Here is a 167,775-nt window from a genome sequence, read left to right on the forward strand (position 1 = left end):
CGCTCGGCCAGCTCCGGGCCACCCTCCTCGGCGACCTTGCCGTCGACGAAGACGTGCACGAAGTCGGGCTTGATGTAGTTGAGGATGCGCGTGTAGTGGGTGATCAGCAGCACGCCCACCTCCGAGGTTTCCTTGGCGCGGTTGACGCCCTCGGAGACGATGCGCAGCGCGTCGACGTCGAGGCCGGAGTCGGTCTCGTCGAGCACGGCGATCTTCGGCTGCAGCAGCTCCATCTGCAGGATCTCGTGACGCTTCTTCTCACCACCGGAGAAGCCCTCGTTGACGTTGCGCTCGGCGAACGCGGGGTCCATGCGCAGGTTCTCCATGGCGCCCTTGACGTCCTTGACCCAGGTGCGCAGCTTCGGCGCCTCGCCGTCGATGGCGGTCTTGGCGGTACGCAGGAAGTTCGAGACGGTCACGCCCGGAACCTCGACCGGGTACTGCATCGCCAGGAAGATGCCGGCGCGAGCGCGCTCGTCGACCTCCATGTCGAGGACGTTCTCGCCGTCCAGCAGCACCTCACCGGAGGTGATCGTGTACTTCGGGTGCCCGGCGATCGAGTACGCCAGGGTCGACTTGCCGGAGCCGTTCGGGCCCATGATCGCGTGGGTCTCACCCGACTTGATGGTCAGGTTCACGCCCTTGAGGATCTCCTTCTCGCCGTGCTCGGTGTCGACCGAGACGTGCAGATCCTTGATCTCGAGAGTCGTCATATCAGTGTTCTCTTTCCTTGAAGCAGGTTCGAAAAGTTCAGTTGTTCAGGGCGACGTTGACGTCGGAGCCGTCGATCTTCACGAAGTGGACGACGACCGGGACAGTGGCCGGCAGGCCTGTCGGCGCCCCGGTGTTGAGGTCGAAACGGGAGCCGTGCAGCCAGCACTCGATGGTGCAGCCCTCGACCTCACCCTCGGCCAACGAGACGTTCGCGTGGGTGCAGGTGTCGTCGATCGCGTGCACCTCGCCGAGGCTGTCGCGCACGATGGCGACCCGGCGACCGTCGAAATCGGCGACCACTGCGCCGACCTCGGGCAGGTCGTCCAGGGTGCAGACCTTGACATACTCGCTCACTGCTGGGTCGCCGCCAGTTCGTCCTCGATGGCTTCCATCAGGCCGTCGACGACCTCGGGAACACCGATCTTGGCGATGATGTCGGCGAAGAAGCCGCGCACGACCAGGCGACGGGCCTCGGCCTCGGGAATGCCGCGAGCCTGCAGGTAGAACAACTGCTCGTCGTCGAAGCGGCCGGTCGAGGACGCGTGCCCCGCCCCCTCGATGTCGCCGGTCTCGATCTCAAGGTTTGGCACCGAGTCGGCGCGCGCCCCGTCGGTGAGCACCAGGTTGCGGTTGAGCTCGTAGGTCTCGATCCCCTCGGCCTCGGCGCGGATCAACACGTCGCCCACCCAGACGGTGCGGGCGGTGTCGCCCTGCAGCGCACCCTTGTAGGTGACCAGCGACCGGCAGCGCGGCGCGTTGTGGTCGACGAAGGAGCGATGCTCCAGGTGCTGACCGGCGTCGGCGAAGTAGACACCGAGCAGCGTCGCGTCGCCGCCGGGGCCGGCGTACTTCACGTTGCTGTTCAACCGCACGACGTTGCCTCCCAGCGTCACGACGATGTGACGGTAGGTGGCGTCGCGTCCGACCATCGCGTCGTGCTGACCGAGGTGATTGGCGTCGTCGTCCCACTGCTGCAGCGAGACGACCGTGAGGTTGGCACCGTCACCGACGACGACCTCGAGGTTGCCGGTGTGGTCGGCCGACCCGGTGTGCTCCAGAATCACCAGGGCCTTCGAGTGCCGTCCGGCCTCGATGACGTAGTGCGCGTTGGAACGACGTCCGGCACCCTCACCGTGCACGCGGACGCGCAGCGGCTCCGCGTACTCGGTGTCGTTGTCCAGCTTCAGGTGCAGCGCCTGCTCGGTGTTGGCCGAGGCAACCACCGCCGCCCGATCGGCCGGCGTGAGCACGGTTCCGCGCGGGGCCTCACCGATGTCCAGCGTGTCGGCCACGACCGCCTGCGCACCGCTGACGTCGACGGTGACCGCACCGTCGTCGCCCGCGGCGTCGCTGAACAGGTTGGTCAGCGTGTCGATCGGGGTGAAGCGCCACTCCTCCTCGCGGCCGTGCGGCACGGGGAAGTCGGCCGGCTCGAACGAGGTCTTGCGCTCGGCGCGCGACTGGTCGGGCACGAAGGCCGCAGACGAGTCGGTGTGCCCCTGGGCCTGGTTGCGCTCTGGCGTGATGAGCGTCATGAAAGTTGAATCTCCTTGTCGTTGATGGATTTGCGGGTGCGTCGGGGGTTATCCGACGGCACCTTCCATCTGCAGCTCGATCAGGCGGTTGAGTTCGAGCGCGTACTCCATCGGCAGCTCACGGGCGATCGGCTCGACGAAGCCGCGCACGATCATCGCCATGGCCTCCTCCTCCGACAGACCGCGCGAGCGCAGGTAGAACAGCTGGTCCTCGCTGACCTTGGACACCGTGGCCTCGTGGCCCATCTGCACGTCGTCCTCGCGGACGTCGACGTACGGGTAGGTGTCGCTGCGGCTGATCTGGTCGACCAGCAGCGCGTCGCAGACCACGCTCGACTTGGAACCGCTGGCGCCCTCGAGGATCTGCACGAGACCGCGGTAGGAGGTGCGGCCACCGCCACGGGCCACCGACTTCGACACGATCGTCGAGGAGGTGTTCGGCGCGGCGTGCACCATCTTCGAGCCGGCGTCCTGATGCTGGCCCTCGCCGGCGAACGCGATCGACAGGGTCTCGCCCTTGGCGTGCTCGCCGAGCAGGAAGACCGCCGGGTACTTCATGGTGACCTTGGAGCCGATGTTGCCGTCGATCCACTCCATCGTCGCGCCCTCGTCGCAGGTGGCGCGCTTGGTGACCAGGTTGTACACGTTGTTCGACCAGTTCTGGATGGTCGTGTACCGGACGCGGGCGTTCTTCTTCACGATGATCTCGACGACGGCGGAGTGCAGGGAGTCGGACTTGTAGATCGGCGCGGTGCAGCCCTCGACGTAGTGGACGTAGGAGTCCTCGTCGGCGATGATCAGCGTCCGCTCGAACTGGCCCATGTTCTCGGTGTTGATGCGGAAGTAGGCCTGCAGCGGGATGTCGACGTGGACGCCCTTGGGCACGTAGATGAACGAGCCACCCGACCACACGGCCGTGTTCAGCGCCGCGAACTTGTTGTCGCCGCTGGGGATGACCGAACCGAAGTACTCCTTGAAGAGTTCCTCGTGCTCGCGCAGACCGGTGTCGGTGTCGACGAAGATGACACCCTTCTCCTCCAGGTCTTCGCGGATCTGGTGGTAGACGACCTCGGACTCGTACTGGGCGGCGACGCCGGCGACCAGGCGCTGCTTCTCCGCCTCGGGGATGCCGAGTCGGTCGTAGGTGTTCTTGATGTCCTCGGGCAGGTCCTCCCAGCTGGTGGCCTGCTTCTCGGTGGACTTCACGAAGTACTTGATGTTCTGGAAGTCGATGCCGGTGAGATCGGAGCCCCACTGCGGCATGGGCTTCTTGTAGAACAGGTTGAGCGCCTTGAGACGGCGCTCCTTCATCCAGGCCGGCTCGCTCTTGCGGTCGGAGATGTCGTGGACGACCTCGTCGTTCAGGCCGCGGCGAGCGCTGGCGCCCGCGGTGTCACTGTCGGCCCAGCCGTATTCGTAACGGCCGATGTCCTTCAGTCCCGGGTTGAGCTCTTCGATGGTGCTCATCGCGGATCCCTTCTCTTCTGTGGCGAATTGGCAAGTTGGTTGGCGGGGATGAACGTCGTGCAGACGTGGTCGCCGTATGCGAGCGACGCAAGTCTTTGGACGTGCGCTCCGAGCAGGTCGGAGAAGATTTCGGTCTCGGCTTCGCAGAACTGCGGGAACTCGGCGGCCACATGTTGCACCGGGCAGTGCCCTTGACACAGTTGAACGCCTGCGAGTGGCGTTCCCTTCCCGACCGGCCGGGACGATGCGGCGTAGCCCTCGATACGCAACGCTTCGGCGAGCGCCGCGGTGCGCGCCTCGGGGTCGTCGCCCGCCGCCTCGACGGCGGGGCGGACCTGCTCGGCGAGCTTCAGGGCTCGCGCCCGCGCGAAGGCACCCACGGCCTCCTCGCCCTGGTTGTCACGCAGGAAGCGCAGCACCGAGGTGGCGAGTTCGTCGTAGTCGCCGCGCAGGCTCTGGTGGCCCCGCTCGGTCAGCACATACGCCCGGGCCGGACGTCCCCGCTTACGGGCGCCGGCCAGCGCGTGATCGGATTCCTCGACCGCGCCTTCCTCGGCCAGCACGTCGAGGTGACGTCGGACGCCGGCAGTGGTCAGACCGAGAATCTCGGCGACTTGCGCAGCGGTGATCGGACCCCGCTCGCTGACCAGCGTGAGCACGCGACGACGCGTGCCGGACTCGGCACGGTCGGCTGCGGGCGCAGCACGGTCAGCAATAAACACAACACCAGTATGTCCTTATTCGAAAAGCCGTGGAAACTCAGGATGACCTAACCCGCTCACGTGCCTCCGGCGAGGCCTCGGCGATCAGGCGGACATGCCGTGGATCCCGTCCAACAACCACGTCCGCAGCCGCCGGCTCGCGCGTTCCCCGTCCGGCGTCCCCGGCGATCGAGCGGCGCGTGCACGGACTCCCAGGCGTCGGCCTGAGCTGATGACGGCTGTCATCGCCGTCCGAAAAGCAACCTAGACTGGGTGACCGTGAAGTCTCCGGCGGTCGCGTTCGATCAGGTGACGCACCGATACGGCACCAACACCGCTCTCGATGCGCTCGCCTTCACAGCCGACGCCGGACGAGTGACCTGCGTCCTCGGGCCGAACGGAGCCGGTAAGACCACCGCGATGGAACTCGCCGAGGGCCTCAAGCAGCCGCAGACCGGCTCGGTCCGCGTGCTCGGCCGCTCCCCCTGGCGCGCCGACGATCGGCACCGCAGCCGGGTCGGTGTCATGCTGCAGGATGGCGGGCTTCCGGGTGCAGTCGGCGCACGACGCTTCCTGCAGCACGTGGCGACTCTCGTCGACGGACGTGTTCGCCTCGATGAACTCGCGAATCGGCTTGATCTGCAAGCTTTCTGGGACACCTCGATGCGCAGGCTGTCCGGCGGCCAACGGCAGCGCGTCGCCCTGACCGCCGCGCTGCTCGGCACTCCCGAGGTGGCTTTCCTCGACGAACCGACGGCCGGCCTCGACCCGCATGCACGGCTGGACGTGTGGGACCTCATCCGTGACGAACGCGACCGGGGCTGCGCGGTCGTGGTGACCACGCACTCGTTCGAGGAGGCCGAACGACTGGCGGACGACATCGTCGTGATCGCTCACGGGCAGGTCCGCGCAGCGGGCACGCTCGCGGAGGTGGCCGGCACCACCGGCCTGGAGGCGCGCTACTTCGAACTGACCCGCCGTACCGAGGCGACCCGATGAGTTCCACAACCGCTGCCCGCGTCCGGGCTCAGGCGGGGTACGAGACCCGCACCCTGCTCTCCAACGGCGAGCAGCTGCTCGTCTCCCTGGTGCTCCCCGCGCTGGCACTGCTTGCGCTGGTCCTCACCGACGTCCCCGACCTCGGAGCCGGACGGCGGATCGACCTGATCGTCCCGGGCGTACTGGCCCTCGCCGTCGTGTCGACCGGGTTCACCGGGCAGGCCATCGCCACTGGTTTCGACCGCCGCTACGGGGTGCTGCGCTTCCTCGGCACCACCCCCCTGGGTCGCTCAGGACTGTTGTGGGGCAAAGCAATCGGAGTCCTCGCGGTCGTCGGCATTCAAACCGTCGTGCTCGGTGGACTCGGCCTCGCACTCGGCTGGCGTCCCTCGGTCGGGGGCCTGCCGGTGGCGCTGCTCTTCCTCGTGATCAGCACCTGGACCTGGGTCGCCCTCGCTCTCCTGCTCGCCGGGTCGCTGCGCGCCGAAGCAGTCCTCGCGGTCGCCAACCTGATCTGGGTACTGGTCGCAGGACTCGGGGGCCTGCTGCTCCCGTCCGACCGGCTGCCCGGAGTGCTCGGCTCCGTCGTCGCGTGGTTGCCGTCGGGCGCTCTCGGCGACGGTCTGCGTCATGCGCTGACCGGTCACGTCGGCGACGCACTCCTGCCTCTCCTCGTCCTGGCCGCATGGGGAGCCCTGGCTTCCGTGCTCGCCCTGGGCACCTTCGACTGGAGCGACTGAAGCAACGAATGACGACGAATGGCACCTGACATGACGAGCACCCGGACCGACCACGACCTGCGCACCTGCGAGGCGGCGGGTTCAGCCGGACGCGGGTTCCTCCTGCCCACACTCTCCTCGCGTCCCCTTCCCCGCTGGCTGACGACGCTGTTCTGGTTGAACCTCGCCTGCCAGATCGGCATCGTGGTGACGGGTGGACTGGTCCGCCTCACCGGCAGCGGTCTCGGATGTCCCGAATGGCCGCAGTGCGTGGAGGGGTCGATCACGCCCACGCGCTACCAGGAACAGTCGTGGCACAAGTACGTCGAGTTCGGCAACCGCACACTGACCGGCCTGCTGAGCATCGTGGCTCTCGCCCTGCTGATCGGGATCATCAAGGGCGCACCGCAGCGCAAGGGGCTGCGACTGCCGACCGCGATGGTGCTGATCGGTATCGCGCTGCAGGCGATCGTCGGCGGCATCACGGTGTTGACCGGCCTCAACCCGGCGATCGTCGCCGCGCACTTCATGATCTCGATGCTGCTGGTCGCAGCCTCCGCCTGGCTGGTGTGGCGCGGCCGGGAAGGTGACGCGCCCGCGCGACTCATCGTCCGGCCGGGCATCTGGCGCCTTGCTCAGGGCGTCGCCGCGTTCACCGCGGTCGTGCTCCTTCTCGGCACCCTGGTCACCGGCTCGGGTCCGCACTCCGGGGACGCCGACGAACCCGTCCGTCTCGGACTCGACCCGCGCACGATCTCCTGGTTGCACGCCGATGCCGTCATGCTCTTCGTCGGACTCGTGATCGGCGTGCTGGTCGCCGTCCGCCTCACTGCACCCGGCACCAACGCCCCGCGCGCCTGGACCGCACTGCTGATCGTGACCCTGCTGCAGGGACTGATCGGATACGTGCAGTACTTCACCGACCTGCCCTGGGTGCTCGTGCTGCTGCACATGCTCGGTGCGTCGCTGCTCGTGGCGAGCGTGACCTGGGCGCTGCTGTCGCTTCGGGTCCGCGAGGACGTGTAGCCGCTCGCCGGACGCATCGTCACGATTCGGCGTACGCAGCAGACAGAGCGCCGCTGGCGGGCCATGCTGTGATTCATCACACACCAGGGGGAATCATGAGCGCTCGTCTCGTCCGGACAGCGGTTCTCGCCACCGGACTTCTCGTCATCACCGGTTGCGGAAGCGAGAAGGTCGCTGGTTCGTCGCCGCCCGGGTCCACTGCTGCGCCATCGTCGACATCGTCCACCGGTTCGACGAGCAGCCCGACGACACCACCCGTGAAAACCGCCACGTGCCCGGCACGGGCGCGGCAGTCACCGACGTGGGTACCGCAGGCGGCGACACTGGCAGGGACGTCCGATTCCCTTGTGCCACCGGGTGTTCCGACAAGTGCCGTCATCTGCAGCTACCCGGCCGGCACCAACATGGACCAGCAGGTGGCAGGGAAGACCTTCCCCCTCGCCACATCGACGACCCTCGCCGCCGGGCTCGACCGGATCCCGAACGATCTCGGGTACCAGATGAGAGCCCGTTCGTCCGGTCGGGCATGCACCGCCGCGGGTGGCCCCGTCACCAACCAGCTGCTCGGACTCACCTACCGGACCGGGAGGGTGTGGGTGGCAGCTCAGGACGACCCGAACAACTGCTCCACCACGTCGAACGGCACGTTCACGGCGGACCCCGCATTCGGCCGCGTGCTGGCTGATTCGGCGAAGCAGGCGAGGTGGGTGGCTCCGCCGCGGGACGGGGGGTGTTCGCGTGGGACGGGACGAGTCGGAAGCGACCGTGACCTCATCCCGGGTGACCCGATCGGATTCACCGTCTGCGACGAGAGCAAGGCCATGCGCCCACCCTCTGCAGCGCTGCGCACCGAGGTCATTCGTGTCCTTGGGGCCCTACCGACGACCACAGCACAAGGTTGGAGTTCATGCGGCCAGGCGCCGAAACCCCAGCAGAACCGATCGTTGGTCTTCGACTATGCCTCCGGTCCGGCTGTGTCGATCGACGTCTTCGTCGGATGTACGCCGGAGTTGATGGGTGCAGGTCGGCAGGCGAAGAGCGCTGCGCCGATCGTCGCGCTGCTGCGGGAGAACGGCTACCTGTGAGGCGGTCGCCGCTGGCAACTACAGACCTGGGAGGGCGGCGTACAGGATCGGGTCGAGGGCGACACCGAGGAAGACCAGCGTCAGGTAGCTGATCGAGTAGTGGAACAGCCGCATCGGCTTCAGCACCGAGTACGGCACTCCCTGCTTGGCGCGCGCCTGCAGCTTGTGCGCCTCGACCAGGAACAGTGCGCCGGACAGCACGGCGAGCACGGTGTAGATCCATCCCATCGGGGCGACCGGGATCAGCACCAGCGTGGTCAGCACGGTCACCCAGGAGTAGATGACGATCTGCCTGGCGACCGCGGTGTCCTGCGCGACGACCGGGAGCATCGGCACACCGGCGTTGGCATACTCGTCCTTGAAGCGCATTGACAACGGCCAGTAGTGCGGCGGCGTCCAGAAGAACACGACCAGGAACAGCACGAGCGCCGACCACGACAGCGAGTCGGTGACGCTGGACCAGCCGATCAGCACCGGCATGCAGCCGGCGACGCCGCCCCAGACGATGTTCTGGGATGTGCGGCGCTTAAGCAGCATCGTGTAGAAGCCGACGTAGAGCACGATCGCGCCCACCGACAGTGCAGCCGACAGCCAGTTGACCAGCAGGCCGAGCCACAGCGTCGAGGCCACACCGAGCACGGACGCGAAGATCAGCGCGTTGCGCGGGCAGATTGCGCCGGTGACCAGCGGGCGACCCTCGGTCCGGTGCATCAGCTTGTCGATATCACGGTCGAGGTAGCAGTTGAACGCGTTCGCGGAACCGGCCGACAACGAGCCGCCGACAAGGGTGGCCAAGATCAGCCAGACATTCGGGATACCGCGCTCGGCCAGGAACATCACCGGGAAGGTGGTCACCAGCAGGAGTTCGATGATCCGCGGTTTGGTGAGGGCGACGTAGTCGGCAATCACCTGGCGGGTGGAGCGATCGGTCGATCCGGCGTCGTTCGTACGGCCGGCCGTACGCGGCTCGATCGTGGTCACGATGCTCCTTGACGATGGTTCGTGCGGTGAACGCGCACGAACTCGAGTCTATCCCTTCGGTTCCGGCCGCCCGAACGCTCACCCGATGTGCCGGCGTCCGACGCGAGTGAGACTCGCCACCCCACGGCGCCCCAGTCGACCCGCACGCAGCCGACACCGACGCGTGCGTCAGGTCTAGGCTCGAACACGAACCCAATTCTCCGTTTCGAAGGAGCCCTCACACGTGACCACGGACGCCTCCCCCATCGCCGGTCGTGACGACAGCCTGACCCTGCCGAAGGCCGACGCGGTCGGCTGGACCGACCTCGACGTCCGCGCAGTCGACACCGCGCGCATCCTCGCGGCCGACGCGGTGCAAAAGACCGGCAACGGTCACCCCGGCACCGCGATCAGCCTCGCGCCGGCGGCGTACCTGCTCTACCAGAACGTGATGACCCACGACCCGTCCGACCCGCATTGGTTGGGTCGGGACCGGTTCGTGCTGTCGGCCGGACACTCCAGCCTGACCCAGTACATCCAGCTCTACTTCAGCGGCTACGGCATGCAGCTGTCCGACCTGGAGGCGCTGCGCACCTGGGAGTCGGCGACGCCCGGCCACCCGGAAACCACGCATACCACCGGTGTCGAGATCACGACCGGTCCGCTCGGCTCGGGCTTCGCGTCCGCGGTCGGCATGGCGATGGCCCAGCGCCGTCAGCGCGGTCTGCTCGACCCCGACGCACCGCAGGGCGAGAGCCCGTTCGACCACCACATCTACGTCGTCGCAGGTGACGGCTGCCTGATGGAGGGCGTCAGCGGCGAGTCCAGCTCGCTCGCCGGCACCCAGAAGCTCGGCAACCTGATCGCGATCTACGACCAGAACCAGATCTCCATCGAGGACGACACCGACGTCTCCTTCACCGAAGACGTCAAGGGCCGTTACGAGTCCTACGGTTGGGAGGTCATCGAGGTCCCGTGGCGCAAGCAGCACGGCACCACCGACCCCGGCTACGTAGAGGACGTCGACGCCCTCTACGCCGCTTTGCTGAAGGCCAAGACTCAGGCCGACAAGCCGAGCCTGATCATTCTGCGCACGGTCATCGCCTGGCCCTCGCCCACCAAGCAGGGCACGGGCAAGTCGCACGGTTCGGCACTCGGCGACGAAGAGGTCACCGGTCTGAAGAAGCTGCTCGGCTTCGACGGCCGCAAGACCTTCGAGGTCAGCGACGCCGTGATCGACCACGCCCGCGGTGTCGTGCAGCGCGGCAAGAAGGCGCGCGCCGATTGGGACGCCAAGTACGAAGCGTGGCGCAAGGCCAACCCGGACAACGCGACGTTGCTCGGCCGCCTGGTCGACCGCAAGCTGCCCGAGGGTTTCGAGAAGGCGTTCCCCACCTTCGAGGCCGACGAGAAGGGCATCGCCACCCGTGCGGCGTCCGGCAAGATCCTCACCGCGCTGGCCGACGTCATGCCGGAGCTGTGGGGCGGTTCGGCCGACCTCGCCGAGTCGAACAACACCACGATGGGCGGCCAGCCCTCGTTCATCCCGGCCGATCGGCAGACCGAGGAGTGGAAGGGCAACCCGTACGGACGCACACTGCACTTCGGTGTTCGTGAATTCGCAATGGGCCTGGCACTCAACGGAATCGCCCTCGAAGGATTGACCCGTCCGTACGGCGGCACCTTCCTGGTGTTCTCCGACTACATGCGTCCGGCGGTGCGCCTGGCTGCCCTGCAGAACATCCCGGTCACGTTCGTCTGGACCCACGACTCCGTCGGTCTGGGCGAAGACGGTCCGACCCACCAGCCGATCGAGCACCTCGCCGCGTTGCGCGCGATCCCGATGCTGGACGTCGTCCGCCCGGCCGACGCCAACGAGACCGCCGTCGCATGGCGCACGATCCTGGAGACCACCGACCACCCCGCCGGTCTGGCGCTGTCGCGTCAGGCGCTGCCGACGCTCGACCGCAGCGAGTACGCGTCTGCCGACAACGTCGCCAGGGGTGCGTACGTGCTGGCCGACACCGACGGCACGCCGGACGTGATCCTCATTGCCACCGGCTCCGAGGTGTCCGTGGCCATCCAGGCGCGAAAGGCGTTGGAGGGCAAGGGCGTTGCTGCCCGAGTCGTCTCCGCTCCTTGCCTCGAATGGTTCGAGAAGCAGCCGAAGAGCTACCGCGACCAGGTGCTTCCGCCGTCCGTCAAGGCGCGCGTCAGCGTCGAGGCCGGGATCTCGATGCCCTGGCACCGCTACGTCGGCGATGCCGGCCGCTGCGTGTCGATCGAGCACTTCGGTTCGTCCGCCGACGGCGCACTGGTGCTGAAGAACTTCGGCATCACTCCCGACCACGTCGTCTCGGCGGCGCAGGAGTCGATCAAGGACGCCACGAGCGGTGACGCTGTCCCCGGCGTCGACGTCGAGGTGCCCGTCTGGCCGCTGTCGAAGCGGCACTGAGCACCGCCTGAACTTCGCTCCGTCACAAGCACATACAGCTGATTCCCGAGAGGAATGACATGACCAACAGCAACACCAAGGCATTGTCCGAGGTCGGAGTCTCGATCTGGCTGGACGACCTGAACCGCACGATGCTCGAGCAGAACGAGCTGGCCAAGCTGGTCGAGGAGAAGAACGTCGTCGGTGTCACCACCAACCCGACGATCTTCGCCACCGCACTGTCGGACGGCGCTGCCTACGACGAGCAGGTGAAACTGCTCGCTGCCGACGGAGCAGATGTCGACGAGGCGGTCTTCCTGATCACCACCGACGACGTCCGCACCGCGTGCGACCAGTTGATGTCGGTCTACGACAGCACCGACGGCAAGGACGGACGCGTGTCGATCGAGGTCGACCCGCGACTGGCCAAGGACACCGACGGCACCATCGAGAGCGCGAAGAAGCTCTGGAAGAGCGTCGACCGCCCGAACGCGATGATCAAGATCCCTGCGACGCAGGCAGGCCTGCCGGCCATCACCGCCGTTCTCGCCGAGGGCATCAGCGTCAACGTGACGTTGATCTTCTCCCTCGATCGCTACCGCGCGGTCATGAACGCCTATCTCGAGGGTCTGGAGCAGGCCGACAAGAACGGACACGACCTGTCCAAGATCCGTTCTGTCGCGTCCTTCTTCGTCAGCCGCGTCGACTCCGAGATCGACAAGCGCCTCGACGAGATCGGTACGGACGAGGCCAAGGCGCTCAAGGGCAAGGCCGGTGTGGCGAACGCCCGGCTGGCCTACCAGGCCTTCGAAGAGGTCTTCTCGACCCCGCGTTGGCAGTCGCTCGCCGACGACGGCGCCCACGTCCAGCGCCCGTTGTGGGCCTCGACCGGTGTGAAGAACCCGGAGTACAAGGACACCATGTACGTCGTCGACCTCGCCGTCGCCGACACGGTCAACACGATGCCGCCCAAGACGCTCGACGCGCTCGCCGACCACGGTGAGGTCGCGGGCGACCAGGTGACCGGTGGCTACGACGGTGCCCGCGAAGTGCTCGCCCAGCTCGACACCGTGGGCGTCGACTACAACGACGTCGTGAAGGTGCTCGAGGACGAAGGCGTCAGCAAGTTCGAGGGCTCCTGGGGCGAGCTGCTCGACTCGGTGAAGGGCGAGCTCGACAAGGCGGCCGCCAAATGAGCAACATCGAGGTGCTGCCGGTAGGCGCTGCCGCCGACGCGATCGAACGGCACCTGCCCGAACTCGTCCAGGACAATGTCGCGAGCCGCCTGTTCGCGCAGGACGCGACGCTCTGGGGCAAGGACGCCGAGAGCGAATCGGCCAAGCGACTGGCCTGGGTGGGGCTCGCAGAGTCCTCGCGTCCGCTGGTCGCCGAGATCGAGGACCTGCGAAAGTCGCTGCAGGACAAGGGCGTCAGTCGGGTCGTGCTGTGCGGCATGGGCGGATCGTCGCTGGCTCCCGAGGTCATCTGCGCAACGGCCGGGGTGCCGATCACCGTTCTGGACAGTTCGCAGCCGGACATGGTGCGCGCGTCCGTCCAGGAGCAGCTCGACCAGACCGTCGTCGTCGTGTCGTCGAAGTCGGGCGGCACGGTCGAGACCGACTCCCAGCGCCGGGCGTTCGTCGACGCGTTCGAGAAGGCGGGCATCGACCCGACCGAACGCATCGTCGTGGTCACCGACCCGGGCAGCCCGCTCGACGAGCAGTCCCGCAAGGACGGCTACCGGGTGTTCAACGCCGACCCGGACGTCGGAGGTCGCTACTCGGCTCTCACCGCGTTCGGACTGGTGCCGAGCGGTCTGGCCGGTGCCGACATCTCAACACTGCTGGACGAAGCTGCTTCTGCCACAGAGCGATTGGGTGCCGACGACGACTCGAACCCGGGCCTGCGTCTGGGCGCCGCGATCGGTGGCACGCAGCCGTTGCGCGACAAGCTGGTCTTCGTCGACGCCGGTACCGAAGCCGTCGGGTTCGGCGACTGGGTCGAGCAGTTGATCGCGGAGAGCACCGGCAAGCAGGGCAAGGGTTTGCTCCCGGTGGTCGCCGGTCAGGCATCGGTCGACACCGACGAGCACGCGGACGACGAGTTGGTGGTCCACCTCACCTCCGGTGACCCCGGCACGCTGAGCGGCGACGCCGTCGCCGTCTCGGGCACGCTCGGCGCCACGTTCCTGTTGTGGGAGGTCGCCACGGCGGTCGCCGGGCGGTTGCTCGGCATCAACCCGTTCGACCAACCCGATGTGGAATCGGCGAAGGAAGCGGCCCGCTCGATGCTCGAGTCGGGCACCGGTGCGGCGGACGACCCGGCGTTCACCGACGGTTCCATCGAGGTGCGCGCTTCGGGCGACTTCCTGGGTAGCGCTTCGACGGCAGCGGACGCGATCGCAGCCTTGTTGCGCGAGGTGCCGAAGGACGGCTACCTGGCGATCATGGCCTACCTCGACCGCATCGCCGACCGGTCGCTGGCCGACGTCCGGCAACTGTTCGTTCGTTCGTTGCACCGTCCGGTCACGTTCGGCTGGGGCCCGCGCTTCCTGCACTCCACCGGTCAGTACCACAAGGGCGGACCGGAGTTCGGTGTGTACCTGCAGATCACCACCGAGCCCCGCGAGGATCTGTCGGTGCCCGGCCGCGACTTCACCTTCGGTGACTTCGTCGCAGCGCAGGCCGCCGGCGACGCCAAGGTGCTGGCCGACAAGGGACGTCCGGTGCTACGTGTGCACCTCACCGACACCGAGCAGGGCATGAGCGATCTCACTCAGGCGATCCGCACCGCGACCAGTTCGCACGCGGGTTCGCAGGGCGGCTCGTGACCACTGCTCGCGTCGCACGCGGGATCAACCCGTTGCGGGAGGCGGCCGACCGCCGCCTCCCGCGCATCGCGGGTCCGTGCAGTCTGGTGATGTTCGGTGTCACCGGAGACCTCGCCCGCAAGAAGCTGCTGCCCTCCATCTACGACCTCTACAACCGCGGTCTGCTGTCCCCCAGCTTCTCCCTCGTCGGCTTCGCCCGGCGCGACTGGGAGGACCAGGACTTCGGACGCATCGTCAAGGACGCGGTCAAGGAGGGCGCCCGCACGGGCTTCTCCGAGGACGTCTGGCGTGACCTGTCGAAGGGCCTGCGATTCGTGCCCGGTGCCTTCGACGACGACGAAGCCTTCGACGAGTTGGCCCGCACCGTGGAGGAACTCGACCAGGAGCGCGGCACGGGCGGCAACCACGCGTTCTACCTGTCGATCCCACCGGCCGCGTTCGGCACCGTCTGCCAGCAACTCGAACGCTCCGGCCTGTCGACGCCCAAGCCGGACACTTGGCGTCGCGTGGTCATCGAGAAGCCGTTCGGTCACGACCGCGAGAGCGCCCGGAAGCTGAACGAGATCGTGGGTGCGGTCTTCCCCACCGACTCTGTCTTCCGGATCGACCACTACCTGGGCAAGGAGACCGTCCAGAACATCCTGGCGCTGCGCTTCGCCAACCAGTTGTTCGAACCGGTCTGGAACGGCAACTACGTCGACCACGTACAGATCACGATGGCCGAGGACATCGGCATCGGAGGTCGCGCCGGCTACTACGACGGCATCGGCGCCGCCCGCGACGTCATCCAGAACCACCTGCTGCAGTTGCTCGCAATCACCGCGATGGAGCAGCCGAACTCGTTCTCCGCCAAGGCTCTTCGCACCGAGAAGGAGAAGATCCTCGCCGCGGTGAAGCTGCCCGCCGACATCGGCAAGCACACTGCGCGGGGTCAGTACACCGCGGGCTGGCAGGGCTCGGAGAAGGTCATCGGCTATCTCGACGAGGACGGCATCGCGAAGAGTTCCACCACCGAGACGTACGCCGCGATGAAGCTCGAACTGGCCACCCGACGCTGGGCGGGCGTGCCGTTCTATCTGCGCGCCGGCAAGCGACTCGGCAAGCGGGTGACCGAGATCGCCGTCGTGTTCAAGCGTGCCCCGCACCTACCCTTCAACGAGAACTCGACCGAGGAACTCGGCCAGAACGCGATCGTCATCCGTGTGCAGCCCGACGAGGGCGTCACCATCCGCTTCGGGTCGAAGGTGCCCGGCGCGGGCTCGATGGAACTGCGCGACGTCACGATGGACTTCGGCTACGGCACCGCGTTCACCGAGTCGAGCCCCGAGGCTTACGAACGACTCATCCTCGACGTCCTGCTCGGCGACCCGCCGCTGTTCCCGCGACACGAGGAGGTCGACCTGTCCTGGCAGATCCTCGACCCGGTGGAGCGGTACTGGGAACGGCATGGCAAGCCCGCACCGTACGAGGCCGGTACGTGGGGACCGACGACGGCCGACACGATGATGAAACTCGACGGCCGCTCCTGGAGGATCCCGTGATCGTCGACCTGCCCAGCTGCAACACCCGCGACATCTCCAAGCAACTCCTCAGGCTGCGTTCGCAGGTCGGTGCAGTGACTCTCGGTCGGGTGATGACGCTCATCGTCGTCACCGACGAGGCCCACGCGGACGCCGCGATCGACGCCGCCGCGGAGGCCAGCAGGGAGCACCCGAGCCGCATCCTCGCTCTGGTCAGCGGACACCGTCGCGCGGCCAGCCGGCTGGACGCGCAGGTGCGCGTCGGCGGCGAGGCCGGTGTCAGCGAGCTCGTGGTGATGCGGATGTACGGCGAACTCGCTCGACACGGCGGCAGCATCGTCACTCCGCTCCTGCTGCCCGACTCGGCGGTCGTTGCGTGGTGGCCGGGTGCCGGTGAGACCGACCTGGCCGGCTCGTCCGTCGGCTCGCTGGCCGGACGACGGATCACCGATGTGTCCTTGGACAAGAACCCACGTCGGGCATTGGCCCGTCGAGCCGAAAACTACACGCCCGGTGACACCGACATGGCGTGGTCGCGCACGACCAGGTGGCGAGCGCTGCTCGCGACGGCATTGGACCAGTCTCCGTTCGAATCGGTCGATTCGGTGACGGTGACGGGTGCGTCCGATTCAGCCAGTGCCGACCTGCTCGGTGGGTGGCTCGCCGTCCGGTTGCGTTGCCCGGTCCGACGGGTGTCTGCTGCGGCCGGTCGCGGGTTGGTCAGCGTCCGGATGGAGCGTGAGAGTGGACCGATCGTGTTGGAACGCGCGACCGACGACCAGGCGACGCTCACCCAGCCGGGTCACCAACCGCGTCCGTTCCCGTTGCCCCGGCCGACCACGGCCCAGGCGCTCAGCGAGGAGCTGCGGCATCTGGACAAGGACGAGGTCTACCGACTCGCGCTGCAGAACATCGGGCTGATGAGAACAACTTCGGCGGCGAAGCAGACATCATCGAGCAAGAGCACGTAACCCTCTCCCCCGCACGCACAACGAGGAGCGCCGTGAGCGACCGCACGATCGAGATCCGTCCCGACAAGAATGAACTGGCAGCGGCGATCGCCGGAGCCCTCGAGCAGGCGGTCGACGCGGCACTGCGACGCGGACGGAACGCGCACATCGCGCTGACCGGCGGCTCCATGGGCCAGGAACTCATGAAGGCCTGGGTCGCCCGCGCCGACGACGAGCGCGACTGGACGCGCGTGCACATCTGGTGGGGCGACGAACGTTTCGTGCCCGCCGACGACGACGACCGCAACGACAAGCAGGCGGACGACGCGGGTCTGAAGAAGCTGGGCGTCCCAGCGAACAACGTGCATCGCATGCCCTCGAGCGATGACGGTGACGTTGCCGCGGGAGCCGAGGCATACGCTCAGGAGCTGGCGGAGTTCACCGACGTGACTGCGGTCGGTCTGCCGGAGAAGCCTCAGATGCCGACCATCGACGTCCTGATGCTCGGCGTCGGGCCGGACGGTCACGTCGCGTCCTTGTTCCCCGGCCACCGCGACCAGTTGGTCGACCGGGTCACCGTCGTTGCGGTGCAGGATGCCCCGAAGCCGCCGCCCACTCGCCTCAGCCTCACTTTCCCCGCGCTCGCGGAGGCGCGCGAGGTCTGGCTCATGGTGGCCGGCGAAGACAAGGCGGACGCCGTCGCGACTGCCTTCAGTTCCAGCGACCCGATGGAGTGCCCGGCCTCCGTCGTCGGCGGCCAGGTGAGCACGACCTGGTGGCTCGACACCGCAGCAGCCTCGAAGGTCGAGCAAAGCTGATCCCGGTGGTCGAGTAGGTGCGCCGGCGCTGCAACCGGTTATGAGAGGCCCCCGGAAACGACGATGCCGCCCGAACCGTGGTTCGGGCGGCATCGTCGTTCGAGCTACTTGATCAGACCGCGGTTGCGCAAGGTCTCCAGCGCCTCGTCCAGGATGACGGCGCCTTCGGCGTCGCTACGACGCTCCTTCACGTAGGCCAGGTGTGTCTTGTACGGCTCGGCCTTCGGCGGAGAAGGAGGGTTCTCCTGGTCCTGACCGGCCGGGAAACCGCAGCGCGGGCAGTCCCACTGCTCCGGCACGACCATGCCCGGCTCCTGCGCGAAGCTCGGCTTGGTCTCGTGCCCGTTGGAGCACCAGTACGAGATGACGACTCGGGGTGCGGACTCGCCGCGCTCCGCTTCGCCCATGGGTCCGGCGCCGACTCGGCTACCCCGGATTGCGTTTCCACCTGCCACGATCGTTCTCCTTCTGGTGCTTAGGCGCTGAAGCGTGCGACGAGCCCCAGCCCGACGATCGCCGTGATCCAGGTCAGACCGGCGATCACCGTGAGGCGATTGAGGTTCTTCTCGGCGACCGAGGAGCCGCCGAGGTTGCTGCTGACACCGCCGCCGAACATGTCGGACAGGCCACCGCCCTTGCCCTTGTGCATGAGGATCAACAGCACCAGGAACAGGCTGCTGAGCACGACCACCGCCTGCAACGCGATCCGCACCGCATCCACGTCGGGAACTCACCTTCGTCGGGAACATCGTCAGTCGTCGAACGGCGACAACCCGTCCAACTTTACGGCATGGACGTGGCCGCTCCGAGCAGCCGTACGCCGACCCGCCGTGATGGCCGGGTCGGCGTACGCGTTACCGCAGGCCGACGGTGCTCAGCTGCCGCCGCCGTGGTGCTGCTTGTACCGGCAGATGGTGGCGAACTCGACCGGGTCGGTGCTCGCGCCGCCGACGAGCGCACCGTCGACATCGGCCTCCGCCATGATCGAGGCGACATTGCCCGACTTCACCGAGCCGCCGTAAAGGACGCGGACGCCGTCGGCTAGCTTCTGGTCGTACAGCTTCGCGAGCTCACCACGGATCGCCGAGCAGACCTCCTGGGCGTCGCCCGGGGTCGCGACCTCGCCGGTGCCGATCGCCCATACGGGTTCGTAGGCGATGACGATCGACTCGACGGACGTCGCGGCCAGCCCGTCGAGGGCGGCACGCACCTGCCCGAGAACGAACTCGACCTGCTCGCCGGCCTTGCGGGTCTCGAGCTTCTCGCCGACGCACAGGATCGGGGTCAGATCGTTCTTGTAGGCGGCCTTCACCTTCGCTGCCACGACCTCGTCGGTCTCGTCGTGGTACTCACGACGCTCGGAGTGACCCACGACCACGTAGGTGCAGCTGAGCTTCTTCAGGAACACCCCGGCGATGTCGCCGGTGTAGGCGCCTTCGTCGTGCGGGCTGAGATCCTGTGCCCCGAGCTTCAGCTTGAGCTTGTCGCCGTCGATCAGCGTCTGCACCGAGCGCAGGTCGGTGAACGGCGGGATGATCGCGACCTCGACCTCGTCGTAGTTGTGCTTGCCGTCGCGCAGCGTCCAATCCAACTTCTGCACCAGCACGGTGCCCTGCTGGTGGTCGAGGTTCATCTTCCAGTTGCCGGCGATGAGCGGAGTGCGGGTATCTGCCACTTCGATTCCTTCGGTAGAAGCGTGAGGCGGCGGACGATCGAATCGCCCACCGCCTCAGGCGTTTTGGTTCGGGTTCCTCAGCTTTCGAGCACGGCCAGGCCGGGCAGTTCCTTGCCCTCGAGGTACTCCAGGCTCGCGCCACCACCGGTGGAGATGTGCGTGAAGTCGGAGTCCTCGAAACCGAGCTGACGGACGGCAGCCGCAGAGTCGCCGCCACCGACGACGGTGAGCGCGCCGTTCTTGGTCGCCTCGACGAGCGCGCCCGCGAGCTCCTTGGTGCCGGCCGCGTACGGCTCCATCTCGAACGCGCCCATCGGGCCGTTCCAGAAGACCGTCTTGGCCGACTTCACCTTCTCGGCGAAGACCTTCGCCGACTCCGGTCCGATGTCCAGCCCCATCCGGTCGGACGGGATCGCGTCAGCAGCGACGACCTCGTGGTCGGCGTCCGCCGAGAACTCGGTGGCCGCGACGACGTCGGTGGGCAGCACGATCTCGACGCCGTCCTTCTGCGCCTGCTCCAGGTAGCCCTTCACGGTGTCGATCTGGTCCTTCTCCAGCAGGCTCTTGCCGACCTCGTGACCCTGGGCCGCGAGGAAGGTGAAGACCATGCCACCACCGATGACGAGCATGTCGGCGGTCTTGAGCAGGTTGTCGATCACGCCGAGCTTGTCGCTGACCTTGGCGCCACCGAGCACGACCGCGTACGGCTTCTCGGGGTCCTTGGTGAGACGCTCGAGCACCTTCACCTCGTCCTGCACCAGGTCGCCGGCGCCGTGCGGCAGCTTCTGCGCCACGTCGTAGACGGACGCCTGCTTGCGGTGCACCACACCGAACCCATCGCTGACGAAAACGTCTGCGAGGCTCGCGAGTTCGTCGGCGAACTTGCCGCGCTCCGCCTCGTTCTTGCTGGTCTCACCCGCATTGAAGCGCAGGTTCTCCAGCAGGACGACGTCGCCGTCCTTCATCGCCTCGACCTTCTCCTTCGCCGACTCCCCCACCGTGTCGGTGGCGAATTCGACGGAGCTGCCGAGCAATTCGGCGAGGCGCTCGGCGACGGGTGCGAGCGAGTACTTGTCCTCCGGCTCGCCCTTCGGGCGGCCGAGGTGCGCACACACGATGACCTGAGCGCCCTGCTCGGTCAGCTTCTTGATCGTCGGCACCGAGGCGCGGATGCGTCCGTCGTCGCCGATCTTCTTGCCGTCCAGCGGGACGTTGAGGTCGCTGCGCAGCAGCACCTTCTTGCCCGAGAGGTCGCCCAGGTCATCGATCGTGCGCATCGGCTCAGAGGTCCTTGCCGACGAGCTCGACGAGGTCGACGAGGCGGTTGGAGTAACCCCACTCGTTGTCGTACCAACCGACGACCTTGACCATGTTGCCGGTGACCTTGGTCAGGCCGGCGTCGAAGATGCAGGACGCCGGGTCGGTCTCGATGTCCTTGGAGACGATCTCGTCCTCGGTGTAGACCAGGTAACCCTTGAGCGGGCCTTCCTCGGCGGCCTTCTTCACCGCAGCGTTGACCTCCTCCACGGTGACCTCCTTGGAAGCCTCGAAGGTGAGGTCGGTGGCCGAGCCGGTCGGGGTCGGCACGCGCATCGCGTAACCGTCCAGCTTGCCCTTCAGTTCCGGCAGCACCAGGGCGACGGCCTTGGCCGCGCCGGTGGTGGTCGGCACCATGTTCAGGGCTGCCGCGCGGCTGCGGCGCAGGTCCTTGTGCGGGCCGTCCTGCAGGTTCTGGTCCTGGGTGTAGGCGTGGATGGTGGTCATCAAGCCCTTCTCGATACCGATCGAGTCGTTCAGGGCCTTCGCCATCGGCGCCAGGCAGTTGGTGGTGCAGGAGGCGTTGCTGATGATGTTGTGCGACTTCGGGTCGTACTTGTCGTCGTTCACACCCATCACGATCGTGATGTCCTCGTTCTTCGCCGGGGCGGAGATGATGACCTTCTTGGCGCCTGCGTCCAGGTGCGCCTTGGCCTTCTCGGCGTCGGTGAAGAAACCGGTGGACTCGACGACGACGTCGACTCCGAGGTCCTTCCACGGCAGGTTGGCCGGGTCCTTCTCGGCGAAGGCACGGATCTTCTTGCCATCGGCGGTGATCGACTCGTCGTCATAGGTCACCTCGCCGTCGAAGCGTCCGAGGATCGAGTCGTACTTGAGCAGGTGGGCGAGCGTCTTGTTATCGGTGAGGTCGTTGACGGCCACCACCTCGACGTCAGCACCCGAGGCCACCACGGCCCGGAAGAAGTTGCGGCCGATGCGGCCGAAGCCATTGATTCCTACGCGGACGGTCACAGTGAAACATCCCTTTCTGGGAGGCGGTATCCGAACTTACGGACGGGCTCCCCCGAGAGGATCCAGTGCTGCGAGAACCTCACGAGGTGTCACCTTCGACCCTATGGGATGACCGGGAAGTAACTGCAATCAGGCCGCACCGGAAATCAGCAGGCGGAACGAGTCGTGAGACGCACTCACTCGCCGTCGAGCATGTCCGGGGTCAAGCCGGCCTCGGTGCCCTCGATGCCCATCTCCTCGGCCTTCTTGTCGGCCATGGCCAGCAGACGGCGGATGCGTCCGGCGACGGCGTCCTTGGTCATCGTGGGCTGGGACAGTTGGCCCAACTCCTCGAGACTGGCCTGCTTGTGCTCCAGCCGCAGTCGGCCCGCATGTGCGAGATGTTCGGGCACCTCGTCGCCGAGGATCTCCAGCGCCCGCTCCACCCGTGCCCCGGCGGCGACCGCGGCACGCGCCGAGCGACGCAGGTTGGCATCGTCGAAGTTGGCCAGGCGGTTGGCGGTCGCGCGCACCTCGCGGCGCATCCGGCGCTCCTCCCAGGACAGCACACAGTCGTGCGCGCCCAGTCGGGTCAGAAGTTGGCTGATCGCGTCGCCGTCGCGGATCACCACACGGTCGACGCCGCGCACCTCGCGTGCCTTGCTGGCGATACCCAGCCGGCGAGCGGCCCCGACGAGCGCCAGCGCGGCCTCCGGCCCGGGGCAGGTGACCTCGAGCGCCGACGAGCGTCCGGGTTCGGTAAGCGAACCGTGAGCCAGGAACGCCCCGCGCCACGCCGCTTCGGCGTCGCAGATCGCGCCGTTGACCACGCGCGGCGGCAGGCCCCGGACGGGGCGGCCCCGGTTGTCGATGAGCCCCGTCTGGCGGGCCAGGGCCTCACCGTCATGGCTGACCCGGACCACGTAGCGGCTGGTGCGCCGGATGCCGCCGGCGCTCATCACGACGACGTCGGGCACCTGCCCGTAGAGGTCGGCGATGTCGCGACGCAACCGGCGGGCGGCATTCGCGGTGTCGAGCTCCGCCTCGATGACGATGCGACCACCGACGATGTGCAGACCTCCCGCGAAACGCAGGATCGCGGAGACCTCCGCCTTGCGGCAACAGGTCTTCGTGACCGGCAACCGGCTCAGTTCGTCCTTGACCGCGGATGTCATCGCCATGGCGGCAATCCTCTCACCGCTGTCCAGACCGGCTCGTGGCCGAACTGGGCAGCGTCCCTCAGGTTCGATTCAGGTCCGTCGGCAAGGTCAGCCGAGGATGTCTCGATAGGCAGCAGCGAGCAACAGTACGTCGTGTGTGCTCGAGTGGTGACGGTTGGCAACCGATTTGAGGATCAGTTCCGCCCCGACGGACTCGGCCGCGCGGCGTAGGAGGTCTTCCTGACCCACCACCGCCTCGGCGTCGGCGAGCACGGCGTCGAAGTGGAGTTCGGGGGCGTGAGCGACCATCACCTCGAGGTGGTTGGCGGCGGTGAAGCCCTCGGTCTCACCACTGTTGACGACGTTGAGGGTCAGCAACCGGCGGGCGCGGGTCTGTACCAGCGCCTCGCGCAGATCGGGCACCGCGAGGTGCGGCATCACAGAGGTGAACCAGGAGCCCGGACCGAGCACCACCCAGTCCGCGTCATGGACGGCGTCGAGCGACTCGCGGCACGCCAGCGGGGGGTCGGGCAACAGCCGGATCGACTGAACGCGTCCCGGTGTCGTGGCGACCTGCACCTGACCGACGACCTCGGTGACCTCGTCCGAACCCGGCTCGGCGCCCTGCACCATCGCGCGGATCTCGAGGGGCTCGGTCGACATCGGCAGCACGCGGCCACGCGCTCCCAGCAGGCGACCGACGAAATCGAGACCGGAGACCGGGTCGCCGCGCAAATCCCACAGCGAGGCGATGATCAGGTTGCCGAGGGCATGCCCGCCGAGCGGACCGTCGCCGGCGAACCGGTGCTGCAACGCGTCCCGCCACTGCAGGCCCCACTCGGTGGAGTCACACAAGGCAGTGAGTGCCATGCGCAGGTCACCGGGCGGAAGGATGTCGAACTCCTCGCGCAAGCGTCCGCTCGAGCCACCGTTGTCGGCGACCGTCACGATCGCGGTGATCCGGTCGGTGACCAGTTGCAGCGCCTGCAGCGAAGCCGACAGGCCGTGGCCCCCGCCGAGTGCGGCGACCCTGGGGCGGCCGCTCACTCGCGCCCCAGATCGCGGTGCACCACCACGGCACGCAGCCCGGGGACGTCGTCCAACCGGCCGCGCAACGCCTCGGCCATCGCGACCGAACGGTGTTTTCCGCCGGTGCAGCCGAACGCGATCGTCACATAGCTGCGTCCCTCTCGCAGGTAGCCCTGCAGCATCGGCTCGAGCATCGCCTCCGCGCGGTCGAGGAACTCGGCGGCACCCGGCTGGGACAGCACGAAGTCGGAGACGACCGCGTCCTGACCGGTGAGCGGCCGCAGGTCGGGGTTCCAGAACGGGTTGGGCAGGAAGCGCATGTCCAGGACGATGTCGGCATCCAGCGGGATGCCGTACTTGAACCCGAACGACAGGACGGCCACGCGCATCCTGACCTCGGTGCCGTCCGGACCGAGGAACTGCTTCACCTTCGCAGTCAGCTGGTGCACGTTGAGGCCGCTGGTGTCGATCAGAACATCGGAGGTGGCGCGCAACTCCCCCAGCGCCGCACGCTCGGACTGGATACCGTCGAGCAGACGTCCCTCCCCTTGCAACGGGTGGGGACGGCGTACCGACTCGAAGCGGCGCACGAGCGCCTCGTCGGTCGCGTCGAGGAAGAGCACCGCCGGACGCCATCCGCCGTCGCGCAGCCGGTCGAGCCCGTCTCGGAAATCGGTGAAGAAGGTGCGGGCTCGGATGTCGACCACGGCCGCCAGCTTGGCCGGCTTGCGGGCCTGACCGCCGGCCAGGAGCTCGGCCATCGCGGACAGCATCTGCGGCGGGAGGTTGTCGATGACGTACCAGCCGGCGTCCTCCAGGACGTTCGCCGCGGAGGTGCGTCCTGCACCGCTCATGCCGGTGAGAATCAGGAACTCGTTCTTGTCGGCAGGGCTCTCGCCGACGTCGTCGTGGTCGGCCGTGGGTGCGGTCGAGTCAGTCATGCGTTCCTACTGCTCCTAGTCCAGGACTTCGCCCGTGGTCACGTTGACCGACGGCGCACTCTCATCTTGGCGCAGACGGGAGGAGATTGCCTCCGCAAGTCGAGGACCGATCCCCTCGACCTGTTCGATCTCGGCGGTGGTGGCCGTACGGATCTTCTTCACCGACCCGAACTTCTTCAGCAGCGCCTTGCGTTTCACTTCACCGAGCCCGGGAATCTCATCGAGCGCGGAGACGGTCATCGACTTGCTGCGGCGTTGCCGATGGAAGCTGATCGCGAACCGGTGAGCCTCGTCGCGGACCCGTTGCAGCAGGTAGAGACCCTCGCTGGTGCGCGGCAGGATGACCGGGAAGTCATCGCCTTCGACCCAGACCTCCTCCAGTCGTTTGGCCAACCCGACCACCGGGATGTCGTCGATGCCGAGGGCGCGCAGGGCGCGGACGGCCGCGGTCACCTGCGGCTTGCCGCCGTCGACGACCACGAGTTGGGGCGGGTAGGCGAACCGTCGCGGTCTGCCGGTCGTCTCGTCGATCGGACCGGAGGTCATCTCCTCGTCGTCCACGTCACCGAGCTCGACGTCGCCGGCATCCTGCCGATCGGACAGGTAACGCTTGAAGCGGCGGGTGAGCACCTCGTCCATGGCGGCGGTGTCGTCGAGGCGGAGTTCGCCGGACTCGGTGGGCGTGCCGCGCACCAGGAACTTGCGGTACTCCCCCTTGCGCGGCAGACCGTCCTCGAACACGACCATGCCGGCGACGACGTTCGTGCCCTGGACGTGGCTGATGTCGTAACACTCGATGCGCAGCGGCGCCTGACCGAGATCGAGGTACTCCTGCAACTCCTCCAGCGCCTTGCTGCGCGCGGTGAGATCGCCGGCGCGCGCGACCTTGTGCCTGGCCAGCGATTGGGTGGCGTTGCGGGTGACCGTCTCCATCAGCGTCTTCTTGTCGCCACGCTGCGGCACCCGCAGGGAGACCTGCGCGCCGCGTCGTTCGGTGAGCCATTCGCTCATCGCGTCGGCGTCGGTCGGCAACACCGGCACGAGCACCTCGCGCGGAAGACCTTGGCCGCTCTCCTCGCCGTACACCTGCTGTAGCAGGCGTTCGACGACGTCCGCGAGCCCCACATCGCCCTCGGCCTCCTTGTCGACGACCCAGCCACGCTGGCCGCGGACGCGACCACCACGCACGTGGAAGACCTGGACGGCTGCTTCGAGGTCGTCGTCGGCCATGCCGAAGACGTCGGTGTCGGTGGAGTCGCCGAGCACAACCGCACTGTGCTCCAACGACTTTCGCAACGCCATGATGTCGTCGCGGCGCCGCGCGGCGGTCTCGTAGTCGAGGTCGGCGGACGCCTGGTTCATCTGTTGCTCGAGGCGTTTGACGAAGCGCGTGGTGTTGCCGTCCATGAAGTCGCAGAACTCTTCCGCGATCTCCCGGTGTTCTTCGGCGCTGACGTCGCCGACACACGGCGCCGAGCACTTCTCGATGTAACCCAGCAGGCACGGACGACCCACCTGGCCGGCCCGCTTGAACACACCGCTGCTGCAGGTGCGGATCGGAAAGACCCGCAGCAGCTGGTCGAGGGTCTCCCGGATCGCCCAGGCGTGGGCGTACGGACCGAAGTAGCGAGTGCCCTTGCGTTTGGCGCCGCGCATCACCTGAGCACGCGGGAACTCCTCGCCCATCGTCACCGCGAGATAGGGGTAGGACTTGTCGTCGCGGTACTTGACGTTGAACCGCGGGTCGAACTCCTTGATCCAGGAGTACTCCAGTTGCAGGGCCTCGACCTCGTTGCGGACGACCGTCCACTCGACCGATGCGCCGGTGGTGACCATCGTCCGGGTGCGCGGGTGAAGGGCGGTGATGTCCTGGAAATAGGAGGACAGCCTGCTGCGCAGAGACTTCGCCTTGCCGACGTAGATGACCCGTCCGTCCTTGTCGCGGAAGCGGTAGACACCCGGGTCGATCGGGATGTCGCCCGGTTTCGGTCGGTAGGAGGAGGGGTTGGCCACGTATCCACTCTAAGGAGGGCCACCGACATCGCAGACCACCCCACCGAGGCGTCTGCGCGTCGGTGGGGTGGTCTGCCGAACAAGGAGGTCTCAGGTCACCTTGAGGTTGTCGCCCTCCACGCTGACCTTCTTCTCGTCCAACGGCTTCTCGGCGGGACCGTTCTTCACCGAGCCGTCGGCCAGGGAGAAGGCGCTGCCGTGGCAGGCGCATTTGATCTGGTCACCGTCGATCTTGGTCATCGGGCACTTCTGGTGCGTGCAGATGTTGCTGAACGCCTTGAACTGGCCTTCGGACGGCTGACTGACGACGACCAACTTCGCCTTGTCGACGAATCCGGAGCCGACCGGCACCTGCGACTTCGGGATCACCGCTGCGTCGGCGGCGACCGAGGACGCGCTCTGCGAAACCTCTCCGGCGCCGGAACTCGCCTTCGCGCCGAGATCGGACGCGGTGGCCTTCGCCGCCTCCTGGTCCTCCTTGCTGCACGCGGCCAGGCCGCCGGCTGCAGCCACGATGCTCATACCGCGAAGAACCGAGCGTCGGTCCTCGTCGAAGGGCTTCTTGTCGGTCATCGCTACCCCCAGTCGTCGGAGTGTTTGCCCATCCTGACAAAAGGGTTGACCGGGCAACAGCCCGCGCGACCTGTGAATTCGCCTACTTCTTCGAGGTGGCCTTCGTGGTCGTCCTCTTCGTGGCCGCCTTCTTCACCGGTGACTTCTTGGGCGCAGCCTTCTTCGTCGCCGGCTTGGTCAGGACCTTGCTCGAGGAACTGGCCGACCGGGTCTGCGACGGACGAGCAGCGCCGGACGCGGCGAGCAGCGGCTTGAGGAATCGGCCGGTGTGGCTCTCGGCGACCTCGGCGACGTCCTCGGGCGTGCCCTCGGCGACGACGGTGCCACCGCGGAAACCGCCCTCGGGACCCATGTCGACGAGCCAGTCGGCCGACTTGATGACGTCGAGGTTGTGCTCGATGACCACCACCGTGTTGCCCTTGTCGACCAGACCCTGCAGCACGAGTAGCAGCTTGCGGATGTCCTCGAAGTGCAGACCGGTGGTCGGCTCGTCGAGCACGTAGATCGTGCGGCCGGTCGATCGCTTCTGCAGTTCGGAGGCGAGCTTCACGCGCTGTGCTTCACCGCCGGACAGCGTCGGTGCCGGCTGTCCGAGACGGACATAACCGAGTCCCACGTCGACCAGCGTGTTCATGTGCCGGGCAATGGCGGGCACCGCGGCGAAGAAGTCCTTCGCCTCCTCGATCGGCATGTCCAGCACCTCGGCGATCGTCTTGCCCTTGAAGTGCACCTCGAGCGTCTCGCGGTTGTACCGCGCCCCGTGGCAGACCTCGCACGGCACGTAGACGTCGGGCAGGAAGTTCATCTCGATCTTGAGCGTGCCGTCACCCGAGCAAGCCTCGCAGCGACCGCCCTTGACGTTGAAGGAGAACCGGCCGGGCATGTAGCCGCGCACCTTCGCCTCGGTGGTCTCGGCGAACAGTTTGCGGATGTTGTCGAACACACCGGTGTAGGTGGCCGGGTTGCTGCGCGGCGTGCGGCCGATCGGGCTCTGGTCGACGTGCACCACTTTGTCGAGTTCGTCCAGGCCCTCGACCGTGCGGTGACGCCCCGGGACGTGGCGCGCTCCGTTGAGTTGGTTGGCCAGGACGTTGTAGAGGATCTCGTTGACCAACGTGGACTTGCCGGAGCCCGAAACGCCTGTGACAGCAACGAGATTGCCGAGCGGGATCGACACGTCGACGTTCTGCAGATTGTGCTCGCGGGCGCCGCGGACGACGACCGTGCGGCCGTCCTGCGGACGACGCACTGCGGGCGTCTCGATCTGGCGGCGACCGGCCAGGTAGTCGCCGGTGATCGACTTCTTGTTGGCGAGCAGATCCTTGACCGATCCGGCGTGCACGACCTCGCCGCCGTGCTCGCCCGCCCCCGGACCGATGTCGATGACCCAGTCGGCGGTGGCGATCGTGTCCTCGTCGTGTTCCACCACGATCAGCGTGTTGCCGAGATCGCGTAGGCGGGTGAGCGTCTCGATCAACCGGTGGTTGTCGCGCTGGTGCAGACCGATGGACGGCTCGTCGAGCACGTACAGCACCCCGACCAGACCGGATCCGATCTGCGTGGCGAGCCGAATTCGTTGTGCCTCACCCCCGCTCAGCGTCGCGGCAGGACGGTCGAGCGACAGGTAGTCGAGTCCGACGTCCAGCAGGAAGCCCAGCCGCGCGTTGATCTCCTTGATCACCTGCTCGGCGATCTGCCGCTCGCGGGGCGTGAAGTCGACGCTCTCGAGGAAGGTAGCGGACTCCGAGATCGGCAGCGCACACACCTCGGCGATGGAATGCCCGCCGACGGTGACCGCAAGCGTCTCGGGCTTGAGGCGCGACCCCTTGCACGTCGGGCACGGGACCTCACGCATGTAGCCCTCGTACTTGTCGCGGCTCCAGTCGGATTCGGTCTCACTGTGCCGGCGCTTGATGAACGGGACGACGCCCTCGAACCCGGTCGTGTACGAGCGCTCGCGACCGTAGCGGTTCCGGAACTTCACGTGCACCTTGTAGTTCTGGCCGTGCAGCAGCGCTTCCTGCGCCCGCTGGGGCAACGCGCGCCAGGGCGTGTCCAGGGAGAACCCGAGATCCTTGCCCAGCGCGCCGATCACTCGGGTGAAGTAGTCGCTCGACGTGCCGCTGGTCGTCCACGGCAGGATCGCACCCTCGGCGATCGATTTGTCCTCGTCGGGCACGACCAGTTCGGGGTCGACCTCGAGTTCGGTGCCCAGACCGGTGCACGCAGGGCAGGCACCGAACGGGCTGTTGAAGGAGAACGACCGCGGCTCGATCTCGTCCATGCCGAGCGGGTGGTTGTTCGGGCACGCCATCTTCTCGGAGAAGCGGCGCTCGCGCTCCGGGTCGCCGGCCTCCTTGTCGACGAACTCGATGAGCACGATGCCGCCGGCGAGACCGAGTGCGGTCTCGATGGAGTCGGTGAGTCGCTGCTTACCGGTGCGGTCGTCCGGTCCCTTGGCGACCAAGCGGTCGACGACGACATCGATGGAGTGCTTCTTCTGCTTCTCCAGCTTCGGCGCCTCGGAGAGGGTGACCACCTCGCCGTCGACTCGGGCGCGCGAGTAGCCCTTGGCCTGCAGTTCGGCGAACAGGTCGAGGTACTCGCCCTTGCGCTCGCGCACCACCGGCGCCAACACCTGGAACTTGGTGCGGTCGGGCAGCTGCATCAACTGGTCGACGATCTGCTGCGGGGTCTGGCGACCGACCGGCTCGCCGCAGATCGGGCAGTGCGGGCGACCGGCACGCGCATACAGCAGACGCAGGTAGTCGTAGACCTCGGTGATGGTGCCGACCGTCGAGCGCGGGTTGCGGTTGGTGGACTTCTGATCGATCGACACCGCGGGCGACAGGCCCTCGATGAAATCGACGTCCGGCTTGTCCATCTGGCCGAGGAACTGACGCGCGTACGCCGACAGGGACTCGACATAGCGGCGCTGGCCCTCGGCGAAGATCGTGTCGAAAGCCAGCGACGACTTGCCCGAGCCGGACAGGCCGGTGAACACGACGAGACTGTCGCGGGGCAGGTCGACACTGATGTTCTTGAGGTTGTGCTCGCGCGCACCACTGATCCGAAGATGATCGTGCGTGGGGCGGGCGGAAGCGTTCGAAGGGGTCTGTGCAGGCACGACCGCAATGCTAAGCCGCGCCACCGACAACCTCCGCTTCGCGAGCCGAACGACTGCGTCACGTTCTCACCGATGGCGCCGCGCTGTGTTTGCGCTCCGCTTGAACCCCTGGCGACTCATGGCGCAGCAGTACGGATTGGTCATCACCGATGTCACCTGCGGTGCGGCCAAGACCCAGGACTTCGCGGGCCTCGGCTGACGAGCACGAACAGGCAACGGCGCGGTTCCCGAGGCAGCCGCGCCGTTGATCTAGTCTGGCGCGATGCTCGAAGACCTGCCGGTAGGCGTCGAACGCGCTCGCGAACCCGCTCACACCCCGATCGAGGACTACGCGATCATCGGCGACACCGAGACCGCCGCACTGGTGAGCCGGTTCGGTTCGATCGACTGGCTCTGCCTCCCCCGGTTCGACAGCGGCTCCTGCTTCACCAATCTGCTCGGCACCCCCGAACACGGTCGTTGGCTGTTGCGACCGTTCGGTCCGTCCGAGGCCACACGTCGGTACGTCGGCAACACCTCGATCCTCGAGACCACACACCGCACTGCGACCGGGATCGTCAAGATCACCGACCTCATGCCGCTCGGCATGGAACGCGCCGACCTCGTCCGGATCGTCGACTGCATCGAGGGCGAGGTCGAGATGCAGCACGAGTGGATCGTCCGCTTCAACTACGGACGCACCCGCCCCTGGGTGTCGCACCACCCCAACCTCGAACCCGACCAGGACGCGCTCATCGCGATCGCCGGCCCCGACATGCTGGTGCTGCGCAGTTCGCGCGGCCCACAGGCCGAGGACGGCACGCACCGCGACCGGTGGACGATGCGGGCCGGTGACCGCGAGGAGTTCGTCATGAACTGGCACGCGTCGTGGAAGCCGATCCCGCCCCCGACCGATGTCGAAGCGCGGGTCGCGAAGACCTTCGCCACCTCCGAGGCGTGGGCTTCGGCCTGCACCTACGAGGGCCCGTACGAAGACGCGGTCGTGCGATCGCTGCTCGTCCTTCGGCTGCTCACCGATACCCGTCGCGGTGGCATCGTGGCCGCTCCGACGACGAGCCTGCCGGAGGACTTCGGCGGGGTACGCAACTGGGATTACCGCTACTGCTGGCTGCGCGACGCAGCGCTCACGCTGGAGGCACTGCTCGCCGCCGGTTTCGTCGAGGCCACCGACCTGTGGCGCGATTGGTTGATCCGCGCGATCGCCGGTGACCCCGAGGACATGCAGATCATGTACGCGGTCGACGGCGGACGTGAACTCCCCGAGCGAGAACTCGACCACCTGCCCGGTTACGCAGACTCCAAACCGGTACGGATCGGCAACGGCGCGGTCGACCAACGTCAGACGGATGTCCTGGGCGAGGTAATGATCGCGCTGGAGGACGCCCGGACGATGGGCCTGACGGAGTCCGAACGATCCTGGGCAGTCCAGCGCGCTCTGGTGGAGGACCTCGCCGAACACTGGGACCAGGCCGACAACGGGCTGTGGGAGATCCGCGGTCCGCTACGGCACTTCACTCACTCGCGGGTGATGGTCTGGGCGGCGTTCGACCGTGCGATCAGTGCGGTCGAGGACCACGGCGCCGATGGCCCGGTGAAGCACTGGCGCGAACTGCGCGACCGTGTTCGTGCCGAGATCATGGAGCGCGGGTTCAACAGCGACATCAACTCCTTCGTGCAGCACTACGGCACCACCGAGGTCGACGCGAGCCTGCTGCTGATCCCGTTGGTGGGCTTCCTGCCGGGCGACGACCCGAAGGTGCTCGGCACCATCGAGCGCATCGAGCAGGACCTGATGCGGGATGGACTGTTGTTGCGCTACCGCACCGAAGCCGGCGTCGACGGACTCCCCGGCGACGAACACCCGTTCCTGGCCTGCTCCTTCTGGCTGGTGTCGGCGTACGCCAAGGCGGGCCGCCTGGACGACGCACACCGATTGATGCAGCGACTGGTCGGCCTCTGCAACGACGTCGGTCTGCTCGCCGAGGAGTACGACGTCGACAACGACCGGATGGTCGGCAACTTCCCGCAGGCATTCAGTCACCTCACCCTCGTCGGCGCCGCCGTCGAACTCGCCCGGGCGGAGAAGGAGGCTGCGGCCACAACGGCAGGCACGCGTCCGGCATAGTGTGATCGCGAGCGGCCCGGGGCAGTGCCGTTCGATCGACAGCAAGCGAAGGAAACGATGACCCGTTACGACGGCAAGGTGCAGCCGGGCGGCAACGTCCAGATCCGAGATGTCGGCAATGCTCGCATCCACAAACGCAACGTCGGATCGATGGGCAACAACGCCTATGTGATCGAGTCGAAAGCGACGGGCGACGCCCTGCTCATCGACGCCGCAGCCGACTGGCCCAAACTGCAGCAGATGGTGTCAGGGGTCAACGTCGTCGGTATTGCGACCACCCACCGTCACCAGGACCACACCGGGGCCTTGGCCGACGCCGTCGACGCACTCGATGTCCCGACCTACGCCGGCGCCGACGATGCGGATGCGATCGAACAACCCACGACGACCCGTCTGTCGGACGGCGACACGATCGAGGTCGGCGACCTGAGGATCGACTGCGCCCACCTGCGTGGGCACACCCCTGGGTCGATCGCCTTCTCGTTCACCGATGCCGACGGGCACAGCCACCTCTTCTCCGGCGACACGCTGTTCCCGGGCGGGGTCGGGGCGACGAATCACTATGACTACCAGTCATTCCCGCAGTTGATCGGCGACGTCGAGGAGCGTTTGTTCGGACGCTTCGACGACGAGACGTGGGTCTACCCCGGTCACGGTGACGACACCACGATCGGCACCGAGCGTCCGTCCCTGGACGAGTGGAGGAACCGTGGTTGGTGAGGCATGGGTGGCCGTCCCGGTCGCCGGGCTGTGGCGTTCGCCGGAGGCACCCAGAGCTGTGGATTCCCCTGCGCTGCAGGACGATCCGGACCACACCGGCTGGCTCGCCGCGATGGATCAGCACCCGGTCGACCATCACGACAGTCGCGTCGGGCTGTTGGACCGACTCGACTCCGAAGTGCTGCACGGTGAACCGGTCGAGGTTCGCGAGGAACTCGACGGGTGGGTGCGGGTGACCTGTCCGCTCCAACCGGCAGGCAAGTCGCTGCAGCCTTACGAGGGCTGGGTACGGCGCGCGCACCTGAGCCGCGACGCCCCGCAGCAGCCGCAAACGGCGTCCCCTGACCGTCTCGATGCGAAGGAGTTCGTCGCCGAGGCGCGTAAGTACCTCGGCCTGGGCTACCTCTGGGGTGGCCTGTCCCCCGCCGGCCTCGACTGCTCGGGTCTGGTGCATTTCAGCGCGCGCAGCTTCGGCGTTGTCGTGCCCCGTGACGCCGGCGACCAGCAACTCGCGGCCGAACCGGTGGAACTGGATCAGGTGCGCGAGGGTGACCTCTACTTCTTCGCCCACCCCGGCAAGCACGTCCACCACGTCGGCATCGTGATCCGGCCCGGCTTCATGTTGCACGCCCCCGAGTCGGGTGCCCGCGTCGTCGAGGAGGACCTCGGCGAGGATCGCTTGCGGACCCTCGTCGGAGCCGGACGCATCACCCGTTGAGCCGAACGTCCATCGGCTCGTCCGTCGATCGGGTGCCCCCGGTCGTCCTGGTCCTCTCCGCGGTCGTGTCGGTGCAGTTCGGCGGCGCGCTCGCCGCGACGCTCGTCCCGCAGGTGGGAGCACCGGGCACGGTTGCGCTTCGCATGGTGATCTCGGCACTGGTGCTGTGGCCTGTTGTGCGCCCACGCTTGCGCGGACGCACGGCATCGGATTGGCGCATCGTCGGCGTGTACGCGGCCGCACTCGCGTTGATGAACCTCAGTTTCTACGAGTCGCTGGCCCGGTTGCCGATCGGTGTGGCGGTGACGATCGAGTTCGTCGGACCGCTCGTGCTGGCGGCGGTGCTGTCCCGCAAGGGCCGCGATCTGATCGCCGTCCTGGCCGCCGCGATCGGAGTCGTCCTGATCTCGGGAGCCTTGTGGACGCCGTGGTCGGAACTCGACCTCGTCGGCATCGTGTTCGCGTTGCTCGCCGGCGCTATGTGGGCGCTGTACATCCTGGCAGGCGTACGCACGGCCGTGCGCTTCGCACAGTTGGACGGACTGGCCATCGCGCTGGCGCTCGGGAGCGTCGTGCTGCTGCCCCTCGGCTTCGCCACGGCCGGCACGACGTTGTTGGAGCCGGCAATCCTGCTCAAGGGTCTGGGCATCGCGATGCTCTCGTCACTGATCGCGTACAGCCTCGAGCTCCTGGCTCTCGCCCGGATGTCGGCCGGGGTTTTCGGAGTGTTGCTGAGCCTCGAACCCGCCGTCGCTGCGCTCGCCGGTCTGGTGGTGTTGTCGCAGACGCTCAGCCCGATCCAACTCCTCGGGATGTCGCTCGTCGTGCTCGCGAGCGTGACGGTGATGAGTCGCCGTCGCTCCGCCGAGCCTCAGGACGGCGGCTGATCAGACCCGAGGGGTGTCGGCTGCGGCGCCGCCCAGCAGGCCGTGACGCTCGGCGTGTTTCTCGAACCAGAGCGTCATCAGCGGCGGTACGGCGCTGACCAGGCCGAGGAGCAGGTGCTTGGGCGTCCACTTGTGCACCATCGCCACCCACAGGCAGCTGATCACGTAGAGCACGAACATCCCACCGTGGATCGGTCCCATGATCTGCACGCCCTTCTCGGTGGTCTCGAGGATCCACTTGAAGAACATCCCGGTCAGTAGACCGATCCAGGACAGTGCTTCGAGGACGGCTGCGACCTTGAAGAGTTTGGCGGAGGGGTGCGTGGTGGTGAGGTTCTCGGACACGGTCTCACCCTATGAAATCGTCCCACCCGCGCGGTCCATGGGGTAGCCGGCGTAGCTCCCCCACCAGCTGACGACCTCAGCAGAAACCCGACCTAACTCCTTTGTCGATTCCGTCTGCGCCTCGCAGATGCATCTCACCGAGTTTTCCGCTCAGGTTGGTGGCCGCCGGTGAGTTGGTGGTCATCGACGGACTTCCACCACCACCGCCGGCCACCAAGTCATCATCGACTTCAGCTGGTCGCCGCCGTCATCTGACGCAGTTCTTTCTTGAGGTCGGACAGTTCGTCTCGCAGCCGTGCGGCCAGCTCGAAGTGCAGGTCGGAGGCTGCCTGGTGCATCTGCTCGGTCAGTTCCTGGATCAATTGCGCCAACTCCGCCGCCGGCATGTTCGCCGCCTTGCCTGCACCGGCGACCTCGGCGTCGGCGGCCGCAGCACCGCGACCACCGCGGCCCTTGCCCCGCGACTGAGTACGACCGCTGCCGAGTAGGGCATCGGTGTCGGCGTCCTCTCGCTGCAGCATGTCGGTGATGTCGGCGATCTTCTTCCGCAACGGAGTCGGGTCGATTCCGTGTTCCTTGTTGTAGGCGACCTGCTTGTCGCGCCGTCGCTGGGTCTCGTCGATGGCGTCCTGCATCGACGGAGTGATCTTGTCGGCGTACATGTGCACCTGGCCCGACACGTTGCGAGCCGCGCGACCGATCGTCTGGATCAGTGAGCGTGTCGACCGCAGGAAGCCCTCCTTGTCGGCGTCCAGGATGCTGACCAGCGAAACCTCCGGGAGGTCGAGGCCCTCACGGAGCAGGTTGATACCCACCAGCACGTCGAACTCACCCAGTCGTAGCTCGCGCAGCAACTCCACGCGCCGCAGCGTGTCGACCTCGGAGTGCAGGTACCGCACCCGGACGTCCTTCTCCAACAGGTAGTCGGTGAGGTCCTCGGCCATCTTCTTGGTCAACGTCGTCACCAGCACGCGTTCGTTCTTTGCCGTGCGCTCACGAATCTCGTGCAGCAGGTCGTCGATCTGGCCCTTGGTCGGCTTGAGGATGATCTGCGGGTCGACCAATCCGGTCGGTCGGATCACCTGCTCGACGTAACCGTCGGACTTCGCCATCTCGTAGTCGCCCGGCGTCGCCGACAGGTAGACGGTCTGTCCGATGCGCTCCAGAAACTCCTCCCACTTCAGCGGACGGTTGTCCATCGCGCTGGGCAACCGGAAGCCGTGGTCGACCAGCATCCGCTTGCGCGACATGTCGCCCTCGAACATCGCACCGATCTGCGGCACCGTCTGGTGCGACTCGTCGATGACCAGCAGGAAGTCCTCGGGAAAGTAGTCGAGCAAGGTGTTCGGCGCGGTGCCCGGCGCACGGCCGTCGATGTGCCGGGAGTAGTTCTCGATCCCGGAGCACGAACCGACCTGCCGCATCATCTCGATGTCGTAGGTGGTGCGCATCCGAAGTCGTTGCGCCTCGAGCAGTTTGCCCTGCTTCTCGAACTGCGCCAGGCGTTGTTCGAGTTCGCTCTCAATCGTGCCGATCGCGCGCTCCATCCGCTGCGGTCCGGCGACGTAGTGCGAAGCCGGGAAGACGTACATCTCGTCCTCTTCGCGCATCACCTCGCCGGTGAGCGGATGCAGCGTGTACAGCCGCTCGATCTCGTCGCCGAAGAACTCGATGCGCACCGCGAGCTCCTCGTAGACCGGGATGATCTCGACGGTGTCCCCACGCACCCGGAACGTGCCACGGCTGAACGCGAGGTCGTTGCGGGTGTACTGCATCTGCACGAACCGTCGCAGCAGGTCGTCACGGTCGAGTTGCTGACCCACCTTGAGCCGGGCCATGCGATCGACGTATTCCTGTGGAGTGCCCAGACCGTAGATGCAGGAGACGGACGCGACCACGACGACGTCGCGACGCGTCAGCAGCGAGTTGGTAGCGCTGTGTCGCAACCGCTCGACCTCGTCGTTGATCGAGGAGTCCTTCTCGATGTAGGTATCGGTCTGCGGGATGTAGGCCTCAGGTTGGTAGTAGTCGTAGTACGACACGAAGTACTCGACTGCGTTGTGCGGCAACAGTTCTCGGAATTCGTTGGCCAACTGCGCGGCGAGCGTCTTGTTCGGTGCCATCACCAACGTCGGCCGTTGCACCTGCTCGATCAACCAGGCGGTGGTGGCCGACTTACCGGTGCCCGTCGCACCCAGCAGGACGACGTCCTGCTCCCCAGCGTTGATCCGCTTGGTGAGGTCTGCGATCGCGGTCGGCTGGTCGCCGCTCGGGGAGAACTCGGAGACGACTTCGAACGGGGCGACTCTGCGTTGCAGATCGGTGGTCGGGCGCATGGAACAACCGTACGACGCGGCACCGACAAGCAGGATGACAACGTCCTGAGCACCGACCTCACCATCCACCTGATGGCCCACCGAGCGTCGCCCGGATGACGGCAGAAGAGCTCGCACCGCCCCCCACCCCAAGGCGTACACCGGTTTGCTCGCTGCGTTCGAACGGACGCAGGAGGCATACCTGACAGACTGATCCGATGACCGATCAGCTGCGTCCCGCATGAGTGCGTCCACCTACATCGCAGCTGCATATCTGATCATCGGAATCGCCCTCTTCGTCGGTCTGCTGCTGCCCCGCATCACGGCCAACCGGGCGATCTCCAGCCCGATCGTGTTGCTCACGATCGGGCTGGCCGCCGGGATGCTCCCGCTGCCGGACGGCGTGAGTCTGGACCCGATGAAGCACCCGGCGCTGACCGAACAGATCACCACGATCACGATCGTCATCGCACTCACCGGCGTGGGCCTGGCCCTCGACCGCCCGTTGCAGCGCAGTCGTGAGACGTGGAAGAGGTGGAACAGCACCTGGCGGTTGATCTTCATCGCCATGCCACTGGCGATCGCGGTCACGGCCGTCCTGGGCTGGTGGCTCGCCGGTCTCGTGCCGGGCGCCGCGCTCGTGCTCGCCGCCGCACTTGCACCCACCGACCCGGTGTTGGCTTCGGACGTTCAGGTCGAAGGTCCGACGGTCGACGTCGACGACGAGGAACGTCTGGACGAGGACGACGAGATGCGCTTCGCGCTTACGTCGGAGGCCGGCCTGAACGACGGTGCCGCCTTCCCGTTCGTCGTCGCCGGACTCTCCCTGCTCGGGGCGGGGTCGGTCTGGTCATGGGCGCCGTCCTGGATCGCGTGGGAACTGGTGGGGCGAACGCTCATCGGAGTGTTCGTGGGATGGGTCGTCGGCACGCTGCTCGGCAAGTTGGCCTTTCGGGCACCGCGAAGCGTCCGATTCGCCGACATCGGTGATCCGCTGCTGATCGTCGCCGCCCCACTGATCGCGTACGGCCTGGGCGAACTGGTGCACGGCTGGGCCTTTCTTTCGGTCTTCGTGTGCGCGCTGTGCATGCGCGCGAGCGATCGAACGCACGAGTACCACCAACACATGCACGGCGTAATCGACCGGCTGGAACACCTGTTCACCTTGCTCGTGCTGCTGATGCTGGGGGCCGCACTGACTGACGGGATGTTGGCGCACCTGACCTGGGCCGGGGCGCTCGTCGGGGTGCTGCTCATCTTCGTCATCCGGCCGGTGACCGCCTGGGTAGCGCTGTGGACTCCGCACAAGGTCGATCGAGCGGGCGACGGAGTGCTCGGGCCGCGCGAACGATTGGCCACTTCCTTCCTCGGCGTGCGAGGCATCGGCACGCTTTACTACCTCGCCTACGCGTCCTCGCACGCCAAGGTCGACAACGGGGCCGAACTCTGGTCGATCGCCGGCTTCACGGTGGCTCTGTCGGTGATCGTGCACGGCATGGCGGCCACGCCGATCGTGCAGTGGCTCGACCGCACGCGGCGCGCCAAGGCGGCTTAGCCGGGCATCCTCCATCCGGACGTCTGCGCCCACGCCCGCGCCTTCGGCAGTGCTTCGGCGAACCACGGCTCCTTGGCCTGGACGTAGTCCTGCTTGGTCTCCTGCGTGCCGCCTGGGTGTTCAGCGGCCACGGCTCGCTTCATCTCGGCGTACGCGTCCCGCTCCTCGTCGTTCGCGCGGAGCCAGTCACGGAACTGCAAGGCCGCCGTCGCAGCAGGACCGCCGTTGGTCCTGATGTGGACGTGCACGACCTGCGCCGGGTCGGCGCCGTTGGCGTAGAACTTGCGCCACTGCTCGGGATCCGGCGCCCACGGTTGGGGCGCATCGTGGTTCGAACGCACCTCGACGACGCCTGCTCCCCATAGTGCTCCAACGAACGAATCGCTCTGTGCCACAGCAAGATCGGGCACCTGGATCTGAAGATCGATGACGTCCTTCGCGGCCAGCCCGGGCACCGACGTCGACCCGATGTGATCGACCTGCACCTCGCTCATCCCTGCTGCCGAAAGTTGGTGCGCGAGGCGGGCGCACCAGCGGCGCCCCTGCTCGGCCCATTCGGGATCCGGTTCGCGAATGGTGACGCTGTCCGGACGCCGCACGCCGCGTACGGCGGTGAGGTTGTCTGCGTAGGGCCGAATCCGGTTCTCCCACAGCGAATTCACGGACGTGTGCAGCTCCTCGGGGGAACCGGAGTTGTCGAGCAACACGTCCGCCGCCGCGCGACGCTGCGCATCGGTGGCCTGCGCGTCGACCCGGGCTTGCGCGTCCTCGCGATTCATCCCACGCTGCTCCACCAGCCGGTCCAGTCGGACCTCCTCGGGCACGTCGACGATCACCATCAGGTGATAGCCGTCCGTCTGACCGAGTTCGACCAACAGCGGCATATCGTGCACGACCACCGCATCCGCCGGCGCTCGGGCGAACAGCTCGGCGGTCCGTTCCGCGATGAGCGGGTGCGTGATGGCCTCCAGGGCTCGACGCCGTTCGCTGTCGGCGAACACGATCGCGCCGAGCGCAGGACGGTCGAGTACTCCGTCCGCGGTGATGACTTCGTCCCCGAACTCTTCACGGATCAGGCCCAGCCCCGGTGTCCCCGGCTCGACCACCTCGCGAGCGATCGCGTCGGCGTCGACGATCACGGCACCATGTTCCGCGAGCAGTTTCGACACCGTCGATTTACCCGATCCGATCCCGCCGGTCAGCCCGATTCGCATGGGCCGAGGTTATCGACGCTGTTCAGGTTCTAGGTTGGTGGCATGACTTCTGGCTCGTCTCGACGCATCGTCATCACCGGTGGAGGCACCGGCATCGGCAAGGCCATCGCGCAGCGCTTCCTGCAGGAGGATCCCGACCTCGTGCTCGTCGGACGCCGCGCAGAACCTCTGGACGCGGCCGCAGCCGAACTGCGATCTGCCGCACCCAGAGCGCGCATCGCGACCCGCACCTGCGATCTGACTGTTCCCGAACAGGTCGAGCAGCTCGCGCACGAACTGAAGACCGGAGCACCGATCGGCGTGCTGGTCGCGAACGCCGGCGGCAACTACGGGCTCGGCGCGAAGACCCTCACCGAGACCGCACAGGCGTGGCGGGCCGACTTCGACGGCAACGTCCTTTCCGCCGTCCTGATCACCCAAGCGCTCCTCGACCACATGCCGCGTCCAGGGGGACGGATCATCGCGATGAGTTCCATTGCCGCACTTCGAGGTTCGGGTGCGTATGGCGCTGCCAAGGCCGCTGTCAACGCCTGGGTGCTGAGCCTGGCAGCGCAGGTCGCAGCCGACGGAATCACCGTGAACTCGGTCGCGCCCGGGTTCGTTCCCGGAACGCCGTTCTGGGCCGGACGCATCGCCCGCGATCCCGACATCGTGCAGAACCGCACCGCCCCGATCCCGATGAAGCGCCCGGGAACTCCCGAGGAGGTGGCCGAGGCTGTCGCCTACCTGGCCTCCCCCAACTCCGGGTGGACCACGGGACAGATCCTCCAGGTCAACGGCGGCACCCTCTTCGGCCGCGGCTGACCCCGAAAGTCCGCAGGACGCGCGGGTCAGCGCCGCCATCGTGCTGACACTCTCCATCGACTGTCCGCGAAGCTCGCGGGTCAGCTCGACAAGGTTGCGGACTTCCGGGGAAGGCGAAGGCCCGCCCACCGAAACGGTGAGCGGGCCTTCGTGGCTTCCAGCTGTTGATCAGCCTCAGTTGCCGGTGAGCTTCTCGCGCAGAGCAGCAAGTGCTTCGTCCGAAGCAAGCGTGCCCTCGGCCGGAACCTCGGCCTGCTCGCCACCGGAGGAGTACGAGGTCGGCGCGGTCTGCGCGGTGGCGACAGCCTCCGCGTCGGCCTTGCGTGCAGCCTCGATCTGAGCCTGGTGAGCCTCGTAGCGAGCGTGGGCGTCGGCGTACTGCGCCTCCCAGGTCTCGCGCTGGCTCTCGTAGCCCTCGAGCCACTCGTTGGTCTCCGGGTCGAAGCCCTCGGGGTACTTGTAGTTGCCCTGGTCGTCGTACTCGGCGGCCATGCCGTACAGCGTCGGGTCGAAGTCGTTCGCACCGGCGGCGTCGTCGTTGGCCTGCTTGAGCGACAGCGAGATGCGGCGGCGCTCCAGGTCGACGTCGATGACCTTGACGAACAACTCGGTGCCGACGGTGACGACCTGCTCCGGCAGCTCCACGTGGCGCTCGGCCAGCTCGGAGATGTGGACCAGACCCTCGATGCCGTCCTCGACGCGCACGAACGCACCGAAGGGAACGAGCTTGGTGACCTTACCCGGGACGACCTGACCGATCGCGTGGGTGCGGGCGAAGTGCTGCCACGGGTCTTCCTGGGTCGCCTTCAGCGACAGCGAGACGCGCTCGCGGTCCATGTCGACGTCGAGCACCTCGACGGTGACTTCCTGACCGACCTCGACAACCTCGGACGGGTGGTCGATGTGCTTCCAGGACAGTTCCGAGACGTGCACCAGACCGTCGACGCCACCGAGGTCGACGAACGCACCGAAGTTGACGATCGAGGACACGACGCCCGAGCGGACCTGGCCCTTCTGCAGCTCCTTGAGGAACGTGGTGCGGACCTCGGACTGGGTCTGCTCCAGCCAGGCGCGGCGCGACAGAACGACATTGTTGCGGTTCTTGTCGAGCTCGATGATCTTGGCCTCGACCTCCTTGCCGACGTACGGCTGCAGGTCGCGGACACGACGCATCTCGACCAGCGAGGCGGGCAGGAAGCCGCGCAGGCCGATATCGAGGATGAGGCCACCCTTGACGACCTCGATGACGGTACCGGTGACGACGCCGTCCTCTTCCTTGATCTTCTCGATCGTGCCCCAGGCGCGCTCGTACTGCGCACGCTTCTTGGACAGGATCAGACGGCCTTCCTTGTCCTCCTTCTGGAGAACGAGAGCCTCGACCTCATCGCCCACGGAAACGACCTCGGTCGGGTCGACGTCGTGCTTGATGGAGAGTTCGCGCGAGGGAATGACGCCCTCGGTCTTGTAACCGATGTCGAGGAGAACCTCGTCACGGTCGACCTTGACGATGACACCTTCGACGATGTCGCCGTCATTGAAGTGCTTGATCGTCGCGTCGATCGCGGCGAGCAGCTCCTCCTCGGATCCGATGTCGTTGATCGCGATCTGGGAGGTAGTGGCGGTAGTCATGTAGTAGGAAACCTTTGGTGGACGGTTGAGTTGGACAATGATTGGATCCCTGGCAGCTCACCGAGGCGAGCGAACAGGTCGAGCACGCACAAGAAAATGCACCTCCACCCTACCGGCTGTGCAAGAAGTGGGCAAAACCACAGATGTCGACTCCGAAAGGACCCATGAGCAGCAACGACCCGACCGATGACCGGACCAACACAGACGACACCGCGACGTCCGAGGCGGCGGGCCGCGACGGCACCCGGACGGTCGATGACCGGGAGAGCGCCCGCGCCCAACGTGCCTGGTGGGACGGCGAAGCGGACGACTACTACCGCGAGCACGGGGCCTTCCTGCGCGACGAACACCTCGTCTGGGGACCGGAGGGCTGGACCGAGGAGGAACTTCGGATCATCGGTCCCGTGGACGGGCTCGACGTCCTGGAGTTCGGGGCCGGCGCCGCGCAGGGCGGGCGGTGGATGCACGACCAGGGCGCCCGCGTCGTGGCCTCTGACATCTCCCTGGGCATGCTCGAGGTCGGCCGCCGGATCGACGAACGTCAGGAGCGCGCACTCCCCCTCGTCCAGGCCGATGCGGCTCGGCTTCCCTTCGCGGACGCGTCATTCGACCTGGCGTTCTCCGCCTACGGCGCGGTGCCGTTCATCAGCGACACCGCCGCGCTCATGGTCGAACTGGCGCGCGTGCTGCGGCCCGGCGGCCGACTGGTGTTCTCCACCACGCACCCGACCCGCTGGGCCTTCCCCGACGTCCCGGACGAGGCCGGCCTGGTCGCGCAGTACGACTACTTCGACACCGCGCCGTACGTCGAGCGTGCCGGCGACCTGGTGACCTATGTCGAACACCACCGCACCTTGGGCGGACGGATACGTGAACTGGTCACCGCCGGCCTCCAGGTGCAGGACGTGGTCGAACCCACCTGGCCGGAACGCAACGATCAGAACTGGGGTGGATGGAGCCCCACCCGTGGACGCGTCATCCCGGGCACCGCGATCTACGTCGCGAAGAAGGCCGGCTCATCGTGAACCCGCCGAGGGGCCGGGCTGTACCCCGGCCCCTCGGCGGAGGGAGAGTGCGCGATCGGACGGAGTCGACGTCACTGTCGACGACCGATCACCCCCAGTGGCGCGCGTCCCTGCGACCGCTGATGATGGCCATGAGCGCCCCCACCACGAGCAGAATGACTCCGAGCGGCATCAGCGCCCACGGGGCCACACTGAGCGCGTTGAGCTGAGCGCCCTTGTTGCTGTAATCATCGACGTTCTTCTTGACCGTCTTGTCGTCCATCACCGACACGGTGTCCATCGCCACGACCGGGTCGTGGTCGGGGATGGTCAGCTTCTGCACTTGGTGCTGCTGCATTTTCATGAAGACACCCGTGACCGGATCGGCCCAGACGGTGATGTCGTTGCTGTAGGAGCGCTCGGCGTCCTGAGCCGGGCTGGTTTTGGGCAGACCGAACAACGACCCCGGGGTCTTCTGCTTCTTGAAGACCGTCTCGGGGATGCTGACCTGGTACTTGTAGGTCTCCATGCCCTTGATCTTCTCGGTGCCCTTGTACTCCAGGTCGACCGGCTTGGCGAGCGTCGTGTCGAAGTACGGATAGGACTTCTTCTCCAGGCCGAACGGCAGCTTGATCGTGTAGCTGCCCTGGTAATCGACCGACTCGCCGTTGAGCTCGGTGCCCTCCCACTTCAGCGTCTTACCGGTCTTGCGATCGATGGCGTACTTCTGCACCGTGGCCGAGATCGGTGGGTTCTTGCTCTTGTCGCCCTCCTGCTTCTCGGCGTTCTCGACGCTGTCGGTGTATTGCCACTGGTTGATGATCAGGACATCGTCGCCGACCTTCTTGCCCGCCTTCGCGTCCGCGACGACGGTCGCTGTGGTGCGGATCGGGGCGTCCTTCTTGAAACTCAGCGACGCGACATCGAGGAAGTTCGCCTTCGGATCCAGCAATGTCTGCGAGGTGTTCTGGTCCTTGGGGATGACGGCGAGTCGCGGGTAGGCGTAGAACTTCAAAAGCAGTGCAAGAGTAAGGAAAAAGGCTCCGAACCCAATGACGATCGCGGATTTCCGCACGGTGGCCTCCCAGTGGTGAGCAAGGTTTACCGGAGAGTAGCAGGAAGTGCGATCTACGTCACAAGCTGTAATAATCTCGGTCTGCGGTCTCGTCCTGAGGCGCGCGACGTGGAAGGGCTGGGCGATAGCGTGGGTCGATATCCACTCCTGGACGGACTACGCGCCGCCGCCGCTTTGTTGGTACTCGTCTCGCACGTCGGCTTCTGGACCGGTGCCGCCGCCACGGATTTCTCCGGTGGGCTGATCGCACGAGGCGACAGCGGGGTGGCCATCTTCTTCGCGATCTCCAGTTTTCTGCTCCTGCGGCCGTGGATCCGTGCCGGGGCGGGCGACCGGCCGGCCCCGGTTCTCGGAGGCTACGCGATCGTGCGCATCGCGCGCATCCTGCCGGCCTATCTCCTTGCGCTGGCTGCGGTCCTCGCCGTCGCGGCCGCTTTCCCGGCGCAGACCGGCGGACTCGGGGGCCTCGGAAAAGTCCTGTCGCACCTTGTGCTGGCCCAGGGGTATGCCGACCACGTGTACCAGGGCTTCAGCCAGAGCTGGAGCTTGACCACCGAACTCACGTTCTACGTGATGGTGCCATTCCTCGGGCTGGCGCTCGGCCGTCGGCTGAATCAGGGGCTGCGGCCCGCGCTCGGCACCGTCGGCGTCGTCGCAGCCAGTGGCATCGTGGTCCAAGGGATGTGCGCGGCCTTGCTGCTCGACGGCACGTCGTGGGCCGGTGTGCTCGCACTCTCGGCGGTAGGGCATGCGGCCTGGTTCGCGGTGGGTGCAGCTGTCTGCCTGCTGAGCCTTCCCGCCCGACACACCCGGCACGATCTGGGCAGCGACCTACCCCGCTGGCTGACCAGTACGACCCGCGCGGCGAGCGAACGGCCGCTCACCTTCCTCGGTCTGGCTCTCCTAGTCTATCTGTTCGCTTCGAGCCCTCTGCTCGGTCCCCGCGACCTCTCCGGACTCACCGCCGGCCAAGCGGCGCTCAAGGAGTTCTGTTATGCGCTGCTGGCCGGTCTACTCCTGTTGGCCGCCGTGCGCCCCGCCCCCGGGACGCGGCCGTTGCCGGAGCTGAGCGACCCAGCCGTCGACAACAGCCTGCGCACCGCGGGTGACCTCACCTACGGCATCTTCCTGTGGCACGTCCTGGCGCTTCAGGTGGTCTTTCTCGTAGCGGACAAGGACATGTTCACCCACGGCTTCTGGTTGACGCTGCTGGCCGTCGTCAGTCTGTCAACGGTGCTGGCTCGGTTGTCCGTAACTTGCGTGGAGCGGCCGATCCTGCGTTGGGCTCATCGCCTTCGCCGAGCCGACGAGCAAGCAGCGCAAGTACCAGCGCCCCGCACAGCTGCCCGATGACATTGGCCGGCTCGGGTTGACCGGCGGCGGCCACCGCTGCCATGACGACCCCGCCGCCCGCCAGCGACGTCGCAACCGCCTGCGGCCACCAACGTCGGGGCACCGAGCAGGCCACAACGACCACCACGACGCCGGGGAGTCCGCAACTGATGGTGGCGACCGCGCAGGCCGAGCCAGCACCGACGAACCTGCGTAGCCGACGGCGACCGGCCGGGCGGTGCGCGTGACGCGCACTTCGGACCGGGTCCATCTCCACTCGCGTCCAGCGCAGGCTCATCAGCCAGAGCAGCGCCAGCAGACCCACGAGCACCGCACCGGTCACGAGCGCCCAGCGGTTGGCCGATCGGGGGGCGAACTCGACCCGTACCGTTTCCTGCCCGCCCTCGGGCAACAGGAAGCCCTGCTTCCAGCCCTCTACCTCGACCGGTCGCAGCCGCATTCCGGACGCTGTCGTGGCGACCCAGCCCGCGTTGTACCCGCGCGGCAGACTCAGCACACTCGCGCCACCGGCCCCCACGACCCACTGGTCGTCTGCCCGAGCGGTCAGGGCCCGTGTCGGCCGTTTGCTCGAGGGCGCGGTGTCGGCCGATCGGTCAGGGGCCAGGGTGACGACCGACGCGCGTACGCCCTTGCCCGGACGTACGGTCAGATCGGCCTGCCCGGCCGCCACCCGCACCGTCTTCGTACACGGTGTGGCCCGCTGCAGCTGGGCGGCACCACTGGGTTCGATCTTAGACGCGGTGAGCGAGAGCGGCACCTTCTGCCCGTTCAGTTCCAAGGTTCCGGCCCCACCGCATCCCAGCGTCTGCGCGGGCGGGAGCCCGTCGGCCCGCACCCACACCTCGGGCCGCACCCGGCCGGCGGTGGTGAAGGTCAACTGTCGACGAAGCACCGGCGCGTCGTCCCCACTGTCGGGATTGCTGATTGGTCCTGCCTCGTCGCGACTGAGCAGCACCGATTGTGTCCGCGGGTCGATGGGCTGCGGGAGGTGCAGCGTCGACCCGAGGTCGACGCCCGCGACATCCAGCTCGGCGATCCCCATGATCGGCGCCGGCACCCACAACGGCGCCGTGATGGTGATGGTCAATCGGTCGGTGGTGACGGCAGGCAGCCGCAGCCGAGCCGGTTGCCCGAGGGTCGTGCGGACGGTGCGCGTGACCCCGCCGGCGTCGACCCGCACCCGCACCGGCGTGGTGAAGTATGCGCCCTGCGTCGGCCGGACGGTGACAGACGTCAGCCGCTGCGGCCGCGCGAGGCTCAACTCGAGGCGGCCGACCGAGCCGTGATCGCCGGTCAGCCACGACGTGGTGGGGTCGCCGTCGATCGCCGCCGCCGGTCCGTAACCAGGGCCTAAGTAGACCCGGCTGAGCGGATCGCCGGCGGAGGAGGAGGCGGTGAGTTGTTTCAGACCGATCCAACGACGGTACGGTTGATCACTCGCCGTCCCGGCCGGTGGTAGATCCTTCTGACCGACCTTCAGCGGTCTCTTGTCGTCGGCGGTCAGTGTCGAGGACAGCGCGAACTGCGTGGGCACGCCGGCGTTGTAGGTGCGCCAGCGAAGTGTGTCGGTCACGACATCGGGGCGTGTGCGCGGCTCGATGCGCATCGTCTGGTCAGGCTTCAGCAAGCCCGTGTCGGCCAGCCGGAAGATGTCCTCGGGTGCGCCGGCGACGGTGACAGTCGACCCCACGGGCCACACCTGCGCACTGGGCGCCGGGAGCATGACCGACCACAGTGTCAGCGCATCCTGCCCGGTGCCGAACACGCGCTCGAACCGGATATTCGCAGACCGGGCAAGCGTTCGCTCCACCGCCTGCCAAGGCACCGCCTGTTGCGCAGGATGCAAGTTACGCCGCACCACGATGCGCTGCACTCCCAGCCGGGCCAGTCCGTCGGCGAGATGGGGCTGCGCAGCGCCGTCGGCCCCCATGCGGTCGATCCGATCCATCACCCGGGTCGCGCCGGGGGGGCCGAGCGGAGCTGCGGCCCGGTACAGCACGGGAGAGGTTGCGAGAGCCGACAACGGCTCATCGGTCAGCGAGCCCCAGGTGTACTGGGCCGCTCTGGCATTCGGCAACAGCAGTGTGCTGCCGTGGCGGTCCGCTGCCAGGCGATCGGTCTCTCGGGCGACCTGTTGCCATGGCGTCGGTACCGCCTGGTAGGCAGCCGGGCTCCCCAGGGTGCCGTTCCACAGGGGTGTGAACGAGACGAACAGGACCCCGGTGACCCCGGTGACCAGCAGTCCCCGGTACAGCCGTGGATACGGTAATCGGGCCAGCCCGCTCGTCACGACAGCCAAGCCGAGGGCAAGCGGCAGCCGGATGAGCGGATCGGCCTTGTGCACATTGCGCAAGGGCGCGAGAACGCCGTCCAGCAGACTCTGGACCTGTCCGGCGACTGGGCTGCCTGCGTCACCGGAGCGGCCGAGGACCATGAAGAGCACACCCGACAGGATGCTGAGGAGCGCAAACCGGGCCAGATGACCGCGCAGACGGATGACACCCATCGCGCCGAGCGCGGCGACTGACGCCGTGGCGACGATGCCCACGGTCGATCTCGCGAGCACCCATCCCCCGGCCCACACCGGGCTGTGGGTGCTGTCGGTCAGAAAGGCCACCCATTGCGAGGTGCCGCGCAGGCTGTTGAAAGTGGTGGTGACCGACGTCGTGGCCCTCGCGGTCTCAATGAAGTCGAGGAACGGGTAGGCGTACCGACCCAGGACCAGCAACGGGCCGATCCACCAGGCGGACCCCAGCACCGTTCCCGCGACCCACCACGGCAGGGTGCGCCACGGACGCCGCCCGGTCACCAGGTACAGCGCCGGTACGCACAGGGCGAAGAGGGACACCGTCGCGTTCACTCCGCCGAGTGTTGCGGCCAACAGGCCCGTGGCCGCCGCCGCACGCATCTGCTCACGCCATCGCCCGACCTGCTCCTCCTGCCGGATCGCCACCAAGAGCAACCACGGGGCGACCGCGGCCGGCCAGACCTGTACCGAGATGTGCGGTAGGACGGTCATCACGCGGGCGGACAGTGCGAAGGCCAGCCCGGCGATCGAGGCCGCCATTGGTCCACCGAGGTCGAGTCTGCGGACGACCCGTTCGACACCGAAATACGCGGTCAGCAGGAGCACCGTCCACCACAGTCGTTGGACCGCCCACGCGGGCATCCCGAGGCTGTCACCGATGCCGAACAGCGGCCCGATCGGGAACAGGTAGCCGTACGCCTGGTTCTGCAACTCCCCCACGCCGGTGTGCGCATTCCACGCCTCGATCGAACGGCCCAGATATCGCCAGGGCGATATCGTCAGGTCGCTCTTGGTGTCGGGCTGCGTGAGTCCGGGCTGGACCAACCACGCGACCAGTGCCAGGCAGGCCGGGACGACGGCCCGGTCGATCCAGCGGCCCGGGCCCAGCCTCACCGTCGACGCAGGATCAGCAGCAGGTTCCACGTCACGAACTCCCGTACGCCGGGCACCCGCAGAATGACACGTGCGGGGTCAGGCAGGTAGCGGGGCCGCGCGGCCAGCACGTCCACGTCGGCGCACTGGTTGGCCCAGTTCAGACCCTGGGCCACGCTGACCCGGAACAGCGTCTCGTCCACCCGGTTCTTCGGGGGGTGACCGTGCCGTCGCTCGTAGCGACGGGCGGCGCGCTCACCGCCGGTCCAGTGCCAGGGAGACGTCTCGTGCCCACCCCAGGGCGACAGCCAGTTGGTGTAGGACAGGAAAATGACCCCACCCGGTCTGGTCACGCGCACCATCTCATCGGCGACCCGTTCGGGGTCGACCACGTGTTCCAGCACATTACTGCTGAACACCACGTCCAGACTGCCGTCGGCGAACGGGAGTGCAGCACCGTCGGCAACCACCCCGCCTCGGCGCACGGACGGCACCGACGCGTCGTAGTCGATCGGGACATACCGTGCTCCGGCGGCGATGAAGGCGTCGGCGAACTGGGAGGGGCCGGCGCCCACGTCGAGCACGGAACACCCACTCAACTCAGTCCATTCGCGCAGCAGTGCGACTGAGTCATCGGCGAGTTCACCATAGAAACGGTCCGGGTCGGTCTGCTCGGCCCGGAACGCCTGAAACAGGCGTATCGAACGACCCAGGCCTCTTTCGGACATGCGTGCAACCATAGTCTCGCTAGTTCCCTCTCTGATCCGGCCCGGGCGCGCCGCGGAACGCCCGATGCTACTGGGTAGTAGCAAAAAGAGGTAGGGTGAACCTCCGGCCCACCTCCCGTCGGCGTCGACTGCAGCATCGACGATTCCGCCGCCGACTTCCCGACCGACAGGATGCACTCGTTGCGAATTCTCTACCTGTCCTGGCGAGATGCCGAGCACCCCGAGGCAGGCGGCTCGGAAGCGTTCGTGGAACGCACCAGCGAACACCTCTGCGCGCTCGGTGACGAGGTCACCATCTTCGCCAGCCGCGCCAAGGGTCTGTCCGCGCAGGCACGGCATGGTGCGGTGTACGTGCGGCGACGCGGCGGCCACTTCTCGTGCTACCCGGCCGGGTTGGCTTATGTCGTGCGCCACAGGCACGACTTCGACGTGATCATCGACGTGCAGAACGGATTGCCGTTCTGGAGTCCGTTGGTCACCCGGCTGCCCGTGGTCAACCTGCTGCACCATCTGCACCGGGCCCAGTGGGAGACCGTGTTCGGCCGTTACTGGGGACGACTGGGTTGGCTGCTGGAATCACGGGTCGCTCCCCTGGTCTACCGACGCTCGCGGTATGTGACCGTCTCCGACTCGACCCGCCGCGAACTCGCCGGCCTCGGCGTGCATCCCTCGCGGGTGACGGTGGTGCACAACGGCAACGACAAGCCGACACACATGGAACGTTACGAAGCCATCCACCCGAGCCCGACGCCGCGGCTGATCGTGCTGTGCCGACTGGTGCCGCACAAGCAGGTGGAGTACGCGATCGATGTTCTTGCCCGGTTGCGCGACGAGTATCCCGACCTGGCACTGGATATCGTTGGTGCCGGCTACTGGCAGCAGCGGCTGGTGGCCCACGCCCGCGACCGTGGTGTGACGGACGCCGTCGTCTTCCATGGTTTCGTCGACGAGGAGAGCAAGCATCGTCTGCTGGCCCACAGTTGGGTGATGTTGCTGCCTTCCGCGAAGGAAGGCTGGGGCCTGACGATCGTCGAGGCGGGTTTGCACGCGGTGCCTGCCGTCGCCTTCCGCTCCGCTGGCGGACCGACGGACTCGATTCGGCAATGGCGCACCGGCGTGCTCGCCGACGATCTGGACGACATGGTCGAAGCGACCAGGACGCTCCTGTCCGACGGGTGCCGGCGCGCGGCAATGGGCGAGGCAGCCAAACGGTGGGCCGGATCGTTCGACTGGGAGCGTTCAGCAGTCCGCCTGCGTCAGGTGCTGTTGGCTGCACACACCGGCAACGCACAGCACGTCCCCGCCGATGTCGGCGAGGACGTGTTGTGGAACGACGAGGAGAAGACTACTGGTTCTGGCCGTAGTTGATCTTCTCGCTGTACTTCTGCGGCTGCGAGGCCGTTGACTGCTCCACAAGGCCGAAGATGGCCACTGCGGCCAGCATCACTCCGGCGATCGCACCGCCGACGTTGAACACGAGCTTCTTGCTCTGATCTGCCATGTATCCGCTCCGCCTTGAGGGGTCTTGGTCGCCGAGAGAAGAACTCTCGTTATCCAATCCAGAATAGCAAAGTCTCAGCGGCGACCGGTTGTCTTCGTCACATGCAAGGCGATCCAGCCCAGCACTGCAGCGCCTGCCAGGGCCCAACCCGCCCACGGAGGGGCACCCGTGCGCGGATCCGCAGAGGTGGTCGGTGCATCGGGCAGGCGGTACAGCGCGAGACCGTCGACCCGCTGCACCAAGGTCGCACCCATCGCAGGGAAGACGCTCTCCCTCGCGCCGGGCTGGTCGAGCTCGACCAGCACATAGCTCGCACCCGCCTCCTGCAGGGCTGCGCGCAACACGGCGCCGTCGGCCACGGATCTGCCGCCCTGCAGTTGGTCGACGGCAGTACTGACGCGTGCCAGGTACGGGTCCTCGCCGTGTACCAGACGTCCGGAGACGCGTAGGTCGTCGCTGACCAGCACGCGACGCGGTAACAACCGGGGCCAGGGGTCGAGCACGATCGCGCCGGGATTCCACCCGTAGGACCGGTGGGAGTTCCACGGCATCGTGGCCACCGCGCCGGCGGGGAGACGATCGATCGTGCGACGCATGGTGTCGACCGAGGCGGGGTAGTCGACCGCCTTCCAGCGAGCACCATGACCCCACGCCAGATCGGACAAAGTCGCGACGGGCCACAGGACCGCGCTCGCCACGGTGAGCCAGGCGAGGACGCGATGGACCCCGAGCCGAGCAGCGCTCGCGCTGACGGATTGCGCCAGGTATCCCGCGCCGATCGCCAACAGCATGGCCAGCGGGGCCAGCAGCTTCTGCGTATCGCGCAGCAGCCCCCCACCGGGCAACTCGGTGACCAACCACACCATTGCCGGGCGGGACCAGGGGAAGGCCCCCAACAGCGTCAGGGCCAGACCGACAACGGCGACTATGAGTGTGCCGATCAACGCCGGGTCTGCACCGAGCCGTACCCGGTACAACACACTCAGCAGGCAGACGATCGCGAGGATCAAGGCCACCCCGGACGGCAGCCACAGGGCACGCGTGGCGAACCAGACCTCGCTGTTCCAGATACCCCCGGCCGTGAGCACCGAACCCAGCACCCCGAACGGGGTGTCGGCACCGGCGGCGAACGCTCGCACTCCCTCCGGGTCAGCGGGCAGCGTCCTGGCCAGGAAGAACGACGGATACCACCACGTCGCGTTGACGGCGACCACCAGGGCCAGCACGGCGACGAGCGACCTGCGCGGTAGCCGTTGCCGTCGGGGCATGGGCACCATCAGGACGCACATGGCAAGCAGCGTGGCGATCAACGCTCCGGTCGACCCGGTGGCCGCCGCGGCGATCAGCCACCACCCCAAACGGGTGAGCGCGCCAGGCTCGCCGCGTCGCGCCTGGTCGGCGGCCCGGGCCACCCAGGGAAGCAACGCATACCCCAGCAGGTAGGGCCAGTGCCCCATCGCCAGACGTTGTGCCATGAACGGCGACCAGGTCGCGGCAACGCTCGCTGCTGCGACACCCACGGGACTTCTCATCCAGCCCGCCACGCCGGCACCCAGCAGGACGAAGCCGGCCACCAGCAAGATCTTCTGGACGACCCATCCCGGAGCCAGCAGGGACAACGCCGCCACAACCGCGTCGGACGGCACCGCGCGCGGAACGGACCCGTCCACGCCGGCCACGTGTGCGTCGAAAGGCAGTCGCGGCACGAAGACCATGTCGACGCGGAGCAGATAACCGCGACCGAGAGCAGGCCCGAGCACGACCAGGGCGACGAGCAGGGCGCACACGGCGCCGATGCACCGGAGGCGGGCTGTCTGACTCACGGAAGGGGTTTCGCTGTTCGCGTCGATTCGCCCACGACTGTGAGCCAGTCAACTATAACCGGCGGGTACGTTGGTCAACCGAACGTTTGGGCGATCCACCGAGCGTGTCCCCCGACAAAGGTGTCCAGTGCGACTTCGACAGCGAGATCCACAGTGAGCAACGATGCTCGGACTGCTCGCGCTCGACCATTGAGCACCCGTCGTGCGACATTGCGCAACAGTTCCATCCTGGGCGTCGCGATGGCGCTGTCGAACGTCTTCTCCTACCTGCTGGTCGTCATCTTGTCCCGATCACTGGGCCCGGAGCAGTTCGGCGGATACACCGCCTTGGCCAGCATCCTGGTTCTGATGGCTGTGCCGATGAGCGCCTTCCAGGTGGTCGTCGCCCGTCAGCCGGCCCACCACGCGCCTGGCTCACCCTCCACCACGGCAACAGCCCTGGCTGCGCTCACCGGCACGGTGATGGCGCTGCTGGTCACCCTCACGGCGCCGGTGACTGCCGACCTGCTGCACCTGGACGGTGTGGCACCGCTGATCCTCGTGGGTCTGACCGCGGTCCCGATGATGCTGGCGGGTTGCTATCAGGGGGCGCTGCTGAGCATCAACCGCGTGCGCACGGTCGCCGGAGTGTTCGCGCTCGCCGGCGTGGCCCGGCTGGCCGCCGCTGTCATCGCGGGCGTGTTCGACCAGCAACTCACCGGCATCTTCGCTCTCACCTTCGTGGCATGGTCCCTGCCGGCGCTCGTCGCTTGGCTCGCGTGTCGGGACCGCTTGCGTGGCTGGTCGCACACAGGCTGGCACCTGCTGCCCGTCGCGCTGCGTTCCAACGGCACTCTTGCCGCGTTCTTCGCGTTGACCAGCATCGATGTCATCCTGGCGCGTCACTTCCTGACCCAGCACGAAACGGGAGGTCTTGCCCTTGCCGCCAACTTCGGTCGCGCAATGTGCTGGATGTCGCAGTTCCTCGCCGTGCTGATCGTGCCGCGGATGAGTCGGCGTGGCTCGACGCGAGCACTGTTCATGGCGACCGGTGCGGTGCTGGCCATCGGTGCGGCAGGAATTGCCGTGGTGTCGATCTCGCCGGGCTTCTGGATCGCCACTGCCGGCGGCACGGAGTATCGCGCCTACGGGTCGCTGACCCTGGCCTACACCTGCCTCGGGGTGCTGTGGGCACTGGCGCAGGTGTGGGTGTTCGCCGACGTCGCGGCCGACGGCCACGTGCTCGGTGCCCTGACCTGGGCCGTGGTCGTCGCCGAATGTGTGGCGGTCGTCTACGTCTGGCACGACAGCGCAGCCCAGATTGTCGCCGTCTGCATGGTCGGCGCGTTGGTGATCGTGGCCTTCGCCGTCGGCTACTTCATCCGCAACCTGCGTCGGCGAGCCACCAGTAGGCGCGCTCGGCAGGCCTCCCCGGCCTGATCCAGGTCAGCGAAGGGGTGTCCTCCCCCGGAGACCATCACGCATCGGAGGTGGGCCCGACTAGTGCGCTGCGGCATGCCAGGAGTGGCCGACCCCGATGCTCACGTCGAGCGGCACGTCCATCTCGATCGCTGCGCCCATCTCACGACGGACGAGATCCTCGACCTGGTCGCGCTCGCCCGGCGCGATCTCCAGCACCAGTTCGTCGTGCACCTGCAGCAGCATCCGTGACTTCAGGTCGGTGTCATCGAGCGCGCGTTTCACACCGAGCATCGCCATCTTCACCACATCGGCGGCCGAACCCTGGATCGGTGCATTGAGCGCCATCCGCTCGGCCATCTCGCGGCGCTGACGGTTGTCGGACGTGAGGTCGGGCAGGTACCGGCGCCGGCCGAGCATCGTCTCGGTGTAACCGACCACCCGGGCGTCGTCGACGACCGAGCGCAGGTAGTCGCGCACGCCACCGAACCGCTTGAAGTACTCGTCCATGAGGTCCTTCGCCTCACCGGTGCTGATCGTGAGCTGCTTGGACAGGCCGAATGCGGACAAGCCGTACGCCAACCCGTAACTCATCGCCTTGACCTTCGACCTCATCTCGAGGGTGACATCGGAAGGCTCCACGCCGAAGACGCGTGCCCCGACGAATCGGTGCAGGTCCTCGCCGGTGCGGAAGGCTTCGATAAGCCCCTCGTCGCCGGACAGGTGAGCCATGATGCGCATCTCGATCTGGCTGTAGTCGGCCGACATCAATGACTCGTAACCCTCGCCCACCACGAACACCTCGCGCACCCGGCGGCCGGCCTCGGTGCGGATCGGAATGTTCTGCAGGTTCGGGTCGACCGAGGACAGCCGGCCGGTCGCGGCGACGGTCTGCAGGTAGGTGGTGTGGATGCGTCCGTCGTCGGCGGCGGACTTCATCAGACCCTCGACGGTCACCCGCAGGCGTGACCAGTCGCGGTGCCGCAGCAGTGCTTCCAGGAACGGGTGCTCGGTCTTGGTGTACAGGTCGGTGAGTGCGTCGGCGTCGGTGGTGTAGCCGGTCTTGGTCTTCTTGGTCTTCGGCATGCCCAACTGGTCGAACAACACGACCTGCAACTGCTTGGGCGAGCCGAGATTGATCTGCTCGCCGCCGATCGCGTCGTACGCGTCCTGCTGCGCCTGCCGCACACCGTCGGCGTACTCCGATTCCAGCGACTGCATCGCGTCGGCGTCGACCGCAATACCGGTGCGCTCCATCGAGGCCAACACACCGGTCAGCGGAAGCTCCACCTCGCGCAGCAACTGCGCTCCACCGGTGTTGTCGAGTTCGGTCTCCAATGCCTGGGCGAGTTCGGCAACGGCGGCGGCCCGCACCATGGCTTCGTGCGCCTCGGTGTCGGTGCCGCCGAAGTCGAGCATCCCCTGCGCGGCGGGTTCGGCGTCGGCCCGCAGTTCGCGCTTGAGGTAGCGCAGGACGAGGTCGGCGAGGTCGTACGAACGCTGGTCAGGACGCACCAGGTAAGCCGACAGCGCCGTGTCGTTCACGATGCCCTCGACCGGCAACCCACTGGCCACGAGTGCCTGCGCCTGCGGCTTGGCGTCGTGCATCACCTTCGGTCGAGCAGCGTCCGAAAGCCATTCCCGCACAGCGACCTCGCCTCGCGGCTCAAGCGTCGCGAGCTCGAGGTAGGCCGCCTTGTGGTCGGCGCTGATGGCGATCGCTTCGGCCTCGCCCGCGCCGCGCGCCCAGCGCCCGATGACCTCGACGCCGGCGGTCACCCCGCTGCTGAGGTGCTCCCCGATCCATTCGGCCACCTCACCCGGCGGGAGCACCTGGCCCTCGACATCGACTCCGTCCTCGGCCTCCTCCTGCACAGCTTCGAGCGTGGCGAACAAGCGGTCCCGCAGCACTTTGAACTCCAGGCCGTCGAAGACGGTGTGCACCTCCTGGCGGTCCCACACCTGGCGCTCGAGACCGTCCGGATCGGTGGGCAGCACGACATCGCGCAGCAACTGGTTGAGCCGGCGGTTACGCAGCACCCCGTCGAGGTGGGCCCGGAACGACTCGCCGGCCTTGCCCTTGATCTCGCCCGCATTGGCAACGACGCCGGCGAGGTCGCCGTACAGGCCGATCCATTTGGCCGCCGTCTTCGGACCGACACCCGGGACACCGGGCAGGTTGTCGGACGACTCCCCCACCAGCGCGGCGAGGTCGCTGTAGCGCTCGGGCAGAACTCCGTACTTCTCCTGCACCGCGGCCGGTGTCATGCGAGCAAGTTCCGAGACACCGCGCACCGGGTAGAGCAGGGTGACTTTGTCGTTGACCAACTGCAACGCGTCCCGGTCGCCGGAACAGATCAGCACCTCGTCGAAACCGGCGTCGACCGCCTGGGTCGTGAGGGTGGCGATGATGTCGTCGGCCTCGTAGCCCTCGGACTCGATGTAGGTGATCCGCAGTGCGTCGAGCACCTCACGCAGCAGGGAGACCTGACCCTTGAACTCGTCCGGGGTGGCCGAACGTCCGGCCTTGTACTCGGCGTACTCCTCCACCCGGAAGGTCTTGCGCGAGACGTCGAAGGCCACGCCGACGTGCGTCGGTTCCTCGTCACGCAGGACGTTGATGAGCATCGAGGTGAAGCCGTAGACAGCATTCGTGTGCTGCCCCGTCGTGGTCGAGAAGTTCTCGGCTGGGAGGGCGAAGAAGGCGCGATACGCCAAGGAATGTCCGTCCAACAACAACAATCTCTTCACGCATGGCAGCCTAAGCCCCATGACCGACAACCACGCCGCCCCCACCACCTCCTCGATGTCCGACCCGGAGATGGTCGAACTGTTCAACGCGATGAACGCCGGCACGCTCGTCGAACGGATGGGGATCGAGTTCCTCGAAGCCTCCCCGCAGCGGGTCGTGGCCCGGATGCCGGTGGAGGGAAACACCCAGCCTTACGGCCTGCTGCACGGCGGCGCGAGCGTCGTCCTGGCCGAGACGGTCGGATCGGTGGGCTCGGCCCTGCACGCCGGCGAAGGACGCGCCGCGGTTGGGCTGGACATCAACGCGACCCATCACCGCGGCGTCCGCAGCGGATTCGTCACCGCTACGGCGACGGCGATCTCGCTCGGCCGCACGGTGGCGTCCTACGACGTCGCGATCACAGACGACGAGGGCCGCCGGGTCTGCACCAGCCGCATCACGTGCATGCTGCGTGACGCGCCGACCAAGGCACAGTGACGCCCTAACAGGGCGAAAGTCCGCAGAACTCGTGGGTCAAGCGGGTTTTGCGGACTTTTGCGTTCAGCCTGCGTTGCGGGCGGTCGCGGTCTTGGTGCGGGCGCGGCCACGGATGGAACGGCGCAGCCGGACGACGGACTGTCCTCCCGCCCGCTCGGCCGCGAGTTCGGGCTCGAGATGGCGACGCAGCGCGGCCACCGAGGTCGATCGCAGGGTGGTCGTGCTGGCAAACCCGAGCCGGGCGAAGAATCGGTTGATGTCACGCTGCGCAGCGGGCACCGCAGCGGTGACGACGCCGGCCCCGATGCTCTCGGCGGCGAGCGGGACGACGGCCAGCAGGGAGCGCGCCACGCCGGTGCGTCGGTGCGTGGGAAGCACGTACATCTGATCGATCCAGACGGACGTCTCGTCACTCATCGAGCTCATCGGGTTGCGCACCAGCACCAGGTAGCCGGTGGCCTCGGTCCCGTTGTGCGCCAGGAAAATTCGCACGTCCTTGTGCTCGACGGCGTCCCGCAGCCGGCCGTCGCGAACCATCCGGGCAGCCCATTCGCGGGTCTGCCCGGCAGACACCCGGTAGTCGATCCACAACTGCTCGAGGTCCACCAGGTCGGCCGAGCCGGGCCGCACCGCACGCACGGACGAACGCGCCATTTCGTGTCTTCTCCGGATCGTTGAGGGTTCACCTTCCGACCGGAACAGTACGCCTGTTCAGTTCGGCGTGGAACAAGAATCCGACAGATTGCTCCGTCGGACTAGCGTTACCGCTCGTGAGCACAGTCTTTCCTGGTCTCGGCACCGTCATCAACGTCGCGACGGTCGTCATCGGTGCCGTGTTGGGGATGCTTGTGGGGCACCGGCTTTCCGAACACACGCGCTCCGTGGTCACCGACTGTCTCGGCCTGGTCACTCTGCTGACGGCAGGCCTGAACGCGATGATGGTGACGGACATCGGACTGGCCGATGCCGTCGGCAGCGGTGCTCCCCTGCTGATCGTGCTCGGGGCGTTGCTCATCGGCGGGATCGCGGGCAGCATCCTGCGGATCGAGGACCGACTGGAATCGGTGGCCGGGCGCATCCAGTCCCGGATCGCCGACCGGATGCCGAAGGAGCAGGTCGACGCCGATGCCGGCTCGGCTCGCGAGCGCTTCATCGAGGGCTGGATGACCGCGTCCCTGTTGTTCTGCGTCGGGCCACTCACCATCCTCGGCTCCCTGAACGACGGACTCGGACGCGGCATCGACCAACTCGTGCTGAAGTCCGTCCTGGACGGTTTCGCGGCGATGGCCTTCGCGTCGACCTTCGGAGTCGGCGTCCTGATGTCGGCGGTCTCGGTGGCGGTCGTCCAGGGAGGGCTCACGCTCGCCGGGTTCCTTCTCGGCTCCGTGCTGCCCGACCCCCATATCGCAGCACTGACATCCACCGGTGGGGTCATGTTGATCGCGATCGGCTTGCGGCTGTTGAACATCCGTCAGATCGCGGTCGGAGACATGCTGCCGGCGTTGATCGTCGCTCCCCTGTTGACCCAACTCGTCATCGCGCTGCGTTGACGAATGCGAAAGTCCGCGGAACCGGCGACCTGACGTCGTGGTTCCGCGGACTTTCGCGTCGAGTGGGTCAGTCAGCGCCCAGGTAGGCAGCCTTCACCGCGGGGTCGGCCGCGAGCTCGGCGCCGGCGCCCTCGCGGGTGATGTAGCCGGTTTCGAGCACGTACGCCCGGTGGGCGATCTTGAGCGCCTGGTTGGCGTTCTGCTCCACGACCAGCACCGTGGTGCCCTGGCTGTTGACTTCCTTGATGATGTTGAAGATCTGCTTGATGTACTGCGGGGCGAGGCCCATCGAGGGTTCGTCCAGCAGCAACAGCTTCGGGCGGGCCATCAGCGCGCGGCCGATGGCGAGCATCTGCTGCTCGCCACCGGACATCGTGCCGCCGGCCTGCTTCTCGCGCTCCTTCAACCGCGGGAACAACGTGAAGACCCGTTCGAGGTCCTGGTCGTACTCCTTTTGGTTCTTCTTGCGCGCGTACGCTCCCATGTCGAGGTTGTCCAGCACGGTCATCGCCGGGAACACACCGCGCCCTTCGGGGGTGAGAGACATGCCGAGGCCGACCCGCGAGTGACCGGGGACCTTGGTGATGTCCTTGCCGTCGAAGGTGATCGAGCCGGACGATGAGTTGAGCAAGCCGGCGATGGCACGCATCGTCGTCGTCTTGCCGGCACCGTTGGCGCCGATCAGCGACACGATCTCGCCCTCGTTCACGTCGATCGAGATGCCGTGCAGCGCCTGGATCCTGCCGTAGTGGACCCCGAGGTCCTTGATCTCAAGCAACGCCATCTTCGTCGTCCTCCACTCCCAGGTACGCAGCGATGACGGCCGGGTCGGCCTGGATCGCCTTCGGTACGTCATCGGCGATCTTTTTGCCGAACTCCAGCACCACGATGCGGTCACAGACACCCATGACCAGCTTCATGTCGTGCTCGATGAGCAGCACCGTGTAACCCTCGTCCCGAATGGTGCGGATGAGCTCCATGAGCTCTTCCTTCTCCGCCGGGTTGAAGCCCGCGGCCGGCTCGTCGAGACACAGCAGCTTCGGCTCGGTCGCCAGGGCGCGCGCAATCTCCAGACGGCGTTGGTAGCCGTAGGGAAGGTTGCGCGACAGTTCCTGGGCCTTGTCCGCAATGCCGACGAACTCCAGCAGCGCCATGCCGTGCTCGATCGCCGACTTCTCCTCACGGATGTGCCGTGGCGAACGCACGAGTGCGCCGAAGACGCTGGTCTTGTGCCGGGCGTCCAGACCGACGACGACATTCTCCAGAGCGGTCATCTCACCGAACAGGCGGATGTTCTGGAAAGTGCGGGCGAAGCCGGCGCGGGTGATCGCGTTCTTCTTCAGACCAAGCACCGACTTGCCCTCGAGCAACACACCTCCGCTCGCCGGCTTGTAGACACCGGTCATGGCGTTGAAGCAGGTCGTCTTTCCGGCACCGTTCGGGCCGATCAGACCGAGGATCTCGCCGCGCTTGATGTCGAACGAGACGCTGTCGAGGGCGGTCAGACCACCGAACTTGACCGTCAGGTTGTCGATCTCGACCAGCTTCTCGCCGACCTCGACCGCGATCGTGCGGTCGAGCTCGACGATCTGTGCCGCCTCCGAATCCGGCGGCGGCGGGGGCGCCGGGTGCGCGTCCTCGTCCAGCAGTTCGTGCTCGTTCTCCGGTTCGCCCTTGCCCAGACCGAGGTGGCCGGGCGTGTACGTCTGGCGTTCGGGACCGTCGCCGGGCTCCCCGCCGATCACGTTGTGGGTGTTCTCGCTCACGAGGTGGCCTCCTGCTCTGTGCCGTGTCCTGGGTCCCGGCGCAACCGTGCCGCTACGCGCTTGGCCTTCTTGCCGTACGCGAGCAGGTGGTTACGGGCACCGAACAGACCCTGCGGTCGGAAGATCATGATCAGCACCAGCAGGATGCCGAACACGAGGTACTTCTGCTCCGCGATGAAGATGAATCGAATCGGCAAGTAAGACACCAAGATTCCACCCAGGACCGCTCCGAACTTGTTACCGGCACCGCCCATGACGACAGCCGCGATGAACAACATGGAGGTCGCCACATCGAACTTCTGGTTGTTCACGAAGCCGACCTGACCGGCGAAGATCGCACCGGACAGACCACCGAGCGCCGCGCCGAGACAGAACGCCCACATCTTGAACTTGAAGGTCGGCACGCCCATCACCTCGGCCGCGTCCTCGTCCTCACGGATGGCGATCCAGGCACGACCCACGCGCGAGCGCTCGAGGTTGCCCAGCAGCAGCATCACGATGATGATCACCGTCAGGATCAGCCAGTACCAAGCGGTTCCGTTGCTCTGGACGAAGATCGGCACGCCTTTGTCATCGGTGCCCGGGGGGCGACCGATGCTCTGGAAGCCGGTGTTGCCCTTCAGCGCCGGGATGATCGTCGCCAGCAGGCGGATGATCTCTCCGAAGCCGAGGGTCACGATCGCCAGGTAGTCACCGCGCAGGCGCAGCGTCGGGATGCCGATCAACATGCCGACGATGCCGGTCACGATCATCGCCAGCGGCAAAGTGGCCAGGTAAGGGATCTTCACCATGGTGGAGTCCGGGCTGGTCCACAGCGCCGCGACGTACGACCCGACCGCGAAGAAGCCGATGTACCCCAGGTCGAGCAGACCGGCCTGACCGACCACGACGTTGAGGCCGAGCGCGACGAGCGCGAACCGGGCCGCGTCGAAGCAGGCCAGCGGGAAGTTGTAACCGGCGCTCTCGGTGGACAGCAGCGGCGGATTGAGGATCGGTAGCAGGTAGAGCAGCGCTACCGCGACCGCGAGGACGCACCACTGCTGCCAGCGCTCCAGACCGTTCCACCAGCGGGACAGGCCCTCCAAGCGAGTCGGTTTGCGGGTCTCTTCCGATTGCTCGTCGGCCTTGGCCTGGGACGCGGCTGCGTCCGGGATCGGGGTGCTCATCGGGGTCCTCGCAACGTATCGGAGCGACGCAGGAGCGTAGAACTTCGCGGGGTGATTCTCATGCGCGTACCTTCCCCAGGTTGGATCCGAGGATGCCGTCGGGGCGAACCATCAGCACCATGATCAGGATGACGAACGAGACGACGTCGATCCACTGAGCACTACCCAGGAGCCACGCGCCGTAGTTGCCGATGACGCCGAGCAGCAGACCACCGAGCAGCGCTCCACGGATGTTGCCGATACCACCGAGCACGGCGGCGGTGAAGGCCTTGATGCCGAGGATGAATCCGCCGTTGTACTGGACGCCGGCGGGCACCTTCATCACGTAGAACAGTGCGGCTGCGCCGGCGAGGGCACCACCGATGACGAACGTGATCATGATGATGCGCTCGCGGTTGACGCCCATGAGGGTTGCGGTGTCGGGATCCTGCGCAACGGCACGCACGCCCCGTCCGACGCGCGTGTGGCGGATCAGCTGGTCGACCGCAACCATCATCAGCACCGCTGCGCCGACGATGATCAGCGACGACAGCGGGATGGTGGAGCCGAAGACCTCGAAGATCGCCTCGTCCTTGAACATCGTCACCGAGGGCTCCGCGACGGCGCCGCGCCACCAGAAGAACGCGTATTGGATGACGAAGGACATGCCGATCGCGGTGATCAGGAAGACCAGGCGAGGGGCGTTGCGGGCCCGCAACGGTTTGTAAGCGATGCGTTCGACCGCGAGCGCGACCAGCGCGGAGACCACCATCGCGATGACCAACGCCAGCAGCAGGTTGCCGATGATGGCCGGCCATCCCAGATTGGGGACGGACGCTCCGAAGCCGAGCGCGGTCAGGGTGAACACCACCGCATAGGCGCCGGCGATGAAGACCTCGGAGTGGGCGAAGTTGATCAGGTTCAGGACGCCGTACACCAGGGTGTAGCCCAGGGCGACCAGCGCGTAGATGGCGCCGAAGGTGAGGCCGTCGAAGGTGGCGTTCCAGAAGTTGTCGGCCAGTTCCTGCCAGTGGAAGCTGATCCAGGTGTTCTCGTCGGCGGACGCGAGCGCGGACAGCGCGGGCACCACCGAATGGAGGGCTGTCATGCAAGCCTCATTTCATGAAACCGGGCGAGGGCCCGTCCGCGGTTGCAGACAAGCCCTCGCTCGTTGGTGAATTCGGACCGATCTCGAAATCAGTCCAGCTTGCCGACAGAAACGATCTTGCCGCCGTCGACCTTGTAGCCGTAGACGGCCAGGTCGGACAGCTCACCCTTGTCGTCCCACTTGATCTTCTTGCTCAGGCCCTGACCGTCGTAGGTCTTGACGAAGTTGAGCAGCTTGGGACGGTCGGTGTTGCCCTTCTGCAGACCGGCCAGCAGGATCGCCGCCGCGTCGTAGGACTCGACCGAGTACGTACCGGGGGCCGCGTTGGCGACACCCTTGTACGCCGAGGCGAAGTCGGGGATCAGTTCACCGGGGATGCAGGGGCAGGTGAAGTAGGCGTTCTTGCTCGAGTCACCGGACAACTTGATGAACTGGTCGTCCTTGACGCCATCGGGTCCGATGAAGGCACCCTTGAAGCCCTTGGCGACGAGCTGCTGGTTCAGCGGCGCACCCTCGGCGTAGTAGCCGGCGTAGAAGATCGCGTCAGCCTTGGAGTTGACGATCTTCTGGACGGTGGAGCTGAAGTCCTTCTGCTTGGTGGTGACCTTGTCCTCACCGGCGAGCAGCTTCTTCTCGGTGAGCGCCTTCTTGGCGGTGCCACCCAGGCCGATGCCGTAGTCGGAGTCGTCCATGACCAGGTAGACCTTCTTGGCGCCGAGCTTCTCGGCCAGGATGGCCGCAGCCGGACCCTGGACGTTGTCGTTGCCCAGGCCACGGAAGAAGGTCTTCCAGCCGTTGCCCGTCAGTCCCGGGTTGGTCGCGGACGGGGTGATGTGGACGAGGCCCGCCTGCTCGAAGATCGCGCCGGTGGCCTTGCTCTCACCCGAGAAGGGCAGACCGATGACACCGACGATGTTCTTGTCGCCGACGGCCTGGGTGACCGGGCCGGTGGCCTTGGTGGGGTCGCCCTCGGTGTCGTACTTCTTGAACTGCACCTGGCAGTCCTTGTTCGACTTGTTGTGCTCGTTGATCGCGAGCTGGACGCCGTTGTACTCGTTGATTCCGAGCTGGGCGTTGTCGCCGGTCATCGCACCGATGAAGGCGATCGTGGTGCCGGCGGCGCACTTGGCCTTGCCGTCACCGGCAGCCTTCAGCGCGTCCTTCGGAACGTCGATGCTGGTCTGGGCCTGAAGGGTCTTCAGACCCTCGGCGCTACCGCCACCGCCGCCCTCGTTGCCGCCTTCCTTGTTGGCGCAACCGGCGATGGTCAGGGACAAAGCGGCGAGAGCCGCCGCAGTCTTCAGAGTCCGGGACACAGTGAAGTCCTCCATGGGTCATGCGAGTGCCACCGCGGCACGTGCGCTGATCGCCCGCCGTCCGCACGGGAATCGCGCGCCTGACGGGCGTTCGGAACACTAGTGCGGTATGACACGGGCCGCACCGGGATCAGCGGAATGAAGCCTGTTCGTTACCAAGTGTCCGAAGCGAAGCCGCAGTGGGACGGACGCCCGGAACGGCGTCGTCAGCGCTTGGGCTGCGCGGCGCCGGCGACGACGGCGTCCGCCACCTCACGCATGCCGAGACGACGGTCCATGGCGGCCTTCTGGATCCACCGGAAGGCTTCGGCCTCGTCGAGATCGAGCGACTTCATCAGCACGCCCTTGGCCTTGTCCACGGCCTTGCGGGTCTCCAACCGCTCGAACAGGTCGGCGACCTCGGACTCCAGCGCCTTGCGCTCGGCCCAACGGCCGGCCGCGACGGTGATCGCCGGGCGCAGGTCGTCCGCGGTGAACGGTTTGAGCACGTAGGCCATGACGCCGGCTTCCGAGGCCCGCTCGACGAGCTCCTTGTCGCTGAACGCGGTCAGCATCACGACCGGCGCCAGTCCTGCGCCGCCGATCTCCTGTGCAGCGCTGATGCCGTCCAGGCGTGGCATCTTCACGTCCATCACGACGAGGTCCGGGCGCAGTTCGCCGACCAACTCCACGGCCTTGCGACCGTCGCCGGCCTCGCCGATGACGTCGTGTCCGGCCTCCCGCAACATCTCCACCAGATCCAGCCGGATGATCGCTTCGTCCTCGGCGACCACGATGCGCAGCGGGGCGGACACGCCGGCAGGAACGGCGGCAGTTTCAGGCATGGGGCCAGGGTATCGAGGCCGAGCCCCCGGCTCGACCCGGAAGGGATCAGGGCAGCTGTGAGATCCGTCGCGGATCGGCGTGAACTCAGCCCCGCAGGTGGGCCACGTTGGCCCAGCCCGGGTCGTCCTCGATGTGGGTCTCCACCCGACCCGGACGGCCGGACGCCGCAGCCTCCAGTTGCGCTGCACCGGTCCGGGTCGAGTCGACGTAGAAGTGGTACTGGCACCGGGATCCGGCCATGACGATCGCGACCAGCTCACCTTGGCCCTCGAGCCGCTCCGACAGGTGATCACGGAACGCCATCAGGTCACGCTGCACCGTTTCGTCGGGCAGACCTTCGGCGTCGCCGGTGTAGGTCACGCTGATCGTCACGCTCTGGTCGAGCGTGGGTGCGGACGCGGCCGCGAGCGGCACGCGGGCGAGCACCCGCACCGGTCCGATCTGGCTGACGCCTTCCAGCGCCACCCAGGAGTTGGCGCCCTCGAACTCCTGCGCCATGTCCCGGACGACAGCGCGCAGACCGGAGAGGCCGAAACCGTCCATCGGTGGAACGAGGCTCGGGTGAAGTTCGCCGATCCAGGTCTCGGTCATCGTCTCCCCCACGGCGGCGTCGACCGCCAGGAAGCAGAACGTGGTTCGCCCTTGCTCTCCCAGTTCCTCAAGACGAGGGTGGTGTACCTGGACGTCGACACGAGTACCCGAACGTCGCACGCCGACCCGGGTCTCGTTCAATGCGAGCTCGATCGAGTCCAGTTTCAGGACGGCATCGGACAGGTCGAGCATGGGCGGACGCGCGTCGGCGTACGACCAGAACACGTCCGACTCCGGTGCGCCTTCCAGCCATCGTCGTGCCGTCGAACGCAACGCGGGGTCGCCGTCGGCGGTCACGACGAGCTTGTGCATGGACTCATCGCTCTTCGCGAACTCCCAGGACAGTTCGCCGGCGACGGCTTCGACCTGGCCGGTCATGTCGGCGACGATGCGCCCGGGGTCGCCCTCGGCGAGGGCGCTGCTGCTGCGCGCCATTCCTTCGTCGGCCCACCATGCCCAGAAGCGAGCGATCGCCTCAGCCTGTCGCGCGGTCTGGCGTGCCGCCTGGTTGTCGCGACCCTTGCCGCGTCCGCCGAAGAGTCCCACGAGCGTCCTTCCGTTCGGTCGGCTCAACGCTAGCCGAGCGCGGCAGCGGACTGTCGGCGGACACAGGAAGGCCCGCGAACGCCCAGGGGGGGTCGACGTTCGCGGGCCGGTCTGTGGGGCTGCCGGATCAGGCAGCCGGCTGCTGCTGGCTCTGCTTCTGGGCCATCGCGGAGAGCGCCAGACGAAGTCGGTCGGCATTGTCCTCACCGACGGTGAGTTCGCCCTCGGGCGTGAGGTCGGCGTTGAAGACCACGTTGATCTGGTCCACGACGTCGGCCTTGACATGCGTGAGCACCTCGGCCAATGCCTGGGTCGCCTGCGCGGCGCCGCTCCAGCCGTAGCCCACCAGGGCGATCGGCTTGGCGTGCCACTCGGCGTACAGGAAGTCGATCGCGTTCTTGATCGACGCCGGGAAGCTCTTGTTGTACTGCGGGGTGACGACGACGAGCGCGTCGACGCCGGAAACCTGCTCGGCCCACGCCTTGGTGTGCGGTTGCGCGTAGTTGCCGTTCGCCGGCATGTCGACCTCGTCCAGGAAGGGCAGCGCGATCTGCGACAGGTCGAGCAACTCGACCTCCCACTCCCCTGCCGGGACGACCGACTCCACCCAGGCAGCAACCTTCGGACCGATGCGGGCCGGACGGGTGCTGGAGACGACGATGCCGAGCTTCTTCATGGACGTGTCAACGACTTCGTCGTCCGGCATCTTCCGTGGGGCGTCGGTGGTTTACGTCACATCGTGGTGATCATCTCAAGCGTTCCGTATCGCCTGAAACGTGAGCCATTCGCTCACGCGAGCCACCTACAGGAACACGAATCGGGGCGAACCCCCATGGGATTCGCCCCGATTCGAGAAGTGCCGGGAGCGGGACTTGAACCCGCACGCCCTTTCGAGCAACGCATTTTGAGTGCGCCGTGTCTGCCATTCCACCACCCCGGCAGTGGACCGCCGCGCCACTATACGTCAGTGGCGCGACCGCTCACGAATCGGTTTCGCCCTCCTGGTGGAAGCCGTACGCCGGAGCCACGCCGTTCTTGGCGTCGCCGATCTTGTGCACGCGAATCGCGTTGGTGGAGCCGGGGATTCCGGGCGGAGAACCGGCGACGATGATCACCAGGTCGCCTTCCTCGCAGTACCCGTCGGCGATCAGGGTTTCGTCGACCTGCATCGCCATCTGGTCGGTGTGCATGACGGCCGGCACCAGGAAGGTCTCGACGCCCCAGACGAGCGCGAGTTCCGAGCGGGTCAGCTGCTCCGGGGTGAACGCCAGGATCGGGATCTCGTTGCGCAGCCGGGCCAGTCGCTTGGTGGACCCGCCGGTGGTGGTGAAGGTGACCAGATACTTCACGTCCAGTTGGTTGCCGATATCGGAAGCCGCCTTGCAGACCGCGCCACCCATCGTCTGGGCGATGCCGTCCGGCAGTGTCGGGATGCGGTCGAAACCGTTCGTCTCGGTGCTCTCGATGATGCGAGCCATCGTCTTGACCGCCTCGACCGGCCACGCTCCCATCGAGGTCTCCCCCGAGAGCATGATCGCGTCGGCGCCGTCGAGCACAGCATTGGCACAGTCGCTGGCCTCGGCGCGGGTCGGGCGGTGATTCTCGATCATCGACTCCAGCACCTGGGTCGCGACGATGACCGGCTTGGACGCCATCCGGGACAACTCGACCGCGCGCTTCTGCACGATCGGCACGTCCTCCAGCGGCAACTCGACACCGAGGTCACCACGCGCCACCATCACACCGTCGAAGGCGTCGATGATGGCCTCGAGGTTCTCGACCGCCTGCGGCTTCTCGATCTTCGCGACGACCGGGCGGGTCTCACCCTCCTCGTCCATGATCTCGTGTACGCGGTCGATGTCGCAGGCGTCCCGCACGAACGACAGCGCGATGATGTCGCAGCCCTGGCGCAACGCCCAGCGCAGGTCGTCCTCGTCCTTCTCCGACAGCGCGGGCACACTCACCGCGACGCCGGGAAGGTTGATGCCCTTGTTGTTGGAGATCCTTCCGCCCTCGACGACGGTGGTCACCACGTCGGTGTCGGTCACCTCGATCGCGCGCAGCTCGATCTTGCCGTCGTCGATCAGGATGCGGTCGCCGGCTTCGACATCGCCGGGCAGGCCCTTGTAGGTCGTGGACACCCGTTCCTGATCACCGTCGACGTCGTCCACGGTGATCGTGAAGGTGTCGCCCTTCTCGACCGTGATCGGGCCGCCGGAGAAGCGTGCGGTGCGGATCTTCGGGCCCTGCAGGTCGGCGAGGATCGCGACCGCGTGACCTTCGGCGTCACTCGCCTCGCGCACCCAGGTGTACATCTGGGCGTGGTCCTCGTGGCTGCCGTGCGACAGGTTCAATCGCGCGACGTCGAGGCCGGCGTGGACGAGTTCGGTGAGCTTCTCGGGAGTGGCGACTGCAGGACCCATGGTGGCGACGATCTTCGCTCTGCGCATGACGCAAACCCTAGCGATTGTTCGAACAAACCACGATTTACGCTCAGTGACCGGAAAGTAGCTTTTCCGGTTTGACAACGGACCAGGGGATGCCCGGCGGATCGTGTCCACCGGGCATCCCCGTCTCGCTGCTGGGTGACCGGGATCAGACGGTCAACGGCCGGTCCATGGGACCGATCGGCGCGGGCAGTTCCGATGTGCCGGAGAGGAATTCGTCGACCCCTCGCGCTGCCGACCGGCCTTCCGCGATCGCCCACACGATGAGCGACTGCCCGCGTCCGGCGTCACCGCAGACGAACACGCCGGGTGTGGTGGTCTCGAAGCGCTTGTCCCGCAAGACATTCGAGCGCTCGTCCTTCTCCACGCCCAACTGTTCGAGCAGACCTTCGCCCTCGGGTCCGAGGAAGCCCATCGCAAGGAGCACCAGATCGGCGGGCAGTTCCTTCTCCGAACCCGGCACCTCCTCGAAGCCGTTGTCGCCCTGGCGGACCTCGGCCAGACGCAACGCCTTCACATTGCCGTTGCCGTCGTCCACGAGTTCCTTGGTGGAGACCGCGTAGACGCGCTCGCCGCCCTCCTCGTGCGCGCTCGCCACGCGGTAGAGCATCGGGTAGGTCGGCCACGGGTGGTTCTGCGCGCGGTCCTCCCCCGGCTTCGGCATGATCTCCAGCGAGGTGACCGACTTCGCACCGTGCCGGTGCGAGGTGCCGATGCAGTCGGCACCGGTGTCACCGCCACCGATCACGATGACGTGCTTGTCGGTCGCGGTGATCTGGCCCTCGACATCCTCGCCGAGCGCCTGACGGTTGGCCTGGGGCAGGAAGTCCATCGCCTGGTGGATGCCGTTCAGTTCACGTCCGGTGACCGGCAGGTCACGCGGAACGGTCGCACCCACGGCGAGGACGACGGCGTCGTAGCGCTGGCGCAGTTGTTCACCGGTGATGTCCCTACCGACCTCCACGCTGCAGCGGAAGCGGGTGCCCTCGGCCTCCATCTGCGCGATGCGGCGGTCGAGCACCGACTTCTCCATCTTGAACTCGGGGATGCCGTACCGCAGCAGTCCACCCGGCTTGTCCGCACGCTCGTAGACCGCGACGGTGTGGCCGGCCCGGGTGAGTTGCTGGGCGGCGGCCAGACCGGCCGGACCCGACCCGACGACAGCGACCGTCTTGCCGGTCAACCGGTTCGGGATCTGCGGCTCCACGACGCCGTCCTCGAACGCCTTCTCGATCGTGGTGACCTCGATCTGCTTGATCGTCACCGCGGGCTGGCTGATACCGAGCACACAGGCGGTCTCGCACGGCGCCGGGCACAACCGTCCGGTGAACTCCGGGAAGTTGTTGGTGGCGTGCAGCCGCTCGATGCCGTCCTTCCAGTCGCCGCGGTAGGCCAGGTCGTTCCACTCCGGGATGAGGTTGCCGAGCGGACAACCGCTGTGGCAGAACGGGATTCCGCAGTCCATGCAGCGGCTGGCCTGCCGCTGCACCTGGGCGAGTTCCTGTTCCTCGTAGACCTCTTTCCAGTCCTTGATGCGCACCGGCACCGGACGGCGAGCGGGCAGTTCACGCTCGCGGTGCTTCAGAAATCCGCGCGGGTCAGCCACCGGACACCTCCATGATTCGTCCCCAGACCTCGGTTCCGTCGAGGTCGAGGCCCTCGGTCTGAGCCTTCTCTCGCACGTCGATGACGCGCTGGTAGTCGCGCGGCAGCACCAGCGAGAACCGCTGGTAAGCCGCGTCCAGGTCGTTCAGCAACTTCACGGCCACCGTCGATTCGGTCCATTCGGCGTGGTCGCGCAGCAACTTCTCCACGAGCGGCTTGTCGCGCTCGCGCACCTCGACGACGTCGACCAGTTCGGGATTCACCTGCGATGCGTCCAAGTCGAGCACGAACGCCAGGCCACCGGACATGCCGGCGCCGAAGTTGCGTCCGGTCGGTCCGAGCACCATCACCGTGCCACCGGTCATGTACTCACACCCGTGGTCACCGACGCCCTCGACCACTGCCGTGGCGCCGGAGTTACGGACGCAGAAGCGTTCGCCGACGACGCCGCGCAGGAAGATCTCACCGGACGTCGCGCCGTACCCGATCACGTTGCCGGCGATCGCGTTCGCCTCGGCGACCAGCGAGGCCTCGGGCAGGGGGCGGACGACGACGCGTCCACCCGAGATGCCCTTGCCGACGTAGTCGTTGGCTTCGCCGAACATCCGCAACGTGACACCCACCGGCAGGAAGGCGCCGAGAGACTGGCCGGCTGATCCACGCAGCGACACGTCGATCGTGCCGTCGGGCAGTCCCTGCGGGTAACGCTTGGTGACCTCGTGACCGAGCATCGTGCCGACCGTACGGTTCACGTTCGTGATCGGCAGATCGATCCGCACCGGCTCCTTGCGCTCCAGCGCGTCCGCGCTCATCTCGATGAGCTTCTGGTCGAGCGCCTTGTCCAGACCGTGGTCCTGCACCGTGACGCAGCGGCGTGGGGCGTCGGCGGGTACGTCCACCTGGGCGAGGATCGGTGACAGGTCGAGACCGGCCGCCTTCCAGTGGTTGATCGCCCTGACCGTGTCGAGCATCTCGGAGTGCCCGATCGCTTCGTCGAGGGTCCGGAAGCCCAACTGCGCGAGCAGTTCTCGCACTTCTTCGGCGATGTACTCGAAGAAGGTCTCGACGAACTCCGGCTTGCCACTGAACCGCGCGCGCAATTCGGGGTTCTGGGTGGCTACACCCACGGGGCAGGTGTCGAGGTGGCAGACGCGCATCATGATGCAGCCGCTGACCACGAGCGGAGCGGTGGCGAAACCGTACTCCTCGGCGCCGAGCAGTGCCGCGATGACGACGTCCCGCCCGGTCTTGAGCTGGCCATCGGCCTGCACCACGATCCGGTCGCGCAGGTTGTTCAGCAACAGCGTCTGCTGCGTCTCGGCCAGGCCGAGTTCCCACGGCCCACCCGCGTGCTTCAGCGAGGTCAACGGCGCAGCACCCGTTCCACCGTCATGGCCCGAGACCAGGACGACGTCCGCGTGCGCCTTGCTGACACCGGCCGCGACCGTACCGACGCCGGTCTCGGCGACGAGCTTGACGTGCACCCGTGCCGAGGGGTTGGCGTTCTTCAGGTCGTGGATCAGCTGGGCCAGATCCTCGATCGAGTAGATGTCGTGGTGCGGCGGCGGCGAGATCAGGCCGACACCGGGCGTGGAGTGACGGGTCTTGGCCACCCACGGGTACACCTTGTTGCCGGGCAGCTGCCCGCCCTCACCGGGCTTGGCGCCCTGCGCCATCTTGATCTGGATGTCGTCGGACTCGGTCAGGTACAACGAGGTGACGCCGAACCGGCCGGACGCGACCTGCTTGATCGACGAACGCCGCTTGGGGTCCATCAACCGCTCGGGGTCCTCGCCGCCTTCACCGGTGTTGGAGCGGGCGCCGATGTTGTTCATCGCGATCGCGAGCGTCTCGTGCGCCTCGCGGCTGATCGAGCCGTAGCTCATCGCACCGGTGGAGAACCGCTTCACGATCTCGCTGACCGGCTCGACCTCCTCGATCGGGATCGAGGGACGGTCGGTCCTGAACTTGAACAACCCGCGCAGCGTCATCAGGCGCTCGGCCTGGTCGTCGACGCGCTGCGTGTACTGCTTGAAGATGTCGTACCGGCGTTGCCGTGTGGAGTGCTGCAGTCGGAAGACGGTCTCGGGGTCGAACAGGTGCGGCGGTCCTTCGCGGCGCCACTGGTACTCACCGCCCACCTCGAGGCTGCGGTGCGCCTGGTGCTGGCCGCTGGCCGGGTATGCCGTGGCGTGACGTGCGACGACCTCCTTCGCGATCGCGTCCAGGCCGATGCCACCGAGGCGTGAGGTGGTGCCGGTGAAGTGGTCGTCGATGAGTTCCTTCGACAGACCGATCGCTTCGAACACCTGCGCGCCGCGGTAGGAGGCGACGGTGGAGATACCCATCTTCGACATCACCTTCAGCAGGCCCTTGCCGAGTGCCTTGATGAGGTTACGGACGGCCTCCTCGGGGGTGACGCCCTCGATCTCGCCGCTGCGGACGAGGTCCTCGACGGTCTCCATCGCCAGGTAGGGGTTGACGGCGGCTGCGCCGTAGCCGACCAGCAGTGCGACGTGGTGCACCTCGCGGACGTCACCGGCCTCGACGACGAGGCCGACCTTCGTGCGGGTGTGTTCGCGGATCAGGTGGTGGTGCACGGTCGAGGTGAGCAGCAGCGACGGGATCGGCGCGAAGTCGGCGTTGCTGTCGCGGTCGGACAACACGATGAACCGGTACCCGTCGGCGATCGCTTCGCTGACCTCGGTGCAGATGCCGCGCAGCCGAGCGCGCAGTGCCGTGACGCCCCCCTGGGCGTCGAACGTGCCGCGGACGACGTAGGTCGCGAAACCCGGGAAGTTGCCGTCCGCATTGATGTGCCGGATCTTGGCCAGTTGGTCGTTGTCGATCACCGGGAACGGCAGTTCCACCTGACGGGCGTGCTGCGGCACGGCCTCGAGCAGATTGCCCTCGGGCCCCATGAAGCCGCCGAGCGAGGTGACCAGTTCTTCACGGATGGAGTCCAGCGGCGGGTTGGTGACCTGCGCGAACAGCTGGGTGAAGTAGTCGAAGATCATCCGCGGACGGTCCGACAGCACAGCGATCGGGGTGTCGGTGCCCATCGAGCCGAGCGCCTCGCCCTTGCCGGCCGCCATCGGGCGCAGCAGGATGCGGATCTCCTCGTGTGTGTAACCGAAGGTCTGCTGTCGACGGAGTACGGATTTCGGTGAGTGCCAGACGTGTTCGCGCTCCGGCAGGTCCTTGAAGTGGATCAGACCGCCGTGCAGCCACTCCTGGTACGGGTGCTCCTGGGCGAGTTGCTGCTTGACCTCCTCGTCGCCGATGAGGCGACCGGCCGCGGTGTCGACCAGGAACATTTTGCCCGGCTGCAGGCGTCCCTTGCGGACGACCTTGGCCGGATCGAGGTCGAGCACACCGGCTTCGGACGCGAGCACGACCAGGCCGTCGTCGGTCACCGAGTAGCGGCCCGGACGCAGACCGTTCCGGTCCAGGACCGCGCCCACCAGGGTGCCGTCGGTGAACGCGACGCAGGCCGGGCCGTCCCACGGCTCCATCAGGGCCGAGTGGTACTCGTAGAACGCGCGGCGCTCGGGGTCCATCGTGGCGTGGTTCTGCCAGGCCTCCGGGATCATCATCAGCACGGCGTGGGGCAGGCTGCGCCCGCCGAGGTGCAGCAGTTCCAGCACCTCGTCGAAGGACGCGGAGTCGGAAACCTCGCCCGCACAGATCGGGAACAGCCGCTTCAAGTCGCCGCCGAACAGCTCACTGCGCAAAGTGGATTCGCGCGAGTGCATCCAGTTGCGGTTACCACGGACGGTGTTGATCTCGCCGTTGTGGGCGATCAATCGGTACGGGTGGGCGAGCGGCCACGCCGGGAAGGTGTTGGTCGAGAATCGCGAGTGGACGAGCGCGAGTTCGGAGCTGAACCGCTCGTCTGACAGGTCCGGGTAGAAACGACCGAGCTGCTCGGTGGTGAGCATGCCCTTGTAGGTGATCGTCCGGCTGGACAGCGACGGGAAGTAGACCTCGGTCTCACGCTCGATCCGCTTGCGCAGCGCGAAGGCGCGACGCTCCAGGTCGAGTCCGCCCACTCCGTCCTCGGTGCCGGCGACCGCGACCTGGCGGAACACCGGCATCACGTCACGCGCGGCCTGACCGATCATCGAATCGTCGGTCGGCACGTCACGCCACCCGAGCACCCGCAGGTTCTCCTCGGCAGCGATCTGGTCGATGCGCTCACCGATGTGCCACTGCGCGTCGGCGTCCTGCGGCAGGAAGGCAACACCGATCGCGTACTCACCCTTGGTGGGGAGCTCGAACTCGCAGACGCCGCGGAAGAAGTCGTCGGGGATCTGGGTCAGGATGCCCGCGCCGTCACCGACGGTCGGGTCGGCGCCGGTGGCTCCACGGTGCTCGAGGTTCATCAGCGCGGTGAGGCCGAGCTGCACGATGTCGTGCCCCGCCCAACCGCGCATCGTGGCCACCATCGCGACGCCGCAGGCGTCCTTCTCGGCGGCTGGGTTGTACAGTCCCTGCGCCGCAGGAACTGCTGAGAACGAGCTCTGACCCATGGGTCCGATCACCATCCTGTCGTCCGGACATCCCGCCGCAGCGGAGTGTCGCCGTGTGAAACACGCATGGCAGGACGACGTTGGCCGGACATGCGTGCGACACATTACCGGCGGCCGGTGGCGTTCCGAACAATGGGACGGAAATGTCCCACAATGCGAAACTCAACGAGCGGAGGGCTCGGGATCCTCGTCGGTGCGCTCGGTGTACGGGGCGGCTTCGTCGACGGGCTCGTCGTCGGCGGCGATGACCGGGTTGTTCCGGAACTTCCACCACAGGAACGCGCCGAGAGCGAAGACGAACATGCTGGTCCACACGTTGACCCGCAAGCCGAGGATGTGGTTGGCCTTGTCGGTGCGCATGAGTTCGAAGACGATGCGACCGACCGGGTAGAGCATCACGTACAGCGCGAAGCTGCGGCCGCGGGCCAATCCGCGCTTCCGGTCGACGAAGACGATGATCGCCGCGACAACCAAGCACCACAGCGACTCGTACAGGAACGTGGGGTGGAAGTAGCCGAGCACGACGGGATCGCCCGCGGCGTCCTTCACCGCGTGCCCCGCCGACTCGTCCCACTGGTAGATCTTCAACGCCCACGGGACGTCGGTCTTCTCTCCGAACAACTCGTTGTTGAACCAGTTGCCCCAGCGGCCCATTGCCTGAGCGAGGATCACGCCCGGAGCAGCGGCGTCGGCGTAGTCCCAGAAATTCACGTTGTACTTGCGGCAGCCGATCCACGCACCGAGGGCACCGAGGGCGATCGCGCCCCAGATGCCGAGGCCGCCCTGCCAGATCTTGAACGCATCGAGCGGTTTGCCGCCCTCTCCGAAGTAGGCCTGCGGTGAGGTGATGACGTGGTAGATGCGTCCGCCGACGATGCCGAACGGGACGGCCCACCAGGCGACGTTGAGTGCGTGATCGGACTCGTAGCCGCGGTCACGCAGTCGCCGGCCGCAGATCCAGATCGCGGCGACGATGCCGGCCAAAATGCACAGCGCGTACCCACGCAGCGGGATGGGGCCGAGCCACAGCACTCCAGTGGTCGGGCTCGGCAGGTAGGTATGCACTCAGCGTCCCCGTCGGACGCCGTCGGCGAGCTCGCCGGCGAGGGTTCGGATCGCGTCCAGACGCGAGTCGCGGGTGTCGTTGTCCAGCAGCGTGCGCACCAGAGCCGTGCCGACGATCACCCCGTCGGCGAACCTGGCCACCTGTTCGGCCTGCTGCGGGGTGCTGACGCCGATGCCGACGCAGACCGGCAGGTCGGTGTGCTCGCGGGTGCGTTCGACGACGGCGGCGGCCTGGGAACCGAGGCTCTCGCGGGCTCCGGTGACGCCCATGACGGACGTCGCATAGACGAAGCCGCTGCAGTAGGAGGTGGTGTAGGCGAGGCGGTCCGGGGTGGAACTCGGAGCGACGAGGAAGACCCGGTTCAGGTCGTGTTTCGCGCTCGCATCCAGCCACTCCTGTGCCTCGTCAGGCACGAGGTCGGGGGTGATGAGACCGGATCCGCCGGCGGCCTTCAGGTCGCGTGCGAACTCCTCCACGCCGTAACGCAACACGAGGTTCCAATAGATCATCACGACGCAGGCGGCACCGGCAGCGCTGACCGCTTCGACCGCGCTGAAGACGTCCTTGACCTGCACACCGTTCTCCAGCGCCCGATTCGCGGCGTCCTGGATCACCGGACCGTCCATCAACGGGTCGGTGTACGGCATGCCGATCTCGACGACGTCGACGCCCGCTTCGACCATGGCGACCATCGCCTCGATCGACTCCTGCACCGACGGGCAGCCGACCGGCAGGTAGCCGACCAGCACGGCACGGTCGTCGGCGCGGGCCTTGCCGAGCACCTCGTCCAGACGGGTCACAGCTGCTCGCCCTCCTCGATCGTGTGGCCGTCGGAGTCCAGCAACCCGAACCACTGGCCCGCAGTGTGGACGTCCTTGTCGCCGCGTCCGGACAGGCTGACCAGCAGCAGCGCGTCCGGCCCGAGTTCCTTGCCGATACGGATCGCGCCGGCGAGGGCATGGGCCGACTCGATCGCCGGCAGGATGCCCTCGGTCCGGGCGAGCAGTTTGAAGGCGTCCATCGCCTCGACATCGGTCACCGGGTAGTAATCGGCGCGGCCCGAGTCGCGCAGATACGCGTGCTCCGGGCCCACACTGGGGTAGTCCAATCCTGCTGATACGGAATTGGATTCGAGCGTCTGACCCTGGTCGTCCTGCAGCAGGTAGGTATACGCACCGTGCAGGACGCCGGGGGTGGCCTGACCGGTGAAGCGGGCCGCGTGCCGTCCTGATTCGACGCCCTCTCCCCCAGCTTCGAAGCCGATCAGCCGAACCCCCTCGTCCGGCACGAACCGGTGGAAGATGCCCATCGCGTTCGAACCGCCGCCGACACACGCCAGGACGGCGTCCGGCAGTCGGCCGTACTCCTGCAGGACCTGCTCGCGGGCTTCCTCGCCGATGATCTTGTGGAAGTCGCGCACCATCTCCGGGAACGGGTAGGGCCCGGTGACGGTGCCCAGGACGTAGTGGGTGTGGTCGACGGTGGCGACCCAGTCGCGGAAGGCCTCGTTGACGGCGTCCTTGAGCGTGCGTGACCCGTGTTTGACGGCGACAACCCTCGCGCCGAGCAGGCGCATCCGCGCAACGTTGAGCGCTTGGCGCTCGGTGTCGACCTCGCCCATGTAGACGACGCATTCGAGTCCGAGAAGCGCAGCCGCCGTGGCCGTCGCGACGCCGTGCTGACCGGCGCCGGTCTCGGCGATGACCCGGCGCTTGCCCATCCGCTTGGCGAGCAGCGCTTGTCCGAGGACGTTGTTGATCTTGTGCGATCCGGTGTGGTTGAGATCCTCGCGCTTGAGCACGACACGGGCGCCGCCGCAATGGTCGGCGAACCGTGGCACCTCGGTGATGATGCTCGGCCGACCGGTGTATGTCTTGTGCAACCTGGCGAGTTCGGCGGTGAACTCAGGGTCGTGGGCCGCCTTGTGACGGTGCTCGTCGAGTTCCTCGAGCGCCGCGATGAGAGCCTCGGGCACATATCGACCGCCGTAGTCGCCGAAGCGTCCGATGCCGGGCCGGCCGGAGTTCTGCTCGACCGGAGTGGTCAACGGATCGTCGGTCTTGTTCCTGGTCACAGCTCAGGCAACTCCCTGCCGGGCGCGCGCGCCCGCTTCGATCATGGTGCGTACGGCCTGGCTGGGCTCGCCGCCGGTCACGAGCGCCTCGCCGACCAGCGCCGCGTCGGCGCCCTGCGACACGTAGTAGGCGATGTCCTCCGGGCCGCGGATGCCGGACTCGGCTACCTTCACGCGGTCGTCCGGGATGAGATGTGCGAGCTTGCCGAACATCTCGCGGTGCACCTCGAGGGTCTTGAGGTTGCGGGCGTTGACGCCGATGACGCGGGCGCCGAGTTCGACGGCGCGTTCGGTCTCGGGTTCGTCGTGCACCTCGACCAGAGCAGTCATGCCGAGGTCGGCGGACTGCTGGAACAGGTCATGCAGTTGGCGGTCGTCGAGGGCGGCGACGATCAGCAGGATGATGTCGGCGCCGTGCGCGCGTGCCTCGAACATCTGGTACTCGCTGACCATGAAGTCCTTGCGCAACACCGGGATTCGCACGCGCTCCCGGACCGCGTCGAGATCGTCGAGCGAGCCGCCGAAGCGCCGTTGTTCGGTGAGCACCGAGATCGCGGTGGCGCCACCGGCCTCGTAGGAACCGGCCAGTTCGGCGGGATCGGGGATCGTCGCGAGTTCACCCTTGCTGGGGCTCTTGCGCTTGACCTCGCTGATGATCTTGACCGGTCCGGGCGCCGCGAGCATCGCGGCCGCGTCGAGCGCGGCCGGTGCGGCTGCCGCCTGCTCGATGATCTGGACGGGGCCGATGGCTCGCATCCGGGTCTTCAGATCCTCACGGACCCCGGAGATGATGTCGTCGAGAACAGTTGCCACGCTGAGGGACTACTTGCGCGGATCAGTGTGCCGACTGGGCGTCACGGGCGCCGCGCGACTCGTGGTCCGGCGTCGCAGCCTGCAGCTTCGGGGCTTCGTGCGGCTTGGAACCGAAGCCAGCAGCGGTGAGGCCGGCACCGGCGATGACACCGACGACGACCAGGGCAGCGCCGACCCATGCGATGAGCGACTGGTTGATCATGATGCCGACACCGATCAACACGGCGGCCAGCAGCAAGATGCCGACCGCGGTCCAGGACGCCACGCTCTTGCCGTGGTTGTCGAGGTGCTTCTCAGCCATGGGTACAACTCCTTGATTCGGGCGCTTGGGCACGTTCCGTGGTTCGCCGGTTCTGAGCTTGGGTCATTCTGTCAGTCATCGTCGGCCGTTGCTGCAGTCGGGTCTTTGCCCGCCGACAACTGGTCCCAGTCGGACTCCTTGGGCGCGGTGGGGGCGTCGTACTTCTCCCCCAGGCCGCTCCAGCGGCGACCGCCGGCCAGCGCCAGCACGCCGAGTACGGCCAGCAGTACGCCGGCCGCGAGCGCCGGCCATGCCCACGCCGTCGCTGCGGCGTCGGTGACCCGTGCGTCGGCGTGACCCCCGGAGGTGCTCACCCAGGTGCGCACGACGCCGCTCGGGTCGAGCAGGGAGCGTAGCGCTCCGTACGCCGCCATGACGCCGGCCAGCATCAAGGCAACAGAAGCGATGATGCGGCCGACCCGCTTCGAACTCAGCAGTGCGATGACCGCGGCCAGTGCGACCAGCGCGCCTGCGAACGCCGGTGGCGAGGCCTTGTTGCCCTTGACCGATGCCTGGGTGGTGCCGGTGATGGTGTCGATGACCGTGCCCGTGACCCACGCCCTGGACGTCAGTGCGAGCAGGACAACGGCGACGACGAACGCCGTGGTCAACACCTGGCGTTTGCTCACGATGCGCCGCCGGCCGGAGGCTTCATGCTGGACGCGGTCGCGACGGCGCGCAGCGCGGCGGCCGCCTTGTTGACGGTTTCCTGATACTCGGTCTCGGCGACGGAGTCGGCAACGATCCCGGCCCCCGCCTGCACGTGGGCGCGTCCTTGGTGCAGCACCGCGGTACGGATCGCGATCGCCATGTCGAGGTCTCCGGCGAAGTCGAGATAGCCCACGACCCCCCCGTAGACGCCGCGCCGCAGCCGCTCGAGTTCGTCGATGATCGCCATGGCACGCGGCTTGGGTGCACCGGACAGGGTGCCCGCGGGGAAGGTCGCCACCAGCGCGTCGTACGCGGTGAGGCCGTCCTTCAACCGACCGACGACGGTCGACTCGAGATGCATGATGTGGGAGTACCGGCGCACGTTCATGAACTCTACCGTGTCGACGGTGCCGGCCCGACAGACGCGTTGCAGGTCGTTGCGGGACAGGTCGACCAGCATCAGGTGCTCGGCGCGCTCCTTGGGGTCGGTGAGCAGTTCCTCGCGCAGCAGACCGTCGTGCTCCGGCGTCTTGCCGCGCGGCCGGGAACCGGCGATCGGGTGGGTGATCACCTCACCGTCGGTCACCTTCACCAGCGCCTCCGGACTCGACCCGACGATGTCGTACGCGCCGCCGTCCGGCAGCGGGACACGCAGTAGATACATGTACGGGCTGGGATTGCTGGCCCGCAGGGCGCGGTAGACGTCCAACGCGTCTGCTTCGCATGGCACCGAGAACCGTTGGGAGACAACGATCTGGAAGGCCTCGCCGGCTCGGATCGCCTCCTTGCAGGCGTCCACCATGTCGTGGAATTCCTCCTGGGAGTGGCTGCTGTCCGGAGCCACTTCGGCGGGCTCAGGAATCGACACGGTGCTGGGCGCGGGTGCCATCAACGCGTCGGTCATGACGTCCAGGCGGCGGACGGCATCGGTGTACGCCTGCTCCACCCGATCCGGCGTGTTGTCGTGATTGATCGCGTTCGCCACGAGCAGCAGAGAGTTGTCTGCGTGGTCGAAGACGGCGAGATCAGTGATGAGCATCATCGAGATCTCGGGCAGCCCCAGCTTGTCGATGCCGTTGTCGGGCAACCGTTCCCAGCGGCGGACCGCGTCATAGGTGATCGCACCGACCATGCCTCCGGTCAACGGCGGCAGTCCCGGGATGACCGGAGTGCTCAGCGCCTGCATCGTCTCGCGCAGCGCCTTCGTCGGGTCGCCACCGGTGGGCAGACCGACCGGCGGCTCACCGATCCAGACCGCCTCACCGTCCTGTTCGGTGAGGGTGGCGTGACTGGCAGCTCCGATGATGGAATAGCGCGACCACACCCCGCCGTGCTCGGCGGACTCCAGCAGGAACGTGCCTGGTCGGTCGCTCGCCAGCTTGCGGTAAACGCCCAGCGGGGTTTCTGCGTCGGCGAGCAGTCGACGGACGACGGGAATGACCCGACGGTCCTGCGCAAGGTGCTCGAACAGGTTCGCCGAGGGCCAGGTGAGACCGAACGTGAGATCGGCGCAGATGTCCATCCTGCTCACGCGGTCACGTCCAACGGAGTGAAGAAGCAGGTGCGCTCACCGGTGTGACAGGCCGCGCCGACCTGGTCCACGCGCACCAGGACCGCATCGCCGTCGCAGTCGAGCGACACGGACCTCACATGTTGCACGTGCCCGCTGGTGTCGCCCTTGCGCCAGTACTCGCCACGACTGCGCGACCAGAACGTCACGCGCCCTTCACTCAGCGTCCGGCGGAGGGCTTCATCGTCCATCCATCCGAGCATCAGCACCTCTCTGGTGTCGTGCTGCTGAATCACGGCTGCGACCAGCCCGTGCTCGTCCCGCTTGAGTCCGGCGGCGAGTTCGGTTGGTAGCGGACTGGTGGATTCGGGCATGTCTGCCATTGTCACGCACCCGCTGCACGGGCGCGAACCGGTCTCGGGAGCCCCGGCACGACCGACCACCCCGAAGTTGCTTCGTTTGGGCACGTTCGCCGCTCGCATCGCTTGGACCTCACCAGCGACACGGTCGCCTCGTACTGATCTCGGCGGAGGGTCAGTGGCCGGACTGCTGAGCCGCCCAACTGGCGTGCAGGCGTCCGTAGACGGAGTCCGGGTCACGCACCAGGTCACGGTGCGGCCCGACGGCCACGATGTGCCCGGCGTCCACGACGACCACCATGTCGGCCGACTCCGCCGTCGACAACCGGTGCGCGATCGCGATCGAGGTTCGTCCGGCCGTGACCTGGTCGAGTGCACGCTGGATCCGCACCTCGGTGCCGGGGTCGACGGCCGAGGTGGCCTCGTCCAGCAACAGCAGGTCGGGGTCGACGAGGTAGGCCCGCGCGAGGGCGACGAGTTGCCTTTCACCGGCCGACAGTGACTCGCCGCGTTGCCCGACCCGGGTGTCCAGGCCGCGTGGGAGACCGGCGATCCAGTCGGTGAGATTCATGTTGGTGAACGCCTGCTCGACGTCGGCGCGGGTGGCCGTCTGCAGCCCGAAGCGCACATTGTCGAGCAGGGTGGCGTCGAACAGGAAGCCCTCCTGCGGCACCAGCACGACGTGTTCGCGCAGCGAGCGGAAACTGATGTCGCGCAAGTCGATTCCGTCGAGTTTGACGCTGCCGCCCGTCGGATCCATCAGTCGGGTGACGAGCTTGGCGATCGTGGTCTTGCCCGACCCCGTCTCCCCCACGACCGCGACGCGGGCTCCCGCCGGGATGTGCAGGTCGACGCCGTGCAGGACGGGCGCTCCACCGGGGTAGGCGAACCTCACCTTCTCGAAGTCGACGGTCACCGAACCGGACGGCATCTCCCGGCCCTCCGGCGGGTCGACGACTGCGACCGGGGTGTCGATCAGGCCGATGACGCGGCGCCAGCCGGCCACGGCGTTCTGCAGTTCGTTGAGGTTCTCCGTGGCCATCTGCACCGGCTGGGTGAACAAGTTGACGATGAACAGGAACGCGACGAGTTCACCGAGCGTGATGTTGCCGGCTGCTGCCTGCTGTGCGCCGATCACGAGCACGACGACGGTCGTGACACCCGCGACGAACTGGCCGGTCGAGAAGGCACCGACGGCCTTGATCTGGGCCAGGATGCTCGCCTTGCGATGCTTCTCGACGGTGACGTCGATGCGCTCGGCGGTGCGGTCCTGGACGCCGTACGCGCGGATCGTCGCGGCACCGACCACGGACTCGGAGATCGCGGCCAGCATGTCGGCGACGCGTTCGCGGACGACCGTGTAGGCGCGTCCGACGACACCCTGGAAGTAGCGCAACACGATGAACATCGGGATGAAGCAGATCCACACCACGGCGGCGAGCAGCGGACTGTAGACGAGCATCAGGACGCTGGCGATGAGCAACTGGCCGACGGCCATCAGCAGCATGAGGCCACTGAACTGGACGAACTGGCTGATCTGGTCGACATCGCTGGTCACGCGGGAGACCAGCGCGCCCCGGCGCTCGGCGTTCTGGGTGAGCATGGACAGGTCGTGGATGTGCCGAAAACCCTTGACCCTCAAGGTTGCCAAGCCACTCTCGCTACTACGGAACAGCCGCAGGTTGACTGCGTACGAGGCAAGGCCGGTGACGGCCACACCCAGCACGGTGAGCACCATCAGGGTCGTGACCGTGCCGGTCTGCGGACCACCGGGGGCCAGGATTCCGCGGTCCAAGGTCTGCTGGACGGCGATCGGGACGAGGACGCGTCCGGTGGTGGAGAAGATGGCGAGCGCGATCGTGACCAACAGACCGCGCCGCAGTTCGGGCGAGAGTTCGAAGCCGCGCTTGAGGGTCTGCCAGGTGGTGAGTTCACCGGCGGTGCCCACCCGCTCCCCCGCAGCCGTGGATCCTGGGGTGCCGACCGCGGTGCTCATGCGTCCTCATCCTGCTTGTTCATCTGCTGGTCGATCGTTTCGTCGTTCTGCGCGTCATTCTGCTCGGCGATCTCGGCGGCGCGTTCGGCGTAGGCCGTGACCAGCGTGCGATATCCCTCGCTGCGCTCCATGAGTTGGGCGTGGGTGCCGCGGTCGGTGATGCGGCCGCCGTCGACGAACACGACCTCGTCCGCGAGCGCGATGCTGGACATCCGGTAGGCGACCATCACCACCGTCGTGCCGTCACGGTTCTCACGCAGCGCCTGCAGGATCGACTGCTCGACAGCGGGGTCGACCGCGCTGGTCGCATCGTCGAGCAGGAGTGCGCGTGGACGACGGATCACCGCGCGGGCCAGTGCAATTCGCTGCCTCTGCCCGCCTGACAGCGACGCTCCGCGCTCACCGACCCGGGTGGCGGCGCCGTCCGGGAGCTCGTCGACGAACCCGGTGGCTTGCGCGATCTGCAGCGCGCGACGCACCTCGTCGTCGGTGAAGTCGTGACCGAGGGTCACGTTGCCGGCGATGGTGTCGTCGAAGACGAACGTCTGCTGGGTGACCAGGGACGCGGCCTTGCTGGTCTCCCCTGCCGCGAGGTCGCGTTCGGGCACGTTGTCGATCAGCACACGTCCGTCGGTCGGGTCCATCAGTCGCACGAGCAGACTCATCAGCGTCGACTTGCCCGATCCGGTCGGTCCGACGATCGCGGTCAACGATCCCGGTGCCAGGTCGAGGTCGACGTCGTCCAGGGCACGCCAGCGTTCGGCACCGCCGCCCTGGTACTTCTCGCTGAGGTCGACCGAACCGGACAGGTCGTACTCGTAGCCGACCTGATCGGCACCGAGCGCGGCGGCGTGGCCGGAAATGAGCGTCCGGGTGCCGTAGTCGGTGTGCCCGGTGGCGGACAGCACGCTGTTGAGGCGTACCCAGCCGGCGACCGAGCGCGGCATCTCGGCCAGCACCCAGCCGAAGGACCGCACCGGGAAGGCGAGCACGGAGAACAGGTAAGCGATCTGGACGACTTCTGCCGCCGTCGTTGCGCCCGCGCTCACCTGGGCGGTGCCGACCGTCAGGACCGCCAGCGTCCCGATCGTCGGAATCGCTTCGACCAGCGGGTCGAAGATGCCCCGGACGCGGCCGACCTCGACGGCGGCATCGCGCAGGCGCTGGGTCTCGACGGAGAACCGGTCGGCTTCCTGTTGCTCGCGTCCCATCACCTTGACCAGCAGGGCGGCCTCGATCGATTCGTGGGCCACCTCGCTGACATGCGAGCGCATCCGCTGGGCACGCGTCACCCGCGGCGACATGTAGCGCTGGAAGACCAGGTTGGTGGCGAACAACAACGGGAAGACGATCAGACCGACGAGCGCGAGCCAGACGTCGACCCGGAACATCTCGGCCAGACCGACACCCAGCATGACGAGCACCCCGATAGCCATCGGGAGCGGCTGGAAGATGTTCCAGGTCGCCTCCACGTCGGCGTTCGCGTTCGAGAGCAACTGTCCGGACGGGTGGCGGTGATGCCATGACAGTGGCAGACGCAGGTACTGACGGGTGACCCGTCGGCGGTAGATCGCGTTGAGGTTGAAGTAGGCCATGCCGGCCGCGACACGGCGCAGAATCACACCGATCACGTTGAGCAACACCACTGCTCCGAGTTGCCAGATGATCGTCCAGACCTGTTCGCCGGTAAGGCGACCGGCTGCAACCGCAGGCTCGACGACCGTCGCGATGAGGTGCCCGATCACGCGCGCGGTGAAGACGGTCATCACGCCGTAGATCGCCGAGCCGATCACCGCGACGAGCAGTGTCTTCGGCTGGTCGCGGAAGCCACGCCCGAGGACACGGAACCCTTCACCGAGGGTTGATGCGCCGAAGTCGACCTCGGTCGTTCCGGTCTTTCGATCGTCCTTCTTGCCATCCGCCACCTGATCGTTGTCGGGTGTGACGGTCACGGAGGAGGGCATGTAGGACATGATTCACTGCATGAGCTCATTTGCCCAAAGCGAGCGTTCAGCGTTGTGCGACACCTTCCTGGAGGTCGGTCCCGACGCGCCGACGCTCAGCGGCTCGTGGCGCACGCGTGACCTGGCCGCGCACCTGATCCTTCGCGAACGTCGTCCGGACGCCGCGATCGGCATGTTCCTCGCGCCGCTCGCCGGACGCACGGACAAGATCCAGGCGTCGCTGGCGCAGCGGCCGTTCGAGGAGTTGGTCGACACCATCCGCAGCGGCCCGCCGAAGTGGAACCCGATGGCACTGGGCAGCATCGACGAGGCCGCGAACTTGGGCGAGTTCTTCGTGCACCACGAGGACGTGCTGCGTGGGGTCGACCCCGCCGCTCGCCGCCAGCTCGACCCGGCCGAGCAGAAGGCGCTGTTCGGGGTGCTCTCCCGCATGGGCATGCTGACCCTGCGGTCGTGCCGCGTAGGTGTGGTGGCCGATTCACCGGGGTACGGACGTCGGTCGCTGCGCAGTCCGAAGGACGAGCACGGCAACGTCGTGATGACCGGTGAACCCGGCGAGATCGTGTTGTACCTCTTCGGACGTGGTGAGGTCGCCGACGTCGAACTCGACGGTGCCGATCACGATGTCGCGGCCTTCCGCGAGACGAACCTCGGCGTCTGACCACGCGCTTCGCCGTACCGCCGTGAACAGGCCGGACGCCGCCCACCGACGCTGGTTGAGCCTGGACACTGCCACGAAGGAGCAGAGTCCAGTGCCGAAACCCTGGTGAGATCCGCTGGGACACAACCGCACTCATCGCGTCCTTTCGGCACCATCCCACCTGCGAGATCCGTGCGACCGAGGTTGTCGGTGGTCCCGCCTAGGGTTTGTTCATGGACATCAGTTGGCGCGAGTTGGACGACCCTGACGCGGTCGATCGCCTTGCGCTGCAACTGACTTCCCTTCCACGCCAACGCTTCGTGAACGCACCTGAGCTCGTGCGACAGACCCCGGTCGACAAGCTGCGCGAAGCGCAGCGACTCGCTCGTGAGGCCTTCACCCAGCTGGCTGCGGATGCACTGCACAACACCGGCGACATCGTCACTGCCCGTCCGGCGACCGTCGAGGACATGCGCCTGTTGGAGGAAGCCATCACCGGCACCACGCAACTGGGGTCACTCGCACAAACCGTCGAAGCCATAGCCATGGCCAGGTACGCCGCGATCGACGAAGAGCTGGTCGATTCCGACACCGGTGTCACCGCCAAGGTCGAACACCCGCTCGGACACCAAGCGTCGTTCGCCGACACCGACCTGGCAGCTGCCTGTCAGATGGCACCCCGCACCGCCTCGAGCAAGATGAGCAACTCCATCGATGCGTGCACCAAAACGCCAGGGCTGCTCGCCGCGGCGGTCGAGGGTTCAATCCCGTACTGGAAAGTCAGCCTCGTTGCCTCCGAGCTGGTGAACGCTTCACCCGAGACGTCCCGCCGGGTCGAGCAGCACCTGCTCCACACCAAAGGCTTCGACACCTGGGGTTTCCTCAAAGTGAAGACCGCCGCGCGGGCGCTGGTGACCCAGTGGGAAGAGGAAGCCGCGAAGAAGACCCGCCAGAAGGAAGCCAAAGAAGCCACCGGTGTCTGGGTGCGTCCCTCCGACATCCCGGGCATGGCCGAACTGTGCGCCATCGGGCCGGCCGACCAGATCGCCCGCATCTACGGAGCCGTCGACCAATTGGCTGATCAACGCTCGAAGAACCCGACCGCAAGTGAGGGCAGCGAGACCGGTGAGTCGAAGCTGACTTTCGGACAACTGCGCCTGGGCGCGTTGCACGACCTCGTCACACAAGGTGCTGACGTGACCTACCAGGTCGTGGTCCAGGTGCCTGTGGTTCGTGAGGAACAGGCCGCCACGGCTGCAACGAAACGTGCCACCGACGACCCGGAACACGAGCCCGAGGCGTCCCCGGACGACGGATCACCATCACCCGGACAGTCCAGCTCATCACCGCGAGGCCCGGACGACGACTTTGAATTCGCTTCAGAAACAGGTGAAACCGCCCGGGCGTACAAAGCCGGTTGGGCACGGATCGCCGGGATCGGGTTCATCCGGCCCGAAGTCCTCGACGCGCTGATCGAGCAGTTCGGTTGCCGCCTCACCCGAGCCCTGGTCGACGCCGACACCGCAGTCACCTGTGAAACCTCGACGACGGCGTACGAGCCCACGCCGCGGATGAGGGAATTCGTCCAGCAACGCGACCAGACCTGCCGGTTCCCCATGTGCACCAGGACCGCCATCAGGTGCGACATCGACCACGTCATCGAATGGCCGCAGGGACCGACTGCCGCACAGAACCTCGCCGCACTCTGCCGACACCACCATGACGCGAAGACCAAGAAGCACTGGGACTACGAGATGAGCGACGACGGGGTCTGCACCTGGACCTCACGCACCGGCCGCACCTACATCACCTACCCCGACGCCGTGCACGACGCTTCCTGAACTCAGCCCGTGCGGTCAGGAATCCGTTCACGGTCACCGGGTTTCGGCGCATGCGCCCTCCTCCGTCGGGCGCATGGCTCAACCAGCGGCGAAGCAACGGCTCAGTACAAGCCTCGGTAGGGCGCATGGCTCAACCAGCGATTCAAGGACGGTTCAGCCCGGGTAGCTCGTGCCCCGCTCAACGGACGGGGTGACCCGCGGTTCGCAGCGCGGCCTTGACCTGGTCGATCCTCAGTTGACCGAAGTGGAAGACCGAGGCGGCGAGCACGGCGTCCGCGCCGGCCTCCACCGCTTGGACGAAGTGCTCGATCGTTCCGGCGCCGCCGCTCGCGATGAGCGGCACGTCCACCTCGCGTCGAACAGCGCGGATCAGCTCGAGATCGAAGCCGTCCTTGGTGCCGTCGGCGTCCATCGAATTCAACAGGATCTCGCCGGCACCGAGTTCGCACGCCCGCACGCACCACTCGATGGCTTCGAGACCGGCGGATTCGCGTCCACCGTGGGTGGTCACCTCGAACGAGCCGTCCGCCGCCCGCCGCACATCGGCCGAAAGCACCAGCACCTGCGAACCGAACCGATCGGCGATCTCCCGAATCACCTGCGGTCGGGCGATGGCGCCGGTGTTGATCCCGACCTTGTCGGCCCCGGCCCGCAGCAGGCGATCGACGTCCCCGGCCTCCCGCACTCCCCCGCCGACGGTCAACGGAATGAACACCTCTTCGGCGGTCCGACGGACCACGTCGTACGTGGTTTCCCGGCCGGCCGAGCTGGCGGTGACGTCGAGGAAGGTCAGTTCGTCGGCACCCTGGTCGTCGTATCGGTGGGCCAGTTCGACCGGGTCGCCCGCGTCGCGCAATCCGGTGAAGTTCACTCCCTTGACCACCCGACCGGCGTCGACGTCGAGACACGGGATCACACGCACTGCAACCGTCATGCGGCACAGCGTAATCTTCGGCACGTGACCGAGACCCCGACAGCTCAGCAGGCGGATGCCGCCGACCATCTGAGCCGCCCACAGGCGAAGAACCCCATGGTCGAGAAGATCGCCCGCGCAGCGCTTCAGCGTGCCGGCGAGATCACCGACCGCCCCGTGACGATCACGATTGACGGACGCTCCTCGACCGGCAAGACCACCCTCGCCGGCGAGTTGTCGGCGGTGCTGGACGACGCGCCCGTCGTCCACATGGACGACCTCTACCCCGGCTGGAACGGCCTGGCAGCTGCCCTGCCGGCACTCACGGACGACATCCTGATCCCGTTGCGGGGCAACGAGATTGCCACCTATGAGCAGTACGACTGGATCGAGGGCGACTTCACTGCAGAGTTGTTCGTGGAGCCCGCGCCGTACGTGATCGTCGAAGGATGCGGCTGCAGTATCGGCCCGGCGGGTCAGCTGAGCGACGTCCGGGTGTGGCTGGAAGCAGACGATGACCTACGCCGCGCCCGTGGACTCGTCCGCGATGCAGGCGCGTTCGACGAGCACTGGGACACATGGGCCGAGCAGGAAGAATCCTTGTTCACCGGTGACGAGACCCGCGAACACGCCGACCTGGTCTTCGACACCAGCCACTTGCTCCGCGAATCCGCCTGAACAAGAAAGACTTCGGTCAGCCGACGGATTCGTCCGGGTAGGCGTTGGCCTCCACCAATGCTGCCATTCGTTGCGCCTCGGCCTGGGCGAACTCGCCGTCGGCGCGCTGTACCGCCATCACGGCGAGCTGTTCGGTGTCCGCGAGATCGAGGATCAGCCACGGTGACCCACCGCCGAACTGGACGCCGAGGATCTCCTCCCAGGCGACCTCCCGGGTGAGGAAGAGGTTGCGCACGATCAAGCCCTTGTCGGTGGGCACGGCCTTGATCGCGGTGTAGCGCCAAAGGAACGCAGCCATGCCGACGCCGAGCAGGAACATCATGAGCGCGTCCAGGACGGTCCACCCGGTGACGCCGCCGCGGGGCAGGTTGATGGCCACGAAACCGAAGACCGCGATCGAGGCAAGCCCCGCCACCAGCGGCACCCACCGTCCGCTGCGGGGCCGGAACGGCGTGTACGGGTCGTGGTCGCCCGAATGATGTGGGTCGGAACCGCTCGGGGTGTTCATCGAGAACTCACAATCGGCAGGCAGCGATCTCTGTCACCAGGATGGCACGAGCACCCAGGTCGTAGAGCTCGTCCATCAGGGCGTTCGTGCGCTTGCGCGGCACCATCGCACGCACCGCGACGTAGTCCGGGTCGTGCAACGGGGAGATCGTCGGTGACTCCAGGCCGGGCGTGATCGCGGACGCTTTCTCGACGAGGTCCTTGCGGATGTCGTAGTCGAGCATCACGTAGTCGCGGGCCGTGAGCACACCCTGCAAGCGGCGGACCAGGACGTCGACCGCGGGGTTCGCGCCGGCCTCCGCCGGACGGATCAGAACGGCTTCGCTCTTCAGGATCGGCTCGCCGAACACCTCGAGCCCGGCGTTGCGCAGGGTGGTACCGGTCTCCACGACATCCGCGATGACGTCGGCGACACCGAGGGTGACCGCGGTCTCGACGGCACCGTCCAGTCGGACGACGGACGCCTCGACACCGGCGTTCTTCAGATCGGATTCGACGAGACCTTCGAAGCTCGTGGCGACGCGCTTGCCCGCAAGGTCGCCCACCGAGCAAGCAACACCAGGGCGCGCGGCGTACCGGAAGGTGGAGGCACCGAAGCCGAGCTGCATGGCCTCGATCGCCGGCGCTCCGGAATCGAGCAGCAGATCGCGGCCGGTGATGCCGACATCGAGCGTCCCGCGTCCGACGTACACGGCGATGTCCCGTGGTCGCAGGAAGAACAGTTCGACGTCGTTGTCGGCGTCGACGACGACCAATTCCTTCGACTCACGACGACCGCGGTAACCCGCCTCACGCATGATCTCGGCGGCGGACTCGGCGAGGCTGCCCTTGTTCGGCATGGCGACTCGCAACATGGTGAAACTCCTTGTGCAGATTGAAGATCGGCTCGAACCACTCGGGGCTCAGAGATGTCGGTAGACGTCCTCCAACGCGATGCCGCGCTCCAGCATCAGCACCTGCAGGTGGTAGAGCAGCTGGCTGATCTCCTCGGCGGCTTTGTCGTTGCCCTCGTACTCGGCGGCCATCCACACCTCGGCAGCCTCCTCGACGATCTTCTTGCCGATGAAGTGGACGCCGGCGTCGATCTCTGCGACCGTGCCGGATCCTTCGGGGCGCTCGGCTGCCTTGTCCTGCAGCTCGGCCCACAACTGCTCGAAGCTCTTCACGGGGCACAAGGGTACGCAGCGGGGCGGAGCCCGCGGACGAGCGGCCGGGACGTGGACGCGTCCACGTGACCCCGGCCACTCGCCGGGTGGGGGTCAGGCCGTGGCCGGTCGGCTCCCGCGCTCTCGCCGGGTCACCTTCACCCACTGGGTGAACCCGTAGATCACGAACAGCCCGTAGAAGATGTACATGACCGCTGTGGGCACATAGTCGGTGGCGAACCCGAACGGCACTCCCACCAGGTCGACCACGATCCACGCCAGCCAGAACTCGTTCCAGGCACGGGCCATCGCGTACGTCGCGACGATCGACCCGACGAACACCCATGCGTCGCACCAGGCGAACCACCATTCCGGCGTCCAGTGCGGGTTGGCGTTCGCGTCCAGGATCGCCTGGAAGACGGCGTGGGCGATCACCGTTCCCACGATCCAGAAGGCCGCCATCAGCAGGCGTTCCTTGTTTGTCGCCCACCGCGGGGTGACGGCCGCCTCGGACGCCTCCGCGCGCTTGTTCTTGCGGTGCTGGTTCCACCGCCACCAGCCGTAGATGCTTGTGATGATGAAGAAGATCTGTCGACCGGCCTGCCCGAACAGCGGGATGCGGGTGTCAGTGCCGAACGCGGCTCCGATGTAAACGAAGAAGAGCATGATGTTGGCGACGATGCCGACCGGCCACGCCCACACCCAGCGCTTCATACCGAGGTAGGCGGACGCGACACCGATCAGCACACCGATCAACTCGAGCCAGTGCAGTTGGTACTTGCCGATGTCGAGGTGCCATTCCAACAGCTGCTGGAAGAAGTTCTGCTCGCCGCCCGCGGCAGCGGCCAGCACGGTCGTTCTCATGCGTGTTCTCCTGATGTGTGTCGTGACGCGTCGCGAAGCGTACGCGCGGTCGCCAAGGCCGCAGTCGCGGCCTCGTATCCCTTGTCCTCACTCGAACCGGGCAAGCCCGCACGATCCAGAGCCTGCTGATCGTCGTCGCACGTCAACACCCCGAATCCGACCGGGACGCCGGTGCGCGCCGAGACCTCGGTGAGGCCGATGGTGGCTGCCTGGCAGACGTAGTCGAAGTGCGGTGTCCCGCCCCGCACCACCACGCCCAGTGCGACGACTGCGTCATGGTCGGCGGCCAGACGCGCCGCTGCGACCGGAAGTTCGAAGGATCCCGGGACGCGGACGACGGTGGCGTCCGCGACGCCGGCATCGTCCAGGGACCGCTGTGCTCCGGCGAGCAGGCCGTCCATCACCTGTTCGTGCCAACTCGCGGCGACGACAGCGACCCTCAGACCGCGCCCATCGACCTGGACGGTCGGTGCTCCGTGTCCGCTCATACGGTTGCTCCTTCGTGGATGTCGGGAAGGTCGTGACCCATCCGGTCACGTTTGGTCTGTAGGTAGCGCAGGTTGTGGTCGCTGACGCGCACCGGTGACGGCTCCATCGAACGAACCTCGATTCCGTTGTCCTGCAACCCGAGTCGCTTTGCGGGGTTGTTGCTGATCAACCGAACATCGCAGATGTCGAGGCTGTGCAGGATCGCTGCTGCCGCCGCGTACTCCCGGGCGTCGACCGGCAGGCCGAGCTGCTCCTGGGCCTCGACCGTGTCGGCACCGGCGTCCTGCTGTGCGTAGGCCCGAAGCTTCTCCAACAGGCCGACGCCGCGACCCTCGTGACCACGCAGGTAGACGATCACACCGCCGTCGATCGCGATCCGCGCCATCGCGTCCGCGAGCTGCGGTCCGCAGTCGCACCGCAGCGAACCGAACACGTCCCCCGTCAGGCACTCGCTGTGCACCCGGACAAGTGATCCCGCCCCTGCTCCGCGGGGAGAGGTCAGCGCGAGGTGCTCCGCGCCGGTGAGCAGGTCACGGAACCCGCGAGCCTCGAACGTGCCGTGTTCGGTGGGAAGCAGCGTCCGGGCGACTTCCTCGACCCGGTCGTGTCGCTGCCGGTGGCATACGAGCTGCTCGATGGTGATCACCGGCAGGTCGTGTTCGGCACCGAAGTAGAGCACTGCCGGGCGACGCATCATCGAACCGTCGTCGTGGACGAGCTCGCCGATGACGCCCACCGGGGAGAGACCGGCGAGCCGGCAGAGGTCGACGGCGGCCTCGGTGTGACCTCGCCGTTCCAGCACTCCCCCGTCCCGCGCCCGCAGCGGCAACACGTGCCCGGGCCGCACCAGATCGCCGGCGGCGGTCCGCGGGTCGCCGAGCACCTGCACGGTGCGCAATCGGTCGGCGGCGCTGATGCCGGTCGTCACGCCGTTCTTCGCGTCGACGGCGACGGCGTATGCGGTGCGCAGTGGATCGGTGTTGTCGCGGACCATGGGCGGAAGGTCGAGCCGGTCGGCCAGCGCCGCCGGCATCGGCGCACACAGGTAGCCCGAACTGTGCCGGACGGTCCAGGCCATCCACTCCTGGGTCGCGGTCTGCGCGGCGAGCACGACGTCGCCCTCGTTCTCCCTGGACTCGTCGTCGGTGACGAGCACCGGACGTCCGTCTCGTAGCGCCTCGAGCGCGTCCTCGATGGAGTTCATGCCCTGACCTCCTCGACGACCAGGAGCCGCTCGGTGTACTTGGCGAGCACGTCGACCTCGATGTTGAGCCGGTCGCCGACCTGCTTCGTGGACAGGTTGGTGAGGGTGAGCGTGGTCGGAATGAGACTCACCGTCGCGCGGTCACCGACGAGTTCCGCGACGGTCAGCGAGACCCCGTCGAGGGTGATCGACCCCTTGGACACGACATATCGGGTCAGCCCGGCGGGCAGTTGCACGGCGATCTTGGTCCAGTGTTCGTGGGCCCGGACGTCGACGATCTCTCCCACACCGTCGACGTGCCCTTGGACGATGTGTCCGTCGAAACGACCGTCCGCTCGCACGGCCCGCTCGAGGTTCACCGGACTGCCCATGGCCAAGGAGGAGAGGCTGGTGCCGTCGAGGGTCTGCGCCATCACGTCGACTGCGAACGAGGCGTCGTCGAACTCGGTGACGGTGAGGCAGACCCCGTTGACCGCGATCGAGGCACCATGAGCGATGTCACGGACGACGTCCCTCGCCTCCACCACGATCCGGGCTGAATCTCCTTGCCGTTCAATGCTTTCGACGCGTCCGAGTTCCTGGATGATTCCGGTGAACATCAGATTTCTCCTTCGGGTTCGAGCACGAGGCGGACGTCGGAACCGAAACGATCGACCTGCCGCAGGTTGAAGCGGCGGATCTGCGACATGGACTGCACACCAAGGTCGGCGAGGGCCGCCGGGCCGGCGCCGAGCAGGGCGGGTGCGACGTAGGCGACGATGCGGTCGACGAGCCCGGCACGGACGAATGCGGCGGCCAGCGTCGGTCCGCCCTCGATGAGGACCGACCGGATCCCGCATTCGTGCAGGCGCGCGAGAACCTCGAGCGGGTCGTGTGTACGTAGGTGGACGGTCTCGGCCGACCCGTCGAGCAGCCGGCTGTCCGCCGGAAGGTCACGGTGCCCGACGACGACCCGTAGCGGGTCGTGTCCGGTGTACGCCGAGCCGCGGACGGTGAGGGCCGGGTCGTCCGTCAGCGCGGTGCCGGTTCCCACGACGACCGCGCCGGAGCGCGCGCGCAGCGCGTGGACGTCCGCCCGGGACGCGTCCCCGGTGATCCACCTGCTGCTGCCGTCGGCCGCGGCGATACGGACGTCGAGGGTGGTCGCGTACTTCCACGTCACGTGGGGCCGGCCGTGCTCGGCCGCGAAGAACCAACCTTCGTTCAGCGCTCTGGAGGACTGTTCGAAGCGCGCGGACGCCTTTTCGACGGCGATTCCGGCCTCACGCAGCAGCGCTGCTCCGCCGCCTGCTCGCTCCGATGGATCCGCCGCTACGAAAACCACACGCTCGACCCCGGCGTCGATGAGCGCCTGTGCACACGGTGGCGTTCGTCCGACATGCGTGCAGGGTTCGAGCGTGATGAAAGCCGTTGCGCCCCGGGCCGATTCGCCGGACTGTGCGAGTGCGGCGGCTTCGGCGTGGGCCGTGCCCGCGCCTGCGTGGAAGCCCTCCCCGACGACCACTTCATCTCGCACGAGAACGCAACCGACGCGTGGATTGGGGTCGACGAGAGAGCCGAGCGCGGCGAGTGCCAGCGCACGGTCGAGCATCTGCTCGTCCTGGGGGCTGAGCGCCATCGGTTCCTCCGGTCGTCCGTCATGGACGTGAACCGGGGCGATGGCGAACGCCAGGAAACCCGCACGGGCCGACACCGAATGATGCACACCCGCAGGGCAACCTGCGTGCTCAGAGAATGCCGAAGCAGACCCTGAACGTGCGCCTCCCATCCGGACTTTCACCGTCGGTCCCGGAATTCCACCAGGTCAACCGCTCACCTCCGAAGAGGATCACGGGTCGCGGACTGTCACCGCCGGCTCAGAGTTTCACTGACCCCGGAGCACGTTTCGCCGTTCAGTATGACACTTCCCGTCCAGGTACTCGACCGGCTGGGTGATCTCGGTGATCGCGTCATCCTCGTGCGCGGCAATGCCGACCGCGAAGGCTGAGGTTCAGGACGCCTTGACCAGCACTCGCCCGTCGGCGATCTTCACGTCCCAGCTGGGCTGCTCGACCGACGCCGGACCACGCATCGGCTTGCCGTCCCTCAGTCTGAATTCGCTTCCGTGCCAAGGGCATCGGATGCATCCGTCCTGGACTGTTCCTTCGTCGAGCGGGCCACCGGCGTGCGTGCACACGGACGACAGCGCGTACACCCGGTCGTTCTGTTCGATGAGCACCACCGAGACACCGTCCGCCGTCACCCGCATCGGCGTGCCAGGGGTGAGATCAACGCGGGCAGCGACGTCGGTCCAGTCGTCCGTGCGGTGCTCGAACGCGGTGTGGTTGACACCGACACCCTTGACGAACGACAGGTGTCCACCGAGGTAACCGGCCCCCGCGGTGAGACCGACCCCTGCCAGGCTGAGCAGCCGCCCGGTGGAATGCCGACCCTTTCCACGCGCCACCCAGGACGCGACCTGCAGGACGGTGGCGGCCGAGTTGGCAGCGGCGTGCACCAACCCGACCCGCTGTTCGGCTCCGTAGCTGTCCGACCAGTCGGACGCCCCGGTGGCCGCAGTGGGAACGGAGGCGAGGATCCCCACCCCCACCAACCGGCGCGCCGCCGCGGCGTCTGCTCCGGTGAGGTCGAGCACGGTCGCCATGGCGTACGCGCCGATCGGCACGTCGGACAGAACCGGATGGATCGGGTGGCCGAGGAAGGTGCCGGAAAGGATGTTCTTGACCGCCTTGTTGCCGGTCAATCTGCCGACGAAGCCGGCGTACGGCTCACTGACCTTGTCGAGGCCGCCCATCTCCTCGATCGTGCTGACCACAGTGCCTATCGGGTTGCTCATCGGGTTGCTCGTCGGGTTGCTCGTCGGGTTGCTCATGACAGATTCTCCGTTTCGCAGGGGTCGCCGAGCCGGCGGCGCATACTCCTGCGTACCACTCGAGCGCAGTCGGCGGTAGTCGTTCGGCCTGTGGATCGTCGTCAGTGGACGCAGGATGCGGCCAGCTCGCGCAGTTCGTCGACTGCGGCCGCCGCGTCATCGGCGCCGTAGACCGCCGACCCGGCGACGAAGACATCGGCCCCCGCCTCGGCGCATTGCTCGATGGTCTTGGCGGACACTCCCCCGTCGACCTGCACCCAGATGTCGCCGCCGTGTTTGCGGGCGGCCTCGCGCACCTGACGCACCTTCGGCATCTGGTCCGCCATGAACGACTGGCCACCGAACCCGGGTTCGACGGTCATCACCAGCACCATGTCGAGTTCGGGCAGGAGTTCCTCGTACGGAGCGAAGTCGGTGCCCGGCTTGATCGCCATCGACGCACGGGCTCCCGCCGACCGAAGCGCTCGGGCCAGCTTCACCGGGTCCTTCGCGGCCTCGATGTGGAAGGTGACACTCTGCGCCCCTGCCTCGGCGTACTTCGGTGCCCAGTGGTCGGGGTCGTCGATCATCAGGTGGCAGTCCAGCGGCATCGGCGCCACCTTCAGCAGCGACTCCACGACCGGCAGGCCGAGCGTGAGATTCGGCACGAAGTGCGCGTCCATGACGTCGACGTGTGCCCACTCGGCATTGCCGATCCGCTTCAGCTCGGCCTCGAGGTTGGCGAAGTCAGCGGACAGGATGCTCGGTGCGATCTGCATGTGGGACATACCTTTTCGGGAGTCAGACGGACGTGGACTGCTTGCGGAGCAGGGCGAAGAACATCGCGTCGGTGTCGTGCAGATGCGGCCACAACTGAACGCCGGGGCCGTCGCCGAGGTCGGGAATCTGCTTGCCCGTCGCGTCCTTGAAGTACGGCCGAGCGTCCTCCTGGACCACCTCCGGGTGTCGCTTCAACGCGTCAGCGACAACCGCGGTGGTCTCGGCGGTGTGCGGGCTGCAGGTCGCGTAGCCGATGACTCCGCCGGGGCGGGTCGCCGCGATCGCCGAGTCGAGCAGTTCACCCTGCAGCGTGGTCAGACCGGCGACGTCGGACGCCGACTTGCGCCACCTCGCTTCCGGACGACGACGCAATGCGCCCAGGCCCGTGCAGGGAGCGTCGACCAGCACCTTGTCGTAGGTGTCGGGTTCTTCGGCTCCGAGATCCCGGCCGTCACCGGTACCGATCATCACCTCGATACCCGACTGCAACGCCGCGGCCATCGTCCGCCGCACCAGGTCGGTGCGATGTTCGCTCACCTCGTTGACGAACAACACCGAATCCTGTTCTGCCGCAAGGCAAGCCAACAGAGCCGCCTTGCCGCCGGGCCCGGCGCACAGGTCGAGCCATTCCTGCTGATCACCCTCGACGGGCACCGATGCCAAAGCGAGGGCGAGCAGTTGTGAGCCCTCGTCCTGCACAGCAGCACGCGTGTCGCGCACAGCGCGGATGGCGCCGGGGTCTCCCCCCGACATCCGGGCACCGAACGGCGACAGGCGCGACGGCGTCGCCCCCTCGTCGAGCAGTTCCTCGACCGTTGCCAGGTGCGGACGGGCGACGAGCATGACGTCGGCCGGGTCGTTGTCCGCCTCGAGCAACCGCCGCAGTTCGGCATCGACATTCTCCGCAGCCGCGGCACCCGAGCCGATCAGCGCACCCCGCAGGGCCCGGACGATCCACTCGGGGTGGGAGTGCTCGACCGCCAACGCGGCGAGCGGCTCACGTCCGGCGATCACCTCGGCGACCCATTCCTCGCGGGTGCGTTCGCTGACCCGACGCAGCACGGCGTTGACGAACCCGGCCGCGCCCGCACCGTTGACCTCGCGGGCCAGGGCCACGGTCTCGGACGCGGCGGCGTGTGACGGCACTCGCATGCCGAGCAACTGGTGTGCGCCGAGGCGAATGGTGTCGAGCACGGCGGGGTCGATCTGCGACGCACCGCGTCCGGCGGCATGCTCGATGATCCGGTCGTAGAGGCCATGCATCCGCAACGTGCCGTAAGCGAGCTCGCTCGCAAACGCGGCGTCGCGTCCGCTGATCCTGTTGTCGCGCAACGCTTTCGGCATAGCGATGTTGGCGTATGCGTCGTTGTCGTGCACCTGTCGCAGGACGTCCCACGCCACCCGTCGTGCCGGGTCCCCGCTGCGGCGGCGCTCGGCGGGCCGCTGCTCGGACCTGGCTCGGTCGGACGTGCGACGCGCCTGCGGACGCTGCCGGCCTTTGGCGTTGCGGTATTCGTCGTGGTTCCTGCCGGACTGCTCGGAGTCGCTCATGCCAGTGACTCCCCTTCCTCGATACGTGCGCCGCGCGCCCAGTCGGGCGCCGGTACTGCCTTCTTGCCGTGCGGCTGCACGATGCCGAGTTCGACAGCGCCCGATCCCGTGCCCACGAACACCGCCTTCTTGGTCACCCGAAGCTCACCTGGCGCAAGGCCTGGCTCGTCGACCGGACGAGCCGACCCGATCTTCAGGCGGGCGTCCCGGAACATCGTCCATGCGCCCGGGGCCGGTGAACAGGCGCGCACCCGGCGATCGATCACGAATGCCGGCTCGTGCCAACGGATCCGAGCGTCGTCAACGGTTATCTTCGGCGCCGTCGAGACGCCTTCGGCGGGCTGCGGAACAGGGGTGATCGTGCCCTCCTCCATCGCGTCGAGGGTGGCGACCAACAGGCCGGCGCCTGCGCCGGCGAGCCGCTGCAGCAGGTCGCCCGAGGTGTCGCTCGGTTTGATCGTCTCGGTCATCGTGCCCAGCACCGGTCCGGTGTCCATACCCTGTTCGAGCAGGAAGGTCGTGGCACCGGTGACGTCGTCGCCGTGCAGCAAGGCGTGCTGGACGGGGGCCGCACCGCGCCAGGCAGGCAGCAGCGAGAAGTGCAGATTCACCCAGCCGTGTCGCGGGATGTCGAGCACCGCACGCGGCACAAGGGCACCGTACGCGACCACGGAGCACACGTCGGGCTGCAGCGCGCGCAGCCACTCCTGGAAATCCGGTTCCTTGGGATGCCCCGGGGTGGAGACCGGCAGGCCTTCCCGGACCGCGAGCTCCTTCACCGGTGACGGTCGTAGCGAGCGTCCGCGCCCGGCAGGAGCGTCCGGCCGGGACACGACGCCGACCACCTCGTGCCGGGACTCGAGCAGGGCCTGCAGGGAAGGAACGGCGGGTTCAGGAGTGCCCGCGAAGACGATGCGCACGCTCAGGCCACCGGACGCACGTCGTACCCGCGGGCGACGAGGTCCTGACGAAGATCCTCGGGACCGGTGAACTGGACGGCGTCGATGCCGGCTTCGACGGCCGACTGCACGTTGACGATCGAGTCGTCGATGAACAGGAAGTCGTCGATGCCGCCGATGTGGTGGGTGCGCTCGGCAAGCACCTCCCAGATCTCCGGGTCGGGCTTGACGACGCCCTCCTCGCCGGAAACGACGATGTCCTCGAAGATCTCCAGGAAGTCGTACTGCTGTTCCGCGAGCGCGAAGAGGTCGGCATTCCAGTTGGTGAGCGCCACCAGGGGTACACCGGCCCGGTCGAGTTCACGCAGCACCTCGATCGAACCCTTGATCGGGCTGAGCGAGGCGGTGAAGTTGTCGATGTAGGCCTGCGCGGCGGGCTCCAGTTCCGGAAACCGGGCGCGGACGTCGGCCACGGCCTGCGCGGGTGTACGTCCGGCGTCGTTGGTGAGATTCCAGGCGAAGAAATCGAACTCGGGATGGTGCACGAATTCTCGCGCCTTGTCCGGCCCGAGTGCGACCGCCACCGCGTCCTGCGGGATCCACCGGATCAGGACGTTGCCGAGGTCGAAGATCACGGCTTCGGCCGGGGCGGGTGCGAAGCGTTCGTCATCGAGGTCGATGTCGAGATCCATGCCGGAAACCGTATCGCCCGGATCAGAGGGTCGATCCGTCCGGGTCGACCCGTACGGACAGGTGGTCCTTGGCCCTCGCGAGGCTGCGCGAAGTACGCAATGCGGTGATGGCGCCCGAGGCCTGCCCGGCGCGGTCCGCCGGGGCTCGCAGCAGCAATCGCACCTGGGGTTCCGGGCCCGGGAGCGGTGCCGGACCAAAGCGCTCGAGCCAGCCGGGGACGGTGGACGCCGCCGCCGTCACTGCGTCCGGCGTACCGGTGAGCGTGGCCGTCCAGCGGGTGGGTGGCAGGTCGAGCGCGGTGCGCTCGGCGAGTTCGCTCTCGGCGAGGGCCGCTGGAGCCCATCGCACCAGATGCCGCACGACCGGCGACGTCGCCTCCGCGCCGGCGAGCACGACCACTCCGCCGTCGTCCGCCGGACGGCACAGTGCCGCGGCTGCCAACCACTGGCGCATCGCTTGTTCGTTGCTCTGCAGGGACGGCCGGTCGAGCATTGCCCACGCGTCGAGCAGGAGGACGGCTGAATACCCTTGCTCGGCAACGGGTTCCGCACCCGGTGTGGAGATCACAAGGGCCGGTGCTGCGGGCACGCGGGCAACGATCTGGCCCGCTCCGGATCGCACGACCGGCACACCCGGGAACGCGCGTCCCAGTTCCTCGGCGGTGCGCCGAGCACCGATGACGGATGCTCGCAGGCGGGTGTCATCGCACTCGGGACACCGGAACCCGTCCACTCGCGTGTCGCACCACGCGCAGTGCGGAGCTTGGTCGGAGCCGGCGAGTTGCAGCGGGCCGTGACAGGTCGGGCACTGCGCCGCGTGACCACAGGTGACACAGCGCAACCGGGGAACGTATCCGCGGCGAGGCACCTGCACCAGCACCGGTCCGGTCTGCAGTCCGTCGTGCAATGCCTTCCAGGCGCTGGCCGGCAGGCGAGCATGCGCCGCCGGGCCGTGCCGCTCCACCTCGCGGTCGTCGCCGGCGACGTTGACCCGGGGCAACTGCGCCCGGACGGGCCGGGCCTCCACAGAGACGACCCGTCCTTCGTCCATCCATTGCGCGACGGCGACGGAGCGCGCAAACCCGCCGAGCACGAGGGCGGCCGCGGAGTCGAGATGTCGGCGCCACAGGATGTCGCGGGTGGTGGGGTACGGAGCCCGCGGTTCGGTGAGCAGGTTGTCGCCGTCGTCCCAGCACAGCATCAGGCCGAGGTCGTGCACCGGCGCGAAGGCCGCGGCGCGGTTGCCGACCACGCATTGCACATGACCCCGCAGCACCTTGAGCCAGGCGGTGTAACGCGCCTGTGGCCCCTGGTCAGCGGTGAGTCGGACATAGGAGTCCTTGCCGATCTGGTCATCGAGTTCGCGCGCGACGCGTTCGACGTCGCGGTGATCGGGGACGGTGATGATGACCCCCCGCTTGGCGGACAGGGCCGCTCGGGCGGCGTCGGCGAGCGCCCGCGGCCAATCGAGTGCCGGAACCGTGCTCGGCAGAGCGAGCCAGGACGCTGCGGGCGCCTGCCCTGCTCCGATCCGGCGCAGTAATGCCGGTCCCGCCGGGTAACGCGCCCAGGCCGCGCTCGTCTCCAGCAGCGGCGTCCACGGCGCACTGCCTTCGGTCGCGAGCGCGCCCTCGGCCCGAGCATGACGGGGTGGAACAGCGAGCCGGACGACGTCGGACACCGACCCGGCCTGGTCGGCGGCGATCTGTCGGCACAGACGCAGAATCTCGGGAGTGAGCACCGGTTCGTCGGAGACGACGGTGCGCAGCGGGACGAGTTTGCCGACGTGCTCGGCCGTCGCCGTGCGCTGGAGGAGGTAACCGGTGACGTCCTGTGCGCCGAAGCGCACCTTGACCCGCACGCCGGGCCGCGCGGCCTCGTCCAGGTCGGCCGGGACGGCGTACTCGAAGGTGCGATCGAGGTGGGCGACGCCGAGGTCGAGCATTACCACCGCCACCGGATCGAACTGCGCGAGCGTCGGCTCGGGACGCTGCTTCTTCGCGCGCGCGGCGGTCCGCAGCAGTTCCAACTGCTGCGGTGTCGCCGGGTGCTCGTCTGTCACCGGATCGTTCTATCAGCCGTCGACGACACGCCGGTCGATCAGTCCACAGGAGCACGAAATCCGCGTGAGTTTGCGCCCTTCGCCGGGCGCGGCGAAGGGCACGAACTCACGCGGATTCAGGAAGGTCGAGCGACTATCGGGCTGCGGCCTGGAGCTGCTCGACGCGGTTGGTCTGCTCCCAGGTGAACGGGTTGTCGACACCGTCTGCGGTGGTGCGGCCGAAGTGGCCGTACGCAGCGGTCGGCTTGTAGATCGGACGCAGCAGGTCGAGCTGCTCCACGATCGCAGCCGGACGCAGGTCGAAGACCGTGGTGATCGCAGCCTGGATCTTGTCGGCCGGGACGGTCTCGGTGCCGAAGGTCTCGATGTACAGACCGACCGGCTGCGCCTTGCCGATGGCGTAGGCGACCTGCACCTCGCAGCGCGTGGCCAGGCCCGCGGCAACGACGTTCTTGGCGACCCAACGCATCGCGTACGCGGCCGAGCGGTCCACCTTCGAGGGGTCCTTGCCGGAGAACGCGCCGCCACCGTGGCGTGCCATGCCGCCGTAGGTGTCGACGATGATCTTGCGGCCGGTGAGGCCGGCGTCGCCCATCGGGCCACCGATGACGAACTTGCCGGTCGGGTTGATCAGCTTGCGGTAGCTGCTGACGTCGAGGCTGTTGCCACTCGCGGCGAGTTCCTCCAGCACCGGCTTGATGACGTGCTGGTCGATGTCGGGCTCGAGCATCCCGGTGAGCGAGATGTCCTCCGAGTGCTGGGTCGACAGCACGACCGTGTCGAGTTTGACGGCCTTGTCACCCTCGTAGGAGATGGTGACCTGGGTCTTACCGTCGGGGCGCAAGTAGGCCAGCTCGCCACTCTTGCGGACAGCGGTGAGGCGCTCGGACAGGCGGTGCGCTAGGAAGATCGGCAGCGGCATCAGCTCGGCGGTGTCGTCGCACGCGTACCCGAACATCAGCCCCTGGTCGCCGGCGCCCTGCGCGTCCAGCGCCTCGGTGCCGCCCTCGGCACGGTGCTCGTGGGCCTGGTCGACGCCCTGGGCGATGTCGACCGACTGCTCACCGATGGAGATGGACACGCCACAGGAGTTGCCGTCGAAGCCCTTGAGCGAGCTGTCGTAGCCGACCTCCATGATGGTCTCGCGCACGAGCTTGGCGATCGGCACGTAGCTCTCGGTACGCACCTCACCGGCGACGTGCACCAGGCCGGTGGTCACCATCGTCTCGACGGCGACACGGGAGTTCGGGTCCTGCGCGAGCATCGCGTCCAGGATCGAGTCGCTGATCTGGTCACAGATCTTGTCCGGGTGTCCCTCGGTCACCGACTCGGACGTGAAAAGGCGTGCCACCTGTTATCTCCTTCGTTGCAGCGGCTGCTGGCTTGTGTCGACCCGTCGCCGGGCCGACCTGAGTGTAAAGGTCAGGAGAGGTCCTGACCCACCGCGTCCCACACCGTGTCGGCGATCAGATTCTTGTCCGCCGGACCCACCGTGACGGGCTCCTGCCCCGGACGCATCAGGTGGACGGTGCTGGTGTCCTGCCCGAAGGTGACTCCGTCCCCCACCTCATTGGCGACGAGCAGGTCGCACTTCTTGCGTTCCAACTTGGCTCGGGCATGAGTGAGGACGTCACCGTGCTCGTCACCGGTCTCGGCGGCGAACCCGACGATGTACGGCGTGCGCGAGTCGCCGCGTGCTTCGACCAGGCCGGCCAGGATGTCGGGGTTGCGCACCAACTCGACGGTGGGTGCATCCGGGTCACCGGCAGCGAAACCCTTCTTGATCTTGGCGGCGGAAACCTGCGCCGGACGGAAGTCGGCGACGGCTGCGGCCATCACGATGACGTCGGCCCCGCCGGCGAGTGCCTTCATCTCACGTTCGAGCTCGAGTGCGGTCTCGACCTTCACCAGGTCGACGCCGCCGGGCACCGGCAAGGAGGCCGTCGACACGAGCGTCACCCGGGCGCCCCGGCGCGCGGCCGAAGCGGCGAGCGCGTACCCCTGCTTGCCGGAGGAACGATTGCCCAGATAGCGCACCGGATCGAGCGGTTCACGGGTGCCGCCCGCGCTGATCACGACGTGTTTGCCGTTGAGTTCGTCATCGGGGCCGCCGCTCACGCCCTCGAGGTAGGAGCGGCAGTGCTCGAAGATGTCCTCGGGCTCCGGCAGGCGTCCCGGGCCGGTGTCCGCGCCGGTGAGGCGACCGGACGCCGGCTCGACGACATCGATGCCTCGCTCGCGCAGCGTGCTGACGTTGGCAACCGTCGCCGGGTGCGTCCACATCTCCGTGTGCATCGCCGGCGCGAGCACGACCGGGCAGCGTGCGGTGAGCAGGGTGTTGGTCAGCAGATCGTCGGCCAGCCCGTGCGCCGCCTTCGCGAGCAGGTCGGCAGTGGCCGGCGCGACGACCACCAGGTCGGCCTCCTGGCCGATCCGGACGTGCGGCACGCGATGCACGTCGTCCCAGACCTGGTCGCTGACCGGTTTACCGGACAGCGCCGCCCAGGTGGGAGCGCCGACGAACTTCAGCGCGGACGCCGTGGGCACGACGGTGACGTCGTGCCCGGACTCGGTGAATCGGCGAAGGAGGGTGCATGCCTTGTACGCGGCGATACCTCCGCCGACACCGAGAACGATGCGCATGCCGGTGGTGACTAGGCCTCGACCTTGTCGACGTTCAGCAGTCCGTCGTTGATCTCGCGCAGCGCGATCGACAGGGCCTTGTCGTTGATCTGGCTGTCGACCAACGGGCCGACGTACTCCAGCAGACCTTCGGACAGCTGCGAGTAGTAGGCGTTGATCTGCCGTGCGCGCTTGGCGCCCAGGATGACCAGCGCGTACTTTGAGTCGGCCACCTGCAGCAGGTCGTCGATCGGCGGGTTGGTGATGCCCTCGGGGGCAGCCTTGGTGCCAGACACGAAGAAGCTCTCGTTTCGTTCGGGGTGTTTTCAGTGCGTTGCGCGGGCCGCCGAAGCGTGCCGCTCCATCAAGTCTACGAGTTCTGCGGCGGCAACCCCAACATCCTCGTTGACGATGGTGGCGTCGAACTCCTTCTGGGCAGCCAGTTCGGCGCGCGCGGTCTCCAGCCGGACGGCCTGTTCCTGCGCGGATTCGGTGCCGCGGCCGATGAGTCGGTGCACGAGTTCGTCCCAGCTGGGCGGCGTCAGGAACACGAAGAAGGCGTCCGGCATCCGTTCGCGCACCTGGCGTGCGCCCTGCAGGTCGATCTCGAGCAACGGCAGGCGGCCGGCTTCGATCGCGTCCTGCACCGGACGGCGCGGGGTGCCGTAACTGGCCCGGCCGTGCACGATCGCGTACTCCAGCAGTTCGTCCTGTTCGGCCATCCGGTCGAACTCGGCCTGGTCGACGAAGTGGTAGTGGACGCCGTCGACCTCACCGGGACGCGGGGCCCGTGTGGTGACCGAGACCGACAGCCACACCTTCGGGTAGTTCTGCCTGATGTAGGCCGCGACCGTGCCCTTCCCGACGGCGGTCGGGCCGGCCAGCACGAACAGGGGCGCCGCGCCGGACGGGGATGAGTTGGAGGCGGTGGTCGACATCAGCGCTTCTCGAAACGCTCCAACAGAGCGGCGATCTGGTGGTTGCCCAGACCACGCACCCGACGGGTCGAGGCGATCCCGATCTCGTCCATGATCTGCGCTGCGCGGACCTTGCCGACGCCGGGCATGGACTCCAGCAAGGCGGACACCTTCATCTTGCCGATGATCTCGTCGCTGCGACCGCTGTCGATGACCTCTTGCAGCGATCCCTGCGAGTTCTTCAGCCGGTTCTTCACGGCGGCGCGTCTGCGCCTGGCCTCCGCCGCCTTCGCCAGAGCCTCGGCGCGCTGCTCAGGCGTCAACTCGGGAAGTGCCACGCGAAATCTCCTTGGGCCACAGAGGTGTTCAGGTCAATCGATCGCCGCTCGATCCTGACCGACGTTCGCTCGACGCCCGAAGGCGTCCGGTCAGACCCTAGCCCAGGGCCGCGGCGGCGTGGGCCGCGGTCGCACGCAACGCCTCCCGCAGACAAGCAGCGTCCGGACCGGCCGCGAGCACCGACCGGGACGCCGACGGCAGCACCTGTGCGGACGCCGCACCGAAGGCGCGAGCGATGTCCTCGACGGTCGCGCCCTGCGCCCCGAGGCCCGGCGCCAGCAGCGGCCCGCGACACTGTTCGAGGGCGTCGCCCAGACCCAGATCGGCGATGTCCTTGCCGGTCGTCGCGCCGACCACCAGCCCGATGTCGGCGACCCGGCGGTCGGCCGGGGTCGCGTCGTTGAGGTCGGCGACCGCGTCGATCACCGTCTGCGCGACCGTGCGCCCGTCGCGCTGCCGTGCGTGTTGCACCTGCGCGCCCTCTGCATTGCTGGTGAGCGCGAGCACGAAGATGCCGGAGCCGGTCGCACGCGCGAGTTCGAACGCCGGCTCGAGACTGCCGACGCCGAGGAACGGGCTCACCGTGATGGCGTCCGCCCGCGTCGGCGCCGCCGACCCCAGGTGCGCCGCGGCGTACGCGTCCATCGTGCTGCCGATGTCGCCCCGCTTGACGTCGAGCAGGCTCAACGTCCCGGCCGCACGCAGCCCGGCCAACGTCTCTTCCAGGACGGCGACGCCGGCCGATCCGAATCGTTCGAAGAAGGCCGCCTGCGGTTTGACGATCGCTGCGTGCCCACCGAACGCCTCGACACATCGCAGCGCGAACTCACGCAGACCGTCGAGGTCGTCGGTCAACCCCCAGTCCCGTAGCAGAGCCGCGTGCGGGTCGATGCCGACACACAACGGACCGTGCTGGTTCATGGCGGCGCTGAGGCGTGAGCCGAAGGTCTGCATCGAGGTCTGGGTCGAGGTCTGCATCGTTCACCCTTCGTGAGCGAGCCCGACGAGGTCGAGCACGCTGTCGATTCCGTTGTGACTCAAGTGTTCTGACAGACCATCGACGACGGAGCGCGCGCTGGACGGATCGTGCAGCAGAGCCGTGCCCAACTGCACGGCGGTGGCGCCGACGGCGAGCGCCGCGAGTGCGTCCGCCGCGCTGCTCACTCCCCCGACGGCAACCAGATGCACGGGGGCCAGACGTCCCGAACGGACGGCGGCACGCAGGTCCCAGATCGCGCGCAACGTGACCGGCAGGATCGCCGGGCCGGACAGGCCACCGCTGGGGGCAACGACGTCGATGTGCTGGTGCGGACCGGAGGGACGACCGATCGCACGCAACGGGCTGCCGACCACGATCGCCGTCGCGCCGGCCTTCACGCACCCACGGGCGATGTCGGCGACGTCCGTGACGTCGGCGCTGAGCTTCGCCAGCAGCGGCACCGAGCGCGGGAGTTCCTCGCGCACCCGGGCCACCGCTTTGGTCGCCTGGAACTCGTCGTGCGAGAACGGCCGTGCGGAGTTCTTCGCGTCGGGGCACGCCAGGTTCATCTCGACAGCTGCGACCCTGCGCATGAGCGAGTTGCGCCACAATCCCCGTGCCACTTCGGCGTATTCGCCGATCGTCGTGCCCGCGATCGACACCACGACCTGCCCGATCGCATCGTCGTCCCATGGCAACGCGGTCGGTCGCAATCGGTCGACGCCCAACGAGGGACGCTCGGTGGGTGCGAGCAGACCGCTCGCCGACTCCCGCAGCACCCCGCGTCGTGAGGCCGGTCGGGTGCTGGCGGTCATCGACGGAGTGACGATGGCCGCGAGATCGTCGGCGATGCCCAGGCGTTTGAGTTCGCGCCCGAAGGCCACGCAACCGGAGGCACCCATCACCGGGTGTTTCAGACGCAGCCCACCGACGTCCACCGCGAGCGCGTCGAGTGCGGCGCTCATGACGCCACCACGGTCGAGATGCCGGACAGGTCCTGCAGGTACAGCGGCCAACGCACCCGGTCGGCACGAAGGACAGCGCCCTCGGTACAGCAACGGATCGAATGCCGGTCGCCCGATTTCGACTGCACCGGCACCTCGCAACTACCGCACAGTCCTGTACCACAGGGCATTTCCTCGTCGATGCAGCACTGGACGACGACACCGAACGGCTGCGCCACCGCAGCCACTGCGGCCAGGTGCGGCGCTCTGCCGGCCGCGTAGACCACAGACGAGTCACCGGTGCGCAGCAACTGACGCACGGCCGCGGCCACCTGCTCCGACAGGCCGGTGTCAGCTGACGGCAGCACGACGGACACGTTGCCGACGATGCGGCGGGCCTCGACGACTCCCACCAGGTGCCGGTCATCGGTGCCACCCAGCACCAGGTCGATCCGGCAGCCCCGATCACGCAACTGGCCGGCGAGCCAGCTCAGCGAAGCAGCACTCGCACCGACCCCGACGACGACCGCATCGACCGCGCTCGACGGCAACGGGAACGGCCGACCTATCGGCCCGATGAGGTCGACCTCGTCGTGGGCTCGACGTTCGGCAAGCCACCGGACGCCGGCGTCACCGTCGGAGTCGACGATGATCTCGACCGTGCCGCCGTACGTGCCACTGGGTGACGCGTTGCTGATCGGGACGGTGCGTCGCCCGACCAGCGCCGAGGCGTGACCACCGACCGCGGCGGACACGAACTGACCCGGTTTGGCGATGTCGGCGATCTGCGGCGCGACCAGTGTCAGGTGCCGGAACGCGCCCATCCGCCGGGTCGCGATGACCTCAGCTTTGCTGGTGACCAGCACCCGCTGCGCCCGTCCGGCCGTACAGGTCGAGATCCGCGGCGTGAGCCTGCAGCGGCTTCACCCGGATCTCCCCCGTCTGCAACGACTCGATGCCCTGCACCGCGGCACCGAGTTCCTGCACGGTGGTGATGATCGGCCGGTCCATGCTGGTCGTCGCCGCACGAATCGCGTAGCCGTCCGCCCGTGCTCCACCGCCCGAGGGCGAGTTGAACACCATGTCGACCTCGCCGGCGAGGATGCGGTCGACGATCGTCGGTTCACCGTCCGCGCCGCGTCCGAGACTGTGCTTGCGCACCACCTGTGCCGGAATTCCGTTGCGGCGCAGCACTTCTGCCGTACCGCCGGTCGCCATCACGGTGAACCCGAGGTCGGTCAGCCGCTTCACCGGGAAGATCATCGCGCGCTTGTCACGGTTCGCGGCGGAGACGAAGACCACGCCGGACGTCGGCAATCCGCTGATCGCGCCGAGTTGGGCCTTGGCGAACGCCGAGCCGAAGTCGCGGTCGATACCCATCACCTCACCGGTCGAACGCATCTCCGGGCCGAGCAGGCTGTCGACGACGTCGCCCTCCCGGGTGCGGAAGCGCTTGAACGGCAGCACCGCCTCCTTGATGGAGATCGGCGCGTGGCTCGGCAGTTCCGAGCCGTCGCCGGTCTGTGGGAGCAGCCCTTCGTCGCGCAGTTGCTTGATGCTCGCGCCCAGCATCACGCGTGCGGCCGCCTTCGCCAGCGGCACTCCGGTCGCCTTGGCGACGAACGGCACGGTGCGGCTGGCCCGGGGGTTGGCCTCCAGCACGTAGAGGATGTCCTGCGCGAGGGCGAACTGGACGTTCATCAGCCCACGGACGCCGATGCCTTCGGCGAGACGACGGGTGGACTCGCGCACCCGTTCGATCTCCTGCGCGCCGAGCGTGACCGGCGGCAGGGTGCAGGCGGAGTCACCGGAGTGGATACCGGCCTCCTCGATGTGCTCCATGATGCCGCCGAGGTACATCTCGTTGCCGTCGAAGAGCGCGTCGACGTCGATCTCGATGGCGTCGTCCAGGAAGCGGTCGACCAGCACCGGGTGTTCCGGCGAAGCGGTCGTCGCCCGGGTGACGTACTCGCGCAACGTGTCGTCGTCGTAGACGATCTCCATGCCGCGTCCACCGAGCACGTACGAGGGCCGCACCAGCACCGGGTAGCCGATGTCGCTCGCGACCCCGACCGCCTCGGCGGCGCTGTAGGCGATGCCGTGCTTGGGCGCCGGGAGGTTGGCCTCGGCGAGCACGCGTCCGAAGGCTCCGCGGTCCTCGGCGAGATCGATCGCCTCGGGCGAGGTGCCGACGATCGGCACACCTTCGTCCTTGAGTGCCTTCGCCAGCCCGAGCGGCGTCTGCCCACCGAGTTGCACGATCACACCGGCGATCGGGCCGGCCTGCTTCTCGGCGTGGAAGACCTCGAGGACGTCCTCCAGGGTCAGCGGCTCGAAGTAGAGCCGGCTGGAGGTGTCGTAGTCGGTGGAGACGGTCTCGGGGTTGCAGTTGACCATGACCGTGTCGAAACCCGCTTCGCGCAGAGCGAACGACGCGTGCACGCAGGAGTAGTCGAACTCGACTCCCTGACCGATGCGGTTGGGCCCGGACCCGAGGATGAGGACGGCCGGCTTCTCGCGCGGCGCGACCTCGTTCTCCTGGTCGTAGGTGGAGTAGTGGTAGGGGGTGGACGCCTGGAACTCCGCCGCGCACGTGTCGACCGTCTTGAACACCGGACGCACACCGAGCGCGTGACGGACGCCGCGGACGACCGCCTCCGGGGTGCCGGTGAGCTGCGCCAACTGGATGTCGGAGAAGCCGTGCCGCTTCGCCAGGCGCAGCAGCTGCGGGGTGAGCCGGTCGGCCTGTTCCACCTTCGTGGCGATCTGGTTGATCAGCTCGATCTGGTCCAAGAACCACGGGTCGATACCGGTCGCGTCGTGCACTTCCTGCACAGACAACCCGGAACGCAACGCCTGCTGCACCAGGACGATTCGTCCGTCGGTCGGTGTCTTCGCCTGCTCCAGCAGTTCGCGCCCGGCCTCGATGGTCGGCGCGATGTCCTTGCGCCAGTGGAAGGTCGCGTCCTTGCGCTCCATCGAACGCAGCGCCTTCTGCAGGGCCTCGGTGAAGTTGCGGCCGATCGACATCGCCTCGCCCACCGACTTCATCGTGGTGGTCAGCGTCGGGTCGGCCGCAGGGAACTTCTCGAACGCGAACCGCGGCACCTTGACCACCACGTAGTCGAGCGTCGGCTCGAAACTGGCCGGGGTCTGCTCGGTGATGTCGTTCGGAACCTCGTCGAGCGTGTAGCCGATCGCCATCTTGGCCGCGATCTTCGCGATCGGGAATCCCGTTGCCTTGGAAGCCAATGCGGACGATCGCGAGACTCGCGGGTTCATCTCGATGACGATGATGCGTCCGTCGGCGGGGTTGACCGCGAACTGGATGTTGCACCCGCCGGTGTCGACACCGACCTCGCGGATCACGGCGATGCCGATGTCGCGCAGCTTCTGGTACTCGCGGTCGGTGAGCGTCAGCGCCGGGGCGACGGTGATCGAGTCGCCGGTGTGCACGCCCATCGGGTCGAGGTTCTCGATCGAACACACCACAACGACGTTGTCGGCGTGGTCACGCATCACCTCGAGTTCGTACTCCTTCCAGCCGAGGATCGACTCCTCCAGGAGCACCTCGGTGGTCGGGCTGTACTGCAGACCGGCGCCGGCGATGCGGCGCAGGTCATCCTCGTCGTAGGCGAAACCAGAGCCGAGACCGCCCATCGTGAACGACGGACGGACGACGACCGGGTAACCGAGTTCCTTTGCGGCGTCGAGGCATTCGTCCATGGAGTGACAGATCTTCGACTTCGCCGACTCGGCGCCGCAGCGCTCGACGACACCTTTGAACCGTTCCCGGTCCTCACCGAGTTCGATCGCCTCGACGTTCGCACCGATCAGCGGACAGTTGTACTTCTCCAACGTACCGCGCTCGTGCAGGGCGATCGCCGTGTTGAGGGCGGTCTGGCCCCCGAGGGTGGCCAGCACCGCATCCGGGCGTTCCTTGGCGATGATCGCCTCGACGACGTCCGGGGTGATCGGCTCGACATAGGTGGCGTCGGCGAACTCCGGGTCGGTCATGATCGTCGCCGGGTTCGAGTTGACCAGGACGACCCGGATCCCCTCCTCGCGCAGCACCCGGCAGGCCTGGGTGCCGGAGTAGTCGAACTCGCAGGCCTGACCGATGACGATCGGGCCGGAGCCGATCACCAGGACCGACTTGATGTCCTCGCGCTTGGGCATCAGTGCTTGCCTCCTGCAGTGGTTTCGAGCAGTTCGACGAAGCGGTCGAACAGGTATGCGGCGTCGTGCGGACCGGCGGCAGCTTCCGGGTGGTACTGCACCGAGAACGCTGGGATGTCCAGGCACTCCAGGCCCTCCACCACGTCGTCGTTGAGGCACACGTGGGAGACGCGGACGCGTCCGAACTCGGCGCCGGCCGGGGCTTCGACGTCCCCGTCGAGGGGCGCATCGACCGCGAAGCCGTGGTTGTGCGCGGTGATCTCGACCTTGCCGGTGCGACGGTCCATCACCGGTTGGTTGATGCCACGGTGGCCGTACTTCAGCTTGTACGTGCCGAACCCGAGCGCTCGCCCGAGCAACTGGTTGCCGAAGCAGATGCCGAAGAACGGAATCCCGGCGCGCAGCACCTCGCGCAGCACCTCCACCTGCGGGGCCGTCGCCGGGTCACCCGGGCCGTTGGAGAAGAAGACGCCGTCGGGGTTCACGGCCCGGATCTCCTCGATGGTCGAGGTCGCCGGAAGCACGTGGACCTCGATGCCTCGCTCGGCCATCCGCTGCGGGGTCATCGCCTTGATGCCCAGGTCGAGCGCGGCCACGGTGAACCGCTTGTCCCCCACTGCCGGCACGACGTAGGCCCGCTCGGTGGAGACCTCGGACGCCAGTTCGGCCCCGGCCATCAACGGCTGCTCGGCAACCTTCTCGACGAGGTCGCCCTCGATGTCGGCGGGTCCGGAGAAGATCCCGACCCGCATGGCCCCCCGCTCGCGCAGGTGACGGGTGAGCGCCCGGGTATCGACGCCGCAGATGCCGACCACACCCTGCTCGCGCAGGTCGTCCTCGAGCGTGCGCTGCGAGCGCCAGTTCGACGGGCGCAGGGCGGGGTCACGCACCACGTAGCCGCTCACCCAGATGCGCTTGCTCTCGGCGTCGTCGTCGTTGACGCCGGTGTTGCCGACGTGCGGCACGGTCATGACCACGACCTGCTTGTGGTAGCTGGGGTCGGTGAGTGTCTCCTGGTAGCCGGTCATGCCGGTCGAGAAAACGGCCTCTCCGAACGTGCTGCCCACGGCACCGTAGGCCTCACCCTCGAACCTCGTGCCGTCCTCCAGCACGAGCACCGCCCGCTCCCTCTCGTCGAGCGAGCGGGTTTGGTTCACAACGGAATTCACGAGTTGACCTCTCCATCGAGCACAGTGGCGCGACCGCGCAGGAAGGTGGCGACCACCTGTCCGTGCAGGGTGCGTCCGTGCCACGGGTTGTTGCGGGACAGCGACTGCGAGGCAGCGCCGTCGATGACGACCTGACCTTCCGGATCGAAGAGCACCAGGTTGGCCGGCTCCCCTTCGGCAAGCGGGCGCCCTTGACCGGCGAGCCCGGCGATCCGTGCGGGTGCACCGGACATTCGGTCGGCGACCCCCGCCCAATCCAACGTGCCGTCCCGGTGCATCACCGTGTTGACCACCTGCAGCGCCTGCTCCAGACCCAACATGCCGAAGGCTGCCTCGCCGAACGCGTGCTCCTTGTCGTGGCGCGCGTGCGGGGCGTGATCGGTTGCGACGGCATCGATCGTGCCGTCGGCGAGCGCCTCGCGCAGCGCCTGCACGTGCTCGTTCGGGCGCAGCGGCGGGTTCACCTTGAACGTCGGGTCGTAGGTAGCCAGCAGGTCCGTGGTCAGCATCAGGTGGTGCGGTGTGACCTCGGCGGTCACCTTGATGCCCCGAGCCTTCGCCCAACGGATCACCTCGACCGAACCGGCCGTCGACACATGCGCCACGTGCACCCGAGAGTTCGTGTGCCGGGCGAGCATCACATCGCGTGCCACGATGACTTCTTCGGCGACGACCGGCCAGCCGGGCAGTCCCAGGCGTCCGGACAGTTCGCCCTCGTGACAGCAAGCCTGTCCGTCGGCCAGGCGCGGATCCTGACTGTGCTGGGAGATGACTGCGTCGATGGCCCGGACGTACTCCAACGCGCGGCGCATCAGCCGGGCGTCGTGTACGCACTTGCCGTCGTCGGAGAAGACGTTGACCGCGGCGTTGCTGCGGTGCATGAGGCCGAGTTCGGCGAGTTCCTCACCGGCCAGGCCCTTGGTCACGGCGCCGACGGGATGAACGTCGACCAGACCGCAGCGGCGGCCCAGGTCGTGGATGTGCTCCGCGGCCTCGGCGGTATCGGTCACCGGGTTGGTGTTCGCCATCGCCAGGACGGCGGTGAACCCACCGGCCGCCGCGGCGGCGGATCCGGTGGCGACCGTCTCGGCGTCCTCCCGGCCGGGCTCGCGCAGGTGGGTGTGCAGATCGACCAGTCCGGGCAATGCGACCAGGCCGTCCGCGTCGAGCACGATCGCGTCGGCAGGTGCGTCGATCGAGCCGAGCCCACGGATCACACCGTCGGCCAGCAGCAGGTCGCCGGCTCCGCGGCCGAGGATGTCAGCACCCCTGATCAGGTAGGCGCTGCTTTCGGTGGTGTCTTCGGTGCTCACGCGTTTCCTCCGAGCAGGTGGTACAGAACGCTCATCCGGACGGCGACACCGGCGGACACTTGGTCCAGGATCGCCGAGCGGGCTTCGTCGGCGGCGTCGGCCGCGATCTCCAGGCCACGGTTCATCGGGCCGGGGTGGCAGATCACCGCATGCTCCGGCAGCTTGCGCAATCGGTCGCGGGTCAGGCCGTAGCCGATGGTGTACTCACGGGGCGTCGGGAAGTAGCCGCCGCTCATCCGTTCCTTCTGCACCCGCAACATCATCGCGACGTCGATCGTCGGCAGCACGGGGTCGAGCTCGCCGGTGATCGAGAATCCCTCTGCCGCGGCCCAATCGGAGATACCACTCGGCATCAACGTCGGCGGCGCGACCAGCGTGATCTGCGCTCCGAGCGTGCGCAGCAGCAGCAGATTGCTGCGCACGACGCGTGAGTGGGTGAGGTCGCCCACGATCGCGACGTGTTTGCCTTCGAGGTCGCCCAGCCGGCGACGCATCGTGTACGCGTCCAGCAGGGCCTGGGTGGGGTGTTCGTGCGTGCCGTCGCCCGCATTGACAATGGCGGCATCGACCCACCGGGCCACCTGGGCGGAGGCACCACTGGCGTGGTGGCGGATGATCAGCCCGTTGACCCCCATCGAGGCGACGGTCATGACGGTGTCGCGAAGCGACTCGCCCTTGCTGACGGAGGAGCCCTTGGCTGAGACGTTGATGACGTCGGCGGACAACCATTTGCCGGCGATCTCGAAGGAAGATCGGGTGCGGGTGGAGTCCTCGAAGAAGAGGTTCACGACCGTCCGTCCGCGCAACGCGGGCAGCTTCTTGACATCGCGGTGCTGCACGTCGTGCATCTGCTCGGCGGTGTCGAGCAGTTCGAGCACCTGGTCCTTGGACAGATCGGCGGCCGAGAGTAGGTGCTTCATCGCTGGTCCCCCTCGCTCATGTCGGCCTTCCCGGCGTCGATGCGCACTTCGTCCTCGACATCGTCGAATTCGGTCAGTCGCACGTACACCCGCTCCTGGCTGGACGTGGGCAGGTTCTTTCCGACGTGGTCGGCGCGGATCGGGAGTTCACGGTGACCACGGTCGACCAGCACGGCGAGCCGGACGGCGCGCGGCCGGCCGAGGTCACCGAGTGCGTCCAGTGCCGCTCGAACGGTACGTCCGGAGTACAGCACATCGTCGACCAGCACCACGACCCTGTCATCGACCCCGCAGTCGGGAATGGTCGTCGGCAACGCGGTGCGCACCGGGTTGCGGCGCAGATCGTCGCGGTACATCGTCACGTCGAGCGTGCCGACGGGCACCTCGGTGCCTTCGACCTCGCGCAGGGAGTCGGCCAGGCGTGTGGCGAGTACCGCTCCGCGGGCCGGGATACCGAGCACGACGAGGTCATCGGCTCCCTTGTTGTGCTCGACCACTTCGTGGGCGATCCGGCGTAGCGCGCGCTGAATATCGCTGGAGTTGAGGACTACTCGACCCGTGGAAGAGGTGCCTTCGGACGGGGAGTCTGTTGAGTCAGGACGCATGGCGTCAGGACCTCCTTCGCCGCCTCACAGGACGGAATCGTTAAAGGATGCCGAGCGCGTGCGAGCCTAGCCGAGATCCGACTGCCGGTCGCACCCGGTACCGACAGGCGGGCGGTCCCGACCAAGCATCACGACCTGCTGAAACGATTGGCCGCAGAACCGCTCAGGCCGCGGGCGTCTCACCTTCGGAGTAGGTCGCCCGGTAGTCCGACTGCCAGGCCGTCACGGCCTTCACAAGCTTGACCGCGAACGCTTTCTCGAACTCGTCCTCGACATTGCCGCGCATAGCTCTGGAGTAGAACGCCGTCACGTCGGCAACGGAATAGAACTCGCTCAGGTACACCAAGAAGTCGCCTGCCAGGAAGTAGGAGTCGTCCTGAGTGGGGCCGGCGAACTCCGCATCCTCGGGCAGCTTCGGCTTCGGCAGCCGGTCCGGGGCCCAGGAGTACTCGGTGACGTCGGCGGTCACCATCTCGGCGTAACCCTCGATCACCCACTTCGGCGTCCAGTGCGGCGGGTCGGTGTAGGCGTGGACCATCTCGTGCACGACGGTCGCTTCCAGTTCGCCGCCCGGACCTTCGAGGACGTCCTTCAACTGCACAGACCACAGCAACGGCGAGAGCACGACCCACGGTGGCTCGGTGTCCGAACCGGTGAACGCCGTTCCGCTGTGATCGGCTGCGTCGTCGCCGTCGGTCCACTCGCTGTATCGGTCGGCCGTCGCGGGCGCGAGGATCAGCAACGGCTCCTTCGGGGCCGAGTCGACATAGTCGGCGACCTCGCCGTCGAACTTCACGGCAGTGCTCGCGATCTGAGCCAGGCGCCCGCGTGGCACATCACCCACGACGACGAAGCGACCCTGCCGCACGCTGGACATGCCGTGCGTACTCACATCGACCTCGTCGCTCAGGCCCCGACGAAACAGCGCCTCGCCCACCGGGTCGCGTGTCATGGATGTCGATGTCGTCGCCGGTCTGGTCGACGTGCTGGCGGACGCCGTCCTCAGTGCCGTCGAGCTCGGGGACGATCCGCTGCTCGATGTGCCGGCCGAGGTGGTTACCGGGGACGTCGAGGCGGCCGTGCCTGCTGAACGAGCACCACTGCAGCCGGTGGCGAGCACACCCGCCAGCACTGCTGCCACCACGCCGGCCCGGCGGGTTCGACGGTGAGGGTCCATGCGGTGCGATTCCCCCCGGGGATTGAGACAGATCGGCAAACCTTATCGTGCAGATGCTCTCGGCGACCGGGACTTGGGCACGTTGCGGGCTCTTAGATGAGTTCGAGCAACACAAGCAGGGACAGAGCGCCGAACAGCACAGGCTGGTGGGCAAGGTAGATGGCGAGTGTGTGCCGCCCGAGTGTCTGCGACGCGGTCGAGACCGGGCCGGTGGGCTGCCAGGACGCCACCCGGTCCCGCAGGGCTTCATTGCCGAGCAACGTGCGGGTGAGGACGAGGCCGAGCAGCGACAGCGCGAACATAGGCAGCAGTGGTTGGACGTCGAGACTCGGCGAGAGCGTCGGCGTCAGACCCGTCCAGGTGACCCAGCGCGATGTCGAGTCGATGGAGACGATCGCCGGAAGCGCCGCGCTGATCAGAGCCGCGCCGATCGCCACCAACCGCGAGGCCCGAAGGAAAGGCAGGAGCAGCACGCTGGTGAGCGCGATGTTCTGCAGGATCCCGAAGGTCACCATGAACTGGGGCGCCAGGACGAGGCTCACCGCGGTGATGGCGTACGCGGCGGCGAGCAGCTTGAGCAACCGTCGTCCGAACGTCCGAAGATCGACCGAATGCCGGTGCGCCAGAGCGAGACTCACGCCGGTGAGCAACAAGAAGGTGCCGGCGATGACGTGTCCTGTCATGCGCCCCGACGGCGTTCGGGCCCAGTGCTCGGTGACGCCGAAATGGCCGAGGTCCCACACCAGGTGGTAGAGCACCACCGCCACGATCGCGACACCACGAACGACGTCGACGAGCGCCCAACGCGCCGTGCGGGCAGCCCTGCAGGCAACTGCTGTCGATCGTTCGGGGGCGAGCGCGGTCACATCAGCTGCGACGGCGCTGCTGCGCGCGCGGTTCCGCACTCGTCCTCCCCCGAACCTCCGGTCGCTTCTAGACCAGTGTGTCCTTGACCTCGGCCAGCCGGTTGAGCAAGCCGTTGACGAACTTCGGCGACTCATCGGTCGACAGCTCGGTGGCGAGGCCGACGGCCTCGGCGATCGCCACGCGGTCGGGCACCTCGTCGTTGTAGAGCAACTCGAACGCGCCGATGCGCAACAGGTTGCGGTCGACGGCGGGCATCCGGTCCAGCGGCCAGTCCTTGGCGTACGTGGTCAGTGCGTCGTTGATCGCCGCCCAGTTGCGCACGACTCCACGCACGAGGTCGCCGGTGTATTCCGGCAGCGGCGCCGGGGTCACCGGCGCCTCGACCCGCTCGTCGAGCAGGGTCACCGCGTTCACGCCACGCTGCTCGGCCTCGAAGAGCAGGTCGAGTGCGCGCTTACGCGCCTTGGTGCGAGCACCCATACGTCAGTTCACGCGGCCGAGGTACGAACCGTCGCGGGTGTCGACCTTGACCTTCGTGCCCGTCTCCAGGAACAAGGGCACCGAGATCTCGGCGCCGGTCTCCAACGTCGCGGGCTTCGTGCCGCCGGTGGAGCGGTCACCCTGCAGGCCCGGTTCGGTGTGGGTGATCTCCAGGACGACGGCGGCCGGGAGCTCGACGTACAGCACGGTGCCCTCGTTCTGGGCGACGATGGCTTCCTGGTTCTCCAGCAGGAAGTTCGCTGCATCGCCGACGGTCTCGGCGGGGATGTTGATCTGGTCGTAGGACTTCACGTCCATGAAGACGTAGTCGTTGCCGTCCTTGTACAGGTACTGCATGTCGGAGCGGTCGACATTCGCGGTCTCGACCTTGACGCCGGCGTTGAAGGTCTTGTCGACGGTCTTGCCGGACAGGACGTTCTTGAGCTTGGTGCGCACGAAGGCCGGGCCCTTACCGGGCTTGACGTGCTGGAACTCGACGACCGACCACAGCCCGTTGTCGATCTTGAGGACCATTCCGTTTTTCAGGTCGTTCGTGGATGCCACGCGCGGTTCACTTTCATCGTCGAGGTCTGGGCAGCGACCAGCAACGGTCGACCGGCCCGGGAACTGGACCATGGTACCGGCGGCACACCGGTGCTCCGGTCACGCGTCCGATCAGGCGCCGGTCATACCTGTCGGGGCCGACCGGCTCGGACGAGGCGCGCAGACGGCAGACTTCCCTCATGAACCGTTCGCTGATCGCCGCCGTGCCGTTGATGGCAGCCGCCGGAGTTGCCGCCCGCGACGTGCTGCAGCGCAAGCACTCCCTGCTTCGCAACTTCCCGCTGATCGGTCATGCCCGCTACGCGATCGAGACGATCGGTCCGGAGATGAGGCAGTACGTCGTGGCGTCCAACGACGAGGAACGGCCGTTCAGCCGCGACCAGCGCGCCTGGATCTACGCCTCCGCGAAGGGCGAGAACAACTACGTCGCGTTCGGCACCGACAACAACGTCGAGACCGACGAGGGCTACTCGATCATCAAGCACCGCACATTCAGTCCGACTCCCCCTCCGACCGGCGCCCACGTCGGGAACGACGTCGTCCTGCCCAGCGCGAAGATCCTCGGCGCGCCCCGCGGACGCGCGAAGGCGTTCCGGCCGGGCAGCGTCGTGAACGTGTCGGCGATGAGCTTCGGATCGTTGTCCGGCAACGCGATTCACGCCCTCAACGCCGGCGTGCAGCAAGCGGGTGCCCTGCACAACACCGGCGAGGGCGGGCTGTCCAAGCACCACCGTCAGGGCGGCGACCTGATCTTCCAGATCGGCACCGGTTACTTCGGCTGTCGGGACGAGCACGGCCGGTTCGACATCGATCGGCTCGCAGCTCTGGTGGAGCCGGCACCCGTGCGCGCCGTCGAGATCAAACTGTCGCAGGGCGCCAAGCCCGGCCTGGGCGGCGTGCTGCCGGCCGCCAAGGTCAGCCAGGAGATCGCCGAGATCCGGGGCGTCCCGGCCGGTCAGGACGTCATCAGCCCGTCCCGGCACGCGGAGTTCGGCGACGTCGATTCGATGCTCGACTTCGTCGAACTCATCGCGCAACGCACTGGTCTGCCGGTGGGCATCAAGTCGGCCGTCGGCGACCTCGCCTTCTGGGACGAACTGGCGGCGACCATGGCCGACGGTCAGCGCGGTGTCGACTTCGTCACCATCGACGGCGGCGAAGGCGGCACCGGTGCAGCACCGCTGGTCTTCAGCGACGCGGTGGCGCTGCCGTTCCTGATCGGGTTCACGCGGGTGTACGCCCGGTTCGCGAGGACCGGCATCACCGATCAGCTCACCTTCATCGGCTCCGGGAAGCTGGGTCTGCCGCGCAATGCGGCCGTCGGTTACGCGCTCGGCATCGACATGGTCAACGTCGCCCGCGAAGCGATGCTCGCGATCGGCTGTTTGCAGACCCAGAAGTGCCACAAGGACACCTGCCCCACCGGTGTCGCGACTCAGAACAAGTGGCTGGAGCGTGGCCTCGACCCGGAGCTGAAGGCGGTCCGCGTCGCCAATTACCTGCGCGCTATGCGCCGTGACCTGCTCAAGGTGAGCGAGGCCGTCGGCGTCATGCACCCGAGCCTGCTCGAACAGGACGACGTCGAGCTCATGCTCGGCAACCGGAAGGGCACGCCGGTCGGCGAGATCTACGAGTACGAGCCGGGCTGGGGACGCCTGGGCGAACCGTGGCGATCCCAGATCAGCGAACTTATGGTCGGCGAACCCACCGGTGGCACCGCTCCCCCGTCGGCCACCGCGCAATGATGCGCCGAACGGTGGGACTCAGCTGACCGCGTCGTACGCCTCGCGCAGCCACTGCGGGTCGGGGCCCTCGAGGCGCGCCGGCTCGGCGATGTCGGTGAGCACCACGAAACGCAAGGTGGCTCCGCGCGTCTTCTTGTCCCGCGACATGGCGGTCAGCAGTTCGTCCCACCGGCCGGGTTCGTAGCGGGTCGGCAGCCCGACAAGGTCGAGGATGCGGCGGTGCTCCGCGACGATCGTCTCGTCCAACATGCCTGCGCGACAGGCCAGTTCGGCGACGTACACCATGCCGACCGCAACGGCGTCACCGTGCCGCCACCGGTAGTTCTCCACCTGCTCGATGGCGTGGGCGAACGTGTGGCCGTAGTTGAGAATCTCCCGCAGCGAGGATTCGCGCGGGTCGGCGGCCACCACACGCGCCTTGACGGCGACAGCTCGCGAGACGAGTTCGGGCAACACCTCGCCGCCGAGGTCCAAGGCCGCCTCGGGGTCGCTTTCGATCAGACGAAGGATCTGCGGGTCGGCGATGAAACCGCACTTGATCACTTCGGCGAACCCGGCGACCAGGTCGGCCCACGGCAAGGTGTGCAGCAGATCCAGATCGCACACCACAGCGGACGGGGAATGGAACGCACCGACGAGGTTCTTGCCCTCGGCCGTGTTGACCCCGGTCTTGCCACCGACCGCGGCATCGACCATGCCGAGCAGGGTGGTGGGCGCCTGCACCACGGGAACTCCCCGCAACCAACCGGCCGCGACGAATCCGCCGAGATCGGTGGTGGCACCGCCGCCGAGGGCGACGACGACATCGGTGCGGGTGAATCCTGCCTGTCCGAGGGTCGCCCACAGGTCGGCGGCGACGCTGATCTGTTTGGCCGACTCGGCGTCGGGCAGGACGCGAACCACCACCTGGCGGTCACCGGTTCGCAACGAGGCTGCGACTTGTTCGGCTTTGTCGGCCACGGCGGGGGCGTGCACGAGCAGGACCCGCATCGCGTCCCCGACGTGGTCGGCGACCTGGTCGGCGACTCCACGTCCGATGAATACTTCGTACTCGTCACCGACCCGTATCACCTTGGTGCCACTCATGATTCGCGCGCCAACCAGGCGTTCACCTGCTCGACGACCTGCTCGGGCGTGCACCCTGCGGTGTCGATGCGGACGCTCGCGAGCGCCTCATAGGTAGGACGGCGCTCGTTCATCAACCGGGTCCAGGTGGCGCGCGGGTTGACGGCGAGCAACGGTCGGGAGGCATCGAACCCGATGCGTCCCGATGCGTCCGAGATCGAGACGTCGAGAAAGACGACATGGTGATCACTCAGGAGTTCGGCGACGCTCGGCTGCATCGGCGCTCCCCCGCCGAGCGCGACGACGCCCGCACCGTCGAGGGCTCGGGCGACCGCGTCGGCCTCCATGCGGCGGAACGTAGGCTCACCGTCCTCGACGAAGATGTCGCTGATCGTGCGACCGTCGGTCTGCTCGACGAGCGCGTCGGTATCGACGAACTCCGTGCCGAGCGTCTGCGCCAGGCGCGCCCCGACCGTCGACTTGCCCGCCCCCGGCGGGCCGATCAGCACAACCGTCGGACGAACAGTCACGATCCCTCCTGCGACTCGAAGGACTTCATCAGCTCGGGAATCGCGTCGAGATAGGCGCGGTGGTTGCGGGCCGTCTCGGCGACGCTGTCGCCGCCGAACTTCTCCACGCATGCCTCGGCGAGCACAAGAGCCACCATGGCTTGCGCCACGACCCCCGCCGCCGGCACCGCGCACACGTCAGAGCGCTGGTGGATCGCCGTCGACGCCTCCCCCGTACTCACGTCGACCGTGCGCAGGGCACGCGGGACGGTGGAGATCGGCTTCATCGCGGCACGCACCCGTAGCGGCTCGCCCGTCGACATGCCACCTTCGGTACCTCCCGCGCGGTTGGAGGCCCGCCGGATCACTGCGTCGGTTCGGTCGATCTCGTCGTGGGCCGCGGATCCGCGACGAGCCGCGGTGAGGAAGCCGTCGCCCACCTCCACACCCTTGATCGCTTGGATCCCCATCAAGGCGCCGGCCAGCCGTGCGTCGAGGCGGCGGTCCCAGTGCACGTGCGAACCGAGGCCCGGGGGTAACCCGTACGCCAGCACCTCGACCACCCCACCGAGCGTGTCGCCGTCCTTCTTCGCCGCGTCGACCTCGGCCACCATCGCAGCGGATCCGTGCGGATCCAGCGAGCGAACCGGGTCGGCATCGAGCGCCTCGACATCGGCCGGGACCGGCAGCGAAGCATCGGGCGCCGAACCGGCGGTACCGATCGACACGGTGTGCGAGACCAGTTCGATGCCGTAAGCCTGCTTCAGGAACGCCTCGGCCACCGCTCCCAGGGCCACGCGTGCCGCGGTCTCGCGTGCGGAGGCACGTTCGAGAATGGGGCGCGCCTCGTCGAACCCGTACTTCTGCATACCGACGAGGTCGGCATGGCCCGGACGCGGACGGGTCAGCGGACGGTTACGGGCGAGCTCCTGCGGCGCACCGATGTCGTCTGCGGCAGCGATCGCGCCCTCGTCGACCGGGTCGGTACCCATGACGGCCTGCCATTTGGGCCATTCGGTGTTGGCGATCGTGATCGCGATCGGCGACCCGAGGGTGCGACCGTGGCGCACACCGCCACCGAAGGACACCTCGTCCTGCTCGAACTTCATCCGCGCCCCCCGACCATGGCCGAGACGGCGGCGGGCCAGAGCAGCCTGCAGATCGGACGAGGACACCTCGACCCCTGCGGGCAATCCTTCGAGAACGGCGGTCAGGCACGGCCCGTGGGACTCACCTGCGGTCAACCAGCGCAACATGTGCGCGATCTTTTCACGCCTCGCGGGCCGCGAGTGCAGCGTGTCCAGCCTGCTGGACGGCATTCAGCGGCGGAACCCGGCCGGTCATCAACTCGACCTGTCGCACAGCCTGGTGGATCAGCATCTCCAGACCGGAGACGACACGAGCGCCGGTGTGCTCACCCGAATCGGCGAAGGCGGTCGGCCAGCCGGCGTAGACGGCGTCCATCCACACCGTTCCGGTCCGGGCACGCACCGGACTCGCGCTTGCCACCCCCGCGAAGCCGTCCGCGCCGCCGGGCGGAAGGGTACTGATGACCAGGTCGTATCCGTGTGCGTGCACGCCGGCGTCGGTCAGTGAGACGACGTCGGTGGTCATTGCGTGATCACTGGCCTGGGCGAGTGTCGAGGCGCGCACGTCCTTGCGGACGGCGAGGGTCACGTCCAGCACGCCGAGTTCGGCCAGTGCGGCCAACACCGACCGGGCAGTCGCGCCCGAACCCAGCACGAGTGCACGGCCAGTCGCGGCCGTTCCCACCCCGGCGTCCTGCAGAGCGGCGACCACCCCGTGGACGTCGGTGTTGTAGCCGTGCCAACCCGACTCGGTGGGGACAAGCGTGTTGACCGCACCGGTCTGGAGCGCGATCGGATCACAGTGCGCAGCGAGGACGAGCGCCTCCTCCTTCAACGGCATCGTGAGGGAGAGACCCGCCCACTCCGTACCGAGGGATCCGACGAACTCCGCCAGGGCGGACTCGTCGACCTCGAACCGCTCGTAGCGCCAGTCGTCCAACCCCAATGCCTCGTACGCCGCCCGGTGGAGCACCGGCGACAGCGAGTGCTTGATCGGCGAACCGAGCACTGCCGCCCGACGGATCAGCACTTGCCCGGGTTGTTCCGGCACCAGGCCTGGAACTCACGAACATTCTTCAGGTGGGCGCCGTAGTCGGTCTCGAACTTCGTCTCGCCGGTCTCCTGGTTCACCGTCACGAAGTAGAGCCACGGTCCGGTGGCGGGCTTGGCCGCTGCCTTGAGCGCTTCCAGACCCGGGTTGTTGATCGGGCCAGGGGGCAGACCCCGATGCTTGTAGGTGTTGTACGGGCTGTTGTCGTTACGTTCCTTGTCGGTGGTGGTGACGGTGCCGCGCTCCTGGGTGATGTAGTGGATCGAGGAGTCCATCTGCAGCGGCATCCCCTTCTCCTCGCGGTTGTCGATCACGCGCGCCACCTTCGCGCCGTCGGCACCCAGCCGCGACTCACCTTGGACGAACGACGCCACGATCACGGTCTTGCGCAACTGGTCGGCCGGGACGCCGAGCTGGTTCAGCTGCTTCTTACCCAGTGCGACCATCGCCTTGAGCTGCTCGGACGCGGTCGCGCTCGGCTCGAACTCGTAGGTGGAGGGGAACAGGAAGCCTTCGAGCTTGCCGTCAGCGGCCGGCGGCAGGCCGAGCGTCTTCGGATCGACCTTCTTGTACTCGACCACCGGAACACCGGTCTGCTTGGAAAGGGTCGCGAAGATCTCGCTCACCCACATGCCCTCACGCACTGTCACGCCCTTGGACATGCGGGTTGCGGGGTCGAGCAGCAGGTTGAGCGCCGACTGCGAACTCATCTGCTTTTTCATCTTGTACGTGCCGGGCTGCACTTTGGAGAACTCCGGGTTCGCCCCGGCGACGGAGGCGAAGGTTCCGGCGGACTTCACGACGCCGGCCTCTTTCAGAGCGACCCCGATGGCATGGCCGGAGTCCCCCGGCTTGACCTTGACCTCGACCGTACCGGTGCCCTCACCCGCGTAATCACCACCGCCGGAGCTGCCTGCGCCGATGCTGGGAATGAGGTCGGTGCCCACGGTCTTGAGAGCCAGCCCGAAACCACCGAGAACCAGCACGCTCGCGAGAGCCATCACCAGGCAGGAGCGGTTGCGACGGTTAGGACCCTCTGGGTTGTCAGCCTGCGCGAACGGACGCATGTCACGCGCCTGCGCACGCGATTGCGCGGCCGGCTCCCGCCGGTCGGGAAGTTTCCCGGCCGGCTGCCCGCGGTCTTCTCCCTCTCCGAAGATCGAATCGGAGAGACGGGAGTCGTTCATCAAGTGCCCTTCTTCTTCACGTCGACCGCCGGTGGCGGGGTTTGCGTCCGCCCACGGCGATGCCTGGGGGCGCACCGGTCGTACGTTCTGTGTCCAACGCGACTTGCAAGATCATCGCAGCCGCCTGGCTGTCGATCACGCTTTTGCTGCGCCGTGTCGAAACTCCGGCCTCGCGCATCGCCCGGTGAGCGTCCACCGTGGTGAGCCGTTCGTCGACCAGCCTCACCCCGATGGATGGTCTGGCTCGGTGCAGAGCGGTCGCCCAGGCGCGCGCTGCCTCGGCGGCCGCCCCTTCGTCGCCGGACAACGACCTCGGCAGCCCCACGATCACCTCGACGGCGGAACGCACGTCGACCAGTTCCAGCGTCTGCTGAATGTCGCGGTTCGTGGCGGCGTCCCGCGTGAGGGTCGTCTCCGGGGTCGCGATGAGGCCGTCCGGGTCGCAGATCGCGATCCCGACCCGGACGGAGCCCACGTCGACGCCGACGCGTACGCCACGGCGCATGATCAGTCGAGTGTCTGTCGAATCGCGCGGGCCACGGCCGACAGCGCCTCGTCCACCTTGGACGGGTCCTGGCCGCCGCCCTGGGCGACGTCCGGCTTGCCACCGCCACCGCCACCGAGCACGGACGCGGCCTGCTTGACCAGCGCACCCGCCTGGATGCCGCGGTCACGGGCCGACTGGTTGGTCGCGATCACGACCACCGGCCGCCCGGCATTGACACCGGTGACCGCCACGACGGAGCCGGACGCGTCACCGAGGCGGTCGCGCAACGAGAGCACCAGCGAGCGCACCTGGTCCGCCGGTAGGTCACCCGCGTGGTGGGTCAGCACCTTCACCGCGGAAATGTCCTGTGCCTGCTCCACGAGGGAGGCAGCCTCGGCCTGCACCTGTTCCTGCTTCAGCCTGGCGATCTCGCGCTCGGCGTCCTTGACCCGGCCGAGCAGGGCGTCGACCTTGTCGCGCAGTTCGCCCGGTTGCGCGCCGACCATTCCGCTGAGTTCGGCGACCAGCATTCGTTCCTTGGCGAGGTAACGCAGCGCTTCCATCCCGACGAGCGCCTCGACACGACGTACGCCCGAGCCGACACTCCCCTCACCGGTGAGCGTCAGGGCACCGATCTGCGAGGAGTGTGCGACGTGCGTGCCACCGCACAGTTCGCGCGACCACGGGCCACCGATCTCGACGACGCGTACCTGCTCGTCATAGGTCTCCCCGAAGAGAGCGAGCGCCCCCCAATCGCGCGCTTCCGGCAGCGTCATGAACTGCGCCGACACCGGAAGGTCCTGTCGCACAGCGAGATTCGACACTTCCTCGATCTCGCTGCGGGTCGCGGCCGAGAGGCCGGAGTTCCACGCGAAGTCGAGACGCAGGTAGCCGGGCTTGTTGTACGAACCCGACTGCAGCGCGGACGGGCCGAGGACCTGCCGCAGCGCCGCGTGCACGACGTGGGTGCCGGAGTGTGCCTGACAGGCCGACACACGCCACTCGGGGTCGACCTTGGCTTCCACTGCGTCGCCGACGGTGAGCCCGTGCTCGCCGGCTTCGACGGTGTGGACGACCAGGCCCTTGACCGGACGCTGAACGTCGCGCACCGGCAACTCGCCGTACGGACCGGCGATGACTCCTGAGTCTGCGATCTGACCGCCGGACTCTGCGTAGAACGTGGTGCGGTCGAGCACGACCTGACCGGTCTGACCCGGACGAAGCTCGGGCACCTGCACGCCGTCCACGACGATGCCGGTGATCTTCGCGTCCGCCGAAAGTCCTTGGTAGGCAAGCCAATCGGTGGCACCGAGGGCTCGCAGTTCACGCCACACCTCGGTGTGCGCGTGGCCGGCCTTCTTCGCCTTCGCGTCGGCCTTCGCGCGATCGCGCTGCTCCTGCATGAGGCGGCGGAACCCCGGCTCGTCGACCTGGACACCCTGCTCGGCGGCCATCTCGAGGGTCAGATCGATCGGGAAGCCGTAGGTGTCGTGCAACTGGAAGGCCTGCTCTCCCGCGAGCGTCGCCTGGCCACCGCCTGTCGACGCAGCACTCTGCTTCGCCTTCGTCACGGCGGTGTCGAGGATGACCGTGCCGGCGCCCAACGTGCGGCGGAACGCGTCCTCCTCGCCGTAGGCGATCTGGCTGATGCGGGGAAAGTCGATCTCGAGTTCGGGGTAACTGGCCTTCATGCGGTCCATGGAGACCGGCAGCAGTTCGGGCAGGGCCTTGTCCTCGTAACCGAGCAACCTCATCGCGCGCACCGCGCGGCGCAGCATGCGACGCAGCACGTAGCCGCGACCCTCGTTCCCCGGGGTCACTCCGTCGCCGATGAGCATCAGGCTGGAGCGGGCGTGGTCGGCGACCACACGCAGGTGCACGTCGTCCGGGTGCGACTGCCCTGCCGCCTGCCCGGACTTCTCGCCGTACTTCCTGCCGGTCATCTCGGCGGCCTTGGCGAGCACTGGGAAGACCTCGTCGATCTCGTACAGGTTGTCCTTGCCCTGCAGGAGCGTCGCCATGCGCTCGAGGCCCATACCGGTGTCGATGTTCTTGGCGGGCAGCGGACCGGCGATGTCGAAGTCGGCCTTGCTGCGCACCTGCGACAGGTCGTCCTGCATGAACACGAGGTTCCAGAACTCCATGTAACGGTCCTCGTCGACCGCCGGGCCGCCCTCGGCGCCGTACTGCGCGCCACGGTCGTAGAACAACTCCGAACAGGGACCACCCGGACCGGGCACACCCATGTTCCAGTAGTTGTCCTCCTTGCCGCGGCGGGTCATCCTCTCGACGGGGATGCCGATCTTCTCGTGCCAGATCGCGTACGCCTCGTCGTCGTCCTCGTAGACGGTCGGCCACACACGTTCGGGGTCGAGGCCGTACCCGCCGTCGGCGATCGGGGTGGTGACCAGGCCCCACGCCAGTTCGATGGCGCGCTCCTTGAAGTAGTCACCGAAGCTGAAGTTGCCGTTCATCTGGAAGAACGTGCCGTGACGTGAGGTCTTGCCGACCTCTTCGATGTCACCGGTGCGCACGCACTTCTGGACGCTGGTGGCGCGCGGCCACGGCGGCGTCTGCTGGCCGAGCATGTACGGCTTCATCGGCACCATGCCGGCGTTGACGAACAGCAGGTTGGGGTCGTCGTAGATGAGCGGTGCGCTGGGCACGACCACGTGGTCGTTGTCCTCGAAGAACTTCAGCCAACGGCGCCGGATCTCGGCGGTTTCCATGAGAATCCTTAGGTTTCGATCAAGAAAATGGGCAGGACGAGGGGCGGGGCCGACAGGCCCTACGCAGCTCGTGCTCCCAGGCGCCGACACGACTCGACTGCCCCGGCGACGTCGCGTCGTCGGGCTGCTCGGGAGAAGGTGTCGGTATGCATCCCTCGAAGCTTATCGCCCGTCGGTGAGGGTCGTCGCGACAGATACGAACGGCGGCCGCGCCACGGTGTGTGGTGCGGCCGCCGTTCGAATGCGTCCTGCGTGGATCAGGCGTCCGCCTCGACGACCTCTGCGGTGAGGTGGGTCTTCTTCTCCGGGAAGTGACAGGCGATGCCGTGACCGAAACGGTCCCCGTGACCCTTGATCTGCGGTTCCTCGCTGGCGCAGATCTCCTGTGCCTTCCAGCACCGGGTGCGGAAGCGGCAACCGCTCGGCGGATCGATCGGGCTCGGGACGTCTCCGACCAGTCGGATCCGCTCCTCGGGCACGTGGCCACGAACGACATTCAGGTCGGGCGCCGCCGAGAGCAGCGCCTGCGTGTAAGGGTGCTCGGGTGCGCCGTAGATCTCCTCGCGGTCGCCGAGTTCCATGACCTTGCCCAGATACATGACCGCGACGCGGTCGCAGAAGTGCCGCACGACGCCGAGGTCGTGGGCGATGAACACGAACGCGATGTCGAGTTCCTTGCGCAACTTGCTCATCAGGTTCATGACCTGTGCCTGGATCGACACGTCAAGTGCCGACACCGGCTCGTCGGCCACGATGACCTTCGGCTCCACGGCCAGCGCTCGGGCGATACCGATGCGCTGACGCTGACCGCCGGAGAACTCGTTCGGATAACGATTGATGTGCTCAGGGTTCAGACCGACGAGTTCCAGCAACTCCTGAACGCGTGCCTTGACCTGCTTCTTGGGCACGATGCCGTGCAGTTCCAACGCGGTACCGACGATCGACTGAACCGTGAAGCGGGGGTTCAGCGAACCGTAGGGGTCCTGGAAGATCAGCTGGATGTCACGACGGAGCGGACGCAGGTCCTTCTCCTTCATGTGGGTGATGTCGTTGCCACCGAAGGTGATCTTGCCGTCGGTGGGCTCCAGCAGTCGAGTGATGAGACGACCGGTGGTGGTCTTGCCACAGCCGGACTCACCGACCAGGCCCAGGGTCTCCCCCGCGGCGAGGTCGAAACTCACTCCGTCGACGGCCCGTGTCTGCAGGGTGGTCGGGAACAGCCCCGAGTACTCCTTCACCGGGAAGTGCTTGGCGAGGTTCTCCACCACCAGCAGCGGCTCCCGGCCGGCGGTGGCCTTGCGCTCGTGCACCACCGCGGCAGCGTCGTACTCCGGCCGATGCGTGGCACCGGCGCCTGCGGCGTCCTCTTCGGCGCCGGCTGCGTGGGAGCCGGTGCCCGATTCCTTGTTCAGATCTGCCATCTCGTACTACTTCCCCAGTCGCGGCGCGACCTCGGCCGCGAAGATCTCGGCGGGCTCGGCCAGGTGGCATCGGGTCAGACGTCCGGGTTCGCCCGGCACCTCGGTGAACGCCGGCAGTTCGGTGAAGCACCGGTCTCCCGGAACACGGTCGGCGTAGTCGCACCGCGGATTGAACGAGCAGCCCTTGGGCAGGTTCAACAGGCTCGGCGGGTTGCCGCGGACCGGGTTCAACGGCACGTCGAGTGCTGCCGAGAGTGACGGCACCGACGACAACAGGCCCCAGGTGTACGGGTGACGCGGATCGGCCAGCACCTCACGCGTGGTGCCGTACTCGACACCGCGGCCGGCGTACATCACCAGCACCTTGTCGGAGACCTCGGCGACGACCGCGAGGTCGTGCGTGATCATGATGATCGCCGACCCGAACTCGCGCTGCAGATCGTTGAGCAGGTCGAGAATCTGCGCCTGCACTGTCACATCGAGGGCGGTGGTCGGCTCGTCCGCGATCAGCAGACGCGGGTCGTTCACCAGACCGAGTGCGATCATCGCTCGCTGACGCATACCACCGGAGAACTCGTGCGGGTACTGCTTCGCACGACGCGCCGGGTTCGGGATACCGACACGGTCCAACATCTCGACCGCACGCTTGTGGGCGACACTCTTGGACACCTTGTGGTGTACCAGGTACGCCTCGGCGATCTGGCTTCCGATCTTCTTGAACGGGTGCAGTGAAGACTGCGGATCCTGGAAGATCATCGCCACGGTGTTGCTGCGCACCTTCTGGAAGGTCTGCGGGCTCGCGCCCACCAGTTCCTGTCCGTCGAGCAGGATCGACCCGCTCATCCGGGTGCGCTTCGGGTCGTGCAGGCCCATGACGGCCATCGACGACACGGACTTGCCCGAACCGGACTCCCCCACGATCGCCAGGGTTTCACCGAGCTTGAGCTCGTAGCTCACGCCGTTGACGGCACTGACCACACCATCAGCCGTCGGGAACTGCACCTGCAGATCCTTGACCTCCAGGATGGTCTCGGCGTTGGGGTCGAGCCGCGGACGGCGGGAGGACTGTTCGTTGATTGCTGCTGTGGACATCGCTCTTCTCTCCTCAGGACAGCTTCACGCGCGGGTCGACGACGCCGTACAGCAGGTCGACGACGAGGTTGCCGACGCTGACGACCAGGGCTCCGACCAGGACGACGCCACTGATGACCTGCAGGTCCTGCTGATCGAACGAACGAATCGCCAAGGTGCCCATACCGGGGAGACCGAAGATGCGCTCGGTGAAGACCGCCCCGGAAAGGTCCGCGGCGATGTTCAGGCCGACGAGGGTAAGGAACGGTGCCATCGCAGCGCGCAGTGCGTGGCTGATGACGACCTTCCGCTCCGACAGGCCCTTCGATCGGGCGGTGCGGACGAAGTCACCGGAGAGCGTGTCGATCATCGCGGCGCGCACGTAACGCACGTATGCCGTCGCTTGGATCAGGCCGTAGATCACCCAGACACCGATCAGGCCGACGAACCACTTCGCGGGATCTTCGGTGAATGGCACCCACTGACTGCGCGGGAGAATGGGATTCAGCACCATCAGGTACAGGAAGAACAGCAGCGCGAGGATGTAGTAGGGCACCGACGGGACGAACTGGGTGATACCGACGATCATCCGATCGACCCAGTTACCTCTGTTGCGCGCTGCCACCACCCCGAACATCAAGCCGAAGAGCGTATAGACCACGGTGCCGCCGACCACCACCGACAGCGTGACCGGAGCTGCTTGGAAGACCATGTCCTTGACCGGACGGTCCTGAACCCAGGACCAGCCCAGGCAGGGGGCGGCGCATTCCTTCTCAAAACCGCCGGAGGTGATCGTGCGCCCGACGGCGATCCCCTTCACGTACTCGGTGTACTGCTGAACCTTGGGCTTGTCGAGGCCCATGCTCTTTTCGATCTCCGCGATCCGCTCCTCGGTGCAGTTACGGGTGCACGAGATTCCGGCGGGATCGTTCGGGCCGAGATAGAAGATGACGAAGGTGAAGGTCACCGCGGCAAGCATGACGCTGAGCGTCATGAGCAGCCGTCGGAGGACGTAGACGAGCACGAGTACTCCTGGTCGGAATGGGGTGCGTTGGGGGCTCGCGAGAAGGGCCGCCCGGGATCACCGGGCGGCCCCGCTCGTGAACTTACTTCAAGGTGTTGCTACTGACGTACGTCAGCCGACCCAGACCTGGGCCAGGTCCGGCATACCACGGTTCGGGTCGTTGACCACGTTGTGGACCTGCTTGCCGAAGATGAAGTTCGCCTTACCGTAAGCCAGCGGGATCGCCGGGATGTAGTCCTTGGCCAGCTTCTCGTCGAGCTTGTTCCACTCCGGACCCTGCTTGTCGGCGTCGAGACCGATGATGCGGTTGATCTCGGCGTCGAGCGTCTTGTCAGCCAGGAAGCCCGAGCTGTGGCCACCCTTCTGCACGGCGCTGGTGAACAGAGCCGGGTAGACGGAGTCGCCGGCCGGCCAGTCGTAGCACCATCCGGCGGGACCCGTGAGGGTGTTGACCTTGCCGTCGGTCTCGGCGCGACGCTTACGAGCGTCAGCCTTCGGCACACCGACGTCCTTGACCTTGAAGCCGGCCTTCTCGAACGCGGTCTTGCGGGCGATGTTCGCCTTGACTGCGTCCGGGTTGTCCTGGGTGTAGTACCAGGAGATCTCGAAGTTCTCCTTGCCGGCGTCCTTCAGCATCTTCTTGGCCTTCTCCGGGTCACCCGTACCCTGGCCGGTCATGCCGTTCTGCGGGGCGTAGGCCTTGAAGCCCGGCACCTGCGGCGCCATGTACGACGTCGCCGGGCTGAAGCTCAGGCTGGTCGCGCCCGATGCCTTGCGCACCTGGTCGTACGGGTACGCAGCGGCGATCGCCTTGCGGACCTCGAGCGGCACGGAGCGGGTGTCGATGTTGAAGTAGGTGACACACGGGTCCGGACCGGTGACCAGCTGGTCCTTCTGCTGGTTGACCTTCTGCAGCAGGGTCGAGTCGACGCCGTCCCAGTTCAGGGTGGTGGCGTCCGGACCGTTGCTGGCGAGGATCGCGGTCTGGGTCGGCTTGGTGTCCGTACCCCACTGGAAGTTGTACGCGTCGACGTACTGGCGGCGGGCCGGGTCCGAGGCAGCATCCCAGTTCGGGTTCTTCTTCAGCGTCAGGCTCTGGCCCTTGACGTACTTGTCGAACATGTAGGGACCGGTGGCGATGGGGTTGTCGCCGTACTTGTCCTTGGTGTCCTTGGCCTGCGGAATCGGCGAGACCTGGGTGAACGCCGCGTAGTACGGGAAGGTCGGCCACTTCTTCTTGAGCTTGAACTCGATGGTCTTGTCGTCCTTGGCGACGACACCCTTGTACTCGCCCTTGTCCTTGAACGGACCCTTGTACTTGTCGCCGTCGAGCAAGTAGTCCATGACGTACGGCGGTCCGTCCGGCAGTTCCTCGGTGGCGAACGACCGCTTCACCGCGTAGGCGATGTCGGCAGCCTTGATCGGGGTTCCGTCGGCGTACTTCAGGCCGTCCTTCAGAGTGAAGGTCCAGGTCAGGCCGTCTTCCGACGCCTTGCCCAGGTCGGTCGCGAGGTCCGGCACGAGGACGGACTTGCCGTTCTCGACCTTGTAGGTGGTGAGCGTACGGGTCACCAGCTGGCTCAGGATGGCCATGGTGTCCTGGTAGTAAGCACGGGTCGGGTCGAAGGTCTCCGGCACCGACGCGTACTTGATGGTCAGCGTGCCGCCCTTCTTCGCACCCTGGATCTCCGGAGCGGGGCCCTTGGCGTCGGCCTGCAGGTCGGCCGCGGCCGTGCCCTGCGAGGTCGACGAGCTCGAACCCTTGCCCGCGTCGGTCTTCTTGTCGGAGGGGCTTCCTCCACCGCAGGCTGCGAGCGACACCGTGCCCGCTGCAGCCAGCGCCACGACCTTGGTCCAGCGCATGTTGTTTCTCCTTTGTGTACTTCCCGGCCAGCACCAGGAAGGTTCTGCACGATCCGTCGGCGACGGATCGAAGTCTTTATCGGCGGGTGTTCGGGTTGAACGCGTCCGCGATCGCGTCGCCCAGCAGCGACAGCGCGAGCACTAGCAGGGAGACCGCGATCACGGGGACCCACAGGTACAGGGGCTGCAATTCGTAGTAGCCCTGTGCCGCGGCGATCGTCAGACCCCACGAAGCCGTCGGCTCCTTGAGCCCGACACCGAGGAAGGACAGACCGGCTTCGGCGGAGATGAACGCCGGGATGGCCAACGTCAGCGACACGATGATCAGGCCGACCAGGTTCGGAAGCATCTCCTTGAACAGGATCCGGCGCGTGGGCACGCCCAGCGCCCGAGCGGCCTGCACGAATTCCTTCTCGCGCATCGAGATCACTTCGCCGCGTACCAGGCGAGCAAGGCCGGCCCAGAAGAAGAAGGTGAGCACGAACACCAGCGAGCCAAAGCGAACCTTGGTGACCGTGTCGTCGGAGATCTCCAGCGGGGAGCCGAACCATGAGGTGATGATCGGCACCAGCGCGATGGCGAAGAGCAGGAACGGCAGCGACAGGATGAAGTCGATGACCCACGAGACGATGTTGTCGATCCAGCCACCGAAGTAGCCGGCCAGCAGACCGACCGTCACGCCGATGACCGTTGTTGCGATCGCGGCAAATGTGCCGATGACGATGGAGGGACGTGCTCCGTACACGAAGCGAGCGAACAGGTCACGGCCGAGCGAAGGTTCGATGCCCAGCCAGTGGTCGGCGGTCTGCCCGATGGTGGGAAGTCCGTCGACGTCCAGCAGGTCGGAGTGCGTGGTCGCGGGGTCCTGACCTTCGAGCGCGGCCAATGCCGGAGCGAAGATGGCCACCAGTACGTACAGGATGATGATGCCGAAGCAGATCATCGCGACCTTGTCCTTGCGCAGGCGCGCCATGGCGATCTGAACCGGCGACTTACCGGCGGTGCTCAGGCCCTTGTCCTTCTTCCCACGACGACCGGTGTCTACCGGTTCGACGGTGGCCTCCGAGACAGACTCGGCCACCTGCTGCGGGTTGAAGCTCATCGATCCTCCGTTGGGACAGACGCGGGTTCGGGCTCGTCGGTTGACTGACCTTCGGTTGCGACGTGTACCAGGCCCCCACCCGGCGGCTCGTGGTTCACACGTGCCTCACGCCGTGGAAAAACATGCCACACGGTTTGCCAGGTTCAACCCTTCGGTGCCGAACGGTCACCCAATCGTTACCAAGTGTCCGAGATCACAATGTGTGGTTCCGGATGGTGCTGCGAAGGGTCGCCCAACGCTGTCTCAGGGTCGCTTCCCAGCCCCTGTCGGACGGGTGGTAATAGTCCGCTTCTGAGATCAGATCATCGGGCAGGAACTGTTGCGGCCCAACGCCATTTGGTTCGTCGTGCGTATAGCGGTAGCCCTCGCCACTGCCGTACTCGGCGGCGCGCGCGTAGCCGGTGCCGCGCAGGTGGGCCGGAATCTGCCCGATCCGGCCGGCCCGGACGTCGGAGATGGCCGCGTTGATCGCCGCATAGGTCGCGTTCGACTTCGGAGCCAGACAATTGTGTACTACTGCCTGGGCGAGCACCAGACGCGCTTCGGGCATGCCGATCTGGGCGACAGCGTGCAGGGCCGCGACGGCCGACTGCAGTGCCGTCGGATCGGCCATCCCGATCTCCTCCGAGGCGGAGATGACCACCCGCCTGGCGATGAAGCGCGGGTCCTCACCCGCCTCCAACATACGGGCGAGGTAGTGCAGCGCGGCGTCGACATCGCTTCCCCGCATCGACTTGATGAAGGCCGAGGCGACGTCGTAGTGCTGGTCGCCGGTCTTGTCGTAGCGCACCGCTGCCGTCGCTACTGCCTGCTCCACGTCGGCAAGCGTGATGTGGGTCGGCGTCGCGGTGTCGTCACGGTCGAGCGCGACACCCGCGGCCGCCTCGAGCGAGGTGAGCGAACGCCGTCCGTCACCGCCGGCCATCCGGACGAGGTGGTCGAGAGCTTCGTCGTCCAGCACGAACTCGGCAGCAAGGCCGCGCTCGTCGGCCACCGAGTCGGTGATCAGTTGACGAATATCGCTGTCGTCCAACGACTTCAGTGTGACGGTGACCGACCGGGACAGCAGTGGGGCGATGATCGAGAAGGACGGATTCTCGGTCGTGGCCGCGACCAGGATGATCGTCCGGTTCTCCACACCGGGCAGCAATGCGTCCTGCTGCGCCTTGCTGAACCGATGGATCTCGTCGAGGAACAGGACGGTGTCGCGCCCGTAGAGGGACTTGTCGCGCACCGCCTGGTCCAGCACCGCCCGGACGTCCTTGACTCCCGCATTGATCGCCGAGAGCTCGACGAACCTGCGGTCGGTGGCGCCGGCCACCAGGTGCGCGAGCGTCGTCTTGCCGGTACCGGGCGGCCCCCACAGGATCGCCGAAACCGGACCGGCTGCTCCCCCGGCGCCCTCGATCAACCGGCGAAGCGGGCTGCCGACACGGAGTACGGCCTGCTGCCCTCGTACCTCGTCCAGGTTGCGCGGCCGCATCCGCACGGCGAGCGGTGGTAGTAGACCGCCCGGCCCCCTGGGGTCGGCGTCGGCGGAGGCGGCGAAGAGGTCGTCGGACACGACTGCAACGCTAACCCTCGTGAACCTGCAGCTGCGAACCCTGAGCGGACGTGACGAACTCCTTGCCGCGAGCGGCGACGACCCCTACGTGCGTTGGGAATGCGATGCCGCCCTGGTCGATCAGGCGTGGGCGCTCGGATCGGCCGTGGCGTTCCTGCGCCGCGGCCACCATCGTCGCAACGTTCACCTGAACGTCTGCGGCCCGGAGCACGATGCCGCTCCTCTGCTGGACGCGATCGTCGCGGCAGGCTTGCCGCCGGAGGCAGACGGCATCTCGATCGACCAGCATCTCTTCCCGCTCGCGCAGCGCCATTTCACCTTCGGCCGAGGTGGCGACTGGGACTGGATGTGGACGGTGCACACGCCACCTGTCGTGCCTCACCTCGATCGCTTGGACGAACTGGACGATGCGTTGGACGCCGCAGCCCTGTTGGCGCTGAACGAGATCGGTAACCCGACTGCTGAATCTCGTCCGGGCGAGGGCGCAACCGAACTGTGGCTCGGCATCCGCGAGGAGGGTCGCATCGTTGCTGCCGGAGCAATGCACCGCACGGGTGCAGGTGCGCCACACCTCGCCGGCATCGTCACCCATCCAGACGCCCGTGGACGTGGCTTCGGCGCAGCCGTGACTGCCGGACTGACGACCGCGGCACTCGAACGCTCGGGCGTCAGCACGCTCGGGATGTACTCCGACAACGAGACGGGTCGTCGGCTCTACCACCGTCTCGGCTACCGCACCGCTCACGCCTGGGCGTCCCGCGGGTTCGCCGAGACACCCATCGGCTCGCAATGAGTGATGGGATGTTCACATGACCGACTTCGATGACGCGATCGCGCTGACCTGCGCTTCCGACGGCACCTACCGCGGATCGCTGTCGGACGAGTGGAGCATCGGCGAGGCGGTGAACGGCGGGCTGCTGATGGCCCTCTCCACCGTCGCTGTCGTCGACGCTGTTCCGGAGCACCACCCGCACCCCCTCACCTGGAGTGGGGTCTTCCTCTCCCCCGCGGTACCCGGCGAGGTAACGGTCGCACCGACCGTCCTGCGTACCGGTCGGACCATGTCGACCGCCGAAGTGATTGTGCGACAGGGAGATTCAGAACGCTTCCGGGCGCTGGTGACGATGGGCGACGTGTCGTCGCACGCCGAACCGGTGCGCAAGCACAGCCCGATGCCGACCTTCCCGGACGTCGAGCACTGTGTGTCGGCCTCCGAGGCGCCGCCGTCCGCGCTGACGAAGTCGGGGCTGCTCCAGCGCTTCGACATGCGACTGGATCCCGCGACCGTCGGCTGGGCGCTCGGCGACCCCAGTGGGATGGGCGAGATCCGCGGTTGGATCAGGTTCGCCGACGGGCGCGAACCGGATCCGTTGTCGCTGTTGACTTTCCTGGACGCGTTTCCGCCGGTTGCGTTCGACCTGGGCTCGGTGGGTTGGGTGCCGACGATCGAGTTCACCGGCTACGTTCGCGCCGTCCCGGCGGCGGGTTGGCTCGCGATCCGGCTGCGTACTTCGACGGTCACCGGCAACCTGCTGGAGGAGGACGCCGAGGTCTGGGACTCCACCGGCCGACTGGTGGCGCAGTCGCGCCAACTGGCCTCTGCTCGCTTCGCCGCCTGAGAGTCGGCGACCCGATTCGCTACTGCCGCAGGTCGGGGATGTGCTCCGCTACCTCGCGCCGCAACTCAGCGGCGCCGGACGCCGGATCATGATGCACCGCAACGATGCCCAGCGACCGAGCGCTCTCGATGTTGCTCAGGACATCGTCGACGAAGAGCGCCTCCTGCGCCTCGATGCCCAAGTCGGCGAGTATCGCCTCGAAGAACTCGCGGGACGGCTTCATGTGGCCGATCTCGGATGAGTAGTAGGCACCGTCGACCCGGTCGTCGTACTTGCGCTCGTGACGCATCAACTCGACCCGGATGTCCTGCTGATTGGTCGCAAGCACGCACCGAACGCCGGCCGCCCGTGCGTCGTCGACCACTTGCCAGGCCGGTTCGTCCGCTTCGAAGAGCGACCAGAGAGCCAGCACGTCCTCGACCGACACGGCCACAGGGTGCAGATCGACCAGATCGGCGACGACATCCCGCAGCGAGCGCGCACCGCGCAGCGCCGCGTGCTCGGCCTCGAAGAGAGCGGCGGTGAACTCGGCACCACCCAGCCGCGACAGCGCGTCGTCCCAGTCGTGGGCAGGGTGCTGAAGCACGCCGTCGCAGTCCCACAGGATCGCCTTGATCGCCACGTGCTGTCTCCGTTCGTTCGCTGAGCCAGATCTGCGAGGGGCGAACCAGGTTTCGGCGCGCGCTCAACCGGCGCCGGCGGTGGGAGCGCGGCGAGCCGCGCTCCCACGCCTTCAACTCTGGTTCGGGTTGACCTCGTCGGCACCCTGCGGCGCAGCCACCGGCTGCGGCTTGGCGTCGACGCCGGCCTCCTTGCGCTGCGCCGACGTGATCGGTGCCGGTGCCGCGGTCAGCGGGTCGTAGCCGCCACCCGACTTCGGGAAGGCAATGACCTCGCGGATCGAGTCGGTGCCGGCGAGCAGGGCGCAGATGCGGTCCCAGCCGAAGGCGATTCCACCGTGCGGGGGTGCGCCGAAGGAGAACGCGTCCAGGAGGAAGCCGAACTTCTCCTGCGCGTCTTCCTTGGACAGACCCATCACCTCGAACACCCGCTCCTGAATGTCCTTGCGGTGGATACGGATCGAGCCTCCGCCGATCTCGTTGCCGTTGCAGACCATGTCGTAGGCGTACGCGAGCGCCTCGCCCGGGTCGGTGTCGAAGCTGTCGAGGTACTCCTTCTTCGGCATGGTGAACGCGTGGTGCACGGCGGTCCACTTGCCGGAGCCGACGGCGACGTCACCGGAGGCGACGGCGTCCGCGGCCGGTTCGAACAGCGGGGCGTCGAGCACCCACAGGAACGACCAGGCTGATTCGTCGATGAGGCCGCAGCGCTTGCCGATCTCCAGACGAGCCGCGCCGAGCAGGGCGCGCGAACTCTTGACGTCGCCGGCGGCGAAGAAGATGCAGTCGCCCGGCTTGGCTCCCACATGCGCCGGCAACGCTGCCTTCTCGGCGTCCGAGAGGTTCTTGGCGACCGGTCCGGTGAGCTCGCCGTCCTGCTGCAGCAGCACGTAGGCAAGGCCCTTGGCGCCGCGCTGCTTGGCCCAGTCCTGCCATGCGTCCAACTGACGGCGGGGCTGCGAGGCTCCGCCGGGCATGACAACCGCACCGACGTACGGTGCCTGGAACACGCGGAAGGTGGTGTCCTTGAACAGGTCGGTGCACTCGACGAGTTCGTTGCCGAAGCGCAGGTCGGGCTTGTCCGAGCCGTACTTGGCCATCGCGTCGGCGTAGGTCATGCGCGGGAACGGCGTCGGCAGTTCGACGCCGATGACCTGCCACAACGCCTTGGCGATCGCCTCGCCGAGTTCGATGATGTCGTCCTGTTCGACGAAGCTCATCTCGATGTCGAGCTGGGTGAACTCCGGCTGACGGTCGGCGCGGAAGTCCTCGTCGCGGTAGCAACGTGCGATCTGGTAGTAGCGCTCCATGCCGGCGACCATGAGCAGCTGTTTGAACAACTGCGGGCTCTGCGGCAGCGCGTACCAGCTTCCCGGCGCCAGGCGTGCGGGCACCAGGAAGTCGCGAGCGCCCTCAGGGGTGGACCGAGTCAGGGTCGGCGTCTCGATCTCGACGAAGTCGCGCTCGGCAAGCACGGCACGGGCGGCGGCGTTCACCTTGGAACGCATGCGGATGGCGTTGCCCTGTGCCGGACGACGCAGGTCGAGGTAGCGGTGCTTGAGGCGAGCCTCCTCACCGACGGTGACTCGTTCGTCGATCTGGAACGGCAGCGCGGCGGACTCGCTGAGCACCTCGATCTCCTCGGCGACGACGTCGATCTCGCCGGTCGGCAGCTCGGGGTTGACGTCCTTCGCGTCGCGCGGCTGCACGGTGCCGACGACCTTGATGCAGTACTCGTTGCGCAGGTCGTGCGCGCTGCCGGTGAGCACCTCGTCGCGGGCGACGACCTGGACGACACCGCTGGCGTCGCGCAGGTCGATGAAGGCCACACCACCGTGGTCGCGGCGACGCCCGACCCATCCGGTGAGGGTGACGGTCTGTCCGGTCTCCGCCGCGCGCAGCGTGCCGGCCTGATGAGTACGAAGCATGTTCGTTCCTTTCGGTCGGGTCCTCACCGAAGGAACTGCAAGGATCCGCAGTTCCTGGCGAGGAACGGCGGCCCGGGAGGTGTGGGCGGGGGCCAGATCGCGGTGCCACCACACCTTCGCCGGGCAGATCGCCCGGCCTCTCGTCGGTACGCCGGACGCGCGGTTCGAGGCTGACCTTGCGGCCCGGCGGATCGTCACTCCGTCACCACGAACGCACCCAATGCTAGGGCAGTCACGGGCACATCGCGAAACGAATTCTGCGGCGGTGGAACCGGACTCGTCCGTTCGGCAGAACGCGTACCTGTCAGGCTTCGTCGGAGAGGTAGAACCAGCGTCCGGCGCGGCGTGCGAAGGTGCTGCGTTCGTGCACCAGACCGCCCTTGTGGGTGGCGGTGAACTCGACGACGCCGGTTTCGTCGTCCGGGCCACCGTCGACGGTTTCGTGAACCGTGAGGCCGGTCCATTCGGTCTCCGGGTCGACCGTCACCGGGTTCGGTCGCGTCTTGGGATGCCATGTGCGCCAAAGGTGTTCGCGGTTGCCGTAGAAGTAGGCGGTGTACCGCGAGCGCATCAGCTCCTGCGCGGTCGTCGCGAGCCGGTCGGTGGACAGCAACGGGCCGCAGCACGCGTCGTAGGGCAGCATCGAGTCACACGGACACATCGGGCAGTGCAGATCGGTCATCTGCCCAGTGTGGACCCCGCGCCCTCCACGAATCGGACGTGGCACCGCCCACATCGGGCGACCTCCTACGATGACGACCGTGTCAAAAGTCTTGAACTCCCTTCCTGTCGGTGAACGTGTCGGCATCGCCTTCTCGGGCGGTCTGGACACGTCGTGTGCTGTTGCCTGGATGCGTGCCGGAGGTGCCGTTCCGTGCACCTACACGGCCGATCTCGGCCAGTACGACGAGACGGACATCGAGTCCGTGCCCGGGCGTGCGACGCAGTACGGCGCCGAGGTGGCTCGCCTGGTCGACTGCAAGCGCCTGCTCGTCGAAGAGGGCCTCGCGGCCATCGCGACCGGTGCATTCCACATCCGCTCTGCGGGCCGTACGTACTTCAACACCACTCCCCTGGGCCGCGCGGTCACCGGCACCTTGCTGGTACGTGCGATGCAGGAGGACGGCGTGTCGATCTGGGGTGACGGATCGACGTACAAGGGCAACGACATCGAGCGGTTCTACCGCTACGGGCTGCTCGCCAACCCGGCCTTGCGCATCTACAAGCCGTGGCTCGACCACGACTTCGTGACCGAGCTCGGCGGACGTCACGAGATGTCGGAATGGCTTGTCGCACACAACTTCCCGTACCGCGACAGTGCCGAGAAGGCGTACTCCACCGATGCGAACATCCTGGGCGCCACGCACGAGGCGAAGAAGCTCGAGCACCTCGACACCTCGATGGAGATCGTCGAGCCGATCATGGGCGTCGCGTTCTGGGACGAGTCGGTGAAGATCGACACCGAGGACGTCACGATTCGTTTCGAGCAGGGCCGGCCGGTGTCGATCAACGGCACCGAGTTCGGTGACGACGTCGTCGCGCTCATGCACGAGGCCAACACCATCGGTGGCCGACACGGTCTGGGCATGAGCGACCAGATCGAGAACCGCGTGATCGAGGCCAAGTCACGCGGCATCTACGAGGCGCCGGGTATGGCGCTGTTGTGGATCGCCTACGAGCGTCTGGTCAACGCCATCCACAACGAAGACACCGTCGCCGCGTTCCACAACGACGGACGCCGCCTGGGCCGTCTGCTGTACGAAGGCCGCTGGTTCGATCCGCAGTCGTTGATGCTGCGCGAGGGTCTGCTGCGTTGGGTCGCCTCCGCCGTCACCGGCGAGGTCGCGCTGCGCCTGCGCCGCGGTGAGGACTACTCGATCGTCGACACCAAGGGTGAGAACTTCAGCTACCACCCCGACAAGCTGTCGATGGAGCGCACCGAGAACGCCGCGTTCGGTCCGGTCGACCGCATTGGTCAGCTCACGATACGCAACCTGGACATCGCCGACACCCGCGCGAAGCTGGAATTGTACGCCTCGCAGGGCGCACTCCCGCAGCGTGAGACCGACTTGGTGGGCGAGCTGAAGCCCGGTGGCGCACAACAGATCTCGTCGAACCCGATGGCGAGCACCGATGACGACGAGGCGCTCGACCGCGCAGCGTTCGACCTCGGAACCGACTGAGCGCCCCGACGCAGTACCGTCGAACGGCCCCGCCTTGCGCCAACGGTGGGGCCGTTCGCTGTTCCCGACGGAGAGACGAATCATGAACACGCCGGCCGACATCGTCCTCGGAGCCATGTGAGGCGTTCGGGCGCACGGTTGCCGACGGACGTGTCAGCCGCCTCGGCATCTCCAACCACCCGACCTGGCGGGTCGAACAAGCCCGTGCGATTGCGCAGGCTCGTGACCTCGAGCCGTTCACCGTGCTGCAACTCACGACGTCCTATCTACGTCCACGTCCGGACGTCGCAGTGCCTGGCAAGGACCACCGCTTCGGGTTCGTCACCGACGAGACGATCGACTACCTCACCGAGCATCCGGAGATGGAGCTGTGGGCGTATTCGCCTCTGGTGCAAGGCAGTTACGACCGTGATGACCGCCCGTTCCCGGACGCGTACGAGCACCCGGGAAGCACCGCTCGACTGCAGGCGCTCACTGCCGTGGCCGATGAACTCAGGGCACCCCGTGGCCAGGTCGTGCTCGCCTGGTTGCTGCAGAACCGTCCGTCCATCCGCCCGATCGCCGGAGTCTCCACCCCGGAGCAACTCCAGCAGGCGATGGCTGCCACACACGTCGACCTGGCACCACACCTGGACCGGTTGAACTCCGCAGGCTGACAGCGACCCGGACGGGTTGTGGACCGAGCACTTTGCGATGCTGAGGGGTCCGATACATCACCTGTGAGGAGTCCTCATGTCCCAGGCGGCGTCATCGCCGGACAGCTCTGAGCGCACTTTCCTCGGTCACCCCCGAGGTCTTGCGACTCTGTTCAATGTCGAACTGTGGGAACGCTTTTCGTACTACGGGATGCGCGCCATCCTGCTGTACTACCTGGTCGACACGGTCGCCGACGGTGGTCTCGCGGTCGAGGAGACGCTCGCCGCAGCGGTCGTCACGATCTACGGTGCTGCGGTCTACCTGCTGTCGATCATCGGCGGATGGGCCGCCGACCGAGTGATCGGCGCACGCCGGTCGGTGCTTCACGGCGGACTCATCATCATGGCGGGCCACCTGTCCCTCGCGATGCCGGCCGCGGCATTCTCGTGGCTGGGGATCGCACTGGTCGCGCTCGGCACCGGCCTGTTGAAGCCGAACACCGCGCTCATGGTCGGCCAGTTGTACGGCGACCGTGACCCCCGCCGGAACGCCGGCTTCTCGATCTTCTACATGTCGATCAACATCGGTGCGTTCTTCTCCCCCTTCGTGGTGTCCTTCCTGAAGGACCGCTGGGGCTACCACGCCGGCTTCGCCGCTGCGGCTGTCGGCATGGCGATCGCCCTGGTGCTGTTCGTGCTCGGTCGCCGTTCGGCCGCCCGCGAGAGCGACGTCGTCCCCAACCCGTTGCAGCCGCACGAACGCAAGCGTGTGCCGCTGATGTTGATCGGCGCGGTTGCCCTTGTTGCTGTGCTGGTCGCCGTCGCCCGTCTGTGGCGCGACGACACCCTCGAGGCCGTCATCGACGCCATCTCGATCCTGTCGATCGGCGCGTCCATCGCCTACTTCACGGTGATGTTCCGCAGCCCGAAGGTCAGCGAGCGGGAACGCACGCACTTGTGGGCATACCTGCCGATGTGGCTGGCCGCGGTGTTCTTCTGGATGATCTTCGAGCAGGCCGCCGGCAAGCTCGCCGCATTTGCGGACACGCGGACCGACCTCGACTCGCTCGGCTTCACGTTCAAGGCCGAATGGTTCCAGTCGGTGAATCCGGTGACGATCATGATCCTGTCGGCACCGATCGGAATGCTGTGGGCCCGCCGTGCGGGACGCTTCCCGTCCACGCCGATGAAGTTTGCGATGGGCGTCGTCTTGGCGGGTCTGTCCTTCATCGTGATGGCTTGGGGCAGTGCGCAATACGAAGGGCCTACCGCTCCGGTGTTCCTGCTGATGAGCGTTTTTGTTGTACAGACCATCGGTGAACTGTGTCTGTCCCCCGTCGGGTTGTCGGCGACCACCACGCTGGCTCCCGCTGCTTTCGCCGGTCAGGCGATGGCGCTGTGGTACCTGTCCTCCGCCACAGGTCAGTCGCTGGCCGCGCAGCTGATCCAGGCGATGGGCGGGCTGTCCGACACGACGTTCTACCTGGTCCTCGGTGCCATGGCGATCGCGGTGGGTGCGCTGTTGGCGCTCATCTCCCCGATGGTGCACCGCAAGATGAAGGACGCGGAACCCGACGCGCAGCACAAGGTCTCGGCTCACGCCTGAGACATGACTCACGCCTGAGACATGACTCACGCCTGAGACATGACTCACGCCTGAGACATGACTCCCGATTGGTTCGCCTCGGAGCACCACCCCACCCGGTGGAGCTCCGAGGCGACGTCAACTGGCCAGCTCGTCCTCGAAGACACACTCGTCATACCGGGTGACCTCGTCGTCGGTCGCCAGGTAGCAGCCGATCAATCGATCACCGAAGGTCTGCGCAATCCACTGCTGCCAGCGAAGATCCGCCGGCCCGAGATACGGTGAGCCGAGCCTGCCCCGCGCGAACAACAGACATCCACCGATCTCGTCCAGGAAGTCGCGCAGGAAGTCCATCAGCGTCCACGGCGGTTCGTCCACATCAGCCGGCACGTCGTTGATAGCGATCGGCTGCAGCAGGCGTTCGTTCTCGTCGAGGACGAGGAAGGTGATCGAGCCGCGGTCCCGGTCTTCGAAACTGACAAGCAGATCAATCACGTCCGAGACGTCGGAATCGGTGACCGGGAAATCGCTCCAGTCGTCTTCAAGGTCATGGAAACTCATGCCGAGCAGAGTGGACCCGATCTGTCGGCGGTGCCGGTATCCACAGACAGTTCTCGTTCCTCCACAGCGCCCTTCCACAGCGCCGCACGTATGGTACCGCCGAGTGCATCGACCGGCGATCGCCTCAGGGTCCTTCGGTGTCCCAGTAGGTCTGTAGGAGTCCGGGTTCGGTGGTGTAGGTGCGGCCGGTGGGTGAGGTCCAGGTGCAGACACCGGCGGTGTTCATGGTGACGTGCCAGCCTCTCTGTTTCATTTTGTGGTGGTGTCGGCACAGGCATTGCAGGTTGGTGTCGGTGGTGGGTCCGCCGCGTTGGTAGGCGGTGACGTGGTCGGTGTCGGTGAACACTGCGTGCCGTGCGCACCCTGGGGCTCGGCAGTGTTGGTCGCGGGCTTGGATTCGTCGGCGCATCGTGTCCGGTGGCCGGTATGCCTGTGAGGTGTCCTGGTGGATGAGTTCGCCGGTGTGCGGGTTGAATTCGACACCGGTGGTGGTGATCGTGGTGGCGTTCTGGATGAGTGCTTCGATTCCGTAGCCGGACAGTGCTCCGGCGCGGTGATGGATCGCCATCGCAGTGCTGTTCGTGCCGCTGCTCTTGCCGGTGAAGAGGCCGAGTGCTTCGCCACGGGTCACGGCCTTGCGGGTAGTCCGGCTGCTTGTGCCGGGTTGGCCGCCGCTGGATCCGGGACCGGCAGGACCGCTTCCACCGCCGGGATTGTCGTCACCGGTGGTGTCGTCGTTTCCACCGTCCGAGTCGTCCGCGTCGGCGGGGTTGGTGGTGCAGCGGGTGCATGTGGTGGGGGTGAGGATCTGGATGTCGAGGGTGTAGTTCAGGTTGCGGGTGACGATCTCGTACAACGCGTCGGCCCGGTACTCACCCAGGAGTTTGTCGGCAGCGTCTTCGCTGGTGTCGGATCGTTTGAGATCGTAGGCGCGTTTGTCGACCAGGTCGCAGATCTCCGCGACCTGAGCATCGGGCAGGACCGCGGTGAAGGACGCCAACCCGGGGGTGGGGTGGGGGTCGAACCACACCCCGGTCTGCTGCGCTTTGGTGCGTTTGTGCGTCTTGCGGGCGGCTGCTGCCTCGAACCTGGTGACGAGGGTGCGGGTCGAGCGGCGCGCGGACGCCGCACCCCGGCAGTGGATCTTGCGTTGAAGGATCGTGTCTTCGATGAGTTCGCAGGTGTCGGGGCGGGCGTCCTGCAGTTCGGTCGCGACCGCGGTCACGGTGTCCAGGTTCGCCACACCCGAAGCCGCGTCACCCAACAGGGCGGGTGTTTTGGTGGCTGCCCACACCGACTTGCGCACCAACTGCGACGCGGCGATCGAGGACAGGCGGAGTTCGGCGGCGACACCGTCAGCGGTGAATTCACCCACATGCCCCGGCTCATGCTGAGCAAACCGTGTGCAGGTCACGTCTTGCGCGTCCCAGCGGGCGTACTGACTGATCGACACCGCCCGCACGGCGCCGGCGGTGTTCATCACCGAGTGCGCCACCCGGATCGATTCCTCGAACTGCCGGGTCTGCTCCACCCAGTGATCCTCATCCGAGTTCTGATCCGCGTGCTCGAGTCCGGCGAGGTCGTCCTGCGTGAAGAACTTGTCGCCGGCGGCGTCCACGGTGAACGGGTCGTCGCTGTTGAGGCGTTCGAACACGTTGTGTGCCAGCAATTGGGCGATGAGCAGTTGGATGGTGGCGGGGTTCGCGCCTGGTACCAGTTCGGGGTGCGATGCCAGTTCGATGGCGGCGTCGACACCGTCTTCGAGCATCACTGCTTCGAGCAGGTCACGCGGGGTGATCGTGTCCTGTCCGAGGGGTTTCGTCGTGGTGTTCGACATGCCTTCATCGTACACCTGTTCGAACCGAGGTGGAATGGTATGAACGGATGAATGTCGTTTGTGGACAACCGAATTGGTTACTCGCGGGTTGTGGAGAACGGGTGATCGGGTGTGGCCGTGGAGGGTGCCGTGGTTTCGGCGCGTACGCCCTCGTCCCCTCGGGCGTTCGGCTCAACCAGCGGCGGTCGGTTGTTCAGAACCGGGTGGTCGGGTGGCCGTCGAAGCGTGCCTTGGTTTCGGCGCGTACGCCATCCTTCGTCAGGCGTTCGGCTCAACCAGGGGTGTTGGGTGTGGACGAGACGGGCCGTTGGCGCAGCCGGTCGAAGGCCGTCGGATCTGGCCAGTTGGCGATGAGGTCCTGCATCTGTTCGACGGCCTGTGCGGTCGAGGTGACGCTCGTGTCGATCTCCAGGTCGCAGTCACTGTGTCGGAACACCAGCTCCAGTTGAGCCACTGCCACTCCGGGGTCGCGATCACCCCGGGACGCCTCCCGACGAGTCAGATCCTCGGGCGATGCCGTGACGTGCACCAGCAGCACCGGCACATCGACCGTCACCTCGAGGAGGTCATCGAGACGCCATGCCTCGTTCAGCACATGGTCGGCGACAACGTCGTTCCCGGCCTCTGCCAACCCGGCCAGCGCACGGTGGTAGCCCGCTCGAGTCCGCCGGAAGGTGGCCCGCCAATCGTTCGAAGTGAGCGAGCAACCCGGTGGACGCAGGTCGGGCCGCGAGCGGATCGAGTGCAGCAGGTCGACGGGGAACACCCTCCACGGGGTCGGCTGCCTTCGGGCGAAGGCCGCTGCAAGAGTGCTCTTTCCCGCGCTCGATGGACCGTTGAGCAGCACCTCACCCGGCCATGGTTTCAGACCACCGCGGCCAGTCGGTCGAATGCCTGGTCGAGTTGCTCGGTCGACCCGCAGAACGACAGACGCATGAAGCGGTGACCGTCGACCGGATCGAAGTCGATGCCCGGCGCCAGCGCGACGCCGGTGCGGTCGAGCACGTCCAGGCACCACTGCTGGGAATCGTCGGTCAGGTGGCTGATGTCGCAGTACGCGTAGAAGGCGCCGTCCGGCGGGGCGAACGAGGTCACACCCAATTCGGGAAGTCGCCGTAACACCAGGTCCCGGTTGCGTGCATAGCGCTCGACGTGGCCGACGAGTTCGGTGTCCGACTCCTGCGCGAACGCAGCCACAGCGCCCGCCTGTGAGATCGCCGGCGCACAGATCGAAAGGTTGCCCTGCAACAGTTCGACCGGACGAACCAGACTGTGCGGCAACAAATTCCAACCCAGACGCCAGCCGGTCATCGAATGGAACTTGCTCACCGATCCCATCACGACGGCGTTTCGCGACGTCTGCCAAGCGGTCGATGTCGGTCGCCCGAAGCTGATGCCGTGATAGATCTCGTCCGACAGCAACAGCACGTCGTTCGCCTCGCACCACAGCGCGATCGTGGCCAACTCGGCAGCGTCGATGATCGTGCCGGTCGGGTTGGCCGGACTCGCGATGATCAGCCCGTCGATCGGTTGCTCCAGCGATTCGAGCTGTGCCACCGAAGGCTGGAAGCGCGTCTCGGGTCCGCACACCAATTCGACCGGCTCGCAGCCCAGTGCCCGGACGGTGTTGCGATAGGCCGGGTAGCCCGGACGAGTCATCGCGATCCGATCCCCCGCCTCGAACGCTGCCAGCAACACCGTACTGAAGCCGCCCGAGCTGCCGTTGCTGACCACGACCTCGTCCGGATCGACCTCGACTGCGTAGTGCCGTAGGTAGTGCCCACTGATGGCCGTGCGCAGTTCGAGCGTGCCCTTCGCCTCGGTGTAGCCGAGCGTGTGCGTGTCGAGCACCCGTTCCACCTCCCGCCGCACCGGATCGGGTGCGGACGTGGAGGGCTGACCGACGCAGAGCATGATCGCGTCGCCGTGAGTCTGCTGGCGACGGGTGGCGGCGGCGACCAGCTCCATCACGTGGAACGGCGGGACCTGACCTCGACTCGAAACCCTTTGCACGGCACGCTCTTTCAGCGGTACACCGGATGAGCCGGCCAAGGAGCGTCCGCCGGACGCAGACCCGAGTAGTCTCCCGCCAAGCGTGCAGCGGCAAACACACCCGCGATCGCGACCGCGTTGTGCACCCGTCCTTCGAGGGCGGCGTCGGCAACCTCGCTCAACGGCGCCCAGCCCGTCGGCATCTCGTGCTCCTCGCCCTCACGGACGAAGTCGTCCAGCACCGATGGGAAGACGTCCCGTGCGAGAAAGATGCGGATGTTCTCGGAGTTGCCACCCGGCGAGGTGAACAGGTCGAGCAGCACCGACCAGTGTTCGGCACCGAGCTCGGCTTCCTCCGCGAGCTCCCGGACGGCGGCAGCGTGCGGGTCCTCCCCCGCGACGTCGAGCAGACCCGCGGGGATCTCCCAGTCGTAGGTGCCGACGGGGTGCCGGTACTGCTGAATGAGCAGCACCTCTTCGGCTCCGGGTTCACCGCGTAACGCCACGACCGCCACCGCGCCGGTGTGTTGCACGTAGTCGCGGCTGACCTCTCCGGCATCACCGAGATCGACCCGGTCGGTGACGACGTTCCAGACATGGCCGTGGAACGCTTCGCGCCGAGAGACCACCGGCGCGGGTTCGATACGGTCGGCGATTCCCGAGGGCAAGAGCTCGTGCGTCATCAGGTCAGTTCGACTGTGCCGCAGCGTCTTCGGGCGTGCGCGGCCGCTCGACCTCGACCAGCCGTGAGGCCCGCTGCTGATCGATCGCCGCACCGATGAGACCGGCGAACAGCGGGTGCGCTCGGTTCGGACGCGACTTGAACTCCGGGTGCGCCTGCGTCGAGACGTAGTACGGGTGCACGTCCTTCGCCAGTTCGACGAATTCGACCAGCCCCCACTCGGGGTGGGTTCCGCTGATCACGAGTCCGGCGTCCTTCAACTGCTGGACGTACTCGTTGTTGACCTCGTAACGGTGCCGGTGCCGCTCGGTCGCCGTGGTGGAGCCGTAGGCATCGGCCACGACCGAACCCTCCAGCAGTGCAGCCTCCTGTGCGCCCAGGCGCATGGTGCCGCCAAGGTCTCCTGCACCCTCGACGAAGTTCTTCTGCTCCTCCATCGTCGCGATGATCGGGGTCTTGGTGTCGGGGTCGAACTCGCTCGACGACGCGTCGGCGATGCCGGCGACGTTGCGCGCGTACTCGATGACCATGCACTGCAGGCCGAGACAGATACCGAGAGTCGGCACACCCTTCACACGGGCCCACTTCAGCGCGCCGAGCTTGCCGTCGATCCCCCGCACCCCGAACCCACCGGGCACGAGCACCGCGTCGACACCTCCGAGTTCCTTCTGCGCACCGGCATCGGTGGCGCAGGAGTCGCTGGCCACCCAACGGATCTTCACGCGCGCGTCGTGGTGGAAGCCGCCGGCACGCAACGCCTCGGTGACCGAGAGATAGGCGTCCGGTAGATCGATGTACTTACCGACCAGCGCGACCTCGACCTCGTGCTCGGGGCTGTGGACGCGGGTGAGCAGGTCGTTCCAGGAGGTCCAGTTGACGTCACGGAACGGAAGGTCAAGGCGGCGGATGACGTAAGCGTCCAGACCTTCGCCGTGGATCACCTTGGGGATGTCGTAGATGCTCGGGGCGTCGACGCACGCGGCGACGGCTTCCTGGTCGACATCGCACATGCGGGCGATCTTGTTCTTGATCGAGTCGGGGAGCTCCCGATCTGCCCGCAGCACAAGCGAATCGGGCTGAATACCGACCTGACGAAGGGCAGCGACCGAGTGCTGGGTCGGCTTCGTCTTCAGTTCACCGCTGGGTGCCAGGTAGGGCACGAGCGAGACGTGCAGGAAGAACACGTTGTCGCGTCCGACGTCCTGCCGCACCTGACGGGCTGCCTCGAGGAAGGGCAGCGACTCGATGTCGCCGACGGTGCCACCGATCTCGGTGATGATCAGGTCGACATCCGGGCCGGCCTGGGCGCGCATCTGCGCCTTGATCTCGTTGGTGATGTGCGGAATGACCTGGACGGTGTCGCCGAGGTACTCACCGCGCCGCTCCTTGGCGATGACCTGGCTGTAAACCTTGCCGGTCGTGACATTCGCGCTACCGGCGAGGTTCACGTCGAGGAAGCGCTCGTAGTGTCCGATGTCGAGGTCGGTCTCGGCTCCGTCGTCGGTCACGAAGACCTCACCGTGCTGGAACGGGTTCATCGTTCCCGGGTCGACGTTGATGTACGGATCGAGCTTCTGCATCGTGACCCGAAGGCCGCGAGCGCCGAGCAGGTGACCGAGGCTGGAAGCCGTCAGACCCTTACCGAGAGAGGAGGCGACGCCTCCGGTAACAAAGATATGCTTCGTCTGGTCCGCCACGGGCTGCCAGTCTACGCAGATGGTTCACCGGGTGCGACACCGGCACGCGATCGACTCGCTGCCAACGCTCAGGAGCCTCCTGCGCGGCCCAACGCACCGACCCAGCCGCGCATGGTCGGCCGGTCGATCGTCCACATGGCTCCCACGAACGTGGCCATGGCCACCAGTCCGACCAGCACACTGACCGCAGTCGCCCCGGCCAGGGTGTCGGTCAGTCCTGCGCACAGACGTCCGAGGCCCAAGCCGACGAGGGCGGACAACAGCCCGGCGAGAAACGCCCGGACCCATGATCGGATCGTCGTTGCGAGCTCAAGGTCCGGCCAGTCACGCCGGACCAACGCCACGAGAGCTGCGGCGGCCGTGGTCATCCCCAGGGACGAGCACAGCCCGAGTACGACGAGCGTACGCGCGGAATCCAGGTGCACGCCGTGCAGCAATGCGAACGGCAGGACGCCCGCGACGAGCCAGCCGATACCCACCGCCATCCCCGCCGCCACGGCCGCGCCGCGCGCGTAGAGCGCACGGCTGAGCAGAGCGATCAGGCTGAACCCGACCAGTCCTGGCGCGTACGCGGCGAGCGCGGGCGTGAGCGCACGCACCGAGGCCGGCCGGGCGTCGAGCGCTTCGAAGAAGGCCCCGGCCGGACCGGAGACAGCGATCAGAGCAGCGGCACCGAGGATCCCCGCCGCCCCGACGAGTGGCAGCACTCGGCGCAGCACGGACGACCCTTCGGTGCCGCTGAGTCGCGGAAACGCGGCGGTGGCGATCGGCACCGCGAGCAGCGCGTACGGCAGGAGGTAGAGCGCCTGGACGTAGTTGTAGACGTTGACGGCACCGGTGTCGCCACGGTCGTTGGCCAGGGCGATGGTGGCGAGCACGGTGACTTGTTGGGCCACGAGAGCGATCATCCCCGCACCCGCCAATTGCCGGGCCCGGGCAGCGACACCTTCGGGGAATCGCGCTGTGGGCCGGAGCCGAATACCCGCTCGCAGTAGTGGGATCAGCAGCGGCAGGCTGAGCATCACAACGCCGAGAGTGGTGCCTCCGGCAAGGATCCAGCGGACGCCGTCGTCCGTCCCCAGCACGACGCCGGGTCGGGCTTCGTACCTGTTCGGGTCACCGGTCGCACCGTAGACCAGGTAGGCGGCGATCACGACCAGGCTGGACAACAGCGGTGTGACCGCTGCCGCGACGAAGCGTCGGTGCGCCTGCAGTACTCCCGCCAGCACGATGCCGACTCCGTAGAGCAGCACCTGTGGCGCGAAGACCACCAGCATCGTCGCGGTGAGGTTCGACAGCGTGCCCTCGCATCGAGTACCCGCTCCGCCGGCGATGGCCGATGCGATCGGACCGGCGAGCAGCCCCAACAACACGGCGAGAGGCAGCAGGACCACGACGGCCCAGGTCAGCAGCGCCGACGAGATGCGATCGGCCTGATCGCGATCGCCTCTCTCGACCGCGGACGCCACCAGCGGCACCACCACCGCAGCGAGCGCCCCACCGGCAGTGACCTCGTAGAGGACGTTGGGCAGTTGGTTCGCGGTGGCGTACGCCTGGCCGACGCAGCTACCACCGATCTCCTTGGAGAACACCAACCAGCGTCCGAACCCGGTGATCCGGCTGGCCAGGGTGACGGCCGCAATCGCACCTGCAGCACCGAGAAGCGTTCCGGTCCGCCGCGGACTCACGTCCATCTGCCCCACTGATCGATCGCGTGCAGCACCGGGTGGGCATCGATCACCCGGGAGAAGCTGACCTTCTCCGAACTCAACATCAACGCGACGACGCCGGCAGCGGCCACGAGCCGGCCGTGCGTTCCGAGGTGTCGTGCCCAGGCAGCACCCAGCACGGCGCCCAGGGGGTTGCTGCCGGTGTCGCCCATCATCGAGTGACCGGCGAGGTCATCCCGCGCGACGACGGCCCCTGTCGTGATCGGCACGACCGCGAGCTCCGGGTCGATGAACAGCAAGGGAAGGTCGGCGAACAGCGCGACCTTGAGCGCTCGTCCGGGCCGTAGGTCGAACAGGTTCATCAGGTTCGCCGAACCGGCGATGAGGACGGCGGCTGCCGGTGTCCCGATCGGACGCAGTCGGCCACGGTCCATCAGCAAGGCGGCGAGGACGGCGGTGCCGCCGATGCCGAGGATCTTCAGGGCGCCGGTGGTGACCTCGCCGTGCAGCAGCCCGGCGACATGCCCCTTCAACCCACGCCTGTCGGCCGACCCGGCCACATCGTCCACCAGACCGAACGCACCCGATCCCACCGCGACGAGTGCCAGCACCGGATCGACCATCGCCGCGCCGGACAGGCCCGCGATGATCGCCGGACCTTCGATCAGTGTGACGTCGTCGCCACGGAAGTTCTTGCGCGACAGGCGTTCTCGGACGGCGGGAAGGCGGTGCAGCAGCGAACGCGTACCACCCGTGAGCGCTGCGGAAAACACGGCCGAGCGAACGCAGGTAGCGGTCGAAGCCATCACTGCGCCTCGGCGGACGGCTCCACCTGCGGCAGGATCGCCGACGCATCCCGGCCCATGCCGTACTGCCCCGACCTGCCGGCGAGTTCGTCGCGCAGGGAGAGCCCGACGGCGACCTGACCGATGGCGAGCGAGCCGTTGTCGACGGTGCTCATCACCGAGACGACATCAGGGGTGTCGCGCAACCAGGTCAGAAGGGCATCCGGGGAGGGGCCGTCGTTGGTGGACGCGGAGCCGCTGGACACCCCGACCACGGCATCGACCGAGATGCCGAGTCCGGAGACCACGGCGGCCCACCGCTTCGCCTGGCCGTCCTTGTCCACCATTCCCGGCCACACCACGACGATCGCGGACGCTGCCGGACCGTCGGACGGTTCGACCGTGGTGGCATCGCTGTCGGCGAGCTTGTCGAGGACACCTCGCGCACCGGCGTCCCCGCGCGTCAGCGCGCGCGCCAACACAGCTCCACCGAGCCGGTCGGCCTTCACCGACCTCGGGTCGAGAGCCACCTTCGCGGCGTAGTCACGCATCGTGGCCGAGTCGGCGTAATCGGATCCGGTCCACTTGTCGTCGAGAGTGACGGTCGTGGCGACCTTCCCGTCACTGTCGGTCACCGTCCTGCGGACCTTGGTGACCAGGCTGTCATCGACCCCGGGAAGCACCACGATCGCGACCTGCCGTCCGGTGAGCTTGCCTGCCAACAGACTCGGTGAGAGTTGGGCCACTCCGTCGTCGCGCTTCTTGCTGGACGCGTTGCCCTGATTGACCTGGTTCTGCAGCTCGGCCTTGTCCTTGCGCAGCGAGACCACCTGGCCGTTGAGCTGGTCGGCCACCTCGCCGCGCAAAGAGAACCCGCCGATGATGATGCCGGTCGCGAGCGCGAGGAAGACCGCGACCAACGACACGACGTGATACCGGAAATCAATCACTGAAAGAGCCCCTCGAGCCAGGAGTAGAAGGTGTCCCAGCGCGCACCGATGATCTGGTAGAACGCTTGTCCCGCAGGGGTCGACAACATCGCGACCAGCAGCGCGATCAGTCCCGCGACGACGAGCACAGCCAAGGACGGCCAGCCGATACTGGAGCGATACAACCTGCTCACGCCCTTCGCATCGACCAGTTTGCTGCCGACCCGCAGCCGGGTCAGAAAGGTGCTGGCCATACCGGCACGACCCTTGTCCAGGAACTCGACCAGGGTGGCGTGGGTACCGACGGCGACGATGAGATCGGCGCCGGCGTCATCGGCGATCAGCATCGCGATGTCCTCGCTGGTGCCGGTCGCTGGGAACACCACGGCGTCGTCGATGCCGAGCTCCTCGACCCGGGAAAGGCCCGGAGCGCGTCCGTCGCGGTAGGCGTGCACGACAAGCTCGGCGCCGCTGCGCAGTGCTTGATCACTGACCGAGTCCATGTCGCCGACGATCATGTCGGGCTTGTGGCCGGCCTCCAGGATCGCGTCGGCGCCACCGTCGACTCCGATGAGCACCGGTCTGAAGTCGCGGATGTATGGCTTGAGGATCGCCAGATCCTCCTTGTAGTGGTAGCCGCGGACGACGATCAGCACCGGTTTGCCGTCCATGTCGGTGCGGATGTCGGGCAGACCGATGCCGTTCAGCAGCAGGTCACGCTCCTGCTCGAGGTACTCCATCGTGTTGCCGGCGAACGCCACGATCTGCTCGGACAGGCCCTCGCGGGCATCCTGCATCGCCTGCTCGACGATCTCAGGAGTCATCAGCGTGCCGGAGGCGATCGTCTCGTCGTCGACCATGAACGTGTCATCGACCAGGCGTCCGGTGCTGCCTTCGGTGGCCGCCGTCATCACTGCCTCACCGACACCGTCGAGCAACGGGATACCGGCGTCGACCAGGATCCCCGGTCCGACGTTCGGGTAACGACCGGTGGACGACTTCGCCGCGTTCACGACGGCACTCGGCCGGCACGCGACCAGCGCCTCGGCGCTCACCTTGTCGATGTCAGCGTGGTTGATGACGGCGATGTCGCCCGGCCGCAGCCGCTTGGTGAGGTCCTTCGTGCGAGGGTCCACCTGCACCCGGCCACCGGTGCGTTCCGGGGCCGCGTCAGACCGCTGGAGTGGGTTCCTCACCCGCACATCGTGCCAGGTCAACGGCTCGAAGCCCGGGAGGTGGCCACCTGGGCGAGGAGATCATCGACGTGCGCCAACGCGGCTGGGCTGTCGCTGACACCGCCCAGCATGCGGGCCAGTTCACGCCGGCGGCGGTCACCCTCGACGACCGCGACGTCGCTGACGGTCACGTGTCCGTCGTCCTGCTTGTGCACAACCAGGTGCTGGTCGGCGTACGCAGCCACCTGCCCCAGATGGGTAACCACGATGACCTGAGCGTGCTGGGCCAGCACCTTGAGCCGCGCCCCGATGTCGAGCGCCGCGGAACCGCCGACGCCTGCGTCGACCTCGTCGAAGATGAAGGTCGGCACTCCTCCGGCTGCGGTCACGACCTCGATCGCCAACATGACCCGCGAAAGCTCACCACCGGATGCCGCCTTGGACACCGCGCGTGGCTTTCCGCCCTTGTTCGCGGCGAGTTGGATCTCGACGTCGTCGATACCGCTGGAGCTGTACTCCCCCGGCTTCGCGGTGACCTGCACGCTCACCTTCGCCGAACCCATCGCGAGATGCGCAAGTTCGGCGGACACCTCTTTGCCGAGCTTGACCGCGGCTTTGCTGCGCTGGGAGCTGAGTTCCCTCGCCGCTTCGGCGAGTTCGTTCTCCAGCGCCTGCGACCGCAAGGTCAGGTCCTCGATCCGCTCGTCCGAGGACGCCAGATCGTTGCTCTCCTGCGCCGCCTGCGCGGACCACGCCAGCACTTCGTCGACCGAACGTCCGTACTTGCGCAGCAACGTGTTGAGGGCAGCGCGACGTTGTTGCACCTGCTCCACACGGGCCGGGTCTGCGTCGAGGTTCTGTACATACCCCTGAATGTCGGCCGCGAGATCGGTGAGCTGGACGCTGAGGTCGTCGAGCCGGACGCGCAGATCGCGCAGGACCGCGTCATGTTCGATGCCGCGCGCGAGGGACGCGGATGCCTGGCCGAGCAGGGTCAGGGCGCTGCGGTCGTCCAGGTCGTCGCTGCCACTGATCGCTTCGTGAGCGCCGCCGGCGGCGAGCATCAGGGCGTCCAGGTGCTCCAGACGCGACGATTCCTCGGCGAGGGCGACGTCCTCCCCCGGTTGCGGGTCGACGGACTCGATCTCCTCCAGCGCCGTCGTCAATTGGTCGAGGCGCATCGCCCGGTCGCGCGCCTGGGTGGTCAGTTCGTTCAGTTCGCGACGTACCTGTTGACGTCCGACGTACACGGTCGCGTACCGATCGGCAGCCTTACGCAGCGGCGCGCCACCGAAGTCGTCCAGCACTGCGCGGTGCTGGTCGGGGCGCTGCAGGCGCCATTGATCGGATTGTCCGTGCACGGCGACGACGAGTTCGCCGATCTCACCGAGCACTCCCACGGGTGCGTTGCGGCCGCCTACCCATGCTCGCGAGCGGCCACCGTCAGCCACCGATCGAGCAAGCAGTAGTTCTCCCTGATCGACCTCTCCGCCGGCTTCCAGCGCGCGTTCGACAGCGGCATGTTCTGCGGGAAGTTCGAGCACCCCTTCGACGACCGAGGAGGAAGCGCCTTCGCGCACCAGGGCTGCAGTCGCGCGTCCGCCGAGCAGCAGGCCGAGCCCTTGGACGACCATCGTCTTGCCGGCACCGGTCTCGCCGGTGAGCACATTCAGGCCGGGCGCGAAACGCAGCGTCGCATCATCGATCACACCCAAGTCGCGGATGCGAATCTCCTTGAGCATCAACGCACCTCGCGCGCGCCACGCCAACCGTGCACGGAAAGATCGAACTTGGCCACCAGACGGTCGGTGAACGGGGCCTCGGCCAAGCGAGCCAGGCGCACCGGAACTGGGCTGCGCCGCACCGCTATCCGTGCACCCTCGGGGAGGTCGAAACTTCGCCGACCGTCGCACCAGACGACCGCGCGGCCCGGCGAGCCGGCGACCATCTCCACAGCGACACGGACGTCATGGCTCAGCACAAGCGGACGGGCGAACAGAGCGTGCGCCGAGATCGGGCACAGCAGAAGCGCTTCCACGCCAGGCCAGACCACCGGACCCCCGGCCGAGAATGCGTAAGCCGTGGAACCGGTGGGGGTACTGATGACGACACCGTCGCAGCCCCAGGTCGACAAGGGTCGACCGTCGATCTCGATGACCAGTTCGATCATCCGCTCCCGGGAAGCCTTCTCGACCGATGCTTCGTTGAGCGCCCAACTGTTCCAGACGACTTCTCCGTCCACCGTCACGTCGACCTCGAGGGTTTCGCGCTCCTCGACCGTCCATGACCGTGACACGATCCGCTCGACGGTCTCGTGGATGTTGTCGCGCTCGGCCTCGGCGAGGAAACCGACATGTCCCAGGTTGATCCCGAGCAGCGGCGTGCCCGTAGCTCGCACGGCCTCCGCGCTGCGCAGGATCGTGCCATCACCACCGAGCACGACGGCGAGCTCACAACCCTCGCCGGGCAAGCCGGCCTGCGGCACCACGTTCGGTCGGTCGAGCACACCGAACGCGCGAAGCTCCTCCTCGTCGCCGGTGATCTCGATGTCGTGAACTTCGAGCTCCTCGACCAGTTCGCAAGCTGTCTGTCGGGCCTGCTCGCGACCGGGGTGCCCGCTCAGCAGGACGCGGCGGGTCATGCGGTCTCCTGCTCGATAGTGGTGACGAAGGCCGCCTGTGCGGCCTCGTCCATCTTGCCTTCCGTGGACCGCCTCGCCCACAGCAGGTACTCGCGGTTTCCACCGGTGCCGGCGACCGCGCTGCGAGCCAGGCCACACACGTGCAGTCCGGCCCGGCCTGTTGCCATGAGTACTTCGCGGACGGCGCGAGCGCGTTCGCCGGCGGATCGGACCACCCCGCCGTGGCCGAGCCGTTCGCGACCGACCTCGAACTGAGGTTTCACCAAGGCGATCAGCTCACCGTCGTGCGTCATCAGTCGCGCGAGGTCAGCGAGGACCAAGGTCAAGGAGATGAAGCTGAGATCGGTGACAACAAGGTCGGCGGGACCTCCGATCGTCGCCGGGTCGAGCCCGCGGACGCTCACCCCACTGTGGTCGTTGACCCGTTCGTCGTCACGCACCACCGTCGCCAACTGGTCATGACCGACATCGACGGCTTCGACCTGCGAAGCGCCGCGTGACAGCAACACCTGGGTGAACCCACCCGTCGATGCGCCGACATCGATGGCGCGTCGCCCGGAGGGGTCGAGGGCGAAGGTGTCGAGCGCGCCGAGCAGCTTGTGAGCGGCGCGGCCTACCCAGGGATCGATCTCGCCGCTCACGCCCAGTTCGACGGATTCGTCCACCTTCACCGAAGGTTTCGTGATCAGGTCACCGTCGGCGTGGACTCGCCCGGCCAGAACGAACTCCCTTGCCACAGCGCGCGATCGAGCAAGCCCGCGGGACACGAGCGCCTGGTCGACGCGTTCGGCGTCGCTCACCGGCGGTTCACCGCTCGATGCTCGACAGCTGTCGCCGCAGGGTGTCGTGCGCCGAACTCAACGTCGCGATCTGGTGATCGAGGTCGATCTGTACGTCGTCGGCTTCGCTGTACTCGGCAGTTGATGAGGGACTCGGCAGGTCACGAACTGCGGACATCGCCGCCTCGACCTCGGTCGCGCCACGCTCTGCGGCGGGCGCGACCGGGCCGGGCTTGGGAACCGTCGGTTCAGACATCCGCGGGCTTGGTGGACTGCTCGGTCTGCGCGTCGGTGTTCACTGCCGGAGCCTCGTCGGCCTGCGAGGTGGACTCGGCCACCTTCGCCGGCTCCACGGACTCGGCCGTCGACTTCGCCGGCGCTGCCGCGGACTCGGTGGTGGTTGGTGCGTCCTGCTCCACAACCGCGGTCGACGGCGTGGCCACCGAGGACGGGGTTGCCGGCGCGGGGGGGGTCACCCCGGCCGACTCGACACCCACCGTGGTCTCGGTCGCGCTCGGACGGGTCTCGTCCTTCGTGGCGGTAGACGGAGCCTGAGCAGGTGCGGACGGCTTCGGTGTCGTGCTCTTCGCCGTGTCGGACGTGGGCGTAGCCGCTGCCGTCTTGGTGGCCGTAGCCGCTGCCGTCTTGGTGGAGACAGCCGACTTCGTCGTGGTGCCGGACGGCGACGACGCGGTCTTGCTCGGGCTCGCCTTGGTGGTCGATGCCGTGGTCGTCGTTTTTTTGGCCGGCGTCGACTTCGACGTGGTCGTCGTCTTCTTGGCCGGCGTCGACTCCGACGCAGCCTTATCCGCCGGGGTGGACTTCGACGGGGTGGACTTCGGGGTGCTCGTCTTTGCCGGGGTCGATGTGCTGGCCGACTTCTTCGCGGCGGACTTCTTCGCCGCCGCCTTCTTGGTCGCGGTGGCCTTCGCCGGAGTCGACTTGGTGGTGGACGCCTTCTTCGCCGGGCTCGCCTTGGCGGCCGTCTTCGCCGCCGTCTTCTTGCCCGTGGCGGAGGTCTTGGTCGGAGACGATTTCGACGCGGTCTTCGCAGCTGCAGACTTGGTAGCCGGCACCTTGGCCGAAGCCGACTTCGACGCCGCCGTCGTCGTCTTGACCGTGCCGGTCGCCTTCGTCGCGGCGGACTTCGCGGTGCTCTTCTTCGCCGCCGGAGCGGACTTCGCCGCAGCGGTCTTGTTCGCCGAGGACGCCGTCGACGGGGTGGACTTCGACGGGGTGGACTTCGTGGTGCCCTTCTTCGCCGGAGCCACCTTCGCGGTGGCCGAGGTCGTTGCAGCCTTATGGACGGCAGCACGCGAGGGCGTAGCCCTCTTCGTTGCCTCAGCCGTGGCCGAACGCGAGGGAACGGGCTCGGGAGCAACAGTCGGCTTCTCGGTCTTCGGACCACGACCGGGCACGACCCGCGCGGCACTGCGAGCCCCGGTGGTGGCCAGACCGGCAAGGGTCGCGGTGCCTCCTGCCAGGCCTGAACGCAACGAGCGGACCTCCTTGCTCAGGCGGTCGATCTCCCGCTGGGCGTTACCGAGCTCGGAGAGGGTCGACAAACCGACCTTCTCGAGCTGGCCGCTGATCTCTGCCTGGACTGTCTGGCGGATCAGTTCACGGTTCGCAGCGGCGGCTGCGATCAGTTCGTCGGCGAGTGCCGAAACCTGACCGACCGGCTTGTCCATCCCGGTTGCGCTAACGAGGGTCTGCGCCGCCTCCATCGCCTTGGCACGGGTCAGTTCGCCTGCGCCGGAAAGGATTTGCAGTGCTGCACGCACGCTGTCGAGAGCCATGGCCACTCCTGATCGGGGAAAGTCTTCGTACCAGACTACTTGCTCGTTACCCAGCAGTTCACTGCCTTCGCCGAGTCGATCCGACCCGTGTCGACAGCCTCCCAGAGAACGGCCAACGCAAGGCGTAGCCGCTCCTGCGAATCGTCGGTTCCTTCGATTAGTAGCCTCGGTCCCGAGGCATCGTCATCGAGGTGGGCACGCGCCGAGCCGATGCTCCAACTGCCCGAATCCTGTCGCGGTTCGGTGTAATTCTGGTCGAGGGCGCGAAGGTCTTCAGCGACGAAGCGCGGTCGAAGCTCGGCCGGAGCGGCGATCAGGTCGGCCGGTCCGTGCACTCCCGTGAGCACGTGGAGGCAGTCCATCCCGGCTGCTGCCGCGCCGGCGACGTCGGTCTCCAACCGGTCACCGACCCCGAGCGTCTTCTCGGGCGCCACACCGAGTATCTCGGCTGCCATCGTGTACATCAGCGGCCCCGGTTTACCCACGACGTCGGGATCGTGGTCGACGGCGGCACGCACCGCGGCCACGAGCGATCCGTTACCCGGTGCCGTACCCAGAGCCGTGGGCAGAGTCAGGTCGGTGTTTGTCGCCACCCAACGCGCACCGCCCTGGATCGCGTACGCCGCGTCGGCGAGATCCTGGGCCGTGACCTGCGGACCGTAACCCTGCAGCACCGCAGCCGGTCGCTCCTTCGGATGACCAGTCGCCACCTCGAATCCCTTGTCCACCAAGGCGATCCGGACACCCTCACCGCCGACCGCCAGAACAAGCGAATCCTGCTCGATCTCCTGAGCCAGGAAAGCTGCACCCGCCATGGAACTGTTGACGACCGCGTTATCGTCGAGGGTGAGGCCGAGATCGCGGAGGTGCTCAGCGACCTGTGCCGGTGGTCGGGAGGCATTGTTCGTCGCGTAGGCCACCTGCAGACCGGCGGAGCGGGCCGCCTCCACGGCTGTGATCGCGTGCGGTACCGGTTCGGGGCCGCGATAGATCACCCCATCGAGATCGAAGACCAAGGCATCGTAGGCGTCCCGCAAGCTCGTCATTCGGTCATTGTCGCCTCACCCGGTCATGATGGAACGACCGGTTCGCACCAGCATCGCCTCCAGTTCCATCCGCACCATCGCGCCGGCGTCGACCCGGCGGACGCGGCGGCGCATCGCTCCCAGGACCTCGACGGCTTGGCCTTCGCGCAATCTGCACGCAGCTTTGCGTGTCGACGCGGTGAAACAGTTGACCTCGAAGAGGTCATACCTGGGGCTTCTACTTGAGCGTCGTGCCGAAGCCGGTCGCTCCACCGACACCCGCAGGACGACGAGTTCGTCCCCGCTCGGCATCTGACGAACCTGCGGGTCCATTTGCACGGTGCCCACGATTCGAACCTCGTTGACGGCTGTCACCGAGGGCTGTAGTCCCTTGGCGGCACCTCGAGTGGTCTTCGCGGCCGAACTTGGCGTCGCCTTCTGTGCTGGCATGTCCAGCCTCCTTTCCTGATGACCGGACGATCGCCGGTCGGAGGGAGAAAACAAACGTCCCGCACCTGTCGTGTGGACAAGCGCGGGACGTCGAAGGGGCTGTGGAAATCAGTCCTCGCGACCGGGCACCGGATCGGAGCCGTCCGCGTGAGCGGGGTCGTCCGACTCCGGCAGTTCGTCGTCGTCCGACTCCGGCAGTTCGTCGTTGTCCCAGTCATCTCCGAGGAGATCGACCAGCTCGATGCCGTCCAGTTCTGCGAGGCGTTCATCTGCGTCGGTCAAGCCGTCTTCGTCGGCAGTGGCGGCGCGCGAGAAGTACTCACGTGCTTGCTCTTCGTCGCCGCCGGCCAGAAGTGCCTCGGCGTACGCGTAGAGCAAGCGGGCGGCCCACGGCTGACGACCGGCCTTGTCGAGAGCGGGAATTCGCAGTCCGATCAGCGCGGCGTCCGGCTGACCCATGTCACGACGCACACCGGAGACCACGATCGCGAGTTCGATGGCGTCGTCCTGAGCCAGTCGCTTGGCCTCGGGCGAAGCCGCGAGGTCGAGCGCCCGATCGAACCGGCCGAGTCCACGCTCGCAGTCGACCATGTACGGCAACAGGTGGTCCGACCCGGACAGTCGACGCGCTGTCTTGAACTCCCGTAGTGCGTCGGTGAACTCGCCCCGCCGGTAACGGACCAGACCCAGGGCCTCACGGACGGCAGGCACCCGTCCGGCGCGGCGGGCAGCATGCTCGGCGTGGTCGAGTGCCTTGTCGGGGTCGTCGTCGAGCACGATCGCCGTCGCCGCAAGGTGAGCGGCGACTCCTTCGGCGTTCTCCACGGTGAGCGTTCGCAGTTGTTGCCACACACTGCGGTCGAGTTCCTTACCGGTCACGCCTTCAGGCAGGGCCGGTTCCCGACGGCGGTCACGACGAGCTTGATCGTCGAGGCCACGGTCCCAACTGCGCGGGCCTCCCTCGGGACGTGCTTCCTCCGGACGCTGCTCGCGGTCGTCACGGCGGTTGTCGCGTCTGTCATCGCGGCGGTCGTTGCCTCGTCCGCCCCGGCGGTCGTCCGGACGCGAGTCGCGGCGAGCACCATCGCGGAACGGGCGATCGTCTCTGCGGGGACCGCTGCCGAACGAACGTGCGGCAGCATCGCCACTGCGCTGGGAGCCACCGCGGTCATCCCGACGGCGGTCGCCCTGTCGTTCATCACGACGATCGTCGCGCCGGCCGTAGCTGCGACCCTCACTCTGTTTCCTGAAGTCGGAGTCACCTCGCGACCCGCGGTCGTCGCGACGCTCGAATCCACGCCGCTCTCCGCCACGGTCATCACGTCGGTCATCACGTCGGTCATCACGTCGGTCATCGCGTCGATCTGCGTTGCGACTCTGGCGTCGATCGTCCCGCTGGTATCCAGCACGCCCCTGACCACTACGGTCATCACGACGCTCAAAGCGTCCGCCGCCACCGGCACCGCCCCGGTCGTCGCGCTGGTAGCCACCTCGGCCCAGGTCGCGACGGTCATCCCGGCCGCCGTCGGAGCGACGGTCATCCCGGCGCTCGAAACGTCCGCTGTCCCCTGAGCCGCCTCGGTTTTCGCGCTGCTGGTACCCGCCGCGCGATCCGCGGTCGTCGCGGCGCTCGGATCCGGGCCGCCGGCCGCCGCGGTCATCGCGTCGATCGCCCCCACGGCTCGCGCCTCGATCGTCACGCTGATAGTCGCCGCGCCCCTGGTCACGACGGTCATCCCGGCGATCGCCGCCACGGTTGTCGCCACGGTCGTCGCGTCGAGGACCGAAACCGGAGCCACCACCAGAACCACGGGAATCGGCGCGGTTGTCATCGCGCCGTCCGCGTCCTTCCGAGCGACTGCTTTCCGCCCGATCGGATCCTCGATCGGAACCGCCGGCTCGGGACCACCGCGCCGACCGGCCTTCGCCCTGCTGGTCGTCCTTCTCGGGTCGCTCGTCAGCCACTACGTCTCCTCGGATCGAGATCATTCATCGGGTACAGGCGTGCTGATCAGTGTCCCACGCGCATACAAGAAAATTGGAGGGTCGTCCCCGACAGGTCTGTGACCCATTACGGGGACAACCCTCCAATTGAGGTGAAGTCCGGCGGTGTCCTACTCTCCCACACCCTACCGAGTGCAGTACCATCGGCGCTGAAGGGCTTAGCTTCCGGGTTCGGAATGTGACCGGGCGTTTCCCACTTCGCTATGACCGCCGTAACACTATGAAACTATGACGTCAACAGTTTGTGTTGCGTGTTGTTTCAGATATCGCATAGTGGACGCTAAAGCATGAACTGCAGGAACCCTTTTGTTGTGAAGGGTTTGAGTAAGTTATCGGCTTATTAGTACCGGTCAGCTACACACATTACTGTGCTTCCACGTCCGGCCTATCAACCCAGTCGTCTACTGGGAGCCTCTCACCCACAAGGGGCATGGAAACCTCATCTTGAAGCGTGCTTCCCGCTTAGATGCTTTCAGCGGTTATCACTTCCGAACGTAGCTAATCAGCGGTGCTCCTGGCGGAACAACTGACACACCAGAGGTTCGTCCAT

The 167,775-nt window shown here is 67.1% G+C and carries 147 protein-coding genes, 1 tRNA gene, 2 rRNA genes, 2 pseudogenes and 1 riboswitch (1 of these 153 cut by a window edge); of the genes and pseudogenes, 33 read left to right on the top strand and 119 right to left on the bottom strand.

Annotated features, from left to right (window positions below; all coding sequences use genetic code 11):
* The 5 genes in view from sufC to ACYU8W_RS06330 are tightly spaced (at most 48 nt apart) and all read right to left on the bottom strand, a layout consistent with a single transcriptional unit that may run on beyond the window.
* Nucleotides 1-713 carry the 5' portion of a Fe-S cluster assembly ATPase SufC gene (gene sufC / locus ACYU8W_RS06310; RefSeq protein WP_239701814.1) on the bottom strand. The gene continues 46 nt to the left of window position 1, outside the view, so 713 of the gene's 759 nt are visible here — the first part of the coding sequence; the start codon lies at nucleotides 711-713; its stop codon lies off the left edge, out of view.
* A gap of 37 nt (nucleotides 714-750) precedes the next feature.
* Nucleotides 751-1,068, bottom strand: coding sequence for a non-heme iron oxygenase ferredoxin subunit (locus ACYU8W_RS06315; RefSeq protein WP_141928637.1), 318 nt, complete (start codon nucleotides 1,066-1,068; stop codon nucleotides 751-753).
* Nucleotides 1,065-2,249, bottom strand: a complete 1,185-nt coding sequence (gene sufD, locus ACYU8W_RS06320; protein WP_499467572.1) for a Fe-S cluster assembly protein SufD — start codon at nucleotides 2,247-2,249, stop codon at nucleotides 1,065-1,067. Before sufD ends, ACYU8W_RS06315 begins: the two co-directional genes overlap by 4 nt.
* A 48-nt stretch (nucleotides 2,250-2,297) precedes the next feature.
* A complete protein-coding gene (gene sufB, locus ACYU8W_RS06325; RefSeq protein ID WP_239701811.1) occupies nucleotides 2,298-3,716 on the bottom strand; it encodes a Fe-S cluster assembly protein SufB in 1,419 nt (472 codons plus the stop codon).
* Entirely contained in the window at nucleotides 3,713-4,438 is a 726-nt protein-coding gene (locus ACYU8W_RS06330; RefSeq protein ID WP_499467574.1) for a helix-turn-helix transcriptional regulator, read from the bottom strand. Before ACYU8W_RS06330 ends, sufB begins: the two co-directional genes overlap by 4 nt.
* A 258-nt stretch (nucleotides 4,439-4,696) precedes the next feature.
* Here ACYU8W_RS06330 and ACYU8W_RS06335 point away from each other — a divergent pair, with 258 nt between their 5' ends.
* The 4 genes from ACYU8W_RS06335 (at nucleotide 4,697) to ACYU8W_RS06350 (ending at nucleotide 8,246) form a co-directional block, all read left to right on the top strand.
* A complete protein-coding gene (locus ACYU8W_RS06335) occupies nucleotides 4,697-5,416 on the top strand; it encodes an ABC transporter ATP-binding protein (protein WP_499467576.1) in 720 nt (239 codons plus the stop codon).
* Complete coding sequence (locus ACYU8W_RS06340) at nucleotides 5,413-6,156, top strand: ABC transporter permease (protein ID WP_499467578.1); 744 nt, start codon at nucleotides 5,413-5,415, stop codon at nucleotides 6,154-6,156. The genes ACYU8W_RS06335 and ACYU8W_RS06340 overlap by 4 nt, the downstream gene beginning before the upstream one ends.
* A gap of 30 nt (nucleotides 6,157-6,186) precedes the next feature.
* Complete coding sequence (locus ACYU8W_RS06345) at nucleotides 6,187-7,161, top strand: COX15/CtaA family protein (protein ID WP_499467580.1); 975 nt, start codon at nucleotides 6,187-6,189, stop codon at nucleotides 7,159-7,161.
* A 416-nt stretch (nucleotides 7,162-7,577) separates the two neighbouring features.
* Nucleotides 7,578-8,246: a hypothetical protein gene (locus ACYU8W_RS06350; RefSeq protein WP_499467582.1), complete on the top strand. Its 669-nt coding sequence runs from the start codon at nucleotides 7,578-7,580 to the stop codon at nucleotides 8,244-8,246.
* Nucleotides 8,247-8,264: 18 nt separating this feature from the next.
* Here ACYU8W_RS06350 and ACYU8W_RS06355 read toward each other — a convergent pair whose 3' ends face one another.
* On the bottom strand, nucleotides 8,265-9,227 hold the full coding sequence (locus tag ACYU8W_RS06355) for a heme o synthase (protein WP_129625115.1): 963 nt from the start codon (nucleotides 9,225-9,227) through the stop codon (nucleotides 8,265-8,267).
* Between the two features lie 223 nt (nucleotides 9,228-9,450).
* Here ACYU8W_RS06355 and tkt point away from each other — a divergent pair, with 223 nt between their 5' ends.
* From tkt to pgl, 6 genes are read left to right on the top strand one after another with little or no spacing between them, the layout of a single operon-like run.
* Nucleotides 9,451-11,661 (top strand): transketolase, encoded by a 2,211-nt coding sequence (tkt, locus tag ACYU8W_RS06360; protein WP_499467584.1) that lies wholly within the window; start codon nucleotides 9,451-9,453, stop codon nucleotides 11,659-11,661.
* A gap of 59 nt (nucleotides 11,662-11,720) precedes the next feature.
* The gene (tal, locus tag ACYU8W_RS06365) at nucleotides 11,721-12,836 is read left to right on the top strand and encodes a transaldolase (protein ID WP_129625113.1); all 1,116 of its coding nucleotides are present in this window, start codon (nucleotides 11,721-11,723) and stop codon (nucleotides 12,834-12,836) included.
* Complete coding sequence (locus tag ACYU8W_RS06370) at nucleotides 12,833-14,470, top strand: phosphoglucose isomerase-related protein (RefSeq protein ID WP_499467586.1); 1,638 nt, start codon at nucleotides 12,833-12,835, stop codon at nucleotides 14,468-14,470. The genes tal and ACYU8W_RS06370 overlap by 4 nt, the downstream gene beginning before the upstream one ends.
* Nucleotides 14,467-16,011: a glucose-6-phosphate dehydrogenase gene (zwf, locus tag ACYU8W_RS06375; RefSeq protein ID WP_499467588.1), complete on the top strand. Its 1,545-nt coding sequence runs from the start codon at nucleotides 14,467-14,469 to the stop codon at nucleotides 16,009-16,011. Before ACYU8W_RS06370 ends, zwf begins: the two co-directional genes overlap by 4 nt.
* Nucleotides 16,008-16,961 carry a glucose-6-phosphate dehydrogenase assembly protein OpcA gene (locus ACYU8W_RS06380; RefSeq protein ID WP_499467590.1) on the top strand — a complete coding sequence of 318 codons (954 nt, stop codon included), beginning with the start codon at nucleotides 16,008-16,010 and terminating at the stop codon, nucleotides 16,959-16,961. The genes zwf and ACYU8W_RS06380 overlap by 4 nt, the downstream gene beginning before the upstream one ends.
* Nucleotides 16,962-16,993: 32 nt before the next feature.
* A complete protein-coding gene (pgl, locus tag ACYU8W_RS06385; RefSeq protein WP_499467597.1) occupies nucleotides 16,994-17,758 on the top strand; it encodes a 6-phosphogluconolactonase in 765 nt (254 codons plus the stop codon).
* 104 nt (nucleotides 17,759-17,862) lie between these two features.
* On the opposite strand, the gene ACYU8W_RS06390 is transcribed toward pgl, so the two are convergent.
* The 11 genes from ACYU8W_RS06390 to uvrA form a co-directional block, all read right to left on the bottom strand.
* Nucleotides 17,863-18,213 carry an RNA polymerase-binding protein RbpA gene (locus ACYU8W_RS06390; RefSeq protein WP_129625108.1) on the bottom strand — a complete coding sequence of 117 codons (351 nt, stop codon included), beginning with the start codon at nucleotides 18,211-18,213 and terminating at the stop codon, nucleotides 17,863-17,865.
* 20 nt (nucleotides 18,214-18,233) lie between these two features.
* Nucleotides 18,234-18,479, bottom strand: a complete 246-nt coding sequence (gene secG, locus ACYU8W_RS06395) for a preprotein translocase subunit SecG (protein WP_129625107.1) — start codon at nucleotides 18,477-18,479, stop codon at nucleotides 18,234-18,236.
* A 153-nt stretch (nucleotides 18,480-18,632) separates the two neighbouring features.
* Nucleotides 18,633-19,433 (bottom strand): triose-phosphate isomerase, encoded by an 801-nt coding sequence (gene tpiA, locus ACYU8W_RS06400; RefSeq protein ID WP_499467600.1) that lies wholly within the window; start codon nucleotides 19,431-19,433, stop codon nucleotides 18,633-18,635.
* 77 nt (nucleotides 19,434-19,510) lie between these two features.
* Nucleotides 19,511-20,710 carry a phosphoglycerate kinase gene (locus tag ACYU8W_RS06405; RefSeq protein WP_499467602.1) on the bottom strand — a complete coding sequence of 400 codons (1,200 nt, stop codon included), beginning with the start codon at nucleotides 20,708-20,710 and terminating at the stop codon, nucleotides 19,511-19,513.
* A gap of 4 nt (nucleotides 20,711-20,714) precedes the next feature.
* The gene (gene gap, locus ACYU8W_RS06410; protein ID WP_141928654.1) at nucleotides 20,715-21,722 is read right to left on the bottom strand and encodes a type I glyceraldehyde-3-phosphate dehydrogenase; all 1,008 of its coding nucleotides are present in this window, start codon (nucleotides 21,720-21,722) and stop codon (nucleotides 20,715-20,717) included.
* A 176-nt stretch (nucleotides 21,723-21,898) separates the two neighbouring features.
* The gene (gene whiA, locus ACYU8W_RS06415; protein WP_129625103.1) at nucleotides 21,899-22,882 is read right to left on the bottom strand and encodes a DNA-binding protein WhiA; all 984 of its coding nucleotides are present in this window, start codon (nucleotides 22,880-22,882) and stop codon (nucleotides 21,899-21,901) included.
* An 87-nt stretch (nucleotides 22,883-22,969) separates the two neighbouring features.
* The gene (locus ACYU8W_RS06420; RefSeq protein ID WP_499467605.1) at nucleotides 22,970-23,908 is read right to left on the bottom strand and encodes a gluconeogenesis factor YvcK family protein; all 939 of its coding nucleotides are present in this window, start codon (nucleotides 23,906-23,908) and stop codon (nucleotides 22,970-22,972) included.
* Nucleotides 23,905-24,831 (bottom strand): RNase adapter RapZ, encoded by a 927-nt coding sequence (rapZ, locus tag ACYU8W_RS06425; RefSeq protein WP_499467606.1) that lies wholly within the window; start codon nucleotides 24,829-24,831, stop codon nucleotides 23,905-23,907. The genes ACYU8W_RS06420 and rapZ overlap by 4 nt, the downstream gene beginning before the upstream one ends.
* Nucleotides 24,832-24,846: 15 nt before the next feature.
* Nucleotides 24,847-26,844, bottom strand: a complete 1,998-nt coding sequence (gene uvrC, locus ACYU8W_RS06430; protein ID WP_499467608.1) for an excinuclease ABC subunit UvrC — start codon at nucleotides 26,842-26,844, stop codon at nucleotides 24,847-24,849.
* Between the two features lie 90 nt (nucleotides 26,845-26,934).
* On the bottom strand, nucleotides 26,935-27,417 hold the full coding sequence (locus ACYU8W_RS06435) for a Rieske (2Fe-2S) protein (RefSeq protein ID WP_499467610.1): 483 nt from the start codon (nucleotides 27,415-27,417) through the stop codon (nucleotides 26,935-26,937).
* A gap of 82 nt (nucleotides 27,418-27,499) precedes the next feature.
* Nucleotides 27,500-30,544, bottom strand: coding sequence for an excinuclease ABC subunit UvrA (gene uvrA / locus ACYU8W_RS06440; RefSeq protein ID WP_499467612.1), 3,045 nt, complete (start codon nucleotides 30,542-30,544; stop codon nucleotides 27,500-27,502).
* Nucleotides 30,545-30,806: 262 nt separating this feature from the next.
* Here uvrA and ACYU8W_RS06445 point away from each other — a divergent pair, with 262 nt between their 5' ends.
* Genes ACYU8W_RS06445 through ACYU8W_RS06460 form a run of 4 tightly spaced genes read left to right on the top strand, consistent with a single transcriptional unit; the run spans nucleotide 30,807 to nucleotide 34,994 of the window.
* Nucleotides 30,807-32,669, top strand: a complete 1,863-nt coding sequence (locus tag ACYU8W_RS06445; protein ID WP_499467614.1) for a glycoside hydrolase family 15 protein — start codon at nucleotides 30,807-30,809, stop codon at nucleotides 32,667-32,669.
* Nucleotides 32,670-32,726: 57 nt separating this feature from the next.
* Nucleotides 32,727-33,389 (top strand): MBL fold metallo-hydrolase, encoded by a 663-nt coding sequence (locus tag ACYU8W_RS06450; protein ID WP_499467616.1) that lies wholly within the window; start codon nucleotides 32,727-32,729, stop codon nucleotides 33,387-33,389.
* Between the two features lie 58 nt (nucleotides 33,390-33,447).
* Complete coding sequence (locus ACYU8W_RS06455; RefSeq protein ID WP_499467618.1) at nucleotides 33,448-34,107, top strand: C40 family peptidase; 660 nt, start codon at nucleotides 33,448-33,450, stop codon at nucleotides 34,105-34,107.
* Complete coding sequence (locus ACYU8W_RS06460) at nucleotides 34,104-34,994, top strand: EamA family transporter (protein ID WP_499467620.1); 891 nt, start codon at nucleotides 34,104-34,106, stop codon at nucleotides 34,992-34,994. Before ACYU8W_RS06455 ends, ACYU8W_RS06460 begins: the two co-directional genes overlap by 4 nt.
* Here the strand turns inward: ACYU8W_RS06460 and ACYU8W_RS06465 are convergent, their stop codons facing one another.
* Nucleotides 34,995-35,339, bottom strand: coding sequence for a DUF3817 domain-containing protein (locus ACYU8W_RS06465; RefSeq protein WP_129625095.1), 345 nt, complete (start codon nucleotides 35,337-35,339; stop codon nucleotides 34,995-34,997).
* Nucleotides 35,340-35,569: 230 nt separating this feature from the next.
* On the bottom strand, nucleotides 35,570-37,675 hold the full coding sequence (uvrB, locus tag ACYU8W_RS06470; protein WP_129625089.1) for an excinuclease ABC subunit UvrB: 2,106 nt from the start codon (nucleotides 37,673-37,675) through the stop codon (nucleotides 35,570-35,572).
* 220 nt (nucleotides 37,676-37,895) lie between these two features.
* On the opposite strand from uvrB, the gene ACYU8W_RS06475 reads away from it, so the two are divergent.
* Nucleotides 37,896-39,209 (top strand): cation:proton antiporter, encoded by a 1,314-nt coding sequence (locus ACYU8W_RS06475; protein ID WP_499467623.1) that lies wholly within the window; start codon nucleotides 37,896-37,898, stop codon nucleotides 39,207-39,209.
* Here the strand turns inward: ACYU8W_RS06475 and coaE are convergent.
* Nucleotides 39,206-40,423 carry a dephospho-CoA kinase gene (coaE, locus tag ACYU8W_RS06480; RefSeq protein WP_499467625.1) on the bottom strand — a complete coding sequence of 406 codons (1,218 nt, stop codon included), beginning with the start codon at nucleotides 40,421-40,423 and terminating at the stop codon, nucleotides 39,206-39,208. The genes ACYU8W_RS06475 and coaE overlap by 4 nt on opposite strands.
* A gap of 42 nt (nucleotides 40,424-40,465) precedes the next feature.
* Here coaE and ACYU8W_RS06485 point away from each other — a divergent pair, with 42 nt between their 5' ends.
* Nucleotides 40,466-41,227: an SDR family NAD(P)-dependent oxidoreductase gene (locus tag ACYU8W_RS06485; RefSeq protein WP_499467627.1), complete on the top strand. Its 762-nt coding sequence runs from the start codon at nucleotides 40,466-40,468 to the stop codon at nucleotides 41,225-41,227.
* A 174-nt stretch (nucleotides 41,228-41,401) separates the two neighbouring features.
* Here the strand turns inward: ACYU8W_RS06485 and rpsA are convergent, their stop codons facing one another.
* The gene (rpsA, locus tag ACYU8W_RS06490; protein ID WP_129625085.1) at nucleotides 41,402-42,856 is read right to left on the bottom strand and encodes a 30S ribosomal protein S1; all 1,455 of its coding nucleotides are present in this window, start codon (nucleotides 42,854-42,856) and stop codon (nucleotides 41,402-41,404) included.
* Between the two features lie 164 nt (nucleotides 42,857-43,020).
* On the opposite strand from rpsA, the gene ACYU8W_RS06495 reads away from it, so the two are divergent.
* Nucleotides 43,021-43,881: a class I SAM-dependent methyltransferase gene (locus ACYU8W_RS06495; RefSeq protein ID WP_499467629.1), complete on the top strand. Its 861-nt coding sequence runs from the start codon at nucleotides 43,021-43,023 to the stop codon at nucleotides 43,879-43,881.
* Between the two features lie 88 nt (nucleotides 43,882-43,969).
* Here the strand turns inward: ACYU8W_RS06495 and pgfA are convergent, their stop codons facing one another.
* Entirely contained in the window at nucleotides 43,970-44,935 is a 966-nt protein-coding gene (gene pgfA, locus ACYU8W_RS06500; protein WP_499467631.1) for a cell envelope lipid trafficking protein PgfA, read from the bottom strand.
* A gap of 129 nt (nucleotides 44,936-45,064) precedes the next feature.
* Between pgfA and ACYU8W_RS06505 the strand changes: the two are divergent.
* A pseudogene (locus tag ACYU8W_RS06505) lies at nucleotides 45,065-46,114 on the top strand (acyltransferase family protein); the annotation flags it as partial.
* Nucleotides 46,115-46,154: 40 nt separating this feature from the next.
* Here ACYU8W_RS06505 and ACYU8W_RS06510 read toward each other — a convergent pair.
* On the bottom strand, nucleotides 46,155-49,709 hold the full coding sequence (locus tag ACYU8W_RS06510) for an alpha-(1->3)-arabinofuranosyltransferase domain-containing protein (RefSeq protein WP_499467634.1): 3,555 nt from the start codon (nucleotides 49,707-49,709) through the stop codon (nucleotides 46,155-46,157).
* A complete protein-coding gene (locus ACYU8W_RS06515; RefSeq protein WP_499467635.1) occupies nucleotides 49,706-50,416 on the bottom strand; it encodes a class I SAM-dependent methyltransferase in 711 nt (236 codons plus the stop codon). Before ACYU8W_RS06515 ends, ACYU8W_RS06510 begins: the two co-directional genes overlap by 4 nt.
* Nucleotides 50,417-50,596: 180 nt before the next feature.
* Here ACYU8W_RS06515 and ACYU8W_RS06520 point away from each other — a divergent pair, with 180 nt between their 5' ends.
* Nucleotides 50,597-51,784 (top strand): glycosyltransferase family 4 protein, encoded by a 1,188-nt coding sequence (locus tag ACYU8W_RS06520; RefSeq protein ID WP_499467636.1) that lies wholly within the window; start codon nucleotides 50,597-50,599, stop codon nucleotides 51,782-51,784.
* On the opposite strand, the gene ACYU8W_RS06525 is transcribed toward ACYU8W_RS06520, so the two are convergent.
* Nucleotides 51,762-51,917, bottom strand: a complete 156-nt coding sequence (locus tag ACYU8W_RS06525) for a hypothetical protein (RefSeq protein WP_499467637.1) — start codon at nucleotides 51,915-51,917, stop codon at nucleotides 51,762-51,764. The two genes, ACYU8W_RS06520 and ACYU8W_RS06525, sit on opposite strands and share 23 nt — an antisense overlap.
* 74 nt (nucleotides 51,918-51,991) lie before the next feature.
* The gene (locus tag ACYU8W_RS06530) at nucleotides 51,992-53,740 is read right to left on the bottom strand and encodes an MmpA family trehalose lipid delivery protein (RefSeq protein WP_499467639.1); all 1,749 of its coding nucleotides are present in this window, start codon (nucleotides 53,738-53,740) and stop codon (nucleotides 51,992-51,994) included.
* A 189-nt stretch (nucleotides 53,741-53,929) separates the two neighbouring features.
* On the opposite strand from ACYU8W_RS06530, the gene ACYU8W_RS06535 reads away from it, so the two are divergent.
* Entirely contained in the window at nucleotides 53,930-55,159 is a 1,230-nt protein-coding gene (locus ACYU8W_RS06535; RefSeq protein ID WP_499467641.1) for an MATE family efflux transporter, read from the top strand.
* Nucleotides 55,160-55,219: 60 nt separating this feature from the next.
* Here the strand turns inward: ACYU8W_RS06535 and polA are convergent, their stop codons facing one another.
* Nucleotides 55,220-57,889 (bottom strand): DNA polymerase I, encoded by a 2,670-nt coding sequence (gene polA / locus ACYU8W_RS06540; protein ID WP_499467643.1) that lies wholly within the window; start codon nucleotides 57,887-57,889, stop codon nucleotides 55,220-55,222.
* Nucleotides 57,890-57,908: 19 nt separating this feature from the next.
* On the opposite strand from polA, the gene ACYU8W_RS06545 reads away from it, so the two are divergent.
* Nucleotides 57,909-58,367 (top strand): PaaI family thioesterase, encoded by a 459-nt coding sequence (locus ACYU8W_RS06545; protein ID WP_499467644.1) that lies wholly within the window; start codon nucleotides 57,909-57,911, stop codon nucleotides 58,365-58,367.
* A 63-nt stretch (nucleotides 58,368-58,430) separates the two neighbouring features.
* On the opposite strand, the gene ACYU8W_RS06550 is transcribed toward ACYU8W_RS06545, so the two are convergent.
* A complete protein-coding gene (locus tag ACYU8W_RS06550; RefSeq protein WP_499467646.1) occupies nucleotides 58,431-59,021 on the bottom strand; it encodes a GNAT family N-acetyltransferase in 591 nt (196 codons plus the stop codon).
* A gap of 116 nt (nucleotides 59,022-59,137) precedes the next feature.
* Between ACYU8W_RS06550 and ACYU8W_RS06555 the strand changes: the two genes are divergently transcribed.
* Nucleotides 59,138-59,917 (top strand): DUF554 domain-containing protein, encoded by a 780-nt coding sequence (locus ACYU8W_RS06555; protein WP_499467648.1) that lies wholly within the window; start codon nucleotides 59,138-59,140, stop codon nucleotides 59,915-59,917.
* 67 nt (nucleotides 59,918-59,984) lie between these two features.
* On the opposite strand, the gene ACYU8W_RS06560 is transcribed toward ACYU8W_RS06555, so the two are convergent.
* The 22 genes from ACYU8W_RS06560 to ACYU8W_RS06665 all read right to left on the bottom strand — a co-directional run bounded on the left by ACYU8W_RS06560 (nucleotide 59,985) and on the right by ACYU8W_RS06665 (nucleotide 86,532).
* The gene (locus ACYU8W_RS06560) at nucleotides 59,985-60,701 is read right to left on the bottom strand and encodes an ABC transporter ATP-binding protein (protein WP_129625059.1); all 717 of its coding nucleotides are present in this window, start codon (nucleotides 60,699-60,701) and stop codon (nucleotides 59,985-59,987) included.
* Nucleotides 60,688-61,506, bottom strand: a complete 819-nt coding sequence (locus tag ACYU8W_RS06565; RefSeq protein WP_239702859.1) for an ABC transporter ATP-binding protein — start codon at nucleotides 61,504-61,506, stop codon at nucleotides 60,688-60,690. The genes ACYU8W_RS06560 and ACYU8W_RS06565 overlap by 14 nt, the downstream gene beginning before the upstream one ends.
* 173 nt (nucleotides 61,507-61,679) lie before the next feature.
* Nucleotides 61,680-62,849, bottom strand: a complete 1,170-nt coding sequence (locus ACYU8W_RS06570) for a branched-chain amino acid ABC transporter permease (RefSeq protein ID WP_499467650.1) — start codon at nucleotides 62,847-62,849, stop codon at nucleotides 61,680-61,682.
* A gap of 58 nt (nucleotides 62,850-62,907) precedes the next feature.
* Entirely contained in the window at nucleotides 62,908-63,936 is a 1,029-nt protein-coding gene (locus ACYU8W_RS06575) for a branched-chain amino acid ABC transporter permease (RefSeq protein WP_129625057.1), read from the bottom strand.
* An 89-nt stretch (nucleotides 63,937-64,025) separates the two neighbouring features.
* Complete coding sequence (locus ACYU8W_RS06580) at nucleotides 64,026-65,252, bottom strand: branched-chain amino acid ABC transporter substrate-binding protein (protein ID WP_499467653.1); 1,227 nt, start codon at nucleotides 65,250-65,252, stop codon at nucleotides 64,026-64,028.
* 206 nt (nucleotides 65,253-65,458) lie between these two features.
* Nucleotides 65,459-66,076 carry an ANTAR domain-containing response regulator gene (locus ACYU8W_RS06585; protein WP_129625055.1) on the bottom strand — a complete coding sequence of 206 codons (618 nt, stop codon included), beginning with the start codon at nucleotides 66,074-66,076 and terminating at the stop codon, nucleotides 65,459-65,461.
* Nucleotides 66,077-66,161: 85 nt separating this feature from the next.
* Nucleotides 66,162-67,214, bottom strand: a complete 1,053-nt coding sequence (locus ACYU8W_RS06590) for a DUF695 domain-containing protein (RefSeq protein ID WP_499467655.1) — start codon at nucleotides 67,212-67,214, stop codon at nucleotides 66,162-66,164.
* A gap of 127 nt (nucleotides 67,215-67,341) precedes the next feature.
* Nucleotides 67,342-67,890 carry an NADPH-dependent FMN reductase gene (locus ACYU8W_RS06595; protein WP_499467656.1) on the bottom strand — a complete coding sequence of 183 codons (549 nt, stop codon included), beginning with the start codon at nucleotides 67,888-67,890 and terminating at the stop codon, nucleotides 67,342-67,344.
* A 181-nt stretch (nucleotides 67,891-68,071) separates the two neighbouring features.
* A tRNA-Leu gene (locus tag ACYU8W_RS06600) sits at nucleotides 68,072-68,154 on the bottom strand.
* 40 nt (nucleotides 68,155-68,194) lie between these two features.
* Nucleotides 68,195-69,664: a pyruvate kinase gene (gene pyk / locus ACYU8W_RS06605; RefSeq protein ID WP_499467658.1), complete on the bottom strand. Its 1,470-nt coding sequence runs from the start codon at nucleotides 69,662-69,664 to the stop codon at nucleotides 68,195-68,197.
* Between the two features lie 145 nt (nucleotides 69,665-69,809).
* Entirely contained in the window at nucleotides 69,810-71,267 is a 1,458-nt protein-coding gene (locus tag ACYU8W_RS06610; protein ID WP_499467660.1) for a glutamate synthase subunit beta, read from the bottom strand.
* Nucleotides 71,260-75,798: a glutamate synthase large subunit gene (gene gltB / locus ACYU8W_RS06615; protein WP_499467662.1), complete on the bottom strand. Its 4,539-nt coding sequence runs from the start codon at nucleotides 75,796-75,798 to the stop codon at nucleotides 71,260-71,262. The genes ACYU8W_RS06610 and gltB overlap by 8 nt, the downstream gene beginning before the upstream one ends.
* 162 nt (nucleotides 75,799-75,960) lie before the next feature.
* Nucleotides 75,961-76,863 carry a prolipoprotein diacylglyceryl transferase gene (gene lgt, locus ACYU8W_RS06620; protein ID WP_499467664.1) on the bottom strand — a complete coding sequence of 301 codons (903 nt, stop codon included), beginning with the start codon at nucleotides 76,861-76,863 and terminating at the stop codon, nucleotides 75,961-75,963.
* Nucleotides 76,864-77,664, bottom strand: a complete 801-nt coding sequence (gene trpA, locus ACYU8W_RS06625) for a tryptophan synthase subunit alpha (protein ID WP_499467666.1) — start codon at nucleotides 77,662-77,664, stop codon at nucleotides 76,864-76,866.
* Nucleotides 77,661-78,911, bottom strand: coding sequence for a tryptophan synthase subunit beta (trpB, locus tag ACYU8W_RS06630; RefSeq protein ID WP_239702858.1), 1,251 nt, complete (start codon nucleotides 78,909-78,911; stop codon nucleotides 77,661-77,663). Before trpB ends, trpA begins: the two co-directional genes overlap by 4 nt.
* Before the next feature lie 30 nt (nucleotides 78,912-78,941).
* Entirely contained in the window at nucleotides 78,942-79,751 is an 810-nt protein-coding gene (gene trpC, locus ACYU8W_RS06635) for an indole-3-glycerol phosphate synthase TrpC (protein WP_499467668.1), read from the bottom strand.
* Nucleotides 79,752-79,773: 22 nt separating this feature from the next.
* Nucleotides 79,774-80,052 carry an HGxxPAAW family protein gene (locus tag ACYU8W_RS06640; RefSeq protein WP_129625047.1) on the bottom strand — a complete coding sequence of 93 codons (279 nt, stop codon included), beginning with the start codon at nucleotides 80,050-80,052 and terminating at the stop codon, nucleotides 79,774-79,776.
* Between the two features lie 71 nt (nucleotides 80,053-80,123).
* Entirely contained in the window at nucleotides 80,124-80,681 is a 558-nt protein-coding gene (locus tag ACYU8W_RS06645) for a Trp biosynthesis-associated membrane protein (RefSeq protein WP_499467670.1), read from the bottom strand.
* Nucleotides 80,678-82,225 carry an anthranilate synthase component I gene (locus ACYU8W_RS06650; RefSeq protein WP_499467814.1) on the bottom strand — a complete coding sequence of 516 codons (1,548 nt, stop codon included), beginning with the start codon at nucleotides 82,223-82,225 and terminating at the stop codon, nucleotides 80,678-80,680. Before ACYU8W_RS06650 ends, ACYU8W_RS06645 begins: the two co-directional genes overlap by 4 nt.
* A gap of 5 nt (nucleotides 82,226-82,230) precedes the next feature.
* A complete protein-coding gene (hisI, locus tag ACYU8W_RS06655) occupies nucleotides 82,231-82,587 on the bottom strand; it encodes a phosphoribosyl-AMP cyclohydrolase (RefSeq protein WP_499467672.1) in 357 nt (118 codons plus the stop codon).
* A 160-nt stretch (nucleotides 82,588-82,747) separates the two neighbouring features.
* The gene (locus ACYU8W_RS06660) at nucleotides 82,748-84,568 is read right to left on the bottom strand and encodes an ABC transporter ATP-binding protein (protein WP_499467674.1); all 1,821 of its coding nucleotides are present in this window, start codon (nucleotides 84,566-84,568) and stop codon (nucleotides 82,748-82,750) included.
* Nucleotides 84,565-86,532: an ABC transporter ATP-binding protein gene (locus ACYU8W_RS06665; RefSeq protein WP_499467676.1), complete on the bottom strand. Its 1,968-nt coding sequence runs from the start codon at nucleotides 86,530-86,532 to the stop codon at nucleotides 84,565-84,567. Before ACYU8W_RS06665 ends, ACYU8W_RS06660 begins: the two co-directional genes overlap by 4 nt.
* Before the next feature lie 19 nt (nucleotides 86,533-86,551).
* Here ACYU8W_RS06665 and ACYU8W_RS06670 point away from each other — a divergent pair, with 19 nt between their 5' ends.
* Together ACYU8W_RS06670 and ACYU8W_RS06675 are read left to right on the top strand one after the other, a co-directional pair.
* A complete protein-coding gene (locus ACYU8W_RS06670; protein WP_499467678.1) occupies nucleotides 86,552-87,193 on the top strand; it encodes a TIGR03085 family metal-binding protein in 642 nt (213 codons plus the stop codon).
* A 212-nt stretch (nucleotides 87,194-87,405) separates the two neighbouring features.
* Nucleotides 87,406-89,013 (top strand): HNH endonuclease signature motif containing protein, encoded by a 1,608-nt coding sequence (locus tag ACYU8W_RS06675; protein ID WP_499467680.1) that lies wholly within the window; start codon nucleotides 87,406-87,408, stop codon nucleotides 89,011-89,013.
* A 178-nt stretch (nucleotides 89,014-89,191) separates the two neighbouring features.
* On the opposite strand, the gene hisF is transcribed toward ACYU8W_RS06675, so the two are convergent.
* Nucleotides 89,192-89,947 carry an imidazole glycerol phosphate synthase subunit HisF gene (hisF, locus tag ACYU8W_RS06680; RefSeq protein WP_499467682.1) on the bottom strand — a complete coding sequence of 252 codons (756 nt, stop codon included), beginning with the start codon at nucleotides 89,945-89,947 and terminating at the stop codon, nucleotides 89,192-89,194.
* Nucleotides 89,948-89,971: 24 nt separating this feature from the next.
* Here hisF and ACYU8W_RS06685 point away from each other — a divergent pair, with 24 nt between their 5' ends.
* Nucleotides 89,972-90,604, top strand: coding sequence for a nucleoside/nucleotide kinase family protein (locus tag ACYU8W_RS06685; protein ID WP_499467684.1), 633 nt, complete (start codon nucleotides 89,972-89,974; stop codon nucleotides 90,602-90,604).
* Nucleotides 90,605-90,620: 16 nt separating this feature from the next.
* Here ACYU8W_RS06685 and ACYU8W_RS06690 read toward each other — a convergent pair whose 3' ends face one another.
* From ACYU8W_RS06690 to ACYU8W_RS06825, 28 genes are all read right to left on the bottom strand, one after another.
* Entirely contained in the window at nucleotides 90,621-91,112 is a 492-nt protein-coding gene (locus ACYU8W_RS06690; protein ID WP_141928706.1) for a PH domain-containing protein, read from the bottom strand.
* Between the two features lie 7 nt (nucleotides 91,113-91,119).
* Nucleotides 91,120-91,965: an ATP phosphoribosyltransferase gene (gene hisG, locus ACYU8W_RS06695; RefSeq protein WP_141928707.1), complete on the bottom strand. Its 846-nt coding sequence runs from the start codon at nucleotides 91,963-91,965 to the stop codon at nucleotides 91,120-91,122.
* 48 nt (nucleotides 91,966-92,013) lie between these two features.
* Nucleotides 92,014-92,277 carry a phosphoribosyl-ATP diphosphatase gene (locus tag ACYU8W_RS06700; RefSeq protein WP_129625035.1) on the bottom strand — a complete coding sequence of 88 codons (264 nt, stop codon included), beginning with the start codon at nucleotides 92,275-92,277 and terminating at the stop codon, nucleotides 92,014-92,016.
* Between the two features lie 93 nt (nucleotides 92,278-92,370).
* Nucleotides 92,371-93,120, bottom strand: coding sequence for a nicotinamide riboside transporter PnuC (pnuC, locus tag ACYU8W_RS06705; protein WP_499467687.1), 750 nt, complete (start codon nucleotides 93,118-93,120; stop codon nucleotides 92,371-92,373).
* Nucleotides 93,117-93,608, bottom strand: a complete 492-nt coding sequence (ribH, locus tag ACYU8W_RS06710) for a 6,7-dimethyl-8-ribityllumazine synthase (RefSeq protein ID WP_499467688.1) — start codon at nucleotides 93,606-93,608, stop codon at nucleotides 93,117-93,119. Before ribH ends, pnuC begins: the two co-directional genes overlap by 4 nt.
* Entirely contained in the window at nucleotides 93,605-94,813 is a 1,209-nt protein-coding gene (gene ribB / locus ACYU8W_RS06715) for a 3,4-dihydroxy-2-butanone-4-phosphate synthase (protein ID WP_499467690.1), read from the bottom strand. The genes ribH and ribB overlap by 4 nt, the downstream gene beginning before the upstream one ends.
* Nucleotides 94,810-95,412, bottom strand: a complete 603-nt coding sequence (locus tag ACYU8W_RS06720) for a riboflavin synthase (RefSeq protein WP_499467692.1) — start codon at nucleotides 95,410-95,412, stop codon at nucleotides 94,810-94,812. The genes ribB and ACYU8W_RS06720 overlap by 4 nt, the downstream gene beginning before the upstream one ends.
* A complete protein-coding gene (gene ribD / locus ACYU8W_RS06725; protein WP_499467694.1) occupies nucleotides 95,412-96,506 on the bottom strand; it encodes a bifunctional diaminohydroxyphosphoribosylaminopyrimidine deaminase/5-amino-6-(5-phosphoribosylamino)uracil reductase RibD in 1,095 nt (364 codons plus the stop codon). Before ribD ends, ACYU8W_RS06720 begins: the two co-directional genes overlap by 1 nt.
* A gap of 59 nt (nucleotides 96,507-96,565) precedes the next feature.
* Nucleotides 96,566-96,698: riboswitch (FMN riboswitch) on the bottom strand.
* 105 nt (nucleotides 96,699-96,803) lie between these two features.
* Complete coding sequence (locus ACYU8W_RS06730) at nucleotides 96,804-97,685, bottom strand: Rieske (2Fe-2S) protein (protein ID WP_499467696.1); 882 nt, start codon at nucleotides 97,683-97,685, stop codon at nucleotides 96,804-96,806.
* Nucleotides 97,686-97,786: 101 nt separating this feature from the next.
* Nucleotides 97,787-98,443, bottom strand: coding sequence for a ribulose-phosphate 3-epimerase (gene rpe, locus ACYU8W_RS06735; protein ID WP_129625031.1), 657 nt, complete (start codon nucleotides 98,441-98,443; stop codon nucleotides 97,787-97,789).
* A 22-nt stretch (nucleotides 98,444-98,465) separates the two neighbouring features.
* Entirely contained in the window at nucleotides 98,466-99,995 is a 1,530-nt protein-coding gene (locus ACYU8W_RS06740; protein WP_499467699.1) for an RsmB/NOP family class I SAM-dependent RNA methyltransferase, read from the bottom strand.
* The gene (gene fmt / locus ACYU8W_RS06745) at nucleotides 99,992-100,915 is read right to left on the bottom strand and encodes a methionyl-tRNA formyltransferase (RefSeq protein WP_499467701.1); all 924 of its coding nucleotides are present in this window, start codon (nucleotides 100,913-100,915) and stop codon (nucleotides 99,992-99,994) included. Before fmt ends, ACYU8W_RS06740 begins: the two co-directional genes overlap by 4 nt.
* Before the next feature lie 2 nt (nucleotides 100,916-100,917).
* Entirely contained in the window at nucleotides 100,918-101,586 is a 669-nt protein-coding gene (locus tag ACYU8W_RS06750; RefSeq protein ID WP_499467703.1) for an HAD-IA family hydrolase, read from the bottom strand.
* Between the two features lie 22 nt (nucleotides 101,587-101,608).
* Nucleotides 101,609-103,648 (bottom strand): primosomal protein N' family DNA-binding protein, encoded by a 2,040-nt coding sequence (locus ACYU8W_RS06755; RefSeq protein ID WP_499467705.1) that lies wholly within the window; start codon nucleotides 103,646-103,648, stop codon nucleotides 101,609-101,611.
* Between the two features lie 133 nt (nucleotides 103,649-103,781).
* Nucleotides 103,782-104,999: a methionine adenosyltransferase gene (gene metK / locus ACYU8W_RS06760; RefSeq protein ID WP_499467707.1), complete on the bottom strand. Its 1,218-nt coding sequence runs from the start codon at nucleotides 104,997-104,999 to the stop codon at nucleotides 103,782-103,784.
* Between the two features lie 71 nt (nucleotides 105,000-105,070).
* The gene (gene coaBC / locus ACYU8W_RS06765; protein ID WP_239701757.1) at nucleotides 105,071-106,291 is read right to left on the bottom strand and encodes a bifunctional phosphopantothenoylcysteine decarboxylase/phosphopantothenate--cysteine ligase CoaBC; all 1,221 of its coding nucleotides are present in this window, start codon (nucleotides 106,289-106,291) and stop codon (nucleotides 105,071-105,073) included.
* An 11-nt stretch (nucleotides 106,292-106,302) separates the two neighbouring features.
* Nucleotides 106,303-106,566 (bottom strand): DNA-directed RNA polymerase subunit omega, encoded by a 264-nt coding sequence (gene rpoZ / locus ACYU8W_RS06770; RefSeq protein ID WP_129625025.1) that lies wholly within the window; start codon nucleotides 106,564-106,566, stop codon nucleotides 106,303-106,305.
* Nucleotides 106,567-106,596: 30 nt separating this feature from the next.
* Entirely contained in the window at nucleotides 106,597-107,208 is a 612-nt protein-coding gene (gene gmk, locus ACYU8W_RS06775) for a guanylate kinase (RefSeq protein WP_129625024.1), read from the bottom strand.
* On the bottom strand, nucleotides 107,208-107,525 hold the full coding sequence (gene mihF / locus ACYU8W_RS06780; protein ID WP_129625023.1) for an integration host factor, actinobacterial type: 318 nt from the start codon (nucleotides 107,523-107,525) through the stop codon (nucleotides 107,208-107,210). Before mihF ends, gmk begins: the two co-directional genes overlap by 1 nt.
* A 97-nt stretch (nucleotides 107,526-107,622) precedes the next feature.
* Nucleotides 107,623-108,504, bottom strand: coding sequence for an orotidine-5'-phosphate decarboxylase (pyrF, locus tag ACYU8W_RS06785; RefSeq protein ID WP_499467710.1), 882 nt, complete (start codon nucleotides 108,502-108,504; stop codon nucleotides 107,623-107,625).
* Nucleotides 108,505-108,507: 3 nt separating this feature from the next.
* The gene (locus ACYU8W_RS06790; protein WP_499467712.1) at nucleotides 108,508-109,470 is read right to left on the bottom strand and encodes a beta/alpha barrel domain-containing protein; all 963 of its coding nucleotides are present in this window, start codon (nucleotides 109,468-109,470) and stop codon (nucleotides 108,508-108,510) included.
* Nucleotides 109,467-110,315: an iron-sulfur cluster-binding protein gene (locus ACYU8W_RS06795; RefSeq protein ID WP_499467714.1), complete on the bottom strand. Its 849-nt coding sequence runs from the start codon at nucleotides 110,313-110,315 to the stop codon at nucleotides 109,467-109,469. The genes ACYU8W_RS06790 and ACYU8W_RS06795 overlap by 4 nt, the downstream gene beginning before the upstream one ends.
* A complete protein-coding gene (gene carB, locus ACYU8W_RS06800; RefSeq protein WP_499467716.1) occupies nucleotides 110,293-113,628 on the bottom strand; it encodes a carbamoyl-phosphate synthase large subunit in 3,336 nt (1,111 codons plus the stop codon). Before carB ends, ACYU8W_RS06795 begins: the two co-directional genes overlap by 23 nt.
* Nucleotides 113,628-114,797, bottom strand: a complete 1,170-nt coding sequence (gene carA, locus ACYU8W_RS06805) for a glutamine-hydrolyzing carbamoyl-phosphate synthase small subunit (protein ID WP_499467718.1) — start codon at nucleotides 114,795-114,797, stop codon at nucleotides 113,628-113,630. Before carA ends, carB begins: the two co-directional genes overlap by 1 nt.
* Nucleotides 114,794-116,110: a dihydroorotase gene (locus ACYU8W_RS06810; RefSeq protein WP_499467720.1), complete on the bottom strand. Its 1,317-nt coding sequence runs from the start codon at nucleotides 116,108-116,110 to the stop codon at nucleotides 114,794-114,796. Before ACYU8W_RS06810 ends, carA begins: the two co-directional genes overlap by 4 nt.
* Nucleotides 116,107-117,030 carry an aspartate carbamoyltransferase catalytic subunit gene (locus ACYU8W_RS06815; protein WP_499467722.1) on the bottom strand — a complete coding sequence of 308 codons (924 nt, stop codon included), beginning with the start codon at nucleotides 117,028-117,030 and terminating at the stop codon, nucleotides 116,107-116,109. The genes ACYU8W_RS06810 and ACYU8W_RS06815 overlap by 4 nt, the downstream gene beginning before the upstream one ends.
* Entirely contained in the window at nucleotides 117,027-117,635 is a 609-nt protein-coding gene (gene pyrR, locus ACYU8W_RS06820; RefSeq protein WP_129625018.1) for a bifunctional pyr operon transcriptional regulator/uracil phosphoribosyltransferase PyrR, read from the bottom strand. Before pyrR ends, ACYU8W_RS06815 begins: the two co-directional genes overlap by 4 nt.
* Nucleotides 117,636-117,798: 163 nt before the next feature.
* Nucleotides 117,799-118,587: a hypothetical protein gene (locus tag ACYU8W_RS06825; RefSeq protein WP_499467724.1), complete on the bottom strand. Its 789-nt coding sequence runs from the start codon at nucleotides 118,585-118,587 to the stop codon at nucleotides 117,799-117,801.
* Between ACYU8W_RS06825 and ACYU8W_RS06830 the strand changes: the two genes are divergently transcribed.
* Nucleotides 118,586-118,804: a hypothetical protein gene (locus ACYU8W_RS06830; RefSeq protein ID WP_499467726.1), complete on the top strand. Its 219-nt coding sequence runs from the start codon at nucleotides 118,586-118,588 to the stop codon at nucleotides 118,802-118,804. The two genes, ACYU8W_RS06825 and ACYU8W_RS06830, sit on opposite strands and share 2 nt — an antisense overlap.
* 100 nt (nucleotides 118,805-118,904) lie before the next feature.
* Here ACYU8W_RS06830 and ACYU8W_RS06835 read toward each other — a convergent pair whose 3' ends face one another.
* The 3 genes from ACYU8W_RS06835 to efp are packed head-to-tail and all read right to left on the bottom strand — an operon-like array spanning nucleotide 118,905 to nucleotide 120,723.
* Nucleotides 118,905-119,717, bottom strand: a complete 813-nt coding sequence (locus ACYU8W_RS06835; RefSeq protein ID WP_499467728.1) for a heparan-alpha-glucosaminide N-acetyltransferase — start codon at nucleotides 119,715-119,717, stop codon at nucleotides 118,905-118,907.
* A 28-nt stretch (nucleotides 119,718-119,745) separates the two neighbouring features.
* Nucleotides 119,746-120,159, bottom strand: coding sequence for a transcription antitermination factor NusB (gene nusB, locus ACYU8W_RS06840; protein WP_129625014.1), 414 nt, complete (start codon nucleotides 120,157-120,159; stop codon nucleotides 119,746-119,748).
* A 3-nt stretch (nucleotides 120,160-120,162) separates the two neighbouring features.
* Nucleotides 120,163-120,723: an elongation factor P gene (gene efp, locus ACYU8W_RS06845; protein WP_129625013.1), complete on the bottom strand. Its 561-nt coding sequence runs from the start codon at nucleotides 120,721-120,723 to the stop codon at nucleotides 120,163-120,165.
* Between the two features lie 179 nt (nucleotides 120,724-120,902).
* Here efp and ACYU8W_RS06850 point away from each other — a divergent pair, with 179 nt between their 5' ends.
* Entirely contained in the window at nucleotides 120,903-122,468 is a 1,566-nt protein-coding gene (locus tag ACYU8W_RS06850) for a glutamate synthase-related protein (RefSeq protein WP_499467731.1), read from the top strand.
* Between the two features lie 18 nt (nucleotides 122,469-122,486).
* Here the strand turns inward: ACYU8W_RS06850 and aroB are convergent, their stop codons facing one another.
* The 13 genes from aroB to ACYU8W_RS06915 all read right to left on the bottom strand — a co-directional run bounded on the left by aroB (nucleotide 122,487) and on the right by ACYU8W_RS06915 (nucleotide 138,629).
* Nucleotides 122,487-123,554: a 3-dehydroquinate synthase gene (gene aroB / locus ACYU8W_RS06855; RefSeq protein ID WP_499467732.1), complete on the bottom strand. Its 1,068-nt coding sequence runs from the start codon at nucleotides 123,552-123,554 to the stop codon at nucleotides 122,487-122,489.
* Nucleotides 123,551-124,066, bottom strand: a complete 516-nt coding sequence (locus ACYU8W_RS06860; protein WP_499467816.1) for a shikimate kinase — start codon at nucleotides 124,064-124,066, stop codon at nucleotides 123,551-123,553. The genes aroB and ACYU8W_RS06860 overlap by 4 nt, the downstream gene beginning before the upstream one ends.
* A complete protein-coding gene (aroC, locus tag ACYU8W_RS06865; protein ID WP_499467734.1) occupies nucleotides 124,060-125,298 on the bottom strand; it encodes a chorismate synthase in 1,239 nt (412 codons plus the stop codon). Before aroC ends, ACYU8W_RS06860 begins: the two co-directional genes overlap by 7 nt.
* Nucleotides 125,299-125,311: 13 nt before the next feature.
* Complete coding sequence (locus tag ACYU8W_RS06870) at nucleotides 125,312-126,160, bottom strand: shikimate dehydrogenase (RefSeq protein ID WP_499467736.1); 849 nt, start codon at nucleotides 126,158-126,160, stop codon at nucleotides 125,312-125,314.
* A complete protein-coding gene (gene mltG, locus ACYU8W_RS06875; protein ID WP_499467738.1) occupies nucleotides 126,154-127,368 on the bottom strand; it encodes an endolytic transglycosylase MltG in 1,215 nt (404 codons plus the stop codon). The genes ACYU8W_RS06870 and mltG overlap by 7 nt, the downstream gene beginning before the upstream one ends.
* A 16-nt stretch (nucleotides 127,369-127,384) precedes the next feature.
* A complete protein-coding gene (gene ruvX / locus ACYU8W_RS06880) occupies nucleotides 127,385-127,873 on the bottom strand; it encodes a Holliday junction resolvase RuvX (RefSeq protein WP_499467740.1) in 489 nt (162 codons plus the stop codon).
* A 2-nt stretch (nucleotides 127,874-127,875) separates the two neighbouring features.
* Nucleotides 127,876-130,584 carry an alanine--tRNA ligase gene (alaS, locus tag ACYU8W_RS06885; RefSeq protein WP_499467742.1) on the bottom strand — a complete coding sequence of 903 codons (2,709 nt, stop codon included), beginning with the start codon at nucleotides 130,582-130,584 and terminating at the stop codon, nucleotides 127,876-127,878.
* A 257-nt stretch (nucleotides 130,585-130,841) separates the two neighbouring features.
* A complete protein-coding gene (locus ACYU8W_RS06890; RefSeq protein ID WP_499467744.1) occupies nucleotides 130,842-132,005 on the bottom strand; it encodes an ABC transporter ATP-binding protein in 1,164 nt (387 codons plus the stop codon).
* A gap of 6 nt (nucleotides 132,006-132,011) precedes the next feature.
* Nucleotides 132,012-133,097 (bottom strand): ABC transporter ATP-binding protein, encoded by a 1,086-nt coding sequence (locus tag ACYU8W_RS06895; protein WP_499467746.1) that lies wholly within the window; start codon nucleotides 133,095-133,097, stop codon nucleotides 132,012-132,014.
* Between the two features lie 13 nt (nucleotides 133,098-133,110).
* Nucleotides 133,111-134,100, bottom strand: coding sequence for an ABC transporter permease (locus ACYU8W_RS06900; protein ID WP_499467748.1), 990 nt, complete (start codon nucleotides 134,098-134,100; stop codon nucleotides 133,111-133,113).
* Nucleotides 134,101-134,211: 111 nt separating this feature from the next.
* Nucleotides 134,212-135,963 (bottom strand): ABC transporter substrate-binding protein, encoded by a 1,752-nt coding sequence (locus ACYU8W_RS06905; RefSeq protein WP_499467750.1) that lies wholly within the window; start codon nucleotides 135,961-135,963, stop codon nucleotides 134,212-134,214.
* Between the two features lie 76 nt (nucleotides 135,964-136,039).
* Nucleotides 136,040-137,065 (bottom strand): ABC transporter permease, encoded by a 1,026-nt coding sequence (locus ACYU8W_RS06910; protein ID WP_499467752.1) that lies wholly within the window; start codon nucleotides 137,063-137,065, stop codon nucleotides 136,040-136,042.
* Between the two features lie 193 nt (nucleotides 137,066-137,258).
* Nucleotides 137,259-138,629: a replication-associated recombination protein A gene (locus tag ACYU8W_RS06915; RefSeq protein WP_499467754.1), complete on the bottom strand. Its 1,371-nt coding sequence runs from the start codon at nucleotides 138,627-138,629 to the stop codon at nucleotides 137,259-137,261.
* A 19-nt stretch (nucleotides 138,630-138,648) separates the two neighbouring features.
* Between ACYU8W_RS06915 and ACYU8W_RS06920 the strand changes: the two genes are divergently transcribed.
* Nucleotides 138,649-139,422 (top strand): GNAT family N-acetyltransferase, encoded by a 774-nt coding sequence (locus ACYU8W_RS06920; protein WP_499467756.1) that lies wholly within the window; start codon nucleotides 138,649-138,651, stop codon nucleotides 139,420-139,422.
* Nucleotides 139,423-139,438: 16 nt separating this feature from the next.
* The gene (locus tag ACYU8W_RS06925) at nucleotides 139,439-140,248 is read left to right on the top strand and encodes a thioesterase family protein (protein WP_499467758.1); all 810 of its coding nucleotides are present in this window, start codon (nucleotides 139,439-139,441) and stop codon (nucleotides 140,246-140,248) included.
* 19 nt (nucleotides 140,249-140,267) lie between these two features.
* Here the strand turns inward: ACYU8W_RS06925 and ACYU8W_RS06930 are convergent, their stop codons facing one another.
* From ACYU8W_RS06930 to ACYU8W_RS06940, 3 genes are all read right to left on the bottom strand, one after another.
* Nucleotides 140,268-140,870, bottom strand: a complete 603-nt coding sequence (locus ACYU8W_RS06930) for an HAD family hydrolase (RefSeq protein WP_499467760.1) — start codon at nucleotides 140,868-140,870, stop codon at nucleotides 140,268-140,270.
* Nucleotides 140,871-140,981: 111 nt separating this feature from the next.
* Nucleotides 140,982-142,796: an aspartate--tRNA ligase gene (gene aspS / locus ACYU8W_RS06935; protein ID WP_499467761.1), complete on the bottom strand. Its 1,815-nt coding sequence runs from the start codon at nucleotides 142,794-142,796 to the stop codon at nucleotides 140,982-140,984.
* Nucleotides 142,797-143,100: 304 nt separating this feature from the next.
* Nucleotides 143,101-143,478, bottom strand: a complete 378-nt coding sequence (locus tag ACYU8W_RS06940; RefSeq protein ID WP_499467763.1) for a YchJ family protein — start codon at nucleotides 143,476-143,478, stop codon at nucleotides 143,101-143,103.
* Between the two features lie 79 nt (nucleotides 143,479-143,557).
* Here ACYU8W_RS06940 and argG point away from each other — a divergent pair, with 79 nt between their 5' ends.
* The 3 genes and pseudogenes from argG (at nucleotide 143,558) to ACYU8W_RS06955 (ending at nucleotide 147,220) form a co-directional block, all read left to right on the top strand.
* Entirely contained in the window at nucleotides 143,558-144,979 is a 1,422-nt protein-coding gene (gene argG / locus ACYU8W_RS06945) for an argininosuccinate synthase (protein WP_499467765.1), read from the top strand.
* 119 nt (nucleotides 144,980-145,098) lie between these two features.
* Nucleotides 145,099-145,635 (top strand): annotated as a pseudogene (locus ACYU8W_RS06950) (aldo/keto reductase); the annotation flags it as partial.
* 76 nt (nucleotides 145,636-145,711) lie between these two features.
* On the top strand, nucleotides 145,712-147,220 hold the full coding sequence (locus ACYU8W_RS06955) for a peptide MFS transporter (protein ID WP_499467767.1): 1,509 nt from the start codon (nucleotides 145,712-145,714) through the stop codon (nucleotides 147,218-147,220).
* A gap of 117 nt (nucleotides 147,221-147,337) precedes the next feature.
* On the opposite strand, the gene ACYU8W_RS06960 is transcribed toward ACYU8W_RS06955, so the two are convergent.
* The 15 genes from ACYU8W_RS06960 to ACYU8W_RS07030 all read right to left on the bottom strand — a co-directional run bounded on the left by ACYU8W_RS06960 (nucleotide 147,338) and on the right by ACYU8W_RS07030 (nucleotide 162,423).
* A complete protein-coding gene (locus ACYU8W_RS06960) occupies nucleotides 147,338-147,760 on the bottom strand; it encodes a hypothetical protein (protein WP_499467769.1) in 423 nt (140 codons plus the stop codon).
* Nucleotides 147,761-147,884: 124 nt separating this feature from the next.
* Complete coding sequence (locus ACYU8W_RS06965) at nucleotides 147,885-149,597, bottom strand: HNH endonuclease (RefSeq protein ID WP_499467771.1); 1,713 nt, start codon at nucleotides 149,595-149,597, stop codon at nucleotides 147,885-147,887.
* A gap of 271 nt (nucleotides 149,598-149,868) precedes the next feature.
* On the bottom strand, nucleotides 149,869-150,444 hold the full coding sequence (locus ACYU8W_RS06970; protein ID WP_499467773.1) for a chloramphenicol phosphotransferase CPT family protein: 576 nt from the start codon (nucleotides 150,442-150,444) through the stop codon (nucleotides 149,869-149,871).
* Nucleotides 150,445-150,461: 17 nt separating this feature from the next.
* Nucleotides 150,462-151,610 carry a pyridoxal phosphate-dependent aminotransferase gene (locus tag ACYU8W_RS06975; RefSeq protein WP_499467775.1) on the bottom strand — a complete coding sequence of 383 codons (1,149 nt, stop codon included), beginning with the start codon at nucleotides 151,608-151,610 and terminating at the stop codon, nucleotides 150,462-150,464.
* Nucleotides 151,611-151,621: 11 nt separating this feature from the next.
* Nucleotides 151,622-152,272 carry an NUDIX domain-containing protein gene (locus ACYU8W_RS06980; RefSeq protein WP_499467777.1) on the bottom strand — a complete coding sequence of 217 codons (651 nt, stop codon included), beginning with the start codon at nucleotides 152,270-152,272 and terminating at the stop codon, nucleotides 151,622-151,624.
* A 4-nt stretch (nucleotides 152,273-152,276) separates the two neighbouring features.
* Nucleotides 152,277-153,968 (bottom strand): CTP synthase, encoded by a 1,692-nt coding sequence (gene pyrG / locus ACYU8W_RS06985; RefSeq protein WP_499467779.1) that lies wholly within the window; start codon nucleotides 153,966-153,968, stop codon nucleotides 152,277-152,279.
* 68 nt (nucleotides 153,969-154,036) lie between these two features.
* On the bottom strand, nucleotides 154,037-155,656 hold the full coding sequence (gene murJ / locus ACYU8W_RS06990; protein WP_499467781.1) for a murein biosynthesis integral membrane protein MurJ: 1,620 nt from the start codon (nucleotides 155,654-155,656) through the stop codon (nucleotides 154,037-154,039).
* Nucleotides 155,653-156,444, bottom strand: a complete 792-nt coding sequence (locus tag ACYU8W_RS06995) for a hypothetical protein (RefSeq protein WP_499467783.1) — start codon at nucleotides 156,442-156,444, stop codon at nucleotides 155,653-155,655. Before ACYU8W_RS06995 ends, murJ begins: the two co-directional genes overlap by 4 nt.
* Nucleotides 156,444-157,373: a copper transporter gene (locus ACYU8W_RS07000; protein ID WP_499467785.1), complete on the bottom strand. Its 930-nt coding sequence runs from the start codon at nucleotides 157,371-157,373 to the stop codon at nucleotides 156,444-156,446. Before ACYU8W_RS07000 ends, ACYU8W_RS06995 begins: the two co-directional genes overlap by 1 nt.
* Nucleotides 157,370-158,548: a putative cytokinetic ring protein SteA gene (gene steA / locus ACYU8W_RS07005; protein ID WP_499467787.1), complete on the bottom strand. Its 1,179-nt coding sequence runs from the start codon at nucleotides 158,546-158,548 to the stop codon at nucleotides 157,370-157,372. Before steA ends, ACYU8W_RS07000 begins: the two co-directional genes overlap by 4 nt.
* A 17-nt stretch (nucleotides 158,549-158,565) precedes the next feature.
* The gene (gene recN / locus ACYU8W_RS07010; RefSeq protein WP_499467789.1) at nucleotides 158,566-160,269 is read right to left on the bottom strand and encodes a DNA repair protein RecN; all 1,704 of its coding nucleotides are present in this window, start codon (nucleotides 160,267-160,269) and stop codon (nucleotides 158,566-158,568) included.
* A complete protein-coding gene (locus ACYU8W_RS07015; protein WP_499467791.1) occupies nucleotides 160,269-161,168 on the bottom strand; it encodes an NAD kinase in 900 nt (299 codons plus the stop codon). Before ACYU8W_RS07015 ends, recN begins: the two co-directional genes overlap by 1 nt.
* Complete coding sequence (locus tag ACYU8W_RS07020; RefSeq protein ID WP_499467793.1) at nucleotides 161,165-161,968, bottom strand: TlyA family RNA methyltransferase; 804 nt, start codon at nucleotides 161,966-161,968, stop codon at nucleotides 161,165-161,167. The genes ACYU8W_RS07015 and ACYU8W_RS07020 overlap by 4 nt, the downstream gene beginning before the upstream one ends.
* Nucleotides 161,969-161,975: 7 nt before the next feature.
* Nucleotides 161,976-162,203, bottom strand: coding sequence for a hypothetical protein (locus ACYU8W_RS07025; protein ID WP_499467795.1), 228 nt, complete (start codon nucleotides 162,201-162,203; stop codon nucleotides 161,976-161,978).
* Entirely contained in the window at nucleotides 162,196-162,423 is a 228-nt protein-coding gene (locus ACYU8W_RS07030; RefSeq protein ID WP_499467797.1) for a hypothetical protein, read from the bottom strand. The genes ACYU8W_RS07025 and ACYU8W_RS07030 overlap by 8 nt, the downstream gene beginning before the upstream one ends.
* Before the next feature lie 103 nt (nucleotides 162,424-162,526).
* On the opposite strand from ACYU8W_RS07030, the gene ACYU8W_RS07035 reads away from it, so the two are divergent.
* Nucleotides 162,527-163,621: a hypothetical protein gene (locus ACYU8W_RS07035; RefSeq protein ID WP_499467799.1), complete on the top strand. Its 1,095-nt coding sequence runs from the start codon at nucleotides 162,527-162,529 to the stop codon at nucleotides 163,619-163,621.
* Nucleotides 163,622-163,781: 160 nt separating this feature from the next.
* On the opposite strand, the gene ACYU8W_RS07040 is transcribed toward ACYU8W_RS07035, so the two are convergent.
* The 6 genes from ACYU8W_RS07040 to ACYU8W_RS07065 form a co-directional block, all read right to left on the bottom strand.
* Nucleotides 163,782-164,792, bottom strand: coding sequence for an HAD-IIA family hydrolase (locus ACYU8W_RS07040; RefSeq protein WP_499467800.1), 1,011 nt, complete (start codon nucleotides 164,790-164,792; stop codon nucleotides 163,782-163,784).
* 15 nt (nucleotides 164,793-164,807) lie between these two features.
* Nucleotides 164,808-165,221 (bottom strand): single-stranded DNA-binding protein, encoded by a 414-nt coding sequence (locus ACYU8W_RS07045; protein WP_499467801.1) that lies wholly within the window; start codon nucleotides 165,219-165,221, stop codon nucleotides 164,808-164,810.
* Nucleotides 165,222-165,329: 108 nt separating this feature from the next.
* Nucleotides 165,330-166,100 carry a tetratricopeptide repeat protein gene (locus ACYU8W_RS07050; RefSeq protein ID WP_499467803.1) on the bottom strand — a complete coding sequence of 257 codons (771 nt, stop codon included), beginning with the start codon at nucleotides 166,098-166,100 and terminating at the stop codon, nucleotides 165,330-165,332.
* A complete protein-coding gene (locus tag ACYU8W_RS07055; RefSeq protein ID WP_499467805.1) occupies nucleotides 166,097-167,053 on the bottom strand; it encodes a hypothetical protein in 957 nt (318 codons plus the stop codon). The genes ACYU8W_RS07050 and ACYU8W_RS07055 overlap by 4 nt, the downstream gene beginning before the upstream one ends.
* A 269-nt stretch (nucleotides 167,054-167,322) precedes the next feature.
* Nucleotides 167,323-167,440 (bottom strand): 5S ribosomal RNA (rrf, locus tag ACYU8W_RS07060).
* 105 nt (nucleotides 167,441-167,545) lie between these two features.
* Nucleotides 167,546-167,775, bottom strand: a 23S ribosomal RNA gene (locus tag ACYU8W_RS07065); the annotation flags it as partial.

The organism is Yimella radicis, assembly GCF_054778255.1.

What these genes read in the sequence shown, in the direction of transcription:
- sufD (WP_499467572.1), bottom strand. Translation starts at nt 2,249, where the DNA reads ATGACGCTCATCACGCCAGAGCGCAACCAGGCCCAGGGGCACACCGAC.
- sufB (WP_239701811.1), bottom strand. Translation starts at nt 3,716, where the DNA reads ATGAGCACCATCGAAGAGCTCAACCCGGGACTGAAGGACATCGGCCGT.
- ACYU8W_RS06340 (WP_499467578.1), top strand. Translation starts at nt 5,413, where the DNA reads ATGAGTTCCACAACCGCTGCCCGCGTCCGGGCTCAGGCGGGGTACGAG.
- ACYU8W_RS06345 (WP_499467580.1), top strand. Translation starts at nt 6,187, where the DNA reads ATGACGAGCACCCGGACCGACCACGACCTGCGCACCTGCGAGGCGGCG.
- tal (WP_129625113.1), top strand. Translation starts at nt 11,721, where the DNA reads ATGACCAACAGCAACACCAAGGCATTGTCCGAGGTCGGAGTCTCGATC.
- ACYU8W_RS06370 (WP_499467586.1), top strand. Translation starts at nt 12,833, where the DNA reads ATGAGCAACATCGAGGTGCTGCCGGTAGGCGCTGCCGCCGACGCGATC.
- ACYU8W_RS06405 (WP_499467602.1), bottom strand. Translation starts at nt 20,710, where the DNA reads ATGCGCACGATCGATGACCTGGGCGACCTCTCGGGCAAGAAGGTGCTG.
- whiA (WP_129625103.1), bottom strand. Translation starts at nt 22,882, where the DNA reads ATGGCGATGACATCCGCGGTCAAGGACGAACTGAGCCGGTTGCCGGTC.
- rapZ (WP_499467606.1), bottom strand. Translation starts at nt 24,831, where the DNA reads ATGACTGACTCGACCGCACCCACGGCCGACCACGACGACGTCGGCGAG.
- ACYU8W_RS06435 (WP_499467610.1), bottom strand. Translation starts at nt 27,417, where the DNA reads ATGACCGACAAGAAGCCCTTCGACGAGGACCGACGCTCGGTTCTTCGC.
- ACYU8W_RS06445 (WP_499467614.1), top strand. Translation starts at nt 30,807, where the DNA reads ATGCTCGAAGACCTGCCGGTAGGCGTCGAACGCGCTCGCGAACCCGCT.
- ACYU8W_RS06450 (WP_499467616.1), top strand. Translation starts at nt 32,727, where the DNA reads ATGACCCGTTACGACGGCAAGGTGCAGCCGGGCGGCAACGTCCAGATC.
- uvrB (WP_129625089.1), bottom strand. Translation starts at nt 37,675, where the DNA reads ATGCGCCCGACCACCGATCTGCAACGCAGAGTCGCCCCGTTCGAAGTC.
- ACYU8W_RS06475 (WP_499467623.1), top strand. Translation starts at nt 37,896, where the DNA reads ATGAGTGCGTCCACCTACATCGCAGCTGCATATCTGATCATCGGAATC.
- coaE (WP_499467625.1), bottom strand. Translation starts at nt 40,423, where the DNA reads ATGCGAATCGGGCTGACCGGCGGGATCGGATCGGGTAAATCGACGGTG.
- ACYU8W_RS06485 (WP_499467627.1), top strand. Translation starts at nt 40,466, where the DNA reads ATGACTTCTGGCTCGTCTCGACGCATCGTCATCACCGGTGGAGGCACC.
- rpsA (WP_129625085.1), bottom strand. Translation starts at nt 42,856, where the DNA reads ATGACTACCGCCACTACCTCCCAGATCGCGATCAACGACATCGGATCC.
- ACYU8W_RS06495 (WP_499467629.1), top strand. Translation starts at nt 43,021, where the DNA reads ATGAGCAGCAACGACCCGACCGATGACCGGACCAACACAGACGACACC.
- ACYU8W_RS06515 (WP_499467635.1), bottom strand. Translation starts at nt 50,416, where the DNA reads ATGTCCGAAAGAGGCCTGGGTCGTTCGATACGCCTGTTTCAGGCGTTC.
- ACYU8W_RS06525 (WP_499467637.1), bottom strand. Translation starts at nt 51,917, where the DNA reads ATGGCAGATCAGAGCAAGAAGCTCGTGTTCAACGTCGGCGGTGCGATC.
- ACYU8W_RS06545 (WP_499467644.1), top strand. Translation starts at nt 57,909, where the DNA reads ATGACCGACAACCACGCCGCCCCCACCACCTCCTCGATGTCCGACCCG.
- ACYU8W_RS06550 (WP_499467646.1), bottom strand. Translation starts at nt 59,021, where the DNA reads ATGGCGCGTTCGTCCGTGCGTGCGGTGCGGCCCGGCTCGGCCGACCTG.
- ACYU8W_RS06560 (WP_129625059.1), bottom strand. Translation starts at nt 60,701, where the DNA reads ATGGCGTTGCTTGAGATCAAGGACCTCGGGGTCCACTACGGCAGGATC.
- ACYU8W_RS06570 (WP_499467650.1), bottom strand. Translation starts at nt 62,849, where the DNA reads ATGAGCACCCCGATCCCGGACGCAGCCGCGTCCCAGGCCAAGGCCGAC.
- ACYU8W_RS06575 (WP_129625057.1), bottom strand. Translation starts at nt 63,936, where the DNA reads ATGACAGCCCTCCATTCGGTGGTGCCCGCGCTGTCCGCGCTCGCGTCC.
- ACYU8W_RS06585 (WP_129625055.1), bottom strand. Translation starts at nt 66,076, where the DNA reads ATGCCTGAAACTGCCGCCGTTCCTGCCGGCGTGTCCGCCCCGCTGCGC.
- ACYU8W_RS06595 (WP_499467656.1), bottom strand. Translation starts at nt 67,890, where the DNA reads ATGAAGAAGCTCGGCATCGTCGTCTCCAGCACCCGTCCGGCCCGCATC.
- pyk (WP_499467658.1), bottom strand. Translation starts at nt 69,664, where the DNA reads ATGCGCAGAGCGAAGATCGTCGCCACCATGGGTCCTGCAGTCGCCACT.
- gltB (WP_499467662.1), bottom strand. Translation starts at nt 75,798, where the DNA reads ATGGGTCAGAGCTCGTTCTCAGCAGTTCCTGCGGCGCAGGGACTGTAC.
- ACYU8W_RS06640 (WP_129625047.1), bottom strand. Translation starts at nt 80,052, where the DNA reads ATGGCTGAGAAGCACCTCGACAACCACGGCAAGAGCGTGGCGTCCTGG.
- ACYU8W_RS06650 (WP_499467814.1), bottom strand. Translation starts at nt 82,225, where the DNA reads ATGGACATCTGCGCCGATCTCACGTTCGGTCTCACCTGGCCCTCGGCG.
- hisI (WP_499467672.1), bottom strand. Translation starts at nt 82,587, where the DNA reads ATGCCCGAATCCACCAGTCCGCTACCAACCGAACTCGCCGCCGGACTC.
- ACYU8W_RS06660 (WP_499467674.1), bottom strand. Translation starts at nt 84,568, where the DNA reads ATGAGCACCGCGGTCGGCACCCCAGGATCCACGGCTGCGGGGGAGCGG.
- ACYU8W_RS06665 (WP_499467676.1), bottom strand. Translation starts at nt 86,532, where the DNA reads ATGCCCTCCTCCGTGACCGTCACACCCGACAACGATCAGGTGGCGGAT.
- ACYU8W_RS06670 (WP_499467678.1), top strand. Translation starts at nt 86,552, where the DNA reads ATGAGCTCATTTGCCCAAAGCGAGCGTTCAGCGTTGTGCGACACCTTC.
- ACYU8W_RS06675 (WP_499467680.1), top strand. Translation starts at nt 87,406, where the DNA reads ATGGACATCAGTTGGCGCGAGTTGGACGACCCTGACGCGGTCGATCGC.
- hisF (WP_499467682.1), bottom strand. Translation starts at nt 89,947, where the DNA reads ATGACGGTTGCAGTGCGTGTGATCCCGTGTCTCGACGTCGACGCCGGT.
- ACYU8W_RS06690 (WP_141928706.1), bottom strand. Translation starts at nt 91,112, where the DNA reads ATGAACACCCCGAGCGGTTCCGACCCACATCATTCGGGCGACCACGAC.
- hisG (WP_141928707.1), bottom strand. Translation starts at nt 91,965, where the DNA reads ATGTTGCGAGTCGCCATGCCGAACAAGGGCAGCCTCGCCGAGTCCGCC.
- pnuC (WP_499467687.1), bottom strand. Translation starts at nt 93,120, where the DNA reads ATGAGAACGACCGTGCTGGCCGCTGCCGCGGGCGGCGAGCAGAACTTC.
- ribH (WP_499467688.1), bottom strand. Translation starts at nt 93,608, where the DNA reads ATGAGCGGACACGGAGCACCGACCGTCCAGGTCGATGGGCGCGGTCTG.
- ribB (WP_499467690.1), bottom strand. Translation starts at nt 94,813, where the DNA reads ATGAACTCCATCGAGGACGCGCTCGAGGCGCTACGAGACGGACGTCCG.
- ACYU8W_RS06720 (WP_499467692.1), bottom strand. Translation starts at nt 95,412, where the DNA reads ATGTTCACCGGAATCATCCAGGAACTCGGACGCGTCGAAAGCATTGAA.
- ACYU8W_RS06730 (WP_499467696.1), bottom strand. Translation starts at nt 97,685, where the DNA reads ATGAGCAACCCGACGAGCAACCCGACGAGCAACCCGATGAGCAACCCG.
- rpe (WP_129625031.1), bottom strand. Translation starts at nt 98,443, where the DNA reads ATGCAGATCGCACCGAGCATCCTGTCCGCTGACTTCGCCAACCTCGAG.
- ACYU8W_RS06740 (WP_499467699.1), bottom strand. Translation starts at nt 99,995, where the DNA reads ATGAGCGACTCCGAGCAGTCCGGCAGGAACCACGACGAATACCGCAAC.
- ACYU8W_RS06750 (WP_499467703.1), bottom strand. Translation starts at nt 101,586, where the DNA reads ATGGATCTCGACATCGACCTCGATGACGAACGCTTCGCACCCGCCCCG.
- coaBC (WP_239701757.1), bottom strand. Translation starts at nt 106,291, where the DNA reads ATGCGCATCGTTCTCGGTGTCGGCGGAGGTATCGCCGCGTACAAGGCA.
- gmk (WP_129625024.1), bottom strand. Translation starts at nt 107,208, where the DNA reads ATGTCGACCACCGCCTCCAACTCATCCCCGTCCGGCGCGGCGCCCCTG.
- pyrF (WP_499467710.1), bottom strand. Translation starts at nt 108,504, where the DNA reads ATGCAGACCTCGACCCAGACCTCGATGCAGACCTTCGGCTCACGCCTC.
- ACYU8W_RS06790 (WP_499467712.1), bottom strand. Translation starts at nt 109,470, where the DNA reads ATGAGCGCCGCACTCGACGCGCTCGCGGTGGACGTCGGTGGGCTGCGT.
- carB (WP_499467716.1), bottom strand. Translation starts at nt 113,628, where the DNA reads ATGCCCAAGCGCGAGGACATCAAGTCGGTCCTGGTGATCGGCTCCGGC.
- ACYU8W_RS06815 (WP_499467722.1), bottom strand. Translation starts at nt 117,030, where the DNA reads ATGAAGCACCTACTCTCGGCCGCCGATCTGTCCAAGGACCAGGTGCTC.
- pyrR (WP_129625018.1), bottom strand. Translation starts at nt 117,635, where the DNA reads ATGCGTCCTGACTCAACAGACTCCCCGTCCGAAGGCACCTCTTCCACG.
- ACYU8W_RS06830 (WP_499467726.1), top strand. Translation starts at nt 118,586, where the DNA reads ATGGATGTCGATGTCGTCGCCGGTCTGGTCGACGTGCTGGCGGACGCC.
- ACYU8W_RS06825 (WP_499467724.1), bottom strand. Translation starts at nt 118,587, where the DNA reads ATGACACGCGACCCGGTGGGCGAGGCGCTGTTTCGTCGGGGCCTGAGC.
- nusB (WP_129625014.1), bottom strand. Translation starts at nt 120,159, where the DNA reads ATGGGTGCTCGCACCAAGGCGCGTAAGCGCGCACTCGACCTGCTCTTC.
- ACYU8W_RS06850 (WP_499467731.1), top strand. Translation starts at nt 120,903, where the DNA reads ATGAACCGTTCGCTGATCGCCGCCGTGCCGTTGATGGCAGCCGCCGGA.
- aroB (WP_499467732.1), bottom strand. Translation starts at nt 123,554, where the DNA reads ATGAGTGGCACCAAGGTGATACGGGTCGGTGACGAGTACGAAGTATTC.
- aroC (WP_499467734.1), bottom strand. Translation starts at nt 125,298, where the DNA reads ATGTTGCGCTGGTTGACCGCAGGTGAGTCCCACGGGCCGTGCCTGACC.
- mltG (WP_499467738.1), bottom strand. Translation starts at nt 127,368, where the DNA reads ATGAACGACTCCCGTCTCTCCGATTCGATCTTCGGAGAGGGAGAAGAC.
- ruvX (WP_499467740.1), bottom strand. Translation starts at nt 127,873, where the DNA reads ATGCGCCGTGGCGTACGCGTCGGCGTCGACGTGGGCTCCGTCCGGGTC.
- alaS (WP_499467742.1), bottom strand. Translation starts at nt 130,584, where the DNA reads ATGGAAACCGCCGAGATCCGGCGCCGTTGGCTGAAGTTCTTCGAGGAC.
- ACYU8W_RS06890 (WP_499467744.1), bottom strand. Translation starts at nt 132,005, where the DNA reads ATGGCAGATCTGAACAAGGAATCGGGCACCGGCTCCCACGCAGCCGGC.
- ACYU8W_RS06895 (WP_499467746.1), bottom strand. Translation starts at nt 133,097, where the DNA reads ATGTCCACAGCAGCAATCAACGAACAGTCCTCCCGCCGTCCGCGGCTC.
- ACYU8W_RS06905 (WP_499467750.1), bottom strand. Translation starts at nt 135,963, where the DNA reads ATGCGCTGGACCAAGGTCGTGGCGCTGGCTGCAGCGGGCACGGTGTCG.
- ACYU8W_RS06910 (WP_499467752.1), bottom strand. Translation starts at nt 137,065, where the DNA reads ATGAGCTTCAACCCGCAGCAGGTGGCCGAGTCTGTCTCGGAGGCCACC.
- ACYU8W_RS06925 (WP_499467758.1), top strand. Translation starts at nt 139,439, where the DNA reads ATGACCGACTTCGATGACGCGATCGCGCTGACCTGCGCTTCCGACGGC.
- aspS (WP_499467761.1), bottom strand. Translation starts at nt 142,796, where the DNA reads ATGCTTCGTACTCATCAGGCCGGCACGCTGCGCGCGGCGGAGACCGGA.
- ACYU8W_RS06940 (WP_499467763.1), bottom strand. Translation starts at nt 143,478, where the DNA reads ATGACCGATCTGCACTGCCCGATGTGTCCGTGTGACTCGATGCTGCCC.
- ACYU8W_RS06955 (WP_499467767.1), top strand. Translation starts at nt 145,712, where the DNA reads ATGTCCCAGGCGGCGTCATCGCCGGACAGCTCTGAGCGCACTTTCCTC.
- ACYU8W_RS06960 (WP_499467769.1), bottom strand. Translation starts at nt 147,760, where the DNA reads ATGAGTTTCCATGACCTTGAAGACGACTGGAGCGATTTCCCGGTCACC.
- ACYU8W_RS06965 (WP_499467771.1), bottom strand. Translation starts at nt 149,597, where the DNA reads ATGTCGAACACCACGACGAAACCCCTCGGACAGGACACGATCACCCCG.
- ACYU8W_RS06980 (WP_499467777.1), bottom strand. Translation starts at nt 152,272, where the DNA reads ATGACGCACGAGCTCTTGCCCTCGGGAATCGCCGACCGTATCGAACCC.
- ACYU8W_RS06995 (WP_499467783.1), bottom strand. Translation starts at nt 156,444, where the DNA reads ATGGCTTCGACCGCTACCTGCGTTCGCTCGGCCGTGTTTTCCGCAGCG.
- recN (WP_499467789.1), bottom strand. Translation starts at nt 160,269, where the DNA reads ATGCTCAAGGAGATTCGCATCCGCGACTTGGGTGTGATCGATGATGCG.
- ACYU8W_RS07015 (WP_499467791.1), bottom strand. Translation starts at nt 161,168, where the DNA reads ATGACCCGCCGCGTCCTGCTGAGCGGGCACCCCGGTCGCGAGCAGGCC.
- ACYU8W_RS07025 (WP_499467795.1), bottom strand. Translation starts at nt 162,203, where the DNA reads ATGTCTGAACCGACGGTTCCCAAGCCCGGCCCGGTCGCGCCCGCCGCA.
- ACYU8W_RS07040 (WP_499467800.1), bottom strand. Translation starts at nt 164,792, where the DNA reads ATGACGAGCTTGCGGGACGCCTACGATGCCTTGGTCTTCGATCTCGAT.
- ACYU8W_RS07045 (WP_499467801.1), bottom strand. Translation starts at nt 165,221, where the DNA reads ATGCCAGCACAGAAGGCGACGCCAAGTTCGGCCGCGAAGACCACTCGA.
- ACYU8W_RS07055 (WP_499467805.1), bottom strand. Translation starts at nt 167,053, where the DNA reads ATGACAACCGCGCCGATTCCCGTGGTTCTGGTGGTGGCTCCGGTTTCG.